Raw genomic sequence first — 230,686 nt, 5'->3', positions numbered from 1 at the left:
GTCAGTTGCCGATGTGAAGAAAGTGCTTAGTCAGAGCATTCAGGATGCTTCGATCATTACGGTAGAGTTTACGACTGAAATTACGCCTACTGTTGCCAAACAACGCGTAACGGATGCTATTGACAGGGCCAAGGCAAACTTGCCGGTTTCACTTACTAAGGGGCCCGACGTTCAGGAAATCGACATGTCGGAATTCCCGATCATGTTTGTAAACATCTCGGGTGATATCGGTCTTGACAACCTGAAAGTTTATGCCGATGAATTGCAGGACAAGATTGAGTCATTGCATGAAATCCGGCGTGTTGACATTATCGGCGCTCTTGAAAAAGAAATTCGGATTGATCTGGATCCGTACCGGATGCAGTCGCTGGGAGTATCGTTCCACGACGTAAGCAGTGTGTTGTCCGGCGAAAATGTTAACATTTCCGCAGGTGACTTAAACGTTGGTGGTATCCGCAGGAATGTGAAGGTTTCGGGTGAGTATCGAACTGTTGATGACATCAAAGAGACTGTTGTCAAGTCCGGCATGGGCAACCTTGTGTACTTGCGTGATATTGCAACTGTTATCGATACGGCCAAGGAACAGCAGAGCTTTGCCCGCCTGGACGGTCACCCGGTCGTTACGCTGAGTGTACTTAAAAAATCTGGTGAAAACCTGATTGATGCGTCAGATAAGATTCAGATGATCATTGCCGACTACCAGGCACAGCGCCTTCCTGACGGTGTTACGCTCAAACTAACCAATGACATGAGTAAGGCAACGCGGTCAAACATAGCAGACCTTGTGAACTCAATTGTTATTGGCTTTTTGCTGGTGACCACCGTGCTGATGTTCTTCATGGGGGTCTCGAATTCTTTATTCATTGGGCTTGCCACTCCGCTTTCCTCCTTTCTTGCCTTCACGGTGATGCCCGGCCTTGATTTTACATTTAACATTGTTGTGACCTTCTCGTTCCTTCTGGCACTGGGTATTATCGTTGATGATGCCATTGTGGTCATTGAAAACACACACCGGCTTCATGTTAAGGAAGGATACGATGTAAAAACGGCGGCTGGGTATGCTGCTGCAGAAGTGTTTGCCCCTGTGTTTGCGGGTACTCTAACCACACTGGCTCCATTCTTCCCGCTATTGTTCTGGCCGGGAATCGTGGGTGAGTTCATGGTGTATTTGCCAAGCGTATTAATCATTACGCTTACAGCTTCACTCATTGTTGCATACATCATTAATCCGGTTTTTGCCGTTGACTTCATGGACAGGAAAAAAGGAGCCATGAACAAACGAGTAATGTGGGTCCTTCTTGGTGTTGTGTGTCTGGCGATGATTGCTGCACTATTAGCCGGTGCATTTTGGTTTGCCGTCCTCGCAATCCTGGTGCTTGCGTTTATTACATTGAACAAATTCGTTCTATCGCCGTACCTGATCGAGCCGTTTCAGGAGAAAATCCTGCCAGGCCTGATGGGCTGGTACAGATCATTTCTGCGTTTCATGTTAGCCGGTAAAAGACCGGCAGTCCTTCTGGTATCAGTTATCGTTCTGTTCGTTGCTACCATCGTGTTTGCCGCACTGTATGGTAAGCCACCGGTTTTCTTCCCGTCGGGGGAGCCGAACTATGGATACATTTATATCCAGCTTCCAATCGGGACTGATGCAGTTGTAACCGATTCGGTCACCAAGGTGGTGGAACAACGGGTACGGAAAATTATCGGACCTGATAATCCCGATATAACAGCCATAGTTTCAAACGTGGGCCTGGGAGCGGGTGACCCGCGCTCACCCGACCGTACAGTTGCACCAAACAAAGGGAAGGTTTCGGTAGCCTTCGAAGAATATGCAAAACGGCGTGACCCGCAGACCAGCAAATATCTAACCGAATTTAGGAAGGCAGTTGCCGATATACCCGGTGCCGAAATCATCGTGGAAAAAGAGGCCAATGGGCCGCCAACCGGCAAAGAAATCAGTATCGAAATTGCCGGTGATGACTTTGCCGTGCTGGAACAACTTACCGAGCGGGTGCGTGCCTTAGTTATTGACTCGCTACATATACCCGGTATCGAGAAACTTAAATCCGATCTTGAGCGCAATAAGCCTGAGATTAGCGTTGTCGTTGACCGAGCCAGGGCAAACATCGATGGAATAACATCCTCACAGATAGGGTTTACGCTACGGGGTGCACTGCATGGTCTTGAGGCAACAAAGATGCGGGTGGGCGAGGATGAGTACCCTCTGCAGATCAGAGTGTCGGAAGACATGCGGTCCAACATCGACGCCATGATGAATTTACCGGTCACCTACCGTGACATGAGCACTGGTGCTTTCCGCCAGGTTCCGATTTCATCACTGGCAACCATAAATTATGTGTCATCCTTCTCAGGGATTCATCGGAAAAACCAGCAGCGCGTGGTTACACTTGCATCCAACGTTCTGCAGGGATATAATGCTACTGCCATCAATGCACAGATTGCCAAGGCACTCAAAACTGTGAGAGTTCCTGATGGATATTCCATAAGGCAAACGGGTGCACAGGAAGAACAGGCTGACAATGCTGACTTTCTGGGTATGGCTTTTGGCATCGCTGCCGGTATTATTATCCTGATCCTGGTAATTCAGTTTAACTCTCTTGCCAAGCCGGTGCTTATAATGAGCACGGTGCTCTTTAGCGTGATTGGTGTGCTTCTTGGCTTTACTCTGTTTGGCATTGAGTTTTCGATTGTCATCACCGGTGTTGGGATTATCGCACTGGGTGGCATCGTGGTTAGAAACGGAATTGTTCTTGTTGACTTTACCGACATCTTGCTAGCCCAGGGGGTAGAACTTCGCGAAGCAATTGTGGAGGGTGGCGCTATTCGCTTCAATCCGGTGGTGCTGACAGCTGCATCAACAATTCTGGGACTGGTTCCGCTGGCAATCGGACTGAACTTTGATTTCTGGGCTATGCTAAACCTTCGGGATCCGCATTTTCATGTTGGATCGGATAGTGTTGCTTTCTGGGGACCCCTGGCATGGGCCGTTATTTTTGGACTTCTGTTTGCAACGTTCCTGACGCTCATTGTAGTGCCATGTTTGTATCTGCTCCAGATTCAAACGGCGACGAAGCTTAGAAAATTCTTCAGTCACTCCTGATCATCGGTTTTATCAGGTGCTTGGTTATCCGAACGAAATAGTAACGAAATACTGTTGATGCAGTGACGCATTCCGGTTGGCCTGGGTCCGTCAGTAAAAATATGTCCAAGGTGCGAGCCGCAACAACTACATGTTAATTCGGTTCGCACCATACCAAAACTATGGTCAGGTGTCTGTGTTATTGCACTGCTGTTCATTGCTTCATAAAAGCTTGGCCAGCCGCAGTGACTTTCGAACTTAGCACCGCTTGAATACAATTGGGCACCGCAGGCCCTGCACTCGTACGTACCGGGCACAGATGTATCAACATACTCGCCTGTGAACGGAGGCTCGGTGCCTTTTTCACGGAGAACATGATATTCTTCAGCGGTGAGTAAGGATCGCCACTCTTCTTCACTTTTATTAATTTTGTCCATTACAGTACAACCAGAATAGTATTTTGCTGATTTTATAACAGCTCATGACTGACCAACGATTCACTCCGGGTCCAAACAGTATCGAAAATGAATTCCGGCAGATGCTGCTAAGCCGTCTGTCCGATTATGCCGTTCTGTTTCCGGATGAGCAAAATACAACCAGAGCGTTTATTCAATTTGTAGCCGGGTCAGTGCATTGCTTTCATCGTAGCAATCTGTACGGACATGTAACCGGCAGCGTCTGGCTTTTGTCGCCTGACCGGCACCATGTTTTACTAACGCACCATAAAAAACTGAATACGTGGGTGCAGCCGGGCGGTCATGCCGATGGTGATGGGTGTATTTCAAGAGTTGCATTAACTGAAGCGCACGAAGAGAGTGGCATTTCTAAGATTGAACTGCTCTCTGAATCGATTTTTGATATCGATATTCATCCAATTCCCAGAATCGGCGACGTACCTGAGCACCTCCACTTTGACGTGCGGTATCTCTGTGTGGCCGGCAACACACGGTATGTTGTCAGCGAAGAGTCGCATGACCTGGCCTGGGCACCGATCACTGGTATCTCTGAATTCACGGGTGATGCAAGTGTCATCAGGATGGCAGATAAGTGGCTTCGCAGAGTAGCGTCCGCTCGTAATCAGTGAGCCGGGGACTGTTCAATATTCCGTACGGCTGCTTTTGCCTGCATAACCCATGCATGAACATCCTGCTTTGTTGCTGCAGAATAACACTGCTCGATAAGCCGTTCAATTATGGGTTCGATTGCAAGAAGATGAGGAGTGACGGGAAGGGGCTTTGACAGGCGAATGGTTTGCAAAAAGCCAGACTGCAATAGGGATACGGAGAAATCTGGGTCGCCAAAAACACTGTCAGACGCCGGAAAACCCGCATCCGGAACGTTAAGGCAGAATGTTTTGGCCTGCTGATACGATGTTAGCCACTGAATAAAGTTTTGTGCTGCACCATGGACGTCCGATGCGGAGGTGATGGCAAGCACGTCGCCGTTAAGAACAGATGGAGCCGGCCTGACCTCCATCGCAGCAAGAGAGCTACCGCTAACCATGTTTACGATCCAGGAACCGGTGAGCAGGTTGTGAATTTCACCGCGTGCAAATCGCTCATCAAGTCCACGACTATTGTCAACAACAGCACCGTCATGGACCAGCCCCCTTACCGTCCATAGTGCATTTACCAGGTTGGTATCCATTGTTTTGTACACCGGCAGGCTGCCGAAAAACTCAGGTGCACCGTACTGCCACAGCATCGGCAGCGTGCGTTTTATCACGTTATGAGCATCACTGGCGCACAGACCCCATTCGAATTTTGTGGTACTGCCGTTATGACGAACAAAGGTGCGGGCGTTGACAACCCACAGGACACCCTCCGGTGTGTACTGGACCGGACCCGTAACAGGTGCCAGAACATGTTGGTTGTTAAACTCGGCAAACCAGTCCATCCCCAGGTGGACAATATCCGGCGGCGTAGAAGAGTTAAACGCAAGGAGCAGCTTGGTGTAGCCATCCGTCCAGCTTAGTGGTGTGGGTTTGATTCGTATATGCGCATGATGCTGCTCGTACACGGCAATGAGAGAATCCAACACTTCGCGCTGACGCGGTTCTGACCAAAAGTGCCACAGTGTAATTTCCTGTTGTTGCTGAGAGGTATTGCACCCACACAGCAGAGCAACAAGCAGGGAAGCAATCAAAATTATCATTTCTCAGAAACGATAAACGGTCCTTTTTTTGTATATGCCGGCTGCTTCCTGACTGTATCGCTTTTTTCCTTTTGTTCCGGCAGAGCCGAGTCGGCAGACGGGGGAGCAGCAAAGCCGGGTGACCGAACGTCGGCCGGCCAGCGCCCCTTCAGATATAGTTCAACAAGCTTTGTGGCAATCGGTGCGGCCACTGTTGAGCCAAAGCCGGCATTTTCTACCATGGCGCAGATTGCGATTTGCGGTTTATCCATAGGAGCGTAGCAGACAAACCAGCTGTGATCCCTGCCATGAGGGTTCTGAGCCGTACCTGTTTTACCGCACATGACGATATCCGGAATTCGCAGGCTTGACGCCGTACCACCGGGTTCATTCACAACCTTGTACATACCTTGCTGAACGGCACGAACATAGTCGGGCCGAAGGTGCAAGTCTGTTGCGGCATAGCGCATGACTTCGGTTTTGTTTAACACATTGTTGTAAACAGATCGTACGGCATGAGGCTGCAGTAGGATACCCCCATTTGCAATTGCGGCAACGTAGCGGGCAAGCTGCAGCGGAGTTGTAAGAATTTCGCCCTGTCCGATGCCCCAGTTTGCCGGAGCGTATTTTGACCATCCGTTCTTACCGTAACGCTTATCCATGTACGCTGTACCTGGCACCAGTCCCGAGGCTTCCTCGGTGATATCAGCCATGGTCTTGTGTCCAAAGCCGAACAGGGTACCATACTTCTTCATGCCCTCAACATCGAGTTTCATGCCACACTGAGCAAAATACACGTTACACGAAACCTGGATGGCACGTTCCAGTGTAACCGCACCGTGGGCACCGTGGCATGCCATGCTTCGGTTTCCATAGTTATACGCACCACCGCAGTGCAACACGGTATTGGGGGTTATTAAACCTTCCTGCAGGCATCCCAGAGCAACAAGCATTTTCCATGTAGAGCCTGGCGGATAGTTAGGCATTGATGCCCGGTTAAACAAAGGCTTGTCGGGATCAGAAGCAATCTGGTTGTAATACCCCCGTGACGTACGCCCGCTGAGTTCACGCAGACTAAAGTCGGGCATACTTGCAAAAGCAAGTATTTCACCATTATTCGGGTCGATAGCAACAACGGCACCACGCTTACCCTCCAGCAGTTTTTCTGCCAATGACTGCAGTTTGGCATCCAGGCCAAGCTGCAGATCAAAACCACGGCGCGTTGGAACGTCACTCTTTCCTTCGTTAAAACTTGACACCCGCTGTCCGCGGTTGTTCACGGCAACAAACTGCAGGCCTTTCTGACCGCGCACGTAGGCTTCGTATGACTTCTCGAGTCCGGTTTTTCCCGTCAGGTCACCGGGGTCATAGGCATCACCAAGTTCTTTTAGTTGATATTCGCTAACCTCTCTGCAATAACCAAGAAGGTGGGCGGCATTACCGGTAATATCATACGAGCGTTTGGGATCAGTGATCACGTCAACACCCGGGAGAAAGTCGCGCTGCTCCTCGATAGCACTCATGGTGCTGAAGTCAATATCACGTCCGGCAGCAAACTTTACCGGATTAAATCTGTTAAACCGTGCAGCCTTGGCAACGTCGGCCCGAATCACACTGTCGGGTACACCAAGAATTTTGGCCAGTCGCACGGCAACAACACTGGTAAACTGATACGGAGTTACCGTTACGGAGAAGCCCGGTATGTTCTGCACAATTGGAATACCGTTGCGGTCAATCATCATTCCGCGAAACGGTTCGATTTTAATTTGCTTGATGGCCTGTGCTTCGGCACGCAGACGATATGCACCGCCCTGGATAATCTGAAGCCACCCCAGGCGAAGGATAAAAACACCGGCCATGAGGAAAACCAACCACTTCAGAATTCGCTGACGTGTTGTAGAACCAAAGTCACCATGGAGAGCCTGACCAATCATGCTGTAATTACATTCTCAGGATTGATGAGCGGTTTACCGGAGTTGGCAGACTCTTCCTCTTTGTTGATAAGGGATGAGCTGATTTCGATAAACGTAAAATAAAATACCAGTATAAAAATCCCGTAGCGCTGATCAAATAGCTCTGCCGTAAAGATTGAGGCATACAGTGTTGGTTGCATGGCAAGCATTGCTATTGTAATAGCCCTGGCAAGGGTTAAATCCTTTCGGTCTTTAAAAATACGATACGCTGCCAGGATATTGCGGATACTGAAGCCGATCAGCACCGTCATCATTATCAGGGTAAGTCCCAGACCAAATTTGTGTAACAGATACACGTAGCCAATATGAATAAACGATGCTTCATTTGTGTAACTGTAAATTGGCGCCCAGGAAATGACCTTTGCATGCAGACCGGCACCCCCTAACGGATAGCGACGTATGTCTTTCATTGCCGCAGTTACTTCGTTCACCCGCGTTTCAAACGAAAAGTCACCACCGGAGAGCTGGGTCGACGACATAAATCGTTCTTCGATCAGCTGAACAACCAAACTTGTAATTCTGGGGTTGACAATGCTGGCAATGGTAAAAACGCTAATACCAAGAGCAACCGTGGTTGCAGCAATGACCAGGTTTTGACGCAGACGAAAAAAAGGTATGAGCAATGGTATGCCGGCAAGGAGTGATGCCCATAGCGTTCGGGTAAAGGACTGGAGAATACCTGCAAGATTTAATAGAATAAATACAAAGAGCGTGAGTCGTGATACAATGCTTTTTGAATAGAATAACACGGGTATGCCCATTAAAACGCCAAACACAAACATTGGAGCAAACAAGCGGCTTCTCGAGTTCAGGACCTGGTACGCATAAATGTAACCGTCCTGCGTACGCATATAGTAATCGGCAACAGTGTATCCCAACATGAGCAGGCAACTAAGAGCTGAAAGGACTAAGAATTGTCTGAAGGTTTGCTCGCTACGTCCGAAATATTCACGGAGCGGGAAATAATACAGCAATAAAAACAGTATCAGCCATTCAACGGTCCAGTCACCAACGTTAATTCCATTGAGGAGGGCCACAATCAAATTCGTGACGGAGAGAATGATAAACGCTACCAGGAAACGATCGGTCCATGAACGGACAAAGGTGTAGCCACTTCCAATTTTATAGAGTGTCCAAACAATCAGAGAGCCAATGACAAACGCACCCGAGACAACTTCAGATGCCGATAAGCCGACGCCGGTATCTGCGAAAAAACCAACAAGAACGAGGAGAACAGCACCCAGCCAAACCTTCGGGTAGCGTATCATTAGGTACGAACCAAGAACCAACAACCCAAGGGCAAGGAAACCGCCAGTGATATACAAAGGCATCATATAATCAGGCTGCTTTTCGTACCATATTCTTCCAGCCCAGCACAAACATGACGATGCTGACAAACAGGATCCCGGTGCCAAGTGTTGCACCGGCTGTTATGAGCATACGCTTAGGTCTGTCCTTCTTTTCTGCCGGGACCGGGGTGTCGAGCACAAGAAGGCTGGGAGTATTCTTTGCCTGATCCAACTTGGCTTGCTCGTACGTAGGGAGTACAAAAGCTTTGAGCTTTGTATAGGCTTCGAATTCGGCGGCGTGCCGCATAAACGATGCACCCAGGCCCGCGGCATCCTTAAGACTGAAGTTGCCAAAGAAACCGGGCTTTGTGGTCATGTCGTTAATCTGCTTGCTAATTCCGTCAACCAATGACCTCTGAGCCTTGGCCTGCGGATCGTCCGGTCCGTACGAGCCTTCCAGAATGCCTAAAACTGTTTGTTGCTGGAGGAGGCTTGCACGTGCGTCGGCAAATGCCTTGGCAGATGCGGTAGCCTGGTCTTCGGGCGAGAATAACAAATACGTTTTTGAGTAATTGCCAATTGAATCCGTGAGCGCCGCAAGCACCGAGTCAATCACATGAAGGCGGGCCTGCAGATAGACCAGTGATTTTGAAGCGTCCTGACGGAAGACGTTGTTGGCAACAGTGTTGGCCAGGGCAACAAATCTGTTACACATGGTAACGGATTTCTGAGGATCTGTACTCCAAATGGAGATTTCGTAGTTGCCTTCGGACCGCAATACCACTTCCAGGTCAGATTCGAATGCTTCGCGGACATCCTTCATTGGTTTCCCAACCATGTCGTACTGCTCAGCTAACCTAAACTCCGATATCATCGAGTCACGTAATTGTCGCGCAAAAAGGACCACAACAAATTCATAGGTGTTACCCTTGGGTCCGGTGAGTTTTGAAAGCCCGATATCTTTCAGTGCCGAACTTAACCCTGAAGCACCACCAAACATGCCCTGGTCACTTGAAGCCGGTACGCAGTTGATTGTTGCCTTGTAAACGTTAGGCATCGTCAGCGTGTACAGGTAGGTTGCAACACCGGCTACCAGGGATGCACCAATAATCCACCATCGCAGTCGGAGTAAACTCCTGATTACACTCATTGGGGGTAGTGTTGTCATGTAAAATGTGTTTTGGGAATAAGATGCAAATTACGCACAGCAGTTGATGACGGTGGTATATTTAGGTTCGTGTGGGCAAAAAGAACACGTATGGTTGTCTCATTTGCAACGGTGGATCCTGTGTTGACTCCAGTATATGTCATGATTCTTACTGTCATCGGTGCATCCGGGAAGCTGATGAGTTCTGAAAGGAAACAACCATGAAAGTTTTATATGTAGCTCCACGGGTACCGTCATTCCCGTTGGACGGTGGTTCGTCAAGTACGTTCTACCAGGTTCGGGAGCTGAAGGCTGCCGGCCATACCATCTGGTTTGTAGCGCTGAATACAAGCAGGCACCGTGCTACCTCACAGGATATTCTGCCCTTTGTGGACAGGTACGATGCTGTAGATATTGACACGTCGATTTCGCTGACGGGAGCCCTAAAAGCACTAACCAGCACGCCCGAGCCCCTTTACTCATCACTGGGAAGGGCTCCCTACACGATGCGCCGGTTTCAGAGTGCAGAAATGGCAAGGATGCTGGCTCGAAGGATTGGTGATGAAATGCCAGAGGTTGTGCATGCAGATTATTTGCCCACGGTGTGGCCTGTTGTAGCAGCCAAACACATCATGGGTGAGGGGGTTTTCCCGCCGGTGCTGTACCGCGCCCATAATGTTGAATTCCGCATTATTAAGCAGCTTGCCGGTGATGGCTCTACTCCCTTGCATCACAGGCTGTACAGGAGATTCCTAGCCCGGCAGACAGAGCTGTACGAAAGGAAGGTAGCGCAGGTTGTTGACGGTGTTGCTACTGTTTCGGATGTTGATACAGACTGGTTTTTGCATAATACCGATGCGAGAATCGTGCGGACCATCGTACCGGGTGTGGATATCCCGGCAATGGTTCGTCGGCCGGACCCACCCACTAAACGTCTTGGTCTGGTAAGCAGTCTTGAATGGCCGCCCAACGTTGAGGGCATTCTATGGTTTGTACGGTCGGTAGCACCACTGATATGGGAATCCGATCCCGGAATTCAGGTCCACATTGCAGGCCGTGCTCCCGTAGATGAGATACTTAAGCTGCATGATGGAAACCGTGTAATTGTTCACGGACCTGTTGCCGATGCCGGTGAATTTCTGGCAACTCTTGATGTTGCCATCATTCCAATTCTGAGTGGCAGTGGTGTCCGTATTAAACTTCTTGAGAATATGGCTCATGGCATCCCGGTTGTCTCTACATCTGCCGGTGCTGAAGGAGTACCCGTTGAGTCAGGCAAACACGTTCTGATTGCTGATACCGCCAGGGCATTTGCAGATGCCTGTGTTCGCTGTATGCATGATGGTGCTATGGGTAGGGCGATGGCTAATGCAGCTCGCGAAATGGCAGTGGACAGCTATTCATGGGGATCGGCTACGCAGAAACTGCTGGATATCTATTCGGAGATTATTGCAGCAAAAAACAGCAACCGTTGATACTAAAAACAATCGTTACTGTTGGTGTTTAGCTTCGTCAAGAGCTTTCAGTGCTGCTATTTCGTCACGAAGAGCAGCTGCTTTTTCAAAATCCAGATCCCTGGCAGCAGACTTCATTTCTGCAAACAGTTGTTCAACAAGATCTGTGCGCTGCTCTGACGTAAGATATTTTGCCAGAGGTTCTGCCGCCTTGCGGAGTTGTTGCGCCTGCACTGCCTTCAGTTTTTGTTCTCTTTGATGCTGGATATCAGCAACTGACGTGCTTTCAAGAATTTCTTCGAGTGACTTATAGACGGTGACGGGGTTTATACCATGCGTTTTGTTGTATTGTTGCTGCAGCTCGCGTCTTCGGTTTGTTTCGTCAATTACACTGCGCATTGAGTCGGTCATTGAATCAGCATAAAAAATCACTAAACCACCGGCATTGCGGGCAGTACGTCCCGCCGTCTGCATTAGCGATCTCTGGCTTCGTAAAAAACCTTCTTTGTCGGCATCAAGGATAGCCACCAGCGAAACCTCGGGCATATCAAGTCCTTCGCGAAGAAGGTTTACGCCCACAAGCACGTCAAAATTGCCTAAGCGAAGTCCGCGTATGATTTCAACGCGTTCCAGTGTATCAACATCGCTGTGGATATAGGCTACACGAATTCTGAAGTTCTGAAGGTAGTCAGTCAGGTCCTCAGCCATCCGTTTTGTGAGTGTGGTTACAAGAACGCGTTCGTTACGCTCGGCGCGACGTCGGATTTCACCGAGTAAGTCATCGATTTGGGTGTGGACCGGACGAATTTCAATGTGCGGGTCCAGCAGACCGGTAGGACGAATGATTTGCTCCACAACAACCCCCATTGATTTTTCCAGCTCGTAATCACCGGGTGTTGCACTCACGTAAATGACCTGATTGGTGTTTTGTTCAAATTCTTCAAACCGTAAAGGTCTGTTTTCCAGAGCTGAAGGCAGCCGGAAACCATGGTCCACAAGCGTTAGCTTGCGCTGCCTGTCGCCATTAAACATTGCCCGCACCTGTGGTATGGTAACATGGCTTTCGTCCACCACAAGCAAATAGTCATCCGGAAAATAATCCATCAGTACATGTGGCTGATCGCCTGGCTTCCGGCCACTGAGGTGCATACTGTAATTCTCGATTCCCGAACAATATCCCACTTCCTTCATCATTTCGATATCGTAGAGCGTGCGCTGTTCAAGACGCTGTGCTTCCACTAGTTTGCCCAAACTTCGAAGTTCTTTGAGTCTATCGGCAAGTTCGTCCTTAATATCCCCAATAGCACGATTGAGTGAATTCTGAGTAGTAACGAACAGGCGGGCAGGGTAGAGCAGTGCAGAGTCGGTTTTTTCAATCAGCGTACCGGAATGCTGATCAATCCATGACAGCCGTTCGATTTCGTTGTCAAACAGCTCGATGCGCAATGCCCGTTTATCCTCACCAGCGGGCGCAACGTCAACGATATCACCGCGCACTCTGAACGTTCCACGCACGAAATCAAAATCGTTTCTGGAGTAGTGAATATTACTAAGCCGGTAAATCAACTGCTGTCGTGTGAACGGCATCCCGGTTTTTAAAAACAATAACTGCTCTTTAAAGTCTTCCTTGGCACCGATTCCGTAAATACAGCTTACACTGGCTACCACGATAACATCCCGTCGCCCCTCCACCAATGCACTTGTTGCACGCAACCGAAGCCTGTCTATTTCGTCGTTAATCGACATGTCTTTCTCGATGTACACGTCGGTTGCCGGAACATAGGCTTCGGGTTGGTAGTAGTCGTAGTAACTGATAAAGAACTCAACTGCATTATTGGGGAAAAACGACTTGAATTCGCCATACAGCTGGGCTGCCAAGGTTTTATTCGGACTCATCACGAGTGTTGGCCGTTGAACCTGGGCAATAACATTTGAAATCGTGAACGTCTTCCCGGAGCCTGTAACTCCAAGTAGCGTTTGATGCTTTTCACCACTGCGAAGCCCGTCTGTCAGCTCAGCGATTGCTTTAGGCTGATCTCCGGATGGACTGTATTTGGATTCAAGTTTGAACATAACCTGTAAAATACGCGTTGACGTTGGCTTCAGAAAGCCGTATTTTTGTAGTCTTTGCCATTAGCATACTATTAGAGCAGCATAATCGTACTAATCCGGTTAACGAAGGAGAAATCATGAAGTTGTCTGAATACAAATATTCTTTACCTAAAAACTCTGTTGCAAAATACCCTGTTGAGCCGCGCGACAGCTCGCGGCTAATGATTATTAACCGTGAAACGGGCGACATCGAGGAGAAGCATTTTCGGGACATCCTGAACTATATGCAAAAGGGTGATGTTATTGTGGTGAATGAAGCCAAGGTTTTTCCGGCTCGTTTATTTGGTAACAAGGAGAAAACCAATGCAAAAATCGAAGTGATGCTGCTCCGCGAGTTAAAGAAGCAGGAACGGATATGGGATGTTTTAGTAGAGCCAGCCCGTAAAGTACGGATTGGTAACAAAATCTATTTTGATGACAACAAGATTTATTGTGAAATCATTGATAACACAACATCCAGAGGGCGCACCGTCCGATTTTCCTACGATGGAGATTTGCATGAGGTAATTGAGCGGATCGGCCAGATGCCATTACCTGACTACTTTAAGCGCGATGCGGAAGAGCTGGATAAAGAGGCATATCAGTGCGTGTTTGCGAATCCCGAAAAAGTTGGGTCTATTGCGCCGTCGGCAGCAGGCCTGCACTTCACGCCCAAACTGTTAAAAGCTGCAGAAAAAAAGGGGATTAAAATTGCAACGGTCCGCCTGAATCTGGGCCAGGGTGTGTTCGAGACCATCGAGGTGGAAGACCTCACCAAGCATCGTATGTATAGTGAGTATTTTGAGATTTCAAAAGATAATGCCGACATTATCAATAAGGCGCTGAAGAGCAAGCGGTTTGTCTATGCCGTAGGGTCGAGTGTGGCCCGTGCGCTGGAGAGCAGTGTGCTCACCAGCGGTATCGTGAAACCCAATAAGGGGTGGACCGACCGATTTATCTACCCTCCGTACGAGTTTAAGATTGCCAATCGTTTTATTACTAACTTTCATCAGCCTGCTTCACCGGGCTTGTTGCTGGCATCTGCTTTCCTGGGTGACAGGGAGGCCTTGTTTAAAGCATACCGACGTGCAATTCGTTCCGGATTCCGTTTCCATGCATATGGCGATGCCATGCTCATAATCTAAACGCTCATGAATTCAAGCTTACAACAGGTTATGCACACCATCCGTTCATTGGATAGCGCAATGGCTATTCTGGGATGGGATCAGGAAACCTATATGCCGGACGGTGCTGCCGAGGCAAGAGCAGAACAGATATCAGCACTGGCAGGGCTGCGGCATTCGCATGTAACTGCCGACGAGACACGGAAGGCCTTAGAGGAGGCCATGGCCGGAGCAGAGGCTCTGTCGCCTCTGCAGCAGGGCGTTGTCCGGCAGTTTGCCAACGATGTACAGCGTGCAACCAAGCTGCCGCAAAAACATGTTCAGGAAATTGCAAAGGCCAGTTCACTTGGTCAGGACGCATGGAAACGTGCCAGACTCAGTTCCGACTTCACGGTGTTTCAGCCTGCGCTGGAGCGCATTACCGAGCTGAAGCGTACTGAAGCTGAGTACCTTGGCTATGAAGCACACCCATACAACGCAATGCTGGATCTGTACGAACCCGGCTTGTCGGTGCAGGCACTGAATCCGGTTTTTGATGCCCTTGCGCAAGGAACCCGCGTTCTGTTAGACAAGATTGGTCCGCACACCAGTTCGGTACACGATGCGGTGTTATATCGTTCGTACCCGAAAAATGAGCAACTGGAATTTGCCCGCAGCATCGTTCAACAGCTGGGCTTTTCGTTCGAAACCGGACGCGTTGATCTGAGTGCCCACCCGTTTTGTACCTCGTTTGCAATAACAGATGTCAGGCTGACAACACGGGTCTTTGAAAACGACCTCCGTTCATGTTTGTTTGGCCTCATTCACGAGTCAGGCCATGGTATGTACGAGCAGGGAATAAACCGTGAGCTGGAATTCACTGCGGTTGCCGAGGGTGCAAGTATGGGAATTCATGAATCTCAATCGTTATTCTGGGAAAACATCATTGCCCGGAGCGAAGAATTCTGGGTTTGGGCATTTCCGAAGTTACGAGATGCTTTTCCGGATCAGTTAGCTGACCAGACACCGGAATCATTCTTCAAAGCAGTGAACGCAATGCGTCCCAGTCTGAACAGGGTTGAGAGCGATGAGCTTACCTACAATCTTCACATCATCCTGCGTTTTGGGATTGAACGGGATTTGATGGACGGTACGCTTACGGTTGCCGACATCCCGGAGATGTGGAATGCCGGCATGAGAAATCTTCTGGGTGTGGTTCCCGCCAATGATGCCGAGGGATGCCTGCAAGACGTCCATTGGAGCTTTGGCGGAATTGGTTACTTCCCTTCATATACACTTGGTAAGCTGTACGGTGCAATGCTGTGGAATTCGTTGAAAACCGAAATCCCTGACGTGGCCGCAAAAATCAGCAGTGGCACGTTTGCACCGATCCTGAGTTGGCTGCGAACCAATATCCATCAGTACGGACGCACTGAGAAACCGGCTGAGATTATTTCACGCGTATGCGGCAGACTGCTAACCGAGAAAGATTTCTTAGACTACATTGGCGCTAAGGCAGCGTGCGTGTACGGCGTTTAACGGCGATGAACTGTTGCCGTAAGGGATGCCCGACGGATGTTGTGACGTTACGCGTTCGCACGTACCCGCTGTAGGCACCGTTCAATCATTGCCAGGGCTGCATCGACTGTTGACCGATTAGTTCGGAATGACAGTATTGCAATCCGGATCACAAAGCGTGAATCAACTTGTGACGAACTAAAGAAGACTTCGCCGTCGGCATGGAGCTGTTCTAAAAGTAGTCGGTTAAGGTGGTTTGAATCGCCGGAAAAAGGATAGTAAAAGTAGCTCACTGACAAGTCAGGATCAGGTCCGACCTCGAAGCCCAGTTCTTGTACCCCTAATCTAAAATAGTTTACCAGAAGAAGCTTCTCTGCCAGGCATGCGGCAAAGGGTTTGGTACCGTACAATTGCAGGGGCAGCCATACACGAAGTCCACGAAAATGGCGCGTAAGCTCCGGCGAAAGGTTTGCCGGGCTTAGTGCCAGCTCCTCATCGGCAGCATCCTGCATGTAGTTGGCAGTGTAAAAGTGCGACTGGAGTACAGCGTGACGGTCCTTTACCAACACGGCTCCTACGCCATAGGGCAGGAACAGTCCCTTGTGCGGATCAACAATGAGCGAGTCAGCGCGTTCAATACCCCTAAAAAGGTGTTTCTTGTCCGTCAGAATAAAAAAGCCACCGTAGGCGGCGTCAACGTGAAACCACAGTCCGTGCTTCTCCGCAATATCAGCCAGAGCCTCCAGTGGATCAACGGCACCGGTATCGGTTGTGCCTGCCGTTCCAACCACAAGGAACGGATGCAGCCCCGATTGCTCGTCGGCAATAACCTGGTCTGCCAGCACCTGGGCATCCATGCGGTGGCGGGTGTCAGTGGGGATGCTGCGAAGTACAACATCTTCCAGACCAATTATGCGGAGTGCCTTTTGAACAGAGTGGTGAACGTGTGAGCTCAGGTACACCACTGCCGAGTAAACATGGGTGCCTTTAATGCCGTGTTTGTCACGTGCAGCCGTCAGAGCAATCAGCGTGGATATTGATCCACCTGATGACAAGCATCCCGTTGCTGTTTCAGGAAACGAGAATAATTCTTTTAGCCAGTGAACAACTTCATTCTCGATCGCTGCAGCACCCGGTGCTGCAAAATACGCTCCTGCAAACGGGTTCGTAACCGCTGCCAGGTAGTCGGCTAATGCACCTGCGTAAATGCCGCCTCCGGGTATGTAGCCCAGATGCCCTCCTGATGCCGCATTAATGCCGGTTCCCACGACCTCGGAGTTGTACAGTTCCAGAATGTCAGTCAGGGGGCTTGGATTGCCGGTAATTGCAACAGATTGTAAAATTTTTGACTGAAAGGCGTTGGTCGAAGACAAACGGTTGATGAAGCTTGCGGCAAAGCCGGTTACGTGACGGGTGAGCGCGGCTCGCTCACCTTCTGACGGTTCAAGAACCGAGCTTTGCTCCTCGAGGTCCTCAATCTGCGATATCAGATCCGCTTTCGTCATAATATCCGGTTGTCCTATGTGTTTCGTGCGGAATGCGTTAACTTCTTAGAGAGCACTGCATCAAGTGAGTAATTACCGGCACCATGCACCATAAAAAAGAAACCCAAAACCAAATACACTAACGGAAGCTCCCGATTCGACAACGGCATTCCACTATGAATATGAAAAAAGATTACCATCATGGTGGCAAAAATCGGGATAGCGGCAATGCGCGTAAACAGTCCTAATGCCAGGAGTACCGCACATCCAAACTCGGCCAGCATTGCCATGGTGAGTGAGAAGCCCGGACTCATGCCAAATACGGCCGCGAACTCAATAGGCTGCTCGCCCAGGAGTTTTGAAAGCTTTGGAAACCCGTGGGTGATCAGCAGGAAGGCAAACGAGACCCGGAGAATCAATACGGTGACATCGGTTAGCCGTTCTGAGGCGAATGGTTGGAAGAGTTTTGTCATCATAGGATATGTGTTGAGATTGTTGGTAATTGTTGAAAGTTAACGCAGAGAATTCAGATTGTGGTACAAACGCCGTTGTCGGCATAGTAAACGCTCCTGGCATCACACCTGCCGTACAGAACAAAAGTATTGAGTGGTGAATGAACCATCGCGGCCAGCCGATACCTGTGTTTCCGCCGGGCCACGGCCGATCCTGCATCAGTGGCAGAATCACAAAACGGTACCCTCGGGATGCCCTCACACGACGTCCGGTTGTTGGCTCCCCCGAACGGATAACAGCCAAACTTGTTGTTCGCAGCTTGTTAACGCTGTGTTACCGTTCCTGAAGCGGACAGCCCATTTTCGAAGTTTTGGTCTTGCTCTTTGCCGACTTTCTCATATCTTCGCAGCCTGAAAAAGCGCCAACTTAGCTCAGCTGGTAGAGCAGTTCATTCGTAATGAACAGGTCGCCGGTTCAAGTCCGGCAGTTGGCTCACTATTCCTCTCCTCATTCCTGCTGATACAACGGCGAGAGAAGATATTGTTGCATTTTTTTATGAATGCCGTGCCATGGGTCGAATAAACACCATCTGTCTTCCGGCCATATTTCTCCTGTTCCTGGTAATTCCATCGTGTACGGAGCCTTCCACGTTTGGAGAGCCCCTTTCCGACAATATGAAGGTGCTGAGTGTATCGGAAGCAACAGAAGACAGTCGGCAGGGCAAGCCGGTACAGGTACAGGGTACAATTACTGCTGTATGTCCTGACGAAGGATGTTGGATGGCAATAACTGATGGGAAGACCGGGCTAAGGATAGCATTTACGAATAGTTCGTTTGTGGTGCCGGTTGATATCGAAGGCACGGTGCGTGTGCAGGGAATCGTTTCTTCGGAAGTCTTTTCGGAAGATGATGCCAGAGTGATGGCGGAAACGATGGGGTGGACCGATGCACAGGTTAATGGCATTCATGGTGATGTTCGGATGCCGGTGATGACGGCTACCGGTGTGAGTCTTGTAGGCAAGTGATTACAGGTACCGCAACAGGTGCCGAGTATCAGAGTGGTCACACCAGTCCTGTGTGTTAGTTTTGCATCATGAAATTTGCCATCATGATGGGTGCCACGATTCTTGGAGTTTGGTTAGGCATTGGCTGGTGGAAACGTGGTGCAAACGGTGGTTATCCGGGTTGGTGGAAGACACTGTGTATTGTTACGATCACTGTTACGCTTGTTCTGGGTATATGGCCGCCAACGGCAGGTACGGTTACTGATGCCGTAACCGCTTCCCGAATGGATTCAGAAATTGTTGTTCCGGTATTACTGCGTCCGGCCGACGGTGGGTTATGGGCTGACGCACGGGATTCTCGTGTCATAATCCAGGTTGATAACATTGTATCGGATACCCATAGCGGATATCAGACAGCCGTTGTTGAGGTACGCCGGCTGACTGACACCCATTTTCGCGGTGTCCGAACTGTGGCTACCGATCCGGTGCTGACCATGCCGTACATAACCGGTTTGGCAGAACGCGCACGGATTATTTTCTTCCATGTACCAATGAGCTGGGTTGCTACCGTGGCATACCTTGTGGCAATGATTTTTGGCATCAGGTACCTTCGGACCAGAAACCTGGATTACGATCACGCTTCCATGTCCATGATAGCCGTGGCTACTCTGTATGGAATCCTTGCTACCATAACCGGTGCTGTATGGGCACGATTTAACTGGGGGATGTTTTGGAACTGGGACCCGAAGCAAACAGCAATATTCCTGGTGCTGCTGATTTATGGTGCGTATTTCTTGCTGCGCAGTTCAGTGCAGGATCCGCATCAACGTGCCCGACTGAGTGGGGCGTACAGTATCCTTGGTTTTGTTGCTGTTCCGTTCCTGTTTTTTATCCTGCCACGGATGATGCCGGGTCTTCATCCGGGCAGCTCGGATGATACCGGCGCCGGCCCGCTGCTTTCAGCAAAGAGTGATGCGATCAACGTTACAAAACAGTGGGTTTTCGGACTTGCGTTGTTTTCGTTTACACTTCTTTTCTTCTGGCTATCCAATGTCCGGTTCAGAATAGCCAAGCTATTGCACACTTCTTCGTCAGTACACCCATGATGGAATTTCTAGCTCTTAATGCACCCTATATTGTTCTCTCATGCGTCCTGATCATCTGGGCCGGTATTGCCTCGTTCTTGTGGCGGCTTGACATAAAAATTAAAAAACTTGAGCAACATCGATGAAACAACGATATTTATTTGGTGCGCTGGTAATAGTGATGCTTACGTTAATTGGTTGGTTTGCCCTTGCCGGCAGCACCGTTGAGTATGTTAACGTTGATAAAGCCGAAAGGCTTGGCAGTACAGTACAGATTGTTGGAACCTGGGTTAAGGAAGATGGCAGCAGCTATGACCAGCAAAAAGATATTTTCAGGTTTACAATGAAGGATGAAGACGGGAAGAAGATCCCCGTTGAACTGAACGGTCCCAAGCCCAATAACTTCGAAATTGCGGTGAGTATTGTGGTGAAAGGTCGTGTTGAAAACGGCACCCTGAAAGCACAAAACGTCCTCACAAAATGCCCGTCAAAGTACGAAGGCGAGGCCGCCGGTGCTTAAGCGGATAATCGTTATTTGTACTATTATTTTAATTCCTGCCGCTTTTTATATCGCCTGGCACTATGGCGAAGCAGCATCGGTTGATTTTGCAACAGCAACGCAGATTGCCTCAACTGCCGATGAAAACGATCAGGCCCCAAAGGTTGTAATCGTTGCCACAATTGCTTCAATTGCAGGCAGCAAAATGGAATGCACAGATAAAGCAGGCGTCCCCTTTGTAATTGAATATACCGGCGAGACGCCACAGTATCCTTTTAAAGTGGGAGCAGTGATGCGTTTTGTGGGACATGTTCATGGCGGAGCATCTCCGTACTTCCACGCAACCCAGGTGTACAATGATTGAGCAAAGTGTAATTCATCTGTTACTAGGTCTGAGTATAGGTGTAACGCTGAGTTACGCACTTGCATTCCGGAAAGGGGCTGAGCAATACGCAGCTATTGGAAGAACACTAATGCTCTTGCTGGCCGGCGGACTTGTTGTCTGTTCAGCTATGCTGGTTATCAACCTGGTCCAACACCAGTTTCAGTTTACCTATGTGTTCCGGCAAAGCTCGCGCGAGATGCCCCTGCACCTGCTTATCGCGAGCTTCTATAGCGGACAGGAAGGAAGCTTCCTGCTCTGGGCAATGTTTGTTGCTCTTATCGCTGTCGTTGTTACACCCTACGCACGACGGCGGCAGTATGAACACGAGTCAATGATGCTGTTTGGCATTATATTAACGTTTTTGACCTTGCTGCTTGTTGCCAAGAATCCTTTTGCGTATTACTGGGAGTCATTTGCTGAAAGCGGAATAACACAGGCAGATGTACCGCTTAACGGCAGGGGAATGAATCCGCTCCTCCACAATGTTTGGATTACCATTCACCCGCCGATTCTGTTTATGGGGTTTGCCAGCATGACGGTGAGCTTTGTGTTTTCGATGACCGGCCTGATAAAGAGGGAGTATCACCGGTGGATTGACGTGGCATTACCGTGGACGCTGTTTGCAACCGTTGTTCTTGGCTTCGGTATCATGCTGGGTGGGTTCTGGGCGTATGAGACTCTGGGCTGGGGAGGATTCTGGGGATGGGATCCTGTTGAGAATAGTAGCCTGATTCCATGGCTGGTGAGTGTTGCTCTGGTTCACACAATGCTGGTTCAGAAACGAACCAAGGGGCTGGTGAAAACAAATATCATACTGGCAATTCTTGCCTTTGTGCTGGTGCTGTACTCCACGTTCTTAACGCGAAGCGGTGTTCTGGGTGATACAAGTGTACACTCCTTTGTAGATCCGGGAGCGTTTGCTTTTTGGATTCTTCTGGTTTTCATGGCAACATTCTTTGCTCTTGGCGTTGGGGCGGTCCTGTATCGCGCCCGCGATATTAATGCCTCGAGGGAAGAGTTTGCTGCTTCCAGTAGGGAGTTCTTCCTGAGTATTGGCTCGGCATTGATCATGGCCAGTGCCATCTTTGTGACGGTTGGTACGTCGTGGCCGGTTATCATGGAAATTCTTACGCTGCCTAAGGTAGCCGTCAGCACAGATTTTTACAATCTGGTGCACCTATTCCTGGTACCTGCTGTAATGCTGGTAAATGGTTTAAGCCTGTACACACAGTGGCGTAGCACGACAATGGAACGATTCCGCAAACGCACTCTTACGGCAGCCTTGGTTGCTGTGCCGTTTACGGTGGCGGGGATATTCCTGGGCATTACAGCCATAGGCATGATCGCTCTTCTGTTTTCGGCGTTGTTTGCGCTGATTGTAAATGTTCAGATTGGCTGGACGGTTGTACGTCGGGGGATCTCGAATGCGGGTGCATACATTAGTCACACCGGTATAGCTCTTCTTGTTCTGGGTGTTGTTAGTATCAGCAACTTTACCGTGATGCACCATGCAGTCCTTATTGAGGGCGAACCGGTATCAGTCGGTGGCTACACGTTAACATTTAAAGGGCGTGAGCAAATCGAGAAGCAGTGGACCGATAGAGAAAAGTTCCGCTACTATGTTGATGTGCAGCCGGATCAACAGCCCGGTGCCAAACCGGTAACATTGGTTGCAACGTTGTACTGGAGTGACTATAACAACAGGGAGAGTGCATTCCTGGAACCGGGAATCCGATGGGGCATTAGTAATGACCTTTACCTAACGCCGAAGGCGACAAATACAGAGGATGTGTACAAATCGGTTGAACTAAAAAAAACAGATCAGATAGTCATGCCGTACGACAGCTCGGTATCACTTAGCCTGGAAGGTTTTGTGATGCCAACACCGGTTGGTGCTGATGCAGAAGGAGGTATCCAGCTCGGTGCGTCGGTTCGTGTGAATGAAACCGATACGCTGACATTGCTTACAACGATTACAACCGGTCAGCAGGGTATGGTTTTTCAACCTGAGTGGACCACCATTCAGGGCACCCGCTACCAGGTAGGCCTAATGCGTGTTACCAGGAATAACGATAATCCCGACGCAAGCACAGCAGTCCTTGGATTTCGTGATTCAGCTGCTCAGCCAAAGAAACCCCGCGAGATTTTTGTGGTTGACTTTTCGGTGAAGCCATGGATATCGCTGGTGTGGGTTGGCGTTATCACCATGGTACTTGGGTTTGGCTTTAGTATTGCCAAGTATATTCGGAAGCAGGGCCGGACCGAACAACCTTCTATCTGAATACCGGTCGCACAGTCCCGGCATTGATTTCAAACAGTAAACCATGAGTTCCTTTTGGAACCTCTCTGCCGAGTACATCAAAAGTGCGAACGTGCTGCAGTGGTGCTGTAGGGTCAAACAACCGTTCACCGTTTTCCCGGCAAATCCCGTTTACGGTAAGTAATCCGTTTAACACGTGGGTTGTAACCGGTACGGCTTGCTGGTTCTGATTAAGCCAGTGACCTACGTCGTAGCGGACTGTATCGGCAACCATGTTACCCAGGACCACTACGCCGTGAACCATCGCAACGGTGTCACCGATATTCAATGCAGTAAATGAGCTTCCTGCATCTACCATCCCATGTGTGGCATCCTGAACTGACCATGACGGGAAGTGCAGACCGGCAGGAACCAGTATGGTGGAATTAAAGGCGGCCCTACCGTTTAACTGCCGGATTTGCATTGCATCAAGTGAGGCTTGCTCTGTTACACTGTCAACGACAACGGCAATGTGTACACTGTCACCAGGCTCTGCATTTGCATCTACTACCCGTAACCAAATTGTTGGCTGGTAGAGTTTCGAAAAAGCCATACCGCCGGTATAGCCATACGATTCGGCCGGACCATATCCGTACACCAAAATTCCGAACCCTGAAACCGAGTCAGTCGTTGCTGGCAACGGCGATTCAGAGAAGTGGCTTCCGCCGTTCACCTTGATGTGAGCGTACCCAAACGTGCTGTCAGAAAACGGTGTGAGTGCTGATACGGCATTACCGTCAACTCGTATTCCGGTTGTGCTCAGTGGAGCAAAAACAGTGATCCAGTGCTCGTTATAGATCGGCTGGTTATTCGGCCTCGGCTCAATACTAATGGTTCGATACTTACTGAGATACTGCTCAATTGGAGGAATGATGATCAGGCTTGGATCACCCGAAAATGTCACATTCCCGTCACGTTTTGTACTCCTGTCCACAATGGCAACCAGAACCGGTTTTGTGGCAACAATGGTCCGACCATTCTGGAGGGGCATTTCCCAGATGTTGCCCGCACGAACCAGCGGGAAGTATCCGCCGCCGTTCACACTCACATCAGTACTGTCATAGTGTGCCAGGACCCGAATGACTGATACGTCGTTCTTTTCTGCCTGCCGTGCGTCGGCAGGCAAATGCAGCGGCGGAACCACGAAACGTTTTCCCCACGTGTCAACACTGGGCAATTGTTCAATCAGAATATCCCGTGAGGCTTCAGAGGATAAGAGCGGAACCTGAGCGCGCAGGTGCGAACCCAGTACTCCTATTGGCTTGTTTGACCGTATGACGGTTCCCGTCAGGTCTTCATGGCGGCTGGATGACGAGACTGACGCCTGAACAAGGTAGCTTTCTCCGCGGTTTAGTTTTATTGTCCTGTTCTTCCATAGTCCAATTCGGGTTCTCGACAAACTCAGGGTAAGATCAACTATCGTAGAGTCTTCAGTTGCGATAATGACAAACTGACTTGGGTAGTACGTTGCCATGCCCATATAGCCGGAAACGTAGTCCGACGGATAGCTCATTACCCTGTATTCAAGCCCCAGTACGTGCGTGGGCAGTGCCAGCCAGGCATCGCTGGTGAGATTGTCACGCACACTGCCGTACACTGAAATATCGGCTTCGGATGTGATGTGGATGCTGGTTGGGACAGCAATTTCGCAGTCACCGGGTGACCCCACCGGGAAGTCGGCTGAGGCCAGCTCATACTCCGAACGGTCAAATACCTCCTCTACAACCTCACCGGCATTTACTGTCCGCCGAGTCGTTGTTACAACACCTCTGCGTGATCGGGCGGCGATAGTAACATTCGTTGTGTTCTCAGACGAAAGGAAAATACTCAGACGTCCGCTGCGTGATGTATGTGCTGTAGGAGGGAATGCCAGCCAGAAGTCGCGGCCTTCAGATGACATCCACTGTTGGCTATGCACCGAGAAGGTGCCCAATACGGCAGCAAGGATGAGAAGAAGGATTTTCATTATTTCTTCTGTCGTCGTTGTTGAATAACATCCGCACATAACTCAAGCATCTGCTGTGCCGCCGCATCCCAGGTAAACCGTCGTGCCCATTCAATAGCATTCATGCTTAGGCGTTCACGCAGCGAGGCATCTGCAAGCACCAGGCAGATTAGACGGGCCAGTTCATCAATATCGCCGTACGGATAGAGCATTCCAGAATATTCATGTTTTACGGAGTCACGCAAACCGGGCACATCGGCACTGATTACAGGAGTGCCACAGGCATTAGCTTCAATATTGGTAATGCCCCAGCCTTCTTTCACTGACGGATTAAGATCGATGTATGCGCGGGACAGATGCTTTGCTTTTTCAGAGTCTTCAACAAAACCATGAAAGCGGACAACGTCGATCAGACCAAGTGCCGTAGCAATTTCTTCAAGAGCCGTCTGGTCATCACCAGTACCAATAACATCCAGGACAACGTTCGGAAATTGCTCGCGCACTTTAACCATTGCGTGCAGGATATGATCAATACTCTTATAACGCTTTAGTCTGCCAAAATAGACCAGTGTTTCGGTTGTAGCTTTTGTAGTGACTTCAAAGGGGAAGAGGCTGGCATCGATACCATTGTAAATAATGTGGATATTCTTATCCGGAATTCCACGGTCAATGCACTCTTGTTTGGTACTTTCGCTTACAACGCATATCGGGATGTTGGCATACACACGGGGAATTTGTTTTTCAAACCACAGTACATACTTTCCGGTGAGCCTGCCTGCCTGCTGATAAATACTGTCACCAAAAAAATGGTGAATGATTGCAAGAATAGGAATCTTTCTGACAAACCGGGGAGTGAAGAACGGAAGCTTATTGATATCATCAATAACAATATCAAACTTTAGCCCCTTACCAACCAGGGTCCACCATAACGGGACGATATAGTTGAACCACGGCCGCCTGCCAATCCTTACAATGTTTATACCATCGCATATTTCTCGGTGTGGTGCCTTCCCATGTCCACAGCAGAGTAACGTAACATGGTGTCCCTTTGCAGCGATGCGCGAAAAGATGCTGTGCAGATGCGACTCGGCGCCTCCGCTTTGCGGGTGAGATTTATCCTGCCAATTAATAACCAGAATGCGCATGACAGTGGATGTACGTTAAACGGCATGCACAGTGGTTACTCATAGCATTAGTTCTGAGGAGTTTCTACCAAGACTTCAACAGTTCTTGAATAGAATCTGCCTTCGGGTGTGTTGTTGTTATACAGTGGGAGCACTTCGCCGCGACCGCTGGCATTATTTTCAGGTACGCCTAATGCCTTAGCTACAGACCGTGCGCGGCGTTCGCTTAACCCTTTGTTGTACGCAGCATCGCCGGTTCTGTCTGTATAACCAACAACCTTAACAGTGCTATTCGGCTGAATGCGCTGTTTAATCAAGCTGATAATTTCCTGATGATCGGGTGTAATGGCATCCTGATCGAAGCCAAACAATATCAATGAGTAGCGGTCAATTTTAATATTTGGCGAACCGCTGCGCTGTTTGTCTTGCGACGTGATACGCCGAATTGGAATTGTTTTCGTTGCCGACGGTATGACAGCACCTCCGGAGTCACGTACGGCAATCAGGTAGCTTACCTGTGTTGCTGTTTTTGGAATCCACGGCACGCTTTCACTGATGCGCCAGTCAATAGCTGTTGGGAGCGGATCCGGGCCACTAAAGGTTTTGAGTAGTTGTTGTCCGTTGGCAATAAAGAGCGTGTAATTTGCTATTGGCATATTTGGCTTGATGCCGGGTTCAAATCGAATTGCGCTTGGCTGTGTAACAACCATGGTATCGGAGCTTTCCACAAATGCAAGGAGCTCGGGTGACGCAGATGAAATTTCGACACGCGCGTTTTCTTCAAGACCGTCAGCGTCAGTAGAACGTGACGGCTTTTCAGGTAGTCCGCGGGTGATCACGTTAATTCGTTTTGGCGCGATATCCCATACATCGGTCAGGTAGTCTGCCACAGCCTGTGCTCTTTCTGCAGCAAGGGATGCATTATTCTCCAGCGGATCGGCGCAGCCTGTGAGTGTAACTGCCGATGCTGGGTTTTCGTTCATCCTCTTGCCAATGATATTTAGAACGTGTGAGTATGTAATCATGGCGTCGAGGTTGTAGAAATTCTTCATCGAGAAGCGCTCTACCTGATCTGAGCTAAGGGTACGATAGGTTTCAGGCAATTCGGCAGAGCCCGGTTTGAAGAAGACATATGGAAGCAAGGGTCTGATACGGGTTGAGAGGAATTCTTCAAGAGTAATACTGCTACCATCGGTGGGTACACCGGTTTCAGTGAGACCGTTATGGCTGATGCTGCTAACAAAGGGAACGTCAGGACTGACTGCTGTTGGTGGTGTGATTGATGTTGCAAACTCGTATAATTCAGAATCAGTCAGCGAATCGTCAACAGGTGGCGGTGCATAGCTGATTCCAAGTCCTGCACGCAGATGATGGGTGGTCCAAGACATGTTGGATGCGTGGGGAAACAGTGAGAAGGTAAACAATGCCTCGGGTGACAGGAACAGTGTGCGGTCAGAATTGAGAGCAAGGTTGTATGTAAGCCCCACGGATATTCCGGCTGCAATCACCGAGTTATCCGGGATCTGTCCGCTCTGCACGTTTCGCTCCCGCGAATTATTGGCAAACGCTCCGTCAACCGGTGTTACAAGAACTTCCTTCTGGCTGAAGTCAGCTGCAAAAACGGCTCCCAGTGTAACGCCTCCCAGCGCCTGCAGATTATTAGCCAGACGGTAGGCCATAAGGGGCTCAAGGTTTATCTGCTGGAAGGTTCCCGTAAGCTGGTGCTCTATTGATGCCTGCGACGGGCCACCTTCAAGGTCCACAATGGGGAGGGTTTCGTTTGACGTAAATGGTGTCTTGAAGGATTGATAGTGCATTCGCAGGTTCAGCGTCAGATCAGTATTTAACGGCTTGATGTACCCAACACCAAGCACAAGACCGGAGCCCGTGGTGCTTGTATATTCCGGACAACAGCTTGATACTCCGGGGATACCTTGGAAACTCGCGCTACTCACGCTAATGTCATAATTGCCGAACAAACTAATGCGGGCGGCATCGTTGAACTCTACGGTAGGAGTAGCTGTTGCATTCCTGGTGGTTTTTTCATGGTTATGCGTTTCTTGTGCATCCAATACCAGAGCAGAAAACAGAGCTAATACTAAGACAAATGATAAATTCTTCATCGGATTACACTAAAACGGTGAGACATTGTATGAGTACGCGTTACAAGATGCAGGGTATAGGTTCCCGGGTCTAGCATCGCAGTATCGAAGGGGATAAGGTAATCGCCGATTTCCAGATCACGCTGAACAGGCACGGCAATGATTCTGCCGGAGGCATCAACCAGGGTAACCGTGGTTGGGCCTGACTCAACAATATGTAAATCGATGGTGGCAAATGCTGAAGCGGGTTGGGGGACAACACGAAGCTCTGCCGGACGATGTACCGTGGCTGCCGAATTGCGGTTGCGCAACAGTAGCCGGGGGCCGCCTTCCCGGCACAGGTCAGAAATGGCAACCTGCCCGTTATTGACTCTAACCTGGACTGTATCGTTAACCCACACCGAGTCAACTGTAATTGCCGATGCTGTATCAGAACCCCAGGTTACAGCAAATGGTATCGTAGCCAATACATCGCCGGACGTAGGAATTGGGAGTGAAACATCAAAGGTGCGGTCACCATTCGGATGAAACTCGCTGGTAATACCCTGAGGCGTAAGGATAGTGCCATTTACCCTAAACCGCGCCTGTATTTCTGTAATCGTTGTCCGGTTAAAGTTTACCTTGTTAATAATGCGAACGGGCACCTGCACCACCGTTCCCAAGGAAGCACTTGTCTTGGGCAGGTCAATTGTGCAGCCAATGTATGACCTGACGTGTGCCTCGAACGTCAGTGCGATGTTTCTGCCACAGAGCGAATCCTGGTAGGTATAAGTTCCTTTGTACTCATTGCCTACGGTGCCTCCGGTAAACCGAATGACGACTTCACTGGATGCTCCGGGCGGGGTAATGTACGGGGTTGCTGCTTCGATACGGAATGCTCCGATCGTTGTACTGTTAACAGGCCAGCGCAATGGCACCGAGCCTGTATTGAAAATCGTAATACGCTGCTCAGCCTGCTCATTTTCGTTAACATTGTCAAACACAACGTTTGTTCTCGACAACTCGAATGCGACACTGTCCTTCCTGGCAACAATTGCAATCTGGGTTACACCGTTCTGTGAGTCAATCGCATTTGACGAAATCACGACCGAAGCATCTTTCTGACTTGCTGTCTGTGGTGCAAAGCGTACCTGAACGTCAACTGAGTCTCCCGAATTAACAGAAACCGGGAACGTAGTTGGTGCCATTACACTGAACTCACTACTGTGAACACCCCCAATATCAATCGAGTAGATCACCAATGGTGATGTGCCACGGTTTCCAATTGAGAAGGATTTTGTTGACGATTCTGTGTTGCACTGATTTGAGTTGAACAGCAGCGTCTGATCTGACGAGCGAATTCGGGCGTCGCCTGCACCCTCGCCATACAGGCGAATGAGTCTGGTTGAGCCATCACTCAGCGTAAATTCAACCCAGGCAGCAAATCTTCCGGCAGCGCTTGGTGCAAAGCGGAGCGATATCGTCCGGCTTTGGTTCGAGTTTAACGTAAATCCGCCGCCGCCCGTAAGGATTTCAAACGCGCCCTGCTGTACTCCCAGCAACAGCGTGCGTGTTATCGTTACCGGCTGGCTTGTGGTGCCCACCCGTATCAGGACTGAAGTGTCGGCGGCATTACCTCCGGCCAGCCTGCGACCAAAGTTCACAACAGGGGGTAGGAACAAAATCGGAGATATGCCAGTGCCTGACAATGTAATTCGCCGTGTTTCGCCTCCGGCATCGATTTCTACGATTGCTTCACGAACACCTTCAGCATTGGGTTGAAATGATGTTGCAATGTTTAGGGTGCCGTTCGGTTCGATATGGTTAACACCTGATGCACTGAGGATGGTAAAATCTTGTACATTACCGGCAATCATACGCCAGCCGTTCACTACAAGGGTGTCAGTCCCGGTATTTTCGATCACGACGGAATTGCGCTGCAAGGCTCTGCCGATTTCTGCCGAGCCATGGTTAACATTCGAATACGTTCCTACGCCGCCGACGATGGTGAACGTGTTGTTGCTTTGGTCCGTAACGGTTTCCGCGTGAGCGATATTCCAAATTCGTATAAACGAATCTGTACCTGCCGTAAGGATACGTTCACCGGTAGGATCACCGGTGGCAGAGTATATCAGGGACGGGCCGGCACTAAACGAACTTTCTAATTCCAGCGAGCTTGTTTTGAAGGTTTTTGCTGTGCCGTCACCTCCGCCAACAAGCAACTTGCTGCCTGCGTTTGCAAATTCAAGTGATAGGATCGACGCTATGGAAGGGGCTGAGGTTTTCCGTATGGCACCGGAAGTCAGGTTCCAGGTACGTACAACAAAATCGCTGCCACCGGTAGCAACCGTTGAATTATCCGGGCTGATGTCAGCTGCGTACACTGTGGCAGGTGCTGCATCGAACGAAGCAACGACCTGGTAGTCAGAGGTTTTTCTGACAACTGTTTTCGAAGCTTCGGCCGTTACAATATACGTTCCATCAGCCGAGAACTTCACACTATAAACGGGGCCGCCGTCAACCGCAATCGAGTTAACAAGGTTCATATCGGGCCACGAGTAAATACTGATTGCTTTGTCGGTGCCAACAGCAAGAGTACTGCCGTCAGGTGAAAACCGAACTGACCAGACTCTTGATGGTGCGGTGATTGACTGAAGGCGTTCCCCGGTCTCCAACTGATAGGCACGCACGATACCATCATGACCTCCGCTAACACCAACCATTGTTGTGGGATGAGTGGTTACCGTCCACACCCATGCACCGTGAATTCCCAGCTCGCGGATCTGCTCGCCGGTAACAGCATTCCACACACGCACTGTTCCATCATGTCCGCCGGAAATAACCAGTGATCCGTCATGGGAGAATGCGGCAGAATACACCGGTTCGCGGTGTCCTGCAAGCGTAATGATTGCATCGGGTGAGAGCGACGTTCGCTGTACACGAATCATCATGTTGCTTCCGGTACCCGGACCAGCATTCCACTGATATTGTAATCCACTCGCTGTTTCCGTGATAGGCGTCCATGTTACCCCACCGTCAGAACTCCGGTCAAGTCGTACAACATCAGCAGGGAGGACGTTGGCCCACGTGATGTTATAGGGTACACCTGCCTTGAGTTGTTCGCCTCCGTTTGGAGTAGTTAATTCAAGCTTGTCACCGCTGATATAGCTGCCACCTCGAAGGTATAATGGCTGGTACACACAGGCATCAGAGGTAATGGTAATACTTCCTGCTACGCCACTGGTGCTTCCCAGATATCCGATGCGAACCGAAAGACTCTGGTTAGGCTGGATAACAGTACCGGCAGGGATGGGTTCAACGAGGGTAAATGCTGGGTTACTGATGGCAATATTTGTTATTGTAACAGGGTTGACAAGGGCAGTAAGCTGAACGGTGCGTTCAGATGCGGCTGTGCCGGTTCCGAAATCAACACCTCCCGGTTCAGACCAAGCAAGTGTCGGTAAGGTGTTTGATGGTAGTGTGAGCGTGACGCTGCGCTTCGTTTCGGTCCATGTTACCGTTACCTCTCTGGTACTGGTGCATGCATCCGGCATGGTAAACGTGATTAGGGTTTGCTGCGTTTGCTTTGCATGCGAGATAAATGCCCGCGTAAAGTCCTGGGCGTCTTCCTCATTGTTAATATTCTCAATGTACAGTCCGCCAGTACTATCGGCCAGTGACCGTACGTCGGATGTTAGAGCCGTTCTGATACCAACGATATAGATTGCCACACGATAATTCCGTGCAGTGCGAATAATTTCAGCAGCATTGATACTTGGTGTTCCAGTCAGGGTAAGAATGAGTGCTCTTGCATTTCGGCTGCTACGAAGGTGACTCAAAGCCCCCTCCGTATTCTCAAGAATTGCACTGTCCAGGTTGCATCCAACACCGGGCTTGAGATCATCCAAAGCCTGTATTAAGCTGAGTTTATCTTGGTTCATTCCATACAGGAGAGTTGGCCGGATATCGAATTTGCCAAGTCCCACTTCGTCACTGAGACCATTGTCGTAATCTGTTGCTGTTAAAGCAACGGCCTTGGTAATCTGAAGGTTGGAGGGCGAGCCAATGTTGAGTGCTGCCGAGGCATCACACATGAGAATGCACGAAATGTTCCGTGGTGATGCCGATGGTCCCAGAACTCCCTGGGCAGGCACTTCAGTACCGTCAACAGTAACAACGGGATTAGAGACTACGGTGTGAATGCCCAGGTTAGAATACCCATATACCTGCAACTCAACATTGGGGTAGTTGGTAAGCTTGTGACCAACCACAACAAATGTCTGTGCATTTGTATGCAACGGTGCAAAACAACATAGAATCAGAATCAGAAGCAGAGCAAAAGAACGCATTTCGGGCTCTCGTCAGGTATGAATACATTGTGCTTAGCATCAAAAGTACATCATAACCATCGTAAGGCAAAACCGCGATTACTGTTTATCCGAAATTTCGATAATCACGGTTCGGTTGTATGCACGTCCTTCCGGTAGGTTATTACTGAATTGCGGGGCTTGTGATCCTGTGGCCTCGATCTCTGATTCGGAAATACCGAGAGCTTTCGCAACTTCTTCTGCTCTTCGTTGGGCAAGGAGGGTGTTATGCTCCTTGCTTCCCACAACATCAGTCATACCAATAACACGAACCGAAGCCCCTTTCCTGATTTTATTACGAATAATCTGCAGGATTTCCTGGTGCTGTTTGGTGACAGTTGCATCGTTAAATCCAAAAAGAATCAGACTGTAGCGTTCAACTTCAAGGTTGCCGCGATGCTCGGTTTTCTTGCGGTGAATGGTTAGGGTGCTCACGGGTATGGATGCGGATGCTTTTGCAGTGTTGTGCTCTACATCGGTTGCAACAACCAACAGCTCCGCGGGCTCTGTGGGTGACGGAATGGTGAATGAATGTTGCAGTGCAGTCGAGCGGTGCACACTGCTGTCATTTATAAAAACCTGCGAAGCACGAAGCGTGGTATCTGCCGAAATGTTGTACGAAACTGCAATATCGTCAGGTGTTACAACCGTTTGTACTGTTTGGAGTTCAAGTGGTCGCATGAGTGATGATTCTGACACCAGAATTTCAACGCGACGGTTTTCGGCTTCTGCTGCTGCGAAGTCCTTCGGATCGGATGCGCGTGTTGGCGTGAGCGGGTCGGCTTGCCATTGCACCTTGATATTCTCTTTAGGAATGCCAAGCGACACAAGGGAAGCGCGAACTGATTCAGCTCGTTGTTGCGCCAGGCGTATTCCGTGGAGTGCGAGATCAGGACCGGCAGAGCCAACAACGGTGATGTGCGTTTGCGGTTTTTCACGAAAACGCTTAGCCACGATGCCGAGAATAGCCGTGGTAGCCTGCACAGGAGTTAGCCGTGCGTCGGATACCATGCGGTGTGCTGCAGTTGAATACCGTTCGGGGACAGTGCTGCTCCCTTCGTCAAAGTAAACATGATTAAGAACAGGCAGATAGTCAACAATCAGAGTTTCTTCAACATGAACCGAGTCAAACGGAACCCGGTAGTTCTGAATGAGTCCTTCAAGCTTCAGCGTTATTTCAGGTGGTGACAGCGAGGGAGGCGCAGGCAAGGTAACAGTGTCAGCATTCGGTACCAGAGGCAGTGCGATACTGGTGTCTGCTTCGGGCACTTTGGCCCCGTGTGACACTGCAATAGCAAGCCTGATGTTCGTAGTTCGCCACTCAGCCGAGCTGGTTACGTTGGTAATGGGGATGGCGATACTAACATCTGTACCCAGGTGCCACTGTTGCGCCTTGCCTACAGAGAGTGAGTAGTGCAGGCCACCGAGAACTTCGGCTTTGAACGGTGATAAATCCGGAATCTGTTCCTGGTAATTAACCCACGTCCTGGCTGACCCCAAGTAACTGCCATAATCATCGGGTTCTACCAGAGTTTCGCGCTGAGTAAACGAACCATCAAAGACCCACGCAGCTCGTAAACCGCCAGTTAGAGAAAGGTTACCAACGATACCGAGCAGGAATGTTGGTTCGATGCCCACAGAAGAAACCGAAGAGGTGAACTCGTGCAGGAACATCGCACGCCGCACCCGCGGAGTGTCGCGCAGGTCTGCCACAAACGTCCACTCCTCACTCTGCATACTCCCGTTTTCCTGCACCAGGGTAAGCCTTGGAACAAAAAAGAGTTTGTCAGACAACCGGTACGCTGCATGAAGACCTGCAAGAAAGCCGGTGCCCGAGCCGCCGGTAAATGACGGGCAGCATGATGCGAAATCACCCAACTGGGTAAACTGAGCTGCGTGCAAAGAGTACACAACCCCCCCGTGAACGCCGTACTGTGTGTGCTGTGCCGTAACCGGAGCTTGTCTGGTTACCAGTAAGGCTAACGTAACAATCATCACTGCAGGGATCATACTGCAGACAGTGGCTGAACGGTGGTGATGTGTGACGGTTGGCATGAATTGCTTGTTGTGTTACACGTTGAAAGCAGACGGACACAGATCGGAGACTGCACAATCTGAACATCTTGGGCGTCGGGCCACACAGGTGGTCCGCCCATGGGTGATGATGAGATGGTTAAACTGATTCCAGCGCTTTGGCAACATTTGCTGCGAAAGCAACAGTTCAATCTTAACGGGATCAGGAGTGTCAACCAATCCCAATCGGTTGCTCACCCGAATAACGTGGGTGTCAACCGTGATACCAGGGATATTAAAACAGTTGCTCAGTACGCAGTTTGCGGTTTTTCTACCCACACCGGGTAGTTTCAGAAGATCATCCATTGTGGAGGGCACCTGTCCGTTAAAGTCACGGATCAGCATGGCACAGCACTGTTTGATATGATGAGCCTTGTTCTTGAAAAAACCCGTCGGCCGGATGTCAGCCTGCAACTCTTCACTGGAAACATGGACGTAATCTTCGGGCCGGCGATATTTGGCAAATAGTTGCTTCGTAACAATATTTACCCTTGCATCGGTGCACTGAGCCGAAAGGATCGTAGCAATCAGAAGCTCAACGGGATTCGAAAAGTCCAGGCCGACTCTTGCATCTGGGTACGCTTTTTCCAGGCGATTCAGAATTTTCGTAAGAGTTGCATTTACTGGCATTGTGCGAAAGTATGACTGTTAAACAAAAAACCGGATCGTAAACCCTGATTACCCCGTGAGCTGTCCGGGTGTGTCGCGGTGATACACGTAGGTAGCGGCAGTGCACCGCTCAATGATAAGGCCATGGGAGCGGCAGCGTTCAAAGAATTCCGCATCATCGGCGTATGGGATTCGGGGAAACAGTCCAACACGGCGAAAAACATCACGCCGGATGACAAACGTGCCGCCCACGACGCATGAATCCAAATGGATAGATACCCCTGGATTGTCCTTGTCGCGTACGTACGGATTGCCAATCACGGTAAAACCGCCATGGAACAAATCAGCACCCGGAATGTCAGTTATCAGGTGCATCCGTTTTTCAAGGTGCGAAGGCAGGTACTCGTCGTCCGAATCCAGAAAGGTAACCCAGTCTCCCGACGTGAGCAGGATTCCCGTGTTGCGGGCTGCTGCCGTACCGCCCTGTTGGGCAACGCGATGGTAGAGCAGTCTCGGATCGCGTTCCATGTAGTTTTGTACAACAACAGAAGTGGAATCCGTACCGGCATCGTCAACAACGATGGCTTCCCAGTCACTCCAGGTTTGGGTAAGCAGCGAGTTCAGTGCGCGCGGGAGCAGGTGAGCCCGGTTCCATGTACAGATCACAACCGAGAACAGTGGACGAGAGCGTTGCATGGTACAAGATAACATAGTTCAGGTAAGCCTGCTTGAAGCATGGACTCTGCTGTCAATGAACAGCATCGTACTGGACAAGGCGCAGATTGACTTGCTGGAACGGTACCATCGGGAGCTGGTGCACTGGAACAACAGCGTAAATCTTGTTAGCAGGAAGGATGTGGATTTTTTGATTGAGCGGCATCTTATTCACTCCCTCATGTTGTTGCGGTATGTTGAATTTCCGCATAAGGCCAGGGTCCTGGACCTGGGTACCGGTGGCGGACTTCCCGGTCTGCCCATTAAAATTGCCCGTCAGGACCTGCGGGTAACGCTGGTTGACAGTATTGCGAAGAAGATAAAAATTGTTGACATGATGGCCCGGCATACCGGCTTAAAGGATTTGGATGCTGTGCGTATGCGCGTTGAGGAAATGGGCACCATCAGCAAATACAAGTCGGCCTTCAACGTTATCGTATCTCGTGCCGTAGCCCCCTTAAAAGATCTTGCACACTGGTCAAGCGGAGTACGCGCACCAGGTGCTGTGCTGGCTGTTCTGAAGGGCGGCAACCTGACTGATGAAATTAACGAATTCAAAACTGCATTTCCCAATGTATCGGTTATTGAACACGACATTAACGTACACGGTCTTCCATGGTTCCAGCAGGAGAATAAGAAGGTGGTAGAGTGCCGTTTCTCCTGATTGTTTTGTGGTTCTTCGTTTCAGCGGTAGCGTTTTCGCAACCCGGCAGTACCCAACGCGTACAGCCGGGCGCTCGCGTTGCTCCTGAACCTGCTGCATCGCCGTTGGTGCTGGCGCGTGTTAAATACGGAGGTGGCGGTGACTGGTATAACGACCCCAGTGCCGAGATTAATCTGCTGCGGTACGTAAAGGCGCATACCAATATTGATGTACGACCGGAGTATGAGTATGTTGATTTGGCCAGTGATAATATCTTCAGGTATCCGCTGTTGTTTATGACGGGACACGGTACCGTGAATATCAGCGAGCAGGAAGCACGACGCTTGCGGTCGTTTCTGGATAACGGCGGCTTCTTGTATATCGACGATGACTACGGTATGGATGCAAGCATCAGAAAAGAATTAAAAAAGGTCTTTCCCGAGCAAGAACTTACCGAACTTCCGTTTAGTCATCCGATTTACCATTCGCATTTTGAGTTTTCGAACGGACTTCCGAAAATTCATGAACACGACGGGAAGCCACCACGCGGATACGGCTTGTTTAGCGGAAACAGACTGTGCGTGTTCTACACGGTGGAAACAAATCCGTCGGATGGCTGGGCTGACCCCGACGTTCATCACGATCCGCCTGAAAAGCGGGAAGCAGCATTGAAAATTGGTACCAACATTATCGTGTACGCTCTGTCGCAATGAAAACCATCATACACCGACTTCGGAAGACCGGACGCCTGGAGCAGGCGTGGGATCTGTATCGTGCCGCAGGCGTGTGCACTGTGATATGGACAGCGTCACTGATTGCCATCCTTGGCATCGAGGCGATCGCTCATGCAAGCATCGGAGTCAGAACTGTTCTCTGGTGGCTGTGGGTAGGGGGCTCCGGTATCGGTACCTGGTCAGTCCTGTTACTACCGCTTGCCCGGTATCTGGGTCTTCTGCCGATGGCTTCGGCAGAAAGCATAGCTCTCCGCGTTGGTGATGCATACCCGGATATCCGTGATACACTTTCGAACGCATTGCAATTGCAAGCCGGTAGCACGGGCTCGGTGGAATTAGTATCGGCCGCCGTACAGTCAGCTTCTAACGCTGCTGATGGTAAGGATTTTACGGTCATCATTAATCGGAAGCCGGCCCGACGGGCATGGTTACTGGCACTAACGTCTGGCGCTCTCCTTGCTGTGTTACTCTTTACGCTTCCCGGCATTTTCGGAGCGTCGTTGGTACGCCTGTTAAACTATAACAAAAGTTACCTTCCACCGGCACCATTTTCACTAACCATTTCTCAGGATGCCGATACCGTTCTCCGTGGATCCGACGCACAGATTTTCATAGAGGCAAAAGGGGTTGTCCCCAAGGATGCAACGCTGTATATCCGGGAAGCCGGCAGTAAACAGTTCGTTCCGATTGCTGTTTCATTTGATACGTCGATGAGTGTTGTTCACCGTTTCCCGGGTATTACTGCAACGGTGCAGGCATATGCATTTGCTCCCTGGAACGATACCGGCGTAACCACTGACACAGCAACAATAGTTGTGATTGACAGGCCGCTAATCCGTTCTTTGACTGGTAAGGTGGTACCACCGGCATACACGCAGCAGCCCCCTGCCGAAATCAGCGATCAGCGTGCTGATATTACGGCCCTTGCCGGCTCGGTTGTTCATCTGACTGTTGTCAGCAACAAGAAGCTCCGGAAAGCAGTGGTTAATGTAGGAACCCGGCACGACTCTGTCCGGACTGATACGACAGGCTTTCCCATGACAATCTCCGGCAACATTGCAACAGTGCGATTCGCGGTTCGCTCCGGAGGATGGTACTCCATTCAGCTGCTTGATAGTGACGGTCAGCAGAATGCCACCCCGGTGCAGCACACGATTACCGTGTTGTCCGACGGCTATCCCACCATCACGATGGTTCAGCCAACCAAGGATGTTGATGTTGATGCAAGTGCCAGACTCCCGATGCTTATGGCGATTGCCGATGATTACGGGTTTAGCAGCCTGCGTTTAAAATACAGGCTTGTTAAGTCACGGTATGCAATGCCGGAAAAAGATTTCCGGAGCATTAATCTGCCGCTGCAGCCCAAGGTAACGGCACTGGATGTTGGGTATACCTGGGACCTTACCAAACTTGATATTACGCCCGATGACGTTTTTGAATTTTACGTCGAGGTTGCTGACAACGATGTAGTAACGGGACCCAAAACTGCAAAAACAGGGACCTATACCGTTCGGATGCCCTCACTGGATAAGATATTTGCTGATACCGACAAGGAGCATGAATCAATATCAAAAGACCTGACCAAGCTGGCAAAGGAAACTGAGCAAATGCAGCGGGAGTCAGAAGAACTTCGACGCGAGCTTCAGAAACAGCAAAGTCAGTCGCAGACCCAAACACAGTGGTCAGACCGCAAGAAGGCCGAGGACTTAGTTGCACGCCGCCAGGAGCTGCAAAAGAAAATGGAAACCCTTGCCGACAGGATTGAACAGATGTCGAATAAACTTCAACAACATAAAGCAATCAGTCCGGAAACCTTGGAGAAATACAAGGAACTGCAGGAACTGATGCGGCACGTAAAAAGTGAAGAGCTTGAGCGGATGCAGAAACGTATGCAGGATGCCATGAAGCAGCTGTCACCCGAAGAGTTGGAAAAGGCTATGCAGAACTTCACCTTCGATGAGGAGAAATTCAGGCAAAGTATCGAGCGAACACTGAATCTGCTGAAGCGAATTCAGGCAGAGCAGAAGGCAGACGAACTGGCCAAGAGGGCTGAGGAGCTTGCGCAGCGTCAGAATGACCTGGCAAAGCAAACCCAAAACACTAATCCAATGGACAAGGAAGCACGTTCAAAGCTAGCCGATCAACAGCAGAAACTACGTGAAGACACGGAGAAACTTGCCAGGGATGCTGAGGACCTCCAAAAAATGATGAAGGATCTTGGTGTTACCATGCCTCAGGACAAAATGGATGCGGCAATGGAAGAATTGGATGCCCAGCAAACTACGTCAGATATGAACGATGCTACCGAGCAACTCTCGCATGCCGATATGCAGAAAGCTGCCCAGAAACAAAACAGCGCTTCCAAAAATCTTCAGCGCTTTGCACAACAGATGCAGCAAGTAAAAAAACAGATGAACAAGAATGCACAGCGTGAAGCAATGCGCCAGATGCAGCGAGGTATTCAGGATGCTGTTGAACTCTCGAAACAACAGGAAGAGCTGATGAAGCAGATGCAGGGCGTGGACCCGTCGTCACAACAGTTTACTCAGCTTGCCCAGCGACAAAAGCAAATTCAGGAAGCCATGATGAATATGGCAAATTCAATGATGCAACTGTCGCAACGCAGCACAAGTGTAACACCGGAGATGGCACAGGATATGGGCGATGCCTTGCAAAACATGCAAAACGCACTTCAGCAGATGCAGGATCGCATGGGGAGTATGGCACAACGCAGTCAACAAGGAGCCATGCAGTCCATGAACAGTGCCGCCAAACGAATGAGTGACGCCCTTGGTCAGATGATGAGCGGAGACGCTGGTGGCCAGGGCGGACAAGGCCAGAGCCCCGGTATGGGACAGGGCAGTGGCGAAAGCCCCTTCCAGCGTCTGCAAAAACTTGCAGATATGCAGCAGCAAATCAATAACCAGATGCCCGGACAGGGCGGACAACAACCCGGCGGACAACAGCAGGGGCAGGGTGGGCAAGGCAGTCAGGGCGGACAGGGCGGGCAGGGCGGACAGCTATCACCGCAACAGCAGGCAGAGCTGGGAAGGTTGGCAGCTCAGCAGGGAAGAGCGCTGAAAGCAATTCAGGAACTGGAACAGGAACGCAGGAATATCGCCGGAACTCGAAAGCCAATCGGCGATTTACAGCAAATTGCCGATGATATGAAAGAAGTGATGACCGATATGCAGACCGGTTCGGTTACCCCGGAAACCCGATTGCGTCAGGAACGTATCTTGAGCAGGCTGCTAAATGCTTCACGCTCGATGAACGAACGTGATTTTGAAAAAACGCGAGAAAGTAACTCCGGGGTCGACGTGATGCGAACCAGTCCAGCCGAGCTCAACATAAAACTGAATGACCCATCGGCTATGAAGCAGTTGCTCGACCAAATGAGAAAACGGTACAGCAGAGACTACGAGAACCTGATTCGGTCGTACTTCGAAGCGTTGCGGAACCATTCGATACCCGTAAACACAGACTAATATCATGAAACTCATAATATTTATTGTCCTCCAGAGCATCTGTACTGTTTTAGGCATGGGGCTTATGCATTCGGTGCTTGACGGGCGCAACGCATCCGCAAAAGAGATGGCGGTTGCTCTGTGGTCTGTAAACGGCGTTGCCGGAATTGCGTTGCTGTTAGCCTCGTTTGTGCTTACCACCATGGCTCTGACCTTTACCAGGGTTAGTGTCTTTGTCCCCTTAAGCACCGGTGTCGTATTCCTGATAACCCTTGTGTATGCAGCACTTGCTCATGGTGAAAAGGTAAGTCTTTCAATGACGATCGGAATGGCTCTGATCGTTGCCGGAATCTGGGTGGTTACCTCGCAGCAAGGCAAGTAAACTGTTTGCCCTTGTTTAACTGATTTGCGGCATCGCAACCACGCAGGTGCAAAGGTTTCATTAGGATACCACAGCCGAAAGCCTGAAATTTGTACGGTTTCTATTAATAGTATTATGGAGATTTATAACTGTTATGCCGGATAAAAACAGAAAACGTCGCTCATGGGCTGAGCCCTACAAAATCAAAATGGTTGAATGGATATGGAATCGCACAAAGGAGGAGCGGCTTGCCGCAATTCAGGAAGCGGGATATAATACCTTTTTGCTGCGTTCTAAGGACGTGTATATTGACCTGCTGACGGACAGTGGCACCAATGCCATGAGTGATTATCAGTGGGCTGGAATGATGCTGGGTGATGAGGCCTACTCGGGGTCGGAAAACTTTTACAACTTGGAGAAAGCTGTTCAGAAGTACTATGGTTATCCATACCTGGTGCCCACACACCAGGGCCGGGGTGCCGAACACCTTATCAGCAGGATTCTGATTAAACCGGGTACGGTGGTGCCGGGTAACATGTACTTTACCACTACCCGTTTGCACCAGGAGTTGGCCGGCGCTCATTTCGTTGATGTGATTTGCGATGAAGCACACGACCCTGAATCAAACTTCCAGTTTAAAGGCAATGTTGATCTGGCAAAATTCCAGCGCGTGATTGATGAGTATGGTGCCAACAAGGTACCGTACATTACCATCGGTGCTACCGTGAATATGGCCGGCGGACAGCCCATTAGCATGGCTAATCTCCGTGCGGTATCCGAATTGGCTCACAAGAATGGTATCAAGGTGATCTTTGATGCTACCCGTGCTGTGGAGAATGCCTGGTTTATCAAGGTTCGCGAAGAAGGGTATGCCGGTAAGAGTGTTGCCGAGATCCTCTTTGAAATGTGTTCCTACAGCGACGGCGCCACCATGTCTGGTAAGAAAGACCTGCTTGTTAACATTGGCGGCTTCCTTGCTCTGCGTGATAAAGATATTTATGAAGAAGCCCGTGCCATGGTTGTGGTGTATGAAGGAATGCATACCTATGGAGGGTTGGCCGGACGCGACATGGAAGCCATGGCGCGCGGTATCGAAGAGTGCGTGATCGACGAGCATATCAAGGCACGCATTGGCCAGGTTGGATACCTTGGTGATCTCCTGCTTCGTGAGGGCATTCCCATCGTGGAACCGGTTGGCGGACACGCCATCTACCTTGATGCAAAGCGTTTCTTCCCGCACATTCCACAGGACGAGTTCCCCGCACAAATGCTGGCGGCACAGCTTTACATCGAGAATGGTATCCGCTCCATGGAACGTGGAATCGTAAGTGCCGGACGCGACATTGAAACCGGTAAGCATCACTATCCAAAACTTGAACTGGTGCGCCTGACAATTCCGAGGCGGGTATACACCCAGGCCCACCTTGATGTTGTTGCGGAAACTGTTATTGATTTGTACGAACACCGCGAATCGGTTCCCGGACTTAAAATGGTGTTCGAGCCTAAGTATCTGCGTTTCTTCCAGGCGCGGTTTGAGCCGATTGGAGGCAGATCATGAAGATGGAACCATTTAAAATAAAGTCAGTAGAGCCACTGTACTTTACTACACCAGAGCAGCGAAAACAACTGCTTGCCGAGGCACACAACAACGTCTTCCTGCTGCATGCAAATCACGTTACCATTGACATGCTTACCGACAGTGGCACCACCGCCATGAGTGCGCAACAGTGGGCGGGATTAATGGACGGCGACGAAGCCTATGCCGGCTCACGAAGCTTTTACAAGTTCGAAACAGTATTGCGTAACATTACCGGCTTCAAGCACATCATTCCAACCCACCAGGGTAGGGCTGCCGAACGTATTCTGTGTGGGATTGTAGGGGGCTCTGGCAGAGTGATACCAAACAATACACACTTCGACACAACACGCGGTAACATAGAGTTCTCGGGTGCCGAAGCCGTTGACCTGCCAGTAGCCGTTGGTACGCAGCCCGAAGTGCGGGCTGACTTTAAGGGCAACATGGATGTGGAAGCACTGGAGCGTTTCATTGCGGAGCGAGGTGCTAAGAACATTCCCGTGGTTATGCTTACGCTCACCAATAACAGTGGCGGCGGACAGCCGGTAAGCATGCAGAACATCCGGGATGTTCGCGCCATTTGTGATAAGCACAACCTTCCACTCTTTTTGGACGTTTGCAGGTTTGCCGAGAATGCAATGTTCATTAAAATGAGAGAACCGGGGTATGCAGATAAGTCGGTTCGTGAAATCGCTCAGGAAATCTTTTCGTATGCCGACGGAGCTACGATGAGCGCTAAGAAGGACGGTATGGTTAATACCGGAGGCTTTCTGGCAATGAATAACGATGACTGGGCAGCGCAGGCAAAAACAATTCTGATTGTAACTGAAGGATTCCCAACCTATGGTGGGTTGGCACGAAGAGATCTGGAAGCTCTGGCCAGGGGGCTGGAAGAAGGCCTTGACGAGAAATACCTTGAATATCGTCTGGGTCAGGTTGAATACTTTGGCGATCAACTCAAGGCTGCCGGTGTTCCGATTTTGGAGCCAACGGGCGGACATGCCGTGTACCTGGATGCCCGACGCTTTGCGCCGCACATTCCGCCGCATGAATTTCCCGCACAATCAGTGGTATGCGAGCTCTACCTGGAAGCCGGCATTCGTGGTGTTGAAATTGGTTCGTTTATGTTTGGAAGTGAAGATGCATCCGGAACTGCCCACAGTGCACTGATGGAACTGGTCCGGCTTGCAATTCCGCGTAGGGTTTACACACAAAGTCACATTGACTTTTGTGTGGAAGCTATTAGCAATGTTTATAAACGCCGCAATCAGTTGCGAGGCTATACGATAACCTACCAGGCTCCGTTCCTCCGGCATTTTACGGCCCATTTAGAGCAGGTGTAAGAAAAAAAGAGCCCCTGAGCAACACGTAGAGTGATCCAGCTCAGGGGCATTGTTATGTCGTGACCTGTTGGTTTTGCGCAGAAACCCTACTGTACAACCTTCATTTCTACACGTCGGTTCATAGCACGAGCTTCGTCACTTGCACCGTCCATAAGCGGCTGGGTTTTGCCAAAGCCTACGCTGGAAACATGCGAAGCAGTAATCCCGCCACTAACAACATAGTCGGCAACTGCTTTTGCCCGTTTTTCGCTGAGGTTTTGATTATACGCAGCCTCGCCCTGATCATCGGTATGTCCCTCAAACCGTACCTTCATTCCCGGGTTTTGACGGAGGAGTTCAATAACGCGTTCCAGCTCGGGGTACGACTCGCTTTTCAGCTCGGACTTGTCGAAATCAAAGAATACCAGCAAACGCGCACCGCCGCCTTTTAACGGAGAAAGATAAATATCCTTCTTTATTACCTGTGACTTTGCATTTGGTGGAACTTGGTACCGTTCCGAATGAAAAAGGTACCCAGGAGATTTTGCGGTAATTGAGTACACACGTCCTGCAGGCAACGTTACAACGTACTCACCAGTCTGATCATCGCTGCGCAGTGTTGCTATCACCTTTTGGGTGGTTAGGTCAGTAACCACCATATCGGCACCAAGAGGTTGTTTGTTTGTAATATCCTGAACAACACCCTCAACGGTGGTAACCGGATCTCCCGGGAATGGGTTGGGGACGGCAGTATAAATGTCGTAATCGCCGGATGCCGAGGTACGGGCAAAAAACGCTTGGTTACTGTTTGGTACCGACGCATAAAACATTTCACTGGCTGCACTATTAATGGGAGCCTCAGCAGCCCGGATATTGCTGAGCTTTCCGTTGGACAACGTTCCCACATAGATATCGAAGCCGCCAAGGCCGCCTGCCTTATCACTTGCAAACGTTACTGTTTTACCATCGGGATTAAGTACAGCACCCATTTCATTCGCGGGCGAGTTTGCACCGTCTAACGGTCTGGCCGCACTCCAGGTGCCGTTAACAAGCTGGCTGATATACAGGTCTGTTCCGCCCAGGCCCCCAGGCCGGTCACTGGTAAAAATAATGATCGTACCATCTGCCGCCAGTGTTGGTTGCGAATCGAAATACTGCGAGTTTACGGTTCCACCCAGATTTGTAATGTTGTTCCAGCTTCCGCCGGATTTCTTTGCCATGTACAAATCAGTACGTCCGTGCCCCTCAACATCATGATTGGTAGCAGAAAATACCATCGTCTGTCCGTCAGATGTTAACGAAGCAGCCCCCACCATGTCTCCGTCATTCACATCCCCACGCAGACGTACTGGCACATCCCACCCGGAACTTGTGCGTTCCATACCGTACAACTGTTGTCTGCCCGATTTATCGGAGCTGATGATAAGCACGCGACCATTTTGCGTGGGTGCCGGTGCAAAGTCATCGGCAGAGGTATTGTGGTCAATCGGACTAACCTGAACTGCCTGTGCATGTGCTGCAACCACGTACCCAAGTACCAGTAAAAACGATAAAATACTGCGCATGACGTAGCCCCTTAAATTTCAAATCCAAGTTGAAGAATGATTGCCAGATGATTAAGACTGGCCTTGTCAAAGTCAATTTGTGTAGAGCCTTGAGTGAACAATCGCGATCCATCGAGTGACGAGAAGCCGGTTGTGAGTTTGGTTAGAAAATACTGATACCGGACGTTGGGGGCTACATAGATTCCTTTTGAAATTTGGTACCGGTAGCCAATGCCAAATTCAAGTGCAACTCTGGAAGCGGCATAACTGCTTGCTTCGGTGTACGACGCCTGTGGCAGGATACTCTGCTGAATCGTGTCAGTGCGGGTGATCGTCTTCTCTCTAACGCTCTCTCCCAAGTAGTTAACGGTGAAGTTCACTTCGTCCGGACTGAGCACTGTAACTCTGTCACTACGCTCGGCATTGGAAACTCTCCACTCAACCACCGGACCGAAGCTAACGAACAACTGTTTTGTTATGTCAAAACGTCCGAGCAGGCTAACTGAGACAGAAGAGTAAACCAGTTTATAATACGACTCAACCGTTGCCTCTGTGAACAGGGAACCATTGATGAGTCCTTCGTTTTGGGTTATTGATGCCTCAGCAATTGCGTCAGACTTTGTATTACTGACTGTTCTGCCCTGATAGCCAAACCGAGCCTGGATACCAATCGTACCGGTTAACGGGATGTCTGTAAACAAACCTATCGATGGTGCGATGCCAAATCCGCTGTTTAGCACATGTTCCGGTGACTTCGCAATAGGAAAATCCGGATTAACTGGCGTGATACTTTGCGACAAAAACCCCATGTTAATCCCACCCTCTATGCCAATGACGGATGAGCGCTTACCAAGGGACTTATAGCCGCCAGGCTTTCCTTGCGGACGCAGGACATCTTCCGTCTGCGCAAACACAAGTGAGGTTGTTACCAACAGACAACATAATAACAGTATGCTACGGTTCATAGCAGAACTCCCTGAAACCAGTAATACATGAATTTTCGGTTGAGGTGATCAGAACAATCAAGTGAATAATTCAAAGGTGCAAAGTACAATCTTTTTACGTGTATCGTATAATCATTGTTGCTGTAGCCGGACTGCTGTCCCGGCAATGCCTACTTTTGTGCAGATAAGCCGGTGATTCAACCGGTTGGTTTAGATCCATTTTTAACTGCAAAATCATGAAAGAATATAAAAACTTCATTAACGGTACCTGGGTTACCGGCAGTGCCGGGTTGTTTTTCGAGAACTGTAATCCGGCTGATACCACCGATATTATCGGCAAGTTCCCGGAGTCGGGGAGTGCTGATGTTGATGCGGCCGTAACGGCAGCCCGGAATGCATTTGACGCGTGGAGGCTGATGCCGGCACCAAAACGGGGCGATATCCTGCGCAAGGCTGGCGATATCTTCACCCGCCGGAAGGATGAGCTTGCCGGGGTGATGACCCGTGAGATGGGTAAGACGCTGACGGAAACCCGTGGGGATATCCAGGAGGCAATTGACACGGCATACTATGCAGCAACCGAAACCCGACGTTTGTTTGGTCACACCGTCCCCTCGGAAATGAACAACAAGGTGAACCTGAGTTTTAGGATGCCAATTGGCGTCTGCGGCATCATTACTGCCTGGAATTTCCCAATTGCCGTTCCGTCGTGGAAGATCCTCCCGGCACTTGCCTGTGGGAATACCGTTGTTATAAAACCCAGCGAGGACAGTCCGCACAGCATGAACATTTTTGCCGAAATTCTCCAGGAAGCGGGCGTACCGGCAGGAGTGTTTAATGTGATCCACGGCAGTGTAGCCGCTGGATCTGCCCTTGTGGAACATCCCGATGTTGCCCTTATTGGTTTTACCGGCAGTACCACCACCGGGAAGGCAATTGCCGAGCGGTGTGGTGCGCTGAACAAACGTGTGTCATTGGAGATGGGCGGTAAAAATGCTCAGATTGTTATGGACGATGCTAATCTCGAGCTGGCACTGGATGGGGTTCTGTGGGGAGCGTTCGGGACTACCGGTCAGCGATGCACTGCCACCAGCAGGCTGATTGTGCATGAAAACGTCCATGATACATTTGTTGACATGCTCTGCTCGCGTGCCAAAACACTTGTTCTTGGTGACGGCAGAGTAGAGGGAACACAGGTAGGACCGGTGATCAACGAAAAGCAATTCAACAAGATCTTGAAGTATATCGAAATCGGCAAGTCGGAGGCCACGTGCATCTTAGGCGGAGGAGTTGCTACCCAGGGCGGATGTGATCGCGGCTACTTTATCCAGCCAACAATCTTCGATGGCGTGCAGCAGCATCACAGAATCTTTCAGGAAGAGATTTTTGGTCCCGTGCTAAGCATTTGCACCGTGTCATCGTTTGCCGAAGCCGTTGCCGCTGCTAACAACAGTGACTATGGTTTATCCAGCAGTATGTACACCCAGGATGTTAACCGTGCCTTTGTTGCAATGCGCGACCTGCAGGCAGGTATCACCTACATCAACGCACCCACCATTGGTGCCGAAGCGCACATGCCATTTGGCGGGATTAAGGGAACCGGTAACGGACATCGCGAAGGCGGATGGACGGTGTTTGATATCTTCACTGAGTGGAAAACGGTGTATGTTGACTTTAGCGGTCACCTCCAGCGGGCGCAGATCGACAACCAGGATTCCTGATGATTAGGTATTGGGAAAGGGGCTTTAGCCGCCGACCGTTTCGTAGGGAACATCAAAGTCACCCTTTGCAATCCGTTTAAGCTTGCTTTGTGACAGCATGCGGCGTACTGGTGACAGGCGCTCGAAAAAGTAAACTCCGTTAAGGTGGTCGATTTCATGCTGCATTACACGGGCAAGGAAACCATCAACTTCGCGGACTGTATCGTGCATGTCTTTATCGAAGTACCGTACCTGTATTGCCGCCGGTCTCACAACAATATCGCGGTATTCCGGCAGTGACAGGCAGCCTTCTTCGAACTCTTCTTCTTCTTCGCTAAACGCCTCGATTACAGGGTTTATCAGCACAATGGGTCCGTCGGTTTCTGCTTCTTCGTCGGCATCGGTGATATCGATCACCGTGAGTGAAAGCCCCTTACCAACCTGATTTGCTGCAAGTCCCACACCATTGGCATGGTACATGGTTTCGAACATGTTGCTGATAAGCGTGCGTACGGTATCGGACATCTCGGCAACGGGCTGTGTTTTTTGCTTTAGGATCGGGTGGTTATATGTGTACACTGGTAGTTTCATCCATTACACCTCAACGATGGTAAGCAGTTGTTTTATCTCGTCCAGCACATAATCCACACCCTCGGTAATCTGGTTGCCAAACGAATCACCGTACTTGGCAAAGGCAGTTTTCATCCCCACGTTCTTAGCACCCACCATATCGCGTTCTGCCCAATCGCCCACCATAATTGCCTCGTGGGGCTGAACATTGAGTCGGTTCAGGATAAGCCTGAACGGCGCAGGGTCGGGTTTGCGTTTTCCGGTGTCATCAAACGTGACCACTTCATCAAAAAAGTGATGGTAGTTGATAAAGCACAATCGCAGCCATGCTTCCCGTGTGGGTGCATCGCTCAGAATGCCCAGACGGAGGCCTTTACGGTTAAGCTGCATCAGCGTTGCCGTTACGTGCGGATACGGCTTGAGGGCAGCTTCGCGAGCACGGCGGTAGGCGATGATGCCTGCGGAAATAATCCGCGGGTCAACATAGCCAAGCACGTTTTCAAGTAACATATCGAACACCTTCTGGTATTCGATGCCCAGTTCGGCATAAATACTGTCGATATGCTCCTTTACCTGATCAAACGTGAGTTGCAGCCCGGCGTCCATCATTGCACCAATGGCGGCATCTACAGCCTGGCGCTTCATGGCCATAAAATCCACAAGGGTATTGTCGAGATCAAAAACTACTGCACGTATCATGGTGTAAAGATAGGAACTCGGGACAATGGTACGGTGAGCAGAACGACGCTTCGGGACAGTGAAGGGTGGTATCATTGGTAATTTCGTGAATGTTTACCTCGCTCTTAATTGCAAACCGTGGCGAAATTGCCCGACGTATTATTCGAACCTGTCGGCGCATGGGGATTCGTACCATTGCCGTGTATTCAGACGCTGATGCCGGCAGCCTGCATGTTAAAGAAGCCGATACGGCCGTCTGCATCGGCGGGTTTACTCCCCGTGAAAGCTACCTTGTTGCAGAAAAAGTTCTGGAAGCAGCACGCCGAACGGGTGCCCAGGCGGTGCATCCCGGCTACGGATTCCTCAGCGAGAACGCATCGTTTGCCAGCTCGGTCATTAGCGAGGGAATGGTTTTTGTGGGTCCCTCGCCCGAAGCAATTACCATGTTGGGCGACAAAACAGCGGCGCGTGACCTTGCCGTCAGCAGTGGCGTGCCAATAGCCCCTGGCAGTGTTGGTGCAATACAGTCGTTGAACGATGCACAGACGTTGGTTGCCGATATTGGAGTTCCCGTCATCATCAAGGCTGCAGCCGGTGGTGGCGGTAAGGGCATGCGCATTGTAGAGCATGCAGCCGAATTGGAATCTGCCTTCCGTCTTGCCCAAGCTGAAGCTCTTTCATCGTTTAGTGATGAACGTGTGTTTATCGAGCGATATGTACGAAATCCGCGTCATATCGAAATTCAGATCCTGGCTGACCATCATGGAACCGTACTGTACTTTCCCGAGCGGGAATGCTCGGTGCAGCGACGTCACCAAAAAGTTATCGAAGAAAGTCCGTCAACAGCCATAACACCCTCGATACGCGCGGCCATGGGCCAGGCGGCAGCTCGGCTGGTTAAGGCTGCCGGATACACCAATGCCGGTACGCTGGAGTTTCTGCTGGATGCCTCGGGTGAATTCTACTTCATGGAGGTGAATACCCGTTTGCAGGTAGAACATCCTGTAACCGAAGCAATCAGTGGTGTTGATTTCGTGGAACAACAACTCCTGATTGCGGCAGGGAAGCCGCTTACCATTTCACAGACAGATATTGAACAGCCTAAAGGACACGCTATCGAGTGTCGGGTGTGTGCCGAAGATGTTTTTGCTGATTTTATCCCCGAGATAGGACGGGTTGAGATGCTGTATCTTCCGGAAGGCGATGGCATACGGAACGACCACGCAATCGAAGTTGGATCGGAGGTGAGTGTACACTACGATCCGATGATAGCAAAACTTATTGTCTGGGCGCCAACCCGCACAGAATGTATTGACCGCACAATTCAGGCCCTGGATAATTATCATCTGGGCGGATTAAAAACCACGATACCGTTTTGCCGGCTGGCTATAGACAGCGAACCCTTCCGCAGTGGGAATTACAGTACCGGCTTTGTGCATGAGAACTGGCCAATTGCACTGCCGGATGACTACCTATACCTGGTTGCATCCATCGCAGCCGGCGGCTTTTCGCAGGAACTCAACCGGCGCACCCCCCGGGATTAATCATCGGTCTGGCCTTCGCGTATCACAAACCACGATATTTGCAGTTATGGACATCACAGTAGACACAGCAGCAGCCCTGGGGTTAACAGCCAACGAGTATCAAAGCATCCTTGAAATCCTTGGACGAACACCAACCTACACCGAATTAGGCATCTTCTCGGTGATGTGGAGCGAACACTGCTCATACAAAAACAGTATTCTGCAACTGAAAACATTGCCACGGTCAGGTGGACGCTTGCTGGTGGAAGCCGGACAGGAGAACGCAGGCGTCGTTGATATTGGAGGGGGCTATGGCATTGCCTTTAAAATTGAATCGCATAACCACCCCTCGGCAGTTGAGCCATTCCAGGGTGCGGCCACCGGCGTTGGCGGAATTCTGCGCGACATCTTCACCATGGGGGCACGGCCGATAGCGGCACTCAACTCGCTTCGGTTTGGCGAACTCAATACCGAACGCACCAAATATTTAATGAAGGGCGTTGTTAGTGGCATTGGTCACTACGGAAATTGTTTCGGCGTGCCTACAGTAGCCGGCGAAGTGTACTTTGAACGGTGTTATACCGATAACCCGCTGGTGAATGCCATGGCTGTTGGCATTGTTCATAAGGATAGAATGGCAAGTGCCACGGCAGGAGGCATTGGTAATAAAGTTTATATCATGGGGAGTTCTACGGGACGGGACGGAATTCACGGTGCATCGCTTCTTGCATCACGCGAGTTTGACAGCATGACGGAGAATATGCGTCCAACCGTCCAGGTAGGCGATCCCTTTGCAGAAAAGTTACTTCTTGAGGCAAGTCTGGAACTCATCCAGGCCGGCGTGGTGTATGGCATGCAGGATATGGGGGCAGCCGGCATTAGTTGCTCTACAAGTGAGATGAGCGAAAAGGGCGGTGTAGGCATGATGATTGACCTTGACAAGGTTCCTCTCCGCGAAGCTGACATGACTGCTTACGAAATCATGCTCAGCGAAAGTCAGGAACGCATGTTGGTGGTTGTGCATGCCGGCATGGAACAACAGGCGCAGCAGATTTGTTCAAAATGGGATGTACCCTTTGCCGAGATAGGCGAGGTAACTGCTGACGGACGTCTGGAGGTGCGCTATCGCAATGTTGTTGAAGCATCGATCCCGGCCGCCTCACTTGTTCTTGGCGGTGGTGCCCCGGTGTACGTGAGAGAGCAGCAACAACCCAAATATCTTGAACTTACCCGCAAGAACATTGATGCTGGTCCCATCCTTAGCACAACCGAGTGCTCCGAAACACTGCGCACACTTCTTGCTTCACCAACGATTGCTTCAAAGCGCTGGGTTTATGAACAGTATGACTCGCAGGTAGGCACAAACACCGTGATGCGTGCTAATGCCGACGCTGCGGTTCTGCGAATCAAGGAACTTCCCGGAAAGGGAATTGCGGTTACTACCGACTGTAATTCGAGGTATGCATATCTGAATCCGTATCTGGGCGGTGCCATTGCCGTGGCTGAAGCTGCCCGGAACTGTATTTGCGTTGGTGCCGAGCCGGTGGCAATTACCAATTGTTTGAATTTTGGAAACCCATACGATCCCGAGGTGTATTGGCAGTTTGCAGAAGTTATTCGTGGAATGGGAGATATGTGCAGGGTGCTTGATACACCGGTTACCGGCGGCAATGTAAGCTTCCACAACGAAAGTCAACAGCACGCTATTTATCCAACGCCAACGATAGGCATGCTTGGCCTAATTGATAATCTTCAGGACACTGTCGGAAATACCTTTACCGAAGACAATACTGCCGTTGTGCTCCTGGGCTGGCAAACGGCCGAACTTGGCGGCAGTGAATACGGAAAAGTAATCCGTAAACGCACCGTTGGCGATGCACCGCACCTGGATATGGAAAACGAGTACAGACTGCAGCGACTGGTGCTTGCCGGGATTCGCGGACACCTGATCAGTTCTGCTCACGATTGTTCGGAAGGGGGCTTGCTTGTTGCGCTTACCGAGATGTGTATGGGTGGCATCGGGTGTACGGTTACGATACCGTTTGACCATAATGCTGGCAACCTGTTTGGTGAAGCACAAAGCAGGATTCTGGTGGAAGTGTCAGACACCGGGCTTGCGATGCTTCAGCAGATGGCAGAGCAAAGCAAGGTGCCATTTATTGTTCTGGGAACAACAGGAACAACGAACCTGACGGTGACAAATCTGATTTCCGAGCCGATCCACGAACTCAGGAACGTGTACGAGAATGCGATACCAGCTATTCTGGAAGGTGAAGACATTGCTGTGTAATAGGTGAACAAACCCACACTGAAAACTTACAAGGAGGCATTGTGCAGAAGTTTTTTCCGTTACTGATGAAGCCGATGGCTTCAGCTGCATGGCCAACCATACTGCGTGTTGTACTGGGGATATTGCTTATTGGCCACGGTGGCGCAAAGCTGTTTAACGGCCTGGACAAGTTTATTGCTGTTGTGGCACTCCGAGGATGGCCAATGGCCGAACTGCAGGCCTTTCTTGCCGTGTTCATTGAGTTTGCAGGAGGAATACTACTCACTGTTGGCTTATTTACACGGATTACCTCTTTTGCCGTTATTGTACAATTTTTTATTATCACCTTTATCTGGTGGGCACAGATGCCCTTCCTGGAATCCGCCGATAAACCCTTCCTGATCATGGTGCTTGCCCTATACGTGTTCTTTATGGGCCCCGGGAGAATCAGTGTTGACTGGTATTTGTTTGACGAAAGCCGGATTCGAAAGGATTGTCCGGATGCCACTGCCACAACGGCTGCACTTTCATCGGCTGACGATGCCTATCATGGTGACGATGGATCGGCCGACGGCTGACCGGACACACATCAGGACCACCGAAGAACCCGTGATACCGAAAGTCGGGAGATACGCAGCATGGGGACGACTGCTGCTACGGCCGAGAGGACGATGGTAATCATTGGTACCGTAATGAAAATCCACGCGTTGAGCGACACCGGGAGTGACGACAGGTAGTACACTGTTCCATCAAGAGAGATCACCTTCCACGTATGCTGAACCCAGGTCAGTAACAAGGCCATTGCACTGCCAAGCACTGAGCCGCTGATGCCAATTCGAAGTGCGCGGATAAGTACCACCATCATCAGAGAGTTTGAACTCATGCCAAGCGATGCCAGAATAGCAAGCGACCGCGTTTTTAGAACAACTGAAACCAGTAAGCTGCTTATGGTGGTAAAGATTGCCACGATACAGATTAATCCCATAATGATTGGGATGGGCTTTTTCTGAAGCTCAATCCATCCCGAAATTGATGCATACCGATCTTGCCATGGAATCAGCATCGTGTTACCCGGAACTACGTGCAATAAGCGTGCAGCAACACGGTAGGCCTTGCTGGGATTGTTCAGTTCTACAGCAATCATACTAACGGCTGTTGGAGGCATGCCGAACGCCTGCCGCAGGGTTTGGGTATTGGTGATCACCGAAGCTCCATCTACCGAACTCATGCCCGAGGTAAAGATACCGCACACTCGCAAGCCGGCTACCGTGGGTACCGTGCTTGCTGCAGAAGCGGAAAACAATGCCAGCGTGTCACCAATATCAAGTGCCAGAGTGCGTGCTAGTTCACTTCCAACAACACCTTCACCAGCCGTTGCCGGAAGATTCCCGCGAACAAGAGTTCCTGGCAAGAGTCGCCTTAGCCTGCCCTCAGGCAGTCCCTGTACAATCACACCGTCAGCACCGCCTCGTGTACGAGCAAGTGCTTCGCGCAGCAAAACCGGCTCGGCATCAATCACACCGCGAACACCCTTAATCGTCCGGATAGTAGAATTGTGCAGAATTAAATCCGAACCATCTGCCGGACGAATCTCAATATGCGAGGTGAAACGTAGGGCTACTTCAAGAATTTGCTCCTCGTAACCGCGCAGAACGGACATGCTAACGATGACGGCAAAGCAGCCAATGGCAATCGACGCGATACTGGCTATAGCCGTAAAGCGGGCAAACCCATCGGTGCGCAGAGAACGCGAGAAGCGTTTTGCAATCGTCCAGTATAGCAGCAGCACTGTGCTATACCGCAATGATAACGACTAATGCAGATGCTATTACCATACGTTAACTATTCCTTGTCCTTACGTGTGGCATGAAACTTCAGTCCGGCATCGACCGTGTGTTTTTGAAGGACCGACGGCTGGAATCGTGGCTCGTAATAAAACTGCTGCCACTGGCTAACCGTAACATCAAGGTTGGTTGATGTGCCGATTAAATCCATCAGCTCAAATGGACCCATTTTAAAACCGAGACCCCGAATCGATGCATCAACCTGATCAATGGTGGCAGCTCCCTCGGTTACAATGCGCTGTGCCTCATTGTAAAAATTCCTGGCGATGCGGTTGACAATGAAGCCGGGTGTATCAGATGCCGACACTGCGGTTTTGCCAAGGCCCTGGGCAAACTGAACCGCAACCGTATGGACGGCATCGGTCGTATGTCTGCACCTGATGACTTCTACCAGTTTCATGATATGAGCCGGATTAAAAAAATGCAAACCGATAAACCGTTCCGGATGCTGAAGTTCTTTGGCAATGGCTGCTATTGCAATACTCGACGTATTGGTGGCAAGGACAGTATCAGCAGAGATGATGTTCTCAAGCTCGGTAAACAAAGCAACCTTTGCATCGTAGCGTTCAACGATTGCTTCAATAACCAGTTCACAGTGCTCAAGCCCCTTAACATCAGAACATGTGGATATAGCGTCCGCCGCAGAAGTAGCATCCTTCTCCGTAAGCTTACCTTTTTCTACCGATTTCTGAAGCTGTTGGCTAATCCAGGAAACAGCCTGCTTGGCAGCCTCGGTCCTGGCATCTACCAGAATGACGCTATGCCTTGCCTGGAGAGCAGCCAACGCAATACCGCGTCCCATGACGCCTGCTCCAACAATCCCTACCTTCATTTCAGAACCCCCATTGCCTTGCCCACCGTGGCAAACGCTGCAATTGCCTTATCCAGATGTTCACGGGTGTGTGCTGCCGATACCTGAACCCGGATCCGTGCTTTTTCTTTTGGCACCACCGGATAGAAAAAGCCGATCACATAAATCCCTTCATCAAGGAGTTGTGCCGCCATTGTTTGGGCTACCTTTGCATCGTAGAGCATGATTGGAGTGATTGGATGCACACCCGGGATAATATCAAATCCAAGCTTGCTCATACCCTCACGAAAGTACGTTGTGTTACTTTCCAGAGTATCGCGCAGCGCAGTAGTTGAACTTAACAAATCAAACATCCGTATGCCGGCGCCAACAGTACTTGGGGGGAGTGAGTTAGAGAACAGGTAGGGGCGGGAACGCTGGCGCAGCAACTCTATGATTTCCTTCCGTCCGGTTGTAAACCCCCCGATGCCACCGCCCAACGCCTTCCCGAGGGTACCCGTAATAATGTCAACCCGACCTGTGACGTTGCAGTACTCTACCACGCCCCGGCCGTTCTTCCCCATAAAGCCCATGCTATGGCATTCGTCAACCATCACCATTGCCTGATAGCGGTCTGCAAGATCGCAGATTTTATCTAAAGGGGCTATGGTTCCGTCCATCGAAAACACGGCATCCGTAGCAATAACAATGAACCGCGCGCCATCGGCACGGGCCTGCTGCAGTTGCGTTTCAAGGTCGGCCATATCACAGCTTTGATACCGATATCGTTTTGCCTTGCAGAGTCGCACACCATCGATAATCGAGGCATGGTTGAGAGCATCACTAACAATGGCATCCTCGGCTTCGAGCAACGGCTCGAACACACCGCCGTTGGCATCAAAACAGGCAGCATACAGGATGGCATCATCAGTATGACAGAACTCACTGATCTTTCGTTCCAGCTCTTTATGAATATCCTGGGTGCCACAGATAAACCGAACACTGCTCATACCAAAGCCGTGACTGTCAAGTGCGTCGTGAGCAGCCTGTATCATCTGCGGATGGCTGCTCAATCCAAGGTAGTTATTGGCACAAAAGTTCAGTACCGGCTTGCTGCTGCCCTCAACGGTGATCTCGGGTCCTTGGGCTGATGTAATGATTCGTTCGCGCTTAAATAAACCCGATGCATCGATGGATAACAGTTCGTTCTGCAGGTGTTGTTGGAAGGTTCCGTACATAGCTAATAGATGATTGCGTGAAACAAGTTCAACAAATATCGCTATCAATCGTGCAGCCTGTTCAATGATGCCCACCAGCAACGTTGGGAGGTACCTATCTTTGCAGGCATGAAAGTCAGCGTGATTATTGCAACACGGAACAGATCGGCAGTGCTGGAACGGTGTTTGGCACACTACGCAGACCAAACCTATCCTGACGTTGAAATTGTTGTTGGCATAAACGGCAGCACCGATGGCACGGAACAGATGTTGCGCGAGAAGTTCCCGCACGTAAAGATCGTTGCTTTCTCTGAGAATATTGGTCCCCTTGCCCTGAATGCAGCCGTAGAAGCATCCAGCGGTGAGTTGTTGTTTCGCACGGATGACGACGCCTACCCGGCGGCAGAAACAACGATAGCGGATGCTGTTGACTTTATGCAAAAGTTCCCGGATGTTATTGCCATTTCAGGAGAAGTAATCGAAGCCACGATCGGATACCGCCTGCTGGACTATTATCCGTTTTCGAAGCAAGCTGATAATCCTGCCGACGGGTATCCAATGTACACGTTTTGCGGTGCCAGCAGTTTTGTGCGAAGGAAGAACTTTATCGAAGCGGGTGGGTTTTGGGATGTGTTCTGTCATGAGGAAGAAGAACTCTCGCTGCGTATGCTGATTAAGGGCGGTCGGATTCAATACGTTCCATGGATACAAACTGTACATTTAAGTGCCACAAAGGAAGAGGGACCCGAAATCTTCTTTCACCGGTGGAGTATCCGGTATGTGTACAATATCAGATTGCAGTGGAAATACTGGCCGGTTCTGATTGCGCTGTATCGAAGCACGATAATATCGTTGTTTATGGTGTCGGTTGGCTTCTTTCATCGGTTTCCGTTTACAAAGGTCATGTCCACTGCTCTCCATGGCTTCCGGACTGCCAGGCAGGGGTACCGCGAGCGAATTCCTGTCCCGTATAAGAAACTACGTGCCATCACCATGAAACGATCGATTTGGCATGCGCTTGGTCACCACTTTTACAAACGCATTGAGCGCAGGAGAATGACTGTTTGACTATCCTGCAGCTCATGCCACAGTGCCCGCTACCGGCAACCGACGGCGGAAAGGTTGGCCTGTGGGGGATCACACGTCACATGGCAATGGCGGGGCACACGGTTATTGTTTTGTGTTACGGGGATGCACAGGTTCCGTTGCCCGATCTCCAGAGTATTCATCTTACGGTGATACCGCATTCAACCCGCAACACGCCCTGGCGAATAGTAAAGAGCCTGTTCACAGCCGACTCACTGTACCTGCGAAAGCATGCATCACAGGCAATGCAGGAGGCAATCCGTGCGGTTATCGGCAAGTATGCCATCGACGTTATCCATGCTGATCATACCTGTATGACACCGCTTGCGCAGTGGGCATCAAATACCTTTGATCTTCCCTGGGGATTCCGGCTTCATAATGTAGAGTGGATGATCTGGCACAGATATGCCGAAAGCCTGTCCGTATTTAATCCGACACGGTGGTATGTAGCCTGGCAAGCACGCAAAGTTCAGTGGGAAGAAGCTGATGCGTTACGCCAGGCGGCAATTGTGTTCCCGGTAACCGAAACCGATTTGCAGCGAGCCCAGGTGGCAGCCCAGTCCACACCAATGGTTGTTGCGCCTGCTGGTGTTGACGTACCGGCAGAACCACCCATGCACCAACAGCACTGTACAACGGAATTGGTGACAGCAGCAAACTGGAACTGGTTTCATAATGCTGATGCTCTGCGCTGGTTTATTCAACAGGTGTGGCCATTGCTCAGGCAGGACCCTGCCTGTAACAACATCTCACTTGGTATTCTGGGCATGGGTATTCAACAATGGATGCACGGCTACACTGCTGCGAACATTCAGGCAGAAGGTTTCGTGTCGGACCTGAGAAAACGGTATCAGGAAAGCAGGGTATTTATTGCACCACTTTTTGTAGGCAGTGGCATTCGGGTTAAAATTCTCGAAGCCATGGCAGCCGGACTGCCAGTGGTGGCAACCTCGGTAAGTGCCGAAGGAATTCAGGCCGGCGAGGCTGACGGATTGTTCAGGTGCGACACCACCGAGAGTACAGTACACGCTATTCGGAAGCTCCTGTCCGATAGTGACCAGCTTCGGCGGGCATCTGTAGCTGCCACCAACGCGGCACTAACCCGGTATTCATGGCAGAATTCGGTGGCTGTTATGCTCAGGGAATACGAGGTCATTGCCGCAGGTCATGGCCGGTAGCGTTGAACACGTAACCTATTTGAACCAAACAAATCATGCATTTTTGTACAAACACTTATCACATGACATTTCGGCGGACAATGAAATACTGGATCAGACCTTTTCTTTTCTTTCTCTTTGTAGCAACATCAGTACAGGCCGGACAAGCTCCGAATTTTGAACAGGTTCGGGCGCAATTACAGTCGCAGTACACCCGGACAAACCCGGACGGAAGCAAAAAAGTATCAAAACAATTTCGCCGGTGGGAGTGGTTTTGGGAACCACGCATCATGCCTGACGGCACGTTCCCGTCAACCAGTATCTACACGAACGCTATGCGGGCTGTTGCTTCTGCAAAGAAGGACAACATTACGCAGGCAAAGGCAACCTGGAAGGAACTGGGACCAACGGCGCCCGATCTGCCGGGATATAGCTCGGTTTGGAATGGTATCGGACGGGTTAACAGAATTGCATTTCATCCCAGCAATACATCGGTTATGTGGTGTGGAGCTGCACAGGGTGGTGTGTGGAAAACAACGGACGGCGGTAACTACTGGCAGCCGGTGGTTATTCCAGATTACCCCAGTTTAGGTATCAGTGATATTGCCGTAGCAAAAGCCGATGAAAACACAATCTACATTGCAACTGGCGATGTCAATGCAACCCATCCGAGTGATCTCTCGGGCTTCCCGTCATTCTCGTATGGTGTACTCAAGTCAACCAACGGCGGTACAACATGGCAGACTACCGGTTTAACCGCCGAGCCTGAACACAACGTCCTTGTTGCCCGACTGTGGGTTGACCCGCGGGACAAAAATGTCGTGATTGCTGCAACGTACAGTGGCTTGCAACGCTCAACGGATGGAGGAGCAACGTTTAGTGGCATCGGGCCGTCAGCTGCGTTTCGTGATATTATCTCCAATCCCGGTAACCCTGATATTCTGTATGCCGCCACCTATCGTCCTTCCGGAAATGCGGCAGTTTATCGCTCGGTCAATAATGGGGTAAACTGGACGCTTGTTCATACGGTTCCGGAGGCAAACCGGATTGTGCTGGCAGCGACAAAGGCAAACTCATCGGTTGTTGGCTTCATTGCTTCGGATGCCAGAACAAATGGTTTGCAGAACGTGTATTTCAGCAACGATACCGGAAAAACATTTTCATCCAGGAACGTTAACAAAAACCTCCTGGGGTGGAGTGCACTTGGCAATGACTGGCAGGCAGGCGGACAAGGCTTCTATGACCTGGCAATTGCCATTGACCCGACGAATGATAAAAACTGGATCATTGGTGGTGTAAACAGTTGGCGGTCAACCAATGCCGGTGTTAGCTGGTCTCTTGCAAACCATTGGGTAGGACAGGGTGCGCCCTGGGTTCATGCCGATCATCACTTTCATGCTTACAATGAACTTAATAATATTTTATATGATTGCAATGACGGTGGGATAGCACGCTCAACGGACAGAGGGCTGTCGTGGCGTGATATTTCGCGAGGAATGCGTATCCAGCAATACTACGGCCTGGCCGTTACTGATATGAACAGTACCGTTACCCTGAGTGGTGCACAGGACAACGGGACAACGCGAACCACCAACGGCACTGTGTTTCAGCATGTACTGGATGGCGATGGTATGGCAACAGCTATAGACTATATCAACCCTAACCTTATGTATGCCAGTCAGCCATACGGAGCTTTTTATGCTTCAACCACCGGTGGCACAAACTGGCGCCTGATCAGTAATGCAGCTACCCGCGGTGAAAGTTCCGGGGCATGGGTAGCTCCCGTAGCAGTGGATCCGTCAAAAAGCGGGCGAGTGTACATTGGATATACCAATGTGTATCGGAGTGACAACTCGGGGACTTCGTGGGTGAGAATGGGAAACCTAGACGTAAACGACTATCTCCGAAAGATTGCTGTATCTCCGGTTGATGGCAAATATATTTATGTTGCTTTCACAAGCAGTATGTTCAGGTCAACAGACGGAGGTACCACGTGGCTTCCGCAGGCGGGCATTGCCGGATATATTCAGGATATTAAGTGTGATCCAACAGTTGCCGGCAAGGCTTATGTAGCACTCGGCGGGTTTAGTCCGTCGGCTAAAGTTTATGAGATTCTCAATGGGAAGGCAACCAACATTACCAATGTTGGCCTTCCCAATGTACCGGCCAATGCGATTGCATTTCAGAAAGGACCGCTCAACAGGCTGTATGTAGGTACTGACGTTGGCGTGTATTACAAAGACGAAAAGAGTTCGGTCTGGTCTCTGTACGGTGACGGACTCCAACCCTCGTTTATCAGCGGAATGGAGTTGCTCCCGTCATCGAGTATTCTAAGGGTATCAACCTATGGAAGGGGGATTTGGGAAATCAATGCCGAACAATGCGTGGCTGCACAGCCAACGATACAGGTGGAAGGCCCCACAACAGTGTGTGCCGGCGATACCATTCGTCTTTCTTCACCGTCAGGATTTGCCGCGTACCACTGGTCCAACGGTTCAACAGACCGAACTCTGCTTCTTACGTCTGGTGGTGAAAGTGGGGATTATACGCTTGATGTTGAGGACGCAAACGGCTGCAGAGCAACATCTCAAAAGGTTACTGTAACGATCAATAAAACTCCAAGCAAACCACTCATCACAACCAAGGGTGCCGATGCACTGCGGACGATAGCGATGGGTGGCGTAGCCCGATACCAGTGGTCATTAAACGGAACCGATATTGCCGGCGCTGTCGATCGTGAGTATACCCCCAGGGTAAATGGCGTTTACCGTGTTACGGTTTATAGTGCGGAAGGATGCTCCAATACATCCGAACCGTATGAATTTACGGGGGTAACATCAGTCACCAGTGCCGAACATGAGTTTGTACCGGTCGTGTACCCCAACCCCACAGAAAACAACATCACCCTAAAGCTGGATAACAACGATGGGTATTCAGTAAGGATAGTTGATGTACGAGGGAAGACGCTGGGGGCCTGGACAGACATCGTAAACACCTCTGAGTTTCCGGTGTCACTCTTCGAACTGCAGGCTTCAGGCAACATGTTTATTGTACAGATCAGTAATAGCCGGAGCGTGTGGACGTTACCGCTCATCAAACGATGAAACGATAACACCGCCACCCACCACATCCTGATCTTCGTACATCACAACTGACTGTCCGCGTGCAATTGCCTTTCGGGGTTCATGAAACCGAACATGGAGCATGTTGTTTTCAGTCATCCTGCACGTTGCCAAAGCCCCTTTATCGCGATAGCGGACCTTAACGGTAAACGTTCGGGGCTCGGTAAGGGTAGCATATTTCAGCAAGTTTACATCTTTTGCGAGCAGGGTGTTATGATATAACTCCTGTTCAGTCCCAACAACAACAGTATTTGTGGACGGTATTACGTCGAGTACAAACAACGGCTCTGGTGCCGAGATACCCAATCCCCTGCGCTGACCGATGGTGTAGTATGGGTAACCCTCGTGCCGACCGATCACGTGGCCGTTCCGTACAATATCCCCACCCCGAAACGCATCGGCGCCGGTGGCTTCACGGAGGAACCGCCGGTAATCGTTGTCGGTTATAAAGCAAATCTCAAAACTCTCACCCTTCTTGGATATGTGCAGACCCAGCCGCTCAGCTTCACTACGCGACCTTGATTTTGTAAACCCGCTGAGTGGGAATATGGTGCGTGCAAGATGTTCCTGGCGGACCCCCCAGAGCATATAACTTTGGTCCTTAACGGCATCGGCGCTCTGGCGTATCCAGTACCTGCCTGTTACCGTGTCATGCATAATCTCTGCATAGTGTCCTGTAGCAATATATTCAGCCCCTAGGGCATCTGCCTTATTCAGCATTTGCTCCCATTTTATCAGGCGATTGCACCGGGTACACGGGTTAGGGGTATTGCCCGCCAGATAATCATCGATAAAGTAGTTGATAATTTCATCTTTAAACGAGGATGTCCAGTCAACAATATAGTGCGGGAAACCCAAGGTCATCGCCACCTTCCGGGCATCGTTTATACCGTCAAGCGAGCAGCATGATGAATCATTCCCAACGTTTCCGCCCACGTCTTCGTAGCGATACGTTTTTATGGTGATCCCGATGACATCCATTCCCTGTTCCTTCAGCAGACCGGCTGCAACGCTACTGTCAACACCTCCGGACATCCCTACAACAACTCTGTTGGTTCTCCTGCTCATAATGATGCAACCTACGGAACAGCGCAGATATGGGCAGCAGCAGGGTGGTGCGTAAATTTGTCGGCAGATGCTGGAACCTGCGCCCCCTTTTTTTGATCTCCACTCTACCGATCAGGCTTCGGCAGCCCGTGCCGGAACAATAAGCACTGATCACGGTGTTATCGAAACTCCGGTGTTTATGCCGGTTGGTACACAAGGTGCAGTTAAGGCGTTGGACTGGCAGAGTGTACATGACGCCGGTGCCAGTATTGTTCTGGCAAATACCTATCACTTGTATCTTCGGCCTGGCACTGACGTTCTTGACGCAATGGGTGGATTTCACTCATTCAGCGGATGGACCAAACCTCTGCTTACCGACAGTGGAGGGTTCCAGGTCTGGAGTCTGAGAGAACTTCGCAGTATCGACGAATCGGGCGTTTGGTTTCGCTCGCACCTCGACGGATCACGTCACCGGTTTAGTCCTGCAGGCGTTGTGGACATTCAGCGTAGCATCGGCAGTGATATCTTCATGGTTCTTGATGAATGTACACCATATCCCGTAAGTGTTGCCGAGGCACGGCACAGTATGGAGCGTACCGTAACCTGGGCGCAGCAGGCACAGCAGCACCACCGCAATACTGCTTTCAGGTACCCTCACCGTCAGTTTCACTTTGCAATCGGACAGGGTAGCACGATACCGGAATACCGGAAATGGTGTATGCAGGAGCTGGTTGATATGGATTTTGACGGATATGCGATAGGGGGCTTGAGCGTGGGTGAACCGGTGGACGACCTATACCGGATAACGGAAGTTAGTACATCTGTAATGCCCGAAAACAAACCACGGTATCTGATGGGCGTTGGAACACCCGAAAATATCCTGCGGTGCATTGCTCTTGGAGTGGATATGTTTGACTGTGTTATGCCAACCCGGAATGCCCGTAATGGTACTATTTTTACCAGCAAGGGTAAGGTTAACATCAGAAACGCACAGTGGAAATTTTCGAAGGACGTGCTGGATGATTCCCACGTTTCACACGTGAGTGCAACAACTCAAATGGCGTATCTTCGTCATCTGTTCATTGCCGGTGAAGTCTTGGGTTTGATGATAGCCACCCTTCAGAATGTTGCCTTCTACCTGTGGCTTACACGTACTGCACGACAACACATTCTGGCAGGAACCTTTTCCGAATGGTATCCCGAAATTTTAAGAACGGTGGGACAGGTTCGGAAATGATTCACCAGCGGAGAATTCCGGACGCCAGAGATAACTAAACAATCAACCAATTACTTTAACCAACTGGAAAATAATATGCTTATGTTGCTTGCTCCGCCGCCACAGGGACAAGACCCCACATCGTCACTCATCAGCACGGTTGCCATGATGGGGGCTGTAATTTTGATTTTTTACTTCATGATGATACGGCCGCAGCGCAAGCGTGCCAAGGAACACCAGCAACTTCTGGAATCGGTACGAGCAGGTGACAAAATCATTACCACCTCTGGTATGCACGGAACTGTACACAGTGTGCAGGAAGGAACAGTGAAGGTAACTGTTGCCGACAACATGCATATCCTGATTGAAAAGTCGGCAATTGCAACCATAAACAAGAATTCCGACAGCGGGAAGTAAGTTCATGCTGAACACAGTATCCGAAGCCATTGCAGAGATCAAGGCGGGCCGGTGCATTGTTGTTGTTGACGACGAAGATCGCGAAAACGAAGGCGATCTGGTGTGTTCTGCTGAACTCTGCACAATAGACAACATAAATATGATGGCTGCTGAAGCACGCGGACTGATCTGCGTACCCATTAGTGAGCAGCGTGCCGTTGAGCTGGAGTTGCCGTTGATGGTTCCTCAGAACAACACCGCCCTGCATGGAACACAGTTCACGATTAGTGTGGACTATGTGCATGGAACCAGTACAGGGATTTCTGCTGCCGACAGATGCGCAACCGTACAGGCAATGGCAAGCCCCCTAACAAAACCAGCTGACCTGGCCAGACCGGGACACATTTTCCCTCTTGTAGCAAAGCAGGGGGGAGTGCTGCGGCGGGCAGGTCATACTGAAGCCGCTGTGGACCTTATGGCTATGGCAGGACTGCAACCCGTTGGCGTCCTGTGTGAAATTATAAAGTCAGACGGGACAATGGCACGCATGCCGGACCTGGTAGAGTACGCCCGTTACCATAGCCTGTGCATGATTAGCGTGCAGGACCTTATTGCTTACAGAAGGCAGAATGAAAAACTGGTGGAATTTGTTGCTCAGGCGCAGCTGCCAAGTGAATACGGTACCTTTGTTCTTCGTGTTTACCGGAGTATCGTTGACGGACGGGAACACGTGGCCATCATAAAGGGCGACGTGGCAACCGGCGACCCTATCTTGGTTCGGGTACACAGTGAATGTTTAACGGGCGATATTCTGGGATCATACCGCTGTGACTGTGGCTCGCAGCTTCATACGGCACTGCGAATGATTGAAGCCCGGGGATCAGGTGTTGTACTCTATATGCGCCAGGAGGGCCGGGGCATTGGTCTGGCAAATAAAATCAAAGCGTATGCACTGCAGGAACAGGGCTACGACACTGTTGATGCCAATGTTCACCTGGGATTCCCTCCAGATCCTCGGGATTATGGGATTGGAGCTCAGATACTGTACGATTTGGGTATTCGTAATATGGTCCTCATGACAAACAATCCGCAGAAACGTGTTGGATTGAATTCCTATGGCCTGGAAGTCGTTGATGTTATGCCGCTGGAAATTTCACCCAACGAACATAACATGGAGTACCTTCGAACAAAACGTGATAAACTTGGGCATCTGCTCAAGCATCTGTAAATTGCCGTTGTACAAACAAAGCCGGCAGACGCTTTGTTTTTTTTTTCGGTATTATTACCAAAGGAGTAACCCATGGGCGGTAATGCCATTTATGTAACACGGGAGCATCTGGAAGCTATTCAGCTGGAACTGCACGACTTAAAAGGTCGTGGACGGAAGGATATTGCCCAAAAGATTGCCGACGCACGGTCGCACGGCGATTTGTCCGAGAATGCAGATTACGATGCAGCGAAACATGCTCAGGAGCTTCTCGAGATCCGGATTTCGAAACTGGAAAGTACACTTGCACGAGCACAGGTGATTGACAAGTCCGACTTCCCGGACGATAAGGTGTATATCCTGTCAAACGTTAAACTTCTGAATAAGAAAACAAACAAGGAAGTTGACTATCAGCTGGTGAGTCCGGAAGAGGCCGATTTTGAACAGAACAAACTATCAGTCACCAGCCCCCTGGGCAAAGCGTTGATGGGCAAGGTAGTTGGTGATTTGGTAGAGACCAGGGTCCCGGCCGGGATTCTCCAGTACGAAATTCTTAACATCAGCAAATAATCACCACTGGCGAAAACTTCATGGCATGGTTCCACCGGAAATCACAGAATATCGAGGAAACACGGTCAGTACGGGATATGCCCGATGGACTGTGGACGAAGTGTCCGTCATGCTCAACGGTCCTGTACAGGAAAGAACTTGAGCAGCATGCATACACATGCAGATCGTGTAGCCATCACTTCCGGATTGCAGCGTCAAACTATATCAGCATTCTGATTGATGACGGAACGTGGCAAGAGGCTGATAGCACAGTTCGCTCCGCGGATCCGTTGAAGTTCTCTGATACTCGTCCGTATGCAGACCGGTTGCGCGAGGCATACAACAAAACAAAATTGCCCGATGCTGTTACCACCGGAACAGGAACCATCGGCGGGAATCCTGTTTCGTTCGGGTGCATGAACTTTGGCTTTATTGGCGGATCGATGGGCAGTGTGGTTGGAGAGAAATTCACACGTGCAGCCCGACGATCTCTGGAAGGGGCTATGCCGTTTGTGTTTATCAGCGCCTCAGGAGGTGCCAGGATGCAGGAGGCTGCTCTGTCGCTGATGCAAATGGCCAAGACCAGCGCCATCCTCAGTGAACTCTCCGAGGCCGGTATTCCCTATATCTCGATCCTTACTGACCCTACCACGGGCGGGGTAAGCGCATCGTATGCAATGCTGGGCGATATCATCATTGGCGAACCCAAAGCCCTGATTGGCTTTGCAGGGCCGCGCGTTATCGAACAAACCATACGAAAAAAATTACCCGAAGGTTTCCAGCGCTCTGAATTTCTGCTGGACCACGGCTTTCTGGATATGGTGGTAGCACGAACCGAGTTAAAAGATATGCTCACGAAGATTATAAAGTATCTAAAGGTGCCGAATGCGTGACCGATCTACCAGTGTACGTCTTCTTGGTTTCCCGATTGACCTTGGTGCCGATCGGCGTGGAGTGGATATGGGGCCGTCGGCAATGCGAATTGCCAATGTTGACGAGCGGCTGCGGGCGCTCGGCTACAATGTGGTTGATGAAGGCGATATTCCAATTCGTACCATTGAGGTTCAGGAAGAGGCAAACTCGAAACTGAAATATCTGCCTGAGGTTGCCGAAATGAGTCATGTGCTCTGCGACCGCGTAAAATCAACGCTTGACGATGGCGAGTTCCCGCTGATTCTGGGCGGCGATCACAGTATGAGCATTGGATCGCTGGCTGGAATCGGACGTCACTGCAAGGAACAGGGCAAAACGTTGGGTGTGTTGTGGATTGATGCTCATGCCGACATGAATACGGCTGAAACCACGCCATCAGGGAATATCCACGGTATGCCTCTTGCCGTGGCCATGGGGTACGGTCATCCGTCACTTACAACGATTGGCGGTGACTTCCCTAAGCTTGATCCGCGCAACCTTGCAATCATCGGTTTACGCTCCATTGACCAGGGAGAACGCGAGCTTATCCACGAACTGGGAATTGCTGCCTATACCATGTTTGATATTGACCGGTTGGGTATGTACGAAGTTGCCTCCCGGGTCCTTGAGGTGATGTCGAGATCGGTTGACCATCTGCATATTTCGTTCGACGTTGACGGTGTTGATCCCTCGGTAGCAACTGGGGTTGGCACACCGGTACCCGGTGGCTTAACGTACCGCGAAACCCACCTGCTGATGGAAATGATTTCCCAAATCGAAGCGTATGCGTCGCTCGAGGTTGCAGAGGTAAATCCAATTCTTGATGACAGGAATAAAACAGCAGAGTTTGCCTCCGGCGTTGTTGCGTCGTCGATGGGCAAGCGAATTCTGTAACCCTAAGGATTCCGCTTGTGATACGCTCTACGTTGCTCCGATCAGTTGCAACTGGCGTGCTACCCTTATAGTCGCTATCCACGGAGTAGCCGGGAAAGAGGGGAAGCCCCTTTCCATTCGTGCAGATGTGAACTGGACACTGGGCACCCAGGCCGCTGACTTTTTTTCGGATTACCGGTCATACCTTGGAGGGAAGACTCCCGGGTTTGAGATCCCCATCGGCGCTGGGTTCTCGGTTTCAAGCTACCAGTTTGATAATGTCTGCATTGGTATTGCGGTCGGGTATCGTAAAGCAGCCGTTCGGGAAACCTTTATGTACAATCCCGAAGAGCTGGCAACGCCAATCGGACCGGCGCAGAGCAATACACAAACGATCACGGTTACAAGTATCCCACTTATGCTTACAGCTGATTACTGGCCTGGTCACCGACAGTTTACCGGGTATATCGGCGGCGGCCTTGGTGTTAGTCCAGTAGCTGTTTACTGGGATGAGGTCCTCTCCGAAACATCATTGCCGGGTGGGCGCACCGGCGGTGTGCGGTACAACTCATGGGTTGCAGCACCAACGGTAATGATCAGGAGTGGTGTGTTCCTTGGATTCGATACCCCAAGAGAATCAACCGTTCGCCCCGGGGTATTCTTTGAAGTTGGGTATCAGTGGCTACCCGTAACAGACCGGTTCTTTGCATGGACTGCCCGAACAATCACGCAGCCGCCTGAGGGACTGTTTCGGCCATACACGATTGATTCAGGCGGTATCGTGCTGAAATTGGGTATTACGGTGATTGTGAATGAATAATCCTGAATTATCCAAAGGATTGTGATTAGATTAGCAGTACAGCCCGATCAACAGATTTCTTCCAAATTATTATGTGAAAGGAGTAATCATGGATGTTCATATCAGCACTCGGAAGTGCAGACTAACGGAAGAAGAACACGAATTGTTCGTAAAGGCAGCAGAACAGCTCACCAGATTTCATGATTCAATCCACCGCGTTGATGTTGTGGCACTTGAAGATGCCGGGGTTAAGTGGGCTGAGTTTGCGGTACGAGTACAGGGGCATACCGTTGTAGCCCGCGAACACGGGCCCGATCACGTGAAAGCCCTGAACGATGCCAAGGAAAAAGTGGTCCGCCAGCTTCAGAAGATTAAGCAAAAACAGCAAGCCGGGATTCAATAGCACTTGGTATCTGAACACTTTATTCAAATTTCAGCCCCACACATGCCTTCGTCCGCTCTTCCTTCAAAACCCGTCGTTAAAGAATCAATTACGGTGCGAGAGTTACTCACTGGCCCCGTTAACCTGCATGCGGTAACGGGGGATGTTGGTCTGGATAATCTGATTACCGATAAAAACTTGCATCGTCCGCAACTGGCTCTAGCAGGCTTCACTGAGTTGTTCTCGTTTTCACGGGTACAGCTATTTGGTAATACTGAGTTTTTTTACCTCCTGAAAACGCTCGACCAGGAAAAACGGCGGATTGCGTTTCGCACAATCTGTGATTTCAACGTCCCATGCATCGTTTGCGCCAATGGTCACACCGTACCACCCGATCTGGTTGACATTGCTGTTGAGCATAACGTAGCAATTCTTTCTACGCCATTCGATACAAACAAAACCACGTATCTCCTTGGTGAGTTCCTTGATGATCAGTTTAGTGAGCAAATCACCGTCCATGGCTCCTTTGCTGATGTGTACGGGGTGGGCATCCTCTTTGTTGGGAAAAGCGGAATTGGAAAAAGTGAGATCGCCCTTGATCTTGTAGAACGAGGCCACCGTCTTGTGGCTGATGATATCGTAGTGTTTACCAAGAAACGCGAGAGTATTCTCATGGGTACCGGAACGTCATTGGTCAGACACTTTATGGAAATCAGAGGCCTCGGTGTGATTGATGTTCGCCAAATGTTCGGTATCCGCTCAATTCGTTTTCAGAAACGACTCGAAATTATCGTTGAACTCGAGGTGTTCGACCCCAAGCGTGAATACAACAGGACAGGTTTGGACGAGAGCATCTCCAACCTTCTTGACGTTCCGATTACTACTGTAAAGCTTCCCATATTCCCGGGTAAGAACGTAACCGTTATCAGCGAAACAATTGCTTTAAACTATCTACTAAAAACCTATGGCTACAATGCATCCAGAGAATTTGCCGACAGACTTGAACAGGAAATACGCCGACGTGAACATGAGAAAGGACCCTTCGATCAGCGTCAGATCACATACTTTCAAAGCGATGATGAGTAACTGTATCGGGTTCCGCCTTGCAGTATTTATACCGCTGTGTACCGTGATCCTTGCTGCCTGCGGGGGCGGTAATAGCCAGGTTCAGGATGCTGCTGACCTTACTCCTGTGGCAGGTGAATGGGTGGTTGTTCACGAGCTCAGCGATCCCGAGGGCCTGAATCCCATTGTTACCAACGACGCCTCCGGACAGGCGATTGCTATACAGGTTTACGAACCGCTTCTGGAACAAAACTTTACAACACTTGAACTTCAGCCTGTCCTGGCAGCCGAAATGCCGAAAATATCAGATGATCACCTGCAGTACACATTCAGGCTGCGGGACGATATTACGTTTAGCGACGGACACCCGGTGACCGTTGATGACGTTATCTTTACATTAAAAATCATTAAAAACCCGCTGGTTATCGATGCAGCACCCAATCGCAACTATTACATGGATGTTGCCGATGTTGTTAAGCATGATAAACGGTCGCTGACGGTGGTGATGGCCAAACCATACTTCCTTGCCGACATGCAGCTTGGAATGTTGTTGGTACAACCCAAACACATTCAGGATCCAAACAACCTTACAGATCGCTATTCTATTGCCGAGACAAATAATCTGGAGAGTGCCGGGATAAATTCAGCAATGAAGGCTGCTGCAGAGTGGTACAACAAACCTGAGATCAAGTTGGAACCACGGCTGAATATCGGCTCAGGACCATACGTATATGCCGAGAGGAATCCCGGCGAAAGCGTCATCCTTGCTAGGAATGACCGGTGGTGGCGCACCGGTAAGGACCCACAGAAACCAGCATACCCTGATAAAATTATTTATAAAGTGGTTAATGACAGGAATACTGCCGTTGTAGCTCTTAAAAACCAGGAACTGGATTTTATGGAATATGTTCCTCCGGCAAAATTTCAGGATGAGGTGGACACAAACTCGATGCCATATCTGGTGAAGCATCCATACAAAACAAATGCATATCTGTATATCGGGTGGAATGCACGCCGACCGGTGTTTAATGATAAACGTACTCGTACAGCACTGGGACATCTGGTTGACCGTGATGCGTTAATCAAACAGGTGGCAAGGGGCTTGGCCGAACCGCAGAACAGCGTACTCTATCCGTCATCGAAAGAATATGATCATGATCTCCCTAGTATTTCATACTCGCCCGAAAAAGCAAAGGAGCTGCTGGCACAGGCTGGATGGACTGACTCGAATAGCGACGGCGTGCTTGACCGAATGGTAGATGGCAAGAGGGTCAACTTTGAATTTACGTTCTTACTTAACACTGGTAATGAAACCAGGGAGCAAATCATGCTCTTACAGATTGATGAGTTCAGGAAGGTTGGCATTAAGGCCTCGATTAAAAAACTGGACTGGACGGTGTGGCTTGATAATGTTCGGCTACACAACTTTGATGCTGTCGTTGGTTCATGGGTAAACGATCCAATGCCCTCTGACCCCTATCAGCTGTGGCACAGCTCGCAGATTGAGAACAAGGGATCGAATTATTGCAGCTTTAGTAACGCACGGGCTGATGAGTTGATGGAATTAAACCGCACGGAATTTGATCCGGAAAAACGACGTCAGTACATGCTTGAGTTCCAGAAAATCGTTTACGATGAACAACCCTACACAATGCTCTGGAACGTTCTTTATCCGGCAGTGTACAATAAGAGACTTCATAATGTTCAGTTTAGCTATGTTCGCCCCGGATTCAATCCCGGACAATGGTGGGTTCCAACGTCGCAGTGGAGGCTTGCTCCGGCACCATGAACCGAACTAAACTTCGTGAGCTAATTTCTGCGGGCGAGTCTTCAACCGTTGAGTTTAAGCGAAAGTTTACCAGCGTTGACAAGTTTGCGCGAGAGATGATAGCCTTTGCCAATACCGAAGGCGGCTACCTTATTGTGGGGGTTGATGATGACCGCAGAATTGTTGGTGTAGAAAGCGAGAAGGAAGAGCGCAATCTTATTGAGGTTGCCCTACACCATATAGCGCCGGTACTGGACATCACGATTGACATCGTTGAGATTGAGTACGTGGATATCGTAGTAGTGCTTGTGCCACGAAGTTCGTTGCGCCCACACTGGTTTGTACCCGATGATCTTCCGGTAAACGGCAAGAACAGGAAGGCGTTTATCAGGCGTGGCGAGGAAAGCGTTGAAGCCTCACGTGAAATGGTAAAGGTCTTACGCGGGATGCGTCCCGATAGCCCGCCAATGACGCTCTCAATAGGTGATCGTGAACAGCGGTTATTTGCCTACCTTGAACGATACGGGCGTGCCAGTGTTAATGATTTTGCACGTTTGGTTAACATCTCCCGACGGCGGGCATCCCAGATTCTGGTTAAACTTGTTCGTGCGGGTGTGCTGCATGTGAACTACGAAGCGGGACACGATTTCTTCACATTAGTGTAACGGACAGCTGGCGACAAAAAAAAAGCCCATGTTCATGGGCTTTTTTTTGATAAACTAACGTATTCTAACGTATTGGCTTAGTTGCTTGCCTGAAATATGACCGAGGCAGTTTGCCGGCTCCCGTGTGCAACAAGAATGTACGTTCCGGGTGAGAGCTTTCCTGCCATCATTGCCTGCAGATCAATGGTGTTGCTGTGAACGGCAGTGGTAGCAATAATATCACCGGCCACTGAGTAAAGCTGAACGGATGAAATATCGCCAAGAGCAGGGGAGAAGCGCACCACCGAGGTATTGGTTGCGGGAAGTGGGAATACCTCCATCAATCCGTTCATGTCTGCCAGCTCGGTAACACCGGTTATTGTTGGCGTTACCAGAGCGTTGCTGCTCCAGTCACCCCAGCCACACTGGGCTGAGCCGCTGCGCACCTGCCAGTAAAACCGCGTAGTTCCTGGTGGCAGTGCCTGAGTGGGCAACGCAAACGAAGTACCGCTAACAGCAGAATCCTGAGCGAAAACACCATCAAAGGAGGCCGACGTGGAAAACCGCACATGATAGAACTCAGTACCGGAAGTCTTTGCCCATGAACAGTCAATCGTTCCCATGTTGTCAAATGTTGCATTGCCCTTCGGTCCGATGATGTTCGGCTTAAGCAGGGGTGTGCCGCCGGTAGTAAACTTGAACACGTCAGACCACTGACCCTTGCCTTCGGAATTGGAACCACGTACGTGCCAGTAGTAGTCAGTACCGCAGCGAAGTCCGTTTAAGGCATAGGATGACTCGGATATGGTTTCCTGAACGATCACATCCGACGCAAACACAGGGTTAGTAGAAACTTCAATTTCAAATTCAGTAATAAACGGAGATGCCTGCCATGTTAATGAGATATTCTGAGCAGCGACGTTTTTGGAGTTATGTACCGGTGAAATCAAGGTAACCTTACCAGGAGCGGCGGATGCCGGCACAAAATCAACTTTAATGTTGTTGCCGGTAAAGTTCACCGTCAGTGCGATAGGCTCTGACAAGCCACCACCGGAGGCAGTTACCGTTACTGAACCGTTACCGCTAAAGGGAATAGCATAGCCGCCGCTGGTGCTGCTCACTGCCCAGTACGATCCGCGAGATGGCTGAATCTTAACACCTGAAAGCCCCTCACCAATGTCGTAAAATCCATTGTTGTTTTTGTCACCATACACCACACCGGTGATGTACCGATCCTTCCGGATACCAAAATTCTGAGTTACGACCAGTGGTCCGACCGTCCCTTGCATAATGCCACCACTGGTGTGCTGAATCCCGATGCCGCACTCAATGTACACAGGATCGTCAAAATTCATGATATTGGAGCGATGGCCCAGTTCAACCTGATTTTCGGGACCCCAGTCAACGTTCAGTCCACAGTGTGCATACCAGACACTTTTCGAGTAGGCAGATACGTTTTCACCGTACATCCCCATAGAGGTATAGCCCTGAGCCGCAAGACGCTGGTTAAGCTGGCTTCCGTTACTTCCAACGTGACCCTGGAAATTATTCGTAACCATGTCGGCTGTATGTAATCTGGAAGACTGTATCAAGGCTGGGTGGAAGGCCAGAGGCGGACGTGATGGGTATGCTGCGAATGCAGCTTTTGTCTGCGTTTTATTGATTTGCCAGTAGGTATAGGCTTGCTGTACATCGGCATCGGCACTATCCATAAGCCTGATGCCCTCTGCTGTAGGGTTTGCGCGCGCCCGGTTTATCATCTCCAGCAACAACTGCTCTTCGGGTGTGGGATCGCCATGCACATATTCCTGGGAATGCAGGCTGACTGACCATCCAAGCACGATGAGTATGACTCCTATGCGAAAAAACTGATTCATTTAATCTCCGTTGATGAAAAAACTTACTCAAAAATACCGATTGACAGCGGTATAGACAGAATGGTGTGGATAATGCTCTGACGGACAGGCAGCACGGTATGCAATTACGGCAGGTCGCCAAGCTGAGGTCTGACGGTAAGCTCCTCAATCATCATTCGAGGGTTGTTGAAGGTGTTTACCAGAAGGGCAATCACAGATGCCGCATCGGTGGCTTGCAGCATCCGGTCATGATACATATTGCGAGGCTCATCAGGCCATATATCGGTATCGGTGGCACCAACGAAAACGGTGACGACTTTAACACCATATTCCCGCACCTCTTCGCGAACAGATCGGTACCATGCCAGCATGCCCGCCTTTGTGGCTGCATACCCGGCGTTGTTCGGAAACGCTTTGAGTGATGCAACGCTGTTAACGTCAATAATCATCCCGTGGCGCCGGGCTTGCATTGCTGGAAGTACCAGCCGTGTGCTAACCATAGCCCCCTTCATATTGGTGCTGATTAAAAGGTCGAGATCCTGCTCGGAGCAATCGGTAACCTTATTGAATATCCCAATCCCCGCGCAGTTCACCAGAATATCAACCGGACCGTGCGTGTGGGTAGCCGTACTGAATGCGGAGTGCAGGCTGTCTGAGTCGCCAATGTTACAGTTGGCATGTACGACGGGTAATCCGGAAAGGTTTTCAGTATTCCGTGCCGTAACCGTCAGCCGGTGGCTGTCCGCAAGCAGTCGGGTAAGTACTGAACCAATTCCACCGCTCGCGCCCAAGATCCAGATATGAAAGCTGTCAGCCATAGATGTGATGGTGCAGAGACCTGTACAAATCTTCGGTGTGGGGCAATAACGTTTGTGCCCGCCGCGCCATAACGATTCGCTGGACACTGATGGCCTTTTCAATGTTGTATTCATCAATGGCGTCGCCTTCAAGCCATGAGAATGCAGGGAGAGATTTCGGACAAAAATCAGGTGTTGAAATCACCGCATTGGTGCCGATAACACTACCGCAAGGTAGCTTCGTCCCGATTGCAGTACGCACACTGTTGCCCAACAAAGCTCCCAGGAACACACGCTGAGTGTCTTCTTCAAGCCACGGCATTGGCACCCTGATTTGTCCGTAGGTTGCCTTTAAGTTGCTTGTAATAGTTCCTGCACCCAGATTACACCATTCGCCAAGATAACTGTGGCCCAGGAAACCGTCATGTGCTTTATTACTGTAACCTTGTATAATACTGCCAGAAACCTCGCCGCCCAGTTTGCAAAGCGGACCGGTAATGGTGGATCCAAGGGTGCTGTGCGGATGTATGATAGTTCCGGAACCGATAACGCATGGACCGGTAATAACCGCAAACGGTCCAACGATTGCATGATCCATCACAATAATGGGGCCGGCTGAGGCATCAAGGATAGCCGTTGGGTGAACCGAGGCGTTGATATCGGTACCATCCTCCATAAGGGCTATATCCCAGGCTACTGCATCATGGATCAGATCCAGACACTGCCACAGCCGATGAATCGGCGAACCCGAAACATCTACACAGAGTGTGTCAGACGGGTTGACCGCTTCCAGGTACGTGGATGCACCACCGGGAGATTCGGGCGGTACTGGCAGAAACAAAGCAAAAGGATGACCGTCGCAATAAAATAAAATTACTTTGTCTTCCCCAGAACACATTTCTACCATTCGCCGCATCACTGAAGGACTAACAGAAATATGAGCAGCAGCGATCAGGGTTGGTATTCTCTTATACGGTTCTGCGCTCGGATATCGTTCAACAAAACTGGCCAGGTGTGTGCTGCGCTCTGAAGCGACCGTAACAGGTACCGTAGGTACGGCTCGCTTCCAGCGTTCATAAATCGTAAAGGCACCAAACCTGAGTTCCCAGGAGCAGTGCATTTGCGTAAACGGATACAATCCTCCAACATCTTCATGCTCGATCAGTAATACCTGCACGTTCATAACCTAGGCTTCCTTTGTGTGCAGCTGGGCAGCCCGAATAAAAGCAGTAAACAGCGGGTGTCCGGTTACTGCACGTGATGTGAGTTCCGGATGAAACTGTACACCAATAAACCACGGGTGTGCAGGGATCTCGATGATTTCAACCAAGCGTTCATCGGAAGAAACGCCACTGATCAAAAGTCCATGTTTGGTGAGTACATCACGGAAATCATTGTTAAACTCGTACCGGTGCCTGTGTCGCTCGGTAATCTTTTCGGATTTGTAGGCCTGATAGGCAGCCGACTTCTTTTTCAGTAAGGCCTGGTAGGCACCCAGACGCATCGACGCACCCTTTTCTGTTACCGCACGCTGATCCGGCATAAGGTCAACGACAGGATAGGGAGTCTTCTTAAATTCTGTGCTGTGTGCGTTTGTAAGTCCGGCAACATTTCGGGCAAATTCGATAACCGCACACTGCATCCCCAGGCAAATGCCGAAGAACGGGATACCTTGTTCGCGAACATATTTGATAGCCGATACTTTCCCTTCAACACCGCGCTGCCCAAAGCCGGGAGCAACAAGAACACCATGAGCTTCGCTGAGGACACGAGGTATATCAGCAGAGTTCAGGCGCTCGCTATCAATCCATTTGATGTTAACGCGGGTATTGTTCAGGGCCCCTGCATGGATCAGGGCCTCGTTAATGCTTTTGTAGCTATCCGGGAAACGCACGTATTTGCCAACGATCGCAATGGTAACCTCGCGGACCGGACGTTTGATGCGCTGAACGAAATTTGACCAGTTTTTTAAGCCTTCAGGCTTTTTCCGTAATCCTAACTTTTGAGAGATAATTGTGTCAAGGTTTCGCTCTGCGTATAACAGTGGTACTTCGTAAATGGTATCGGCATCAAGAGCCTCGATAACGCTTTGCTCTTCCACATTGCAGAACAAACCGATTTTTCTACGCAGCTCGGCACTTAGCTCCCTGTCGGCACGGCACAGCAGAATATTGGGCATGATTCCGTGTTCCATCAGCGTTTTTACGCTGTGTTGCGTTGGCTTTGTTTTTAGCTCGCCGGCAGACTTTACATACGGTACATAGGTTAGGTGTACATAGAGAGCATTGCTATGGCCAACATCAAACCCAAGCTGGCGCGCAGCTTCCAGGAACGGCAACGACTCAATATCGCCCACAGTACCACCAATCTCGATGATCACCACGTCGTACGTACCGTCAAACGACCGCATCCGGCGCTTAATCTCGTCGGTAATATGAGGAATAACCTGTACCGTATTGCCCAGAAATTCACCTTTCCGCTCCTTGGTAAGAACGTCAAAGTACACCTGGCCGGCAGTACTGTTATTTTTTCTTGACATATTCGTATCAAGAAATCGTTCGTAATGCCCAAGGTCCAGATCAGTTTCTGCACCATCATTGGTCACGTACACCTCGCCGTGCTGGAACGGATCCATTGTGCCGGGATCGACATTCAGGTACGGATCAAATTTCTGTACAGTAACGTTGTAACCACGCTGCTTTAGAAGCAGGCCAATTGAGGCGGAGGCAATTCCTTTACCTAATGAAGATAGTACCCCGCCTGTTATAAATATGTATTTAGTCATAGCCCCCTTGAAGTAGTCAAAACCAGGACGGGATCGAAAGTACGACTTCTTCGTGGAAGTGCCAACATATTCGTCGTAACTTCGCCGTTATGCGAACATTTTTTTACCTCACGATTGCAGCGGTCAGCCTTGTATTTGCGGGCTGTTCAGGCGGTGACAACAAACCACAGGAAACCGTCATTCGATTCTGGCATTTTTGGAGTGAACCCAATCAACGTGATGCAATTCAGAAGCTGGTGCAGGAGTTCGAACAAAGCCACAATGTCCGTGTTGAGCTAACGGAACTTAGCTGGTCAGACGGCAAAACAAAGTTGCTGGCAGCCTTTAACAGTGGATCGCCGCCCGACGTTATTGAACTGGGAAGCGATTGGGTGGCTCAGTTTTCCAGTGCAGGAGTCTTGCTGTCGCTGCCTCTGGACTCGGCAACCCTGCACAGATTTGACAACCGGATTCTTGGCACCGGAATGTGGGACGGGCGTTTATATACGCTTCCGTGGACGATTGACACCAGAGTGCTGTACGTGAACATGAACCTGCTGGAAAAGGCTGGATGGAAGGGGGCTATAAGCACGCTATCAGATTTACAGCAGTGTGCTGAAGCACTTCAGGATGCCGGTTTGGTTGGTTTTGGTACCAATGGGGCGGATGCTCATCGTTTATACAAAAAGATCTTGCCAGTAATGTGGACATTTGGCGGTGAGGTCCTGGATTCAACGGGCAAGCCCACAATTAACAGCCCACAAAATATTCAGGCGTTTGAATACTACGCTGCCATGGCCAGAACCGGCAAGATCGAAACCCAGCGTCAGCTTGATGCAGCCTTCCTCCAGGGTACGGTTGGGCTGTGGATGAGTGGTTCGTGGTTGATTGACCGTATTCAGGCTACGCCTTCGATCAACGTTCAGGCTCTGCCCATGCCCGGCGTCAACGGTAAGCCGGGTATATCGTTTGCCGGTGGCGAATACCTTGCAGTATCGGCCTCCACAGGGAACACACAGCGCAGTCGTGAACTGGTGCAGTTCCTTACGTCAGCCGATAAGGCATTGGCGTTATGCACCAGCATTAATGAAGCCGGGTTCCCGGCAGATAAGGCTACCATGCATAACGATGCATTGATCAACAAACCAATGAAGAAGGTTTTTGCAGACCAGCTTTTACATGCACGGATGACACCGGTGCATCCGCGATGGCTGGATATTGAAGAAGCCCTTGAAAATGCATTGGTGCGAGTACTTCTTGGCGAGGCTACAGCTCAGCAGGCATTGACTGAAGCCCAGGACGAAGTGGTTCGGTTTACACAGAGTCGTTAGGCTGTTGCGCAGCCGGAATAACGTGTGGCTGGCGGACGTTTGGGAAAAGATTACTGAATAATGAAGCGACGCACAACCCGCTCGTTTGCATTGGTGACGAGGGATAGGAGGTACATGCCCGCCGGTAGCCCCTGCACGCTGCAGTCAAGAGTACTTACGCCAGCTTCAACCGTTGTGTCTTGCCGGAGCTGACGAACGATGGTACCCCGCAAATCAAGTAACGCAATGTTAACCACCCGTGGCTCAGCTAGCGAAAACTGTACTGCACAGGTACCGGTTGCCGAGGGATTGGGATAGACCATCGAGGATAATAAGGCACCGTCATGTAATCGCGATTCCTGCAGCCGAGGTGTGCTGATGGTGGATGCCGGGACAGGAATTCCGTTGGCCACAGCAAGCGGTATGATGTGGCCATTACCCAAGCCAGGGTCTGAATCAACCTCTGTTGCATGCAGAAGTTTAATCCGGACTGAAACCGTGTTGTTAACAAAGTGTATCATGTTAAATGCAACGGAATCAGGTAATGAGCATACAAAATCGGTGGTGGGTCTGTACCACATCAACACGTTCTGGTTATGACTCTTGGCTACTACCGGGACAAGCTTGTTTGGATCAATTTCACCAGAATAGTCCGATGTTACAATCCGGCCGCGTCCGTCAGCCGACGTAAACATGACCGGTATGGGCCCCCTGTTGTACATGAATGGAACCTGGCGAACATCACCGTTGCCGTTACGAAACACGCACATCTGCACCGATGTTTCGGTGCCGCCGGTGGTGCAGTTCGTTAACGAATCAGCGCTGGATAGCGAGGAACAGATAATGTCAACAGCAGAGGGCTCAATCGTTAATGATCGAAGAACTTCAGAATCTGCAAATAGTGCCGATAAGTTAAGGTCATGGTCGCCATGCATACACAGTGGGGTAGTAGCGGGCTGAACAGGCCGCGACAGGACTGCTGATTTCCGTTTTGTGGATGAATAGGCTGGTCTGACGATGGCCGCAGCCGGCTGCCTGACGCTGAATGCTTGTTCATGGTCTGCCGTTGGTGATACCAGGGGGGCAGCGTGTTGCTCTGCTGAACGGGATACGGTCACAGAAGTTTGGTTAGGCAAAAGCAGGGACACTGCTACGGCTGCAATTCCGGCGGCCACCACTCCGGCTACCGAAATCACAGATCCCGTATGCCACCGTACTGTCTGCCGGACAATAGTCTTCCGGAGTACGTCAGCCGGTTGAATGGGGGGCTGCTGCTGCCGGGCTGCCTTGAAGAAATCCTGAAGGGTTTTGCGTGACGTCACAGACCAGCCTCCGCAATCGTGGGGAGAACATCAGCCGTGAACTCATATCGATTACCGTCGAGCCTCTCTTCAGCATGTGTGGGGTTTTCAACGCCCATAATTCTGGCCAGATGTTTGCGACCTCTCACAAGCCTGCTTTTAACACCAGAAAGCGACCCACCCTGGATAGTCTGGATTTCGTTAAGCGAAAGACCAACGATTTCAAACAGAATCACAGCCTCACGGGTTTTGTCGGGCAAACGACTAAGAGCTTCACGCAAAAATTGAATATCTGCCTGAATATCTGGCGGAACCCCGTCGTTACAATACTCATCACAATTAAAATCAGCAGAAACCTCGATGAACAATCTGCGCTTCCAGGCTCTTTTCTTGATTGTTCTGCTGGCAATAGTAAACACATAGCTCAGAAAAGCCTGTTTGTCACGAAGTTTAGTGAAGCCTTCGTATGCGCATGCAACCGTTTCAGCCAATATGTCTTCAGCTTCGGACTGTGTTCGAACCCCCGACCGGATAAAACGCCATAGGTCGGTTTGATGTGCCTGAAGCAATCGGAGAAAATCTGTTTCTGTTTCCATAGAGTGGCAGGATTCTGCCTGCAAACCTACGGGCTTACCGCTGAACTACAAAAGGTACGCTGCTACGTCCCTTGGTTGTGACAACCGAAAAGATATGAGTACCGGACTGAACCGATGGCGGGATGGATACCGACGTCGTGCCACTGTCCAGGAATCCATCAAAAATATCAATGGGCTGCCCGCCATCAGTCTGTACAATTTGAATTGAAGCATGAGTTCTATTATCAGACGCTACAATGGCTTTATCACCCAACACGCTGATTTGTACGCCGATTTCTTGTGTACTGTTGCTAGTGCCAACACGAAGGACACTGGGAATGAACAACACATACGGTGTTTGTGAATCCTTGTACAGCGTGCCCACCGGAGTGTTGTCTGCCTTGGAAACCAACAAGAGGTGCCACTCATCGCCTTCAATATTCCCCTGGGTTACCTGTGTCCGAACATCGGTAACTCTGAATGTTTCGGAACAAGCTCCGTCAACAACAGCCATGGTTTGCGTTGCGCCGCTCGGTAACTTCATTGTAGCGATATCCCAGCAACCATCAGCGTTCCGGTCGGTAAGCAATAACGTTACTGATGGTGTTACACCATCACCAGCTAATACCACCGCCAAGTCTCCTTTTTCGGCGGCAAAGCACAAAAACGGGACCATCAAACCAACAATGATTGGGACTATCTTCATAGGCATAAGCGTAACGGTAAGGTTCGGGTTGCGTTAAACATACACAAAATCGATTACTTATCATATTGTAATTTTGACAGTAATTTAAGCAATATGTATAAGTGCTTGATAATACAGCTTGTTACACGTGTCCGCGTCTGCCCTGAGGGCACCGTTTTGTCCTTCCGGGCCTGGCGTGTGCTACACGGCATCAACATCTATGGTTACGCGCACCGAACGAGACGCATAATTGGAGTAATATGACTGAAGTACGGATTTTACAATCGTTCGCAGTTTGCCACCTGACGGATCAGTTTTTTTAAAACCTTTCAGGACGATGATCCGCCGAAACCGGTTTCTAATTTTTGCAACGACCGGCGGCTGTGGTGGATAGTGGATTAGAATGTCAGGCATTACCGGCAGCAGGCGGCTGATGATTGTTGCAGCGTGGTCAACGGCTGATTCGTCTTCGCCGGTGATCTCGATCTGGCAGAACCGAGTAAACGGGGGGAAGTTGCTTTCGTTACGTTCTATAAGTTCTCCGGATCTCCACTCCTGCACCTGGTTTTCTGCTACTGCCCTGATAACGGGGTGTGTTGGCGAATATGTTTGAATAAATACTTCACCGGGTTTACCCGCTCTGCGTCCGCTGCGTCCTGCAACCTGTATCAGGAGTTGCAGAGTACGCTCCGAGGCACGAAATGAAGGTTGAAACAGAGTTTGTTCGGCGCGTATGATGCCTACCAGGCGAACGCGTGGAATGTCAAGTCCCTTGGCAATCATCTGGGTTCCAATGATGATATCAACCTCACCATTGGCAAAACGTTCAAGAAGCTTACGGTGCGAGGTGGCAGTGCGCATGGTATCGGTATCCATGCGCTCTACTGTTAGCTTCCGGCTCAGTGTATGAGGAAACTGTTCCAGTGCACGCTCAAGATCATCCTGAACCCGCTGAGTGCCAACGCCTGCATCCTTGAGGTCAAGACCGCCGCACACTGTACATACCGTCATAAACGGCTGACTGTGCGAGCAGTAATGGCATTGCAACGTACCAGAGTGTTTATGCCAGGTAAGGTTTACGTCGCAGTTCGGACACTGCGCCACATGCCCGCAATCTTCGCAGATCAACTGGGTTGCAAACCCGCGCCGATTTAAAAACAGGATGATACCGTCCTGATTGGTTGAGTGCTGAACAATTGCTTGCAGCAGCGGGGTACTGATGGTACCGAACATCGATTTCTGCTTATGCTCAATGGCAAGGTCAACAACCTGGATGTGTGGTGGTGTTGCACCATCGGCTCTGGTTGGCAGAACAGCGTGCCGGTACCGATGCGTTTGAGCATTGAACAGTGTTTCAAGAGAAGGGGTTGCAGAGCCAAGTATAACCGGGCATTCCTCGATTGCACCGCGCATCACAGCAACATCGCGTGCATGATACCGTGGTGCCGGACTCTCCTGTTTATATGACGGTTCGTGCTCTTCGTCAACGATAATCAGCCCAAGATTTGTTAAAGGTGCAAAAACTGCTGATCGTGCACCGATAACAATATTTACTTTGCCATCACGAATGCTTTGCCAGAGAGAAACACGCTGAGCAGGACTCACTTTTGAATGTACAAGGGCAACGTTATCGCCAAACACACTCCGGAATCTGTCATGTAGCTGCGGTGTAAGTGAGATTTCGGGTACAAGCATCAAACACGTTTTGCCTGTTTCAAGGACGCGTTTCATGGCATGCTGATACACGACTGTTTTCCCGCTTCCGGTAACTCCTTCCAGGAGTGACGTTGTAAACGCCGAAGTCTGTCCGGGTTGTTTTTGAAAAACCGTTTCCAGCGCGTTCTGCTGCGCAGGGTTGAGAATTGAAGTAGAATCTGTTGAGTCAAAACCTATGGGATGTGAAGGGGCTTGGTAGCGCGGAATCTGTACACGTTGTACAAGCCCCTTTCCAACAAGCGCATCAATCACTGATGATGTTACGCCCACTTCTTTTGACAGCATGGTATAGCTTATCGGTGGTTCCTTCTTGTGGTAAGCACGGTAGAGTCGTCCAAGCACCAGACTTTGTTTTGGGGCCGATGAATCAAGCTGTGTAAACGTTTTACGAACGCGAGCATCATCGGTAGCAAAATCCGGATTAAGGATAGCTGCCTGCCGTGTTGACGACCCGGGGACGGTGTCCATCTCCGTATAAATATTTACATAGCCTGCAAGCTGAAGAGCATCAAGCTGTTGGGCTATACTCTGAACGCGCAGTTTCTTTTGCAGATATCCCACGGTGATATCGCCCTTGTGATCCAACAGTACCTCCAGGAGTGCCGCTCGTTTCGGTGCCGTTTTTTTCAGAGCTTCCAAATTGATCGGGTGTGTTTGAGGCAGTACGGTTACCTTGAGCACGGTACCCGGTGTAATGCCGGATGGTAGGGCGGCAAACAGAGCCTCGCCCCAGGAGCACAGATAATAGTCGGCAACCCTTCGTGTAAGTTTGAGCAGGTTCAACGTAAAGGCAGGGGTCTCGTCCAGCACCTCCAGAATCTCAAGTGTTCGTTGCGGAGGTGCGGGATCGGTGCCCACCACAATGCCGGTTTCGATACGCTTGCCAATCGGCACAAGCACTCGGGAGCCTTCGGCTACAGGGTATTGGGAAACGTACGTAAGTGAATCGATGCGCGGAAGAGGAACTGCCACGTGGTAGTACATACTGCAAACTACGCCTACCGCCATGATATATTCGAAATTCCTGAGGCAATAACTTGGGTTTGGTTACGACAAAGGGGACTATTATGTTACCGTTTATTTCAACCACAATGCGTTTGAGTGTTTTCTTTCTTGTTGTATTGTCTGTAGGGGCTTGTGCCAAGACTCCGGCAGATAGTCCGCGGTCCGCAAAGCAGGCCAACACCGTACCTTCGGTTTACACCCGGGCCGAGGATATTCTGACTGCTTCGCGGCATAATGCCATCACACGGGCCGTCGAGGTTTGCTCTCCGGCTGTGGTAGGGATTAATGTTACCGAAGTCCGAGAAGAAGTGTACCGGTCTCCGTTCTTTTTTGATGATCCGTATTTCGAACGATTCTTTGGTGGACCGCAGACCAGAACGCGTCGCTACAGCGTGAAAGGTGTTGGTTCGGGGTTCATTATTTCAAGTGATGGCTACATTCTTACGAACGACCATGTTGCCGGGAATGCTACCAAAATTGTCGTTACCATGGTTGACGGTACTAAACATGATGCAACGGTTGTTGGTACCGATAAAGTAGCCGATGTTACCCTGCTTAAAATTGATGCCAGGAACCTGCCGTATTTAAAGCTTGCCAATAGTGATAGTGTGCTGGTAGGGGAATGGAGCGTGGCGTTTGGGAACCCGTTCGGACTGTTCACAATGAACGCCAAACCAACGGTAACGGTTGGTGTAATTAGCAATAAGGGAGTGAGCTTTACCCAGCCCGACGAGCAGGGTGAAGACCGCGTGTACAAGAACATGATTCAAACCGATGCGGCCATCTCGTCCGGGAACTCCGGCGGACCTCTGGTAAATGCCAATGGCGATGTGATTGGAATCAATACAGTGATTTACTCAACTGCTCAGAGCTCCCGCGGCGCCGGCAGTATCGGGATTGGCTTTGCAATTCCGATAAACCGGGTTAAAGCCGTTGTTGATAAACTGCAGCAGGATGGTACGATTGACAGGAATTTCTGGACCGGGCTAAAGGTAACTCCGATCGACGAAGAGACTGCCGAGTACTATGGTATTAGCCGAACGGATGGCGTGCTGGTAATGCGCATTGCCGGTAACAGCCCTGCTGATAGAGCGGGAATCGAACCAGGCGACGTGATTACTGCGATTGACGGTGAGCCTGTTCTTACAATGGAAAACCTTAATGTTGCCGTTCTTGATGCCGTGGCTGGACAAAAACTAAGGTTTACCGTTGACAGAGGCGGCGTGTTGAAGGACTTTCTTGTAACATTATCAAAACCTCCGAAACAATGACGCAAGGGTCAACCCTGAAAGCAACGGCACTCAAAAAGGTCTATCGCAAACGAGTTGTCGTAAAAGAAAGTACCCTGCAGGTAAGCCAGGGTGAAGTTGTTGGTTTGCTTGGCCCCAATGGTGCAGGCAAAACCACAACGTTCTATATGATCGTTGGCATGGTGCGTCCGGAAAAAGGAACAGTAGAACTGGATGCAAGAAATATAACCCGGATCCCGATGTATAAACGGGCACGGATGGGGTTGGCATACCTTCCGCAAGAGCCTAGTATCTTCAGAATGCTCTCCGTTGAACAGAATATTATGGCTGTACTACAGCTCCGCCGCATGAAGTCAGCCGAGCGGCGAAACACACTCAATCAACTTATTGAGGAATTTGGTTTAACCCATATTCGCAAAAGCAAGGGGTATATGCTTTCAGGGGGCGAGAGGCGACGGTGCGAAATTGCACGTGCCCTTGCAACCAATCCAAAGTTTATTTTATTGGATGAGCCGTTTGCCGGTATCGACCCGCTGGCTGTTGAAGATATCATGGTAATTGTGCGAAAGCTAAAGGAAAAGGGGCTTGGCGTTCTGATTACCGATCACAACGTTCACGAAACCCTGTCAATTACTGATAGAGCATACATCCTGATTGACGGTACGATGTTTATCAATGGTACAGCCGAAGAGGTGGCGAGCAACCCGGAGGTTCGGAAACTGTACCTTGGCGAGCAGTTTAAACTGGAACGATATTAAGGCTGGAGTACTTCGATCTGGAAGAGGAGTTGCCGGGTAGGGCTAAGGTTGGCAACTGCTTCGGCATAGTAATAATCCAAAATATTCTTGCCAATCACACCAAGCCGCAACTGTTGCTGTATTCCAATATCAACTGTGTACAAGATTCGTGCATCAACAATATGGACCGGGACCCGAGCGGTTGCATTAGGAATAAAGGCATCCAGTTTATCATCAACCTGCTCTACCTTGTTTTGGAATCTATAGTCAATCCCAACCTGGAGCCTATTGGTAATGGAGTACTCGGCCCTGCTGTACCACAGTACGTTATTCCGATACTTTAGTGTCTGTCCGGTCAGCAGATCGGTAGGCAGCATACCGGTAATCCCGGTTTCAGCAGTAAGCCGCGGATGCAGGATGGCACGGACGGTACACTCAGCACCAAGTATTCTGGCTCGGGTTACATTCTGAAAGATGATCGGAACCGACGGATCATCCATTGCAAACGTTGGTTCTATTAAATCGTATAGTTCGTTATTAAATACTGCGATGTCGATATCAACTGGCAGGACGGCATCTTCGGGGGTATAATGCATGCCTGCCTCGTACGAGACTGAGCTTTCCGCCAAAAGGTTGGGATTAGGAATAACATTGAAGGGGCCGTAACGGATGTTGGCATAGCGCTCTGCGATTGCCGGCGCCCGAAAGCCACGTCCAATGCTAGCACGCAAGGCAACGGAAGGAGTAACGTGCCAGCTGATGCCAAACTTGGGACTAAGCTCCAGATACGAGGGCAGGGTGGCTGTTTTCTCGTGGTCAAGGCGTACGCCAAGAGTGAGAATGGGTCCGTTTGTAAAGCTGAACTCACCCTGTACGAATCCAGCAGCCAGGGCCTGAAACTGCTCACCATAAACATCGGCTGAAACACTGTTCAGCTTAGCGTTCAGTCCACCCGTGAGTGTAAACTGGTCCGAAAAGACACGGGTAGCCAGTATATCGGTGTTCCATGAGTTTGCCACCGAATGATTGGAATCCTGCATGACGTTGTTGATCAGGTTGCCAAACTCTGTCCTGAATATCCCTGCACGAACAGTAAGCGTTGTCCGGTTATCCAGGAATGCAGCCCACTCCAGGCCACCAGCCAGTTTGCCGGAACGCAGGAGCTGTTCCCTGTCCTGGGCATCCGGAGGGAAGGTGGCATACCGGAGGTCCTTCCAGTACAGGAAGTTTTCACCGGTGTGAGTGGCATACAAAGCAAATGCTGTAAGGTGGTTGTTCGCCCCAAGATTCCACTGAAACTTCCCGAAGGCAATGCCGTCCAGCGATTTATCAAAGTCACGGTATCCTTCGTCGGAACGGATTGCGGCACTGCCGGAAACTGTTATCTCTGGCGTTGAATGTGTGAGGCGGATATCAAGTCCGCTGCTGAGAGGCGCGCTGGCACGGTAGTTCCATTCTGAGTAGCGAGGCTTTGAGTAGGTACCGGCAAAACCACGACCGGTTATCGTGGTGCCCGCTGGTGGCTTGGCCGTAAACATTGTTACAACACCACCAAGAGCTCCCGTACCATACAGAGCGCTGCCAGCCCCCTTGATAATTTCAATTCGTCCGATATCGGATACTGGCATAACATCGAACTTTATGTCACCATTATCGCCACTCATCAGCGGGAAGCCATCAAGCAGGACCATGGTTCTGTTGCCAACACCCAGAGCAAAACCGCTGGATCCCCTGATGTTTACCTGGTCTTTCACCACCGAAACGCCGCTTACGTACCGAAGAGCATCATCCAGACGAGTGATGGATCGCTCTGCAACGTCGCTGCTGTTGAGGGTAGAAACAGAGATGGGTACATCCTGAACCGCCTGCACGCGTCTGCTTGCAGAGACAATAACATCCTGCTTTACGATGCTGGCTTCAAGCATTGTTAGCACAACATGCTCGGTATTGTCGGTAAGGGTAATCGTGATTGTACTTGGTTTGTATCCAATCCGTGATGCCACCAGTGAGAAAACACCGGTAGGTAAACCGGCGATTTTGAATTTTCCGGCTGTATCAGTAACGGCTCCTTTTTGTAATCCATGAATTCGGACAGTTGCGGCAACAACGGGTTGGCCGGATGTTCTGTTGGTAATGGTCCCGTACAGATCAACGGCGCTTGCGGTTACTGCCGAGAGCAGCACTAAGACGATATACAGGAAAAACATCAGTTAAAGGGCTGTGGCGGAAGATTGGCAAAGTCAATAAAAAAGTTTACTTGAACGTTGTCGCCGGGCTGTACGCTAACGGGTATCGGTACCGGAGGATCTGCCTGCGATGTGTGAACAGCAAGCATGTGCCAATCCTTCAGCAGGTTGTCTCCGGTTCGTCCGGCTACAACTACATAACCGAATGACCGAGGCGGGCTGGGTATGGTAAGAGAATACGACTCCTGTTCTACAAACCGCCGGAGTGTGTCGGTATACACTGCTGTATTCCGAAGGATGGCCGACAAAACGGAGTCGGGTGCTGTTGGCTGTGACTGAAACAAAACCACGCGTACTTCCCGTACACTGTCGGGCCAGGGTGCACCGGAATAGAAAATCGTTCCTGAAATCTGGGCATTGTCCGGAAGCACGGTAGGGTCAAGCCCACCGCAGCCGGCAAGTGTGGCAACCGTAATGCCACACAAGAGATATTGGACTAACCGGATCAGCACGCTCGAAGCTACGAAGCATTATCCAAACAGTGTTCAAGGTGACGTTTACTGAATAAAATTTCCTGGACGTTGACGGTGGTTTGCCGTGATATAAATATTATTGCTCACACACCAAAACAGTTGTAGAACTCATTAACACACGGATTCATTGTTATGGATAGCATTAAACCGTCGGAAATCGTGAAAGACCTGATTCACATGGGAGCATATAAGTCCAGGTTACATGCAAAAGATATTTTAATCAGAGGCTTTCTGTCAGGATCCCTTCTTGGCTTTGCCACCGTGCTGGCATATACAGCTGCAACGCAAACCGGTTTAGGGATCATTGGCGCACTGGTTTTTCCGGTTGGATTTGCCATGATTATTCTTTTAGGGCTTGAACTGGTAACGGGCAACTTTGCAACAGTACCCATGGCGGTATGGGGTAAAGAAACTTCCAGTATAAGCCTTGTACACAGCTGGATGTGGGCATTTCTGGGTAATCTACTGGGCAGTTTGTTCTTTTGTGCAATGTTCTGGACGTATATTACTGACTTTGGGCAGATAGCGGTCATGCCCGACGTTGCTCACAAGGTAATCGCAGTTGCTGAGGGAAAGACGCTGTTCTATAAAGAACTGGGTTTGTCTGGTATAGGGATAGCGATTGTGAAAGCCATTCTGTGCAACTGGATGGTTACCATGGGTGTGGTGATGGGCGTTTCTTCCTCATCGGCTCTGGGCAAGATCGTGGCTCTATGGCTGCCCATTTTTACGTTTTTTGCACTGGGCTTAGAACACAGCGTGGTAAATATGTTCGTTATTCCAACAGCCATGATGTTAGGAAGCGATATTTCGCTGAGTGACTGGTGGTTGTGGAATCAGATTCCCGTTACACTTGGAAATGTCATTGGCGGCGCACTCCTTACTGGTTTCCCACTGATTTATACATTCCTGCCAAAGAATATTACCGGGGTCTATACGCCGGGGAAATAGTATAGTGCATTTATCCATTGTATAAATTCTTTTAACACATCCGTATGCCACACAATGCCTTCGATTTCCATGCTGACGAGTACGATCAGTGGTTTGCTGATAACCCACAGTTGTTTGAATCTGAATTGAGGGCACTTAAACAGTTGCTTCCTCAGGGCAAGAAAACACTGGAAGTTGGTATTGGAAGCGGGATTTTTGCCGAGCAGTTGGGAATTACTGATGGCATAGATCCGTCGGAAGGCATGCTAACGCTGGCAAGGCAACGGAACCTGAACGTGCGTAAGGGTGTTGCCGAGCATTTACCGTATGCAGATGCCAGCTATGACACAGTGGTCTTTATTACATCCATCTGCTTTGTTGAAGACCCGGTTATTGCAATGCAAGAGGCTTTTCGCGTACTAAAGACGGGTGGTGTGCTGGTCCTGGCTTTTCTGGACAGACAACATGCTTTTATTGCGGCGGTGGAAGCAGGGAAACAGGAGAGCACGTTTTTTCGAGATGCTCAGTTCTATTCAGTGGGTGATGTTCTGGTGCTTATTGAGCAACAGGGGTTTAGGGTCACTGACATCGTTCAGACGCTTACCAATCCGTCGGCACCTGCACCTGAAGATCCGATAAAGGGTTATGGGCAGGGAGCCTTCGTGGTTGTTCGGGCAGAGAAACTGCACACTATCGCATCGTGATTTCATCGTACCGGATACAAAGGGCTTGAACATAGATATGAATTGGGTAACTACACCACAAAGTTCTCGGATAATTGACAATGAGGCTATTGCTTCCGGTATTGCTCCATCAGTACTTATGGAAACAGCAGCACAGGGTGTGGTCTCACATTGTGCCGATATCCCGGATGGTAGTGCGGTAGTTGTTCTGTGCGGTAATGGCAATAACGGTGGCGATGGATATGCTATTGCCCGCATGCTGTCCACCCGCTGTACGGTTACCATTGGTGCCGTCCCGGAGCCGTCAACGATGTCGGCTGAAACTCTTGAGAACTACCACAGAGCCCTCCAGTTGTCTATTCCGGTTTCAATACCTGATGACGTTCTGGCCGGAACGTATGACGTTGTTATTGATGCTCTTATCGGAACAGGTGGCACTGCAGACCTCCGGGAGCCCATCAGCAGGTGGACACGCCTGGTTAATAGTAAAAAGGCTTACGTTCTCTCGGTTGACGTACCAACTGGTCTTGACAGTGCTACCGGACGAAGGCACCCGGATACCGTTCGGGCTGATACAACGATAACAATGGAAACAATTAAACTGGGGATGTTAACAGCAGGCGGACGTGAAGTGTGTGGGACAATACATGTTGTCCCCATTGGTGCTCCGCCCGGTCTGGCCCGACAGCACGCCATTGGTTCAAGTCTGGATACGGGAGATCTTCGGCAACTCCTGCCTGAGCGCAGGTCTGGAACGCATAAATACACGTATGGACATGTGCTGGTTGTTGCCGGGAACAGGGCAATGCGTGGCGCTGCAGCCTTGTGTGCCGAAGCAGCTCTGCGTACAGGTGCAGGGGTTGTAACACTGGCCACCGACCACCCCCATCCGCTGTTGCCAAGAGAGATCATGGTAGTGCCATTGAACCAGGCTGAACAGATGCTGGGAAAGGTCACAACCATTGTTGCAGGTCCGGGATTTGGCACAGACGAGGATCGGCTTGGGATGCTCACACGGCTTCTGAACAATGCACATGATATTCCGCGGATCATTGATGCCGATGGATTACGCTGTATTCCGGAAATGCGTGGCAATATGCAGAACTGTATTCTAACGCCGCATCCGGGGGAGTTTAACCAACTATGTGATGCGCTCGGTTTGGAGCATGCATCGAAATCAGCCGAGATCACGTCAGTCGTAAACACCGTCCGTACACTTGCCTCACACCTTGGCTGTACAGTACATCTAAAATCTGTTCCTCCGGTAACCGTGTCTGGCTCAGATGTTCGTTTTTGCAGTACGGGCAACCCTGCACTTGCCACGGCAGGTACCGGTGATGTACTGGCGGGCATGATAGCCGGACTTGTAGCCCAAGGGGTACTGGGAATAGATGCAGCTTCCCTGGGTGCGTATTTGCACGGACTTACTGCAGATGTGTGGGTACAGAGCAGGGCGGAAGAATCGATGCTTGCCGGTGACGTAATCAGACTGCTTGGTACCGTAATGAAGAACAACAATGAAAAAGGCAAATAAACTTACCGTCATCCCATTAGGTGCACTAACGGTTCTCATCTTCGTTCTGAGTTCATTCCCGGGAAACGAGCTTCCGCCTCTGGACTTTTATCTGGGTGATAAACTGGCCCACGTAAGCGTATTTTTTGTGTACGGTCTGGCATGCCAGCTTGCGATTATTGGCTGGAAACCTGCTGCGTCACGCAAGAAGGTACGTTTGTATTCGCTAATCCTTGGAGCTCTGTGGGGCGCCCTTGATGAAGTGCACCAGAGCTTTGTCCTGAATCGTGATGCAAGTGTGTATGACTGGCTAGCCGATATTTCCGGCCTTGCATTGTCGCTACTCTTCACTGCCGTCATCTATAAATTCGTCTTCCGAGCTTCCCGTGCCTGAGCCCCTTTCGTATCGAAGTTTACTGCCAGATACCGGTGTCCGTTCGGTAACCAAGGGGTTGTACGAGAACCCTGCCATCCTAATGGCGAGCAGGTTTTCGGCCTTTTTATAGGCCGACGGGTTGGGGCCGTTGCTGATGATTGAAAAGCACCAGTCCTCGCCATCAAGGGTGACAGCATACCCCGCCAAGGAGCTGGTGTTGCGCAGAGTTCCTGTTTTTGCAAATACATATTCTGCCGCAATGGTACCGGCCAGCCGTCTGCGGATGGTGCCATCAACACCGGCCACCGATAGAGTGTGATAGAACTCCGTGCCGTACGGCTGCTTCCAGACAGCCTTCAGCAAATCAACCTCTGTAGCTGCGCATACACGGTTACGCCGCGAGAGTCCGCTCCCGTCATTGAGAATCATTCCGCGATGCGGCACTCTTAGAGAATCCAGGGTGGCAAGAATAGCTTTTCGTGCAACGTCAGCGGTGTTTGTTCTGCCACCGTAACGTCCACCAACAAACTTGAACAGCTGCTCAGCATAAAAGTTATGACTGCGTTTGTTGACTACGGAACAATATTCACTCAATGGACGCTGTATCTGGGAAAGTATCCTGGAACTCTGCGGAGCAGCCTTAACACCAATACCGGCGTTAACCTGAATTCCGCCAGCCTGAAGCCTGGATTCAAGAACACCAACCGCCACCAGAGCAGGCTTTTGTACCGTGATATGAAAGGTTTGTGTACGATTAGGCCGCGGAGCACCGGTAACGGTAATTTGAACTCGTCCATCCTTTAGAACGGTCTGGCTAACAGATAGAGAGGAACGTTTCTTCCGACGGCGGTTCTGACGAACGGCGGGAGCAACCTGTACAACGACGGCTGTGGTATTGGGGAGTACCTGCACCGAAACAGTACCTTTGCGGGATGCCGAAACGACTACCGAGACCGACCCCTCATTGAGCGATAGGGGATAAACCGGCGCCGTATGCTGAACATCTTCAAAATCTCCACTATAAACAGCACGGTTTCCCACATGGTCAAAAAAGCTATCATCGGCATACAGTTTCCCGCGTACTTTGCGCAGGCCCATCCTGTATGCCTGATCAGCCAGGTATTCCATATCATTTACGCTGAGCATTGCATCACCGCATCCAACCAGGTACAGGTCACCGTCCAAAACGCCATCACTGTTTAAACGCCCGTTCATCCTGAGTTCAGTAACCAGTGCGCCTCCACTGCCCAAAGCGTGGTAGGCGGCTGCCGTTGTAAATAGTTTTGTTGTACTAGCCGGCGTAAGATTCTGGGTCGGGTTTCGCTCGAAGAGAAGTTTGTTTGTTCGCAGGTTCCAAATCTGACAACTGACATCAGCCCCTTTAAATGCATCTGAATTAAGAACTGAGTCGGCATATTTCTTAAATAATGCAATTGCCTGTGCCGAATCAAACTGAGTGGGTATGGCTGGCAGTGGTGGTAACCGTGTGGAATCGGTAGCAGCAGGAGCTGCAGTTACGTGGCCGATGGCCAGTAATGCAAGAACACAGACGGTGACAGCGATGTTATGCAGGATCTGCGATACCGCTGTTGCTGCATGAAGCCACTGATACCGGGTATCGCTGCGGAACCAGGTTCGCTGACGTTTGGCATACTGGCGTGTGGCAACAATGTGACGTTCAATGGCATCTGTACGACTTAACTGTTCTCCATAGCCAAGGTACTGCAAAACCTGTTCGTATCCAATTGTGCGTAAACTCTGTTGTTGTGGTTGGATTCCATGTGACAGCAAATTTTGTGTTTCCTCGACTATTCCATCATTCCACATTGCATTACACCGATCTTCGATTCGTTTATTGAGTTCGCTCGTGTCCAGATAAATACTAAAGTAGTGTACGTTTGCCTGGACTGCATCCGCCGGAGTCTCAAGAATTTCTGAAAATGGTCTGTCATTCTCGAGGATAAATTCAAGAGCTCTCTGAACCCGGCGCGGATTTTTATCCGGATAGTGAGCTGCGGCAGCGGGATCAACCTTCTGCAGCCACTGGTACAATCCCGTGGCACCAAGGCGTTCACGCTCTGAATTCACAAAATCTCTGGTTGACTGTGACGTGTTTCTGCCGTGTGAGGAAAGCCCATCAAGAGCAGCCTGAATATAGAGCCCGGTACCGCCAACCAGCAGAAGCACGGTAGCCGGATCGGCATGAGTGGCAATAATCGTGCGAACCCATGTTGCGTATTCGCCGGCAGTTACGGTATTGGCTGGATCAACAACTGAAAACAAATGGTGCGGACAGGTTTGCATTTCCTGCAGCGTTGGCTTTGCAGTTCCAATATCGAGCATAGCGTAAACCTGGCGGGAGTCAGCACAAACAACCTCAACCGGCACGTGCTGAGCCAGTTGCAACGCAACCTGAGTTTTCCCGGCTGCTGTTGGCCCGCCTATAACCACAACAGTGGTAGGATTACTATTCACGCTCACTCCACCCTTCAACGCCGATCAGGGGGACAAAGGCAAAGTCGCCTTTGTTTTCAACCTTCCAGTCTTCGGCGGCAGTTCTTGTAACAACGTACAGTGTCTGGTTCGTTGTGTTGCCCACCGGAACAACCAGCCTTCCGCCAATTGCAAGCTGTCGGGCCAGCGATTCCGGGACGTCAGGTGCACCCGCCGTTACAAGGATAGCATTGTAAGGGGCTCCGGCACGGTAACCGATGGTTCCGTCGCCCACTCTGCACTGTACCGGATAGCCCAGACTACTAAGCCGCTTTCGTGCAACAATGGAAAGTGGCGAGTGACGCTCAATCGACACTACCTGCGCTCCCATTTGTGCAAGTACGGCTGCCTGGTACCCACTGCCGGTACCAATCTCAAGAACTTTATCGTTTGGTTTAATATTGGCACACTGCGTCATAAACGCCACCGTAAACGGCTGAGAAATCGTTTGCCGCTCATTAATAGGCAAGGCTGAATCCTCGTATGCCTGTGACTGCAAGCCTGCAGAAACAAAGGCTTCACGAGGAACTGTGTTCATGGCATCAAGTACGTTTGGGTCAGTAATTCCCCTACGTTGCAGGTGCTCTACAAGGAGTTGTCGCTTCTCATCAAAAGGTGTTTTAATTCGTTGTGGGACTTTAATCATGTACTTGCAAGCAGGCTAATACGTTCAGACAATTTGGAAGGTAGTTCATCAAGTAAAATATTGTGTTCAAGCTCACCCTGGTAGGCAATGCTGACGGCACCAGATTCTTCGCTCACCACAAGGCATACGGCATCGGCTTGTTCGGTTACGCCTACCGCAGCGCGGTGGCGTGTTCCAAGTGTTCTTGAGGCTGCTTTCTGTTCGGCACTCAACGGCAGTACGCAACGTGCTGCCACCACAGTCTGACCGTCAATCACCACTGCTCCGTCGTGCAATGGGCTGCGGGGGTTAAAAACTGACAGCAGGAGTTCCGGGCTGAGAGCTGCCTGGAGTTCTACTCCGGTTTCAACAATCACCCGAATATGGTCGGCACGGGCAAACACCAATAAAGCGCCAATATGCTTGGCACTCATTTCCTTTGCGGCATTACACACATCGTCAATAATATTAGCATTGCTACTACGAACAAACAAACGGAACAACCGGGTTTGGGTTACCAGCAAAAGTAGCCGTCGCAATTCGGGCTGAAAGAGAACCACGAACGCGATCAGCCCGATATCAGCAATCCGCCGAAGAACCCAGTTCACCGTCCGCAGATTTGCTGCTTCTGTGATGATTCCCAGTACAGCCAGCACGGCCAGCACTACGATGATTTGAATTGCCGCTGTATCGCGAAGAGAGCGATAAACAATAAAGAAAAGAATGCTGATGATCAGGATATCAGCGATGTCCATCAGAGTTATCGGAAGGAATCCAAATAGCTCAATCATGGTGCGTCTTGCTCCCGTGTGGCTGATGTAGCTTCACCTTTAAATTCTGTATTTACCCCCTGATGACGGCTGTCGCGCTGTTCATAGGCATTGATAATTTCAGCCACAAGCCGGTGGCGGACAACATCTTCGCGACCAAATTCCACGAAGTCAATGCCATTGATTCCTGAAAACAGCTGGAACACGTCGCTCAGACCCGAGTCGGTTTTCTTAACAAGATCAATTTGTGTAACATCACCAGTCACGATTGCCTTGCTGTTCTGGCCAAGACGGGTGAGGAACATTTTCATCTGACTGCGGGTAGCGTTCTGGGCTTCATCCAGAATGATAAAGCTGTTGTTCAGCGTTCGGCCACGCATATATGCCAGTGGAATAATCTCCACAATACGGCGTTCCAGCATACCCTTGAGTTTATCGGGGCTCACCATGTCGGCAAGAGCATCCAGGAGTGGTCGCAGATACGGGTCGATTTTCTCACTTAGGTCACCAGGCAAAAAACCAAGGCTTTCGCCTGCTTCAACGGCAGGACGTGACAGGATAATTCGGCTGACTTCATTGGCGCGCAAGGCGCTTAGTGCCATGGCAACAGCCAGAAATGTTTTTCCTGTACCGGCAGGACCGATGCAGAATACCAGGTCGTTCTTTTGTACTCTCCGATAGTATTCCAGCTGGTTTTGGGTCCGTGCTCGGATAACTTCCTTCTTGCCCCAATATATCAGTGAGTCGAGTTCTTCAGAAGCAACGGGTGGGGTGTGACTGTTGCGGTTACCGCTTACCAGATCGATGATTACCGACACGTCAGTCATCGTCAGACGTCCTACACGCTGGAGCGTTCTTGTCAGCTCCTGGATAATTTGCTCAATTTTCTTGATTTCATGGGGTTCACCACGGAGGATTACGGTATCACCGCGAACAGTAAGTGTTGTATCGAAAGCATTTTCGATGAGCTGCAGGTGATTTTCGTTCGGACCAAACAGTTCCACCGGTTCTACATCGGTGATGCGTAGTTTTTTCTCGACGGTTTGCATGTAGCCTAACAATAGTGCCAGTATGGTTAACCAACGAATCTACGAGGTAGTACTGAAATCATAGGTATCTGGTATGTACCGGTGGAAAGATTTCGTGTTGGCAATAAAAAAAAACCGCTTCACAGTGAAGTGAAGCGGTGATTTTTGTCGGCGGTATAGCTGAATGCGTACCGGAGGTGAACCGGATTTATTTTCCGGTTTCGCTGGTAGCAGGTGCAGCCGTTGATTGCGGTGTTTCAGTTGCAGCAGCCTGTGCAGCCTGAATTTCGGCTTTCTTCTTACGCCAGTAGCGACGTTCGGCCTTCATTTCTTCGTCTGATTTTGGTCCTTTGGGAGGGATATTAAGCACCCAGCCTGGCTGAATCACATCTGGATTTTTAATCTTATCGGTATTTGCTAACCAGATTTTTGGCCACTGGTGTGGATCGGCATAAATCTCGGACCTGCCGGAAATGTTCCACAAACAGTCTTTGTTTTCAGCCCACGTACCAACGGTGTATCCCGGAGGACGGCTGTGTTCACGATACAATCCCTTAATATCACGTCCTAATGCGTTGATCCGATCGTAGAATTCGGGGAGAGCTGCAAGGCGCTGACCTACCAGCTGCCGAAAATCTTTATCAAGCTGGATGACATCCGCACGCCGGTCGGCGAGCTGGTCGTTGGTAAGACGCTGCATTTCGCGTACCCGGCCTTCGATGCGCCCAAGGGCTTCACGGAATGCATTGACCTCGGCCTCGGAGGCGCTCACCTGAGCATAAATATCGTCGTTGCACTTTTTAATATCTGAAACCGCAGTCGTAAGATCGCCTTCGGCTTTTAAGATATCTGCACGAATTCCATCAAGCTTGGCCTTCAGCTCGTTGTTGGCATCACGGTATTTGGCGATGCGGGCATCGGCTTCATCGCAGGTAAGCTCAATGTCAGGCTTGGATTCGGGGGGCGGCGGAACTTTTTCTTCTGCCGCAGTGGCTACCATGATGCTTCCACTAAACAAGGCTAAGAGCAGTAGATTTTTCATTGATATTCTCCTTATCGCTTCTTGGTTTTAGTGGTTGGTTGCGCGGGTGCGGGGATCTCTTCAATTGGACTGTTGGGATCCCAGCCCGTCCATACATGTGGCCACCGTGCCATCTTGTCCTTTACAAAGTTCAAGCGCTCGTTGCACTTCCTGAGATCTGCCTGTCTGCTGCTCAGTTCGGCATTGATCTTTGTTTTGTCGGTTTCGGCTTTGGCAATATCAGCAGTAAGCTGTTTTTCATCAGTGCGTAACTGATTGATCATTGCCTGCTGCTCATCCTTGATTTTACAGGTACACGACGTAAGCACCAGGGCTGCACCCACAAAAGCGGATGTTAACCAAGGTAAGCTCGTCAGCCTATGTTTCATAACGACCTCCGGGTGATGGAAATTTGCGATTCTTCACTATGAGATACGACTCAAATTCGAATGCATGTACGAGTTTGTTGCGTAAAGGTTCCCACAGAACTAACAAATATACGAGTCAATTTTTATTAATATCACCGGTACTAACCATGCAAAGGGGTGTTTTTCGGCTACACCGTATTTTCGAAGAGTTATGATACTACCCCCGCAATTTGACCCTACACGATCCCGCACCACATGGTACGAGGCCTGGCAATCAGCCGGTGTGTTCGCTTCTGAGCCGTCTGCCAAAGCCCCGTACAGCATTTTAATGCCTCCACCCAACGTTACCGGCATCCTCCATTTTGGTCATGTTCTTAATCATACAATACAGGATCTGTACATCCGGTGGCATAGTATGCTTGGCGATGAAACCTGCTGGTTCCCGGGTCTGGACCATGCAGGTATTGCCACTCAGACAAAGGTAGAACAACAGCTTCGCGAGCAGGGAACCAACAGACATGAACTTGGACGCGATGTATTTGTTGAGCGGGTCTGGGACTGGAAAAATAAGTACGGCAATATCATTCTTGAACAGCTGAAGATGCTGGGGAACAGCTGCGACTGGAATACAACTTTGTTTACGATGGACGAGACGGCGAGCAATGCCGTTCGTGATGTGTTTATTGCGTTGTTCGACGAAGGACTGATCTATCGCGGAAAACGGATCATCAACTGGTCACCTCTGGCTATGAGCGCATTAAGTGACGAAGAGGTTGTCCATAAAGAAGTACGAGAGCAGATATACTCGCTCCGCTATCACCTTGCCGACGGCTCGGGTACTCTGATCGTTGCCACGGTACGGCCTGAAACCATTTTTGCCGACGTTGCCGTTGCTGTTCACCCCGACGATGAACGCTATAATGCACTTGCCGGACAAGAGGTAATTGTCCCGCTCAGCGGGAAACGAATTCCTATTATTCTTGATGACTATGTAGACATGAGCTTTGGTACCGGCTGTTTAAAGGTGACACCTGCACATGATCCGAATGACTACGAGATTGGTATCAGACACGGTCTGGACATGCCTCAGTGTATCGATGCCGATGCCACCCTGAACCAGCTTGCCGGCGACTATGCCGGACTGGAGCGGTTTAAAGCCAGGCGGGTGGTAGTCCGTGACTTAGAAGCCAGACAACTTCTTGAAAAAACAGAACCTTACACACATAACATCGGATACTCGGAACGTGGTGGTGAACCCGTTGAACCGTATCTGAGTGACCAGTGGTTTGTAAAAATGGCTCCCCTGGCCAAGCCAGCCCTGAAGGCAGTTCAGAACCGTGAAATCAGGTTTTATCCCGAGCACTGGACCAAAACCTACGAACACTGGATGATGAACATTCGAGACTGGTGCATCTCCCGACAGTTGTGGTGGGGACACCGGATACCGGTGTACTATGCTACTGACGGGCGCTACACCGCTGCACGCAACGAAGACGAAGCTCGGAGTAAGTTGGGACTACCTGCATCCGAACCGCTTATCCAGGATCCGGATGTTTTGGATACATGGTTTTCAAGCTGGCTTTGGCCGTTAACTACCCAACGCTGGCAGGTTGGTGAACAGCCAACGGTTGGAATGCAGTATTACCTGCCCACGAATTTACTGGTGACCGGCCCCGACATTATCTTCTTCTGGGTTGCACGAATGATTATGGCAACATTGAAATTCGGCAATACCATTCCTTTTAAAGATGTTTACTTTACGTCAATCATTAGAGACAGCAAAGGACGTAAGCTCAGCAAGAGTCGGGGCAATAGTCCCGATCCGATTGCCATCCTTGATAAGTACGGGTCGGATGCCGTTCGTTTTACAATGATTTATCTGGCACCACTCGGTACCGACGTACGACTGGAAATTGACGAGAAGACGCAGGATATCCCGTCGATGGAAATTGGACGGAATTTTGCCAACAAGGTTTGGAATGCCTGCAGGTTTCTCCTGCTAAAAAAAGAGGAGGTGGGCGTCAACATCAGCAAGAGTGTAGAAACAAGCGTAACAGCAGCCGACAGATGGATATTGTCCCGCTACCACTCAACGTTGTATGATGCCTCAAAGGCATTAGAGCAGTACAGGATTACTGAGTATTCTAAGATATTATATGAATTTATCTGGCGTGATTACTGCGACTGGTACGTTGAAATCGTAAAGATCAGGTGTGCCCAGGCACACAATAACGATGATAAGGCGGCAGCGTTACAGACGGCGTTTTCTGTTATGGAAGGAACCTTAAAGCTACTTCACCCCGTGATGCCGTTTTTAACGGAGGACCTATGGCAGTCGCTGTTTACCGATAAGCCCGGTGAGACGTTTATTCTGCAGGCCGGTTTCCCGGCGTTTGACGCCAATCAGGTTGACCATGCCCTTGAAGATAGTTTTACCACACTACAATCCGTTGTTGAAACGGTACGTCGTCAGCGAAATGAGCTAAGCATCCCGCCCTCCACCAGACTCCCTGTTGTTCTTGGTGCTGAACCTGGCGTGGCGGCATTCCTGACTGATCATCAAACCGTTGTTTCGAACCTTGTCCGGGCAAGCCAGGTTACCATTGGTACTGACATTGCAAAACCACCGGCAAGCGTGTCTGAAATTGTGCGCGGCGTTGAATGTTACTTGATCGTTGAAGGTGCTATAGATACCGAAAAGGAAATAGACAAGCTCAGGAAGGAACTCACGCGACTTACCAATGCAATTGCCGGCGTAGAGAAGAAGCTCATGAATGAAGGCTTCATAAAAGGGGCCAGCCCCGAGGTAGTGGCTGCCGAGAAGAAAAAACATGCCGACTGGTCGGCAGCAAAAGAGAAAGTTGAACGAAATCTGGCTTCGCTGTAGCGTCCGACATTCACAAAGACCAGATTTCAAAGACTGATTAAGTAAATCAACATATCAATCAGGGGTTGCACCATGGCATACATTATTGAACCGATCAGAACACCGGTAGGGAAGTACGGAGGAGTGCTGAAATCAGTTCGGCCGGATGACATGGCAGCCCATGTAATTCGAGCTCTTATCGAGCGCACCGGTGTCCCGGGTGACGAGGTTGACGATGTTGTGTTTGGCTGTGCCAATCAGGCTGGTGAAGACAACCGTAACATTGCCCGTATGGCAGCACTGCTTGCAGGGTTGCCATACACCGTTCCAGGTGTTACCGTAAATCGTCTGTGTGCATCATCACTCGAAGCAGTTATTCAGGCTGCACGGTCTGTAGATACCGGTGATGCACAGGTTATAATTGCCGGTGGTGTAGAAAGCATGTCCAGAGCCCCTTACACCCTTCCCAAGAATGTTTCGGGTGGTGCCTTGTTTGGAAATCTTACAGCGTACGATACCGCATTGGGATGGCGATATCCGAATCCGGCAATGGAAGCAATGTTTCCATTGGAAGCAATGGGTGAGACGGCCGAGAATATTGCTGAACGATGGGAGATTGCGCGTTCGGCACAGGACGAGTTTGCCCTGGCAAGCCACAGGAAAGCTGTTGCGGCTCAGCAGGCAGGTGTTTTTACCGACGAGATTGTACCAGTTGTTATTCGCGGGAAAAAAGGTGCGGTGACCACTGTTGATACCGATGAAGGACCAAGGGCTGATACGACGATTGAAAAGTTATCATCACTAAACAGTGCCTTTCGGAAAGGTGGAACGGTAACGGCTGGTAATAGCTCTTCGCTGAACGATGGCGCGGCTGCCATGCTTATTGTCAGCGATGCCTATGTTGAAACCCATCCGCACATTGCCCAGCTAGCCTTTGCCAGGATAATCGGCAGCGGGGTTGTAGGCGTAGATCCACGCATCATGGGTATTGGTCCGGTTGGTGCCCTGCGCAAAGCCTGTGCACGTGCCGGCATCGATGTTTCGGAGCTCGGGCTTGTTGAACTTAACGAAGCATTTGCAGCTCAGGCACTGGCATGTATGTTAGAACTAAAGCTTGATCCCGACATTACCAACGTGCATGGTGGTGCAATTTCAATCGGCCATCCTCTGGGGATGAGCGGCGCCCGGATTCTTGGTACGCTTGTTAGAACAATGAAAAAGCGGGGTATTCGGTATGGCGCAGCCACCCTTTGCATTGGTGTTGGACAGGGACTTGCCGTTGTAGTTGAAAACATAGGCCACTAAACTGAACACCCCAAACCGCTATTTTATGGATGGTAGGGGGCTTTGCCTTCGGTGCTGAGCTTTGTTGTGTTACTGATGAGAGCCGCCAACCCAGTGACTACGTCCGTTGCATAGATCATGAGTTTGCGTCTGCATTTGTTTGACTATTTTCGCAGCATGATGTATACGTTGCCACACCTTGTATTACCACAAATTCCTAACCTTCATAAACTTGATGTGTATGTAGCCAATGGCGGCTACGAGGCATATCGCAAAGCGCTTCGGATGACAACCGATGAAGTGATCAACGAAGTGAAAGCCTCGGGTTTACGCGGTCGCGGTGGTGCATGCTTCCCAACGGGATTAAAGTGGTCGTTCATGCCAAAGGGCAACGATAAACCAAAATACCTTGCCATCAATGGTGATGAGTCTGAACCCGGTTCGTTCAAGGACAGACAGATTTTTGAATACAATCCTCATCAGTTGATCGAGGGGATACTGATAGCAGGGTATGCCATGGGCATCAGTAAGGCCTTCCTGTACATTCGCGGCGAATACCACAAATGGGTTGCGCTAATGCAGGATGCTGTGGATGAAGCCTACAGTAAGGGCTACCTGGGTGACAGGATGCAGCAAACATTTAACCATCCATACACACTGGACCTGGTGGTGCACAAAGGAGCCGGTGCTTACATCTGCGGTGAAGAAACCGCACTTATGAATTCGCTGGAAGGCGACCGCGGATATCCGCGGTTTAAACCACCGTTCCCCGCCAACAAGGGGCTGTGGGGTATGCCAACAACGATCAATAACGTTGAAACGTTGGCAACGGTCCCGCCCATCATGATGCTGGGCGGCGGAGAGTATTCCAAGATCGGTGCACGAGGTCATGTGGGGACGTTACTCTACGGCGTAAGTGGTCACGTGAACAAACCGGGTGTGTATGAACTGGAAACCGGTATGCTGCTTACCGATATTATTTACAAGGTCTGTGGCGGCGTCCCGGGTGACAAGAAGATTAAGGCAATCATTCCGGGCGGATCGTCAATGCCACCATTACGTGGCGACGAGATTGATGGTGTGCGCATGGATGAGGAAAGTTTAAAAGTCTTGGGGACTCATATCGGTACCGCTGGCATCATGGTGATGGATGAGGATACTGACGTTGTGTCTGTGGCATTGCGTATTGCACGGTTCTACCATCATGAAAGCTGCGGACAGTGTACGCCGTGCAGAGAAGGTACCGGCTGGATGGAGAAAATGATGCATCGTTTTGAGCATCACGATGCCACACTGGCGGATATCGACCTTTTGTACAATGTAGCATCAAACATCGAAGGCAATACGATCTGCGCATTCGGTGATGCTGCAGCCTGGCCGATTAAGGGCTTTATTGAAAAATTCCGTGCCGACTTTGAGGCACGCTGCAAACCAACACGAACCTTTGTGGCGCCAAATATTGCGCACGGGCGCAGAACGGTGCCCGTAATTGCAACCCGATAATGCGAATTGGTATTGTAGGTGGAACCTTTAATCCGATCCATGTTGCTCATCTGGTAACAGCTGAATGTTTTACCAGCCAGATGAAGCTGGATATCTGCTACTTTGTTCCTGCCTACCAAAGCCCCTTTAAAGACGCAGTTTCTGTGGTGTCACCTGAACACCGTTCAGAAATGGTAAATATTGCTATTTCTGACAACCCCAAATTTGTGCTCCTTGAGTATGAAATTCAACGTGCCGGAGTTTCGTACACCATAGATACGATAACCGAACTGCAGCGCATGCATTCGGATGCAGATTTGTTTTTGCTCACGGGTACTGACCATGCTGTGATGTTTACTCAATGGAAGGACTGGACGGAGATATGCCTGCGCTCCCAGCTTTGTATTGTGCGCCGCCCCCTTGCAGAGTCAACCGTCAACGAGCAGATGCTAACTGCGCAGCTTACAGTACAGAACCGGGCACCGATCTGGATATCGGCACCACTCATGTCTGTCAGTAGCACAGAAATCCGGACGATGATTGCTCAGCACCAGAGCATCCGGTATTTGGTTCCAGATCGGGTGCGTGAGTTCATCGCTGCACACCGCCTGTACCAGGAAATGCTACGGCCGGCAGGTGCGTGATGGCAGGAATGAAACCCACAGGCATTGTACTGTCAGTACTCCTTGCGGTTGTTGCCGTAGGGATGGTATTCCCGATGGCCTGGATGCTGCTTGTAAGCCTACGGTCGAATCCCGAGCAATATGCTAACCTAATTGATTTACTGAATGCTCCCACAATTCTTGGGAACTATACCGATGCGCTGAAGAGTGATAAGTTCTTGCGGTATTTCATTAATTCTGCCTTGGTTGGTGCAGTTGTCACCGCGGGGAATGTTGTGTTTTGTCTGTGGTCAGGATACGCACTTGCCCGTGGGAAAACCAGGGTTACGTCCGTGCTGTTCCTAACCGTACTTGGTGTTCTGATGATACCACAGCAGGTGCTGATGATTCCGATGTATCGGCTAATGGCACAGCTACACTGGATCAATACGTATGCAGCACTAACAATTCCATTCCTGGTGACGCCCTTTGGCATTTTCCTTGTCAGGCAGTATATCCTCAGCATTCCAACGGAGCTCGAAGACGCAGCAAGAATCGATGGGGCAGGTGACTGGGCGGTTCTCTGGCGAATTATCTTTCCGCTCACCCGTCCGGTGCTTACCGTGTTGGCAATCTACACCTTCCTCAGTAACTGGAACAGCTTCTTGTATCCATTTTTATTTATTAACGATGAGGCTCACCGTACACTGCCCGTTGGACTTGCGTTTTATATTGGTAAGCAGAGTATTGACTGGGGACATCTGATGGCTGGTGCAAGTATTAGCGCATTGCCCATTTTACTGTTGTTCGTTGTATTTCAGAAGTCCATAATCCAGGGTCTAACTGCCGGAGCGCTTAAAGAGTAACGGTTAACCAACCGGACTGACATGCATGCTTTCAGCGATATTTTTATCTTTGCTGCATGGAACACAACATAGTAACACAACCCAATTCACATCGGTTTGCCGGCAGTCTGCCGTATACCATACTCATGCCACTGGCTGGAGCCGTTGCAATTACATTGGCTTCGCAGGTACGGATTGATTTGCCGGGTACACCGGTTCCGATCACAGGCCAAACGTTTGCTGTTCTTGTGTGGGGACTTTTGTTTGGCGGACGACAGGGGTTTCTGGCTGCAGCGACCTATTTGTGTGCCGGGGCGATGGGGGCACCGGTCTTCGCAGGGTTCACCTCACTACCTGCTTTATGGGGTCCTACGGCCGGGTACCTTCTTGGCTTTCTTCCCGGTGCCTGGCTGGCCGGTACAGTTGCAGGAAGCCGGTCGGCGTCATTTCTCCGATTAACTGCGGCAGGGCTGATTGGCCACATACCGATTTTACTTATTGGAGCCCTGGTCATGCAGACGTTTACTGGATGGCAATTCACCCTGACAATGGGTGTAGTTCCCTTCCTCCTTGGAGACATAATCAAGAGTATGGCTGCCGCTGCTGTTGTTGTTGGAGTACGAAAGGCAAATCGTGGAGCTTGACAGATATCAAATGCGCTTACTGGCAACTCTGATTGCCAACGAGATTGAATCGCGACATTCTGCTGATCTTGCTCCAAAATGGCAGGGGGGTTCGGTTGTTTTTAAGCCGGCTGACAGCGGCCTTGCCCAGCATGAGTTGCAGATTGATAAGTTCATGCACAAGGTTGTTATGATGCGTGACAATCTCAGAGTACTGGAGCAACAGATTAACTCGTCGTCATCACTAACGGATGGCGAGAAACTTAAGCTCCAGGGATATATTACCCGTGTTTACGGCTCGCTTACGTCGTTTAATTTTATGTTTGCCAGTCCTGATGATAAGTTTGGCGGTGCAGGGGGATCTGACTGACCGCACGGTGGTTTTACAGACCTGCACATCAGCCAGTGTTTTTTGTGTGTGAATAACTTCCCCGAAACGCGTTTTTTGGGATTTGGGTAAAAACTCTATATTTGTAATTTGCCCACGGGTTGAACGGGCCCATAGCTCAGCTGGGAGAGCGCTTGAATGGCATTCAAGAGGTCAGCGGTTCGATCCCGCTTGGGTCCACACAAAAGGGGATTGTAGCTCAGTTTGGTTAGAGCGCCGCCCTGTCACGGCGGAGGTCGCGGGTTCGAGTCCCGTCGGTCCCGCATCCCTTTAAAAGCTGTCTTAATAGACAGCTTTTTTTTATCCGGTCAGAAACTGAAGATCGGCCCACTTCTTGTACCGGCTGCAATCATGTTGAATCAATTCCGGATGAGAGCCGTGTTCGATAATTGTACCATTCTCGAAGACAAAGATCGTGTCACAGCTACGAACAGTACTCAGTCGGTGGGCAATGATGATGGTGGTTCGATTGGTCATTAATCTATCGAGTGCCTCCTGAATCTGCTGTTCACTTGTTGCGTCGAGTGAACTCGTTGCTTCATCCAGTATCAGAATCTCGGGATTTTTTAGCAAGGCCCGCGCAATGGCAATGCGCTGTTTTTGTCCGCCACTCAGCTTTGTCCCGCGCTCTCCAACTTCAGTCTGCCATTTACCGGGCAGTGTCTCGATAAATCCAAGAGCATTAGCCTGGCGGGCGGCATCCTGCACTTCGTCCCATGAGGCATCACTCCGCCCGTACCGAATATTGTCTTCGATTGTTCCGCCAAGAAGCACAACATCCTGCGGAACGATACCTACGCGTGAGCGGACGTTGGTAAGGGAAAGCAGACGGCTGTTAGTGCCATCGTATAGGATCTCTCCGGTTGTTGGCTCGTACAGTCGCAGGATAAGGGCAGCAGTAGTGCTTTTCCCGGCGCCGCTTTCACCCACAAAGGCCACCCGACTTCCGGAGTGAATTGTAAACGATAGATTCCGTACCGCAGCATGGCCTGTTCTATCAGAATACACGAAACCTACGTCCCGGAATTCAATAGCCGGTATGCCATCAGGATCAAGGCTGGAGGGTGCAGTTACATGCGTCTGTGGCAGGGGGCTTGGGTTTGCCGGTACTGTTAGTACTTCCACAGGCTGCTGTAGTATCTCCTGAATGCGGATACTTGCGCCGATTGTTTTCTGTACCTGTCCAACAAGCTCCGCCAGACTGCCCAGTGAACCGCCAACAAACATGGCATACATCAGAAATGATAACAGTTCACCAATACTAATGGCTTTTTCGGCAACCAGGTTTGCACCGTACAGTATCACGCCGGCAATACCACCAAAGACGACGAAGATAATAAAGGTTACGAATAGCGCACGGACTTTTGCTCCTTTAATTGCGTAAGCAACTGTGTTGCTGATCGCGGTTGAATATCGTTGTGCCTCAAAGTGTTCCATTTCGAACGATTTTACTGCCATAATACCCTGAAGCGTTTCATCCACAACAGCTGCACTGGTTGCAAGTGCATCCTGAGTTGACATGCTAAGCTTTCTGATCTTGCGTCCCAAAAACACGGCAACAGCCACAACGAGGGGAGTACAAATCACGATTGGAATGGTAAGTGGCAAAGAGGTTGAAACGATAACAATCAGTGCACCAACAAGAAGAACGCCCTGTCGGAAAAGCTGGACAAGGGAAACAGTAAATGTTTCCTGAATTTGCGTTAGGTCACTCGATAACCTCGATGCCAGTTCACCTACGCGGTATTGCGTCAGGAACGCCAGTGGAAGCCTTACGATGTGTTCGAACAGGGTTGTGCGCAGGTGTCCAATAACGTTCTCGGTTGCTGTTGCCAGCGTTACGCTTACAGCGTAGCTCAAAATAGCCTGGCAAATCAGCAGACCAAGGAATATAGCTGCCAGGGCCATCAAGGCACTTCCTGCTCCGCTGGTAATAATTGAATCGACAAGACTGCCGGTAAGCCATGGGAAGAGCAGGCTTACGGCACTTGTTGGGATCATGATGGCCAGGGCGATTATAACACGCCACGCAAATGGCTTATAGAAACCGAGTATAAACTTCATGTTGTTTACAATGTTAATCCACCGGGCATGGTCAGTACAGCACCATTTAATCCGCACGATGGTGAAAGAAGAAACTCAATCGTTTGTGCTACGTGCCCGGGGTCTACCCATTTTGGCACTTCATCGGCATCGCCCCATTCAAGGTTGGCCGGGGTACGGATAATACTGGGAACAATGACATTAGCGCGGATATTGTCTGGTTTCCCTTCTTCGGCAATTGCCTTCGTAAAGGCAACAACAGCGCTTTTCGTGGCAGCGTATAGCGAGCGATGTGCAGTTTGATGCAGCGCATCGTTGGCGCCAATGGTTACGATGCTTCCCGAGCCTGACTGAATCAACCGTGGCATCATAGCTCTGACAATTGTGTATGTTGTTGTAAGATTGACTGCCACGTACCAGTTAAAATCGTCAATAGTTGTTGTGTGTACCGGTGCTGCGGGCAGTATTCCCCCCACAAGATGAACTAACCCGGTTACAGGTTCTGCAACAGAGGCAACGAACCGTTCAACAGCATCCATCCTGGTGAGGTCAGTTGTTCTTCCATTTACGGTAATTACGTTCCATCCGATGGTGCGGAGGTGCTGTGTTACGATTGTTCCTAAACCTCCCGTTGCCCCGGTGACGATGACTGATTTCATAGCTGCTATAAAATGATGACTGGAAGTGTTGTAATATCCGATTCAGTGTAGATAACTACCAGGTACAACCCGGGATCCAGCTCCGGTACTTGTAGCTTGTACTGGTGCAATTCCGTTGGTGTAGATTCAGAGTGCACAATGGTACCGGTACCAACACAGACTATCTGAAGTGATCGTGGTCTCCTGATTCCGGTAATCGTAAGAGTTTCACCATGCTGTACAGGGTTTGGATACAGAGTGATCTGACTCTGTTCCAGAACGCCTGATTGCACCGATACGATACTTCCCGGCAGACGTATTCCGCATGGGATGTGATTTGCTGCTGACGGCAAACGAACAAAGCCGTTGGGGTCTGGCAGATATGAGATCCGCTTGCCGACAGATGCGCTGAACCGCACGGCAATGGTGTCTGTACCTGCATCCTGCAATGGGATACTAAACCCGTACCATAGCGAGTCGATGCGATATCCGGTAAATGTACGCAGACCGAGAGCCGTAGTAATGGTAATGCCGGCATCCACCTGACTGGTATCAAATATGGCAACAAGGATAATGATGCTGTCACCGTGCCGGATAGCTACGGGTTTGCCGTATCCACTCCCATACACTGCACCCAATCTGCGGGCTGCCAGGGTGACATCCGGAATGCCTTTACCGGTTTTCGTACCGTTCTCAGGCTTTGTCCAGCATGTTGAAAACAAAATATGCTTAACAATGGAGGCTGTGCTCATTGGATATAGCTCACACAGTAATGCCAATGATCCTGCAATTTGAGGTGTAGCCATTGATGTTCCAGATACACGTTTTATCGAGCCATCGCGGTCCTGACACTGTACAGACTGACCCATACACGCAACATCAGGTTTGACTCGCTTATCGTAGGTGAGGCCTGATGAGCTCTGACCCCACACCACACCGCTGTAATCAACAGCGCCAACCGCAATTACACTGTCAGCATCGGCAGGAGTAAGCAGCGATTGTTCACCTGCACCGTTATTGCCGGCAGCGGTAACCGTAAGTACCCCGAGCTCTGCAGCTCTGTTAACGTATTGGGCAGCCCACGTCGTGCTACCGTCGAACACAACCGGATCCATAGGTTGTTCAGTAGTATCGAAACTGTAGTAGCCTAACGATGAAGAGATTATCTGAGCCCCCTCCATTTCCATCCACTCGATGGCTGCACAGTATGCTTCTTCTTCGATGCGACGTTCAAAGCGCAGGTCCTCGGTTTTTGCCAGAATGTAATCAGCGTTTGGTGCAAAGCCGATCAGAGTGTCTTGAAGCCATCCACCCGCAATACTCAGAACAATGCTGCCGTGACCGTCTTGTCCGCTGGTGTCCGTATCATTATTGTCAACCAGTGAGTCATTCTGGATGTAATCGAATTCTCCAACAACGCGCAGATGGCGTAGCGAGCTCATGGCACGGTACCGGAAGCCGGTATCAATCAGACCTAACCGTACTGAATTTCCCGTAATACCTGAATGAAGAATCGGCATGGTGTTCAGGAGTGAATGTGCATCGGATGACGCTCCGGGACGGGCGGGGCTGCAGTCATCCGTCATGGACAGCGGACGGTAATGAACCTCACGCACTTTTTCGATACTCCTGACAAAGCCAACCTGACTAAGCACAGTAACCTGAAGCGGTGAAAGTTCGGCAAGAACACAATTTGTCCATCTCAGAGTAAGGATCGGTTTAACACCCACAACGTCGAGTGCGGTTACATAGGCTTCGTTTACAGGCATATCTGCCCAGTCCAGAATCGGGTGCCTGCCAGCAGCCTTCCTGCGCTCAATAGCTTTTGGATTAAAACGTTGTAGGGTTGCCTGATAAAGCTCAGAACCCGGCCGAAATGGTTCATTGCCTTTGTCGGTAAAGTGGATTCTGTAGAGTTCCCGGCTCTGAGATTGCGCATCGAGCGGACATGCAAACAGGCTGGAGATCACAAGCAAGGCAAGTATGTACTGCCAGTCCCGAACAAAACAGCACTTGAGCTGATTTCTTTGATTCATCTGATCCGATAAAAACTACGATTTTTGTTTATGAGCGTTCCAACAGTACGTCCTGCAACTTCAGCTGTGTGGCAGACAGCACTTCATGACGTTGTATGGCATAATCACGAACGGTATGGTGTTATTCGTATTCAGGGACCCGACCGTATTTCTCTTCTGCAGAACACTACCACAAACGACCTGTCGGGTATGGAACCGGGCAGAGGACGTCAGACGGTGCTGGTGACTGAAGAGGCTACCTGTATTGATGTGCTGACGGTGTTAGCCGATCAACATCAGTGCCTGGTACTAACCACACGATCCATGATTGGAACCGTACTGGACAAACTGCAAAAGAACAGTACCCATCTGGATGTGCAACTTAACGATGTGAGCGCAGAATGGGAAAGCATTGCCATTGCAGGCCAACTGGCGCCACAGGTAATATTCCAGCTTCTCGGAGCAGACGTTCATACCCTTCGGCAGTGGCAGTGGTGTATGGTACCGGACAGCCCCGGAGCATTCATCATTAGAATGCCTGGAGGAGCAAATTTAAATTATGTTATTATGTGTGGTGCATCTGTACAGAATGGTATCAGGGCCACGCTGATCGGAGCAGCATCAGATATTCCGTTTTTGCCTGCTGAAGAGTATCATTTCCTTCGAATCTGTGCCGGCATTGGCACAAACAATGTAGAGATTTCACCTGACTATTATCCGATTGAGGCAGGGTTGCTTCACTTGACGTCATTTAGTAAGCGCGGATATACCGGTGAGCAGTACATCTCTGCCCACAATTCCATTTCTGACGTTGCGCACAGGTTAATGGTAGTGCTTGGTACGGGCCTGGCACAGGACGCAGGCCTGTTTGCTGACGGTGCACAAGTTGGCCGAATAACAAGTGTGGTACAGGTGCCGGACAAGCCGGAGAGCAAGGTAGGTTTGGCTTATGTGCTGCAGGAATATGCAATACCGGGTAGTCACCTGACGTTGCACCATAATCAGGATAATGGTAATGGTAATGTTGTTGATTTACTCACCATACCGGTCGATCCGATATGCCTGTAGTTTTTATTACCGGAGGGTCCCGAAGGATTGGAAAGGGGCTTGTGCATGGTTTTGCACGCAAAGGCTGGGATGTCGGGTTCTTATACAGGCAATCCAGGCAGCAGGCCTTACTCCTGCAGAATCAGTTGGCCGGTTCGGGAGTAAAGGTTGTTGCAGAGCAGGCCGATGTTTCTAATGAACATGAGCTCGAGAGTGCACTGACAAACCTGGACGCACTAATGGGAAGTCCGGATGTAATTGTCAGCAATGCCGGTGTGTTCCCCCGGGCACGGGGGCTCCAGGAGCTTACGAACTCTGACGTGATGCAGACCCTGGCCGTAAATACACTGCCGCTCCTAACCATTGCACGATGGTATAAGCAACGACCAACGGGGAGAATCATAGCAATTAGCTCGCTTGGGGCCCATGAAATTTGGAAAAACCGTATTGAGTACGGTGTAAGCAAGACTGCTCTTGTGCGGCTTGGTGAGAACCTAGCCAGAACAATGGCGCCCACTCATACTGTGAACATGGTGGCGCCGGGAATGATTGCAGTCCCCGACGATCCCTCCCCGGCAGAAACAGAGGTTTCGCTGTTACATACCATTCCGATGGGTAGGTACGGTAGCCCTGAGGATATTTTCGATGCTGTATGGTTTTTTGCTACTGCATCACCGTATATCACAGGGCAGAGTCTGATTGTTGACGGAGGTTACCATCTGGTTCGCTAATGTTGCCGATTTTTGTATTCTCGAAATTCACACATCAATCATTAAAGTTTCAGCATGATTCGTATATCTTTCTTTACACTTGTTCTGACGCTGATTGGCGTTAACATCGTACGTGCAGCCGGAACAGTGAGCATTTTCCCGGCAAATCCGCAGGCAGGTGCTTCGGTTGAAATTGAATACAAGCCGGGTCCGGCAGAAAAAGCCTGGTTCGGAAATAGTGCCCAACCCCACGTGGTGGTATTTGCGTTTTCCGATGTAAAGGACTTACCGGAAGCAATCGAAAGTCAGTTGAAAAATGACGGTAAGCGGTGGACCACTTCCGTGTTGTTGCCATCGAACACGGTTTTTGTGATGTTAAAGGTTGGCGACGGAAAACAGTATGATACCAATGACGATGTGTTCTGGTCAGCAATGATTCATGATGCCAGCGGAAAACCCGTACGTGGTGCAGCCATGAAGGCTGCCCAGGTTCTGCTGGGTCAGATGCCGGCTGAATTGCGATGTAAACAGGATATTGATGAAGCTGCAGCAATTCTTACAAAGGAAGTGCAACTGCATTCCAGAAATGTTGCGGCGCAAATTAACCTTGTCCTGTTAAATGCCAGCAGGGGCGAAATGCCACAGGAAGAGGCTACAGCACGGTTAAATGAGTTCGTTAGAACTACGCTTGTACCGGCTACTGCTGACGATGCTTTGGCGTTGAGTGCAGCATTCAGAGCGCTTCAAAAGGAAGGCGAGTCGCATAAGATTATTCTGGATGCTTCACAGCGCTTTCCCGGATCAAAGGTGTCGGAACAACTGGAGCTTGAAGAGATTAACAGAGTTAATAATATTGACGATTTCCTGAACCGTGCAATGATATTCCTGAATAAGTATCCACAGAGTTCACTGCGCGGAAGCCTGATAGAGTCGGCAATTAATAGTGCCTCAAAACAAGGTGCGTATTCGTCACTGCTTACGTTTATCGAGAGGGTTACACACCTTCCAGCAATTGCGTATTATCAGGCCGTGAATTATATCGGTGCTCAAGACTCGCTGCGCTCACAAGCGATGGAATTGATCCGGAAGGGGCTTAAGGCCGTGGATGACGATCAGGCCAGGTTCTTTTGGATAGGGAAGTCGGAATGGAATCATCAGCAAACGGTTGCCAAGAGCCAACTATTGTTTGTCCAGGGTGCCATTCAACGGTTTGACGGAAAAAATCAGGAGGCAATTTCATCCTTAAAGGAAAGCGTTAACACCGTTGGCGGTCAGGCCGACCCGGGTGTGTACGAGATGCTGATTGCAACACTGGTTGCTCAGTCTGACAATCCGGGTATTATTCAGTATGCCGAGATGGCATTGAAAAACGGAGCGCCGTCACCCATGATTCAAGAGGCGTTTGTTAATGCACTTGTAGCAGGCGGACGCTCAAAGGCAGATGCTGAGGCGTTAGTGTTACAGCATAAAAAAACCGGACAGTCGGCTGTGACTGAAAGGCTGAAACGCGAGATGTTGTTCATGCCGATGGTTGATGGCGAGTTTGCATCATACCCCGGCGGAGAAAAAATAAGAATCGCTGATTGGAAGGGAAAGGTTGTATTAATTGACTACTGGGCAACATGGTGCGGACCGTGCAGGAAGAGTTTTCCCTCACTTCAAAAACTTTACGAAAAGTATAAGGATAATCCCAATGTTGTTTTCGCAGTTGTGAATGTGTGGGAGCGAGATACTGACAGAACGAAAATTGTAAAAGACTTTCTCTCGAACAACCCTACTCTAACATTTCCAATGTATATCGACAAAGATGACAGCGTAGTGAAGAAGTATGGGGTAACCGGAATACCAACAAAGTTTTTCCTGGGCAAGGATGGTCGGATTCAGTTTAAAGAGGTGGGTCTTCTGCCGGATGAACAATTTATCGAAGAATCATCACAGAAAATTGAACTACTACTCAACCAGTAACACCTATTTTGTTAAACAGGTCCCGCTGCCCGTCCACGGCATTGTGTTGTAGCGTGCCCCCATCAGGTCGCCACGACCGGTTCGTGCAAGCGTGATTACGGGCAGTGGCTTCTCTGCTTCAGGGAGCCAGATTAGCATAATCCGAATCTCAACTTTATTAGTACCTGTTGGTGTTGGCACACAATCAGCATACCTGACGCGCTCCTGTAGAATCCACTTCGAACGGTCATGGTCAGGAATTTGTTCAATGTGGCTACTATCAGGCCCTACCGTAACACCTTTCCCTGCAAAGCTGAAAAGGGGCTTGAGTACGTAATCGTTCAGGTTGGCAGGTATTGAGCTGAGATCCGAAACAAACACCGTGCGTGGTACCGATGGATGATGCAGGTACGGGAGCGTTTGTTTGCTGATTTTAAAGTACCAGCTTGGATGGCCGGCCCACGCTACGTCCAAGTCGTCATTCCATGAAAAATTGAGCTCTACTCCAAGGTCATCCATTTCGTCAAGGATGGCCCGGTTGAATATTCTGTCAATTTTGGTTGTCCGACCATCAATCGTCGTAAACAGACTGCGACCGTTCCTGGTAATATCGCGGATATTGATGGTTTTTAGTCCAATCAACTTCTCAAAAGCAATAAAGTCAGGTCGCGTTTTTTGCAGGCTAGGATCGATTTCAACCAGGAATGTGGCAGACGGGTCAGCATCAGCGTACACTGCCTTGCTAAGATAGTCAAGATACGTCTCACGATCCAGTCCGGAGAGTAAAGGATCAAACCCGTGGAGGTCATAGACACGGCTGTACGTCTCGGCAAGAAGCAGTTGATAACAGTAGAGCGACGGGAATCCCTGAAGTTCAATCAGTTTAGGAATAAAGGTTCCGTCGTCTGCCGTGCAGACTGCAAAATCAACAACACAAAACAGTGGTTTTGATGGTTCAGTGCCGGCAGCCTGGACAGCTATGCTTACAGCAGATTCTTCAAGCAGTGATGCAAATTCTCTGCTAATGATAATCGGCATTTCAACAATCTTGTACTGGATGGTCATACCCAGCCAGGCATCCAGCTCGTCCCGTAACTGCTGATACAGGTTGGGCGTGATTTTGCTGTTGACGGCAATTTGAGCAGACGTATTCATAGCTATGTTTAATCAATTCAGGGAAGATATCGAGGCTGGCCTGCCATAAATGTAGCTAAAACATGTACATTGTCAGCGTTGGATGTTGTTACAACCAGCGGCCTGTCAAGCACGGTAAAGTCAGCGTCCATCCCAACAGCCAGGGTACCGCGGCGATGATCAACGTGAGCAGCAGAATGTGCCCATACCCCGGCAGATCGCATCGCATCGTCGGCAGAAATACACTCATCGTTAGCAAGCCCAGCCGCATGAGTTCGTGTCATGCAGGCGTCGAGTGTTTGCAGCGCCGATACGGATTCAACCGGAGCATCTGTTCCAGTGATCACCTTGATGCCGTTGTCAAGGAACGACCGTAATCTGTATGCTGTTCGGAGTCTGTCAGTGCCGAGTTTATCAGTGGCCATGGCGGCATCTGAAACCGCGTGGACAGGCTGTACGCTTGCGATAACATTGAGGTCTGCAAACCGGCGAACATCATCAGGTGCCACGGTTTGTGCATGCTCGATGCGCAGAACCGTATCTGGTGTACCAGCAGTGTTCCGCACCTGCTCAAAAGCATTCAATACTTCACGCACGGCACGGTCGCCAATCGCATGAACAGCAACGCTCCACCAGCCATCGTCAATAGCCTGCATTGTTCGTTTATAAATATCGTTACTTGTCAGCAGTAGTGTTCCGCTGGTATCCGGACGGTCTGAATACGGTTGCAACAGTGCTGCCCCACGTGATCCCAGTGCACCGTCGGCAAACATCTTAACACCAAATGTTCGCTGGATCTCACCTCCGGCGGGCAGCAGACCATGGTGGTAAAATTCGAAGTGCTGTGCAGAAACGAAGGATTGAACACGGACGGCCAGCTTTCCCTGCTCGCCAAGCTCGCGAGTAATTCCGACAACGTCAGGTGCAACGTCCATATCATGAACTTCAGTTACCCCTGCAGCGGCAAACAGTTCACTACCCTTGATGAGCCACTGTTCAATCTCGGTTCGGTCCGGTCCGGGAATCACCCGGGTCACGTGTTCAACATCGGAATCAACCAGAAGTCCGGAAGCGTGAGAATAACCGCTATAGCGCAGGGCACAACTGTTTACCCAGGCGGCATGGCCATCCGCACGATAACAGATCACAGGCACATCAGGGAAGGCAGCATCCAGGTCAGTAGCGTCAGGCAGCCTTGGATTGTCCCAGTTGTTCTCATTCCAGCCCCTTGCCTGAATCCAGCCATGAACGGGCGTAGCCTGTTGGAGCATACGGATACAGTCGCTGACGTTTGTTGCGGAATGCAACGAAGGGATGCTGGCCGACTGTCCCACACCTAGCAGGTGGACGTGGCTATCTACAAAGCCGGGCACAACACATGCACCGGGAAAAGAAAATGTTTCCCGTTCAGTTCGAATAAGCACTTCCATCGGCGAGGGGAGTACCGCACGTATTTTTCCTCGCTCGACGTGGATTTCCATGGTTTAAACCCGTAGTCTTCCTGGGTCGATGGTATCCAGGTACTCCTTCTTTTTAAGGAGTTGCTCCTTGGTTTCAGGATTGTTTGGGTCGGGCAGACAACAGTCAACCGGACATACGGCGGCACATTGTGGTTCGTCGTAAAATCCCTCGCATTCAGTGCATTTGTCGGGAACGATGTAATACACTGACGTTGAGAAGAAGTCACCCGAGAAATTTCCGGGCGACGTACTATCGTTATATGTAACACCGGCAAGCTCCCATGGAGCTCCCGCTTCATATATGGCGGTGTTTGGGCATTCAGGCTCGCACGCACCGCAATTGATACAATCTGATGTAATGTAAATGGCCATATAGAACCTCAATGTTGAAACAATATTACGCAAAAAATGCAACTTCGTTATCCTCTGTGCGTCAAATGCCTGCATTCATCTATGTATATGTCTATGGCACGTTGCAAGCAGTCCGCTGTTTTGGTCATTGTTTTTCTTTCTGCGTTAGCCAGTTCGTTTGCAGGTGACGTTTCCGGGTTCATACACGACTCCACTTCGCAGGAAACCGTAATTGGTGCAGCTGTTTCAGTTAAGGGCACCGGGCGTGGAGCATATACCAACAAATCCGGTTTTTTTTCGGTCCGTAACATTCCTTCCGGCCAGCAGATTCTTGTGATTTCGTCCGTAGGCTACGAACAGCGGACGTTTGAAGTAACTGTTCCTGAAAACGGTAGCCTTCAAATCAACGTATACCTTGTACCAAGGTCCGTTACCACGGAACAGGTGACTGTTCAGGCTGACAGAGGAGAGGATGTCAGGCAAATTTCGATCTCCCGTGTTGATATTCCAATGCAGCAGCTTACACAAATCCGGGTTGGTGGTGAGTCAGATGTTTTTAGAGCATTACAAATGCTGCCGGGGATTCTTACATCGTCACAAATCTCCAGCGGTCTGTTTATTCGCGGTGGCTCGCCGGATCAGAACCTGATTCTTCTGGATGGGATGACGGTTTACAATCCCACTCACCTGTTTGGCTTTATCAGTGCGTTTAATACCGATGCAATTAAGGATGTGGAGCTTTTGAAGGGTGGGTTCCCGGCTGAATATGGCGGACGTATGTCGGCGGTGCTCAACGTTACACAAAAGGACGGGAACAGGAAGGATATTGAAGGCCTGGTTGGAGTGGGCCTTATTTCGTCACGCGCTTCTGTTCAGGGACCACTTGGCAGCGGGTCATGGTTTGTGGGCGGCCGGCGTACGTACATGGACTTGCTTCTGGGAATTATGCCAGAGGACCCTGAAAGCCCACTTCCCGATTTTAACTTTTATGATGTTAATGCAAAGGTGACGCAAGATTTGGGTGACCATACCAAACTATCACTGAGTGGCTTTTTAACGAGTGACGATTTAACAATGGAGCAGCCTGGTGTTTTCTTCAATGTTGGTATTGGTAATCGTGCATCCTCACTGAACCTGACGCATATCTTCAACTCAGCATTGTTTTTACAAACAACGGTTTCGGCCTCGCATTACCAGAATGGCTTTACAGGTAATATGTCGGGAATGAAGTTCGAGATAGGAAACAGTATCAGCGATTACATGCTTAAAACATCGCTGGAGTGGTTTGTCAGCAACAGTATAACGGTAAAAACCGGTTATGAAGGGACGTATTTTAACTTTCTCTATGAGCAGGTAACAGGTGCTGAAGGCGATGCAACCGGCGGGGAAGCGGCATTCAGACTTGATGCAACAGACAATATTCATGGCGTCTTTGCACAGTCAAACATTCAGTTAGGCAACGCCTCCGTTCAGATTGGACTTCGGGGAAACTACTGGTCGTATAGTACCCAGCTCACATTCGATCCCAGAATAGCTATCCGTTACGCGCTAAGCAATGACGTGGCGCTCAAAGCCGCATGGGGTATGTACCACCAATATCTGCGTCTGGCAACAATTCCGGATTTCTCGTTTTTCGATACCTGGCTTCCTACCGATAATACGGTGCCGCCCGGGCACAGCACGCATTACATTCTTGCTGCGGAAACAACGTTACCGGCAGATGTTATGCTGAATATTGATGTATACTATAAAACGCTGTCCAATATCAACGAGATTCGGGCAAACCAGGTAAAGGCACGGAATGTTGCCGACGTTTTCTATGTTGGGAACGGTCACTCCTACGGTGCTGAAATCTTCCTGCAGAAAAAGTACGGACGGTTTTCGGGCTGGGTTGGTTATGCTCTGGGATACGTTTATGCCCAGTTTGATAGTGTAAACAGAGGTGAAGAGTTCCGGCCGAAGTATGATCGGCGTCACGACCTGAAGGTTAATGCTCTTTTTCAGATTAACGATCAGTGGGAGGTCGGTGCCAGCTTCCTGTTTCAATCCGGCCAGTCGTACACTGGTGCTACATCGCAGATTGGAGTTAGTATGCCTGATTGGGAAGGCGGTGTTGTCATGGTAAACCCGTCACAAAAATGGGGCCTCCGCCTTCCAAACTCGCATCAGCTGAACCTGTCGGCCGGGTATTCAACAGAACTCGGTAGTCTACCGCTAAAAATATATCTCGATATTTATAATGTATATTCTCGCCGCGATATCTGGTTTCGGTTTTACAACACAACCAAATCAGTACCAACGGTCGAAGATGTACGGCTTCTGCCGATTATTCCGACACTGTCAGCCGAACTCCGTTTTTAACTACCAGTATTCCTACCATGATATTCCGACTACTTCCGATTACCGTATTGTTCTTAGTCATGCTGGCAGGCTGTGAGGATCCGGTCACCAGTGATTACGTTCCTGAACTGGTTGTTGAGGGCTTCATGATTGCAGGTGATAGAATGCTGCCGCTACGGATATACCGAAGCATGCCACTCAATGATACGTTTTCACTTCGTGCAGCTTCAATTCCGGATGCCTCGGTAACACTTCTTGAAAACGGTATTCCGGTTGACCTTCGCTTTATTGATGATTCGATAGGAATAGGGTATGTACCAACAGATACCTCGTTCCGTGTAAAGTACTCTGCAACGTATCAGCTAACGGTACGGGCACTTGGAAAAACAGCCACCGCTACTGCTGTTACTCAGGTGCCATTTCAGTGGATACGGAAGCCTGCTGACACTCTTCAGTATCCTGGAAGAGACAAGGAGTTGATTCCTGCTGACTCACTGTCGATCTCGTGGCAGGGACAACCCGGAACCGCACTCTACGTGATCGGCATGGAATGCTTAGATACAGCCGGTTATGGAAAGTACCTGGTCCCGCCAATCGCCGATACGAACAACAGGATTCGAGATAAGGAGTTTGATTCAGATTCACCAATAGCAAACGAGACCGTTCGGTATGGTCCGGTCCCGGTAGCAAATTCAGCTGTAATCTGGGCTGCTTTTAAGTGGTACGGTAAACACCGAATAAAGGTGTATTGCGGTGATCGCTGGTTCCAGAAATGGTTTCAGGCTGTTGGTTTTGGCAGGCGCAGTGAGTACGACTATCGGCTGAGTAACGTGGAAGGGGGCTTAGGCACGTTTTCAGGCGCATCGTATATCTCTGCGGAAATATTTTTAAAGAAAGAAGTCCGGTAATTCTTCAGCAATCGGACGTTCACTATGCCCTTGCACGCGATGTCAGGTCACGTAGAATACGTCTGGCAAGGTTAGCGCCTTCTTCATCAAAGCGTGCAATGATTTCAATAACACTATTGATTTGCTGTATTGTACAACCTGTTCTCAGAGCTCCGCGGAGGTGTGACTTTAACTGATTGGGATGGGTTAACACGGCAAGCTGCGCCACAATACACAGCTCACGGGTACTGACGTCTAATCCGGGTCTGCTTAAAACTTTCCCGTATCCTTCCACAATCATCCACTCTTTTAGTTCAGCCGACATAGCTTCGATATTGCTGAGCATAGGTTCAGCCACTTTGCCGTAAATGCGCTGTAACAAGTTCATCCCTCGCTCTTTATAGTTCGAAGCCGAAAGGCCCTCCTCCGATCCACCTGTTGGTACAGACCTCTCTGATGCCAGGATTTTCATTGCTTCGAGTGTTGCCGGGAAACCGCAGAACAGATACGATTGAAGGATGACCTCGTAGATCATTTCCTGCACGTGTACCTGATGCCGAACTGACTGTAGCAATATCTCCAGGTCCGTAAGCCGGGAAAGCGCAGTTAGGCAGGCAACTGTCGCCAAAACCTGAATGTCGTCAGGGGAAACTGGCTCAGGTGAGCAACCTGCTTCGGGACTGTTCGATCCGCCATCAAGAAGACTTTTTACTGCCAGACTACGATGACTTAGTGCAGATTTTTCATTCGACGTCATCTCTGCAAAGCGTTGAGTGTTCCCTGCGGGCGTAAACATCGGATCATACCCAAAGCCGGCGTTGCCAATTTCGTTAGTATGAACAGTTCCGTAGCAGATTCCTTCTCCAAACAAAAAGGAGAAGCCATCATAGTAACAGAGTACGCACCTGAACCGGGCATCTGTTTGGGTGAGGTTATGCTTCTCCAGTTCCACACGAAGTTTTTGTCTGTTGTCTGCATCGGTGGCATGTATCCCTGCATACCGTGCGCTAATCACCCCGGGTTGCATATTCAGAATATTTACCTCAAGACCGCTGTCATCAGCAATCGACGGTAGGCCAGTTAGCCGATAGGCTTCTTCTGCCTTGATATAAGCATTGGCCTCGAACGTATCACCAATTTCGTCGGGATGGAAGTCTGCGATAATATCAGTGACTGGAATTAACCGGACGTTGGGTCCATGATACCGTCTGAACAATGTTTCAAGCTCTGCAACCTTATGCGTATTTCCGGTAGCAACAACAATGGTCATACTCTGCTTTGATGTATAGTGTGATCTAGTGCACTGCAACATTCAGCCAAATCCTCTCTGGAAACTGCGCCACAGGTGCCGATACGAAGTACTGAACTCTGAAGCTCTTCATGTCCACCGGCCACAACAAAGCCATGTTCATGTGCCAGCCTGTGGATAATAGTTGGGGCATTGTTCACCTTAACAACAGTTACAGCGTGACTGGTGGCCTTACCAAAAATCTCAAAATGCCGTTGACGTAACTCCTGATGTAGAAACTCTGTTAGGTGTTCGTGGTGTGTCCAGGTTGACGGTAAACCACGCTTCAGGATCAGATCAACAGCAACCGAAAGTGCCCGAACCAGTGTTACCGGAGGTGTCCAGGAAAATCTTCCTTTTTGATATGCTTCCAGAACCCTAAAAAGGTTTAGCGATAACGAACTTGCCTGGCTTGATGCAGCCGCGGCGTCCCACGCGCGTTTGCTAAGAGCAACAGCAGCAAGGCCGGGTGGTGACAGTAATCCTTTTTGCGATCCAGCTACCACAACATCAGCCCCCAACGTGTCAAACTCAAATCGATGAATTCCGATACCTGTTACGGCATCAATACAGATCAAGGCGTCGGGCCACACTGAGCGGATTTGGGGTACAATCGCATCAAGGTCCAGTGTAACCCCGGTGGACGTTTCACTCTGCACCATCCATATTGCATCAGGTTTTGAAATGTTTTTGAATATCGTCTCAATCTGGTCAACCGTAAAGGTATCACCCCACGGAACCTCGTGCACGGTGATGGCTGAACAGCATCTTGATACGAGTGAGACTATACGCTGACCAAAATGCCCATGCGAGATTACAGCCACGTGTGCACCGGTCCCGTGGACCGTCTGAACAGCCGCCTCGATGCCAACGGTAGCAGACCCTCCAATGAGTAATACCGGCTGTGTTGTTCCAACAATCTGCTGAAGCCCCTTCCAGCACATCGAGGCAATCTCCAAAAACTCCTGTGAATGATGATGCAACGGTTGCAGCGCCATTGCCTCGGCAACGGCTTCAGGTAGTGGTACGGGGCCGGGCGTTAGTAACTTCATTGACGTTGTTCCCTGCATTCATAGCAAAGTATCGATGCTGCAACTGCTGCGTTAAGAGACTCAGTGAATGCGCCCCCGGGGATTGAAACCATGGTTCTACACATGGAAATCAGTTCGTTACTCATACCGCGAGCTTCAGAACCAATCACCAGGGCAATCTGTTGCAAGGTGGCCACGTGGCGGGGTTCGGTGCCGCCACGAGGAGTTGTACCCACAGCAACATACTCAGGGTGCTGTAGTAACCAATGGTGAAGGTTGCATTTTCTAAGTACATTCAGGCTGAACACCGCACCTGCAGAAGCACGTAGAACTTTTGAATTGTACACATCAGCACATCCATGACTAAGTGCAACAGAATCGAAACCAAACCATGCAGCGCTGCGGATTATCGTGCCAACATTGCCGGGGTCCGAAACATCATCCAGAAGCAACACCTTGCCCGCCACTGTTCTGGCAGGCAGAAACGATGCTTCGGCAATGATATCCTGGGGCGTTTGGACGGTTGACAAGAGCTCCAGCGACTTAGCGGAGCATTGAACAACGTGAACCCCCATATCACGGAAGCGCCGCGCAAGGCTCCATACTGACTCAGGTGCACCTGAATAAACAACTACCGTATGTGTTGCAGCTCCCGATGACAATAGTTCATCACACAGGTGCGGCCCCTCAGCCAGAAAACGCTTACGCTCATCACGGATGCTTGCTGAATGGAGCGCACGCAATTCATTTCGTAGTTTATGGGATAAAAACGGTAATTCAGTTATCATAAATGCAAAGCTATGAAGACAGTGAAGGAGCTACTGATACGAAAACGCACCGGGCAGGAGTGGACGTCGGAGCAGGTTAGTGAATTTGTTCGGGGCGTGGTTGATGGTACGGTTAGCCAGGCCCAGACAGCCGCCTTCCTTATGGCTTCCTGTATCAACGGCTTGTCACAGCGGGAAGTTGCCGCACTGACGATAAGCATGGCAGAAACCGGAGAACGGGTAAGCAGGGAAGCCTCATCCCGTCCCCGAATCGACAAACACAGTACCGGCGGTGTAGGTGATAAAGTTTCAATCCTGCTGGCTCCATTGGTAGCATGCTGCGGTGTTGATGTTCCGATGATTTCCGGGAGGGGGCTTGGGCATACCGGTGGTACTGTTGACAAGCTTGAAAGCGTCCCCGGAATGACGATGGCGCTGCCGATGGAAACACTCAATATGTTGCTAAATAAACATGGCTTATTCATGGCGGCTCAGACTTCGAATTTGGCTCCTGCCGATAGGATTATGTATGCTTTGCGAGATGTAACTGGAACAGTAGAGAGTACAGGGTTAATTACGGCATCAATTCTCTCAAAGAAAATTGCTGAGAATCTGGACGGTCTGGTGATGGACGTAAAGGTTGGATCGGCAGCCTTCATGACGTCAGTTGAACAGGCAAGGGAACTTGCACAAACCATCCGTGCCGTTGCCGCACTTGCGGGTTTACCGGTTCATATTGTTTTTTCGCGAATGGATAAGCCCCTTGGCACATCAATAGGGAACTGGGTTGAAGTTGCTGAGTCTGAAGCATTGCTTCAGTCGGTGTATAATCCGGCAGATGATTTAAGCAGGATTACGGTTGAATTGGCAGCTCACATGCTTGTGTTGGCAGGGAAGGCGCACAATATCACCGAAGGGCGGTGTGCAGCCGTCGAAATGTGGAATTCGCGAAAGCCACATGCCGAGCTCTTGCGCATGCTGGAGCGCCAGGGTGGTGACTTTGAAAAAGGGGTCAGACAATTTTCAGGCGTTCCTGCTCTGAATGTGTTCCCGCCGGCAGACGGGTACCTCACGATGATCCATGGTAGGACTGTGGCCGAAGGAATCGTTGAGGCTGGTGGCGGACGAAGGGTGGAGACAGACTCTGTTGACCCATGGGTTGGAATTGAGTTCCTGACCGAAACGGGAGAACTGATTCGGCGTAATTCACCTGTGGCCAAGGTCACCGGTTCTACAGCAGAACAACTGCAGATATTGCATGATCACGTTATCCGCTCAATAGAGATTGGCGATGTGATGGGTGTGCAGCAGGAGCCAATTATCGAATCATGGACTTAAATGAAATTACTTAATCGACACCATAGCTTGCTTAAACTGATCCTTTGACCGGGCTCCAACAATCTTTTGTACGATTGTTCCCTTGGTATCAATAATAAACGTTGTCGGAATGGCACTAATTCCTCCAAAGGCCTCGGCAAGTTCCTTTGAAGCATCAAATAGATTCAGGTACGTCATATTATTCTTTTCGACGTACGAGGTAACAGTGTTAAACCGTGAAGCTTCATCAACACTCACGCCAATGACTGCATAATTGGAGCCGAGTTCATTGCTAAGGCTGATCAGATCTGGAATTTCTTTTCGGCAGGGACCACACCACGTAGCCCAGATGTTGATAAGGGTTACCTTACCCTTTGTTGCCTGAGTGAATGACTTGGATTTACCATTTTCTACCCATGAGAAGTCCGGTACCTTTCCTTCGCCCTTCTTGGAAACTGAGGTGATTTTAAAAACCTGTGCAGTCTGAGCTGAAACAGTAACTGTACCTACAACAAATAACAAACTAAGCGATAAGACAAGTGTTTTCATTAGGGAGATTAAGAGAGTGAAGAAAATACCACCGGTAATACAGAGAGCGAAGACGGCAAGGCTATGTGTGTATTGCCTGAAACCGTAAAGTGTCGCCCGCTAAGGGGCGACACTTCGATTCCTCTCAGACATTGTTACCAGTTACTAATGGCCTCGGTCAGCAGGCGGACGCCCACGCCCGTACCACCCTTTGGGGTGTAGTGAAATGCTTTTGGATTAATGCCGGTTCCGGCAATATCAAGGTGAACCCATGGGTATGAGACAAAGGTTTTTAAGAACAGCGCTGCTGTTATTGACCCTGCGGCGCGACCGCCACTGTTTTTTACATCAGCGTAGTCGCTGCTTATCAGTTCTTCATACTCTTCATATAGAGGAAGTCTGCATACATATTCACCGGTTTTGTCGCCAGCATTTTGAAGCTTTTTCATTGTTGACTCATCGGTTCCCATCATACCTGTTGTGGTATTGCCAAGGGCAATGACAATCGCACCGGTAAGTGTGGCAAGATCGATAACGGCTTCCGGGTTAAACTTATCGGCATAGCATAAGGCATCAGCAAGAATAAGTCGTCCTTCTGCGTCGGTATTGTCGATTTCAGCCGTCTTCCCATTCATAAACCGTACAATGTCGCCGGGAACAAGAGCAGAGCCACTGGGCATATTTTCCGTTGATGGAATTAAACCAACAACATTTCGTTTTACACCTAACGCTGCAAGCGAGACCATGGTTCCGATAACAGAAGCGGCACCGTGCATGTCTGACTTCATATCTGACATCCCAGCGGCAGGCTTTATGCTTATGCCACCAGTATCGAAGGTTACGCCCTTTCCTACAAGGACGATTGGCTTTTGGGACTTGGGTCCCTTCATGTACTCCAGTGTTATGAAGGCAGGTGGGCGAACGCTTCCTTGATTCACTCCAAGGAGCCCACCCATTTTTAGCTGAGCAATTTTCTGCTTGTTAAATGTTGTTACTTTAAAACCATGTTTTTTCCCAAGAACGGTTGCTTCCTTTGCAAGTGTTTCCGGGTAAATTTCACAGTTCGGAGCGTTGGCTAAATTGCGTGCTACGGTTACACCATCATACAGAGCGTTGGCAACAGATGCACCTTTCTGTGCTTCTTTAAGTGCCGCCTGCGAACAAATAATGGTAAATTTCGTGACGAACTTATTGTTGTCACCCGTCTTGTACTTAATAAACCCGTACTGACTGAGCTGAGATCCTTCTCCAATTGCCTGGGCTGCAACTGATACCGGAAGTGAATCTGCAGACGGCAGGTCAAAGGCAATATGTTTACAATTGATCGATGCTGCTTTTTTTGTGGCAGCGGCTGCTGCGCGGCGAAGCTTCTCTTCGGAAAAATCGGATTTCTTTCCAAGACCGGTCAGAATAAACCGGGATGCAGAATTCTTTGTTGCGTTTGTGTAGCCAATGGCGGTCTGGTTTGCCTTCCCCGTAAAGTCTCCGGACTTAATGATAGCGGCAAGATCCGATATTTCAGACGACAGCTTTCGGGTTGCAGTTGAAAAAAGAGTTGAATCTTCAAAAAAGAAAACAACCACTGCATCGGCACTGGTTGCTTGGCGAGATCCGGCTTTGCATGAAATCGACATAAGAGGGATGTACCTTATTGGTTGGAAAAAAGTTCACAAAAATACAACTCATTTCGGGGTAAGTAGTTGGTACAGCCGAAAAGTAATGTCTGGGAATCGTTGGACCGGAATACGTACATAGCCACCTTTCAACCACATCTGAAGCTGATCTGTATAGTGTGCATCCATAGGTTGGCCGGATATTCCACCGGGAACTACGCTGTATTGAACACTGTCCTGCATATCGCTGATAACCCTGGCAGATACCGTTGCCTGCATCGAAAACGGACGATAGGGGTTCCATGACGCCATAGAAATTGTTGAGCTGCTACCGCCGAGTTCATAACTTTCCGTATTAAGCATCGGTCCCATGAGCTTATGATCGCCCAGTGGGTGATTTGCCTGAAATTTGTGAATCGTCCCCCAGGTCCATGCGTTTAAATCCCGTGTTCCTGTAACCTGTGCAAGTTTTTTTACAGATTCAGAAAATGACCGCACTACGATCCATGACAGATTTTCCCTCGTGGGAGTTCGAATGTCGTCAAACAGAGGATGTAAGGGATGGTTTAACACGTCAGCCAGGCAGCGGATTGAGACATTAGGGGTTTGTACCCACTGGCGATATAAGGATTCGCCAAGCTCATCCTGATATGTATTCCAGAGTAGCCTTTCAATAAAAGCCGCACTTACCGTAGCAGCCACGGAAACGGTTGTGTATTCACCGTCCCACGTTTCCAGTAATCGAATGGCTGCAGAGTCAGTTGCGTTGAAGCGCGACCTCACTCGGTGAAGGACCGGGAGGAGCTGTTGAATCAAACCCAATGCGTATGGCGACTGCACATCTTGCTGCAGTACCTGTGCATCACGAGCCGTCATTTCCCTGTACAGCAAAGCCTGGTCGTATATTCGTTTTCTGCGCACCGCAGATGCCTGGAGAAGCGATCTGATTCCCACGTCATTTCCACTCGTCGCACTCACCATGGTACCCCGATTGGGGATAGAGCTTGCTGGCATATCGGCCAAAGCCATCGGAGCCAACCAAGATTTTGACGTTTCTACCGAGGTTCCTGGCAGCAGCATGTCTGCTCCCGACCGGCTGGGCAGGTATCCAGCACCGAGAGTTGCTACCGTACCGTTTGCATGGCCTACGGTAACAGCCATGGCAGGTGCACCCCAATGCAAGCAAGCATTTTGAATTTGCTGCAGATGGGCCGCAGTATTTATTGAATACAATGCTGCGACTTCGTCTGATTGGTGCTGTCCGGTCCAGCGCATGGTAAGAAATGCCTGCCGGTTTTCTTGATTTCTGGCCGAGGTATGTTTTAAAGTTCGTACAGGTTTGTCTTTAATCGGGAATCCGGCTAAAACACAACCTCGAACCGTAAAACGCAGGTCAATCAGCGAGTCAGCTGCGTTTCTGATCCTGATGGTATCACGAACAAAAGTGAACTTCTGTCGTTGATTGCTAGGTCCACGATAGTAATTAGGATTAGTATCGTCAACAAATTCCACTACATAGTCCGCGTCATCAACTAACAATGGTGTGGTGCCCCATGACAGAGAATCGTTCCGACCACTGAAAACGAGGGGAAAGCCTGGTAAACTCAAACCCACGACGTTCATACCAGCCGACGTGATGTGAATCTGGTACCACGATGACGGTATGGCTGGTGCTGAGTGGAAATCATTCGCCAAGATTGCTCCACTAGGCCCTCGGCCAATGGTCCAGGCGTTGCCAGATGCAAATACCCCCGGAAGAGGGACATGGTTTCGGAGCTCAGTTAATGCATCAAGGACGCTAGAAACAGTTGACTGCGGTATCGTGGCAAGAACACTGTCAGACAATGATGGAGTGTACTGAAACCCCTCCTGGTGTTTGAGGCTGTCGCCTGTTGTTATTGCCGTACCGCTATTGGGGAGGTACATTGTCATTAACCGAATGCTTCGTTGCTGCGCAATCCGAGTATAAACCAGGTCGTTCCATAAAGCGGTGCTTTGCGACAATGCAAGCACTCGCTGGATTAAAAGGCAATCTTCAGGCTTCCAGGGATCGGGCTTGTATCCTAATGCGTCAAACTCGAATGCCAGGGCCTGAGAGTTGGTCTCCAAAAATTGGTTGATGCCATGAGAGTACGATTTAAGCAATTGCTTTGATGATGGCTGCAATGCATTGAAAATAGAACCACTTAGCTTCTGCAATTGAAAGCTGCGTAATAACGCGTCGATGGGTGCGTACTGTGCGCCAAACAGTTCTGCCAGCCTGCCCTGACCTATACGACGCCATACGTCCATTTGCCAGAGGCGGTCTTGTGCATGCACCCATGCCTGTCCAAACACTGCATCTGAGTCTGTTTGTGCAACTACGTGTGGAATGCCAAAAGAGTTGCGATAGATTTTGATACTGTCCTGAATATTGACAGCGTTTGAGGTATATTCTGATGGGTTGCTGCGTGTTGCCAGGCGCTGCGCGAAGTACGCGAAGAAAATCAGCACCGTACCAATCACAATTGTAAGAACAATGCCATGTTGTGCATACGTGCGCCAGCTTACAGCCATTGTTGTTTTCTATACCATGTTATGGTGTCAGTAATTCCGTCACTGAGTGATATCGCTGGTCGAAACCCAAGTTCTTTTCTTGCTTTGTCGCCAGACGAGGTCCAATACGTTTGAATAAGGTCAATACCTTTTTCATAGTTTAAAACGGGTGGCTTTTTACCAAGCTTTCCAATGCCTCCAACAATTCCGGCTATTGCCAGAACAATTACATGTGGGAGCCGAATTGTAACTAATTTCCTTCGTCCGGCCGCGGCACCGGCAACATTTGAAATTTGCTTCCATGAATACACTTCTGACGAGGTAATGAAGTACGTTTCTCCAACCGCATTCTGATGTATTGTGGCTTCAACAATTCCGGTTGCAAGATCCCGAACGTGAATAAGGCTAACAAGTTTGCCATTAAATCCAATCAGCGGAGCTACGCCCTTACTAACCATTTGGAAAAATGATAATGTTGCTTCATCGCGCGGCCCGTAAACCGCAGGTGGACGCACGATGGTGCACGGCAAGGAATCCATATAGGAATGAACAATCTGTTCAGCTTGCCATTTAGTTCGTCCGTATGCTGTGATTGGCTTTGGGGTGTCTGCTTCAGTAACAGGCTTATCTGCTGATAACGATGGACCAGTCACAGCCTGACTGCTGATATGAACATAGCGCTTCAGGTTAGGTTGGAACTCCTTGATTGCATTCAGCAGATTTTTAGTTGCCACAACATTGCCATTGTAAAAATCAGCTTCGTTTTTACCGGCGATCTGACCAGCAACGTGGATTACTACATCGATATCACGAAGTGCATTCTTCAGTGAGTCACGATCATATAGCGAACCCTCGCGTAACTCTACGTCCAGACCTTCAAGCCACCGGTGGTTACTGGTTGCTCTGGCAATGTATGCAACCGTGAAATTTCTCCGCAATAGCTCATCAACAACATGACTGCCAACAAAGCCGGTTGCTCCCGTTACTAGTACCGTCACCAAGACTCCTAAAAATGAAACACAAAATTATCGTGAAATCAAGAATGGCAGTGAAGTGGTTGCAATGCCATGTGTACATATAGCAATGTACCAGCCCGCAGGCCATTCTGCTGTAGAGATATTAATCTGGTGTTTCCCGGGTTGTAGGTTCATAGTGCCAACGTACCACGATCTCCCTTCGATGTCTGTTATTGAAAGTGATGTGGGCGCATGAGCAACAGTTTGAAAATCAACCGTTATACCGCTGCCTGTTACAACCGGAAATGGGGTTACGTTGATGAAAGCCCCTTTACCAATTTCCACTGTTTGTGAGGTAATATCACAGTCGCTCACAACTGTAAGTAAACCATCAGTGCCGGTTATTTCGGCGTTGTCTGCGTAAACCGAATCAATGTCAAGTGGGGTGGATGTTTGATTGCCAAGAAACACCTTGCCGGTAATAGCCAGCAATTGCGCCGTAGTATCAAGTTCAGTATTTGACTCTACGATAAGCTCTGCCCTACCTACTGCAAGTTCAGTGATGGAAGCACTGGATACTGCTGCCGTGGATGGGCTGCAGCTCTGTGGCATGAACAGGGTAGGATTATACACAATCGTTGCAACAAAGCGTTTTAATCCCTTACCGGTGATTGGTAAAACGGATTCCAGACCTACAGGTATGGTTACAATGTCACCAGGACGTGCTGAAATGTTGCCGGGCAGCGTAAGGGTTAGCCCGCGCAACGTATCAGGGGCTGACGGGGGCAGGGTTCTTCCGGTTAACGTCAGCAGTACAGTGTCGGGACATTCCCCGGTAGTTGCTGACAGGATATGAATAGTGTCGGTTCGTGAATCACCAAGATAAGAATATGTAAGTTCAATTATGATACTATCACGAGGGGCTAATAGGGTGGGGAGAGTGGGAGTTGTTGTTGTTATCGACCATGGAGGTGCTATTCCCTGTAGGGGGCTTATCGTAATGCCTGTTCCGCCCGTGTTTCGGATAACGACGGTTCTTGATGACTGACCGGCAGGAGGTAGGATCCCAAAATCAGAATCGCTGATGACAGTGGTTCTTGAAGATGTTACTGCCACTGCAGATACCGGAAATCTTAGTGTATCTGAGCAGCGCTGAAGGACAACGGTGATTGTATCAGTGTATGCTCCGGGCACGCTCGGTGCAAATTGTACTTCAAAGGGGAGTCCGGTGCTGATTACCGTTCCTGGACGGATATTGGTTGAAAATGGACTCGTAATAGAGACAAATGCAACTGTGTCTTCATACGAGGTAGGCGCTACTGAGAATGCAGTCTGCCACGTTGAACTCTTGGTTGGAGCACATAGGACTACGGTGTCGATTTTGATGTCGGTATCGTTTAACAAAAACTGACCCTTGGTAATCGTTGACTGAATTGCAATTGGGTAAGGAATGTGGCACGGTTCCGACCATATCGTGTCTGCTGTTACCACTGTACCGGCAGAATTCTGCACATATTCAAAGTTGACTGTCCGGGTTTGACCGGGTGGTACGGTAACGGGCAGTTCAAGAATGGTTATCGGACTGTTCTTGCTGTTGGATGAAATTGTGCTTTCTACATTGCTGGTATTGGTAACCTGTATCGTGCCAACAAACCGATGTGAACAACCGATGACTGTACCGAGGTTTAATGTATCTTTTGATATCGATAATCCAGGCTGAAACGATGCAGCTCGCAGCGTGGCCTTGATTGTATCGCGGCATCCCCCGGCTTTGTATGGGAATGCCATGGTTTGGTTAACAGGACGGTTCAGGTCGGGTCCGAGAGGAATGTATTTTACCCAGACCGAGACTGATTGTAGGGGGCTCAGGCTTGTAGTGGAAAAGTTGATGTAGAATGGTGGCGAAACAATTGGCGGGGTTACAGTAATGTCTTCCGACCCGCTGTTGGTGAGCACAAACACGCTGCTGTCACGTACAGAAGAAGTAGGACACGTAGAATAGACACCAAAGTTCACCTCAGCTTTGTCGAGTGACGCAAGCGCTTCAGTTTTGCTTCCGGTAAGTCTGATACCTAACCGAACCCCGCACGGGTCAGCAGTAAACATAGCATCACCGCTGATAGTACCATTCCCTGATGGAGAAAAGCGTACTGTTACTTCCTGTTTATTGCCGGGCTGAATTACGAATCCAACATCAGGTGATACAAGGGCAAATCCTGCCGGCATTGCAATATTGGTAAATGTGATTGGTTTACCACCGTCATTAATGATTGTGAACGATCCGGTTTTTGAGTTTTCACAAGCTCGCAACGAGCCTACATCCAAGGCTGTGGGTTCGAAATGATATCGTATGTCGGGCACAGAGACAGTAAGTTCTTCCGAAACGCCATCACATCCACTTGGAGTTTTAATACGGACAGCATACCGTCCTGGCTGAGTAATGGCAAATTTGGTTAGCTTCTGAGTTGCGATTACGTTACCATCTTTAATGATTTCGTAAGTGTCGGCTGCCGTTATGATGGAGAGTGTAAGAGTATCTCCTGAGCAGAGTGAGCGAGTACCAAAGGGTGCGATTACAACGCTAGGATTGGGAAGCGGATTGATCATGACTGAGTTACTTACGGCGGAGCATCCACCGGCACCAACAACTCGTAGTTTGTACGTACCTGTGCTGTTGGCAACAATAGACGTTGTACCCGGAATACTAACCGGTACGCCATTTCGCGTCCACTCGTATAGTTCAGCAGAGCCAGCAAAATCCGTCCATAATCGAACAGTATCTCCTGGGCAAATAGCATCCTTGGATGCGAAAATTCTTGGTGTGGGTATATATGGTTTAGTTATTGGCGCCGATTGTGCATATGAATTTTCGGTGTATTGCCGGCCCCGGGCAGTGGTGTCGGCAGTTTGTGATAGTGCCATCTGCTGATCAGGTGCAAAGCGATATCCATACACACGGTAGGTGTAGGTTTTACCGCATTCAACATCGGTATCAACAAAATTCGTACCTGAGCCGGTTGGTCTCACAGCCAGAACTTTAGCTGTTCCAATAACATCACCTGCGCTGATATCAGCTCCGTCACGGATACCATTCACGGGGAAGGAAGAAAAATGGGCTGTGTCACGAAGGATAACGTAGCCAGTGGTACTGTCAGACGGGTATGGATCGACCAGTGACGTCCATGAAATGGTGTGTTTAGCTGCCAGGACTTCTGATGCGGTAACGGACGGAGGTGCAGACCATGTAGGTTCGCGAGTCTCGCGCCAGAACCAATGGTTTACGTTCTTTCGTCCGGCAATCCGCTTGTCATTGTCAATAAGGTTAGGCAGGCCCTTCGATGGTCCGGTACCCGGATCACTTGGAGGAGCAACAATTACCACGGGTCCGGAGCTGGTGCTATCCGAACCAAATCCTGACTGATACGCCTGAACTGACCGACCCGTTACACGAACCGAATATGCAGTTTGTAATTGTGATGCTGTGTTGTGAGCAACCTTCGGTTGAGGCATGTTCAGCCAAATCAGGTTGGAGGAAGCCAGGCCGGAGGTTAGGTGAGCAAGCGAATGTACCGGATTGTCGTCAGCATCCCGGATTGTTACCATTTCGGCGGGTTGTCCAATATCAAGACCAAATCCTGCACTTTGAAAAAAATCGGCATCGAGCTGCATCACCTGGATATACCCGTCAGAGGGGTCAGAGTCTGTAGGTTGTGCCGGAGTGGTAAGCCGGTGGTCGATTACAATAATGGTACCTGCTCTGAGGTGTTTCCAGAGCGGAATGTCCTTGAAAACCGGGCCATTGACTCTGGCGGACAAGTCACCCGAATAATCGTGAACAGACCATCCGACCAAGCTGATGTTATCTTCAAGGACCAAGATCTCTGTCCACTCCAACTGTGCTGTAGCCCCCGGGTAATTGAAGTATTCGCTAACAACAACCTTCTGAGAAAACGCAATACTTGTAAAATTGGGAAAACAAACGATCAATAACGTTAAGAAATACGTAATCGGTTTCATTCTGTGAATTTATGCTTGTAAGAGTTTCATGTTTCCTGTACAATGATACAGAGATAATGAAAAAGGGGAGCATGAAATCATGCTCCCCTTTGGAATCCTAAGCTAAAATTTTTAGTGAAGCACAACCATTTGCTGGGTGTTGCTAAAGCCACCGATTACAGTTTGGATGGTGTAAACACCCGATGTTAATGAACCGGTAAGAACAGGAATTCTGTTTTCACCAGGGTTTAATACACCGTTAAAAGCTTCAAGGACAACGTCACCGGCAAGGTTAAGCACTTTAACTGTAACAGGTTGTGTTGTTGCCATTGCTACACTAATAGTTGCTGCTGTGGTTGACGGATTGGGGAAAATTCTGGAAACTACAGCATCACCAACAATAGATTCGTTAACACCCGACGTTGGTTTTTCAGTAACGACAGCCTTTTCCGAGGTAACGGAACCACACTCTGCAGTAACTTCACACCAGTATTCACCGGCATCAGCAGCTTCGAAGTTGGCCTTAGTAAATGTCGGAGCAATTTGACCTGTAATAGCAGTTCCATCCTTGAGCCACTGGTACTGGACTGTACCGGCACCCGTAGCTTCAACCGTAAGTTCAAGGGTTTCTCCGGCTGCAACTTCAACAGTGGCTGCGGGTTGCGTAGTAATTGCCGTAGCAGCTTTCATAGTGACGGTTGCTGCGGACGAGTTAAGATCACCACAAGCAGATGTGATTGATACAGTATATTCACCGGCATTTACTGCTGCCATATTGGTGATCTTGTACTCATTTGATGTAGCACCCGGAATAGGTGTACCATTGAGTTTCCACTGATAGGTTACATTTCCACCACCACTAACGGCAACTGAAAGTATCGTTGAATCAGCAGGGCATACATCTGTTGAGGCAGGCTGCTGAGAAATTGCGGCAGGCGGTGCAATGTTAACCGAAATTGTTGCTTCCGATGTTACACTTCTATTCGAGGCTAATGAAACTCGAACAGTATATTCACCAGCGTGGGTGGCGGAAACATTGTTAAACATCAGAGTGGCGCTGTTGGAACCCGAGTACGACGCATCATCATTAATACGCTGACCATTCTTAAACCATTCAATAACAAGGTCTTGTCCGGGTGGGTTGCTGTATGCCATTGCTGGGACAGAAACGGTGCCACCCGCGCAAGCGTCAATCGATGATTTTGAGAACTCGGTAAATACGCCTGTTGGGAATACCCGGATAACTCGTGATTGGGCGGACTGACAAACTCCATCAATGACGCAATAGTAGTCATTACCGTAGTCAGCATTTGAAAAGTTGCGAATTTCCAGGCGATTGCTCTTCGTTCCATAGTACTTGCGGCTCTCCGTAAGTTCGGTTTGTCCACGGAACCATTGATATGATTGGGCTTCGTCAGGGAATTCAACTTCGACACTCATCGTAGCTGTTTCACCAATGATGCCGGCTACTGCTGTTGTCTGATTTACAATCTGCGTCTTACGACCAACGCGCAACGTTGCCTTGTTGGTCACAACATCACCACAGGCACCGTATCCGTTCACTTCGCACCAGTAAACACCAGAGGTGTTAAAATGTGCATTGTTGATAAAGAGAAGGGGGCTGTTGACATTGGGGATCAGTTCGCCATCCTTGTACCAGCGGTAGGATTCAGCGGTGCCACCGACCAGAGCAATCAGTGTGTCATTATCACCAAGACACAAATTGCGATGATCGAGTTCGCCAATAACAGTAAGTGGTTCAACGATGGTGAATTTACCAGAGACGCGGCTCTCGTTTGGTCTGTCCACACCGGTAATGCGAATCAGGCAATTTCCACGGAAACCAATTGACGGTGGAACCCAGGTAAATGCGGTGCTTAAAGGAGGTGCAATAATACCGTATTCATCAGAGTAGTCACCGTTATCATCGTTATCACCGTTTGCATTGAAGTCAACGGTAACATTATCGTCAATCAGTGTATAGTTTGACCCGCCGTCAACCGAGTATTCAATCTTAACGGTTTTCATACCGCATGCACGGAATACAATGTCGAACGGAACACCTGAGCACAACGTGTCACCAGCAGCAGGGCTGCTTATGGTGATGTACGGAGTATTGATATAAATCGGATTGTCTTCACCGCCCGGGGCTGGATACTGTGCTGTGTTCAGAGGATTGGTCGAAATGTCGTTCCACATGCCGTCAGTTGAAATTGACGAATACACTAACTGGCCGGTAACGGCATCCCGCTCCTCGATACGTCTGATTCCAGCACCAATGGTGTTGGGAATGTACGACATCCAGGCACCGTCGACGTTTTGAATATCGTTAGCATAGGCATTTGTTGTGTAGTTGACAGTGGTGTTGTGACTTTGTACAAGTGCACTTCCGATGGGGCGTCCTGAACCGGCTGTATTATCCCAAATCAGGACAATGTTTTTGGGATGTAACTGGCTGATCTTGTCACCAACCAATGTACCCGTCGTGGCAACATTTCCAGCAGGAAGAGCCAGCGAGGTTTGGTTCAACTGATAGGTGCGGATAAGATTTCCGTGGTGATCACCTAATGATACTTGCCAGTAAATGGTGTTACCGTAAGCAAATGTTAAATTATTAGTTGGGACAATATTAATCCAGATTACCTTACTTGTTTGTCCCGGACCGGTTGCAAATTTGCTGTAGTTCGATTCCAAACTCTTGCCACCGGTGTACGAATACGTCATGGTGCCGTTGTCAAGATGCACATTCTGACCACCGCCGGTGCTTGTAGGCATTGTGCTGTACACATTTGATGCACCGGTGATGTAACGGTAGGTAGTATTCGGCTGCAGGCCGGTAAACGTAACCATTGAATAAAACGGCATTGTGTAAGCCGAGAAGTTACAACCGTTTTGTACCGACGACATCATATACTGGGGAACATAGTTGGTTGTAAGGTTCGGGGAAGGAACAACGGTAATCGTTGGAAGGGTTTGCGCAGGAAGTCCGGGTAAGTTAAACTGCAGTGATGCGTTGCCCGAACCCGAGAAGATGAGATTTGTAAATTCGGCTACACCACGGACGGCTTGTACGCTAACGGTACTTGCACCGCTAAGAGCCGGACCAGAAACAACGGAGAACGTAATCGTACCAAAGTAGTTTACATCAACTGTGTTATCCGGGCGATAAACCGTTATCTTGATCGGATTCATCGGATAACCTGTCCATGCCTGGTGCCAGGGACCAGTCATGACAGCGTACGAGGGAGCCGAAACTACATCGAATACGTTGCTGGTTCCTGCAGTAAGGGCCTGGCCTGACAGAACAGATGCCGTGATTGAGGCGCCTGTTGTAACGGTATTCCACGAAACGTTTGACAGTGTAGCGATATTTGAGCCTGCAGGAATTACAGCCGTTGTGGTACCAATGATTGACCCGCTGCCACTTGCAACCGTTAGCCGTATCGTGGTTGTGGTTGACAGGTTGCTAACGGCTCCTGTTCCACTCACCGGTCGAACAACAACCGTGAATGGTGTGTTGACCGTTGGGTTTTTGGGTGTAACTGACATCACCTTGAGTGCTGTGGCAGGAGCTGCCGTCGGCGAGTCAGATGTTACAAAGATGTCGTCAAGCCGGATCCTAGGGCGAGTACCGGAGCCGTCACCGTCCTGGAAATATATCCAGCGGACCTGAACATACGACTGGTTTTCAAGTGACGAAGGCATCGTCCAGCTAAATGCCTTGGGCGACGTACCATCAGTTGCGCTAACCAATTGTACATAGTCGCCGTTGCTACCAATGGCATTTATCCAGTTCCCGGATGTTCCGATACGGTACTGAAGCCGAAGGTTGTATGGACGAGTGCCGGCGGCTGTTACCTGGCTGACAAACGATACGGCAACATTGGCTCGACCACTGGTACTGAGAGCCAGTATTGCTTCACCAGGATATCCGCAGTTACCCGAATTTGCTGACGATGTTTGAAGGAATGACATCCCGTTGGCATCGTCACCATTAATGCGGGCACCGCCGGTCAGGTTGTAAACCTGTCCCCAGTCAGCCTTCGGAAGATCCTGAATAGACCCCTCGAATGGCTCAATGCGCCGGTCGAATACATGGAATATCATCGATGTCGGATAAGTACCGGCAGGGGACGATGATGCCCATGATGTGAACGAATAATTTCCGGATGCAAGATTATATGCTCCGGGGTTTGTTTGGGCTGTGCTAGTTTCAACGCCAGCCAACAACAATGTGCCTATTAAGGCAGTAAGGAGGATGAATCGGGTCATGATCTTTATGCGACACGCCGTTCAACAACTGTTATTTTCTATTCTAAACCATACGAAAGTATGGAACTTGCACAAAAAATCCGCATCATGGGGAAAACTCCTCTCACGATTCAGATTTCCAAATATACGCAGTGCAATGGTCACGCAACCACTTTTCAGTTTTACTGATTACGGCTGGCAAGGTTCCCGGATCGAAGGGAGAGGACAGATTGCCACTCCTAACAATATCCAGAAACGGCATGCTTCCCCCTAGGTCGCAAACCGAAAGGTAGCTATCAAATGCCGAGCCAATATCTTCAGTAGCCCAGAAATTATACTGGAGTGCACAGATACTGGCAAGCGTATAGTCAATGTAGTAGAAGGGCGATTCGTAGATATGGCGCTGAAGCTGCCATGCTCTCCCTTCCGAGGAAAATGCGTCGTCGGTGCGATTCCTCCATGGCATGTATGTCGTTTCAAGTTGTTGCCACGTGTAACGGCGTTCATCCGGGGTTGCCTCGGGATGGTCATAAACCCAGTGCTGAAATTCGTCCACCATACACCCGTACGGAAGAAACAATATCGCACCCTGAAGATGCATGAATAAAAACCGGTCGGTTTGATCACCAAAGAATAAGTGCATCCATGGCGCCGTGAAGTATTCCATGGCCATGCTGTGAATTTCGCAGCTTTCCATGGTAGGCCACTGGTATTCCGGAACATCATAATTCCTGCTACGCCAGGATTGGAAGGCATGACCGGCTTCGTGTGTTAAAACTTCCACATCGTGTGTGGTATTATTAAAGTTGGCGAAGATGAACGGTGTTTTATAGCTCGCAAAGCTCGTGCAGTAGCCACCGGGGGCTTTGTTGTTTCGTGAATGGAGGTCCAGAAGGTTCCTTGACAGCATCATTTCAAAAAAACTGCCTGTTTCTGGGTGTAGTTCGTTGTACATCGTACGAGCAGCTTGCAATATTTCGGCATGTGTACCCCTTGGAGTTGGATTCCCATCAGGAAACTGCAGCTTTTCATCGGCAATGGTCAGGTTTTCCAGCCCAAGCCTTTTAGCTTGCTGGTTGCGTAGGTCTGTTGCCAGGGGAACTACATACTTAACAACAGCATTTCTGTATTCTTCAATGTCCTCCCTGGTGTAATCTACGCGGCCCATCTCAATATACCGCATCTGAGTATACGAGGTAAAGCCGAGTTTATGCGCCATTTCATTTCGAATTTGTACAAGGGAATCATACAGCGAGTCGAACCGTGGTCCGTTTTCTTTTAGAAAGAGGTTTAGCGCTTTCTGTGCAGCTACCCGTATTTCCCTGTTGGGGTCCTCCATCAATTTGCCGAGTGTGCTCAGGTTGTAGCTTGTTCCGTTAACGTTGATCTGTGCCGAGGCTGTAAGTTCATTGTACTCATTGGTAACAGCTGATTCCTTAGTTAGCAGGTCTTTTACAGCAGGTGAGAATACGCGATGCGAATCAGACAGTCGTCGGATAAACAATTCCCCTTTGAGTGCAGCCACGGCATCTTTATACGTACTGTTAATCAGTGCAAGTGATACCCACTGGAACGCTTCTGCAACTGAAGGAGAAACGTTGTCGAAAAACTCTTTTTCGGCTTTTGAATCTGCGTTGGATACGTCCTGGGTGTAATGAACTTCGGCCAATGACTGCATGGTTGAATAAGCGTTCCGAAGGTCATTCCATCGGTCAACGGCATCTATGACGGTCTGTGCATTCGATGCAGTAATTATGGCATCTGCGATTTCCCTGGATTGAAGGGTTATGGCTGTTACATCGGGTCTTGAATAGGGAAGTAGCTCGAAGGTGGTTTCACGTACTTCGTGTTCTGTCACTGTATGTCTCCTCGTAGTTTACGAATTAATTCTCGGGTGAGTGGTGTATATATGCTGTTTGGATACTGTACCAAGAGCGTTGTTAGTGCTGCTACGGCACTTTGAATTTCATGTTTATCAGTCAAGATATCTGCCATCAGCAGCAAGGCTTTGTCACCAAAGAGTGTTGATGGAACTTTTGCAATTAAGGAATCCAGTTGCTGAACTGCCCGGGCAGTGTCGGCTAACAACAGACTTTCCTGAACAACTGCAATCCTTGCCTGATCGGCCAGATCTGGGTCAGCAGCAGTGTGAACAGCTTGTAAAAAACTGTTTGCGGACTCCGAGTGCTTCTGCTCGGCTTGTAGCTGAAGACCACGAATATAATGCGATACGGCAAGACTGTCATCACCGGAGAGGAGAATAAGGCGCAGTCGTTCAATAGCATCGTTAGCGGGCAGTGAGGCAGGATGGAGGGAAACTTCCTGATACAGTACGCGGGCTTTACCAAGTTCATGTTCAAATAACAGGTAATCTGCTTTTTTAAATTTAGCGATTAATGAATACTCCTGTGGTCCACCCTCAACACGATTAATAAGATCGGCAACCTGCGCTGTCTGACCAAGTGCATAGTAAATATCGGCAAGCATCAACATGCCTTCCCACGATGCACTGGTACCGGGCCACCTGTTTGCCAGCAGTGAAAGTGTTTCCCGAGCCTCTTCGCTGTTGTGAAGCCTGGTTAACTGAAGCTGACCGATTCTGAGCAGTGCTTGCGCGCTGAGCGGATGGGTTGGATACTTGTCGACGATAGTTTGGTAGTTGGATAGTACTTCCTTCAGCGTTTCCGCTGATAGTGTAGTACGTGCCTGCGTAAGCTTCTGCTCGAGCGTCTGAGCCGATCCGTACGCTGCTGATAAGGCAACGTTGGGAGAGGCGTGGGAGGCTTTAGAGTATGCGCTTAACGCTACGTCGTATTGCTCAGCCTTGCGAGCAGCGTCAGCAAACTGGAGGAGCGCCTGACCGTGTGCCTGTTCGGAATCATCGATCTGCTCAGCCAGGGTTAGTGCCCGAGGCCATTTACTGTTGTACTGCAGGTGCCATAACTTTAACCGAAGTTGATCGGATGTGTTTGAGGGCAGGTGAGCCATTGCCTCATCAACGGCCTTCAAGCCGCTGTCTGTTGCCGTAACGGCAGCTAGTAAACCCAGGGCTTCTGTGAGATCACCGGTATTATTCACCATCGTGAATATTTCATTAACCGAGCTCCGGTAGTCACCTGTTGCTGCGTATAGCTTTTGTAACTGACGAGCATATTGCCATGCAGATCCGCTGAGGTCGCGAGCCTTCCTGTACGAATTAATGGCATCTTTTAAAAGGAAGACATCCTCCTGGGCTTTCGCAACAGCAGCATTGGTTTCCTGGGAGTTATTGCCAATCTCCAACGCACGGTTCCAGAAATCAGTACCAGATTTGCCAAGCTTTACCGATAGAGTGCCCGCCAGAAGTGCAGTCTGCACGGAAGGGTGGTGCACAAGGTGCTCGGTAACAATGGGGAGAAGACCCGACAATTGCTGTAGCCCCTGAAATGTCCGGACCACACCGTCAAAATACGCCTGGTTGTCAGGTGCTTTTTCATACAGCTCCAAATACAGCCGTGCTGCTCCACGCAGATCGCCTCCGGCTTCGAAGTTCTTTGCAAGGCGCTCTTGTTCGCTACTCTGGGCAAGGCCGGCTACAACGGTTGTAATGAGTGCAAGTATGTATAGGAGGGTTTTCATTGTTACTGCTGCCAGTCCTCGGCAAGAAGCGGGAGTAAACCATGCTGAATCGGTGCACTGGGAATCTGCACACGGTTGTTATGGTCAATAATAATATTAATTTCCGAGCGATAGCCTTCCTTGCCTGCTATATAAACTCCCGGTTCGATGGAGAAGGTTGTTCCAGGCAGAAGCTGACGTGTGTCGTCAGTTTCATAGCTATCCATATTAACACCGGGTCCGTGCAGTTCAGTGGTAATGCTGTGTCCGGTTCTGTGTATAAACTCAGCACCGAATCCAGACTGGATAATGGAGGTACGTGCCGCGTTGTCAACTTCGCAACCTTTTATGATTTGTTGTGCTTCAATGCGCTGTTGTACGAGTGTAATTGCGGCATCTCTGGCCTGCGTCACGCTATCAAATATCCGGGCATTATGCTCAGGAATTCTGTCGGATGTATATGCCATCCAGGTTAAATCAGCCCAAACTGATCCGGGCGCTGAACTTCTTGCCCAGCAGTCCAGCAGTAAGAGCATGTCGGGCCGAATTCTGCTGTGGGTTAATGCGGTTGGTGCATAGTGAGGACTTGATGCATTCGTACCAATTGCTACGATTAATTCTCCGTCAGTTTCAAGTCCGCGTGACTGAAGTTCAGCAAGAATATGCTGCTGCACTTCGTATTCGGTGACGGTGCTGTTGGCAAGCAGGCGTTCGCGCACGAGTGAAAAGCCTTCGAACATTGCATCCCGCAGTAGTCCGGCAGTGACCGCTGCTCCGGCGAGCTGTACGTTCGATAGTACACTTGTCGTGTATTGTGAAATATCGGCACTTGATACGATGGTGTGTCCCAAGCCCCTTACCATTTCAAGTGTGCCTGCATCAACCTTGCTCACAACAGGCAGGCTGCCATTGGGTGAGTACTCCATGGCGAGAGTCTTGTAGGGGGCTAAGGTTTGCTGCACTGCAGATACCCACTCTTGGTGTGTTGTGTAGTACTGTGCCGCAACGTCAAGATGGTGCAAGGGGTGCTGCTCCATGGAGTGAACAACTTTAACCACTGTGCCATCAGCTGGGATTACTACCATCCAGCGACGTGTGCAGTGTGCCTCTGGAGCAACGTTGAGCGTTGTCCAGGCAATTGAATTCGAGCCGCGAAAATCATACAAAGCCCAGGCATCAATACCGTGTGCTCTGAGTATTTGCTGAATGTATGCCGTATTAAGTGTCATGGTGGTGTCCGGTAAATAAGGTTAACAGTTTTTCAGAAAGGATTGCCGCGGCCTGTAGTGGGTGAAGGGTGCCCGAGCCGACCTGATTGTGCAGGGTTTGAACAAAATCACTCCCAAGTGATGACTTCATAATAGCGTCGGAAACAACCTGTTGCTTGAGAGATTGAAACCAGTCTGCATTCTGACGACTACGTTTTGCAGTAAGAGCCGAATTACGTGAATGATCGAAATAGTTATCAATTGCATTCACCAGCATGGCGATATCCGGTACGACTCCTGAGCTGCTGCACAGAACCGGTGGATTCCATGACAGGTCTGGCGGTTGCATGTAACGCAGTGCGCCCGTTAGGATGTTTTTAGCCCGCCGGGCAGCGGCACTGTCAAGATCTGATTTGTTAACGGCAATGATGTCAGCCACTTCCATGATACCGCGTTTAATTCCCTGAACATCATCGCCCGCATTTGGGAGAACCAGCAGCACAAATACATCAACCATGTTGGCAACGCTCACTTCGCTCTGGCCAACACCAACGGTTTCCACCAGAATAACGGTAAAACCAGCAGCTTCACACAGGGCTATACTTTCGCGGGTAGAGCGCGTGGTTCCACCAAGCTCCAGTTTTGATGGTGAGGATCTGATAAAGGCATTGGGCTGAGCGCTCAGAAGTGGCATCCGAACAATATCTCCCAAGACGCTTCCACCGGAGCGGTGGCTCGTAGGATCAATGGTCAGCACGGCAACACGATCGCCACGAGAGACATAATACATGCCGAGTGCTTCGATCATTGAGCTTTTTCCAACCCCGGGAACACCGCTTAATGCAATTCGCCTGGTAGGTGATTGCTTGTTACCAGATAGTTCAACGATCAGGGTTCGTGCGAATTCGATATCAGATGGAGCAGAGCTTTCAACTACCGAGATCATCTCGGCCAGCGTCCGGCGATGTCCGGAGCGGAGTTTTCGCACAACGGATGGGATCGAAGGAGCCTCAGACATCGGTTACTCTACGGTTACGCTTTTTGCCAAATTCCGGGGCATATCCACATTACAGCCGCGGGCAACAGCAACATAGTAGGCAAACAGCTGCAGTGGAATCGATGCAAGAACCGGTGTTAAGAGCGGCAAGGTCTCCGGAATATAAATAACATGATCGGCAACAGTTTGCATTAGCGTATCACCATCAGTAGCAATTGCAATCACCTTACCTCTGCGGGCGCGTACTTCCTGGATTCCCGACAGTACCTTGTCATAGATCTCATCATGCGGGGCAATGAAAACCACCGGCATATTTTCATCAATAAGGGCAATGGGTCCGTGTTTCATTTCGGCAGCCGGGTAGCCTTCTGCGTGCACGTATGAAATTTCTTTCAGCTTCAGGGCGCCTTCGAGAGCTACCGGGAAGTTAAGCCCCCTACCAAGGTACAGTGAATTTGATACTGTGCTGTAAAGGTATGCAATTCGTTCAACCTCATCAGCGCGCTGCAGTACCTGCTGCATTTGATCGGGAAGAGCTTCAAGAGCTTGTGCAATTTTCCTGCCTTCGTCAATACCCAGATTGCGCATCCTCCCCAGCAAAAGTGCAAATTGAACGAGTACGCACAGTTGTGACGTAAATGCTTTTGTACTAGCAACGCCAATTTCAGGACCGGCATGCAGATACACACCGGCATCCGTTTCGCGAGCAATGGTAGAACCAACCACGTTTACCATGCCAAGAACGGTTGCGCCTCGCTTTTTTGCTTCGCGGATTGCCGCCAGGGTGTCTGCCGTTTCTCCACTCTGCGAAATGGCAACCACAACGTCATCCGGTTCAATGATGGGGTCGCGATACCGGAATTCACTGGCATATTCAACTTCAACCGGAATTCTGGCAAGTGATTCTATCAGGTATTCACCAACAAGCGCGGCATGCCAGCTTGTTCCGCATGCAGTGATAATAATCCTCCGGGCATTCCGCAGCTGTTCATGAACTCCTGACAGACCTCCCAGCCGAACCGTTCCGTCGTGTGCCTGTAGCCGACCTCGAAAGCCGTCACGAAACGTTGTTGGCTGCTCAAAAATCTCCTTCAGCATGAAATGTGGGAAACCGCCTCGCTCCAGCTGGTTTAACTCGAACGAAATCTCTTCGATTTCTCCGTGGGTTTGCTCATTGCTAATGGTTTTGGTTACATAGCCGTCGGGACGTACAATGGCCATCTCGTTTTCTTGCAAATACATTACACTCCGCGTATGAGCAATGATGGCTGATGCATCCGATGCAACAATATATTCGTTCTTGCCAACGCCAAGAATCATAGGACTGCCACGACGTGCGGCAATCAGCAGGTCAGGTTCTACGGTGCTTACAACCACCAGGCCGAAGGTTCCTTCAACTTCGTTTAGTGCTGTTTGAACGGCCAGTTCCAAATCACCCAGCTTTTCGTACAGCATGCCAATAAAAACGGCAAGGACTTCCGAATCGGTGTCAGAAGTAAATGTAAGCCCCGCACCTTCCAACTGCTTCTTGATGGTTAGGTAGTTCTCGATAATTCCATTGTGAACCAGCGAAATTCTTCCCGAATGGTCAGTATGCGGGTGAGCATTCCTGTCAGTTGGTTCTCCGTGAGTTGCCCACCGGGTATGACCGATTCCAACCGTACCGTCGATTTCGGCGAGATTCAATGTCTTCTCAAGTTCACGAACCCTGCCGGCTTTTTTCGAAATGAACAGCCCACCGTTGTCAACGACACAAATACCGGCACTATCGTATCCGCGGTATTCCATCCTTTGTAAACCTTCAACAAGAAGGCCGGCTGCATTCTGCTGTCCGATGTATCCTACAATTCCACACATAATTCAAGCTTTACGTTTAAATATCAAACAAAATTAGCGAAACAACAACAGCAGTTGAGAGGTCTTACCTGTAGAGAGGAGTGTTTTGTTTCTGAATAACAAGTCCCTGCAACTGCGGGGCAGCAGCAGAAAAACGGAGAAAAAAGCCCCGGTTGAATCCGGTGGGAACCCAGTTCAAACTTAAATTCCAGCAGTGTATTTGTTTCCGAATGTCGATGATGGGGCTGTTCACTGTGTGGTTTAAAATATCATAGCTTCCCATGGCCGACACCGATAACGTTTGTGTTATCGTAAGATTGCCCTGAAACGCCAGGAATAATGACTCGGTCATGTAGTCAGGTGTTGGCTTGTTTACCGCATAAGCAAGCGAAAACGAAATATTCCACGGCATTGTAAGTGGCTGCCAACCGGGTGACGTATCTCCAAACAAATCAATAGCTTCCTCCTGGAAGTTCAGACGTTGCCCAAACCGGTTGCGCAGCGTTGCCCCGTCTTGGGTGGTATCGCTGCTTTCCTGATGGTATTTGCGCGGTTCAAAGTTGACACCTGAAGAACTAAAACGTGTACCAAGCTGAACCGACAAACTAGTTAGCCTGGCTAGCCCGCCTCCTGCACGCTCTCCTGTCCACCGGTTAACATCCCGCCAAACCATCCTGCCGGTTGCTTCATCCTGGACAAGGTCCTGGTCATAGACATTAAAAACACCTGCTGCTGAAAATTCAATTGCGTCAAGCACGGGTGATCGCAGGCTGAAGCTAATTGGCCGAAGTCGCAGCGAGTCCGATGCAAGGTTGTAGGAGGTGTTAAGTGTAAACGTCAGCACGTCGAACGGTCGGGGAGCAACCGTGTCGGCAGTATCAGATTCCGGTTTAATACTAATTTTATTGAGCAGACTCAGCGTTATGTTAGCCTGCTGTTCTGGTGATGCAAGCTGTCCTGCTGGTGCAAACCTGTGATACCGGGTTTGCCTGCCTGTAATGGGGCTGGTGAGGTAGCCATAAAAACCAAGTGACGAGTCACTTTGATCAGGGATATAGGTAATCCCGACGACTGGCTGAAGGGTATGCCGTATGGCACTAATACCAAAAATCCTTGGATAAGCCATCCCATACAGAAATGTGCTGGCTGCAACACCGGCGCCATAGGTATACTCTCTGAATAGTCCGTTGCTTCGTGTAATGGTCAGCGTTGAGTCTGCCGGATTAATGCTCTGTGTATACTGCTGAGCATACCAGTTTTCGCTGTAGCTGATTGTTGGCTGAAGGGTAAAATATCCAATCTTCGGTGAGATTGTAATTGCCGGTCTATGTTCGATGGTGGTGTATTCAGTCCTGACAAACGGATCGGTTTCAGAGGTCCTCAGTGAGCTCTGGAAGTATCTGCCTACCACGCGATATTGGACGCTTACATCGGCAAGCCAGTTTGCAGTGTTTTTCAGGGAGCGTAATGGAAACCACTGTGGTATTGAAAGGTTTACCGTGGGTGAGTTGGTTACGGAACCGTTAACCATGTTTTCGTCACGGACCATGTTCAGGTTCAGCGTCGTACCATTAAAAAACGAGCGCTGGTAGGATGCTGTTGACCGTGCAATTTGCTGTAATCGGTCGTATGGATTAAACGACGTATTTTGATAATACTTCTGTGAGGTGAGAAGTACGTTAACAGCGATGTTTTCCATTGGACGCAACTGCTGGCTGTGATTGACTGAGATTCCAAGGTTCATCTGGTACGGACTATCAGTGTTAAACCGAGTATATCCGTATCTGAACTCCGCATTCCCGCTAAAGTAATCCCGCAGTGCCCACCGCGACCTGTTGTAGAGCGTAAAACCACCCTTGGTTGTGATATCTGCAGTAAGCTCAGTGTCGAAATAATCACTGATGGCAAAATAATACCCAAGGTTTTGCAGTGCAACGCCACGATTGCTTGAAACCAGTGGAGATGGCATGATGAAGCCGGAGCGGCGACCATGTTCGGTACTAAAGAACAAACCAAAGGGTAATGCAAATACCGGAATATCTTCTACATACAGTATTACAGGATTTAAATAAATTTTATTTTCCAGTTCAATTTTCATTTTGGGGGAGTTAAAGTAAAAGTGAGGTTTCGGTGCATCACAGGTGGTGTAGCATCCGTCTTCTACAAAGGCAGTTCTCTGTCCAACCCGCTTGATTCTGTCACCGTAGTAAAAGCCCCCTTCCACTGTGGTTTCTCCGAAAACAACATTCCCTTTTCCGGTTTTAAAGTTGTACGTCATTCGTGCGCCGGCAAATTCCTGACCGTTATCGGAAAACACCGGGAAGCCAACCTGTCGCCCGGCCGAGTCAGATGAAGGCTGAGCGGTAATCGTGCTGGTCCCAAAATCCATGTCAATACGATTTGCCTCGAGCTTCTGCTGCTCATACGAAACAACACTTTTGCCGCGCAGGTACATCGTTTTTGTTCCGGCACGGTAGTGTACGGTATCGCGAGCCCTGATATACACAATTGTGTCGATATCGTGTCGCCTGACGGTGTCAGTCTGTTGTTCGGTAGTGTCGGCTTGTTGGGGTGGGCTGACCGGATTTTGCGGTGCGGGCATTAATAAACCTGCCCACATCGGAGCACTGCACATACACAACAGGAGCAGGCGAATGCAATTCATCTAGTGAAAGTAGCGTCGCTGGTACGCCTGAGGGATTGAAATTGAAAGGGGCTTGGGCATGGGCTGGTTTATTCTAACGTTCGTTAGTGTTATCGAGACAGATTGCTGCCGCCGTACTCCGTCGATGTCAATGTGGTGAGCAAGGGCTACCGAGTCAGTCATTTTGATGTTTGTAAAAACAACATCAAGCAGTATCTGCGATGTCGTGTCCTTTCGCTGATACTGCAGGACCACGTTCCTGGTGGTGTCAACCAGAAGATACTCGGTAACCAGGGAGTCCCTGCTAACAAACAGGACATGTTCCCCTGGACGGTTTGCTGGGGAAAAGCGCTGCACATTACCGGGAACACCGCCTTTAAGCAGTATCATGAATTCTGCAGCAGAAACCGGAAGGTGTGCAGCCGATAGCAGGTCAGGGTTGTTGGGGTTGCCATACCAAACCTGCTGCTCCAGGTAATTTACAAGCACAAAACTGTCGGCCGTTGCATACATGCGTGCCATGGTAATCCCAAACGGACCGTTCATCGTGACCAGGTAATTTCCTGCTGAGTCGAGTTCTGCCTGAAACGAAGCACCCGGAACTGAGCGGTTGCCGGATGCCGATAATGTGCCTTCCACCATCATCGTCACGATGTGCGAAGCACGGTTGGATGTCACAACAGCAGGCGAATGTGCAATGGAATGTACAGTGGCACAGCAGGTTAGGAGATATGGAAGTATCCTGAACATCGTAGTTTACAGTTTCTGTACAAATATCTAACTTGAAGAGAGCTTTTTATGGTTTACGTAACTCGCAAGGCAATGTTCTCGGCTGCACACCGGTTGTATAACCCAACGTTTACTGACGAACAGAACGATGCCATCTTTGATAAGTGCAATAATCCGTTTGGTCATGGTCACAATTACGTACTGGAAGTTACATTGTGCGGCTTACCTGATCCCGCCACAGGATATGTGATCAACTTAAAGGTTCTGAAGAAGATTATTGATGAGCAGGTTGTGGATCATGTAGACCACAAGCACCTAAATTATGATGTTGAATTTCTGCGCGGTGTAATTCCAACGGTAGAAAACTTATGCGTGGTTTTCTGGAAGCGTCTTGTACATGCACTGCCAAGCGGAACTCTGTTCTCGGTCCGCTTGCATGAGAGCGACTCAAATTCTGCCGAATACAGGGGTGAACCGGTAGAGGTAACAACATGGGAGAGTGGCAGTCATGAATAACTCAAAGTTATATCCTGAAGCAGACAGCAAGGGAAGGCCCCTTTTTGATTCGAACGGTAATCTGGAGTTAAGTCCGGCGGAGCTGGATGAAATGCAGCGGGAGCTTGAACAGAAATATGCTGAGATTTTCGACATTTTACGAATCGACAGAAACGATTCGAACAGCACGCGAACACCGCAACGGCTTGCCAAGATGTGGGTACGCGAACTTTATGCCGGACGTTTTGCAAAGCCCCCTGAGATAACGGTATTCCCAAACCGGAGAAAGGTTGATGGACTTGTTATTTCAAAAGGAATCAAGGTCATGAGCGTGTGCAGTCACCACTGGCAGCCGATTTCCGGGACGTGTTCAATTGGCTATATCCCCACCGATAAAGTAATCGGATTGAGTAAGTTCACCCGTATCGTTGACTGGTTTTCCCGGCGCGGACAGATACAGGAAGAACTTGGTGAGCAGATTGCCGATTATCTTGTTGAGCTGCTTAATCCGCTTGCTCTTGGCGTTGTGATTAATGCACGCCATTACTGCATGGTTGCCCGCGGTGTTGAAGCCGACGAGCATAGCACCATGGTTACTAGTGTTGTCAGGGGGCTTATGGCTACGAGCCATGCCCTGAGAACAGAGTTCTTGAAGTTAGCTGAATGAACAAATGAAATGGGAAACATGCGACTCAGAATGGTGGGAGTCTGGTAGGGTACTTGCCGGCGTTGATGAAGCCGGCAGAGGAGCACTGGCCGGACCGGTGGTTGCCGCAGCAGTGATTCTGGACCCCTGCTGTATCCCTGTGGGAATTGCCGATAGTAAGAAGCTCACCGCACTGCGCAGAAATGAGTTAGCTACTGCAATACAGCAGAGTGCTCTGGCGATTGGAGTTGGTAGGGTAGAGGCCGCAGATATTGACGCAATCAACATCTTACAGGCAACGTTTCGGGCGATGCACCATGCCCTTAATAACCTTGAGCCTGCTGTTCCTGACTATGTAATTGTTGACGGAAACAGGTTTAAACCCTGGAAGGTTGAGCACCGATGCATTGTACGGGGCGATGCGATATCTGTTTCGATTGGAGCTGCTTCAATCATTGCAAAAACCGTCAGAGACGATATCATGAGCAGTACAATTCATACCCGGTATCCGTTATATGGTTTTCATAAGCACAAAGGTTACGGTACCGAAGCTCATCGGTTGGCCATAATTCAACATGGTCATTGTTTGGAACACAGAAAAACCTTTTTAACACGGGTCGTGCGTGAACGTCACTCTTGATACGGCAGGCTGGTTAATGGTAATCCTGCCGGTGATAGCAGCGCTATCAGCAGGTTTGTATGCAGCACGCCAACGGCAGTCACCGTACGGTCAGGTTGTTGGATACGTGCTGGCAGGGCGCAGTCTTACGGCACCGTTTTTTGTTGCCTCTCTGGTAGCCACGTGGTATGGCAATGTGCTTGGTTCCGGCGAGTTTATTCTTCGGAATGGTATTGCGTTCATGGTGTGTCTGGGGTTGCCGTATTACGTGATGGGTATTCTCTACGGCTGCTTTTTTGCGTCTCGGATTCGGACAACAGAGATAATTTCAATACCGGATGTGATACGTAAACGTTTTGGCATAACGGCATCAAAATGGGCCGCCATTGCCGTGTTGGTGATTGGTTCTCCGGCACCCTATGTACTGGCTCTTGGCGTATTTCTGCATACCATTACAGGCATCGACGTATGGATATGTGTTGTGAGCGGAGCGGTTGTGAGTGTTGTGATCGTTGCCAAGGGCGGACTTCGGAGTGATGTTGCGGCCAATGTTGTTCAGGTCGTGCTCATGTACGCCGGATTTATTGCGCTCACTGTTGCCTGTATTTTCCACTTTGGTACAGACTCGCTGCTAAGCTCGGTACCTGCCCAGCTTACCGAGATTCCAGGTCCGATTGGCTGGTCAGGCATTGTTGTCTGGTTTTTCATTGCAATGCAGACCTTTGTGGACCCCAATTTCTTTATGCGCGCTGCTGCAGCCCGAACCCCCGGTACTGCACGTAAGGGGATGTTCTGGAGTGTTGCATGCTGGGTTGTCTTTGACATACTTCAGCTGATAACCGGTCTGTATGGAATCGCTCACCTTCCGGTCCATGATGGAGCGTCGCACTACCTGCTGACAGCCGAAGCGGTGCTGCCAGATGTCTGGAAAGGCCTATTCCTGACATCTGTGCTTGCTACCATTATTTCTACGCTGGACGGCTACATCCTGGTGAGCGCAACCACGGTGGGCTACGACCTCTGGCCTTGGAAGAACCATTCCGAAAAATTCAGATTATTTACTGGTTTATCCGTTGCCTCTGTCTTGAGTATTGTTCTGGCAATCACCGTACCCAGTATCATCAACCTTATTGAACTCCTTGCATCGATTGCAGTACCCGGTTTACTGCTGCCGCTCATTCTTGCCCTACGTACCGGGCAGAGGGGGAGAGGTGTCCGTCGTGGATATCTCCCGGACTGGACGCTCATTGTGGTGCCAATGGTAACGGCTCTCCTTACCCATCTGGTAAACAATCTGTTCCTGCATGTTGTTGAACCAATGTTTGCCGGTATTTTGGTATCAGTTTTCCTGGCACCGTTTATTACCAGAGAGCATGTTTACAATTAGCGGCTCGTTTTTCACAATTGGAAACCTTCTCAGCCTGCTGCGGATTTTAATGACAGTCCCGGCAGTGTACTTGTTATTGCAGAACCAGCGGTTGTATGCGCTGGTTGTGTGCGTCGTGGCGGCAATTAGCGATTATCTTGATGGTGCCGTATCCAGGGCAACGGACACCGTCAGCGAGTGGGGACGCATTCTGGATCCGGTTGCCGATAAGGTATTTGTTGCCGGTGTTGTTGTTACTCTCTTGTACCTATCGTTACTTCCACTGTGGTTTGTTTCCATCGTCCTGCTTCGCGATGTACTCATTATTGCTGGAAGCTTTATCATGCGAAGGCGCACCGATACCACAGCCCCTTCGATGCTTACAGGGAAAATTGCTGTAACTGCCATTGCAATTACGGGCCTTGTGTCCATCATGGATGTTGGTGACTACCTCATCACATTCATGGTTGTCACCACAATGCTGATGGCTCTATCTTTGTGGGATTACTCAAGAAGATTCTATGGGACTATTCGATAAACTAAAAAAGGCGGTAACAGGCGTTACGGAGAAACTGGCGTTTAACCGGTTAACCGAAGGTCTTGCAAAAACGCGTGACAATATTGTTGGACGAATCCGGACAGCCTTGTTTGCGGGAAGAAAGATCGATCAGGGCCTTCTTGATGAAATTGAGGAAATTTTAATCACGTCGGACGTTGGCGTTACGGCTACAGGTAAGATTATCCAGCGTCTTCGTGAGCGCGTTAAAAAGGACAAACTGGAAAACGCAGATACCATCGTTGACGTTCTGAAGGAAGAAATTGCCGACATGCTGGTGTCGAGTCCGTCCGCTGATAATGATCGTATGTTTACGATCGACGAAGAACGGAAACCCCACGTTATCCTTGTTATCGGCGTAAACGGAGTTGGGAAGACTACAACGATTGGTAAACTTGCTTATAACTACAAGTCGGCTGGCAAATCGGTGCTTATCGGTGCAGCTGACACGTTCCGGGCTGCAGCCAACGAACAGCTCGAGGTTTGGGCTGAACGCGCCGGCGTTGATATTGTACGGCAAAAGCAGGGTGCCGATCCGGCTGCCGTCGCCTACGATACCCTCACGTCTGCCCATGCCCGAGGCACTGACGTTGTGATCATTGATACCGCCGGACGCCTACATAACAAAGGCGGGCTGATGCAGGAACTTGAAAAAATCAGCCGGGTAATGAAAAAGGTTAAGGCAACAGCACCCGATGACGTTTATCTGGTGTTAGATGCAACCACGGGACAGAACGCCCTGGTGCAAGCACGAGAGTTCTCTAAGGTAGCGTCGATAACCGGCATAGTGCTCACGAAACTTGATGGTACGGCTAAGGGTGGTGCCGTGCTGGCCATTGCCGATGGATTAAGTATCCCTGTTCGCTATATCGGGTTGGGCGAAAAAATCAGTGATCTGCAGGTGTTTGAACCGGTTGCCTTTGTTGAAGCAATGTTTGGTGACAAAGAATCTCCCGCCATCGTTCAACACCCGTCAGAAGGCCGTGAAGCGTAAACATCGCAGATACTGGCAAAAACCCTGGTTTTGGATTTACATTGTTGCGCTTGTGTGTGCCACAATGCTTGTTGTTTTTACGTGGGAAATTGTTCGCGAAGCAAGAAATGTTTTGGGTTTCTCGCGTACCGTTGGCGTTAACATTAGTAGCATGGTTGTTGTTAAAGATGAATATCATCCTCCTGCCGACAGTCTGCTTCAGCCGACTCAGTTAGCCGTAGTTCTTGAGGTAGCTATAAAGGCAGATCAACTTGAAAAACGCAAAGCAACTGTTACGCAAAAACGAAAAGAATTTGCGAATGTCTTAAATAACGCAACCTTTAGTCTGAATGAATACCGGTGGGTACGGTTCAAAACTGCCCAGGTGCTACAGGCTTCGGATACCACCGAGCTTGGTACGCTGTTCAGACAATTGCAGCATCCAGGGTTACAATCCCATGTGTTATCCAGAATGATTCAGAATAATCTGGATTCCGAATTACTCGTGCCGTTCAAATAAATTTTCCACGACCGTCACGTCCTTGAACAGTTAACATACTAATGCTCTATGATACGGAGCATTATCTTCTTTTTTCTTGCAGGGTCCTGGGCCATGGCGCAGATTCCCCGCCAGTTTACGCTGCAACTTTACCTTGAAACAAATCAGATTCCACTGCAGGGGAGCCATGACGTGGCTGTATTCTGGTATGGCCAGCCGGTAGGAGGTACTGCCGAGCATTCCGAGAACTTCGTAACTCAGGCCAGTGAAGGTATCGTAACGTTAACTCTGGGTAGCACTGTTCCGCTGCCACTGACACTTCTGCAAAGGGGCTTAGTCTGGCTTGGGATCAGTATCGATGGAGCACCGGAGCTCCTGCCGCGGACAGCATTAAACAGTGTTCCGTATTCCTTATTTACACATCATGCCGACATAGCCGATGCCCTGTCGCCCGATGTTACCGGGGTTGTAACCTCTGTTAACGAAGTGGCAGGAAGGGTAGAACTTGTGGCCGGACGTGGCGTCACGATTTCACGTGACGGTCACACCTTAACCCTGGAGGCATCAAGGTCATTCGCACGGGGACAATTAAAGGGGATAGCAGGAGTGTTTGAATATACGGTTAGCCCTGGCATCGAAATCCCGCCCGAAGCTACGATTGCTGCATCCGTTCTCAGCAACACCTACATTGGAGTGTCGGTACGCAACATAGACTACCAAACCAACACTATCACGCTCTGCACGGCAGCACCATTAACAGATACAGAACTAATTCAGTGGGTAATATATTAACCCAAATTATTAAAACATTATTAAAGGGATTTGTAATGAAAAACGTACTTTGTCTTGCATTTGTTGGGTTTGCTGCACTCTGCTGCGCCTCGGGCTTATATGCGCAGAGTCAAACGACTGGTACACTCAACCTTCGGAGCACGCAACCAGCTACCGTCTCGCTTTCCATTCCTCAAACTGGTGTTACCGGTTACACGGTATTATTGCCGCCGGCGGTTGGGGCCTCCGGGCAGGCGCTCACGGCTACCAACGTTTCGGGTAATACGATAGAACTTGGATGGACCAATGCCGAGTTCTGGCATCTAACCGGCACAGCAATTACTACTGGCGGAACATCATCAGGGCAGCAGTATCTTGGTACGAGTAATGCTCAGGACCTGGTTCTTGCTTCGAATGCAACCGAGGTAATACGGATCATTGGCATAAGCGGTCCGTCGCAAGGCTTTGTTGGCGTAGGCACTGCTAATCCCGTAAGCTTGGTTGACGTGCAGGGTACGGTGTCGTTAACCAACAGCGGTACTGCTTCGGAGCTTCGCATATACGAACCTTCAGCTTCAGGAACAGAATATTCTGCGTTTAAATCCGGGGCACAGTCAGCATCAGTTACATATACGCTGCCTTCCGCTGCTCCAACTCAGGGCGGGATGGTGCTCACGGGGGATGCCACGGGAAGTTTGTCATGGCAGAGCGCCCTGTTTGCTATCCTGAACGGACTCTTTACTCCAACCCCCGGAGCCCATATTCACGTGATTCCCGTCGGCGGGACAATCACTGCCTCGAGTGTACCAATCGTTACCGTCATCAATGACGCAGGCACTACCATTGGTATTAGCGTTACCAATCGCGACTACGTAAATGGAAACATTACTGTCGAGACTTCGGTTGGATTGTCGGCTACCGACCGGATAGCCTGGGCAGTATTAAATCTGTAATTCATTCAATTTCTATTGGGATTATGACTGGGACTACACGATATCTGATGTTCCTATGTATCAGCATCACCGCCTGCCATTACTGGTGCAGGGCTCAGGAATTAACGGCAACCCGCCTTCATTTGGCGGGTAGTCCGTGGAACGGGGCGTCAGGAGCAGCACTGTACACGGATGATGTAATCCCTCTGGTTGTTGCAAATCTCTCCGCTCCCGGACAACCAATTCGATTCCTTGGTGGGCCTGCCGGTCTGGTACGGGCCATGGAAATCGGAGCAGCGGCAGAAACCTGGATACGCGGTTCATTAAGTGTAGGAGTACTGACCGGTGCGGCTGCGGGTGAAGTAGCCAGGATAGGAACAATTCCGGCAACAAGTGGAACAGGACTAACGGTTGACCTTACTGGCACCTCTACAAGTAGCGGTATTCGGATAGTAAATATTGGTAATACCGGAACAGCGGATGCAGGCATACTGATTTCAAGTACGGCCAATGGTACGGGCACGGGTATTCGCATTGGCAGTCCGTCAGGAGGGGCGCTGGCAACATTGGGTACTGCTGTCGATATAACCGGTGGAACCGGACTGCGTTACAATGCGTTAAGTGCAGCTTCGGGGACAGCGGTTGAAATTGGCGGCACAACTGCGCCACAGCGTGGTGTTGATGCCATCGTAGCCGGACTTCACAGTATTGGGGTAGTGGCACGGGCAAGTTCCGTGGGGTCCGGTGTTGTTGGCCTGTCATATTCAGCATCATATACAGGTGTACCTCTTATCGAGCGGACCGGTGTTTATGGTGAATCTGCATCAAATTCAAATGTTGCTGCGGACACACTGATCGGTGTTCGCGGGGTTGTTCGCAGAGGCGGCCCCGGAGGAACATCAACGTTTTCAGTAGGCGTGCTTGGTGAAGCAAAAAACAATGCAGTAGTCCACTCAGGGTATAACGTTGGAGTGATGGGGTTGGCAGAATTCACACCACAAGGACAGGGTGAGGTAATTGCCGGATTGTTCGTCAGCGAAACCAGTGGTATGTCGGCTGTCCACCTTGGTGGCGACGTAATGCTCGGAAGTCACGAAAACTACCGTCCTAATCAGGTTCCAGCTACCAGGTTTCCACAGAACTCACAAACCCTTACACACATGTTCTCGCACAAAACAAGTGGTAGCACAACAATTGTGAATGAGCAGACTGTTAATGTTCCTACTGGGAGTATGCTCTCGAACATGGTGCTGGAAGAAACAACGATCGTCCGAATTATTACTGGAGTGAATGGCATTGACGTAACAGGATTCATGGGGGGAACGCATGGAAGGATGATAATATTGTTTAATGTAGGTGACAGACTCTCCATTCATAATAATGCGATTCAGAGTAATCCGGAAAATCGGATTCTTACGCCGGAGGGGCGCCTGTTAAACCTGCTTCACAACGAAGCCGTAACGCTATGGTACGATTCTACAGTAATGCGATGGCGCGCATTTGGCATAGCACGATAACTGCTATTGCGGCACTGTTATGTTTAAGCGCAGAGTCAGGAGCAGAGCAATTCTGCACCCGTGTGGTTGGGATTGATACCTGCACAAGCACAGTGTACGTTGAGTCAACGTCGATGTTGTCTGTACAGGATACCATCATCGTCTATCAGTCGCAGGGTGCCATCACAAACAGCGATGGCGATCTTATTGGTCTTGGCCATGCCGGCGAATGGAGCATTCACACCGTAGCAATGATAAGCCAGCATACGATAGTCCTCCGGCCGAACGTTCCATATTATGATACGGAAGGCAGTGTGCAGGTTTGCCGTGTCCTGGGAGGCAGCGTCGTCCGTATCACCTCAAATCTGAATGTTTTGCCATTTGCCGACGGAGTGGGTGGCATCTGTTCAATTGTTGCAGACACCGTGGAGCTCGGTGCCATCATTGATGCAGCTGGAAGGGGCTTCCGGGGTGGATGGGGAAGCTTGAATAGCTACGATACATGTGTTCAGGAAACGTCAAACACATGGCTCAGTGGGATTGGTGGTGGCAAAGGAGTCGGTCTGAGTACCGAGGATGAACGGTTCAATGCGGGAAGAGGTAACCGCGACATTGGCGGTGGCGGCGGTAATGCCCGAAATGCCGGTGGTGGCGGTGGTGGATCGGTTGCTGGACGTGGTGGCAATGGCGGATTCCAAACAAGTGAGTTTGGTTCGTTGCCATTGGGTGGACACGGCGGAACTTCGGTGCTCTTTCACTCAACTCACCGGGTATTCTTGGGCGGAGGGGGTGGGGGCGGACATCAAAATGACCACTTGGGCACTGCTGGTGGTGCGGGTGGCGGTGTTGTTCTTATAATTGCAAAGGTTATTAAGTGGTTGGAGAACGGCCGGATCCTTGTATCCGGTTCAGGTGCCGAGACAGCCATTGCTGACGGGGCCGGTGGCGGAGGGGGCGGAGGTACAATTTGGATACTGTGTGATTCTGTAGTTATACCAAAGCCCCTTCACAGACCATTTCAACTTGGTTTACAAGGCGGTGCCGGTGGACGTACATTCTCGGAATATCGTCGGTATGGCCCAGGCGGCGGAGGTGCGGGAGGAGTTGCCATACTGTCTGCGTCGGTCCGCAGTACGCCGCTGACTGCCAACGTTGAGGGAGGGGTGGCAGGCAGAGTATATACGGCAGACAGTTCCAACGGTGTTGATGGCTACGGGGCTGAGGCAGGAGCCAACGGTATTGTTCTTGGTGACGCATCGATTCCGGAGTATGCCATTCAGCCATGCTCCGACACTGTCATCCTGCTACGGGTACTGGATACCGCTGCACCTGCCGGTTCCACTGTGAGTATTCCGATTGAAGTTGAATTAACATCTCCTTTGCCGGTTGGTGTTTCACTTCGTATCCGTATTCGGGCCAGGGCAACGTCGTTGTGGCCTTTAGGCCCATTTTGGTGGAGCGGTCGGAGATATACCAAACGGTATGCGCAGATTACTCTGTCACCAACGACGGAACGTACATCTGTTTACTATATTCCGTACCAGTGTTTGCTAGGGGACAGCGCAGAAGTGGGTGTTGTTATTGACTCGGTTGATGTAGATCCGCCGGGGTTTCGTGCTACGGTCCTTCGCAATGGACGCTTTCAAACGTCCGACGTTTGCTACGCAACCGGTTCAGCACGGCTCTTTGATCAGACGTACCGTCCCGGCTATCCAGCTATCAATGATTACGAGGCAGGGGATCCTGAATTTATGATTGATCTGTTAGGCCGCATCTGGCGAAAATCAGATCTACATTCTTCAGCATCCGCCTATCATCAAAGATATTTTCGAGTTCTGAAGCCGTAAGGAACGCTGCTATTTCCTGATTCTCCAGTAATGTTTGCTTCAGGGGGACGGAGGTTTCCCATGTTCTCATGGCGGAGGACTGTACCATTTTGTAGGCATCCTCGCGTGTACATCCCTTACGAACCAATGCCAGCAGTACGCTTTGCGAGAAGGGAAGTCCGTTAGTTACGTTAAGATTCTTTACCATGGTATCCGGGTACACAACCAGGTTATCGATTAACGCTGTGGCCAGACTTATCATGTAGTCAAGAACAATGGTAGAGTCCGGACACGTGATCCGTTCCACGCTGCTGTGCGAGATATCCCGCTCGTGCCAGAGAGCATTGTTCTCGAGTGCTGTAAGCGCATTAGCACGAAGTACACGCGCAAGCCCGCACAGGCGTTCGCTGACGATAGGGTTTTTTTTGTGGGGCATTGCGCTTGACCCCTTTTGTCCCTTTGTAAACGATTCTTCAGCCTCACGAACTTCGGTGCGTTGGAGATGACGGATTTCGGTTCCAATTTTCTCGAGAGTTGTTCCGATTATTGCCAGTGTTGTCATAAACTCGGCATGCCGGTCGCGCTGTATTACCTGGGTTGAAACCGATGCTGGCTTCAGACCGAGTTTTTCACATACGTATTCTTCAACAAAGGGCGACAAGTGTTCAAAGGTGCCAACGGCACCTGATATCATGCCTACCGAGATGGTCCTGATGGCCTGTTGTAATCTGTCAAGATCACGCTGAATCTCTTGGTGCCAAAGTAATAATTTTAAACCAAATGTTGTGACTTCAGCATGGATGCCATGGGTGCGCCCAATACACTGCGTGTGTTTAAACTCCAGGGCTCGTGTTTTCAGGACGGCCGAGAGCCCTTCAAGTCCGGCTACCAACAGGTTTCCTGCTCGTTGTAACTGCACGGCCAGGCACGTATCCAGTACGTCGCTCGAGGTCATCCCAAGATGGATAAACCGTGAGGCTGGCCCAACATACTCAGCAACGTTGGTCGTAAATGCAATGACGTCGTGTTTCGTTTCTTTTTCAATTTCAAGAATTCTGTCAACATCGAATGCAGCCTTTTCACGGATTTCATCGACGGCTTCCTGGGGAATGATTCCTTGTAATGCCTGTGCTTCACATGCAAGAACTTCGATTGATAGCCAAATTGAAAAGCGTTGCTCATCGCTCCAAATAGATCCCATTTCCGGGCGGGTGTATCGGTTAATCATGTTGGCAAAATTACGCTCCGAATCTTTAGATTGCGTGGGAATGCAGGCACTTATTTCAATCCTTATCATCTGCACCACGATCTTTACTTCCGGTGGGTGGCTTGCCGTTGCAGTCGGACTTCGCACGCAGTATAAGATTTTGGCTCGATACGAGATGCAAACCAGCAAGGATTATCGCTTTGTCCTCCATCATACTGATAGTGATCCTGTGTTGGTGTGGGAACACGCCCGTGAGTTCACGTTTGATGGGTGGATGTATGATGTTAAGACCATGGTTGACAGTGCCGGCGCTACCGTTATCATTGCGCACAAGGACTTCCGTGAATCCGAAATTGTGATGGCAATATCGCATGTACTGAAGCCACGGTCACCATTTAGTAAACCTTTGGCACGTATCATTCAAAACGCACTGATGCTTATTGCGGTTATGATGGGTGTGCCGGAATTGCCTACACTCATAGAGGCATCCCTTTATGTTGGGAAAACGCTGCCCAGTTTTCATTCAGAAATGAATGTTCACACTGCGGAGCCTCCACCGAAATATCTTCTGTACCTCCCGGATTTATGTAGAAGATATTTCAACTAACAATTTTTAGGATACAAATGACAACATTTCGATTTGTTATGGCAGTGCTATGCCTTGTACTCGCACTGACCAATCCTGTGCTTTATGCTGATTCGGAGGCAGCAGGAACCGGGCAGACCGATAGTTTAAAAACGATCCAGGCACGGGGCGTAGTGGTGAGTGCTTCACGCTGGGCCGAAGAAGCACGGGACGTGCCTCGCGAAATCACAGTGATTACGCCTCTGGATATTTCACGGAAGATCCCGTCAACTGCAGCCGATATGATCATGAACAGCGGTACCGTCATGGTACAGAAGAGCCAGTTAGGCGGGGGCAGTCCAATGATAAGGGGCTTTGCCACGAATGCAGTCCTCATTGTTGTTGACGGTGTGAGGATGAATAACGCAATCTACCGTAGCGGTAATCTGCAGAACGTTATTGCTATTGACGCAAATGCACTCGATGGCGCCGAAGTACTCTTTGGTCCGGGCAGCGTACAGTATGGCAGTGACGCCATGGGAGGCGTCATGGTATTTAACACCCATCAGGCTACCCTGATTGATCAAGGAACCTATTTTGGCGGCAAAGCTCTGCTGCGATATGGTTCGGCAGCAAATGAGGTTACAGGCAGTGCTACACTCGATTTTTCAAGTAGGAGCATTGCCTCGTCAACCGTTATCACATACTCAAAGTTTGGCGACCTTCGTAGCGGTAGTGTTTTCGATTCAAGAGAGCCTGATTTTGGGAAACGAACCTGGTACGCAGAACGATTCGGTGACAGGGACTCAATGGTTGCGAACTCTGACGTCTTGCGTCAGGTGCAGTCAGGATACAGTCAGATGAACGTTACCGAAAACTTGCTGTTCAGGATTACGGATGATGCTACGGTAAACTATGGCGGCATATTCTCTACTACAACGGATGTACCCAGATACGACAGGCTTGTAGAGCTTAACAACGGCCTGCCCAAATCTGCGGAGTGGTATTACGGGCCGCAACTGTGGACGATGCACAGCCTGACCTACAAAACCTCTGATGCCGGCTTTTTTGGCAGTCAGGCTGCTGTGACTGCCAGTTTCCAGTTCAACGAAGAAAGCCGAAACGACAGGAAATTCAATAAGACAGATTTCCGGTCACAGGTTGAGCAGGTACTGATTGGATCAGTAAATGCAGATGTGAAAGCTTCTCTTGATCAATCCTCGCCCTACACCCGAGAGCTGAAATACGGCCTTGAATGGTGGATGAATGAGGTTAGTTCCGAAGCTACACTACGTGATATTAACACCGGTGAGGTTCGGCCCACACTGTCGAGATATCCGGATGGTGGCACGACAGTAAATTCGGTGGCTGGATATGTTCAGGTACATTGGGGACTCAGTAGCAATCTCAGTATTGCCGGCGGCATACGGACAACGTACTACAGTCTGGAAGCAGCCATCATTGACACAGCATCGTTTAGTATTCCGTACACATCGATCAGTTTGAATCCAACATCGGTGACGGGCTCGGTAGGACTAACGTGGCAGGCAGCCGATGGCATCACGATGCATTCGAATTTGGCAAATGGTTTTCGGGCACCTAACCTGGATAATTTTAAAGTATCCGACAGCTCACCGGGCGTTGTAGTGGTCCCTAACTCGAATCTGAAACCGGAATATGCAACCACATTGGAGTGTGGTATTCAGCTTGATCCGAGTTCGGCGCTCGATGTATCGGTGAATGGTTTTTATACTTGGGCCAGTGACGCAATCGAGACAAGACCGGCGTTATGGAACGGTATGGATTCTATCGATATTTATGGTGAGCGAAAAGCCGTGTTTGCCAATACCAACATCGGTACAGCACGAATTTATGGTCTAGATATCAGAGTAAGCTATGCTGTAATGCCAGAGCTTAAGGTGTTTGCAACAACTACGTTTGTTAACGGCAGGGAAACAACAAACGATATTCCACTGCGCCACGCAGCCCCAACATTTGCTACTGTATCGGCTACCTGGCAACCGGGTACATGGTGGTTGAGCGGTTCGTTTTGGTGGTCAGACGGACGAGAACTTGCCGAGTTAACGCCAAGTGAAGAGAACAAAGTAGGCGTTCAGTATTCGGCAAGTGGTGCCTTGCCATGGCAACGGGTTGATCTTGCTGCAGGTTGGACGGTAACAAAACTTCTAACACTGCAGCTTCAGGTTGAGAATGTGCTCGATTATCATTACCGTACCTATGCCTCCGGCATTAGTGCTCCCGGACGAAACATTATAGTTAGCACACGGGTGAACTGGTAACGACCGTTTGCAGTATCCCGAACCTGAAGTTCCCGGTCGGACCGTATACTGCACACCGAGCTTGGTTACCATTACAGTTGTGTGCTAACGGTGTTCACCTGACACGAACTCCTGTTCGTAGGAGGGCTCAAATAAGAACGGATCTGCCCACACGGCGGATCCGTTTTTTATTATGGCCTCGGAAGTATGGTAAACCATGGCACCACTAAGCTGACAGAGATGGTCAAGCAGAACCGTAGGTTCAAGGGTGTATGCCCCCGGGCCACAGACAATTGTGTTGGACGTTAACTCCTGCTGTATTTCGGCAGCCGGTCGTAACAGTATTGTACCCGTTGGCTGCACAAGACCGTCGACGATGCCTTCCGGAAGCGTAAACTTCTGTGTAAAGTACAATTCCCGATTTGTAGGTATGGCCACCATGATGCCTGTTAAAGCCAAGGCATGCGTAATCTGCAGCGCATTCTGGGCTGAACACAGGAGGGTAGAAACCGGCAGCAGCCGTGTCCGGCGCGTCTGACAAAGCCCCTTTGCAAAACTGACGCCGATGCGGGTGCCGGTAAACGATCCCGGGCCTGAACTAACAGCAACAACATCAAGATCGGCAGCAGAAATATTGGTGGAATCGAGCAGTTGCACCACGAGTTTTGCAAGCAGGGAATCTGCTACATTAGGAATGCCAATGCTGACCTCGGCAGATAGTTGACCGTTGACGCCAAGTGCAACACTGCACACACTTGAAGTGCTTTCAATAGCAAGTATCGTCATTGTTTACTGTTCAGATAGTGATGTCTTTGTAGCTTGGTCGTGATGAAGCTCGGGCGTGAGTTTTGTAAGGACGTCTGCTGCATGCTCTCGTCGCGCAAGCTGTATCTCAGCGGAAAGTTTCTTCCCTTTTTGAATGAGTCTTGCATTCGGCATTGTAGAAATTGTGGTTAGTACGCCCGGGAAAGCCTGCTCGTAATAAACGGAATTGGATTCAGGAGGAAAATCAATGGTAAGGGTTGTGTCATGAAGTGAAATTTTAACCAGACCAGTAGGGAGTGCAGCAATCCGAAGCGCAACAGCAAAGAGTAAGTTGCTTGCCTCTGTTGGGGGCACACCAAACCGGTCGCGCAAATCATCGAACACTGTATCAATTTCGGATATACTGGCGGCACTATAAAGTTTTTTATAGGTTTCGTACCTGTCGGTATCTGCAGGGATCCAGGATGCCGGCAAAAGGGCATCGCAGTCCAGTTCAATTACAACGTCCTCGTTGATAAACGGATTTCTAAGAACTGCGGAGCCAAAGATATCGCTAAACTCGTCGTGTCGAAGTTCGGCAACTGCTTCGTCAAGTATGCGATGGTAGAGTTCGAAACCCATATCAAGGATGAAGCCGCTTTGCTCACCACCCAGCAGATTACCCGCACCGCGAATTTCAAGATCTCGCATGGCCAGCTGGAATCCACTGCCAAGGTCTGTATACTCCTCCAGAGCCTGCAATCGTTGAATGCTGGTTCGTGACAATGTATGAACAGGAGGAATAACAAGGTAGCAGTATGCCTGGGTATTAGACCGACCAACTCTGCCACGTAGCTGATATAACTCGGCGAGACCAAAATTGTCGGCATTGTTAATAATCATCGTGTTAGCATTTGGAATATCCAAACCGGACTCGATGATTTTGGTAGCAATAAGTACATCAGTTTTACGCTCCAGGAAGGCTTCCATAGCTTTTTCAAGCTCACCGGTTGACATTTGACCGTGAGCAACCGAATACCGCAGTGTTGGTGCAAGCATTTGGATCCGCTGTGCAAGCTTATCGATGTCGGCAATCCTGTCGGTAACCACAAACACCTGTCCGCCACGGTTGCATTCGATGTGGAGTGCTTCGGCAATGGCGTCATCATCCCACTGTAAAATTTCTGTTTTAACAGGCAGACGGTTGCGTGGCGGAGTCTCGATAACGCTGAGGTCGCGGGCTCCCATCAGCGAAAAGTTGAGTGTACGCGGAATTGGCGTGGCGGTAAGTGTAAGAGTGTCAACCGATGCCCGAAGCTGACGTAATTTTTCTTTTGCACCTACGCCAAAGCGGTGCTCTTCGTCAATAATCAGCAGCCCCAGCTGCCGAAACGAAACATCTTTACTTAGCAATCTATGAGTTCCAACCACTACGTCAACAGAACCGTTCATAAGGCCTGCGACAATTTCCTTCTGCTCTGATTTTGACTTAAAGCGGGACAGCACCTCGATTTTGATTGGATAGCGATGCAGTCTGTCAGTAAACGTTAGATAGTGCTGCTGAGCAAGGATGGTAGTTGGAACCAGTACAGCAACCTGTTTACCTGACTGCGCTGCCTTAAAGGCAGCACGAATCGCAATTTCCGTTTTGCCAAAGCCTACGTCACCACAAACGAGCCTGTCCATAGGTGAGGATTGCTCCATATCCATTTTCACTTCGGCTGTGGTTCGTGCCTGGTCGGGTGTGTCTTCGTATTGGAACGCGGCTTCGAATTCTTTTTGCCACACTGTGTCGGCAGGGAAGGCAAAGCCAGGTATTGACTTCCGTCGGGCATACAGTTTTATCAAGTCGCGAGCAATATCTTTTATTCGCTTTTTAGCACGTTCTTTTTTCCGGTCCCATTCGGCCGAGCCCAGTTTACTGAGTTTGGGTAGTGCTCCTTCCTCAGCCGTAAACTTACTTAGCTTATGAATGTAGTTAAGATGAACATAGAGCGTGTCACCACCTTGGTAAACAAGCTTTACACAGTCAACAAAGGAAGGTCCAATTTTAATGGTTTTGATGCCTTGAAACTGTCCGATACCTTTATCGGCATGCACAACGTAGTCGCCGTGATGCAGTTGTCTGAGCTCCCGCTGAGTAATTCCGCTTTCGGATCGCTTCGATCGGCGCTGTGAACGCTGTCGGCCAAATACCTGGTGTTCAGAAAACACGGCAAGCTGCACTTCAGGCCAAACAAATCCGCTGCTGAGAGTTGACGCGTACCAGGCGATCCGATCAATGGCCGAATGATACTCGAGCCCCTTTGCGTCATTGTCTTCTTCCACTGAATCTGCGATGTTTTCGCACAGGTCCCGCAGACGTGCTGCATTGTGCTGGCCGTCGGCTCCAATATGGACAGCCACATTCTTACGTGTTAACATTGAGGCATGGGCCAGCAGTTGTTCAATCGAACCGGCAAACGAGGGTTGGGCAGATGTTGAAGTACTGATTCCTGTGGCCGACAGCGGGTTTATCAGTACCCTCATCCACGATTCAAGTTCAGGCAGATGAACAGAAGGATGCTTTGCAGCAACTGTTGCCAAGGTGTCCGGTGCATCCAGAACTACAATTGCGTTTTCGGGTACATGGCTTAGCAGAGTACTCTGTACGTCTGTGTCGTCGCGATGATAAACATGCGTAAGAATCGAAGCATGATCCAGCTCGCGGATTGATCGTTGACTGAGAGGTTCGAATTCTCGAATCGAGTCAACAAGATCTCCCAAAAATTCAAGTCTGACAGGATTATTCCATCCGCTGGGATATACGTCCACAATACCACCTCTCACGGCCATTTCGCCTGGTTTCCCAACGTAGTCGGTTCTTGAAAAACCATGGAGGGCCAATTCCTGGACGAAAGCGGCAAGGTCAAGGTGCATGGATCGGCTGATGAGTTTTTTATTCTCTGTAATACCCGTCTTCGAAGGAACATCAGTGAACAGTGACTCTGGTGTGAGTACCAGAACTGCACGTGGGTTTGATTCAAGCGCAATGATGGCATCCAATTCATCGGCGCTCAGTTGGTCGGAACTGCCGATACCCGAAACCCGTTGCGTTTTTTTTACGCCATGAACAATCCCGGGGTCACATAAGACCTGAAGATCATGCGAAACATCATCAACAGCTTTATCGTCTTCGACCACAACGATGAATGGAGTATTGGAAGCATGCCATAGTGAGGCAACAAATACACATCGTGCTGAACCAGCCAACTGTTTAATGCTGGCAACCCTGTGTTGTTCAAGTGATGCTGCTGCTAACAGGACCGGCTGGGAGGCTGAGAGAATTTCGGGGATTTTACGGACGGATGGATTGATTTTTAACACGTACAAAGCTACGTTGTAAGTTTGTAGTGATTGGATGAAGATTATGCTGTATCGTGTAAAATATCTGCTCGGAATTATGGTCGGACTCTTCAGTCTGGTGTACATCCTTTTTGGGGTTGCAGGCTGGCTGCAGAACACCATATCTTCTGCGAACCTGCTGATGTGTTTTGCACTGGCATCGGCCCACCTTGGTGCAAGCTCCTGGTTATTGCTGTCAAGTATCCGTCAGTTTAAAATCGAACGTACCAAACTTGACCTTGCCACCCGTCACCTCATTCGAACACGGTCTGGCAGGGTATTCCCGGCTGAGTTATCGCTCCTGGCCGACGTGAGTGAAGAAGATGCTGTTGAGTATTTGGAAAAACGTTGCACGTACGATGTTGCCCTGATGATGCAGAATCGGAAGGGGACCAATGTCTTCTTCTTTGGTCAGCAATTTTGGAATAATTAAATCTAATGGCAACAACCGATGCAGATAGGAACACCAAACGTGGGATATTTGCAGGCGTTCTCATTTTTGCTATTGTCTTTTTTGCACTGGTTAGCAATGGCGGACAGTGCGAGCGGTATAAGCAAAAAGAGCAGAGTTTAGAGCTTCGGCGGCACTATATCGATTCGATCCGGCACGAAGAGCAGCTTGAGATTCTTAAGCGGAAATAGGTACACTGTAGTGTCGTTATTCCTTGGATGCGCGAAGCAGAAATTACGCTATGCCAGCACACGCAATCCACCTACTGCGGTGTCTCGAATGTAATCGCACACCATTCGTCTTCGGCAAGTTCGGCCTTTATGGTACAGTTCAAGGCAGTAAACGGCTGCACAACATCATTGCGGTCGTACTTCAGGATTCCGCTTACGATAATGACACCTCCCGGTTTAACTGCCCCAATAAAGTGAGGTGCAAAAGGGATTACTAGGTGCCGGTACAAATTCGCCGTTATTCCATCGCATGAAGGAAGTGTTGCTGTTTGCAGGTCGAGCTGTTCCAGCGTAATGTGCGTCCCGGCATGGTTTTTATCGATGTTTTCGTGTGCGTTTAGAATTGACCATTCATTGTTGTCAAAAGCAAACACCGAAGCAGCACCCAGTTTAACCGCCAGAATGGCCAGTACTCCGGTTCCCGTACCAACGTCAACCCAGACTGACCCCTGGTGTACCTCGGTCTCGAGCAATTTGCACATCATTCGGGTTGTTGCGTGGTGTCCGGTTCCAAACGACATTTTGGGCGTAACAATCAGGGTAAGGGGTGCAGTGACGCTGTCCGCATGCCATTCCGGAGCAATGGTGATTCGTTCATTTACCACGATTGGTTCAATGTTGGCTTCCCAGGCTTCGTTCCAATTCTTTTCGGCCAGTGTTTCAGTGCGGATGATCGCTGCACTAACCCCTGCTGAATGTAAATCCTCGAGCATTGATTCTCGGTATTGCTCATTCCAGTCCGTTCCTGGAAAGCAGACCACCATGGAATCCAGCCCAACCTCGATCCCGAGGATTGGATATGCACTAAAAATGGCGGTCGCTACTTCGGTTTGTTCCTCAGGTACTGCCACGGTTATCAGTGTGTATTCGGAATTTTGCATTGTCGTGTAGTTTCGTTCTTTCTACAAAGGTCTTAATCGAAAGGGGAATGACAATGGAAATTCATGAAAGAGCAAAGGCAGTTAAACTGCTGGCGATGGATGTTGACGGGACATTGACAGATGGTGCAATGTACTTCAGTTCGGATGGAGTTGCGTTAAAGCGATTTTCCACACGAGATGGCATGGGCATTACACTCTGGCACAGGGCAGGCCTGCAGACGGCAATAATAACCAGCGAAGATTCGGCGATAGCCCGACGCAGGGCAGAGAAACTCCACATCGAAAATGTCATACTGCATTCCCATAATAAAACCGCTGACCTCCAAGACCTTTTGCGCAGCCTGGATTTAACGCTTGAGCAGGTTGCGTATATTGGTGATGACGTAAATGATATTCCGGTCATGCGGGTGTGCGGACTTACAGCCTGCCCAGCCGATTCCGTTGCTGCGGTGCGTACAGTAAGTATGGTCAAATGCACTGCAAACGGAGGCGATGGTGCCGTACGTGAGTTCATTGAGCTGATATTGTCTGAAAAGGGGCTTCCGGTAACATTACCCGAAAACTGGTGATGCTACGTCATAACAAAAGCAATAACGACTCTTTAACAAAGAAACTGGGAGAAATATAACAATGGATAATAAAAACTCAGCAACTGGTTCCTTCCTGGCTGGTGTTCTTGTCGGGGGTGCAGTAGGGGCCTTGCTTGCACTGTTATTTGCACCGAAGAGCGGCAGAGATTTGCGCCGTGATATTGCTGAAACTGGAGAGGACCTCCTGGATAAGGCTGGCACCCTTATTAAAAAAGGTGAAACGCAAGGTGAACAGATGCTGAATGAGGGACGAATACGTGCTCAGAAAATCGTCAGCAGTGCGCGTCAGCAAGCTGAATCAATTCTTAGCAGCGCCGACACTGTTTTACAGGAAGCACGTCAGCGTGCCCAGGCAGTAAAAGATCGTAGTGAGTCATTTGGGTCTGAATCGAATGCATGACGTTGTCCTTATCGTGTTTGCCTGCATAGCACTCGGTGCTGCAGCATTTTTATTTGTGGTTCTGACCATTGCTGTCAGGCGTTTCAGTGGCAGCGTAGAGCAGATTACCGAAGTAGTTCAGAAGGCGGGCAGAGATATCACGGAAATGAAGGATCATTCTGTTCGGCTTCTGTCCGAAACAACAGTGTTCATTCAGAAGTCGGAAAAAACGCTCGAGAAAATCGATGACAACCTGTTGCACATTTCAAAAGGTACTGAAGCCTTTGAACAAATGGCCAATGATATCAGAACTGTTCAGCAGGATCTACTCGAGAAGGTACAGGGTCCGCTTGCTGATTTGGCAGGTTTTCTGTCCGGAACCATCAGCGGAATCAGCGGGATGTTAAAAAACATTTTTGCGCGATAGCAGGACTATTTGTTTTTTAGTTGAGCCTCCAGGTTAATTCCGTACCGGGCTACAAGGTTACGTACTTCGTTGTAATCGCTGTTATTTGTGCGCACAAACCCTTCTACGCTCGCAATTGCCATCAAGGCAGCCTTACCCTGGTCCGTTGTCTGAAACTCCATTAATGCTGACACAAGTTTTTCTACGATCTCATGTGGTAATCCGTTGCGTACAACCACGGGATCGTTAGGAATGGGATCCGTAAGAGCAATGATTTTAACCCGTTCATAGACGTCTGGGAATTGCGTGGCAACCTTGCACCGTGCATCCAAAAGCTCACCCGTGACCGTATCAGGTGGCGAATAAAACACAGCTCCTGCATCTACCTCGCCCTGGTAAACCTTCATTACCACTTGACTGTGACCGTTTGCAAACATTTCTTCCTTCGGTTTAATGTTTTGCCGTTTTAACATTTCGGATGGGTAGATATAGCCACTAGTACTCGATGGGTCAACAAACGCAATGGTTTTACCTTCAAGTTGCGAAAGCGACGTGATCCCTCTGTCGGCTCGCACGATAAATTCTCCTCTATAGCTCAATTCACCATGCCTGCGTTTTACTTTCAGGACAGGTTGTGCATTGTATTTCGAGTTTGCCAGCAGATACGAAAACGTATTCATAATGGCTATGTCGGCTCTGCTTGTTCCAAAGGCTTCAACCACGGTGATGTAGTAGTTTGGGACGGATACCCGAACATGGAGCCCGGTCTTCTTGTACAAGTAGGCTCCAAGCTCCTCACCATTCCTGATGATGGCTTGAGCATCCGTTGATGGTGTGAGCATAAGATTGATAGGACGTTCCTTACTTCCCAGCTCACGACTTTTAAACAGCGGCTTTGCCGACAGCCAGATTATCGCCAACACAAGGGCAAGCACATACCAACGAGCAATACGCATGCGAAGATTAAAATTAGGTTTCTTAGGATGACAGACTTATCCTTGACCGACGGTTCGTATTTTTGCACCGCAATTTACGCTAGCTTTAACACCTGAGGATGTAATGAATATACACGAATACCAAGCTAAAGAACTTCTTCACTCATTTGGAGTACCGGTGCTAAAAGGGAGGGCAGTGTTTTCTGCTGCCGATGCCGGTGCTGTTGCGTATGCCGATTTTGTTCTGAAAGGGGCTAAGGCAATTGTTGTTAAAGCACAGATTCATGCAGGCGGGCGCGGAAAGGGGACAGTGCACAATCCCGAAACCGGCGAACCAATTCAGGTTCTTGGTAAACCCTTGCGTGGGGTTACCGTCATTACCGAAGGCAATTTGAGTGACCGAGCTTATCAGGTTGCACAGGGCTTACTGAGTAATAAACTGGTTACAATTCAGACCGGTGCAGAAGGCAAAATTGTCCGTAGGGTCCTTATCGAAGAAGGTTGCAGCATCCAAAAAGAATACTATTGCTCAATTCTTCTTGACCGCCAAACCAGTAAGAATGTGATCATGATGTCAACCGAAGGGGGTGTCGAAATTGAAAAAGTCGCGGAGGAAACACCCGATAAGATATTGAAAGAATACATAGATCCGCTCCTTGGCTTAAGTGATTTCCAGATACGCCGGCTATCGTTTGGGCTGGGCTTGGCAGGCAAGCCGGCCAAAAGTTTTGCTCAGTTTATAAAAAAGCTGTACAGTGCCTACGAGAAGATGGATTGTAGCTTACTCGAGGTTAACCCCTTGGTGTTAACTACCTCTGAAGAGTTTGTTGCACTGGATGCAAAAGTGAACGTTGATGATAATGCTCTTGACCGTCACCCTGAAATTGCAGCAATGCGCGATTCAGACGAAGAGGATCCGCTTGAAGTCGAAGCCGGAAAGTATAACCTGAACTACATCAAACTTGATGGTAATGTTGGGTGTATGGTAAACGGAGCCGGACTTGCAATGGCAACGATGGACATCATCCAGATTGCCGGAGGCTCGCCGGCGAACTTCCTTGATGTTGGTGGCGGAGCAAATGTAGAACGAATTGCAAATGCATTTCAGATTATGATGAGCGACCCCAATGTTGAAGCCGTTCTCATAAACATATTTGGAGGCATCGTTCGTTGCGACCGCGTTGCCAACGGAATTTTGCAGGCCCTTGAGATTGTTAAGGTTACTGTTCCAGTAATTGTTCGCCTTGATGGTACGAATGCTGCAGAAGCCCGACTCATTCTTAAGAACTCCGGCCTGAACTTCCTTGTGGCCGACACATTACAGGAAGCAGCTCTAAAGGTTACCGAAGCCTTGGCGGCAGCATCTGTTGAAATATAATCAGCATTATGTAAAGTAAGCGGATTGAAAGCTACTGTGGGTTTTTTCACTGTGTTACCCTATCCTTTAATTACGGAAATTGCAGAATGGTGCTGTGATTTCCATAACGATTTAACATACAGGTGAGATCATGAATATGAAGTTATTTTACTCAGTCGCGACACTTATTCTGATTGCCGCATTTGGTCGGTTAATACCACATTGGCCCAACTTTACGCCAATACTTGGTATGGCTTTATTTGCGGGCGTGGCAATATCAAATCGATTCTGGTCAATGCTAATACCGATTGCGGCCATGGTGATCAGTGATCTTGTCCTGGGTGCTATGTTTGGTACTGAATACTTGTTTCATTCAACGCAGTTTGTTGTGTACGGTTCTATTGTGTTGGTGGCGGCTTATGGGCGCTTGTTTACCAACGCGTCTGTTGTTAAAACCACGTTCCTTGGTGGAACGGTATCTGCTTTAGCGTTTTATCTGATAACAAATACGGCAGTCTGGATGGACAGCACACTGTACCCATCGACGGTTGATGGGTTGGGAATGGCGCTGGCAGCGGGACTTCAGTTTTATCCCAATGGCGGGAATTTTCTGCTGAACGGTGTAGTAAGTACTTGGATTTCTACGGCAATCCTGCTGACAGTGTATGCTGCCATACAGCGCATTGCTAAGAAGACCGAAACTGAAGTGACCATACCATCGCACCGACACTAAGTACTTTTTGCATAAGGCAGTTTAAGCAAGACCGGTTATACCGGTAACAGAGGTGTGCTTTACGATATGTTTCTTGTCGGGATGCTGACGCTGGTACTCAACATTCAGAGCCATCGTTGCTTCATGAAATCCGCATAGTATCAGTCTGATTTTATTCTGATATTCCGCAATATCTCCGATGGCATAAATGCCCTCGACGGATGTCTGGAACGTTGTTGGATCCACACTGACAGCATTTTTATCAATTGCAAGTCCCCATTCGGCTATGGGCCCGAGCTTCGGGCTCAAGCCAAATAGCGGGATGAAATGGTCAACATTGTACTGTGTTGATGTACCATTATTATCGGTTACCATTACTCCCGAAAGTCTGTCTGCTCCAATGAGTGATGTAATATTCGCATTAGTAATAATTGACAATTTACCGGCTTCAGCCAGGGCGAGGACTTTCTCAACACTGTCGGGAGCAGCGCGGAATGACTGACTACGATGGACAAGAGTAACGGATGCGGAAGAGTTTGCTAAGGCATGCGCCCAATCAACAGCCGAATCTCCCCCGCCTGCAATCAGTACATGTTTGCCCGCGTAAATATCCGGATCTTTAATAATGTATTCAACCCCTTGTCCTTCAAAAAAAGCAAGCCGGTCCAGTTGAGGTTTTCGGGGTTCAAAGCAACCCAAGCCCCCTGCCAGAATAACAGTCTTCCCTATTGCTTCGGTACCCAGCGAAGTTCGAACCCTGAATAAACCTGACTCAAGTTTTTCAAGTTCATCAACGCGTTCGCCCAGTGTAAATGTTGGTTTAAAGGGCACGCATTGCTGTAAAAGTTTATCAATCAGGTCGCCTGCTAAAATTTCAGGGTGTCCGGGTATGTCATAGATGGGTTTCTTGGGATAGATCTCTGCGCACTGTCCGCCCGGAACCGGTAAATAATCAAACACATGGCACTGCCACTTAAGCAATCCTGCTTCGAATACAGCAAACAGACCACATGGGCCGGCTCCGATAACTATTACGTCGGTTGTAACTGACATGAGCAACAGCAATTTGTGAACAATACCACGTAGAGTTTACAGTGGTTTAGATTTAAGCCACAATTTATCTGAAAGGAACCAAATTCCACCAACAATTAATGAAACGCCGTAATTCATCATCCAGGCAATAACTGCAAAACTTAACCCGTGAGCCGGGGTAACGCCATAGAGGGTAACCAAGGCTGACTGCGCAAAACCATGGTACACACCAATAGCACCGGGGGTAGGCGCAACTGTAATCCCAATCGTGATGATAACCAGAATGATGAAAGCATCGGGATAGCCTACGGACGGTACCGGTAAATTAAGTGACCAGAGAACAAGAAGCAGCGGAATAGGATAAATCAGCCACATCCACAGTGATTCAAGTAATACAGCCGGCCATGCGCGTTGTCTGTTCAAGACACTAACGCCATCGGCAATTCCCTGTAACCATCGGCGTACTTGTACGGCAAAGCGTTTATGAATTCTGTACGATATTTTAAGAATACAGGATGGAACGGTGCTCGTGAATGCTACAGAAGTAATGAGAATCAGCACAATTGCTGCCGGGATTACTACTGTACCCGTAAATGAGACCAGGCTGAACTGCGAAAGAGCCCCGTGAAGCGACGGGAAAAACCATACCGACGCAATAGTCACTCCAAGGAGCAGAAATACTACGTCAAGTATCCGCTCCAGGGCAACGCTGCTTACCGAGGCGGTGGCGGGAATGCCTGTGTGTTTTGAAAGGTAGAGCGGGCGTGCAAGTTCACCGCTTCGCGGGATCACGGTGTTGGCTGCATAACCAATCATGACGGCTCCAAAGGCATCATGTAACGGAATACTCTTGGGGTTGTGGCTCAGAAGTCTGCGCCACCGGAGTGCGCGTACAAGGTGTGAATACAGGGTTACCGGAATGGTGGCTGCCAAAAGATAACCGTTGCTTTGTACTACAAGTTCAATGAGCTGGTGGATATTTACTGAGCGAAAAACATAGACTGAGGCTGCTACAACAACGATAACGGCTATGATTGCATGGATGAAGCGCCTCATACCGCGCTCTGGACTGTGGAAGCAGAATAGTACGCACGTAAAGCCTGTCCAGTATATGAGCCCGTAACCTTAGCAACTTGTTTTGGAGTCCCGGTTGCAACTACTCTGCCGCCGTGAACCCCGCCTTCCGGACCAAGATCAATAATATGGTCTGCAGCGGCAATCACATGTAGGTTATGTTCAACAATAACGACGGTATTTCCTGAATCTACCAGGGCATCAAATGCCGAAAGCAAAAACGAGATATCGTGAAGATGCAAGCCCGTGGTGGGTTCATCAAAAACAAATAAGGTATGTCCGCTGTGCGATACATCAAGAAACGAAGCCAGTTTTAACCGTTGTGCCTCTCCACCGGAGAGATGTGTAGCCGGCTGTCCCAGTTTGATATAGCCAAGCCCGACATCACGAAGAATGGTAAGGCGATGAACTACCTTGGGGACGTCTGAAAAATGTTGAAGTGCTTCGTTCACCGTCATGTTTAGAACATCGATGATTGATTTTCCCCTGTAAAGAACCTGGAGGACTTCTTTCTTATACCGCGTACCATTACAAGCTTCGCACGGCAGCTCAATGTCGGGTAAAAACTGCATCTCGATCGTCACTCTCCCCTCACCCTGACACACCTCGCATCGTCCACCGGCTACGTTAAACGAAAAGTGCCCCGCTCGCCAGCCTAATTGCCGCGAAATCTGAGTAGCTGCAAATGTTTCCCTGATATGATCGAATACCTTTGTATATGTTGCGGGTGTGCTGCGAGAGCTTCTGCCGATCGGACTCTGGTCAACCATTTCGATGCCTGCAATTTCAGCCAGACCTTCAATACCAGATACCTTACCAACCTCCCCTGTTGTTCCACCAAAAACACGACAGATTCCATTGTAAATTACGTTATTTACCAGCGAGCTCTTCCCCGAGCCGCTTACGCCGGTAACAACAGTCAATTTACCGAGGGGCAACTCAATCAGATCAGCTTTCAGGTTGTTATGCCTCGGCTGGCGTACGATAATTTTTTTACCGCTCCCTTTTCGGACCGATCGTTTTGCACGTGTTGTTTTCTTGCCCGTGAGGTAGTCGGACGTTAACGTGTCAGAGTTCAATAGCTGCGCGTAGCTGCCCTGAAAAACAACCTTGCCTCCATGTTCGCCTGCGCCTGGTCCGATATCAATGATATGGTCTGCAGAGCGAATGATGTCAGGATCATGCTCTACGACTACGACCGTATTGCCAAGATCTCGCATCCGATTTAATATCGAAACGAGTTTAGCTGTATCGCGCTGATGCAAGCCGATACTTGGTTCATCAAGAACATACAGTGTACCAACAAGCGAAGACCCAAGCGATGTTGCCAAATTGATTCGCTGGCTTTCGCCTCCCGAAAGAGTATGTGTTAGCCTGTCAAGTGTTAGATATTCAAGTCCAATATCACAAAGTAGTTTAAGCCGACGCTGGAGCTCTTCCAGAACAAGACCAACAATTTCTCTCTGGTACGGTGTGATGGCTAAACCATCGAAATGCTTACGTGCCTCCTCTAGAGTGAGCTTCACAACATCAGGGATGCTTAGCCCGCCAATAAAAACCTGCCTGGCTGCCGTCCGCAGCCGTGATCCGCCACAAGCCCTGCATTTTGTGTAGCCGCGAAAACGACTCAACATGACTCTGTAATGGGTTTTGTACGACTTTTCTTCGAGCATTTTAAAAAAGCCGAGAACACCGATATAGGAACCTGCACCGTCCATGACCTTACTGTATTGCTCAGGAGTAAGTTCATTCACCGGTACGTTTACCGGTATGCCTTCCCGTGCAGCAACCGAGAGAAGAGTTCGCAAGTGAACACCAAATGCATCACCTCTGAACGGCAGAATTGCACCACGCCGAATGGTGAGCTGTTTGTCTGGAAACACAAGGTTCTCGTCGATTCCAACACTACGTCCGAACCCCTGACATACCGGACACGCTCCATACGGATTATTGAATGAAAACAGTCTCGGTTCCGGTTCAACATACACAGTGCCTGTCTTCGCATTTTCAAAACGGGTCGAGTAAAAATGATCCACAATTTGTGTATGATCACCGTCAGCAGTAAGAACCCTTACCATGCATTTGCCATTCCCCAAACGGAATGCTGTTTCCATTGATTCCGTTACCCGGGAGATGGAATCGCTGTCGTTACCCAGAATCAAGCGGTCAATGAGCAGATAAACAGTCTCTTCTGAATTGTGATCTTCGTCCCATTCCTCAATATCTGCTATCTCGGCAGTTTCGCCAAATACAATTCTCGTGTATCCACCGGCTACAAGGTGCTCTTTCTGCTTAGCTGAGCCCAGGCTGATGGTGGTTACCGGGACCAGGATGTAGAGTTTCTTTCCCAGGTGATCCTGAACCAGACAAGCACAGACACTTTCGGGAGTATCCTTCCGAATAATCTCACCAGTATCTTTATCAACTACGGTACCGATACGTCCGTACAGCAACCTCAAATAATCATAGATCTCTGTGGTGGTGCCTACGGTGGAGCGCGGATTACGCGCAAACACACGTTGCTCTATCGCCACTGCCGGTGGTAAACCTGAAATCGAATCAACATCGGGTTTATTCATACGATCCAAAAATTGCCTGGCATAGGCACTCAGACTTTCAACAAACCGGCGCTGCCCTTCGGCATATAACGTGTCGAATGCAAGTGATGATTTACCGGATCCGCTCAAACCGGAAATTACCGTCAGCGAATTTCGCGGGATACTGATATCCAAATTCTGTAAATTGTTAACTCTGGCACCACGGATTACAATGTGTGTTTTTGGGTTCTCTGGTATCGACATTATACGCAACTAATTAGAATACTATGGATTTACTGTCGGGATGATTTCCAGACACAGTCAATCCCCGACCCTGGTGCCTTTTACGAAACAGCAAATTTACGGTTGTATGCCAAAGCCCCCTCATCCTGTTCGGGCTGGCAAGGCAGGTACCTGCAAAAATCTTGGCACTGATGTTGCTTAATTGGTGTAAACTCGTTAATTTAGTAGTTCTTGTTTAATTAATACCCCTGGAGTGGTGAATATGGCTCGCCGCTGTGAAATAACAGGCGTTGGCGTACTAACTGGTAACAACGTATCACACGCTAACAACAGAACGCGTCGCCGATTTCTGCCGAATCTTCAAAAGAAACGTATTTGGGTACCTGAAGAAGGTCGCTGGGTAACAGTAAAGATTACTGCCAGCACACTCAAAACTATTGACAAGGTTGGATATACAGCCTTAAAGAAGAAGCTGGCTAAGTAATCGAGCATGCACAGCATAAAGAGGTCGCACGGGCGACCTTTTTTTTTACCGGGCATTGAATGATTTTTGTTCATAGATCGTTTTGAGTTCCGATGCAACGCTTACGTTATGGTGTGGTCTTTTTGTTATGCATACAGGCGTCAGGTCTGGTAGCACAGGACCGTACCATTAGCCGTGATTCCAGCCCGCGACAAAACCCAGCCTTTGCCAAGGGGATGGCGTATCAGATCAGCGGGCGTCATGCAGATGCCATTCTCGAATTCCAGGATGCGCTACATGCCGACTCATCGGCTCTGGTGCTTAGTGCCATTTCACGGTCGTACCTGCAACTCGGCAAACTGGATCACGCACTTCAGTATGCAGAGCAGGCAATACGGAATGACGCAACCTCGAAGGAGTCATGGGAGATTCTCGCTGAGACATTTATTGCAAAGGGGCTTTACGAAAAGGGTGTCCAGGCCTATGAGCAGATTCTTAGCCTACATCCAACCGAACGGCAGCTGTTTACATTTGGGCGTCTGCTTGAACCAACCAATGCGAAGCGGGCATCAGAAATCTATGAACTTCTGGTGCGTAGCAGTCCCAATGCTGATATTTATCTTCGGTTATCAAAACTGTACAAGAGACAGGGACTGACTCAGCGGAGAATATCAGTTCTTGAAAAAGCTAACCAGCTCGACCGTGGAAACCCAGGCATCATTTCCGACCTGATACAGGCATACATGCAGGCCGGACGGTTTGAAGAAGCAATGGCTCTAGCTCAGGATGGTGGTACGACCTTGCAGGAATACGATGGTTATGACCGCTGGATGTGCTTGTTGCGTACGATCTATGATGATAGTGATATTGTGCAGCAAATGCAATCCGAGTTGCCTGCAGTACTGGATAAAACCATCGCTCTCCGTCCAAACTCTTATAATTGTTTATTAACAGCCGGAACGATTGCATTACGATCTAACAATGCTCAGCAAGCTGAGGTTTTGCTTCAGATGGCAGCCCGCCAAAGCAGTCCCTACAATCGTTTTGACGTTATTCTGCACATTGGTGACCTTTGTCTTCGAATGCAGCAGCCGATGCTGGCATCGCAGTTTCTCCGTTCAAACCTGAACGAAACATCAAACCCAAGAGCAGATATGTTGTTGGGAGATATTCGTTTTGCGTTGCATGATACAGTGGGTGCAATAACACATTATACCAATGCCGTAACCTCTAACCCTTCGTTGGTTGATGCCTGGATTCAACTGGGGATACTCCATGATTTGCATGGTGATGATGCTCAAAGTGATGCAGCATACAGGAATGCACTGGCGCTTAATCCACGTCAGCCGGTAGCAGCCAACAACTATGCATTTTCGCTGGTGAATCGGGGCCGTGGGTTGGATACTGCAGAGCACTTATCATGGACGGCCCTGCAGGCGCAGCCCGGGAATGCCGCATTTCTTGATACCTATGCTTGGGTAATGTATAAATCCGGGAAAATGGAAAAAGCGTATCAGTACATTATGTTAGCCATTCAGCGCGACGGAACAGCAATGCATTATGAACATCTGGGCCATATTTTAAATGCACTTGGCAACCCGGTTGGAGCTGTAGAGGCATGGGAAACTGCCCTTCAAATGGAGCCTCAGAGGTTATACCTCCGACGTCTGATTGATACATATCGTTAACATAAAACATTATCCACATACAATCATTAGGACACCTGCCAGAGAATGACGTTACAAACCCTGTTTAGCAAATGGTGGGTTCCTGTTGTGTCACTGATATTTATCGTGACATTAACATTTACTGTCGCATACCTGGTACAGATTACGGGGCTTGCCCTCTTGCTTCTTTTTTGTGTAACCCTCTCGGTTCACGAACTGGCTGTAACGGCAGTCCGCTACCCTGGTAACCCCATCTGGTATAGGTATAGTCGGCTTGGTTTCACGGGCAGAACACTCACTCATTCTGCACTCGCTGCGGGATTTGCTGTGGCTGGCCTGGTGTTGATTGCTCTCCTTGCATTCGTGCTTGGGGGTGCGTTTGAGCTCTCATCGTCAGTCGGGATTCCACTGTATTCGCTCGGTATCCTGATTGTAGGGAGTGTACTAGAAGAAGTTGCCTTTCGCGGGACTTTACTGGAGTCGCTTCAGCAACGGTTTGGTATTCGTACCGCAGTCCTCATGACCTCGGTTTTATTTGGTTTGGCACATGCCGCTAATCCCGGAGTGAATTTGGCTGCAATCTTCAACGTTACGCTAGCCGGTGTTGTATTTGCCCTGTTCATTGTACATTCAAACAGCCTGTGGCCTGCAATATCGTTTCACGTGGTATGGAACCTTGCCGTGAAAACGTTCTTTGGAATTGTCAGCGGCCAGGGCCACACAGGCTGGGTGTCTACACTGAATACACGTACGATTGATGAAGGATATAGAGTTATAATCGCAGGACCGTTTGGCATAGAACAAGGGTTTTTAACATCGTTTATTTTGCTGGGCTGTATTGTTGGTATACTCTTCCTGATGCCGTATCATGCAGAGGATAAAAACTTTTCCGCCATTGCAGTAAAGGACCAAATAGCAGGAACAGATTGATATGATGAAGGTAGTTAGTACACTAATCGCATTTGTGATTCTTAGTAGCGTGACGCAGGCACAGTGGATGTTTATGCGCCAGGATGGCGACACCATTTTGCGCGAAGGCGTTCGCGCAATTTATAATGTTGAATTCAGGAAGGCATCTGAGAAGTTTAAACAGGTTATTGCCCTCTACCCTGAGCATCCCGCCGGATACTTTATGGATGCTATGATCGACTGGTGGAGAATCCTGTTAAACCAGCGCAGTACCAGGTATGATCAGCAGTTTTTATCGAAGATTGATAGAGTTCTTGCCAAGTGTGATGAACTACTCTCGGCTGAACCCAAGAATATTACTGCCTTGTTTTTTAAGGGCGGAGCCCTGGGCTTCAGGGGACGGTACTATGCTGTACGACAACAGTTTGTTGAAGCCGCATCGGTTGGTAAAGAGGGCATGGAAATTTTACGTGAGCTCCAGAAAATCGCCCCTACAAACCACGATATCATGCTGGGCACCGGCGTTTATAATTATTATGCCGCCGCCCTTCCGGAACGGTACCCACTGCTGAAGCCAGTAATGCTCTTCTTGCCGAGAGGTGATAAAAAGCTTGGCATTTTGCAGCTTAAGGCAGCCGGAAACCAGGCCAGATATGCCGCTGTTGAAGCCAAGGCACAGTTGATGGCCATCCTTTATAACGATGAAAAAAAGCCGTCAGAAGCAATTGTCTATGCACGCGAGCTAACTCAGCAGTATCCAAACAACCCATACTTTGCCCGGTATTTGGGGAGATGCCTTGTACAGCTTGGCCCACTTGACTCGATGGAAATAGTCTGGAGGACACTGCTTCTCGGGTATATGGATAAAAAAGAAGGCTATGACGAGTTTACGGCACGAGAAGCATTGTACTATATCGGTACGGTGCAAATGCTGAAGGGCAACTATGATATTGCTCTCAAATATCTGTATAAATGTGACGAAGCATCCCGTCTGGTTGACAAAGAGATGTCAGGTTTCATGGTAAAGGCAAATCTTAAAATCGGTCAGATCTACGATGTGCAAGGGAAACGTGATCTGGCAATCTCTCAGTACAAAAAGGTAGCCGGTTGGCGGGACTATGATGGTACCCAGGACGAAGCTGCCAGGTATATCGCAAAACCATATGGTCGGTAGTTTTATCACAGGCACTAAGCACCACTAAGCCCCCTACCCTATTTTTGCCGCATGGGAACTAACCGTGAAAAGTGGGAAGAGCTGGCAGCAAAGGAGTTGCGCGGTGCCGATCCTGCATCACTAACAAGAACGAATTCCGACGGAATTGCTGTTAAACCTGTTTATTTCCAGGAAGATGTTGACGGAATAACCGGTTTGAACGGTATTCCGGGATCACCACCATATAATCGTGGTCCGTATGCAACGATGTACACCAACCGTCCGTGGACAATTCGGCAGTACGCCGGCTTTTCTACGGCAGAAGAGAGTAATGCTTTTTATCGAAAGGCACTTGCTGCAGGGCAAAAAGGTTTGTCGGTTGCTTTTGACCTGGCAACCCATCGGGGGTACGATAGTGATCACCCAAGGGTTGTAGGTGATGTTGGGAAGGCAGGAGTTGCAATTGATACCATTGAAGACATGAAACTGTTATTCAATGGGATCCCACTGGATACGATGAGTGTAAGTATGACAATGAACGGAGCCGTTATTCCGATAATGGCAATGTTTATCGTTGCAGCCGAGGAGCAAGGTGTCCCGCCAGAAAAACTCACCGGAACGATACAGAACGACATACTAAAAGAATTTATGGTTCGGAACACCTATATCTACCCGCCCGGACCAAGCATGCGTATCGTTTCGGATATCATCTCGTTTATAAGTGAGCGCATGCCTCAGTTTAATTCGATTAGCATTTCGGGCTATCACATGCACGAAGCCGGAGCAACTGCCGTACAGGAGCTGGCGTATACCATTGCCGATGGAATTGAGTATGTGAAAGTAGCAATTGCCCGAGGCATGAACGTAGATCAGTTTGCACCGCGATTAAGCTTTTTCTTTGGTATTGGAATAGATTTTTTTACTGAAGTGGCAAAACTTCGGGCAGCTCGCAGACTGTGGTACGAGCAGATGCAACAGTTTAAGCCGGGAAAAGCCGGAAGCAGCATCCTTCGTACTCACTGCCAAACATCAGGATGGTCACTAACAGCCCAGGATCCGCTGAACAATATCGTGCGTACCACGATTGAAGCGCTGGCGGCTACCTTAGGCGGGACACAGTCACTTCATACAAACTCGTACGATGAAGCGCTTGGTCTCCCTACCGAACAGTCTGCACGGATTGCCCGCAATACACAGTTAATTCTGGACCGTGAAAGTGGCATCACAAAGGTTGCCGATCCTTTGGGTGGGTCGTACTACATTGAATGGTTAACAAACTCACTCGTTGAAAAAGCTACTGAGCTGCTCCGCGAAGTTGAATCCTATGGTGGAATGACGGCCGCGATTCAGGCCGGAATTCCCAAGATGCGAATTGAAGAAAGTGCTGCCTTGAAGCAGGCAGCCATCGATAAGGGGACTGATGTTATTGTTGGTGTTAACGCTTTCAAACTACAGACTGAAGATGCCATTGATGTTCGTGTGATTGACAATACCGCAGTCCGGGCAGCACAGATTGAACGTCTGAAACAGGTTCGGGCTGCACGGAACGAGGCTGATGTTCAGATATCATTGTCAGCCCTTGAAAACACCGCAAAAGGACGTGGTAATGTTCTGGAAGCAGCCATTACCTGCGCACGTAAAAGGGCAACTCTGGGTGAGATATCCAAGGCACTTGAAAATGTTTTTTCACGCTTCGAGGCAACCACAATGACCATTGAAGGAGTATATGCCCGCGCCTACTCCGGTAACGATCAGTTTGATGCTGTGAGAAAAAAGATCCTGCAATTCGAGGAAAAACACGGAAGGCGTCCGCGGATTTTAATTGCCAAGCTTGGGCAGGACGGACATGATCGTGGTGCAAAAGTTATTGCTACTGCGTTTGCTGACCTAGGTTTTGATGTGGATATTGGTCCGTTGTTCTCTACTCCAGCCGAAGTGGCCAGAATGGGATCTGACAACGACGTTCACCTCATCGGAGTCAGCAGTCTTGCCGCCGGACATCTTACTCTGGTTGGTGACCTTCTTACCGAGCTAAGGAACTCTGAAGCGTCATCCATTAAGGTGTTAGTTGGTGGCGTTATTCCGCCACATGATGTGCCAACTCTACTGAATATGGGTGCTGCTATGGTTTTTAGTTCCGGTGCCAATATCATTGAATCTGCCAACTCGGTTATTGATATGCTCCTTACAGCGTAAATTGCCCCGTCACCGTTTACTTACATGAAACAAAAAGCATGATTGGCGCCGGTATCGACATCGGAACAAATACCATCTTAATGGTTATTGCCGAAATCACCAGGACAGGTGACGTAAACCTGATTGCTGATATGCACGAGATCCCCAGGCTGGGTGAGGGGTTAAATACATCAGGCGGTATTTCAAAGGAGGCAGTAAACCGCGCTACCGACGTTCTTGCTTCGTACCGGGCTGTTATTCAAAAAGTAAGCAGAGATGTTGCACCCGTACAGGTGATGGCAGTAGCCACGGCTGCACTTCGAAACGCTTCAAATTCCGTGAAGGTCAGGAAGCACCTTGAAAATTCCCTGGGGTATCCTATTCATGTTATCAGCGGACAGCAGGAAGCTGCTCTTACCTATGTTGGCACTACGGCAGGCATGGTGGGACAAATTACTGTTATCGACATCGGAGGTGGGAGTACTGAGCTTGTCAGTGGTCGTGGAGGCAGAATCGAATGGGCAGCAACGGCACCGATTGGATGTGTATCGCTTACCGAGCAGTTTTGCTCTAACCATCCGGTTAGTGTCTCAGATCAGACCTTACTTCGTAATCAGGTTCAACAACAACTGGCAGAGCATTATTCCAATCGCCCGCCACTGGTTGGTAAACTTCTGGCTGTGGCTGGTACTGCAACGTCGCTGGCCTGTCTGTATAAGGAGTTACCAGTTTTTAATCCTCAGAGTGTTGACGGGACCGAGATCGCGCTACCTGATATTTATGCGATTGCTGATAAACTCCTCAGTCTCTCTCTTCCCGAACTCCTCCTCCTTCCCGGCATCGACCCCCGCCGCGCAGACGTACTGCCGTCCGGTGTTGTAATCCTTGCTGAAAGTATGGCCTACTGTAATCACTCTGTGGTTCAGATTTCTGTTAAGGGGCTTCGATACGGCGCTCTTTATGCTGCGGTTGGGTTATACTAATAAAGTAGTACGTATTTTTACTGAAGCCATAACCACTTGCAGTATAATTACTTATTGCATTGTATTAATAAAATTGTGCAACTTGCATTATTATTCGAGGGGAAGAATATAATTACAGTAATCAGCACCATTTTTGCACTGTTGTCGGTTTTGGGTAATGCCACAACGCCGGTAGATACATCCTTCACGCTACGGTATGATTTGCCGGTTGGTATGTCGTACACCTACCAAGTGATCACTGACCAGTATATTTTAAAAACTGCTGGTGTAAGACTGCACACACTGATAATCATGGATGTAATCGGACATGATGAAAACAGCCACAGTGTTTGCAGGTTTCGGCTAAAAAGCGATACCGTCGGTGTAAAAGACCAGAAGTTTATCTACCGCCCGCTTACCGGTATCAGTCTTGCGGGAAAGCGGTTATATGCTGAAGCCGGTCACGTTGAACTGGTGATGGATGCGTTGGGAAGGTTGGTTGATAATTCGCCATCGGTTGAAGAATTAAACAGCAATCCTGAGATTGTGACTCAGTTCCACAGAACCGTTGAGTCAAACACAAACGATCCTGACCTGCTGGGTGAAGGCGGTTCGTACATGCTCCAGTTCATTATGCCGTCGTTACCAAAGGGATTAGCATATGAACTGAGGAAAGCCTATGTTGACACGATCACGTTTAACTCGAAATCAGTTCACCTGCCCACAAGATACGGTGTGGGTGAAACTGGCGAATCTGCACAACCCCGTCTGGTGTTAACGGACACTTTGTTCAGAACAACGGTTTTGGATTCTGTCCGAAACATGAACAATGCATCGTACGGGTACATGACGCTGACCAACATGCGCACAAATGCATTAGGCGGCCGGTTTACGTCGCAAACAAATGTTGTTCGGGATATGACCAGTGGCGTGGTAAATAAAGTTGCAGAGTACTGCTGGAAAAAAACCGGTGACGAAAACCGCTTAGCCTATTATGCCAGTGCAGAGTTAATTCATTCAGGGCCAATCGGCAAGTAAGAATAGTCGGAATTAGATGTTAACAAAAACGGATCGCCTATGCGATCCGTTTTTGTTGTTAATAGGTGGTCTGTTTACTCGAACACCGCAAACGCACGGTTTAATAACTGTTCCTGTTCCGCGTTGTGTTGCTTTGCTGAACCTGTTGCCGGGCTGGCCGCTGCCGTCCGCCCTGCATAGTGCAATGTTTGGTTTATGCGGAGAAGATTCTTCAAATACGGCTCAATGAAACTCCAGGAGCCCATGTTCTCCGGTTCTTCCTGACACCACACCACTGACTGCGCAGCAGGGTATTTGCTAAGAGTAGCACGCAGACTCTCAGTGTTCAGCGGATATAGCTGCTCGATTCTGATAAGTGCAACGGAGTTTGTTTGACCGGTTGCTTCACGCTTTTTCGCCAGCTCGAAATAAACCTTACCGGCACTCAGTACCACACGTTGTACCAAGTCCGGATTTTGAATTGTGGAATCATCAATAATTTCCTGGTACAACCCTTCTGAAAGATCGGTAACACTCGACGAGAGAAGTCGCAGGTATCCCTTAGGCGTCATAACAACCAGTGGTTTTCGCCAGTCTGCAAGGACCTGCCGACGCAGTGCATGAAAGTAATTGGCTGGCGTTGTATAATAGCCTACAATCATGTTATTCTGTGCGCAGAGCTGTAAGAATCTCTCTAATCTGGCACTGCTGTGTTCAGGGCCCTGTCCGTCGTATCCATGAGGAAGTAACAGCGTGAGATTGGAGCGTTGTCCCCATTTTTCTTCTGCACTCGAAATAAACTGGTCAATAACAATCTGAGCACCATTGGCAAAGTCACCAAACTGTGCTTCCCAAATTGTTAAATCGGTTTTTGCAATCGTGCTGTAGCCATATTCAAAGCCAAGGATAGCGTATTCCGATAACGAGGAGTCGTAAATGTGGAGGCGTTTTATTCCTTGTGACAGGCGGTTTATTGGCACTATTCTTCGGTCAGATACCATATCATGTTGAACGGCCTGTCTGTGATTAAACGTACCCCTGCCGGAGTCTTGTCCTGAAAGTCTGACCGCACGACCATCGCGAATTATACTGCCAAAGGCAAGGGCTTCTGCCATCCCCCACTGCACAGTACCGGCTGTAAACTGCTCATGCCTACGCTCAACTTCATGTTTTACCTTTGAGTGAATGTCAAAGCCTGGCTGGATAGCACAAATGGCGTCCGCAAGTTCTTGTAATACAGCTGTCTCAACACGGGTATTTACCGGTGCAAACAAATCATACTGTACATTCCCGCCGGGTGATGCCGCGGTGGTGTGACGATTGTTAAATGCATTGTCTAAGCGCTGATGCTCTTCTTTTTTAATATTGTCAAGGATTTCAGGCTTTGCAGTATGGTCAGCAAGAAGTCGTTTACCAAACAGTTCCTGTACAGGCTGCATATTTCTGATCTTCTTGTATAACAGGGGCTGCGTGGCCGTCGGATCGTCCTGTTCGTTATGACCGTATTTGCGATAACAGTACATATCAATCACAACGTCATCTTCGAACTGTTCACGGTATGCAAAGGCAAATGCAGCTGCCGCACGGCAGGCTTCGGGGTTATTGCCATTTACATGAAGAATTGGTACCATCAGCATTTTGGCAATACCAGTTGCGTACGGGGTTGACCGTGAGTCTTCCGGTGCCGCAGTAAAGCCAATTTGGTTGTTAATAATGATATGCAGCGTTCCACCCGTTCGATAACCTGGTAACCGGGCCATATTCAGAGTCTCTGCAACAACACCTTGTCCGGAAAATGCAGCATCACCATGAATAAGTATTGGTAGTACCGACGTTTGAGTTTCATCACCGATTTCATCAGTTAGTGCACGTGCAATGCCTTCCACTACGGGGTTAACCGCTTCAAGGTGACTTGGGTTTGGGGCTAAAAAGATAGGCAGGGTGGCGCCGTTGCTGCTGTGATATGTTCCGCGCGCACCAAGGTGATACTTTACATCACCCGATCCCTGGAAGGATGTTTCAGGGTCACGTACGTCTTCAAATTCATTGAACAAAGTTTCAAGGGGCTTCCCCATCATGTTTACGAGTACGTTAAGTCGGCCACGGTGCGCCATACCAAGCACTGCACCGTTAAGCGAAGCATTGGCGGCGCATTCCAGCATTTCATCAAGAATAATCATGGTACTCTCGCCCCCTTCCAGTGAGAAGCGTTTTGCCCCAAGAAACTTGGTGTGCAGGAAGGATTCAAGCTGATCGGCACGAACTAACTTTTTATAAGTGTCGAGCTTTTTCTCGGATGATAAGGGGGTAAGAAGTGAGCGCGACTCAAGATAATTCTGAATCCAATCACGTTTTTCGGGATTTTCAATATGCATCCACTCAGTCCCGATTTGTCCGCAGTACACTTCACGGAGCATAGCAAAGATGTCGCGAAGCGTGGCACGTTTAATACCGCCCAGCCCACCCGTATCAAACTCGCGATCAAGATCCCAAATGGTAAAACCATAGTGTGCCGGATCTAACTTTGGATAATAATAACTTTCAAGACCCAGCGGATTGATATCGGCAAGCAGATAGCCGCGTACGCGGTAGCTGTGGATTAGCTGGACTACCCTACCCTCTTTGTCAATGACCTCCGGCTGATCCTGATTGGTAAGGAACGGGTTACCACCTTGCTCAATCTTCCAGCGCATTGGTTCAAATGGTATTGCCAGTGCTGCAAATATCTGATCATAAAAGCGATCTTCTCCGATGAGGAGCCGATGAATGGTCTGCAGGAATTCACCGGATTCCGCACCCTGAATCACGCGGTGGTCATAGGTGCTGGATAGTGTAACAACCTTACTGATGGCAAGTGTGTGCAGCACATCCGGCAACACAGCCTGGAATTCAGCCGGGTATTCAATGCTTCCCGTTGCAACTATAGTTCCCTGCCCTTCCATGAGTCTGGGCATACTCATTACAGTTCCAATCATACCGGGATTGGTCAGTGAAATGGTAGCACCCGCCAGATCATCAGGAGTGAGTTTATTCGTCCGTGCCTTTTGAATAATCTCGTCGTATGCATCAGCAAACTGAGCAAAGTTCATGTTCTGTGCGTTCTTAATACTCGGCACGAGGAGAACCCGTGAACCATCGCGCCTGGTAACGTCAACAGCCAGACCAAGATTAACAGAAGCGCGCTTAATTCGTACCGGGATACCGTTGTTAAGACCAAACGTAGAATTCATTGCCGGGGTTCGCTCCACTGCTTTAACGATAGCCCAGGCAAGAATGTGAGTAAACGAAAGTTTCGAGGTATTGCTCCGAAGCCGGAACTCGTTAATGAGGGTACGGTTTTCTTCGAGTGCCTTTACCGGAACGTTTCGTACCGAGGTTGCCGTTGGCACGGTTAACGAACGCTCCATGTTCTCGGCAATAATACTTGCTATCGACGATAGTGCAACGATTTCGTCACCCTCGTGCAGCGCAGGCATCCGCGTGCCGGTATCCGATACGGACGGGCTTGCTACCGGGGCTACCGGGCGCGACTCTGCCACGGGAACGCTTTTGGATTCTACGAATGGTGTGCCGGACGTACTTGAGGGAGCAGATGACTTACTGCCGTTTCCCAGTGGTACTTCTGGTACATAATTGGCAAAAAAAACACGCCACTCGGGCGATACTGATTCAGGATTACGCAGGTACTCGAAATACATTTCGTCCACGTAAGCGCTATTCATAGACATCATGGGAACAATACCCTGGTGAAACGTAGATACAAACTTACGCACCTTTTTCTAGTTAGTTGTGGTTGTGTAAGCTTCAGCGTAAAAACCGCTACAGAAGCACAGCGAAAACAACACTGCGGCCACTCAGTTCCTTATCTCTACGGTACGAATGATAGCGTGAATCGGCAATGGTGCAGTGCGAGCACACCTGAATGTTTGACGCTACCATGCCAGTGCTGATAAGCTGCGATTTGATGGCCTCATGGTTGTCGTAATACCATTTCTCCGGCTCGGCCGGATCCTGGGTGCACCACTCCGGCAAGGCTTGTCTGACGTCGTTGCCAACCTGGTAGTTGTTTGCCGAGGCACACGGCGATAACCATGCTAGTACGTTTTTGGGATGTGTGGTATAGGTATCGTTCATTGATGCTAATGCTTTGTGAACTGCCTTGGCGGCAGTTCCTCGCCATCCACTGTGAACAACGGCAACGGCATGATTTGCAGTATCATACAAAACAACTCCGCAGCAGTCCGCTACCCGGATACATGGCGCAGCCAGCCGAAGATTTGTTACGATGATGTCAGCGGTACCTACACGCTCCCCTGCCCGGGATGGCAACACAGTCAGCGTGGAAACACCTGTACCGTGAACCTGGGATACCATGACAATGTTGGCGTCTGGGATTCCAAGTACTGATGCTAATGCACTGATGGATTGTAATGTGGCTTGAGCAGAAGATCCGTGCTCCGAAAATGAATAACCAGGCCACGCCCTGTTGGATGCGTTAGTTTGTGTAATTCCGCATCGAAAGCGTGTTGTTTTGATTCCCCAGGTTATCTCCATGGAGCGAACGTACGAAGATATTTCCGTACCTGCCTTGTATTGATATCCGCTGTGTTCTATCGCCTGCAGATACCTCCACCAGGATGCGATCTCTGTCGCGTCCAACAGACACTAACGGGTGGCGCGGAGAAAAAGCATAATACACACCAAAAACGGCAATCGTCATGAGAACGATTCGATAAGTAAGGTGCCTTCTGTTCTGGCTCCGAAGCAGCCAGAGCAGGCCAGCAGTGCCCGAAAGAGCAACAAGTGTGGCTGCCACGTACGAGACCGGGACCGAAATATCAGCTATCGTGGTGTTAAACCACACGATAAACAATATCATGGTGTTGATGCACCATGCAACCGACAACGAGATTACGTCACTGAATAGTCCAATCGTACACAACAGGAGACCACACACCATAACGAACGTTAATACTGGTACTGTTACCAGATTCGCAATGATGCCAAACCATGCAACTGTCTTCATTGTATAGGCAACCGGGAAGAGCATCCCTGTAGTTGTTGCAAGATTCAGGCTGAGAGCATTGACAAAATGTCGTATCCATGATTTGTTCACCCTCAGGCAGCGTTCCCAGCACCGCACCCACGCCGGCAGCAGTTTAATAATAGAAAATGTTGCAATTACACTGAAGAGCAATGAACTGCCTGTAATAACTTGGGGAGAAATGAGTATCTGGATAATGACTGCAAAACCAAGAATGTTGGTTGCATCTGGAATCCGCTGAATAACTGCTCCTATGATAAAAACTGTTATTACAGTAAATGCTCTCAGTGCAGGGGGCTGAAACCCGGTGATCATCACATACGCGGCAAGGCATACCACAACAATTATGGCATGTACTATTCCGCGGATTCGCCCGCCACTCAAAGCAATAAGAAGTGCTGCCAGCATAACAACATGGGCACCGCTAACAACCAGCACATGAATCGTTCCGACAACAATAAACTGGTGCTTTTGCTCCTTGCTGAGGTACTGCGGCTGGCCCAGTAGCATGGCCATCAGGACAGCTGTTGCGTATGGTGTACAATACCTGCTGATGTGTTTGTAACACAGTGAATGAATTCGCTGAATAGAAAGCTGCACAACATCTGGCTGCTGCAGAACAAATGCTGAGTCTGCACGTGCAACGAAAGCAGCTCCGACCCTTCCTGCATAGTCAATACTCGAAAACAGTGATGGCAGGCCAGGTTCCTGAGGAAGCTCAACCATTCCGAAGCATAATACCCGAGCCCCTTTCGGGATATCTCCGATGATGGGTTTACGCAAATAAACGATCGTCGTGCAGACGGTTGGTGGTGCAGGCTTGGTGTCGGTTTCACCGCTGATGATAATTGTTCGAACTGTGTCGGCTGTTTGAACTCCTGAAACTACCGTACCGTGAATACGGGCCGGGAAGCGATGCCCTACAACATTGGGATGAGAATCTGGAATGTGAAGATGAAGAACCACCCAGCATGCAACTGAAAGTGCGGCAAGCAAACGTCCTCCCCCGTACTGCCTGAGATAGCACAAGACGCTGCCTACAGCAGTTATTAGCATCAGAGCGGTTAAGACTGCCGCCGACGGCCGAAGACCAATCAGGCCGTACGCATGGGTAAGAACCTGGAGTGCGAGAGAGGCAAGTGGACGGTACGGCATATCATGCACTGTGTTTACGGTAGCACCAGACGTGACACCTGGAGGATTTGCGTCGTGTTGAAAACTTCTTTTCCAGAATCTGTGGTTTCAACCGGTAGTAACCTGTAACTTTAACCTTGGTGTCGCATAGTGTGCCGTTACGGATACTTCTACACATCAACCATTTATAACTCCGAGGAATATCATGGCAGAAGCAAAAGCAGAAACAAAGAAAACAGCATCCACCCCTACAATTCAGGAATCAAAAATCAAGGCAGCCCAGTTAGCCATTGATCAAATTGAAAAGCAATTTGGCAAAGGCTCCATCATGCGTCTGAATGATGAGCACCCTATACAGGTGGATGCCATCAGCACCGGGTGTCTATCACTGGACGCAGCTATTGGAATTGGCGGCGTCCCACGCGGAAGAATTATCGAAATTTATGGTCCTGAGTCATCAGGGAAGACAACGGTCTGTCTGCAGGTAATTGCCGAAGCTCAGAAAACAGGCGGGCTTGCTGCTTTTGTTGACACGGAGCATGCTCTCGATGTTCAGTACGCTCAAAAGCTTGGTGTTGACCTGAACAACCTGCTGCTCTCACAGCCTGAATTTGGTGAACAGGCACTTGAGATTGTTGAAACTCTGGTGCGCTCGAATGCAATTGATGTTATTATCATTGACTCGGTTGCCGCTCTTACGCCCCGTGTTGAAATCGAGGGCGACATGGGTGATGCTCAGATGGGGTCGCAGGCCCGGCTGATGAGCCAGGCAATGCGCAAGCTGAATGCAGCCATCGGCAGAAGCAATACTACGGTGATCTTTACAAACCAGCTTAGGTCGAAGATTGGAGTGATTTACGGAAATCCTGAGACGACTACCGGAGGCAACGCACTTAAGTTTTACGCATCTGTACGGATCGATATTCGAAGGAAGGACGTGATTAAGGACGGCCAGGACATCATCGGAAACCGGGTGCGAGCCAAGATTGTTAAAAACAAGGTTGCACCACCGTTTAAGGAAGCTGAATTTGATATCATGTATAACGAGGGTATCTCGCGTCTTGGCGATATAATTGATCTTGCCGTTGAACACAATGTGATCAGTAAGTCGGGCTCGTGGTTCACGTTTAACGATCAGCGGGTTCAGGGTCGGGATGGCATGCGAAAACTCTTGCAGGACGATGCTGCTCTGTATGCATCGCTGGATGCCGAGGTACGCACTCTGCTTCACCTGCCGCCGGCACAGACCACTTCGGGCAATGGAAAAAAAGTTAGCTAATGTTGGGGCACAGAATGCCCACGATTACATCAGTTCGTAAAAACGTTAAACAACAGAACCGTTACTCCATCTTTGTTGATGATGAGTTCGTGCTGTCAGTCAACGCTGATATTGTCCATCAGTACCAGCTACGAAAAGGCATTGAGTTTACTGCTGAGTTGTTGGCTAAGCTTCGAACCGATGACGAGCGATTTCTGATCAGGCAGAAGCTATGGCAGTATGCTTCGTATAAACCACGTACCGAAAAACAGGTTAGAGCAAAGCTGAAGACATTCAATGTTTCTGACACGCAGGCAGATGAACTGCTTGACTGGTTAAGGGGCTTTGGTTTAGTTGACGATACGGCATTCGTAAGGAATTTCATCGAAGCGTCGTATCAGCAGAAACCACTTTCTGCTACCGACATGATCCGGCGGCTTGTTGGCAAGGGAATCCCTGCCAGTCTGGCCGAATCGATTGTTAGCGAATGCGTTTCAGACGAGCAGGCGCTGGATTCGGCTGTCCGTGTTGCGAAAAAAAAACTTAGTCAGCTTACCAATATGCAAAAGGATAAAATTCCCGAGCGGTTACAGCGCTTCCTGGCAGCACGAGGATTCCCCTACCACGTCATTCGCACTGTCATCAGCAGCTTGGAATTACCCTGCCTTCTGTTGTTGATGCTGACGGGTTCGATTTTTACGTATGCGCAGACTACAAAGGTTGCCAATATTACTATTACAGCCGTTGAATACGGAACGATGACGCCGCTACCCAGTGCTGAATACCAGGTTGTGATTACGGAGGATTCCAGGGCGCAGGTAACGGGGGCCCCGGTAACCAGGACAGTTGATTCCCCTGTACTACATCTTAGCCTTTTCCCCGGACAGAAGGCAGAAGTTTTATGTCGGTCCAGCGGGTATCTTTCTGGCAGGCAGACAATACGAATTCAGAATATTGATAGCACGACTGAGGTTCAGCTGAATACCATCATGTACAAGAGGGAAGCCCCTTTTTGTACAGTTAGATTTTCGGCTGCAGAGTACAATCTTACAGGCGAGCATGAAAAGTGTCTCTCAGACTGCGCAAACGCGATGGGAACGCACTATACGGTACAGCTCAGGTGTGTTGGTACTATCGCTAATGCGTCGGAACAGGCTGCTGATGCACTGATGCGCAGGATTGACATGATTGAAGGCTTTATGAAAACGCTTGGTGCAGATACCAGCCGAATTATGGTCCGGTTTGAAGAAGCCACGTGCTATCCACTTATGCTGGGAAGATTTGAAAATCCTGACAACAGAATTATCTCTGTTTATCTTGTTGAATAGTTACTGTGTTTTCTGAAGATTAATCGTAACCGCAGTTCGGGCAGTGGATCCGGCTGAGCGCTGTTCCTCCACAGCAATGTTCCATAATATGCTTGAATGAAGATACACCCGGTGAATCGTTCGCGAAGCGCGGTCGGCACCTTCGTCACGTAACGGCGACTGGAATAAGTTTTCGGCATTCGTACAACTGAGCTGTCGGGCAACCCCATGCCTGTCTGTTATCACGAACACAACTTCCTCATCATTAGCAGGTTCTCTGCTAAACACAAACGAGATACGTTGCCAATTTCCTTCAGTTTCTATACGAATACTTTTAGTAATTGCGTCTGCTTCGTGCATTGTGCTTTGCACAAATGACACAGGGTATTCCTGACCTGAATCTGATATGCTCATAACATAGTCCTGGAGTGGAACAAACAACATCGGCGGGCATTCAACGGTGCAGCTGTTAAAAATAGTCTGCAGTCCCTCACGGAACATTCCATCGAACATTGATTTATGTTGAGCCTGGTGTCGTGTATCATACCACCAAAAGTAGTCACTGGCCTGCAATCTTCGAAGTACCGATCGCAATTCCGGTGGATTCCCAGCCTTAACAACGGCCTCATCTGCCTGTTTAAGAAGAGACCATGCCAGGTTCTGAGTCTCTGACCCTATCCAGATATCAAATGTTCCGTTAATCCATGAGCCTGCGGAGATATGGGTGTCCGGCGGGACATCTACAGCATGCAGCGCAGCCTGCGAGCAAGTTACGGTTTCAAACAAAGGGTCGGCAGCGATCGCCTCCATTAAACCACGGAGAAACAGCTCACCATTGCCTTGGTAGAACTCCCAACAGTTTTCGCCATCCAGAATTACAGTAATGCAGGCTTTGTTATGATCAGCTTGCGGTGTTTGAGTTAGGATAAGCTCACGAGTGTCACGTAGCCGTCGCATGAAATCATCCACTGCGTCGGAATGATTCCACGTTGCGTATGTAAACCCAATGGCATCACTGAGTGCATGATCCCTAAACAACACGGTAATCGGACCGGCATCGGTAAAAAAACGTCGAGGGAAGTATTTGGCTAGTGGCATGTTCGTGCCCAAGGTATTGGCGAGTACGGTTTCATCCGTAGCAGTCCACCGTATCCCTGCAGCAGCCATTAACGGGAGTGTTGCCTGGCTTAAGCCCCCTTCCGAAGGCCACATGCCACTTGGTTTCTTTCCTGCATAATGGTACCATTTCTCTACGGCATTCCACACATGCCAGGCTGCATCGGAGATGTTCGTATACGATGGCTGAGGTACAACCGCATCAGGCATTTGTTCAAGGGCTGCGTTGGTTGAAATAAGAAGCGGTAGGATAGGATGTTCGTATGGTGAAACGCTTACTTCGATTTTGCCACAGTGTTCAAGGTGAACAAGCGTGGGAATAATCTCGGCAATGATGCTCCGGTGTTCACTCAGCAGGGTTTCCAGGTCAGCGTGAATAAAATCTCTTGAGGGATGTCCATATCCACAAATCGTAGCTCGTTTTCGTGATACCGGTCCGGTCCATGCCCACAGCAAGAGTGCCAGGGAGTTGATCCACTCCTGGTCGCTCAGCATCAGCAGGGGCTGCCTTGCCTGTGCCAGGAGCTCAAAGGTGTGCCGGAGCTGAAGCAGGTACGGGGTATCAGCGAGTTGGGTGTGCTGAAGAGTCAGGATCCACTGTGCCAGTGCATGCTCATGTGACGGCGTTCGTTCCTGGGGATGAATCATACAGAGCTTGCTTACCGGATCGGCCATACCCTGGGAAGCTGAGTCCAGTTGATCTATTAAGCTGGGTACAAGATTAAACGTATGTTTAACCGGGTAGTCTGATAATAGTAGCGGAATGTCCAGGTAGTCCTTGGTGGCATGCATCTGCACCCACGGCAACCGAAATTCACCGTTCCACCGATAATCAGGCTGGTGCTGATGCCAAAGGAAGCAAAGTTTCATCTAACAAGTTACGCAGAGTAATGCTGTGTGACGTAATGGAATGCAATGCAAATGCAGGTGGCATTACTAATTTTGAGCAACTGCGGGAATAGCTCAGTTGGTAGAGCGTCAGCTTCCCAAGCTGAATGTCGCGGGTTCGAATCCCGTTTCCCGCTCAGAGGACTAAAATCGGACGGATAGAGGGTGACTGCGTCTGATAGACGAATATCGTGGGGATATTCAACGAACATCAGGCCGCCGGTAACCGGCCGGTCTGAGATTTGTGGAGATGCCGGGAGTCGAACCCGGGTCCGAAACACCTTCACCGAAGCCTACCACGTGCGTCTTTGGTCTTTGTTTATCTCACAATAAGGTTTACCGGCCAACAGGTGTCTTATTGCCAGCATCGGTAATGTTTAACGTTACGTCCCGATACCAAACTTCACGCTAGCCTGTTAAGGGGCAACACCGAAATTCAGAGCTACAGGCACCTATGAATCCGATGGCATAGCGGCTTACTTAAGCGGCCATGCGATAACCAAAGTTATCGCCATTTGTTGTTCGCCGGTTGTATTTACGAGCTCCACCAGCGTAGCTCGGCACGCATCTTCGCGATCCAATGTCCCGTCGAAACCGGTACATCCCCGTTGTGAATGCTTTTCAAGGTGCAAGTTACGACGAATTGCCCACGAAATCAGTGCACGGTGCTATCTGCAGGGCTAACGCGCTGTGATGAGTCTCTCGCTATTGATCTGTAAGATGCGTACCCTTATGTACCGTAATGTGAAAGAAGCCAGTCTCGTACTTCTTCCATGTACCACTGTGGTGTGCTGGTAGCACCACTGATTCCTACCGTATTTACGTTCGTAAACCACTCCGGCTGTATTTCATCAATTTCCTCGATGAAATGAGTGGCAGGGTTGGCGCTGCGCGATACTTCGAATAAAACCTTGCCGTTACTGCTGGCCTTGCCTGCCACGAAGAGCATTACATCATTCGAAGCAGCAAAACGCGCTAAGTTTTCTTCCCGTCCGCTTACCTGTCCGCAAATTGTATCCTTGGTCTGCAGCATTGCTCCCGGTTCGGCCTTTGGCTCAACAAGCAGGTCGCTAATGCGCTCCTTGAGGGCATCGCGGATGAGGTAGAATGTAGCTCTATCCATTGTTGTCTGAGAAAAGAGGACGGTCTTCTTTGTTACGTCGGCAACCTGAACGGCCTCATTGGGAGTAAGAACAACCAGGCAGCGATCGCCCACCACGCCACGTAATCCAACGATTTCGGCATGGTCTTTCTTTCCAAAGATGATAATTTGATACCCCTGGTCGAAAAACTTACGGACGCGTTCCTGAAGCTTGGTAACAACCGGACATGTTGCGTCGATCAATTCAATTCCGTTTTCCCACGCAGCCTGGTAGGTTGCCGGCGGTTCCCCATGAGCACGAATAAGGACGATTGCATTACTATGTGCGATTGTCGGGAAATCAGCTACGGCTATCGTTTTTAGTCCCAAAGCCGCCAGACGCTGCATTTCCTTTGGATTATGAATGATATGGCCAAGTACATAAACGTCACGCTTGCCCTTATGAGCAAGCAGTGTCTCTTCTGCAATGTGAACTGTCCGAACAACTCCCCAGCAGAAGCCGCTACCGGAATCAATGTTAACAATCATTATTATTTATCGACAAAACAAAACAATACACTGTGTGATAAGCTATAAACGGAAGTATTTACCAACCAGATCTGACGCACGCTGATATTCTGCGACCAATTTGAGTATGGCTTTCACCTGTCCTTCGATGGTCAGATGCGTTGTATCAAGCAGAGTGGAGCCTTCAGGGCGGATAAGGGGGCTGTTTTCCCGCTGACTATCCTTTGCATCACGCTCTTCTAACTGCTTTCGTACAACATCCATGCTTACTTCTTGTCCCGAACTTTTAAGCTCCGCAAACCTTCTGCGGGTACGCTCTTCGATATCAGCAACAAGAAAAACCTTTACCTGGGCATTCGGGAATACCACGCTTCCTATATCGCGACCATCCATGACAACACCACCGTTGAGGCCCATGAGGCGTTGCTTTTGCACAAGGTGCTTCCGAACAGAAGCAATGGAACTGACTTCACTGACAAGGTTTGTTACTTCGGGGTCACGAATACTATCGGTAACATCCGTACTATCAACAAAGGTTCGCTGTCCGCTTGATGTAGTTTCAAGATGTATATTCAGCCTTGCTGCAAGGGCATCCATATCGGCTTCAGTGCGCGGAGTGTGGTTACGGATGGCCATCAAGGTAACCGCTCTGTACATAGCACCAGTATCAATATAGGTATATCCGAGAGTCTCGGCAACCCTCCGTGCGGTCGTAGATTTACCCGCACCAGCCGGACCATCGATGGTAATCACAATTTGTAAGGCCATGTGGGCAAAAATACGCCATTGGGTTGAATGGAGCTATGCATAAGCCGTCGGTTTAATTTTACCTGAACTGTGAACAAGTTTTTAATTTCACGCTATAGAATCGGTTGGGATAATGATAGCTTTGCCAATGACTCCGCTGCTTGAACTACAGAATATCACGCATACATACCCTAACGGCTTCAGGGCACTGAATAACATTTCATTGTCGATTACTGCCGGTGAATTTATTGTAGTGATTGGTTTATCAGGAAGCGGGAAAAGTACGCTGATGCGAACCATGAACCGCCTTATCAAGCCGTCGGATGGTGTGGTGCGGTTTAACGGAACTGATGTGACCCATGTACAAGGTGATGGGTTGCGAAAACACAGGGCACAGATTGGCATGATCTTTCAGCATTTTAATTTAATTGACCGGCACAGCGTACTGAACAACGTGCTGTACGGAGCTCTTGGCTCCATGTCTTCTGCAGCTGGGATTATGGGACGTTTTACGCAGGAGCAGAGAACACGGGCACTCGATCTGCTTCGGCGCGTGGGAATCGAATCGAAGGCAGATAACAGAGCTGACGCTCTTTCGGGCGGCCAGAAACAGCGCGTTGCCATTGCCCGCGCCCTGATGCAGAATCCGCGCCTGGTGCTTGCCGATGAACCGGTGGCTTCACTCGACCCGGCAACAGCACATTCAGTGATGGATCACCTGGAGGCAATCAACAAGGAGCTGGGGACAACCATTGTGTGTAATCTGCATTTTCTCTCGCTCGTACGCAGGTATGCCACTCGTGTAATTGCATTGCGCGGCGGTGAGTTGGTCTTTACGGGAGGACCTGACCAGATAACGGATGAATGGTTCAAGGCCATCTATGGTAATGACGCGGAGGTGGTGGAATGACATCAAAAATGAATGTGTTCCTATCATGGGTGATTGATGCACTTCTGGGAGCCTATCTTGCAGCTTGCCTTGTTTTTGTGATACTTCCGGCATTTCTTGAAACCGATGTCGTGTCTGGTACGGTGGCACCATGGCTCGTAGCGACGGTGGCGGCTGTTTTTCTTGTGGCGTCAGTTACCAACCGCGCTTCGCTGGGACGACTGTTCTTAACAGGAACATTTGCTGATTCGCCGGGTGCCCGTACGATTACGCAACACCTTGGATGGTGTACACTGGTGTTCTCTGTTCTGGCCGGCTGGATTGTTACTGACGTTTCGATCAGCGAGTTCTTTTCGGGTGAAGGTCTGGCCGGGGCCGGAAGAATATTTGGTGCACTGGTAACCCCCAGTACCGATATCGTTGGTGAAGCACTCTACGCCATGGTTGTAACGATATTTACTGCCTTGCTGGCAACCCTGGCGTCGATCCCTATAGCCTTTGTTCTGGCCTTTCTGGCTGCCAGCAACATTATGACGGCTTCACCAGCAGAGCGGCTGGTGTATTCAGTAGTGCGTGCACTGCTCAATATTACCCGTTCGATGGAACCAATCATCTGGGCTATCATCTTTAGCGTTTGGGTTGGAATTGGTCCGTTTGCTGGGATGCTGGCTCTTGTTGTACACACCATTGCGTCACTCACAAAACTGTATTCTGAGCAAATTGAAAACATTGCTGATGGTCCGATCGAAGCCATTGAAGCCACTGGCGCAAGCAGACTTCAGGTATTGTGGTATGCTGTTGTACCGCAGTGCGTACTTCCCTACCTGTCGTTTACGGTGTACCGGTGGGACATCAACGTAAGGATGGCAACGATTATTGGTTTTGTTGGCGGCGGTGGTATTGGCACTCTGCTCACTCAGTACCAGGGTCTTGCCAAATATCATGAAGTAGGAACGCTTGTGATCATCATCACTGCGGTGGTATGGCTACTCGATGTTATTAGTGCACGGATTCGGTCAGTTCTGAAATAGAACTGTTTTTACCTCGGGTTGTAGCTACATCGATAACAGTTGCTCTGTAGTCGCGAACGTTCCCATAAAACACAAATGGTAGAATTACAATCATGTTTGTTCATCTTCATAATCATACCCATTATTCACTTCTCGACGCCGTACCGTCACCCGAACAACTGATTTCTGCAGCAGTTGCCGATAACCAGAAAGCCCTGGCTATCACGGATCACGGTGTCATGTTTGGCTGCTTTGAGTTTTACAAAAAGGCCAAGACTGCCGGGATTAAACCCATTATTGGCGTAGAAGCGTATGTGGCTGTGCGTAACCATACTGACAGGGAGCGATTTGAATCGCACAATAAACATCGCAACTACTACCATCTGGTATTGCTGGCCAAAAATGAAACAGGCTACAGAAATCTAATAAAGCTTACGAGCATAGCGCACGAAAAGGGCTTTTACTATAAGCCGCGAATAGATATGAACCTGCTGCGGCAATATCATGATGGTATTGTGAGTACGTCGGCATGTCTTGCCGGCCCTGTTAACGCCCCCCTACTGGCCGGTGACTATCAGGCGGCTGTTAACAATGCCCGTGAACTCAAAGAGATTTTTGGTGACGACTTTTACATTGAACTACAGGATCATGGTTTACCCGAGGACAAAATCGTCCTTGAACAGGCCCCGAAGATTGCCAGGCAGTTGGGGATAAAAATCGTCGTCAGCAACGACACGCATTACGTCCAAAAAAAACACGCCGTAAGCCACAATGTACTGCTGCACATTACAAAGGATGTCCAGTACACAAAGAATCAGGATTTTGATATCAAGCGGGATCTGCGGTACAAGGTACCGGAAATGTACCTGAAATCGCAGGACGAAATGAAGGAGCTTTTTAAAGCCTTCCCTGACGGTATCGAGAACACGGCTGAAATTGCCGAAAAAGTAGATCTTACGATACCAACCGATTTGCAGATGCCACAATTTCCTATCCCTCCTGAAAGTGGTGTGGCAACGCTTGAAGATTATCTTGAACTGCGCACCATGGAGGGCCTGGAGCGCCGATACCCGCTCCTTACTGGCGAGATACTGGACAGGGCGCACTTCGAACTATCGGTTATCCGGAAAATGGGCTATGCCGGATACTTCCTGATTGTTGAGGATTTTATACGAGCTGCACGCAACATGGGAGTTCGGGTGGGACCCGGTCGTGGCTCAGCCGCGGGGTCCATCGTGGCCTATGCCCTGCAGATCACAGATATCGACCCCCTGAAATACGATCTGCTCTTTGAACGGTTCTTGAATCCAGACCGAATTTCGATGCCTGATATCGACGTGGATTTTGCCGACGATAAACGTGATAAAGTTATTGAGTATGTTAAGACTACCTATGGATCGGATTCGGTTGCTCAGATTATAACCTTTGGCACTCTGAGTGCACGTGCAGTACTCAAGGATGTGGGACGGGTCCTGGGTATCGACCTAGCGACAATAAACTCAATAACCGACAAAATTCCTGTTATCCAAGGTAAGGTAACGCCCCTGAAAGAGGCATTGGACCTGCCCGATCTGAAATGGCTGAAAAATTCTACTGAGCAACGGTACAAAGACTTACTTGAATATTCCCTCGACTTGGAAGGTACGCTTCGCAATAGCTCTCTTCATGCGGCCGGTGTGGTGATTGCACCCGGGCCGGTCAGTAATTATGTTCCTGTTTATCAAACCCCTCAAACTGAACCGGCCACTCAGTACAACATGAAGGATCTTGAAGCAGCAGGCCTGCTAAAAATGGACTTCCTGGGGCTGCGGACGCTGAGCATCATTGAAAATACATTAGCGCAGATTAAGAAATCAACCGGGACAACGATTGACCTGGATGCCATACCATTTGATGACCCAGACGTGTTTGCGATGTTTGGTCGGGGGCAGACAACCGCTGTTTTTCAGTTTGAATCCGAGCCGATGCAACAGGCAATGCGCAACCTTCAGCCTTCAACAATTGAAGATCTTATTGCGCTGAACGCTCTTTATCGTCCAGGTCCCATGGATAATATTCCGGAGTTCATTGACCGGAAGCACGGAAAGCGCGCCATCACGTATCCACATCAGCTCATGGAGCCCATTCTGGAGCGCACCTACGGCATCATTGTGTACCAGGAGCAGGTGATGCAGCTTGTTCAGACCCTTGCCGGATTTAGTCTGGCGCAGGCCGACCTCATGAGGCGTGCCATGGGGAAGAAGGATCCAAAACTCATGGCAGAACAGCGGGAGTTATTTGTGCAGGGGGCTGGAACACACAATAATATTGATGCCGTGCTGGCCGGCAGCATCTTTGACTTGATTCAGAAGTTTGCTTCGTACGGTTTTAATAAGAGTCATAGTGCTGCCTATGCATACCTTGCGTATCAAACGGCGTGGCTAAAAACACATTATCCTACTGAGTTCCTTGCAGCGAACATGACGGCTGAACTTGGTAATCAGGAGAAGATTGTATCGTTTATCGACGAAGCACGCAGATATGGTATCACCGTACTTCCTCCGGACATCAACAAGTCGGAAGCCACCTTTATTGCCGATGGTAAGATCATTTATTTTGGAATGGCCGCTATTAAAAATGTAGGTATTCCAGCGGTTGACTCCATTGTGGCAACGCGGACCGATGGCCCCTTCACATCCATTTTTGATTTTGCTGCCCGAATTGACTCGAAAGTTGCCAATAAACGTGTTATCGAAGCTCTCGTGTGTTCCGGGGCTTTCGATTCTATACAGTCGGGTAACAGAGCACAGCTTGTTGGTGCCATTGAAGCCGCCGTTGAGTACGCCCATAAGGTAAACAGTGGTGGACTGAATCAGATGGACTCGCTTTTTGGATCTTTAGAAAACGTAGCGCTGGTCGAGCCATCACTGCCGCAGGCGGAGCCATGGCCCGAACAGGAACGCTACCGTAGAGAACGCGAGTACTTGAACTTCTATGTATCTGGCCACCCGCTCCAGCCTCACGCTGTTGCCGTTCATTCGTATTCAAGCATAACAGTCTCCAATCCGGATCTAACAAAAAACGGGAAACAAGTGTTGTTGTGTGGCCTGGTTGTAGATGTTAAAACCCGGCTTAACAAGCGGGAACAGACATTTGCAGTGGTAAAGGTTGAACAGTTTACCGGTAGTGCCGAAGTACTGCTCTGGGCAGAAACGTACACGAAGTACGCATCGGTTGTTCAGCCCGATTCTGTACTTGTGTTCTCGGGTAAGCTTGAGATTCTTGGATCGGCTGTCCGAATTATCGTAGATCAGGTATACACACTTCAGGATGCGCTGGCATCGCTTAGCAGTGGTTACGTGATACGTGTTGATCCACAGACGGTTGATCGTGGCCAGCTTCAGAAGCTACGGTCGTACTGCGATAGTCATGATGGGATGAAGAGCCTGAAATTTGTTGTTCCACGCACCAGTAAAACAATTCAGTATAATTCGTTAATAAAAATCAAGCAAACACCCGAAACAACGGAATACCTGTGTTCCCTGTTTGGTCAGAACAACGTGCGATATGATGTTGAATCCAGGAAGAATTAGCCGGTTGCAGTGATTTACCGACGGTTTTTCATGCCACGCCCGGCACGTTTCAGCGCCGCCTTTTGAAGAGCTTCACGAAATTGAATTTCGAAAGCAACATAACGGGCATATTGTTTTGTCGTAAGAACACTTTTAATTTCATTCATGTCAGCATCTGACTGTTGCCACATCTTACGGATTGCCGTCCGCAGGTCTTCGGCCTTAGCCGCGATTTCCTGATCAGCAGAACCGGAGCGAGTAAGCTTGTTCAAAGCTTTTGCTTTCGATGCGATGTCCTTTTTCATGGTTCTCTGTTGTTCCTGCTGTCTGTCATACACCGGGCTGAACTTAGCCGCTTGTTCCGGAGTGAGTTCCAGGAACTTTACAATCTTTGCTTTTCGCATCTCGCTGATACGTCCCTTGATACTCGGGTCTGCCGACTCATCCTGTGCTCCTGCTTTAGCAAATGCAAATACCATGAGCCCAAGGACAATGAATGCGGGAACTGCCTTTTTCGTTAGGTGATTCATTGTAATTCTTCTCCTTCAAATAGTTTATCGATATCCGCTTCTGTTACCAGATCGGTTTGAATTGCATCGTCGGCTGGATCATAGAGTGCAACTTCCTGCTCCGCCAAATCCGAAATAATATCGCCGGAGTTGTCTGGATCAGAATAACTTGCCTGTTGTGCTATGTTGACTACCTTGGGTAGCGGGGCCATGTAGAAAATTGCTCCGCTTACGGCAAGTGTCACTACTGCCACTGCAACAGAAAACCTGAATAGTGTTTTTTTGCGGTTGCCTGCTGATTCCACCGCATTCATGACGCCAATGCTCATGTTGCGCGTATAGTCCGTGATATGGTCAGTGTACTCGCGTGTGAGGTGCTCGCGAAGCTGAGACGGTTTTCCCACGCCATTCTCTGCTGTAGTTGGTTTAGAGTTCATCATTAAATTCAGACCTCCATTCTTTAAAGTATTCCGATGTACGGAGCAGATTGGTAATCGTATTTACGGCCCAGTGGTAGTTTGCCTTCAATGTTCCTACGTTTCGGCCTGTCTGGGCGCTGATTTCGTCGTATGTTAAGTCTTCGAAATACCGCATCATAAACACCTCGCGCTGCCTTGGAGGAATTTTGGCAAGTATTGTCCGGAAGAATACCTCAAATTCATTTCGATGAAGCTGGTCGAACGGACTCTCGGACGAACACATAACGGCATGGTCAGTATCCGAGTCGCCAAATGGTAAGAAGCGAAGCCAGCGCTGTCTGCGATAGAGTCCGATAGCCTTATTCCGTGTAATTCGTATCAACCAGGATCTCAGTGATGACTCGCCTTTGAACGTACTAAAAGATTTTACGGCAGCTATCAATGCATCCTGAGCACAGTCGCGCGCGTCTTCCGGACAGTTAAGATATCTGAGTGCCGTGCTATACGCCGTCCGCTGATGTAGCCGTACAAATGCCGTTATTGCCTGTTCCTGCTGTCCACTGCGATAGGCACTGATGATTTCGTCATCAGTGCTTAGATGTGCGGCTACCGTGGATGTTGTGAATGTTGTCATCTTCAGCACCATAATCGCATACCAGGTGCAAAAAGTTTAATTGTAGCACGAAATTTCTGTGCACCCTACACTCTTGCAGAGCGCCACGAACCTTTACGATGGACAACCAAGGCAATGCCTGCAAAAATGAAATTTCCCATGACCAGTCCCATCCATACTCCTTTTGACCCAAGTCCGGCTTGATGAGACAAAACGTAGCACAACGGAAGCTGCATAAACAACAAGCTCCCAACCGTTACCAGCATACTTGTATAGGCTGCACCTGCGCCACTGATTGATCGTACAGTGACTAGCCCAATAGCAAATGCTGCATACCCTAATGACGTGCTTCTCTGATATCGAAGCACTTCTGTTACTGTTTCTGGGGTATGGGTGTATAAGCGTGCGAACCATTCGCCAAACAACCATACCAGCAGACCCAGGGTAAGCATCAGGGTTGTTGTTTGTTTCATTGCTGACGTATGAAATGCAGCCACGCGCTCTGGCTTCCCTGCTCCGAGATTCTGTCCGGTTGCCACTTCCACAGCCACTCCAATAGCAAATACACTCATAAAAACCATCATGTCAAGATTCAGTCCAAGCGTGTAAGCAGCCGTTACCGACGTGCCAAAGCCCCCTACAATCACAAAGATGATACCCCTGTTTACACTTACGGCAAGCATCTGAATTGCACTCGGCAGCCCAAGCCTTGCAACTGACTTTAACAGTGTGAAGTCCGGACGATAATTTCGGAGTGATAACCTTATTGTTACCTTACCGGCGGTAACTGACCATACGGCAAACGATGCCCCGCAGATTTGTGCGATTGCAGTTGCCAGACCGGCACCGGCAAGCTCCATCCTCGGGAAGGGGCCAAAGCCAAATATGAGGAAAGGGGCTATGGCTGCATTCAAAATCGTTGTTGATATCAGGACAACCATCGGAAATACCGAATTGCCAGTACTTCTGACGATTGTAAAGATTTGAAAACTAACAAGGTTAGCCGCAAAGCCCAAGTACAGGGTCCCCATATAGGCCAGGGCATGCACGGCAACATCTCCGGGCATATTCATTAGCCCGGGGATATGCGGCATCAGCGCATACACGATTGCCGTAACCAACAACGCTACACAGGTTATTCCCACAACTCCCTGTGTTGCAATTGTATTTGCTTCGCTGATGGCTCCTTCACCAAAGCGTCGTGAAACAATAATGCCGGTTCCTACAGCAAGTCCGCTTCCCATCGTAAAGAGAAAAAAGCTTACCTGATCACTGCTGCCTATGGCAGCAATGGCCGTGTCACCCAGGCGTGAGGCATAAAAACGGTCAATGAGCGAATACACCATGTTAACCAGGAAGCTAAAGGCTAATGGCACTGAAAATAGCCGCAGTGAAGAGTCAATCGGACCGTTGATGAGGTCAGTTTTGTGTGTCATAGTCTTTCTGGTTGTTTCAGCCACAGCAACCGTACTGGTGAGTAGGTCTCTATATTCGCATACCTATGGCGTTAGCGATTCTTTTATCTTGTCTTGCAGTGATTTACACCGCACGGGTCGTGTATTTTATTGTTGGCTTTATCCGTGAACATCGCCGATGGAACAATACCTCTACCTATCCAACAGTATCGGTTGTTGTACCAGCAAGAAACGAAGATAAAAACCTGTTGCGTTGTGTGGAAGCATTGATGACAACTGATTATCCACCGGACCGGATTGAGTACATTTTTGTAAATGATCGCAGTACTGACAAAACGGCCGAATGTTTAAATCGCCTTGCGTTACAGTACCCAATAAGGATTGTCCACAAAGAGGTTGATGATAATAACCCGAATCTGAGAGGCAAGCCGGGGGCATTACAGTATGGTATTGATAATGCAGGCGGTGAGATTGTTTTAATGACAGATGCTGACTGCCGGGTGTCGGCAGGATGGGTTCGGGGAATGGTTGCACAGTTTTCCAGTCCTGATGTGGGGCTTGTTAGTGGTATTACCGGCGTAGAAGGCTCACGTCTTCTGCAACAGGCGCAGATGGTGGAGTGGCTTTACACTCAAAGTATGGCTGCCGGTGCCGTTGGCAATGGAACGGCACTGGGTTGTTTTGGGAATAATCTGGCAATACGTCGGAATATCTTTACCGACCTGGGCGGATACCGGTCCATTGCCTTCAGTTTAACCGAAGACATGGCCCTGCAGAAAGCTGTTAAGAATGCAGGATACCAACTTCGATTTGCCATCGCACCGTCAGCATCGGTGCTTACACTGCCCTGCAGTCACTTTATGGAGTATGTTAAGCAGCGACATCGTTGGGTACGTGGCGGTACGGCTCTCGGCATGAAGGCTGTTCTTTTTGTTGCAACCAGCATTGCACTGTGGGCGGGTGTTGCTATCTCGGCCGTCTTTGAAATGTGGATCCTGCTGTGGTGTTTTCTCTTCCTCAGGCTGATTGCTGATAGTTCACTGGTGTACGTTGCATCTTCGTTAACAAAACATAGGGTTTCGCCCTTTGTCATTATCCCGTCAATGCTTTTTCTGGTGCTTACCGAGCTATTCCTTCCGGTGCTTGTCTTAAAAAAGAAGGTTACGTGGAAGAATCAGGTTTTTCGAATGTAGTGGTATTCCGTTCGGGCGCAGCTTGCACAAGCATTTCAAAAATGGTTAGTGTGGGGATACCGCCAGAAAACCGCTCAATGCCTGCTGCACAAAACGTATTCGTCGTAACGATATGCGAACACTGTTCCATCGTTGTTCGCTTATGAAGTTCACGCAGTGCAGTTGAAGGTATCGATGGATAGCGTACACCGTGAATGCCTGCCATTCCACAGCACCCGGTTTCAACAAGTACACTCCCCTCACCCGCAATGCTCTCTACAATTGTGCGATACATTTCGGTTTCGGAGAGTTTTAACTGACTACATCCAATATGCAACATGATGTTGGTGTTAAGGGGCTTGAGGTTCACAAATGGCAGAACATGGGTAAACAGCCATTCTACTGGTGATAAGACCTTCCAGTGATGCTGTTCAAGGTCTGCCCGATATGCAACCGCACAGGTTGAAGTATCAACAAGGACAGCTGTGTGGGCACCAATTCCTGAACGGCGCAGACCTTCCACTGTATGGTTCCTCGTTATTTGAGATGCTTCATACAGCCCCTTGGAATCGAAAGGCTGCCCACAGCACATGGTTGTAGAGGTATCGGGTAAAATCAATTCCTGTCCGGCAAGTGTTGCAAGGTCACACACAATGTCCGTTCCCGTATGCGACCAACGCTGCGGACACGAGGGTAGATACACTACTGCAGGCATCCCGTTTGCCACAACGTTTTCAGGATGCCGAACCCCATTGGTTTGATGGATCGGGGTTATCAGTTTGGTTGCCAGTCGCATTGGCTTGGAAAGCATACCGTAGTGGTTTGCCACAACGGCAGCAGCCTTCTGAGTTATTGGCGATGTTTGGCTGCTTCGTAGCTGTTTCACCAGTGTGCCGGTATTAATATCAACAGGACATGCAGACTGACAGATTCCGTCAACACTACAGGTATCAATACTAAAAAACTGCTCATCTTTTTTTATATCGGCAGCGGCAGTTTCGGGGAGGGATAACCGTTGTTCACGTCTAAGGATGATACGCTGTCGCGGGGTAAGGGTGTAATTTCTTGTCGGGCAGACCGACTCACAGAAACCGCATTCGATACAGGTATCAACCACTGCTTCAACAGTGGGAATTGGTTTGATATTTTCAATATGGATTTTCTTATTGTCATTTAGAATGACACCGGGATTTAGGATGTTATGCGGATCCAGTAAAGTTTTTATTTCTTGCATTACTTCAACGGCATCGGTTCCCCACTCCTGTTCAAGGAATGGGGCCATGTTTCGTCCTGTTCCGTGTTCGGCTTTTAATGAGCCGCTGTATTTACCGACCACAACGTTTGCTACAGCATGCATAAATGCATCGTATCGGTTAATACTGGCTTGGGAATCAAAACGGTCATTGACCACGAAATGGATATTCCCGTCCTTGGCATGGCCAAAAACGATTGCTTTTTCGTAGTTAAACGTCCGAAAGCATTCACGTACGTCCAGTACAAGGTCAGCAAGGTGAGCCTGCGGAACAGCGATATCTTCGTTTATCATGGTTTCACCTGATTTCCGCTTGGCACCGATTGATGGCATAAGCCCGCGCCGCAGACGCCAGAGCTCATGTTGTTCTTTTTCGGACACAATCCATGTTTCCGGATTGTCAGGTTCAGCATCATGAAATTCTATCAGCAGTGCGGCAACATTCTTGTCTGTACACCTGAATTTTGCCGGAGTCGAAGGGATATTCGCAAATGACTTCAACGAGGCATCGTCCATCAACTCAATGGCAGCGGCACCCATTTCCTGCCATCGAATTGCTTCTTCGCATGCCTGATGGACGCCGGGATAGAGAAAAAAGTTGGTCCATTTATTTTTTGGGTCGGGCACCGTCCGTAGTATGACCGATGCAATAAAACCAAGTGTACCTTCGCTTCCAACCAGCAGGCGTGCAAGAATTTTACCTGGGCTCTCCTCATCCAGAAAGGCGTTTAAGCTATACCCCATTGTATTCTTAATCCGGTACTTCCGTTCGATTGTTTTAGCAAGGCTTGTATTGGCGCGAATAGCATCACGTAGCCGAATCAAACCGGCATAAATCTGAGGGGCATTCTGACGGAAACGTTCATCAGCATCAACATCGCCGGTGTTCAGATGAAGTCCGCATGCAAGAACAACGTCTGCAGAATCAAGTGTATTGTAGGAGTTCTGTCGGGTTCCACAGCACATACCCGAGGCATTGTTGGCAATGATGCCTCCAATTTTGGCAGCATGTATCGAGGCTGGATCCGGGCCGATGCGTGTGCCATACTTTTGAAGGAGTTGATTTACCCTTCCGCCGGTTATACCGGGACCAAGTTGGATTCGTTCGCCGTTATCCAGCACCTTGTAACTATCCCAGCCCCTTCCAAGATCAACAAGGATATCGTCAGAGAGTGCCTGACCGCTCAGGCTGGTACCGGCAGCCCTGAACGTGAGGTGGCGATGGTGATCGCGACAGTACCTGAAGAGTTCCTGTATTTCCGTGACCGAATCTGGGCGTACAACAACTTGTGGCACTATTCGGTAGAGCGAGGCATCGTGGGCTAACGTGATCCTGTCAATCCACTCACTACTGATTTGCTGTTTTGAAAATAGTTGCCGTAGGTTGTCTGCCATAGATGCAAACATGCATCATACCTGGAGAACGCCGGTCGAAAATGTTGAGGGCAGATTACCATGTGAGGCAACAGCAATAGCGCGCGAAATCACGCTACGGGTTTCGGTTGGGGCAATGATACCATCTACCCACATGTTAGCAGCAGCATAAACAGGGGTTGTTGTAGCATCGTAGCGGGCCTGAATTTCGGCAAGCATTTCTTTTTGTTGGGCTTCCGTAATTGACTCTCCCCTCTTCGCCAGTGCAGCAATTTTAATTGAAAGTAGGGTTTTTGCTGCCTGCGCTCCTCCCATGACAGCAATTTGTGCCGTTGGCCATGCATACATGAATCTCGGATCGTAGGCACGCCCGCACATTGCGTAATTACCTGCACCATATGAGTTGCCAACAACGATCGTGAACTTTGGTACTATGCTGTTAGCTACGGCATTTACAAACTTTGCGCCATCCTTAATGATTCCGCCTTGTTCCGCTCTGGTTCCAACCATGAATCCGGTAACGTCCTGCATAAACAACAGTGGAATCCCGCGCTGATTACAATTCATCACAAAGCGGGCAGCTTTATCAGCAGAATCGCTATAGATAACGCCGCCAACCTGCATCTCTCCCTTGCCATTACGGACAACTTCTCGGTTATTTGCTACAATGCCAACGGCCCATCCGTCAATCCTGCCTATACCGCAGATAATTGTTTTACCGTAATCTTCCTTGTATTCATCAAACTTACTTTCATCAAGAAGCCGTGCCAGTATTTGGCGCATACTGTACGGTTTAGAACGGTCAGATGGAAGAATACCCCAGATTTCTGCGGGGTCGTAGGTAGGGGGCTTGGGTTCCGCTCGGGAGAAAATGTTCTTTTGCCCTTTTGTTGGCGAAAATGTCTCAACAATTGAGCGGATTCGCTCAAGAGCTTCCTGGTCAGAATCAACCATGGTATCGGTGACACCACTGATGGTAGTATGCATCATGGCACCACCAAGGGGTTCTACTGGTGTTTTCTCACCAATAGCTGCCTCTACCAGTGCTGGTCCTGCAAGGAAGACGGAGCCTGTTCCTTTAACGATAATCACTTCATCACACATGATAGGAAGGTATGCACCGCCGGCAACGCAGGGTCCCATAATTGCTGCAATTTGGGGTATACCCTTGGAACTAAGAACAGCGTTGTTTCGGAACTGCCTTCCAAAATGTTCCTTATCAGGGAATACATGCTCCTGTAAAGGGAGGTAAACACCTGCCGAGTCAACCAGGTAAATGATAGGCAGGTTATTATCAATAGCAATTTCTTGTGCCCGCAGGTTTTTCTTTGCTGTCATTGGGAACCATGCGCCGGCTTTAACCGTTGCGTCACCCGCCACAATCATGCACTCGCGATGAGCAATTACTCCAACGCCGGCAACCACGCCGGCTCCCGGACAACCGCCTTCGTCTTCGTACATTCCTTCAGCTGCAAACAGTCCAACTTCCAAGAAGAAGGAATCAGGATCGATGAGCGCATCAATTCGCTCACGTGCGGTGAGTTTTCCCTTTGCATGGTGTCTGCTGACGGCTTTTGTGCCACCACCCATTCGCACAGTGTTAGCAACGGCATCGATCACGCGCATACGCTGCCTGTTTACGTCTGCATTTGCAGCGTACGTCAGGTCATCTTCTTGTATCGGTGTCCCGATGATTCCGGCCATTGTTACAGATTAACTATTTTCCTGCAGGGGGCTGAGGGGCAGGAACAGACGGAGCATTGGGAATTGAACTGGCCGGAATAGACCGTCCTTGCGTTACCGGGCCTTTTTGCACATCTCCATGGTCCAGGAAGAGCTTATTTGCCAGGATAGCAATAACCATGACAGCAGCCATCAACCCAATGGTAAGATTCTGCAAAAAGTTACGTCCAGTGCGAACGCCAAGCATGCTGTTGATTTGTCCGCCCAAGCCACCCATTCCGGAAATCATTTCAGACTTACCGGGTTGAATCAACACAACCAAAATCAGCAGGATGGACGCAAAAACAGAGATAAGGATAAGTAATGTTGCCATAAGACTGCAAAAATACGTCAAGTTTTGATAACAATCTTCCTACTGACATTGAAAACCAATGCACAGTGGTTTTTCGGCATCCAGCAGGTGGTCGCCGAACCAGGCAAGGAAGGTATCGTACCTAGCCTCGTTGGTCTGATAGTTCTGGTTCGAGGCAGCCTTATCACCAAATGAGTACAGCCACCAGAGGTATTCGTTTAACCAACCGGAATGCTGTACCGTTGCGTTGAAGTCCAAAATATCATTGGGGTATTTTTCAAAATAGCCAGACTCTTTCCAGAGTTTTAAAAACCGTGAGCGTAACGCTACCAATTGAGCAGTGCCCAGTTTGACGGAGTCCTTGATCGTTCCATTTTTCCGCTCAATCGCCAGGGCAGCCGCGACGGTATAATCAAAGGCCATCGGGAAGCTCATTGCTGATGGGTTGTTATCGGAGGCCTGTTCGATGACTTCAGCCGAAGCAAAGTGAACCGGGTCAGAGGTTCCCGGGTTTATGCCTTTTTGCCAGATTTGAAATAAGAGCGAGCTTACCTCTGCATATCGCTGAGAGCCCCTTTCCAAATTCAAAAACGCTTCGCCATACAGGAGAGCCCAGAAGCGGTACGGCGTAAAGGCAAACGTTGTTGCAATCTGATAGTAGTTGCTTGGATACTGTGGCTCGGCTCGTGCTCCTTTTGCCCACCATTCAAGTGCTGCCTTTGGATTATTATCCAGGTAGGAGGCATTCCCCATTTCAAGATGTAGTCGTCCGCTCTTGGGCCATGCCTGCAAGCCTTCGCGGTAGGTTGAACGGGCCTTTGATGTGTCACCCAGGAAGTCGTAGCAATTACCCAACAACTGAAAGCCACGGTCAAACAATGATGTGTCGCGGTACATGCCAAGCAGTTCAACCTGAGCCTGGGAATACTTTTTATCCATCATCAAACAAATTGTTCTCTCATATTTGTACGGAAGGAAGTCAGGACGCAATGCGATAGCCTGATCCCAAGCGATAATCGCTTCGGTGGGTAGATTGCGGTCCATCAGGTTGACAGCTTTTTTGATGACCTTTTGTAGTGCAGCTGTATCAAGAACTTCAGCATGCAGGTGTACCGTAAGGAGTGCCAATAAAATAAGGATGCGTACCATGGTTCGATGGAAAACAAAAAAAAATCTAAGGAAGTGGTGTCTGACGTTTGGTATCGTGCTTCAGTGCCTGGTGATCGGTTGCAGTAGCGTGGGATCTCGGTCTGAACATGATTTTAATCAGCCAACATTATTATGGAAGATTGAGTCTGATGCCGATGCTGCAAGTTATGTTTTTGGCACGATACATCTGCCCGACAGTACAGTATTTTTTCAGCGTGATACCGTGCTAACCATTTTACAACGATGTCGGGAGTTTTATTCTGAAATCAATCTGGATTCAGCCCTGAGTGGCATGGACCCCTCGGTAATGATGCTCCCTGCCGGAAAAAAACTGTGGGATTTTTATACACCGTCGCAGGTAACTGAGCTGAAAGCCGTACTGACGAAGAAACTTGGTCCAATGAGTTTCATGGCCGAAAAGCTTAAACCCGGTGCCGTTATTGCCCTACTGGCGATGGATGCAGACGGCGCAACGGCCCCGATGAGTGTTGATGAGTTCTTGTGGCGCACAGCGAAGTCAGCAGGATGCAGAGTAAGCGGACTGGAGACGCTCCACGAACAGCTATCACTTCTTGACAGTATTCCGCCCACAATGCTGCTCGAGGCTGCCCGACAGGCAGAATCCGATAGTACGCTTACAGTACTGATCAATGCCTACCGGACCGAGGATCTTCATGTAATTGTGCAAATGGTTGACAGCGTGTCCACGTTAGAAACATTCATGGTTAAACTGAACGATACCCGTAATATCACCATGGCACAGAGGATGAAGGCTGCTGTTGACAATGGAGGTGCTTTTTTCGCATTAGGAGCAGCACATCTTGGCGGCAAACAGGGTTTACTTGCCGAGCTTGCTAAGCTTGGTTACCGTGTGACTCCGGTATTCGGAGGCAAACGCAGATCGTGGCTACAGCACGGTACCCACTAAGTGGGCTGTTTTATTCCACAACATGGCATGCCACCATGGCTCCGCTCTGTTTAAGAGTCAGCTCGGGTTTTACCTTTTCGCACAATGGAATGGCTATCGGACACCGCGTACGGAAGCCACAGCCCGTTGGTTTATTCATCGGAGTGGGAATATCGCCCTGGAGGACGATCCGCTGCCTTCCTTCAATATTGGGGTTTGGCTCGGGAACAGCACTGATCAGGGCGCGTGAGTACGGGTGGGTTGGCGTAAAATACACCTGGTCTGATGTCCCGATTTCAACAAGATCACCCAGGTACATCACGGCAATTCTGTCCGAAATGTGATAAACTACGCTAAGATCATGGGCAATAAAAACGTAAGAAAGATTAAATTCATCGCGCAGCTCTTCCATAAGATTGATAACCTGGGCCTGAACGCTGACGTCGAGCGCACTAACAGGTTCGTCGCATACAATCAAATCCGGATTTGTTGCCAGAGCGCGGGCAATCCCGATTCTTTGTCGCTGTCCGCCACTGAATTCATGCGGATATCTTCCTGCATATTCAGGTTGCAACCCAACACGTTCCAGGAGATACAGCACCCGGTCATTAATCTCGTTTTTTGAGAGCGACTTCATGTGCAGTTCAATCGGTTCGCCAACAATCTGGCGCACCGACAGTCGCTGATTTAATGATGAGTACGGATCCTGAAATATCATTTGGATGGCCTGGCGGTATGGCAGCATCTCACGTTTTGATAGCGGAAGGAGGTTTGTTGTCTGCGATCCGTCCTTGCTGTAGTTCACCGATCCCGAAAGGTACACATCTGGCGATACATGACGCAGCACATTGATGATTGCACGTCCGACCGTGGTTTTGCCGCAACCAGACTCTCCCACAAGACCAAGGGTTTCGCCCTTATTGATGTGAAATGAAACACCGTCAACAGCCTTGACGTCGGCAACCTTTCTCTGCAGCAGACCACCATAGACGGGAAAGTAAACATGCAGATCGTTAACGTCGAGCAAGGGTGTTGGCTGTGATTGTGTTGTACCGTTGCTCATACCGTAGCCTCTTTCTTAACCAGATGACAGCGCACAAAATGGCCTGGAGTTATTTCGACTAGTTCGGGTTCCACCGTATCGCAGATATCAATTTTAACTTCGCACCGGGTACAGAACTTACAGCCCTGTGGCAGGTTCATAATACTTGGGACGTTTCCGGGGATTGCCTTTAATTTCTCGTTGCGATCTCTGTTCCGTTTCGGTCGTGGTATTGAGGCAAGTAAACCCTGTGTGTACGGGTGGAGCGGGTTATTAAACAAATCATTAATTTCAGCAATTTCCTGAACTTTGCCACCATACATAACAATAACGCGCTGACACATCTCGGCAACAACAGCCAGATCGTGGGTTATTAGTACGATGGCGGCATCTCCCCTTTTCTTCTGTAGTTCGAGCATGAGCTCCAGAATCTGTGCCTGAATGGTAACATCGAGTGCCGTTGTTGGTTCATCGGCAATCAGTATCGAGGGGTTGCAGGCAAGAGCAATTGCAATCATCACACGCTGACGCATGCCACCCGAAAACTGGTGCGGATAGTCGTTAATTCGTTTTTCGGGATCAGGTATTCCTACCAGGCGAAGCATTTCAACAGCATGCTCAAGTGCCTCTTTTTCGTTCATGTTAAGATGGCTTTGAGCAACTTCGGCGATCTGCATTCCAATTTTAAATACTGGGTTCAGGCTGGTCATGGGTTCCTGAAAGATCATAGCGATCTCCTTGCCCCGAACCGAATACATGTCTTCGTACGGTAACAAGGCGATGTCTTGGCCCTTATACATGATTGACCCGCTCATGATCCGGCCTGGCGGGTCAGGTATCAGTTTCATTAGGGAAAGTGCAGTCACGCTTTTGCCTGAACCGGACTCACCAACAATGCCAAGGACTTCACCAGGGAAAATGTCGAAACTGACACCGTCCACGGCTTTTGCCCACGTTCCACCGATATTAAAATATGTTTTTAAGTCTCTTACCTGAAGAAGAGGCGTTTGAGTCTGTGCCATTATCGTAACCGTGAGAATACTTTTGGATCGAACGCCTCTCGAATTCCTTCGCCAATAAACACCACGAGGCTTAATGTTATAAACATTGCAAGCATGGGTACTAACACTAACCAATATTCATTCATGTTTGCCAAACCAACGCTGATCATTTGCCCCCATGACGGTGTCGGCGGACGGAGACCAAAACCAAGAAAGTCCAGGCTTACCAGTGCACCAATGCCACCAACGATTGAGAAGGGGAAAAATGTAATAAGCGGAACCAGTGAGTTTGGCAGGATATGCTTGACCATGATGGTTCGTGTTGGTACACCAATCGAGACAGCTGCGGCAACATAGTCTCTTGACCGCTCGCGGTAGAACTGTGCACGCATCTGAGTGGCTACACCGAGCCAGGCAAAAACAGCTATCAGGATAACCAGCATCATAAATGTTGGTTCAATTACGCTTACAATAATGATAATCAGGAATAAGAACGGAATTGATGCCCAGATCTCCATGAAACGCTGACTAAGAATGTCGAACTTACCGCCAAAGTACCCCATGGCTGCTCCGATGGGTATCCCAATCAGGTACTCAATAAGAGCAATGAGCAGGGCAAAAGAAATCGATACCTGAAAACCGTACGTCATCCGCGAGAAGACGTCTCTGCCCCGGTCATCCGTTCCCAAAAGTCGTACTGAGCCATTGCCATCTTCAGCAAGCGGTTCCAGAAATTTATCATTTCCAGTAACGGTGATATCTTCCAGTGGCGAAAACGGGTACAAGGGCATCATCACCCAATTCCCTTCTCCCTCTTCGTCGAGCCGCTGTTGAAGGCTTCTGTATTCTGCCTCACTTTTTACTCCTGTCTGACCAAAGGTTTCACCACTGTAAAATGATGAGATGTCCAGGAAATTCAGAATCGGTAAGGATGAGAGCAAATCGAGGCCGGCAGGTGAGTAGTACTCACCCTTGTAATGTACGATTAATGCTTTATTGCTTACCAATACCGGCAGGAGAAAACTCAGTGCATATGCCGATACAAGGATAACGAATGACCAGTATCCACGGCGCATCTCCCGGAACTTTTGCCACCTTCTCCGGTTAATCGACAAACTTTCCTTGTTGTCTTTGTTCTTTCGTGCCATAATGTATTATCAGCTAAAACGAATTCGTGGATCAACCATCGCGAGTAAAAAGTCAGAGATCATCGAACCAACAATCGTGATCATTACAGAGATCATTGCAAATGCAAAAAACACATTTGAGTCTCGGTACAGAATCGCATCAAATGACAGCTTGCCGATACCTTCAATGTTAAAAGCAACCTCGATGAGATAGTTTCCGGCAAGGAAAATCCCGATAACACCACCAATTGACGCAATCAGCGGGATGATACTATTTCGCATTGCATGCATCCAAATCACTCTGTCTTCACGGAGCCCTTTTGCATACGCAGTCCGTACATAGTCCTGTCCCAGTGTATCCAGTAACGAGTTTTTCATCAGCATCGTAAGTGAAGCAAATCCATTCAGAGTATAGGCCACAGTCGGAAGCACAAAATACCACATCCGGTCACCGATTTTCTCAAGTAAGGAAAGGTCGGAATAGTCGGGTGACTGGAAACCACCGGTTGGGAAGATCGACAGGAAGCTACCACCACCTAACAGCACCAACAGTGTGGCACCGACTGCGAAGGCCGGGAGGGAGTATGCCAGGAATACAATACTCGACGAAGCGGCATCAAAGGCCGAACCGTGCCGTAAAGCTTTCTGTACGCCAAGATAAAAACTGATGATATACGAAATGATAAATCCAATAATACCAAACTGCATCGAGACATCGATTCTGTCTAGTACTAATTCCGTGACGGGTTTCCGGTACTGAAATGATGTCCCGAAGTCAAAGGTAACAATGCCTGAAAATTTCTTTTGATACACCCACACGCTTCCGGCTTTCTTTGACGGATCTACGTTCCAGTCTGTAAGCTGTTCAGTAGGGTTTTCAGCGTTAAATACCTTGTATCCTGCAGCGTCTTTTTGAACAATGACCCGCTTACCATTACCAACATTGCGCGGCTGCCCGATTTCGGTTTGGTAATCATTTACGGGGCGTGGCATAAGACCCAGCCAGATTAAATATCTCTCCCAGATCGGTTTGTCAACCTGATAATAACGCTGAAGTGCTTCAAGTTGCGACGGTGGTAACGACATCCCTTCCATCCCGGTTGCCGATCCCGCACCCTCAGCCCCCTGCCCCTTCCGCAGGGCATTGAGTTGCTGTTCGTAGGCCCCACCGGGAGCTATCTGAACAACAAAAAAGATGACGATTGTTGCGCCAATAAACGTTGGGATGGCCAGTAAGCAACGCCGAACAAAATATTGAAACATCAGATTTCTCTCGGGTTACTAATTCGTGAACTTACGCCAGTAATCGATTGTCCGGATGCTTTTATCACCACCCAGATCTTTCTTGTTCTTCATGGCTTCTTTAAGTGCCTCAGCCTTTTCAGGTTCATACCACCAGGAACTAACGATTGTACCATACAAGTATCCTAACTGTGCATATCTGGACAAGCCGTATTCTGGCATTCCAAATTTATCCCAGTAAGCAAACCGGATTCCCTTGGGGTTCCACCAGAAACTGGACATATACTCGTTATATGCAATTCCGTCGATTTCCTGAATAATTTTAATCTGACGTTGTACCGAATAGGTTGAGTCATACTCTTTTAACAACTCATCAACCCGGGCGTTTTTGAATCCCTGAATATTATTGTTATTGTTTTTATCAGCAAGGGAACTCATAAGCGAAGTTTCCGGGTTTGGTGTTAACAACCCTGAATATCCGTACAGGAAAATTGTAAAGTTCCGCTCGTCAACAGCTTTAATGAGTGAGTTCCAGTCCATAAACTTCAGTCTAAGATCAACACCAATTTTCTTAAGCTCCTGTTGGTATGGTGTTATCCAACGCTCGGAGTCCTTCGTGATCGGCAGTTCTACTACAAATGGTTGTCCGTTTTTCACAAGAATACCATTCTGATCGCGCGAGGTCCACCCTGCTTCAGCCAACAACTTCGAGGCTTGTTGTGGATCAAACTTTACGGGAGGGTTTGATGGATTAGCATAAACGGTGTTCGGATAGTAGGTGTCGTATGCTTCATATTCACCATAGAGCAGTTTTTCAATCAAGGTTTCACGAGGATACGCCATAATAAAGGCCTGCCGTACACGCTTGTCGCTAAATGGTTGTTTTCGCATGTTAAATGTAATCCCCTGGGTACCCATTGGACCGTTGGTAAACACCCGACATCTGCGAACCCAGCCATTTTTCAAGGCATCGTAGGTAGTGTCATTAATTAGCCATTCAGTACTTAGCATGTTAAAACGGTACAAGTCAGTTTCGCCTGTTTTGAACTTCTCATACAACAGCCTCATGTTATCTTTTACTACGATATAGTTGATAAAATCAAAATTCGAGTAGTTTTTTGCTGTAGGATATTGTATCGCCCAATAGTCTGGCCGGCGCGTACACTTCCATGACGCACCGGGCTTGATGTCTTTTTCAAGGATGATGTACGGACCTGTGCCCACAGGCATATTGAAATTAAATTTCTCGAGGAATTCAGTACCGGTTAACTTGGAAATCTCGTGTGCAGGTAAAATGAGGAGCGATGCACCAAAATAGAGGAGGTCACGGAAGTTGACAGTTTTTGACTTGACCTCAACAATGTATTTACTTATGGCTACCGGTTCTTCGAACTTTCCAAACACTAACTGCATAGATGGTTCAAGGATCGATGGGTCCATGAGGAGCTTCCATGTTGCTACAACATCTTCGGATGTTACCGGTTTACCGTCGCTAAATCGGGCATTAGGGTCTAAACGGAACGTATAGGTTTTCTTGTCTTCACCAACCTTCCAGTGTGTTGCTAGTGATGGTATGTACTCTCGTGTAATCGGGTGGGTTGACAGGAGGGTTTCATAAACAAGCCCCGACATTTCGGATATGGTCGTGATGTTCGAACCTTGCCCAACCGGACGGAAGGTGTTTGGGAACTGGGATTCAGCCAGGGTTATACTCCCGCCCTTTTTAGCTCTTGGGTCGCCAAAGTACTTCATTTCGTCCTGTGTTGGCTCGTACGTAGTGTAGCCAAGGTCAGCCGCAATTTTCTCGAAACCGTTACCACCCAAACTGTCAGGAACAGATGGGTCAGCACCGGGAGGCGTATCGTACACCTTCCAGGTAACCTTGATCTCTGATGAAGCAGTCCGTTGTTTCCTTCCGCAAGAAGGTAAAGTGATGATCGAGACCAATGTCACGATTGTTATCAAATAACGCATACTGCGACCAGTATTTATCATAAGTCCGTTTCCCCTATGTTTAAATGAGGGCATTAAAATAGCACGAAGTAATCATTTGTGGCTGCCGAATATACATATCTTCGCTCATGAGAACGATTTTGCCTGACGAGATGCAGCATCGAGACCGGCACCAGCTCCTCATTGCAGGTGTCTCTCCCCGTCCAATAGCGCTGGTTTCTACAGTTGATTCTCACGGAATCGGGAATCTTGCACCGTATTCTTTTTTCAACGCCTTCTCTTCAAAGCCGCCGATAGTGGCGATAGGGCCTGCCACCGCAGTTAAAACGGGCAGAGAAAAGGATACATGGCGGAACATTACTGATACCGGCGAGTGTACCATCAGCACGGTGACATCAGCAATGGTGCACAGAGTCAACCTTGCCTCAGCCCCTTACCCTGACACGGTAGATGAGTTTGAGAAATCTGGTCTTACCAAACAGAAAAGCCGGATTGTTCAGCCGCCGTTCGCTGGTGAGAGTCCGTTTGCCATGGAATGTGTGCTGGTTGAGAGTATCGCTCTCAAGCGGGACCTTGGTGGCAATGGGAATTTGATGCTCCTGGAAGTTGTTGCCTTTCATGTTGCAGACAGTGTGTGGGAAAATGGTACCATCAGTCCTGCTAAAATGGATCTTGTGGGCAGAATGGGTTTAAGCTGGTACACCGGGACAAGGGATATCTTTACGGCAATTCAGCCGTCCCACCTTCCAATGGGCATGGATGCGCTTCCTGAGGACGTCCGCACAAGTATGGTTCTTACCGGGAACGATCTGGCACAGCTTGCCTACCTCCCTGAAATTCCAAAGGCAGATCCCGACTTCATCCAGTCGGTTCAATCCCTTAATGCTGATTCCGTAGAAATTGAACTTAAATGCGAGAATCCGAAAGGGGCTCTGGCTGCGTTTATACGGCTTGGGAATACCAATGACGTGATATCACGGCATAGAATCGCCAAGGCATTCATAGCAAGTAATCTTGTTTATGAAGCGTGGCAGGTAATTTTGTACGGGTGACTACGCTGTTAGTTTGAAGCAATGGGTGCAAGGGTGCAAGGGTACAAAGCCGCCCCCCTTTTTCAATTGTCTGACCCGTTTCTACCTGTAGGTCATGCACCATGCCGTCAGACGGAGCAGTGATGGCATTTTCCATTTTCATTGCTTCCAGAGTAAACAGGGTTTCGCCCTTCTTAACGACTGAATTGTTTGTTACAAATACGGACTTAATTAAACCGGGCATTGGTGCTGAAATCCGTATTGTTCTTGACTGAAGCGCTGGCGATGATGCGAGAATGTCCAGAAGTGTGTGGTGTCTTTTACGAAAGATTTCTACTGGATAACGGTACCCACGGATTGAAACAAATGCCTTGAGCATTCCATCTGTTTCAATACAGACAGGTATAACGGCACCACCGGTATGAATGTTGTATTCCCAAATCCCGGGACCTTTGTCAAGGATAACTGACTGGTTATTACAGGTGCTCTGTGTATCGGATACCTCTACACTGTAATTAGCATCCTGTTTGTCAATACAAACAACATAGACTTCGTTCATGGGTACAAACTTACTGCGCCTTGCATGATAGTTTAAAGAGCCGTCCACCGTACACGCCCAGAGCCTCAAAGGATGTGGTCGTGCGGTTGTAGATTACGCTCCCAACTGTATCGCACATCTTGCCCATTTGTACAACATTGCGTTCAGGATATACCACAACAAGGGTTGTACTGCTTGGCCAGGCAACAGCTGTCCCGGACGAATTAACGGCAATCTCAGTTGTAATGGGAACGGCTGCGTTTACGGCATGGCGTCTACCGTTAATCACGATATACTCTCCGTTGTCCTTACTTGCGTAAACCATTTGGCTGCCGTCATGCGAGAACACAGTTGGGCCGGCTGAACTCCCCTGAGGATAAAAAGCAGCGTTGTAACCAACTACCCTGCTGCCCTGATATACCGTCCTGTAAGCAACAAGTGGGTCAAACGGACTTAACGAAAACCTGTAATCGAACTCTTCCAGGGGCGGGCTTTCCCATGGATTCAGGTAGTCGGCTGCATATACGTATGTACGAATCTGGCCAACAGCATCAGCCCCCTGCCATGCCACAACATCACATTGTTTATTAAGTCGGACAGTACTCAATCGTTTCATATTCGGCGTAAGTTCCTCGGTTCCGAGCATCATTGATGTTACATCATTAGTCTGTTCACTGTATATGCACTCTCCCGAACTCCACACACCATGGAGTGTTATGGCATTCCCCCTGGTAACTTCAGAGCCATTAGATACTAGCACGCTGAGGTCTCCACGCTCTTCAATCCATGCAACAACAAGACCTTGGGGGTCAAAATGCAGGTTTCGAACCGGATAGCTTGAACCATAGCTGCGCATGCCATTGGTAATTCGTCGTAAGGTACCGTCATTTTCAATCCACCATGGATCTGCAGATAACGGTGGAAACGTAACAAATTCCACGTGATGCTGTGTGACTCGGCTACCTGACGGCACAACGATGTAGGACTGGTTCATAACCGTTCCGACTGTTGCCCAGGATTCACCGTCAACACTAAAAATCGGTGGTTGAACGCTGTCGAACGCCCCGATATCCTGCCCGTCGATGATGAGGCTTTGTTTATCCTTGGTAAGGCGGGTAATCGCCCACCAGTGTCCAGTAGTATCAATATCAAACCGGAGTATTTCATGCGAGTTGTCCAGGAGCAACACGTCGGAACACTGGGCAGTGGCGGTATAGCCCATGAAAGTAAAAAGGAAGGTATAAAGACTTACGATTAGTTTTTTTTGTACCATCGTTCTTCGGTTGCGATGCAATCTAACGGCACATCGTGCTCGTCCACCGGCATCTGTGGCGTTTTTTGAAATTCGTAGGCGAGACCAATTTTCGTAGCATCGGCTTGTGAAAGAAATCTGTCGTAATACCCTTTGCCATATCCAAGACGATCGCACTGCTCATTAAATGCAACCACCGGAACCACGATACAACACGTAGGGTCAAAAAACGATGCCTGAACGGATTCACGAACATCGATAGGTTCAGGTATTCCATGGCTACCCGTAGACCATTCTGTATCACGACTCACCTTAACGTGTGTTAAATCTGCTGAGCCAATCATTACGGGAACATAGACATCCTTACCGGTTCCCCACGCATATTCGATAAATGGATTTGTCTGAATTTCGGCTGAAGTACTCATGTACACGTGAATGGCTTTTGCCAGTTGAAAAGCTCGTTGCTTATGAGCCCTTTCAAAGATGATCAAATCCCACGTTTCCTTTTGTTGTGCAGTCATTGCTGATCGCTTTGTACGTACGGCTGCGCGAATCTCGTCCTTAGTCATTTTTACGGTAGTAATAGGTTAATAAATCGGGAGTAACCACGGCCAACATAAGAACAACAGCACCCGTGAACTGTCGGTAGTTCCATTGTTCAACGGCAAGAAGCAACGCAAGGGTGCTCGCAAATATCGGCTCCAGCGAAAATATAATTCCTGCACGAACTGGATGGGTGAACCTCTGTTTGGTTGTTTGAATCCAGGTTGTTACGACAGTTGCCAGAATTCCGCAATACAGGAGTGTCATTACCAATTCCGATGTGTACACCACTGGGGCCAGACTTGAGTCCACGATTGCCGAGGCAAGGAGAGCAAGGAGTGCAGTGACCGTGAACTGAATGATGATCAGCAGGTTAATGGCCCCATCAGAGCCGGAGTATGCTGTTGTGAGCTTGTCAAGCATTACGATGTAGCCTGCCCAGCCAACTGCACTGACCATCGTGAGGATGTCACCTAGACCAACCCCACCATACTCGGGTTCAGTAAACAGGAATAACCCCAATAATACCGCTGCTGCCCCAAGCCAATGTATTCCAGGTATCCGCTTACGATAAAACATCCGGTAGATAAATGGAATGAACACAACAGTTGTTCCTGTAATAAAGGCGGATGTTGTAGTTGAAACATCTTGAAGAGCGATACTCTGCAGCACAAATCCGATACCATATAAAACACCAAGTCCGATACCGTAAATAAGCAGGCCGGGTGTTAACGATCGTAGTGAGCCATGCCATAGAGCAACTGATACCACAATGGCAATACAGAACCTAAAGAAAACGAAGCCTGACGGAGAAATGAATTGAAATGAGGCTTGAGTTAATAAAAATGTTGCTGACCATAGTGCAGTTGCTGTTAGCAAATATGCTTCAGCCCGTAACCGTGTCACTCAAAGTCCTGTACTGATGAATAAAAGCGAATGCAGGCTTCGATACCCTTATGGAAATTTGCAAGGTGAAAGTGCTCATTCGGTGAATGAAGGTTTTCGGTGTTTAAACCAAAGCCCATGAGGACGGCAGGAACTTGTAAAACCGATGTAAAGAGGTCAACAACTGGAATCGAGCCCCCTTCTCTCTGAAATACACAGGGCACACCGAATGTTTTTTCCAGTGCATCCTTCGCTGCTCTTGTGGCTGCATTATCCCGGTTTACATACACTGGATTTGCTCCGTGTAGGTCCACAACGGAAACGGTTACACCCTTCGGAGCGTGCTGCTGCACATGTTTGCGAACAAGTTCAACGATGTGTTCGGGTTTCTGGTTTGGAACAAGTCGCATACTTAGCTTTGCCATCGCTTTCGCTGGCAGAACGGTTTTGGCTCCAGCTGCCTGATACCCCCCTGAGATGCCGTTCAGATCCAGCGTTGGCCTCACCCACAGCTTTTCAAGCGTGCTATATGTTTTTTCGCCACCAAGGGCGGTGACACCAACGTCAGCAATCAGCCTGTCATCCATAGAACCCAGGTCTGCGATCTCTCCTTTTTCTTCCGGAGTTAGTTCAAGGACGTCAGTATAAAAGCCATCAATGGCAATACTGCCGTCGTCGTTACGCATTGATGCTATTATGGAGCACAGTGCATTGAGAGGGTTTACAACCGGTCCGCCGTACGCGCCACTATGAAGGTCTCTGTTGGGTCCCTGAACATGAATTTCAACGTAAGCCAGTCCTCGCAGCCCAACCACCAGGCTTGGTCTGTTTGGTGCAAACATTGCCGTATCGCTGATAACAACGGCATCACAGGCAAGCTTTTGGGTATTAGCCTTGATGAAGGGGGCTAGGTTAGGGCTGCCAACCTCTTCTTCGCCTTCGATCAGCATCTTGATATGTACGGCTAGCGACCCATCGGCAATCAGTGCCTGTAATGCCTTGGCGTGTATCAACACCTGCCCCTTATCGTCAGTGGCACCACGGGCGAATACTTTCCCGTCACGGACTGTTGGAGTAAACGGTGGTGTTGTCCAAAGTTCCAGTGGATCTACCGGCTGTACGTCGTAGTGACCATAAAACAGGATTGTTGGTGCATCGGGAACAGCACACCGGTGCTCTGCAAAAACGATCGGGTGTCCGGCGGTCGTAATAACTTCGGTATGCTGCAACCCGCAGCTACTGAGATGTGCAGCCAGCCACTCTGCACACTGTTGCACGTTAGCTGCTTCGTTGGGGTTTGTACTAACCGATGGTATTGATAAAAAGGTAAACAG

182 protein-coding genes, 4 tRNA genes and 1 other RNA gene (2 of these 187 only partly in view) are annotated in these 230,686 nt (G+C 49.4%); 93 read left to right on the top strand and 94 right to left on the bottom strand.

What is annotated here, in order from left to right:
• On the top strand, window positions 1-3,121 hold the 3' portion of the coding sequence (locus tag HRU79_01170) for an efflux RND transporter permease subunit (protein QOJ25325.1). Its footprint begins 233 nt before the window's first position; 3,121 of the gene's 3,354 nt are visible here — the last part of the coding sequence; its start codon lies beyond the left edge, outside the window; it ends in the stop codon at window positions 3,119-3,121.
• Here HRU79_01170 and msrB read toward each other — a convergent pair.
• Window positions 3,112-3,537: a peptide-methionine (R)-S-oxide reductase MsrB gene (msrB, locus tag HRU79_01165; GenBank protein QOJ25324.1), complete on the bottom strand. Its 426-nt coding sequence runs from the start codon at window positions 3,535-3,537 to the stop codon at window positions 3,112-3,114. The genes HRU79_01170 and msrB overlap by 10 nt on opposite strands.
• A gap of 44 nt (window positions 3,538-3,581) precedes the next feature.
• Between msrB and HRU79_01160 the strand changes: the two genes are divergently transcribed.
• Window positions 3,582-4,184, top strand: a complete 603-nt coding sequence (locus HRU79_01160) for an NUDIX hydrolase (protein ID QOJ25323.1) — start codon at window positions 3,582-3,584, stop codon at window positions 4,182-4,184.
• Here HRU79_01160 and HRU79_01155 read toward each other — a convergent pair.
• Genes HRU79_01155 through HRU79_01140 form a run of 4 tightly spaced genes read right to left on the bottom strand, consistent with a single transcriptional unit; the run spans window position 4,178 to window position 9,663 of the window.
• On the bottom strand, window positions 4,178-5,254 hold the full coding sequence (locus tag HRU79_01155; protein QOJ25322.1) for an extracellular solute-binding protein: 1,077 nt from the start codon (window positions 5,252-5,254) through the stop codon (window positions 4,178-4,180). The two genes, HRU79_01160 and HRU79_01155, sit on opposite strands and share 7 nt — an antisense overlap.
• Window positions 5,251-7,167, bottom strand: a complete 1,917-nt coding sequence (gene mrdA, locus HRU79_01150) for a penicillin-binding protein 2 (protein ID QOJ25321.1) — start codon at window positions 7,165-7,167, stop codon at window positions 5,251-5,253. Before mrdA ends, HRU79_01155 begins: the two co-directional genes overlap by 4 nt.
• On the bottom strand, window positions 7,164-8,540 hold the full coding sequence (locus tag HRU79_01145; GenBank protein QOJ25320.1) for a hypothetical protein: 1,377 nt from the start codon (window positions 8,538-8,540) through the stop codon (window positions 7,164-7,166). The genes mrdA and HRU79_01145 overlap by 4 nt, the downstream gene beginning before the upstream one ends.
• A gap of 4 nt (window positions 8,541-8,544) precedes the next feature.
• Window positions 8,545-9,663, bottom strand: coding sequence for a hypothetical protein (locus tag HRU79_01140; GenBank protein QOJ25319.1), 1,119 nt, complete (start codon window positions 9,661-9,663; stop codon window positions 8,545-8,547).
• A 200-nt stretch (window positions 9,664-9,863) separates the two neighbouring features.
• On the opposite strand from HRU79_01140, the gene HRU79_01135 reads away from it, so the two are divergent.
• Window positions 9,864-11,117 (top strand): glycosyltransferase, encoded by a 1,254-nt coding sequence (locus HRU79_01135; protein QOJ25318.1) that lies wholly within the window; start codon window positions 9,864-9,866, stop codon window positions 11,115-11,117.
• 15 nt (window positions 11,118-11,132) lie between these two features.
• On the opposite strand, the gene uvrB is transcribed toward HRU79_01135, so the two are convergent.
• Window positions 11,133-13,169 (bottom strand): excinuclease ABC subunit UvrB, encoded by a 2,037-nt coding sequence (uvrB, locus tag HRU79_01130; GenBank protein ID QOJ25317.1) that lies wholly within the window; start codon window positions 13,167-13,169, stop codon window positions 11,133-11,135.
• A 116-nt stretch (window positions 13,170-13,285) separates the two neighbouring features.
• Between uvrB and queA the strand changes: the two genes are divergently transcribed.
• Window positions 13,286-14,332 carry a tRNA preQ1(34) S-adenosylmethionine ribosyltransferase-isomerase QueA gene (gene queA, locus HRU79_01125; GenBank protein ID QOJ25316.1) on the top strand — a complete coding sequence of 349 codons (1,047 nt, stop codon included), beginning with the start codon at window positions 13,286-13,288 and terminating at the stop codon, window positions 14,330-14,332.
• A gap of 6 nt (window positions 14,333-14,338) precedes the next feature.
• Window positions 14,339-15,829 carry a carboxypeptidase M32 gene (locus HRU79_01120; protein ID QOJ25315.1) on the top strand — a complete coding sequence of 497 codons (1,491 nt, stop codon included), beginning with the start codon at window positions 14,339-14,341 and terminating at the stop codon, window positions 15,827-15,829.
• A 47-nt stretch (window positions 15,830-15,876) separates the two neighbouring features.
• On the opposite strand, the gene HRU79_01115 is transcribed toward HRU79_01120, so the two are convergent.
• Complete coding sequence (locus tag HRU79_01115) at window positions 15,877-17,313, bottom strand: aminotransferase class V-fold PLP-dependent enzyme (protein QOJ25314.1); 1,437 nt, start codon at window positions 17,311-17,313, stop codon at window positions 15,877-15,879.
• Window positions 17,314-17,327: 14 nt separating this feature from the next.
• The gene (locus HRU79_01110; GenBank protein ID QOJ25313.1) at window positions 17,328-17,768 is read right to left on the bottom strand and encodes a DoxX family protein; all 441 of its coding nucleotides are present in this window, start codon (window positions 17,766-17,768) and stop codon (window positions 17,328-17,330) included.
• Between the two features lie 397 nt (window positions 17,769-18,165).
• Between HRU79_01110 and HRU79_01105 the strand changes: the two genes are divergently transcribed.
• The 6 genes from HRU79_01105 (at window position 18,166) to ccsA (HRU79_01080) (ending at window position 22,999) form a co-directional block, all read left to right on the top strand.
• Window positions 18,166-18,238: transfer RNA gene (locus HRU79_01105), tRNA-Thr, on the top strand.
• Between the two features lie 76 nt (window positions 18,239-18,314).
• Complete coding sequence (locus HRU79_01100; GenBank protein QOJ25312.1) at window positions 18,315-18,770, top strand: DUF4920 domain-containing protein; 456 nt, start codon at window positions 18,315-18,317, stop codon at window positions 18,768-18,770.
• A 68-nt stretch (window positions 18,771-18,838) separates the two neighbouring features.
• Window positions 18,839-19,855, top strand: coding sequence for a cytochrome c biogenesis protein CcsA (gene ccsA / locus HRU79_01095; protein QOJ25311.1), 1,017 nt, complete (start codon window positions 18,839-18,841; stop codon window positions 19,853-19,855).
• Window positions 19,856-19,976: 121 nt separating this feature from the next.
• Window positions 19,977-20,354 (top strand): cytochrome c maturation protein CcmE, encoded by a 378-nt coding sequence (locus HRU79_01090; GenBank protein ID QOJ25310.1) that lies wholly within the window; start codon window positions 19,977-19,979, stop codon window positions 20,352-20,354.
• Window positions 20,347-20,697 carry a hypothetical protein gene (locus HRU79_01085; protein ID QOJ25309.1) on the top strand — a complete coding sequence of 117 codons (351 nt, stop codon included), beginning with the start codon at window positions 20,347-20,349 and terminating at the stop codon, window positions 20,695-20,697. The genes HRU79_01090 and HRU79_01085 overlap by 8 nt, the downstream gene beginning before the upstream one ends.
• Entirely contained in the window at window positions 20,690-22,999 is a 2,310-nt protein-coding gene (gene ccsA / locus HRU79_01080) for a cytochrome c biogenesis protein CcsA (protein ID QOJ25308.1), read from the top strand. Before HRU79_01085 ends, ccsA (HRU79_01080) begins: the two co-directional genes overlap by 8 nt.
• On the opposite strand, the gene HRU79_01075 is transcribed toward ccsA (HRU79_01080), so the two are convergent.
• The 7 genes from HRU79_01075 to HRU79_01045 all read right to left on the bottom strand — a co-directional run bounded on the left by HRU79_01075 (window position 22,992) and on the right by HRU79_01045 (window position 35,912).
• Complete coding sequence (locus tag HRU79_01075) at window positions 22,992-24,983, bottom strand: IgGFc-binding protein (protein QOJ25307.1); 1,992 nt, start codon at window positions 24,981-24,983, stop codon at window positions 22,992-22,994. The two genes, ccsA (HRU79_01080) and HRU79_01075, sit on opposite strands and share 8 nt — an antisense overlap.
• Entirely contained in the window at window positions 24,983-26,107 is a 1,125-nt protein-coding gene (locus HRU79_01070) for a glycosyltransferase family 4 protein (protein ID QOJ25306.1), read from the bottom strand. Before HRU79_01070 ends, HRU79_01075 begins: the two co-directional genes overlap by 1 nt.
• A 47-nt stretch (window positions 26,108-26,154) precedes the next feature.
• Window positions 26,155-28,209, bottom strand: coding sequence for an OmpA family protein (locus HRU79_01065; GenBank protein ID QOJ25305.1), 2,055 nt, complete (start codon window positions 28,207-28,209; stop codon window positions 26,155-26,157).
• Window positions 28,206-32,516 carry a choice-of-anchor D domain-containing protein gene (locus HRU79_01060; protein ID QOJ25304.1) on the bottom strand — a complete coding sequence of 1,437 codons (4,311 nt, stop codon included), beginning with the start codon at window positions 32,514-32,516 and terminating at the stop codon, window positions 28,206-28,208. Before HRU79_01060 ends, HRU79_01065 begins: the two co-directional genes overlap by 4 nt.
• Before the next feature lie 78 nt (window positions 32,517-32,594).
• Window positions 32,595-34,589 carry an OmpA family protein gene (locus HRU79_01055; protein QOJ25303.1) on the bottom strand — a complete coding sequence of 665 codons (1,995 nt, stop codon included), beginning with the start codon at window positions 34,587-34,589 and terminating at the stop codon, window positions 32,595-32,597.
• Between the two features lie 15 nt (window positions 34,590-34,604).
• Entirely contained in the window at window positions 34,605-35,237 is a 633-nt protein-coding gene (gene nth / locus HRU79_01050) for an endonuclease III (protein QOJ25302.1), read from the bottom strand.
• 48 nt (window positions 35,238-35,285) lie between these two features.
• Entirely contained in the window at window positions 35,286-35,912 is a 627-nt protein-coding gene (locus tag HRU79_01045; protein QOJ25301.1) for a glycosyltransferase family 2 protein, read from the bottom strand.
• Between HRU79_01045 and rsmG the strand changes: the two genes are divergently transcribed.
• From rsmG to HRU79_01015, 6 genes are all read left to right on the top strand, one after another.
• Window positions 35,911-36,594 (top strand): 16S rRNA (guanine(527)-N(7))-methyltransferase RsmG, encoded by a 684-nt coding sequence (gene rsmG, locus HRU79_01040; GenBank protein QOJ25300.1) that lies wholly within the window; start codon window positions 35,911-35,913, stop codon window positions 36,592-36,594. The genes HRU79_01045 and rsmG overlap by 2 nt on opposite strands.
• Window positions 36,595-36,701: 107 nt before the next feature.
• Window positions 36,702-37,286, top strand: a complete 585-nt coding sequence (locus tag HRU79_01035; protein ID QOJ27237.1) for a DUF4159 domain-containing protein — start codon at window positions 36,702-36,704, stop codon at window positions 37,284-37,286.
• Window positions 37,283-40,795 (top strand): DUF4175 family protein, encoded by a 3,513-nt coding sequence (locus tag HRU79_01030; protein QOJ25299.1) that lies wholly within the window; start codon window positions 37,283-37,285, stop codon window positions 40,793-40,795. The genes HRU79_01035 and HRU79_01030 overlap by 4 nt, the downstream gene beginning before the upstream one ends.
• Window positions 40,796-40,799: 4 nt before the next feature.
• Window positions 40,800-41,156, top strand: coding sequence for a hypothetical protein (locus tag HRU79_01025; protein QOJ25298.1), 357 nt, complete (start codon window positions 40,800-40,802; stop codon window positions 41,154-41,156).
• Between the two features lie 133 nt (window positions 41,157-41,289).
• Window positions 41,290-42,693 carry a tyrosine phenol-lyase gene (locus HRU79_01020; GenBank protein QOJ25297.1) on the top strand — a complete coding sequence of 468 codons (1,404 nt, stop codon included), beginning with the start codon at window positions 41,290-41,292 and terminating at the stop codon, window positions 42,691-42,693.
• Complete coding sequence (locus HRU79_01015) at window positions 42,690-44,054, top strand: tryptophanase (GenBank protein QOJ25296.1); 1,365 nt, start codon at window positions 42,690-42,692, stop codon at window positions 44,052-44,054. Before HRU79_01020 ends, HRU79_01015 begins: the two co-directional genes overlap by 4 nt.
• 86 nt (window positions 44,055-44,140) lie before the next feature.
• Here HRU79_01015 and HRU79_01010 read toward each other — a convergent pair whose 3' ends face one another.
• Together HRU79_01010 and HRU79_01005 are read right to left on the bottom strand one after the other, a co-directional pair.
• Window positions 44,141-45,598, bottom strand: a complete 1,458-nt coding sequence (locus HRU79_01010) for a PD40 domain-containing protein (protein ID QOJ25295.1) — start codon at window positions 45,596-45,598, stop codon at window positions 44,141-44,143.
• Window positions 45,599-45,609: 11 nt separating this feature from the next.
• Window positions 45,610-46,542 (bottom strand): outer membrane beta-barrel protein, encoded by a 933-nt coding sequence (locus HRU79_01005; protein ID QOJ25294.1) that lies wholly within the window; start codon window positions 46,540-46,542, stop codon window positions 45,610-45,612.
• A gap of 215 nt (window positions 46,543-46,757) precedes the next feature.
• Between HRU79_01005 and HRU79_01000 the strand changes: the two genes are divergently transcribed.
• Window positions 46,758-48,242 (top strand): aldehyde dehydrogenase family protein, encoded by a 1,485-nt coding sequence (locus HRU79_01000; protein ID QOJ25293.1) that lies wholly within the window; start codon window positions 46,758-46,760, stop codon window positions 48,240-48,242.
• Between the two features lie 24 nt (window positions 48,243-48,266).
• Here the strand turns inward: HRU79_01000 and def are convergent, their stop codons facing one another.
• Entirely contained in the window at window positions 48,267-48,812 is a 546-nt protein-coding gene (gene def / locus HRU79_00995) for a peptide deformylase (protein ID QOJ25292.1), read from the bottom strand.
• Between the two features lie 3 nt (window positions 48,813-48,815).
• Window positions 48,816-49,490: a TIGR02253 family HAD-type hydrolase gene (locus HRU79_00990; GenBank protein ID QOJ25291.1), complete on the bottom strand. Its 675-nt coding sequence runs from the start codon at window positions 49,488-49,490 to the stop codon at window positions 48,816-48,818.
• Between the two features lie 89 nt (window positions 49,491-49,579).
• Between HRU79_00990 and HRU79_00985 the strand changes: the two genes are divergently transcribed.
• Genes HRU79_00985 through HRU79_00975 form a run of 3 tightly spaced genes read left to right on the top strand, consistent with a single transcriptional unit; the run spans window position 49,580 to window position 53,839 of the window.
• A complete protein-coding gene (locus HRU79_00985) occupies window positions 49,580-51,013 on the top strand; it encodes an acetyl-CoA carboxylase biotin carboxylase subunit (protein ID QOJ25290.1) in 1,434 nt (477 codons plus the stop codon).
• 46 nt (window positions 51,014-51,059) lie between these two features.
• Complete coding sequence (gene purL, locus HRU79_00980) at window positions 51,060-53,282, top strand: phosphoribosylformylglycinamidine synthase subunit PurL (protein QOJ25289.1); 2,223 nt, start codon at window positions 51,060-51,062, stop codon at window positions 53,280-53,282.
• Window positions 53,283-53,323: 41 nt separating this feature from the next.
• Entirely contained in the window at window positions 53,324-53,839 is a 516-nt protein-coding gene (locus HRU79_00975) for a DoxX family protein (protein ID QOJ25288.1), read from the top strand.
• A gap of 11 nt (window positions 53,840-53,850) precedes the next feature.
• Here the strand turns inward: HRU79_00975 and HRU79_00970 are convergent, their stop codons facing one another.
• From HRU79_00970 to kbl, 3 genes are read right to left on the bottom strand one after another with little or no spacing between them, the layout of a single operon-like run.
• Entirely contained in the window at window positions 53,851-55,050 is a 1,200-nt protein-coding gene (locus tag HRU79_00970) for an ABC transporter permease (protein QOJ25287.1), read from the bottom strand.
• A 53-nt stretch (window positions 55,051-55,103) separates the two neighbouring features.
• Window positions 55,104-55,937, bottom strand: coding sequence for a 3-hydroxybutyryl-CoA dehydrogenase (locus HRU79_00965; protein QOJ25286.1), 834 nt, complete (start codon window positions 55,935-55,937; stop codon window positions 55,104-55,106).
• Complete coding sequence (kbl, locus tag HRU79_00960; GenBank protein ID QOJ27236.1) at window positions 55,934-57,133, bottom strand: glycine C-acetyltransferase; 1,200 nt, start codon at window positions 57,131-57,133, stop codon at window positions 55,934-55,936. The genes HRU79_00965 and kbl overlap by 4 nt, the downstream gene beginning before the upstream one ends.
• Window positions 57,134-57,241: 108 nt before the next feature.
• Between kbl and HRU79_00955 the strand changes: the two genes are divergently transcribed.
• The 3 genes from HRU79_00955 (at window position 57,242) to HRU79_00945 (ending at window position 62,459) form a co-directional block, all read left to right on the top strand.
• Window positions 57,242-58,180, top strand: coding sequence for a glycosyltransferase (locus HRU79_00955; GenBank protein ID QOJ25285.1), 939 nt, complete (start codon window positions 57,242-57,244; stop codon window positions 58,178-58,180).
• A 14-nt stretch (window positions 58,181-58,194) separates the two neighbouring features.
• Window positions 58,195-59,376 carry a glycosyltransferase gene (locus HRU79_00950; protein ID QOJ25284.1) on the top strand — a complete coding sequence of 394 codons (1,182 nt, stop codon included), beginning with the start codon at window positions 58,195-58,197 and terminating at the stop codon, window positions 59,374-59,376.
• Window positions 59,377-59,456: 80 nt separating this feature from the next.
• Complete coding sequence (locus tag HRU79_00945) at window positions 59,457-62,459, top strand: T9SS type A sorting domain-containing protein (GenBank protein ID QOJ25283.1); 3,003 nt, start codon at window positions 59,457-59,459, stop codon at window positions 62,457-62,459.
• Here HRU79_00945 and mnmA read toward each other — a convergent pair.
• A complete protein-coding gene (mnmA, locus tag HRU79_00940) occupies window positions 62,439-63,545 on the bottom strand; it encodes a tRNA 2-thiouridine(34) synthase MnmA (protein ID QOJ25282.1) in 1,107 nt (368 codons plus the stop codon). The two genes, HRU79_00945 and mnmA, sit on opposite strands and share 21 nt — an antisense overlap.
• A gap of 67 nt (window positions 63,546-63,612) precedes the next feature.
• Between mnmA and tgt the strand changes: the two genes are divergently transcribed.
• The 11 genes from tgt to HRU79_00885 all read left to right on the top strand — a co-directional run bounded on the left by tgt (window position 63,613) and on the right by HRU79_00885 (window position 73,356).
• Window positions 63,613-64,761, top strand: coding sequence for a tRNA guanosine(34) transglycosylase Tgt (gene tgt / locus HRU79_00935; GenBank protein QOJ25281.1), 1,149 nt, complete (start codon window positions 63,613-63,615; stop codon window positions 64,759-64,761).
• 75 nt (window positions 64,762-64,836) lie between these two features.
• Window positions 64,837-65,157: a preprotein translocase subunit YajC gene (gene yajC / locus HRU79_00930; protein QOJ25280.1), complete on the top strand. Its 321-nt coding sequence runs from the start codon at window positions 64,837-64,839 to the stop codon at window positions 65,155-65,157.
• Between the two features lie 4 nt (window positions 65,158-65,161).
• Window positions 65,162-66,364, top strand: coding sequence for a bifunctional 3,4-dihydroxy-2-butanone-4-phosphate synthase/GTP cyclohydrolase II (locus HRU79_00925; GenBank protein ID QOJ25279.1), 1,203 nt, complete (start codon window positions 65,162-65,164; stop codon window positions 66,362-66,364).
• 72 nt (window positions 66,365-66,436) lie between these two features.
• Entirely contained in the window at window positions 66,437-66,913 is a 477-nt protein-coding gene (gene greA / locus HRU79_00920; GenBank protein ID QOJ25278.1) for a transcription elongation factor GreA, read from the top strand.
• Window positions 66,914-66,933: 20 nt separating this feature from the next.
• Window positions 66,934-67,785 (top strand): acetyl-CoA carboxylase carboxyltransferase subunit beta, encoded by an 852-nt coding sequence (locus HRU79_00915; GenBank protein ID QOJ25277.1) that lies wholly within the window; start codon window positions 66,934-66,936, stop codon window positions 67,783-67,785.
• Window positions 67,778-68,698 (top strand): arginase, encoded by a 921-nt coding sequence (gene rocF, locus HRU79_00910; GenBank protein ID QOJ25276.1) that lies wholly within the window; start codon window positions 67,778-67,780, stop codon window positions 68,696-68,698. The genes HRU79_00915 and rocF overlap by 8 nt, the downstream gene beginning before the upstream one ends.
• Window positions 68,628-69,497 (top strand): hypothetical protein, encoded by an 870-nt coding sequence (locus tag HRU79_00905; GenBank protein QOJ25275.1) that lies wholly within the window; start codon window positions 68,628-68,630, stop codon window positions 69,495-69,497. Before rocF ends, HRU79_00905 begins: the two co-directional genes overlap by 71 nt.
• An 88-nt stretch (window positions 69,498-69,585) precedes the next feature.
• Window positions 69,586-69,879 carry an HPF/RaiA family ribosome-associated protein gene (locus HRU79_00900; GenBank protein QOJ25274.1) on the top strand — a complete coding sequence of 98 codons (294 nt, stop codon included), beginning with the start codon at window positions 69,586-69,588 and terminating at the stop codon, window positions 69,877-69,879.
• A gap of 42 nt (window positions 69,880-69,921) precedes the next feature.
• Complete coding sequence (gene hprK, locus HRU79_00895; protein ID QOJ25273.1) at window positions 69,922-70,944, top strand: HPr(Ser) kinase/phosphatase; 1,023 nt, start codon at window positions 69,922-69,924, stop codon at window positions 70,942-70,944.
• The gene (locus HRU79_00890) at window positions 70,934-72,712 is read left to right on the top strand and encodes a hypothetical protein (protein ID QOJ25272.1); all 1,779 of its coding nucleotides are present in this window, start codon (window positions 70,934-70,936) and stop codon (window positions 72,710-72,712) included. The genes hprK and HRU79_00890 overlap by 11 nt, the downstream gene beginning before the upstream one ends.
• Window positions 72,709-73,356 (top strand): ATP-binding protein, encoded by a 648-nt coding sequence (locus HRU79_00885; protein ID QOJ25271.1) that lies wholly within the window; start codon window positions 72,709-72,711, stop codon window positions 73,354-73,356. Before HRU79_00890 ends, HRU79_00885 begins: the two co-directional genes overlap by 4 nt.
• Before the next feature lie 77 nt (window positions 73,357-73,433).
• On the opposite strand, the gene HRU79_00880 is transcribed toward HRU79_00885, so the two are convergent.
• The 4 genes from HRU79_00880 to HRU79_00865 all read right to left on the bottom strand — a co-directional run bounded on the left by HRU79_00880 (window position 73,434) and on the right by HRU79_00865 (window position 78,773).
• Window positions 73,434-75,212 carry a hypothetical protein gene (locus HRU79_00880; protein ID QOJ25270.1) on the bottom strand — a complete coding sequence of 593 codons (1,779 nt, stop codon included), beginning with the start codon at window positions 75,210-75,212 and terminating at the stop codon, window positions 73,434-73,436.
• Between the two features lie 104 nt (window positions 75,213-75,316).
• On the bottom strand, window positions 75,317-76,009 hold the full coding sequence (locus tag HRU79_00875; protein QOJ25269.1) for an SDR family oxidoreductase: 693 nt from the start codon (window positions 76,007-76,009) through the stop codon (window positions 75,317-75,319).
• Complete coding sequence (locus HRU79_00870; GenBank protein QOJ25268.1) at window positions 76,002-77,171, bottom strand: hypothetical protein; 1,170 nt, start codon at window positions 77,169-77,171, stop codon at window positions 76,002-76,004. Before HRU79_00870 ends, HRU79_00875 begins: the two co-directional genes overlap by 8 nt.
• A 3-nt stretch (window positions 77,172-77,174) precedes the next feature.
• Window positions 77,175-78,773, bottom strand: a complete 1,599-nt coding sequence (locus tag HRU79_00865) for a CTP synthase (GenBank protein QOJ25267.1) — start codon at window positions 78,771-78,773, stop codon at window positions 77,175-77,177.
• An 89-nt stretch (window positions 78,774-78,862) separates the two neighbouring features.
• Here HRU79_00865 and HRU79_00860 point away from each other — a divergent pair, with 89 nt between their 5' ends.
• Complete coding sequence (locus tag HRU79_00860; protein QOJ25266.1) at window positions 78,863-80,083, top strand: extracellular solute-binding protein; 1,221 nt, start codon at window positions 78,863-78,865, stop codon at window positions 80,081-80,083.
• Between the two features lie 50 nt (window positions 80,084-80,133).
• Here HRU79_00860 and HRU79_00855 read toward each other — a convergent pair whose 3' ends face one another.
• The 4 genes from HRU79_00855 to priA all read right to left on the bottom strand — a co-directional run bounded on the left by HRU79_00855 (window position 80,134) and on the right by priA (window position 85,347).
• Window positions 80,134-81,384 carry a T9SS type A sorting domain-containing protein gene (locus HRU79_00855; protein ID QOJ25265.1) on the bottom strand — a complete coding sequence of 417 codons (1,251 nt, stop codon included), beginning with the start codon at window positions 81,382-81,384 and terminating at the stop codon, window positions 80,134-80,136.
• Window positions 81,381-81,959 (bottom strand): RNA polymerase sigma factor, encoded by a 579-nt coding sequence (locus tag HRU79_00850; GenBank protein QOJ25264.1) that lies wholly within the window; start codon window positions 81,957-81,959, stop codon window positions 81,381-81,383. The genes HRU79_00855 and HRU79_00850 overlap by 4 nt, the downstream gene beginning before the upstream one ends.
• A 34-nt stretch (window positions 81,960-81,993) precedes the next feature.
• A complete protein-coding gene (locus tag HRU79_00845; protein ID QOJ25263.1) occupies window positions 81,994-82,644 on the bottom strand; it encodes a hypothetical protein in 651 nt (216 codons plus the stop codon).
• Window positions 82,645-82,824: 180 nt separating this feature from the next.
• On the bottom strand, window positions 82,825-85,347 hold the full coding sequence (gene priA / locus HRU79_00840; GenBank protein QOJ25262.1) for a primosomal protein N': 2,523 nt from the start codon (window positions 85,345-85,347) through the stop codon (window positions 82,825-82,827).
• Between the two features lie 59 nt (window positions 85,348-85,406).
• Here priA and HRU79_00835 point away from each other — a divergent pair, with 59 nt between their 5' ends.
• Window positions 85,407-86,615, top strand: coding sequence for a trypsin-like peptidase domain-containing protein (locus HRU79_00835; protein QOJ25261.1), 1,209 nt, complete (start codon window positions 85,407-85,409; stop codon window positions 86,613-86,615).
• Entirely contained in the window at window positions 86,612-87,352 is a 741-nt protein-coding gene (gene lptB / locus HRU79_00830; GenBank protein ID QOJ25260.1) for an LPS export ABC transporter ATP-binding protein, read from the top strand. Before HRU79_00835 ends, lptB begins: the two co-directional genes overlap by 4 nt.
• Here the strand turns inward: lptB and HRU79_00825 are convergent.
• Both HRU79_00825 and HRU79_00820 read right to left on the bottom strand, forming a co-directional pair.
• Entirely contained in the window at window positions 87,349-89,538 is a 2,190-nt protein-coding gene (locus HRU79_00825; protein ID QOJ25259.1) for a TonB-dependent receptor, read from the bottom strand. The two genes, lptB and HRU79_00825, sit on opposite strands and share 4 nt — an antisense overlap.
• Window positions 89,538-90,029, bottom strand: coding sequence for a hypothetical protein (locus HRU79_00820; protein QOJ25258.1), 492 nt, complete (start codon window positions 90,027-90,029; stop codon window positions 89,538-89,540). Before HRU79_00820 ends, HRU79_00825 begins: the two co-directional genes overlap by 1 nt.
• A gap of 153 nt (window positions 90,030-90,182) precedes the next feature.
• Here HRU79_00820 and HRU79_00815 point away from each other — a divergent pair, with 153 nt between their 5' ends.
• Genes HRU79_00815 through vanZ form a run of 4 tightly spaced genes read left to right on the top strand, consistent with a single transcriptional unit; the run spans window position 90,183 to window position 93,570 of the window.
• A complete protein-coding gene (locus tag HRU79_00815) occupies window positions 90,183-91,001 on the top strand; it encodes a formate/nitrite transporter family protein (protein QOJ25257.1) in 819 nt (272 codons plus the stop codon).
• A gap of 44 nt (window positions 91,002-91,045) precedes the next feature.
• On the top strand, window positions 91,046-91,684 hold the full coding sequence (locus HRU79_00810) for a methyltransferase domain-containing protein (protein QOJ25256.1): 639 nt from the start codon (window positions 91,046-91,048) through the stop codon (window positions 91,682-91,684).
• A 37-nt stretch (window positions 91,685-91,721) separates the two neighbouring features.
• Window positions 91,722-93,197, top strand: a complete 1,476-nt coding sequence (locus HRU79_00805) for an NAD(P)H-hydrate dehydratase (GenBank protein ID QOJ25255.1) — start codon at window positions 91,722-91,724, stop codon at window positions 93,195-93,197.
• Window positions 93,181-93,570, top strand: a complete 390-nt coding sequence (gene vanZ / locus HRU79_00800; protein ID QOJ25254.1) for a VanZ family protein — start codon at window positions 93,181-93,183, stop codon at window positions 93,568-93,570. Before HRU79_00805 ends, vanZ begins: the two co-directional genes overlap by 17 nt.
• On the opposite strand, the gene miaA is transcribed toward vanZ, so the two are convergent.
• The 6 genes from miaA to HRU79_00770 all read right to left on the bottom strand — a co-directional run bounded on the left by miaA (window position 93,517) and on the right by HRU79_00770 (window position 99,878).
• Window positions 93,517-96,027, bottom strand: a complete 2,511-nt coding sequence (miaA, locus tag HRU79_00795) for a tRNA (adenosine(37)-N6)-dimethylallyltransferase MiaA (protein ID QOJ25253.1) — start codon at window positions 96,025-96,027, stop codon at window positions 93,517-93,519. The genes vanZ and miaA overlap by 54 nt on opposite strands.
• On the bottom strand, window positions 96,020-96,691 hold the full coding sequence (locus tag HRU79_00790) for a protein-L-isoaspartate(D-aspartate) O-methyltransferase (protein ID QOJ25252.1): 672 nt from the start codon (window positions 96,689-96,691) through the stop codon (window positions 96,020-96,022). Before HRU79_00790 ends, miaA begins: the two co-directional genes overlap by 8 nt.
• The gene (locus HRU79_00785; protein QOJ25251.1) at window positions 96,688-97,461 is read right to left on the bottom strand and encodes a TIGR00159 family protein; all 774 of its coding nucleotides are present in this window, start codon (window positions 97,459-97,461) and stop codon (window positions 96,688-96,690) included. The genes HRU79_00790 and HRU79_00785 overlap by 4 nt, the downstream gene beginning before the upstream one ends.
• The gene (locus HRU79_00780) at window positions 97,458-98,489 is read right to left on the bottom strand and encodes a PhoH family protein (GenBank protein QOJ25250.1); all 1,032 of its coding nucleotides are present in this window, start codon (window positions 98,487-98,489) and stop codon (window positions 97,458-97,460) included. The genes HRU79_00785 and HRU79_00780 overlap by 4 nt, the downstream gene beginning before the upstream one ends.
• 187 nt (window positions 98,490-98,676) lie before the next feature.
• Window positions 98,677-99,510, bottom strand: coding sequence for a LysM peptidoglycan-binding domain-containing protein (locus tag HRU79_00775; GenBank protein ID QOJ25249.1), 834 nt, complete (start codon window positions 99,508-99,510; stop codon window positions 98,677-98,679).
• A gap of 11 nt (window positions 99,511-99,521) precedes the next feature.
• Window positions 99,522-99,878 carry a hypothetical protein gene (locus tag HRU79_00770; protein QOJ25248.1) on the bottom strand — a complete coding sequence of 119 codons (357 nt, stop codon included), beginning with the start codon at window positions 99,876-99,878 and terminating at the stop codon, window positions 99,522-99,524.
• A 190-nt stretch (window positions 99,879-100,068) separates the two neighbouring features.
• On the opposite strand from HRU79_00770, the gene HRU79_00765 reads away from it, so the two are divergent.
• The 9 genes from HRU79_00765 (at window position 100,069) to HRU79_00725 (ending at window position 108,210) form a co-directional block, all read left to right on the top strand.
• Window positions 100,069-102,744, top strand: a complete 2,676-nt coding sequence (locus HRU79_00765) for a valine--tRNA ligase (protein ID QOJ25247.1) — start codon at window positions 100,069-100,071, stop codon at window positions 102,742-102,744.
• Window positions 102,745-102,816: 72 nt separating this feature from the next.
• Window positions 102,817-104,028 (top strand): thiolase family protein, encoded by a 1,212-nt coding sequence (locus HRU79_00760; protein QOJ25246.1) that lies wholly within the window; start codon window positions 102,817-102,819, stop codon window positions 104,026-104,028.
• 156 nt (window positions 104,029-104,184) lie between these two features.
• The gene (gene nuoF / locus HRU79_00755; protein QOJ25245.1) at window positions 104,185-105,510 is read left to right on the top strand and encodes an NADH-quinone oxidoreductase subunit NuoF; all 1,326 of its coding nucleotides are present in this window, start codon (window positions 104,185-104,187) and stop codon (window positions 105,508-105,510) included.
• Window positions 105,510-106,133 (top strand): nicotinate (nicotinamide) nucleotide adenylyltransferase, encoded by a 624-nt coding sequence (gene nadD / locus HRU79_00750; GenBank protein QOJ25244.1) that lies wholly within the window; start codon window positions 105,510-105,512, stop codon window positions 106,131-106,133. Before nuoF ends, nadD begins: the two co-directional genes overlap by 1 nt.
• Window positions 106,133-106,957 carry a carbohydrate ABC transporter permease gene (locus HRU79_00745; protein QOJ25243.1) on the top strand — a complete coding sequence of 275 codons (825 nt, stop codon included), beginning with the start codon at window positions 106,133-106,135 and terminating at the stop codon, window positions 106,955-106,957. Before nadD ends, HRU79_00745 begins: the two co-directional genes overlap by 1 nt.
• Before the next feature lie 56 nt (window positions 106,958-107,013).
• Window positions 107,014-107,580, top strand: a complete 567-nt coding sequence (locus HRU79_00740) for a biotin transporter BioY (GenBank protein QOJ25242.1) — start codon at window positions 107,014-107,016, stop codon at window positions 107,578-107,580.
• Between the two features lie 10 nt (window positions 107,581-107,590).
• Entirely contained in the window at window positions 107,591-107,929 is a 339-nt protein-coding gene (locus HRU79_00735; protein ID QOJ25241.1) for a hypothetical protein, read from the top strand.
• Window positions 107,930-108,054: 125 nt separating this feature from the next.
• A tRNA-Ala gene (locus tag HRU79_00730) sits at window positions 108,055-108,127 on the top strand.
• Window positions 108,128-108,135: 8 nt separating this feature from the next.
• Window positions 108,136-108,210 (top strand) — tRNA-Asp (locus HRU79_00725).
• Window positions 108,211-108,247: 37 nt separating this feature from the next.
• Here the strand turns inward: HRU79_00725 and HRU79_00720 are convergent.
• The 3 genes from HRU79_00720 to HRU79_00710 are packed head-to-tail and all read right to left on the bottom strand — an operon-like array spanning window position 108,248 to window position 112,664.
• The gene (locus HRU79_00720; protein QOJ25240.1) at window positions 108,248-110,011 is read right to left on the bottom strand and encodes an ABC transporter ATP-binding protein; all 1,764 of its coding nucleotides are present in this window, start codon (window positions 110,009-110,011) and stop codon (window positions 108,248-108,250) included.
• A gap of 5 nt (window positions 110,012-110,016) precedes the next feature.
• Window positions 110,017-110,649 carry an SDR family NAD(P)-dependent oxidoreductase gene (locus HRU79_00715; protein ID QOJ25239.1) on the bottom strand — a complete coding sequence of 211 codons (633 nt, stop codon included), beginning with the start codon at window positions 110,647-110,649 and terminating at the stop codon, window positions 110,017-110,019.
• Window positions 110,650-110,654: 5 nt separating this feature from the next.
• Window positions 110,655-112,664, bottom strand: a complete 2,010-nt coding sequence (locus HRU79_00710; GenBank protein QOJ25238.1) for a S8 family serine peptidase — start codon at window positions 112,662-112,664, stop codon at window positions 110,655-110,657.
• 30 nt (window positions 112,665-112,694) lie between these two features.
• On the opposite strand from HRU79_00710, the gene HRU79_00705 reads away from it, so the two are divergent.
• Genes HRU79_00705 through HRU79_00695 form a run of 3 tightly spaced genes read left to right on the top strand, consistent with a single transcriptional unit; the run spans window position 112,695 to window position 116,365 of the window.
• Window positions 112,695-113,711, top strand: coding sequence for a hypothetical protein (locus HRU79_00705; protein QOJ25237.1), 1,017 nt, complete (start codon window positions 112,695-112,697; stop codon window positions 113,709-113,711).
• Complete coding sequence (locus HRU79_00700; GenBank protein QOJ25236.1) at window positions 113,702-114,421, top strand: SDR family oxidoreductase; 720 nt, start codon at window positions 113,702-113,704, stop codon at window positions 114,419-114,421. Before HRU79_00705 ends, HRU79_00700 begins: the two co-directional genes overlap by 10 nt.
• 54 nt (window positions 114,422-114,475) lie before the next feature.
• Entirely contained in the window at window positions 114,476-116,365 is a 1,890-nt protein-coding gene (locus HRU79_00695) for a TlpA family protein disulfide reductase (protein ID QOJ25235.1), read from the top strand.
• Window positions 116,366-116,368: 3 nt separating this feature from the next.
• Here the strand turns inward: HRU79_00695 and HRU79_00690 are convergent, their stop codons facing one another.
• The 3 genes from HRU79_00690 to HRU79_00680 are packed head-to-tail and all read right to left on the bottom strand — an operon-like array spanning window position 116,369 to window position 119,310.
• Window positions 116,369-117,499: a hypothetical protein gene (locus HRU79_00690; GenBank protein QOJ25234.1), complete on the bottom strand. Its 1,131-nt coding sequence runs from the start codon at window positions 117,497-117,499 to the stop codon at window positions 116,369-116,371.
• A 17-nt stretch (window positions 117,500-117,516) separates the two neighbouring features.
• A complete protein-coding gene (locus HRU79_00685; protein QOJ25233.1) occupies window positions 117,517-118,959 on the bottom strand; it encodes an amidohydrolase in 1,443 nt (480 codons plus the stop codon).
• 3 nt (window positions 118,960-118,962) lie between these two features.
• A complete protein-coding gene (locus HRU79_00680; protein QOJ25232.1) occupies window positions 118,963-119,310 on the bottom strand; it encodes a 4Fe-4S dicluster domain-containing protein in 348 nt (115 codons plus the stop codon).
• A 93-nt stretch (window positions 119,311-119,403) separates the two neighbouring features.
• Between HRU79_00680 and HRU79_00675 the strand changes: the two genes are divergently transcribed.
• Together HRU79_00675 and HRU79_00670 are read left to right on the top strand one after the other, a co-directional pair.
• On the top strand, window positions 119,404-121,650 hold the full coding sequence (locus tag HRU79_00675; protein QOJ25231.1) for a TonB-dependent receptor: 2,247 nt from the start codon (window positions 119,404-119,406) through the stop codon (window positions 121,648-121,650).
• A 17-nt stretch (window positions 121,651-121,667) separates the two neighbouring features.
• Window positions 121,668-122,537 (top strand): DUF4249 family protein, encoded by an 870-nt coding sequence (locus HRU79_00670; GenBank protein QOJ25230.1) that lies wholly within the window; start codon window positions 121,668-121,670, stop codon window positions 122,535-122,537.
• A gap of 22 nt (window positions 122,538-122,559) precedes the next feature.
• On the opposite strand, the gene rdgB is transcribed toward HRU79_00670, so the two are convergent.
• From rdgB to HRU79_00655, 3 genes are read right to left on the bottom strand one after another with little or no spacing between them, the layout of a single operon-like run.
• Window positions 122,560-123,786, bottom strand: coding sequence for an RdgB/HAM1 family non-canonical purine NTP pyrophosphatase (gene rdgB / locus HRU79_00665; GenBank protein ID QOJ25229.1), 1,227 nt, complete (start codon window positions 123,784-123,786; stop codon window positions 122,560-122,562).
• Entirely contained in the window at window positions 123,783-124,856 is a 1,074-nt protein-coding gene (locus tag HRU79_00660) for an alanine--glyoxylate aminotransferase family protein (GenBank protein ID QOJ25228.1), read from the bottom strand. Before HRU79_00660 ends, rdgB begins: the two co-directional genes overlap by 4 nt.
• Window positions 124,853-125,623, bottom strand: a complete 771-nt coding sequence (locus tag HRU79_00655; GenBank protein ID QOJ25227.1) for an RNA methyltransferase — start codon at window positions 125,621-125,623, stop codon at window positions 124,853-124,855. The genes HRU79_00660 and HRU79_00655 overlap by 4 nt, the downstream gene beginning before the upstream one ends.
• 12 nt (window positions 125,624-125,635) lie before the next feature.
• Here HRU79_00655 and HRU79_00650 point away from each other — a divergent pair, with 12 nt between their 5' ends.
• Window positions 125,636-126,940, top strand: a complete 1,305-nt coding sequence (locus HRU79_00650) for a thymidine phosphorylase (GenBank protein QOJ25226.1) — start codon at window positions 125,636-125,638, stop codon at window positions 126,938-126,940.
• 6 nt (window positions 126,941-126,946) lie between these two features.
• On the opposite strand, the gene HRU79_00645 is transcribed toward HRU79_00650, so the two are convergent.
• The 13 genes from HRU79_00645 to HRU79_00585 all read right to left on the bottom strand — a co-directional run bounded on the left by HRU79_00645 (window position 126,947) and on the right by HRU79_00585 (window position 151,758).
• On the bottom strand, window positions 126,947-127,468 hold the full coding sequence (locus HRU79_00645) for a TlpA family protein disulfide reductase (GenBank protein QOJ25225.1): 522 nt from the start codon (window positions 127,466-127,468) through the stop codon (window positions 126,947-126,949).
• A gap of 134 nt (window positions 127,469-127,602) precedes the next feature.
• Window positions 127,603-129,081: a leucyl aminopeptidase gene (locus HRU79_00640; GenBank protein ID QOJ25224.1), complete on the bottom strand. Its 1,479-nt coding sequence runs from the start codon at window positions 129,079-129,081 to the stop codon at window positions 127,603-127,605.
• Between the two features lie 48 nt (window positions 129,082-129,129).
• Window positions 129,130-131,616 carry a penicillin acylase family protein gene (locus HRU79_00635; protein QOJ25223.1) on the bottom strand — a complete coding sequence of 829 codons (2,487 nt, stop codon included), beginning with the start codon at window positions 131,614-131,616 and terminating at the stop codon, window positions 129,130-129,132.
• Window positions 131,607-132,593 (bottom strand): NAD-dependent epimerase/dehydratase family protein, encoded by a 987-nt coding sequence (locus HRU79_00630; protein ID QOJ25222.1) that lies wholly within the window; start codon window positions 132,591-132,593, stop codon window positions 131,607-131,609. The genes HRU79_00635 and HRU79_00630 overlap by 10 nt, the downstream gene beginning before the upstream one ends.
• Window positions 132,594-132,620: 27 nt before the next feature.
• The gene (locus HRU79_00625; GenBank protein QOJ25221.1) at window positions 132,621-136,568 is read right to left on the bottom strand and encodes a choice-of-anchor D domain-containing protein; all 3,948 of its coding nucleotides are present in this window, start codon (window positions 136,566-136,568) and stop codon (window positions 132,621-132,623) included.
• Between the two features lie 111 nt (window positions 136,569-136,679).
• Window positions 136,680-140,819 (bottom strand): immunoglobulin domain-containing protein, encoded by a 4,140-nt coding sequence (locus HRU79_00620; GenBank protein ID QOJ25220.1) that lies wholly within the window; start codon window positions 140,817-140,819, stop codon window positions 136,680-136,682.
• 103 nt (window positions 140,820-140,922) lie between these two features.
• On the bottom strand, window positions 140,923-142,656 hold the full coding sequence (locus HRU79_00615) for a M3 family oligoendopeptidase (GenBank protein QOJ25219.1): 1,734 nt from the start codon (window positions 142,654-142,656) through the stop codon (window positions 140,923-140,925).
• Entirely contained in the window at window positions 142,653-144,416 is a 1,764-nt protein-coding gene (locus tag HRU79_00610) for a tetratricopeptide repeat protein (protein QOJ25218.1), read from the bottom strand. Before HRU79_00610 ends, HRU79_00615 begins: the two co-directional genes overlap by 4 nt.
• A 2-nt stretch (window positions 144,417-144,418) precedes the next feature.
• Window positions 144,419-145,624, bottom strand: coding sequence for an aminopeptidase P family protein (locus HRU79_00605; GenBank protein QOJ25217.1), 1,206 nt, complete (start codon window positions 145,622-145,624; stop codon window positions 144,419-144,421).
• A complete protein-coding gene (gene meaB, locus HRU79_00600; protein QOJ25216.1) occupies window positions 145,614-146,621 on the bottom strand; it encodes a methylmalonyl Co-A mutase-associated GTPase MeaB in 1,008 nt (335 codons plus the stop codon). Before meaB ends, HRU79_00605 begins: the two co-directional genes overlap by 11 nt.
• A gap of 3 nt (window positions 146,622-146,624) precedes the next feature.
• Window positions 146,625-148,457: a glutamine--fructose-6-phosphate transaminase (isomerizing) gene (gene glmS, locus HRU79_00595; protein ID QOJ25215.1), complete on the bottom strand. Its 1,833-nt coding sequence runs from the start codon at window positions 148,455-148,457 to the stop codon at window positions 146,625-146,627.
• A 64-nt stretch (window positions 148,458-148,521) separates the two neighbouring features.
• A complete protein-coding gene (locus tag HRU79_00590; protein QOJ25214.1) occupies window positions 148,522-151,101 on the bottom strand; it encodes an LPS-assembly protein LptD in 2,580 nt (859 codons plus the stop codon).
• On the bottom strand, window positions 151,102-151,758 hold the full coding sequence (locus HRU79_00585; GenBank protein ID QOJ25213.1) for a DUF4292 domain-containing protein: 657 nt from the start codon (window positions 151,756-151,758) through the stop codon (window positions 151,102-151,104).
• A 120-nt stretch (window positions 151,759-151,878) separates the two neighbouring features.
• Here HRU79_00585 and HRU79_00580 point away from each other — a divergent pair, with 120 nt between their 5' ends.
• The 11 genes from HRU79_00580 to HRU79_00530 are packed head-to-tail and all read left to right on the top strand — an operon-like array spanning window position 151,879 to window position 162,009.
• Window positions 151,879-152,325: a 6-carboxytetrahydropterin synthase gene (locus HRU79_00580; protein QOJ25212.1), complete on the top strand. Its 447-nt coding sequence runs from the start codon at window positions 151,879-151,881 to the stop codon at window positions 152,323-152,325.
• Entirely contained in the window at window positions 152,318-152,971 is a 654-nt protein-coding gene (locus HRU79_00575) for a GTP cyclohydrolase I (GenBank protein ID QOJ25211.1), read from the top strand. The genes HRU79_00580 and HRU79_00575 overlap by 8 nt, the downstream gene beginning before the upstream one ends.
• A 4-nt stretch (window positions 152,972-152,975) precedes the next feature.
• Window positions 152,976-153,590, top strand: coding sequence for a ribonuclease HII (locus HRU79_00570; GenBank protein QOJ25210.1), 615 nt, complete (start codon window positions 152,976-152,978; stop codon window positions 153,588-153,590).
• Complete coding sequence (locus HRU79_00565) at window positions 153,574-154,956, top strand: hypothetical protein (protein ID QOJ25209.1); 1,383 nt, start codon at window positions 153,574-153,576, stop codon at window positions 154,954-154,956. Before HRU79_00570 ends, HRU79_00565 begins: the two co-directional genes overlap by 17 nt.
• Entirely contained in the window at window positions 154,943-155,473 is a 531-nt protein-coding gene (locus HRU79_00560) for a CDP-alcohol phosphatidyltransferase family protein (GenBank protein ID QOJ25208.1), read from the top strand. The genes HRU79_00565 and HRU79_00560 overlap by 14 nt, the downstream gene beginning before the upstream one ends.
• Entirely contained in the window at window positions 155,457-156,485 is a 1,029-nt protein-coding gene (gene ftsY / locus HRU79_00555; GenBank protein QOJ25207.1) for a signal recognition particle-docking protein FtsY, read from the top strand. The genes HRU79_00560 and ftsY overlap by 17 nt, the downstream gene beginning before the upstream one ends.
• Entirely contained in the window at window positions 156,475-156,984 is a 510-nt protein-coding gene (locus tag HRU79_00550; protein ID QOJ25206.1) for a hypothetical protein, read from the top strand. The genes ftsY and HRU79_00550 overlap by 11 nt, the downstream gene beginning before the upstream one ends.
• A gap of 48 nt (window positions 156,985-157,032) precedes the next feature.
• Window positions 157,033-157,755, top strand: coding sequence for a hypothetical protein (locus HRU79_00545; protein QOJ25205.1), 723 nt, complete (start codon window positions 157,033-157,035; stop codon window positions 157,753-157,755).
• Window positions 157,756-157,790: 35 nt separating this feature from the next.
• A complete protein-coding gene (locus HRU79_00540) occupies window positions 157,791-158,687 on the top strand; it encodes a hypothetical protein (protein QOJ25204.1) in 897 nt (298 codons plus the stop codon).
• A gap of 23 nt (window positions 158,688-158,710) precedes the next feature.
• Entirely contained in the window at window positions 158,711-160,183 is a 1,473-nt protein-coding gene (locus HRU79_00535) for a hypothetical protein (protein QOJ25203.1), read from the top strand.
• Window positions 160,132-162,009, top strand: a complete 1,878-nt coding sequence (locus HRU79_00530) for a hypothetical protein (GenBank protein ID QOJ25202.1) — start codon at window positions 160,132-160,134, stop codon at window positions 162,007-162,009. The genes HRU79_00535 and HRU79_00530 overlap by 52 nt, the downstream gene beginning before the upstream one ends.
• Here the strand turns inward: HRU79_00530 and HRU79_00525 are convergent.
• Complete coding sequence (locus tag HRU79_00525) at window positions 161,912-163,216, bottom strand: adenylosuccinate lyase (GenBank protein QOJ25201.1); 1,305 nt, start codon at window positions 163,214-163,216, stop codon at window positions 161,912-161,914. The two genes, HRU79_00530 and HRU79_00525, sit on opposite strands and share 98 nt — an antisense overlap.
• Between HRU79_00525 and HRU79_00520 the strand changes: the two genes are divergently transcribed.
• Window positions 163,215-163,802: a hypothetical protein gene (locus HRU79_00520; protein QOJ25200.1), complete on the top strand. Its 588-nt coding sequence runs from the start codon at window positions 163,215-163,217 to the stop codon at window positions 163,800-163,802. The two genes, HRU79_00525 and HRU79_00520, sit on opposite strands and share 2 nt — an antisense overlap.
• Window positions 163,803-163,819: 17 nt before the next feature.
• Window positions 163,820-166,060, top strand: a complete 2,241-nt coding sequence (locus tag HRU79_00515) for a TonB-dependent receptor (GenBank protein ID QOJ25199.1) — start codon at window positions 163,820-163,822, stop codon at window positions 166,058-166,060.
• 84 nt (window positions 166,061-166,144) lie between these two features.
• Here the strand turns inward: HRU79_00515 and tsaB are convergent, their stop codons facing one another.
• Both tsaB and mfd read right to left on the bottom strand, forming a co-directional pair.
• A complete protein-coding gene (gene tsaB, locus HRU79_00510; GenBank protein ID QOJ25198.1) occupies window positions 166,145-166,825 on the bottom strand; it encodes a tRNA (adenosine(37)-N6)-threonylcarbamoyltransferase complex dimerization subunit type 1 TsaB in 681 nt (226 codons plus the stop codon).
• A gap of 3 nt (window positions 166,826-166,828) precedes the next feature.
• Window positions 166,829-170,149, bottom strand: coding sequence for a transcription-repair coupling factor (gene mfd / locus HRU79_00505; GenBank protein ID QOJ25197.1), 3,321 nt, complete (start codon window positions 170,147-170,149; stop codon window positions 166,829-166,831).
• Window positions 170,150-170,192: 43 nt separating this feature from the next.
• Between mfd and HRU79_00500 the strand changes: the two genes are divergently transcribed.
• Window positions 170,193-170,600: a hypothetical protein gene (locus tag HRU79_00500; protein QOJ25196.1), complete on the top strand. Its 408-nt coding sequence runs from the start codon at window positions 170,193-170,195 to the stop codon at window positions 170,598-170,600.
• A gap of 5 nt (window positions 170,601-170,605) precedes the next feature.
• Window positions 170,606-170,809: a hypothetical protein gene (locus HRU79_00495; GenBank protein QOJ25195.1), complete on the top strand. Its 204-nt coding sequence runs from the start codon at window positions 170,606-170,608 to the stop codon at window positions 170,807-170,809.
• Between the two features lie 71 nt (window positions 170,810-170,880).
• On the opposite strand, the gene prmA is transcribed toward HRU79_00495, so the two are convergent.
• Complete coding sequence (prmA, locus tag HRU79_00490) at window positions 170,881-171,729, bottom strand: 50S ribosomal protein L11 methyltransferase (protein ID QOJ25194.1); 849 nt, start codon at window positions 171,727-171,729, stop codon at window positions 170,881-170,883.
• A 53-nt stretch (window positions 171,730-171,782) separates the two neighbouring features.
• On the opposite strand from prmA, the gene HRU79_00485 reads away from it, so the two are divergent.
• The 3 genes from HRU79_00485 to HRU79_00475 all read left to right on the top strand — a co-directional run bounded on the left by HRU79_00485 (window position 171,783) and on the right by HRU79_00475 (window position 173,125).
• Window positions 171,783-172,298: an HAD-IIIA family hydrolase gene (locus HRU79_00485; GenBank protein ID QOJ25193.1), complete on the top strand. Its 516-nt coding sequence runs from the start codon at window positions 171,783-171,785 to the stop codon at window positions 172,296-172,298.
• Window positions 172,299-172,359: 61 nt separating this feature from the next.
• Window positions 172,360-172,719 carry a YtxH domain-containing protein gene (locus HRU79_00480; protein QOJ25192.1) on the top strand — a complete coding sequence of 120 codons (360 nt, stop codon included), beginning with the start codon at window positions 172,360-172,362 and terminating at the stop codon, window positions 172,717-172,719.
• A complete protein-coding gene (locus HRU79_00475) occupies window positions 172,712-173,125 on the top strand; it encodes a hypothetical protein (GenBank protein ID QOJ25191.1) in 414 nt (137 codons plus the stop codon). The genes HRU79_00480 and HRU79_00475 overlap by 8 nt, the downstream gene beginning before the upstream one ends.
• A gap of 5 nt (window positions 173,126-173,130) precedes the next feature.
• Here the strand turns inward: HRU79_00475 and HRU79_00470 are convergent, their stop codons facing one another.
• A complete protein-coding gene (locus tag HRU79_00470; GenBank protein ID QOJ25190.1) occupies window positions 173,131-174,060 on the bottom strand; it encodes a phosphate/phosphite/phosphonate ABC transporter substrate-binding protein in 930 nt (309 codons plus the stop codon).
• 103 nt (window positions 174,061-174,163) lie between these two features.
• On the opposite strand from HRU79_00470, the gene sucC reads away from it, so the two are divergent.
• Both sucC and HRU79_00460 read left to right on the top strand, forming a co-directional pair.
• Complete coding sequence (sucC, locus tag HRU79_00465) at window positions 174,164-175,417, top strand: ADP-forming succinate--CoA ligase subunit beta (GenBank protein QOJ25189.1); 1,254 nt, start codon at window positions 174,164-174,166, stop codon at window positions 175,415-175,417.
• A 130-nt stretch (window positions 175,418-175,547) separates the two neighbouring features.
• Window positions 175,548-176,129: a hypothetical protein gene (locus HRU79_00460; protein ID QOJ25188.1), complete on the top strand. Its 582-nt coding sequence runs from the start codon at window positions 175,548-175,550 to the stop codon at window positions 176,127-176,129.
• A gap of 21 nt (window positions 176,130-176,150) precedes the next feature.
• Here HRU79_00460 and HRU79_00455 read toward each other — a convergent pair whose 3' ends face one another.
• From HRU79_00455 to uvrA, 3 genes are read right to left on the bottom strand one after another with little or no spacing between them, the layout of a single operon-like run.
• Window positions 176,151-177,161: an NAD(P)/FAD-dependent oxidoreductase gene (locus HRU79_00455; protein ID QOJ25187.1), complete on the bottom strand. Its 1,011-nt coding sequence runs from the start codon at window positions 177,159-177,161 to the stop codon at window positions 176,151-176,153.
• Between the two features lie 36 nt (window positions 177,162-177,197).
• Window positions 177,198-178,196, bottom strand: a complete 999-nt coding sequence (locus tag HRU79_00450) for a flippase-like domain-containing protein (GenBank protein QOJ25186.1) — start codon at window positions 178,194-178,196, stop codon at window positions 177,198-177,200.
• Window positions 178,193-181,015 carry an excinuclease ABC subunit UvrA gene (gene uvrA / locus HRU79_00445; protein ID QOJ25185.1) on the bottom strand — a complete coding sequence of 941 codons (2,823 nt, stop codon included), beginning with the start codon at window positions 181,013-181,015 and terminating at the stop codon, window positions 178,193-178,195. The genes HRU79_00450 and uvrA overlap by 4 nt, the downstream gene beginning before the upstream one ends.
• Window positions 181,016-181,256: 241 nt before the next feature.
• On the opposite strand from uvrA, the gene rpmB reads away from it, so the two are divergent.
• The 7 genes from rpmB to HRU79_00410 all read left to right on the top strand — a co-directional run bounded on the left by rpmB (window position 181,257) and on the right by HRU79_00410 (window position 189,361).
• Window positions 181,257-181,478 carry a 50S ribosomal protein L28 gene (gene rpmB / locus HRU79_00440; GenBank protein QOJ25184.1) on the top strand — a complete coding sequence of 74 codons (222 nt, stop codon included), beginning with the start codon at window positions 181,257-181,259 and terminating at the stop codon, window positions 181,476-181,478.
• Between the two features lie 92 nt (window positions 181,479-181,570).
• Window positions 181,571-183,145, top strand: a complete 1,575-nt coding sequence (locus HRU79_00435) for a tetratricopeptide repeat protein (protein ID QOJ25183.1) — start codon at window positions 181,571-181,573, stop codon at window positions 183,143-183,145.
• Between the two features lie 45 nt (window positions 183,146-183,190).
• The gene (locus HRU79_00430; GenBank protein QOJ25182.1) at window positions 183,191-184,054 is read left to right on the top strand and encodes a CPBP family intramembrane metalloprotease; all 864 of its coding nucleotides are present in this window, start codon (window positions 183,191-183,193) and stop codon (window positions 184,052-184,054) included.
• A 1-nt stretch (window position 184,055) separates the two neighbouring features.
• Window positions 184,056-185,207 carry a hypothetical protein gene (locus HRU79_00425; protein QOJ25181.1) on the top strand — a complete coding sequence of 384 codons (1,152 nt, stop codon included), beginning with the start codon at window positions 184,056-184,058 and terminating at the stop codon, window positions 185,205-185,207.
• A 51-nt stretch (window positions 185,208-185,258) separates the two neighbouring features.
• Window positions 185,259-187,382 carry a methylmalonyl-CoA mutase gene (gene scpA, locus HRU79_00420; protein ID QOJ25180.1) on the top strand — a complete coding sequence of 708 codons (2,124 nt, stop codon included), beginning with the start codon at window positions 185,259-185,261 and terminating at the stop codon, window positions 187,380-187,382.
• A gap of 38 nt (window positions 187,383-187,420) precedes the next feature.
• Window positions 187,421-188,344, top strand: coding sequence for a hypothetical protein (locus HRU79_00415; protein QOJ25179.1), 924 nt, complete (start codon window positions 187,421-187,423; stop codon window positions 188,342-188,344).
• 75 nt (window positions 188,345-188,419) lie between these two features.
• Window positions 188,420-189,361 carry a hypothetical protein gene (locus HRU79_00410; protein QOJ25178.1) on the top strand — a complete coding sequence of 314 codons (942 nt, stop codon included), beginning with the start codon at window positions 188,420-188,422 and terminating at the stop codon, window positions 189,359-189,361.
• 74 nt (window positions 189,362-189,435) lie between these two features.
• On the opposite strand, the gene HRU79_00405 is transcribed toward HRU79_00410, so the two are convergent.
• The 3 genes from HRU79_00405 to HRU79_00395 all read right to left on the bottom strand — a co-directional run bounded on the left by HRU79_00405 (window position 189,436) and on the right by HRU79_00395 (window position 195,539).
• The gene (locus HRU79_00405) at window positions 189,436-193,071 is read right to left on the bottom strand and encodes a multifunctional oxoglutarate decarboxylase/oxoglutarate dehydrogenase thiamine pyrophosphate-binding subunit/dihydrolipoyllysine-residue succinyltransferase subunit (GenBank protein ID QOJ25177.1); all 3,636 of its coding nucleotides are present in this window, start codon (window positions 193,069-193,071) and stop codon (window positions 189,436-189,438) included.
• An 88-nt stretch (window positions 193,072-193,159) separates the two neighbouring features.
• Window positions 193,160-193,894, bottom strand: a complete 735-nt coding sequence (locus HRU79_00400; GenBank protein QOJ25176.1) for a polyphenol oxidase family protein — start codon at window positions 193,892-193,894, stop codon at window positions 193,160-193,162.
• The gene (locus HRU79_00395) at window positions 193,836-195,539 is read right to left on the bottom strand and encodes a ComEC/Rec2 family competence protein (protein ID QOJ25175.1); all 1,704 of its coding nucleotides are present in this window, start codon (window positions 195,537-195,539) and stop codon (window positions 193,836-193,838) included. Before HRU79_00395 ends, HRU79_00400 begins: the two co-directional genes overlap by 59 nt.
• A gap of 184 nt (window positions 195,540-195,723) precedes the next feature.
• Between HRU79_00395 and recA the strand changes: the two genes are divergently transcribed.
• Together recA and HRU79_00385 are read left to right on the top strand one after the other, a co-directional pair.
• Window positions 195,724-196,797 carry a recombinase RecA gene (gene recA, locus HRU79_00390; protein ID QOJ25174.1) on the top strand — a complete coding sequence of 358 codons (1,074 nt, stop codon included), beginning with the start codon at window positions 195,724-195,726 and terminating at the stop codon, window positions 196,795-196,797.
• Window positions 196,798-196,811: 14 nt separating this feature from the next.
• Window positions 196,812-198,104: a RecX family transcriptional regulator gene (locus HRU79_00385; protein ID QOJ25173.1), complete on the top strand. Its 1,293-nt coding sequence runs from the start codon at window positions 196,812-196,814 to the stop codon at window positions 198,102-198,104.
• Here HRU79_00385 and HRU79_00380 read toward each other — a convergent pair whose 3' ends face one another.
• A complete protein-coding gene (locus HRU79_00380) occupies window positions 198,105-200,069 on the bottom strand; it encodes a hypothetical protein (GenBank protein ID QOJ25172.1) in 1,965 nt (654 codons plus the stop codon).
• A gap of 82 nt (window positions 200,070-200,151) precedes the next feature.
• On the opposite strand from HRU79_00380, the gene HRU79_00375 reads away from it, so the two are divergent.
• Window positions 200,152-200,224: transfer RNA gene (locus HRU79_00375), tRNA-Gly, on the top strand.
• A 105-nt stretch (window positions 200,225-200,329) separates the two neighbouring features.
• Here the strand turns inward: HRU79_00375 and ssrA are convergent.
• From ssrA to HRU79_00360, 3 genes are all read right to left on the bottom strand, one after another.
• Window positions 200,330-200,694: a transfer-messenger RNA gene (gene ssrA, locus HRU79_00370) on the bottom strand.
• 123 nt (window positions 200,695-200,817) lie between these two features.
• The gene (locus HRU79_00365; GenBank protein ID QOJ25171.1) at window positions 200,818-201,717 is read right to left on the bottom strand and encodes a 4-hydroxy-3-methylbut-2-enyl diphosphate reductase; all 900 of its coding nucleotides are present in this window, start codon (window positions 201,715-201,717) and stop codon (window positions 200,818-200,820) included.
• A 42-nt stretch (window positions 201,718-201,759) separates the two neighbouring features.
• Complete coding sequence (locus HRU79_00360) at window positions 201,760-202,464, bottom strand: (d)CMP kinase (GenBank protein QOJ25170.1); 705 nt, start codon at window positions 202,462-202,464, stop codon at window positions 201,760-201,762.
• Between the two features lie 127 nt (window positions 202,465-202,591).
• Here HRU79_00360 and phnC point away from each other — a divergent pair, with 127 nt between their 5' ends.
• The 3 genes from phnC (at window position 202,592) to dnaE (ending at window position 207,914) form a co-directional block, all read left to right on the top strand.
• Entirely contained in the window at window positions 202,592-203,353 is a 762-nt protein-coding gene (gene phnC, locus HRU79_00355; GenBank protein QOJ27235.1) for a phosphonate ABC transporter ATP-binding protein, read from the top strand.
• Window positions 203,350-204,363, top strand: coding sequence for a phosphonate ABC transporter, permease protein PhnE (phnE, locus tag HRU79_00350; protein QOJ25169.1), 1,014 nt, complete (start codon window positions 203,350-203,352; stop codon window positions 204,361-204,363). Before phnC ends, phnE begins: the two co-directional genes overlap by 4 nt.
• Window positions 204,364-204,455: 92 nt before the next feature.
• Complete coding sequence (gene dnaE / locus HRU79_00345) at window positions 204,456-207,914, top strand: DNA polymerase III subunit alpha (GenBank protein QOJ25168.1); 3,459 nt, start codon at window positions 204,456-204,458, stop codon at window positions 207,912-207,914.
• Window positions 207,915-207,928: 14 nt separating this feature from the next.
• Here dnaE and HRU79_00340 read toward each other — a convergent pair whose 3' ends face one another.
• The 4 genes from HRU79_00340 to HRU79_00325 form a co-directional block, all read right to left on the bottom strand.
• Window positions 207,929-208,423, bottom strand: a complete 495-nt coding sequence (locus HRU79_00340) for a Spy/CpxP family protein refolding chaperone (protein QOJ25167.1) — start codon at window positions 208,421-208,423, stop codon at window positions 207,929-207,931.
• Window positions 208,420-208,842, bottom strand: coding sequence for a hypothetical protein (locus HRU79_00335; protein ID QOJ25166.1), 423 nt, complete (start codon window positions 208,840-208,842; stop codon window positions 208,420-208,422). Before HRU79_00335 ends, HRU79_00340 begins: the two co-directional genes overlap by 4 nt.
• The gene (locus tag HRU79_00330) at window positions 208,829-209,455 is read right to left on the bottom strand and encodes a sigma-70 family RNA polymerase sigma factor (GenBank protein ID QOJ25165.1); all 627 of its coding nucleotides are present in this window, start codon (window positions 209,453-209,455) and stop codon (window positions 208,829-208,831) included. The genes HRU79_00335 and HRU79_00330 overlap by 14 nt, the downstream gene beginning before the upstream one ends.
• Window positions 209,456-209,520: 65 nt before the next feature.
• Window positions 209,521-210,870, bottom strand: coding sequence for an MATE family efflux transporter (locus tag HRU79_00325; GenBank protein QOJ25164.1), 1,350 nt, complete (start codon window positions 210,868-210,870; stop codon window positions 209,521-209,523).
• Window positions 210,871-210,935: 65 nt separating this feature from the next.
• Here HRU79_00325 and HRU79_00320 point away from each other — a divergent pair, with 65 nt between their 5' ends.
• Window positions 210,936-212,042, top strand: coding sequence for a glycosyltransferase (locus HRU79_00320; GenBank protein ID QOJ25163.1), 1,107 nt, complete (start codon window positions 210,936-210,938; stop codon window positions 212,040-212,042).
• On the opposite strand, the gene HRU79_00315 is transcribed toward HRU79_00320, so the two are convergent.
• Genes HRU79_00315 through HRU79_00300 form a run of 4 tightly spaced genes read right to left on the bottom strand, consistent with a single transcriptional unit; the run spans window position 212,011 to window position 217,831 of the window.
• Complete coding sequence (locus tag HRU79_00315) at window positions 212,011-214,668, bottom strand: FAD-binding oxidoreductase (GenBank protein ID QOJ25162.1); 2,658 nt, start codon at window positions 214,666-214,668, stop codon at window positions 212,011-212,013. The genes HRU79_00320 and HRU79_00315 overlap by 32 nt on opposite strands.
• Before the next feature lie 15 nt (window positions 214,669-214,683).
• Window positions 214,684-216,351, bottom strand: a complete 1,668-nt coding sequence (locus tag HRU79_00310; protein QOJ25161.1) for an acyl-CoA carboxylase subunit beta — start codon at window positions 216,349-216,351, stop codon at window positions 214,684-214,686.
• A 13-nt stretch (window positions 216,352-216,364) separates the two neighbouring features.
• Window positions 216,365-216,703 carry a preprotein translocase subunit SecG gene (secG, locus tag HRU79_00305; protein QOJ25160.1) on the bottom strand — a complete coding sequence of 113 codons (339 nt, stop codon included), beginning with the start codon at window positions 216,701-216,703 and terminating at the stop codon, window positions 216,365-216,367.
• A 39-nt stretch (window positions 216,704-216,742) separates the two neighbouring features.
• On the bottom strand, window positions 216,743-217,831 hold the full coding sequence (locus HRU79_00300; GenBank protein ID QOJ25159.1) for a hypothetical protein: 1,089 nt from the start codon (window positions 217,829-217,831) through the stop codon (window positions 216,743-216,745).
• On the opposite strand from HRU79_00300, the gene HRU79_00295 reads away from it, so the two are divergent.
• The gene (locus HRU79_00295; protein QOJ25158.1) at window positions 217,830-218,759 is read left to right on the top strand and encodes a TraB/GumN family protein; all 930 of its coding nucleotides are present in this window, start codon (window positions 217,830-217,832) and stop codon (window positions 218,757-218,759) included. The genes HRU79_00300 and HRU79_00295 overlap by 2 nt on opposite strands.
• Window positions 218,760-218,769: 10 nt before the next feature.
• Here HRU79_00295 and HRU79_00290 read toward each other — a convergent pair whose 3' ends face one another.
• Genes HRU79_00290 through HRU79_00270 form a run of 5 tightly spaced genes read right to left on the bottom strand, consistent with a single transcriptional unit; the run spans window position 218,770 to window position 225,145 of the window.
• Entirely contained in the window at window positions 218,770-219,801 is a 1,032-nt protein-coding gene (locus HRU79_00290) for an ATP-binding cassette domain-containing protein (GenBank protein ID QOJ25157.1), read from the bottom strand.
• Complete coding sequence (locus tag HRU79_00285) at window positions 219,798-220,802, bottom strand: ABC transporter ATP-binding protein (GenBank protein ID QOJ25156.1); 1,005 nt, start codon at window positions 220,800-220,802, stop codon at window positions 219,798-219,800. The genes HRU79_00290 and HRU79_00285 overlap by 4 nt, the downstream gene beginning before the upstream one ends.
• A complete protein-coding gene (locus HRU79_00280) occupies window positions 220,802-221,929 on the bottom strand; it encodes an ABC transporter permease subunit (protein QOJ25155.1) in 1,128 nt (375 codons plus the stop codon). The genes HRU79_00285 and HRU79_00280 overlap by 1 nt, the downstream gene beginning before the upstream one ends.
• A 9-nt stretch (window positions 221,930-221,938) precedes the next feature.
• A complete protein-coding gene (locus tag HRU79_00275; protein QOJ25154.1) occupies window positions 221,939-223,171 on the bottom strand; it encodes an ABC transporter permease subunit in 1,233 nt (410 codons plus the stop codon).
• 18 nt (window positions 223,172-223,189) lie between these two features.
• Entirely contained in the window at window positions 223,190-225,145 is a 1,956-nt protein-coding gene (locus HRU79_00270) for an ABC transporter substrate-binding protein (protein ID QOJ25153.1), read from the bottom strand.
• Window positions 225,146-225,231: 86 nt separating this feature from the next.
• Between HRU79_00270 and HRU79_00265 the strand changes: the two genes are divergently transcribed.
• Window positions 225,232-226,155 (top strand): flavin reductase family protein, encoded by a 924-nt coding sequence (locus tag HRU79_00265; protein QOJ25152.1) that lies wholly within the window; start codon window positions 225,232-225,234, stop codon window positions 226,153-226,155.
• Here the strand turns inward: HRU79_00265 and HRU79_00260 are convergent.
• The 5 genes in view from HRU79_00260 to HRU79_00240 are tightly spaced (at most 32 nt apart) and all read right to left on the bottom strand, a layout consistent with a single transcriptional unit that may run on beyond the window.
• On the bottom strand, window positions 226,103-226,693 hold the full coding sequence (locus tag HRU79_00260; protein ID QOJ25151.1) for an acetyl-CoA carboxylase biotin carboxyl carrier protein subunit: 591 nt from the start codon (window positions 226,691-226,693) through the stop codon (window positions 226,103-226,105). The genes HRU79_00265 and HRU79_00260 overlap by 53 nt on opposite strands.
• A gap of 10 nt (window positions 226,694-226,703) precedes the next feature.
• Window positions 226,704-227,894, bottom strand: coding sequence for a hypothetical protein (locus HRU79_00255; protein QOJ25150.1), 1,191 nt, complete (start codon window positions 227,892-227,894; stop codon window positions 226,704-226,706).
• 32 nt (window positions 227,895-227,926) lie between these two features.
• Window positions 227,927-228,493, bottom strand: coding sequence for a 5-formyltetrahydrofolate cyclo-ligase (locus HRU79_00250; GenBank protein ID QOJ25149.1), 567 nt, complete (start codon window positions 228,491-228,493; stop codon window positions 227,927-227,929).
• On the bottom strand, window positions 228,486-229,373 hold the full coding sequence (locus HRU79_00245) for a DMT family transporter (GenBank protein ID QOJ25148.1): 888 nt from the start codon (window positions 229,371-229,373) through the stop codon (window positions 228,486-228,488). Before HRU79_00245 ends, HRU79_00250 begins: the two co-directional genes overlap by 8 nt.
• Window positions 229,370-230,686: the 3' portion of a dipeptidase gene (locus HRU79_00240; GenBank protein QOJ25147.1), read on the bottom strand. The gene runs 66 nt beyond the window's last position; the window shows 1,317 of its 1,383 coding nt (coding positions 67-1,383); its start codon lies beyond the right edge, outside the window; it ends in the stop codon at window positions 229,370-229,372. The genes HRU79_00245 and HRU79_00240 overlap by 4 nt, the downstream gene beginning before the upstream one ends.

The organism is Ignavibacteria bacterium (genome assembly GCA_015709655.1).
In the GTDB taxonomy this organism is placed as follows: domain Bacteria; phylum Bacteroidota; class Ignavibacteria; order Kapaibacteriales; family Kapaibacteriaceae; genus OLB6.
The sequence above is the reverse complement of the archived record's forward strand: the minus strand, read 5'-3'. Positions and strand labels throughout refer to the sequence as shown.

What these genes read in the sequence shown, in the direction of transcription:
- msrB (QOJ25324.1), bottom strand. Translation starts at nt 3,537, where the DNA reads ATGGACAAAATTAATAAAAGTGAAGAAGAGTGGCGATCCTTACTCACC.
- HRU79_01160 (QOJ25323.1), top strand. Translation starts at nt 3,582, where the DNA reads ATGACTGACCAACGATTCACTCCGGGTCCAAACAGTATCGAAAATGAA.
- HRU79_01155 (QOJ25322.1), bottom strand. Translation starts at nt 5,254, where the DNA reads ATGATAATTTTGATTGCTTCCCTGCTTGTTGCTCTGCTGTGTGGGTGC.
- mrdA (QOJ25321.1), bottom strand. Translation starts at nt 7,167, where the DNA reads ATGATTGGTCAGGCTCTCCATGGTGACTTTGGTTCTACAACACGTCAG.
- HRU79_01145 (QOJ25320.1), bottom strand. Translation starts at nt 8,540, where the DNA reads ATGATGCCTTTGTATATCACTGGCGGTTTCCTTGCCCTTGGGTTGTTG.
- HRU79_01140 (QOJ25319.1), bottom strand. Translation starts at nt 9,663, where the DNA reads ATGACAACACTACCCCCAATGAGTGTAATCAGGAGTTTACTCCGACTG.
- HRU79_01135 (QOJ25318.1), top strand. Translation starts at nt 9,864, where the DNA reads ATGAAAGTTTTATATGTAGCTCCACGGGTACCGTCATTCCCGTTGGAC.
- uvrB (QOJ25317.1), bottom strand. Translation starts at nt 13,169, where the DNA reads ATGTTCAAACTTGAATCCAAATACAGTCCATCCGGAGATCAGCCTAAA.
- queA (QOJ25316.1), top strand. Translation starts at nt 13,286, where the DNA reads ATGAAGTTGTCTGAATACAAATATTCTTTACCTAAAAACTCTGTTGCA.
- HRU79_01120 (QOJ25315.1), top strand. Translation starts at nt 14,339, where the DNA reads ATGAATTCAAGCTTACAACAGGTTATGCACACCATCCGTTCATTGGAT.
- HRU79_01115 (QOJ25314.1), bottom strand. Translation starts at nt 17,313, where the DNA reads ATGACGAAAGCGGATCTGATATCGCAGATTGAGGACCTCGAGGAGCAA.
- HRU79_01110 (QOJ25313.1), bottom strand. Translation starts at nt 17,768, where the DNA reads ATGATGACAAAACTCTTCCAACCATTCGCCTCAGAACGGCTAACCGAT.
- HRU79_01100 (QOJ25312.1), top strand. Translation starts at nt 18,315, where the DNA reads ATGGGTCGAATAAACACCATCTGTCTTCCGGCCATATTTCTCCTGTTC.
- ccsA (QOJ25311.1), top strand. Translation starts at nt 18,839, where the DNA reads ATGAAATTTGCCATCATGATGGGTGCCACGATTCTTGGAGTTTGGTTA.
- HRU79_01090 (QOJ25310.1), top strand. Translation starts at nt 19,977, where the DNA reads ATGAAACAACGATATTTATTTGGTGCGCTGGTAATAGTGATGCTTACG.
- ccsA (QOJ25308.1), top strand. Translation starts at nt 20,690, where the DNA reads ATGATTGAGCAAAGTGTAATTCATCTGTTACTAGGTCTGAGTATAGGT.
- HRU79_01075 (QOJ25307.1), bottom strand. Translation starts at nt 24,983, where the DNA reads ATGAAAATCCTTCTTCTCATCCTTGCTGCCGTATTGGGCACCTTCTCG.
- HRU79_01070 (QOJ25306.1), bottom strand. Translation starts at nt 26,107, where the DNA reads ATGCGCATTCTGGTTATTAATTGGCAGGATAAATCTCACCCGCAAAGC.
- HRU79_01065 (QOJ25305.1), bottom strand. Translation starts at nt 28,209, where the DNA reads ATGAAGAATTTATCATTTGTCTTAGTATTAGCTCTGTTTTCTGCTCTG.
- HRU79_01060 (QOJ25304.1), bottom strand. Translation starts at nt 32,516, where the DNA reads ATGCGTTCTTTTGCTCTGCTTCTGATTCTGATTCTATGTTGTTTTGCA.
- HRU79_01055 (QOJ25303.1), bottom strand. Translation starts at nt 34,589, where the DNA reads ATGCCAACCGTCACACATCACCACCGTTCAGCCACTGTCTGCAGTATG.
- nth (QOJ25302.1), bottom strand. Translation starts at nt 35,237, where the DNA reads ATGCCAGTAAATGCAACTCTTACGAAAATTCTGAATCGCCTGGAAAAA.
- rsmG (QOJ25300.1), top strand. Translation starts at nt 35,911, where the DNA reads ATGGTACAAGATAACATAGTTCAGGTAAGCCTGCTTGAAGCATGGACT.
- HRU79_01045 (QOJ25301.1), bottom strand. Translation starts at nt 35,912, where the DNA reads ATGCAACGCTCTCGTCCACTGTTCTCGGTTGTGATCTGTACATGGAAC.
- HRU79_01030 (QOJ25299.1), top strand. Translation starts at nt 37,283, where the DNA reads ATGAAAACCATCATACACCGACTTCGGAAGACCGGACGCCTGGAGCAG.
- HRU79_01025 (QOJ25298.1), top strand. Translation starts at nt 40,800, where the DNA reads ATGAAACTCATAATATTTATTGTCCTCCAGAGCATCTGTACTGTTTTA.
- HRU79_01020 (QOJ25297.1), top strand. Translation starts at nt 41,290, where the DNA reads ATGCCGGATAAAAACAGAAAACGTCGCTCATGGGCTGAGCCCTACAAA.
- HRU79_01015 (QOJ25296.1), top strand. Translation starts at nt 42,690, where the DNA reads ATGAAGATGGAACCATTTAAAATAAAGTCAGTAGAGCCACTGTACTTT.
- HRU79_01010 (QOJ25295.1), bottom strand. Translation starts at nt 45,598, where the DNA reads ATGCGCAGTATTTTATCGTTTTTACTGGTACTTGGGTACGTGGTTGCA.
- HRU79_01005 (QOJ25294.1), bottom strand. Translation starts at nt 46,542, where the DNA reads ATGAACCGTAGCATACTGTTATTATGTTGTCTGTTGGTAACAACCTCA.
- HRU79_01000 (QOJ25293.1), top strand. Translation starts at nt 46,758, where the DNA reads ATGAAAGAATATAAAAACTTCATTAACGGTACCTGGGTTACCGGCAGT.
- def (QOJ25292.1), bottom strand. Translation starts at nt 48,812, where the DNA reads ATGAAACTACCAGTGTACACATATAACCACCCGATCCTAAAGCAAAAA.
- HRU79_00990 (QOJ25291.1), bottom strand. Translation starts at nt 49,490, where the DNA reads ATGATACGTGCAGTAGTTTTTGATCTCGACAATACCCTTGTGGATTTT.
- HRU79_00985 (QOJ25290.1), top strand. Translation starts at nt 49,580, where the DNA reads ATGTTTACCTCGCTCTTAATTGCAAACCGTGGCGAAATTGCCCGACGT.
- purL (QOJ25289.1), top strand. Translation starts at nt 51,060, where the DNA reads ATGGACATCACAGTAGACACAGCAGCAGCCCTGGGGTTAACAGCCAAC.
- HRU79_00965 (QOJ25286.1), bottom strand. Translation starts at nt 55,937, where the DNA reads ATGAAGGTAGGGATTGTTGGAGCAGGCGTCATGGGACGCGGTATTGCG.
- kbl (QOJ27236.1), bottom strand. Translation starts at nt 57,133, where the DNA reads ATGTACGGAACCTTCCAACAACACCTGCAGAACGAACTGTTATCCATC.
- HRU79_00955 (QOJ25285.1), top strand. Translation starts at nt 57,242, where the DNA reads ATGAAAGTCAGCGTGATTATTGCAACACGGAACAGATCGGCAGTGCTG.
- HRU79_00950 (QOJ25284.1), top strand. Translation starts at nt 58,195, where the DNA reads ATGCCACAGTGCCCGCTACCGGCAACCGACGGCGGAAAGGTTGGCCTG.
- HRU79_00945 (QOJ25283.1), top strand. Translation starts at nt 59,457, where the DNA reads ATGAAATACTGGATCAGACCTTTTCTTTTCTTTCTCTTTGTAGCAACA.
- mnmA (QOJ25282.1), bottom strand. Translation starts at nt 63,545, where the DNA reads ATGAGCAGGAGAACCAACAGAGTTGTTGTAGGGATGTCCGGAGGTGTT.
- tgt (QOJ25281.1), top strand. Translation starts at nt 63,613, where the DNA reads ATGCTGGAACCTGCGCCCCCTTTTTTTGATCTCCACTCTACCGATCAG.
- yajC (QOJ25280.1), top strand. Translation starts at nt 64,837, where the DNA reads ATGCTTATGTTGCTTGCTCCGCCGCCACAGGGACAAGACCCCACATCG.
- HRU79_00925 (QOJ25279.1), top strand. Translation starts at nt 65,162, where the DNA reads ATGCTGAACACAGTATCCGAAGCCATTGCAGAGATCAAGGCGGGCCGG.
- greA (QOJ25278.1), top strand. Translation starts at nt 66,437, where the DNA reads ATGGGCGGTAATGCCATTTATGTAACACGGGAGCATCTGGAAGCTATT.
- HRU79_00915 (QOJ25277.1), top strand. Translation starts at nt 66,934, where the DNA reads ATGGCATGGTTCCACCGGAAATCACAGAATATCGAGGAAACACGGTCA.
- rocF (QOJ25276.1), top strand. Translation starts at nt 67,778, where the DNA reads ATGCGTGACCGATCTACCAGTGTACGTCTTCTTGGTTTCCCGATTGAC.
- HRU79_00905 (QOJ25275.1), top strand. Translation starts at nt 68,628, where the DNA reads ATGACAGGAATAAAACAGCAGAGTTTGCCTCCGGCGTTGTTGCGTCGT.
- HRU79_00900 (QOJ25274.1), top strand. Translation starts at nt 69,586, where the DNA reads ATGGATGTTCATATCAGCACTCGGAAGTGCAGACTAACGGAAGAAGAA.
- hprK (QOJ25273.1), top strand. Translation starts at nt 69,922, where the DNA reads ATGCCTTCGTCCGCTCTTCCTTCAAAACCCGTCGTTAAAGAATCAATT.
- HRU79_00890 (QOJ25272.1), top strand. Translation starts at nt 70,934, where the DNA reads ATGATGAGTAACTGTATCGGGTTCCGCCTTGCAGTATTTATACCGCTG.
- HRU79_00885 (QOJ25271.1), top strand. Translation starts at nt 72,709, where the DNA reads ATGAACCGAACTAAACTTCGTGAGCTAATTTCTGCGGGCGAGTCTTCA.
- HRU79_00880 (QOJ25270.1), bottom strand. Translation starts at nt 75,212, where the DNA reads ATGAATCAGTTTTTTCGCATAGGAGTCATACTCATCGTGCTTGGATGG.
- HRU79_00875 (QOJ25269.1), bottom strand. Translation starts at nt 76,009, where the DNA reads ATGGCTGACAGCTTTCATATCTGGATCTTGGGCGCGAGCGGTGGAATT.
- HRU79_00870 (QOJ25268.1), bottom strand. Translation starts at nt 77,171, where the DNA reads ATGAACGTGCAGGTATTACTGATCGAGCATGAAGATGTTGGAGGATTG.
- HRU79_00865 (QOJ25267.1), bottom strand. Translation starts at nt 78,773, where the DNA reads ATGACTAAATACATATTTATAACAGGCGGGGTACTATCTTCATTAGGT.
- HRU79_00860 (QOJ25266.1), top strand. Translation starts at nt 78,863, where the DNA reads ATGCGAACATTTTTTTACCTCACGATTGCAGCGGTCAGCCTTGTATTT.
- HRU79_00850 (QOJ25264.1), bottom strand. Translation starts at nt 81,959, where the DNA reads ATGGAAACAGAAACAGATTTTCTCCGATTGCTTCAGGCACATCAAACC.
- HRU79_00845 (QOJ25263.1), bottom strand. Translation starts at nt 82,644, where the DNA reads ATGAAGATAGTCCCAATCATTGTTGGTTTGATGGTCCCGTTTTTGTGC.
- priA (QOJ25262.1), bottom strand. Translation starts at nt 85,347, where the DNA reads ATGGCGGTAGGCGTAGTTTGCAGTATGTACTACCACGTGGCAGTTCCT.
- HRU79_00835 (QOJ25261.1), top strand. Translation starts at nt 85,407, where the DNA reads ATGTTACCGTTTATTTCAACCACAATGCGTTTGAGTGTTTTCTTTCTT.
- lptB (QOJ25260.1), top strand. Translation starts at nt 86,612, where the DNA reads ATGACGCAAGGGTCAACCCTGAAAGCAACGGCACTCAAAAAGGTCTAT.
- HRU79_00825 (QOJ25259.1), bottom strand. Translation starts at nt 89,538, where the DNA reads ATGTTTTTCCTGTATATCGTCTTAGTGCTGCTCTCGGCAGTAACCGCA.
- HRU79_00815 (QOJ25257.1), top strand. Translation starts at nt 90,183, where the DNA reads ATGGATAGCATTAAACCGTCGGAAATCGTGAAAGACCTGATTCACATG.
- HRU79_00810 (QOJ25256.1), top strand. Translation starts at nt 91,046, where the DNA reads ATGCCACACAATGCCTTCGATTTCCATGCTGACGAGTACGATCAGTGG.
- HRU79_00805 (QOJ25255.1), top strand. Translation starts at nt 91,722, where the DNA reads ATGAATTGGGTAACTACACCACAAAGTTCTCGGATAATTGACAATGAG.
- vanZ (QOJ25254.1), top strand. Translation starts at nt 93,181, where the DNA reads ATGAAAAAGGCAAATAAACTTACCGTCATCCCATTAGGTGCACTAACG.
- HRU79_00790 (QOJ25252.1), bottom strand. Translation starts at nt 96,691, where the DNA reads ATGATTAAAGTCCCACAACGAATTAAAACACCTTTTGATGAGAAGCGA.
- HRU79_00785 (QOJ25251.1), bottom strand. Translation starts at nt 97,461, where the DNA reads ATGATTGAGCTATTTGGATTCCTTCCGATAACTCTGATGGACATCGCT.
- HRU79_00780 (QOJ25250.1), bottom strand. Translation starts at nt 98,489, where the DNA reads ATGCAAACCGTCGAGAAAAAACTACGCATCACCGATGTAGAACCGGTG.
- HRU79_00775 (QOJ25249.1), bottom strand. Translation starts at nt 99,510, where the DNA reads ATGAAAAATCTACTGCTCTTAGCCTTGTTTAGTGGAAGCATCATGGTA.
- HRU79_00770 (QOJ25248.1), bottom strand. Translation starts at nt 99,878, where the DNA reads ATGAAACATAGGCTGACGAGCTTACCTTGGTTAACATCCGCTTTTGTG.
- HRU79_00765 (QOJ25247.1), top strand. Translation starts at nt 100,069, where the DNA reads ATGATACTACCCCCGCAATTTGACCCTACACGATCCCGCACCACATGG.
- HRU79_00760 (QOJ25246.1), top strand. Translation starts at nt 102,817, where the DNA reads ATGGCATACATTATTGAACCGATCAGAACACCGGTAGGGAAGTACGGA.
- nuoF (QOJ25245.1), top strand. Translation starts at nt 104,185, where the DNA reads ATGATGTATACGTTGCCACACCTTGTATTACCACAAATTCCTAACCTT.
- nadD (QOJ25244.1), top strand. Translation starts at nt 105,510, where the DNA reads ATGCGAATTGGTATTGTAGGTGGAACCTTTAATCCGATCCATGTTGCT.
- HRU79_00745 (QOJ25243.1), top strand. Translation starts at nt 106,133, where the DNA reads ATGGCAGGAATGAAACCCACAGGCATTGTACTGTCAGTACTCCTTGCG.
- HRU79_00740 (QOJ25242.1), top strand. Translation starts at nt 107,014, where the DNA reads ATGGAACACAACATAGTAACACAACCCAATTCACATCGGTTTGCCGGC.
- HRU79_00735 (QOJ25241.1), top strand. Translation starts at nt 107,591, where the DNA reads ATGCGCTTACTGGCAACTCTGATTGCCAACGAGATTGAATCGCGACAT.
- HRU79_00720 (QOJ25240.1), bottom strand. Translation starts at nt 110,011, where the DNA reads ATGAAGTTTATACTCGGTTTCTATAAGCCATTTGCGTGGCGTGTTATA.
- HRU79_00715 (QOJ25239.1), bottom strand. Translation starts at nt 110,649, where the DNA reads ATGAAATCAGTCATCGTCACCGGGGCAACGGGAGGTTTAGGAACAATC.
- HRU79_00710 (QOJ25238.1), bottom strand. Translation starts at nt 112,664, where the DNA reads ATGAATCAAAGAAATCAGCTCAAGTGCTGTTTTGTTCGGGACTGGCAG.
- HRU79_00705 (QOJ25237.1), top strand. Translation starts at nt 112,695, where the DNA reads ATGAGCGTTCCAACAGTACGTCCTGCAACTTCAGCTGTGTGGCAGACA.
- HRU79_00700 (QOJ25236.1), top strand. Translation starts at nt 113,702, where the DNA reads ATGCCTGTAGTTTTTATTACCGGAGGGTCCCGAAGGATTGGAAAGGGG.
- HRU79_00695 (QOJ25235.1), top strand. Translation starts at nt 114,476, where the DNA reads ATGATTCGTATATCTTTCTTTACACTTGTTCTGACGCTGATTGGCGTT.
- HRU79_00690 (QOJ25234.1), bottom strand. Translation starts at nt 117,499, where the DNA reads ATGAATACGTCTGCTCAAATTGCCGTCAACAGCAAAATCACGCCCAAC.
- HRU79_00685 (QOJ25233.1), bottom strand. Translation starts at nt 118,959, where the DNA reads ATGGAAATCCACGTCGAGCGAGGAAAAATACGTGCGGTACTCCCCTCG.
- HRU79_00680 (QOJ25232.1), bottom strand. Translation starts at nt 119,310, where the DNA reads ATGGCCATTTACATTACATCAGATTGTATCAATTGCGGTGCGTGCGAG.
- HRU79_00675 (QOJ25231.1), top strand. Translation starts at nt 119,404, where the DNA reads ATGGCACGTTGCAAGCAGTCCGCTGTTTTGGTCATTGTTTTTCTTTCT.
- HRU79_00670 (QOJ25230.1), top strand. Translation starts at nt 121,668, where the DNA reads ATGATATTCCGACTACTTCCGATTACCGTATTGTTCTTAGTCATGCTG.
- rdgB (QOJ25229.1), bottom strand. Translation starts at nt 123,786, where the DNA reads ATGACCATTGTTGTTGCTACCGGAAATACGCATAAGGTTGCAGAGCTT.
- HRU79_00660 (QOJ25228.1), bottom strand. Translation starts at nt 124,856, where the DNA reads ATGAAGTTACTAACGCCCGGCCCCGTACCACTACCTGAAGCCGTTGCC.
- HRU79_00655 (QOJ25227.1), bottom strand. Translation starts at nt 125,623, where the DNA reads ATGATAACTGAATTACCGTTTTTATCCCATAAACTACGAAATGAATTG.
- HRU79_00650 (QOJ25226.1), top strand. Translation starts at nt 125,636, where the DNA reads ATGAAGACAGTGAAGGAGCTACTGATACGAAAACGCACCGGGCAGGAG.
- HRU79_00645 (QOJ25225.1), bottom strand. Translation starts at nt 127,468, where the DNA reads ATGAAAACACTTGTCTTATCGCTTAGTTTGTTATTTGTTGTAGGTACA.
- HRU79_00640 (QOJ25224.1), bottom strand. Translation starts at nt 129,081, where the DNA reads ATGTCGATTTCATGCAAAGCCGGATCTCGCCAAGCAACCAGTGCCGAT.
- HRU79_00635 (QOJ25223.1), bottom strand. Translation starts at nt 131,616, where the DNA reads ATGGCTGTAAGCTGGCGCACGTATGCACAACATGGCATTGTTCTTACA.
- HRU79_00625 (QOJ25221.1), bottom strand. Translation starts at nt 136,568, where the DNA reads ATGAAACCGATTACGTATTTCTTAACGTTATTGATCGTTTGTTTTCCC.
- HRU79_00620 (QOJ25220.1), bottom strand. Translation starts at nt 140,819, where the DNA reads ATGACCCGATTCATCCTCCTTACTGCCTTAATAGGCACATTGTTGTTG.
- HRU79_00610 (QOJ25218.1), bottom strand. Translation starts at nt 144,416, where the DNA reads ATGAAAACCCTCCTATACATACTTGCACTCATTACAACCGTTGTAGCC.
- HRU79_00605 (QOJ25217.1), bottom strand. Translation starts at nt 145,624, where the DNA reads ATGACACTTAATACGGCATACATTCAGCAAATACTCAGAGCACACGGT.
- meaB (QOJ25216.1), bottom strand. Translation starts at nt 146,621, where the DNA reads ATGTCTGAGGCTCCTTCGATCCCATCCGTTGTGCGAAAACTCCGCTCC.
- glmS (QOJ25215.1), bottom strand. Translation starts at nt 148,457, where the DNA reads ATGTGTGGAATTGTAGGATACATCGGACAGCAGAATGCAGCCGGCCTT.
- HRU79_00590 (QOJ25214.1), bottom strand. Translation starts at nt 151,101, where the DNA reads ATGAATTGCATTCGCCTGCTCCTGTTGTGTATGTGCAGTGCTCCGATG.
- HRU79_00580 (QOJ25212.1), top strand. Translation starts at nt 151,879, where the DNA reads ATGGTTTACGTAACTCGCAAGGCAATGTTCTCGGCTGCACACCGGTTG.
- HRU79_00575 (QOJ25211.1), top strand. Translation starts at nt 152,318, where the DNA reads ATGAATAACTCAAAGTTATATCCTGAAGCAGACAGCAAGGGAAGGCCC.
- HRU79_00570 (QOJ25210.1), top strand. Translation starts at nt 152,976, where the DNA reads ATGAAATGGGAAACATGCGACTCAGAATGGTGGGAGTCTGGTAGGGTA.
- HRU79_00560 (QOJ25208.1), top strand. Translation starts at nt 154,943, where the DNA reads ATGTTTACAATTAGCGGCTCGTTTTTCACAATTGGAAACCTTCTCAGC.
- ftsY (QOJ25207.1), top strand. Translation starts at nt 155,457, where the DNA reads ATGGGACTATTCGATAAACTAAAAAAGGCGGTAACAGGCGTTACGGAG.
- HRU79_00545 (QOJ25205.1), top strand. Translation starts at nt 157,033, where the DNA reads ATGATACGGAGCATTATCTTCTTTTTTCTTGCAGGGTCCTGGGCCATG.
- HRU79_00540 (QOJ25204.1), top strand. Translation starts at nt 157,791, where the DNA reads ATGAAAAACGTACTTTGTCTTGCATTTGTTGGGTTTGCTGCACTCTGC.
- HRU79_00535 (QOJ25203.1), top strand. Translation starts at nt 158,711, where the DNA reads ATGACTGGGACTACACGATATCTGATGTTCCTATGTATCAGCATCACC.
- HRU79_00530 (QOJ25202.1), top strand. Translation starts at nt 160,132, where the DNA reads ATGGTACGATTCTACAGTAATGCGATGGCGCGCATTTGGCATAGCACG.
- HRU79_00520 (QOJ25200.1), top strand. Translation starts at nt 163,215, where the DNA reads ATGTTGGCAAAATTACGCTCCGAATCTTTAGATTGCGTGGGAATGCAG.
- HRU79_00525 (QOJ25201.1), bottom strand. Translation starts at nt 163,216, where the DNA reads ATGATTAACCGATACACCCGCCCGGAAATGGGATCTATTTGGAGCGAT.
- HRU79_00515 (QOJ25199.1), top strand. Translation starts at nt 163,820, where the DNA reads ATGACAACATTTCGATTTGTTATGGCAGTGCTATGCCTTGTACTCGCA.
- tsaB (QOJ25198.1), bottom strand. Translation starts at nt 166,825, where the DNA reads ATGACGATACTTGCTATTGAAAGCACTTCAAGTGTGTGCAGTGTTGCA.
- HRU79_00500 (QOJ25196.1), top strand. Translation starts at nt 170,193, where the DNA reads ATGCTGTATCGTGTAAAATATCTGCTCGGAATTATGGTCGGACTCTTC.
- HRU79_00495 (QOJ25195.1), top strand. Translation starts at nt 170,606, where the DNA reads ATGGCAACAACCGATGCAGATAGGAACACCAAACGTGGGATATTTGCA.
- prmA (QOJ25194.1), bottom strand. Translation starts at nt 171,729, where the DNA reads ATGCAAAATTCCGAATACACACTGATAACCGTGGCAGTACCTGAGGAA.
- HRU79_00485 (QOJ25193.1), top strand. Translation starts at nt 171,783, where the DNA reads ATGGAAATTCATGAAAGAGCAAAGGCAGTTAAACTGCTGGCGATGGAT.
- HRU79_00480 (QOJ25192.1), top strand. Translation starts at nt 172,360, where the DNA reads ATGGATAATAAAAACTCAGCAACTGGTTCCTTCCTGGCTGGTGTTCTT.
- HRU79_00475 (QOJ25191.1), top strand. Translation starts at nt 172,712, where the DNA reads ATGCATGACGTTGTCCTTATCGTGTTTGCCTGCATAGCACTCGGTGCT.
- HRU79_00470 (QOJ25190.1), bottom strand. Translation starts at nt 174,060, where the DNA reads ATGCGTATTGCTCGTTGGTATGTGCTTGCCCTTGTGTTGGCGATAATC.
- sucC (QOJ25189.1), top strand. Translation starts at nt 174,164, where the DNA reads ATGAATATACACGAATACCAAGCTAAAGAACTTCTTCACTCATTTGGA.
- HRU79_00460 (QOJ25188.1), top strand. Translation starts at nt 175,548, where the DNA reads ATGAATATGAAGTTATTTTACTCAGTCGCGACACTTATTCTGATTGCC.
- HRU79_00455 (QOJ25187.1), bottom strand. Translation starts at nt 177,161, where the DNA reads ATGTCAGTTACAACCGACGTAATAGTTATCGGAGCCGGCCCATGTGGT.
- HRU79_00450 (QOJ25186.1), bottom strand. Translation starts at nt 178,196, where the DNA reads ATGAGGCGCTTCATCCATGCAATCATAGCCGTTATCGTTGTTGTAGCA.
- uvrA (QOJ25185.1), bottom strand. Translation starts at nt 181,015, where the DNA reads ATGTCGATACCAGAGAACCCAAAAACACACATTGTAATCCGTGGTGCC.
- rpmB (QOJ25184.1), top strand. Translation starts at nt 181,257, where the DNA reads ATGGCTCGCCGCTGTGAAATAACAGGCGTTGGCGTACTAACTGGTAAC.
- HRU79_00435 (QOJ25183.1), top strand. Translation starts at nt 181,571, where the DNA reads ATGCAACGCTTACGTTATGGTGTGGTCTTTTTGTTATGCATACAGGCG.
- HRU79_00430 (QOJ25182.1), top strand. Translation starts at nt 183,191, where the DNA reads ATGACGTTACAAACCCTGTTTAGCAAATGGTGGGTTCCTGTTGTGTCA.
- HRU79_00425 (QOJ25181.1), top strand. Translation starts at nt 184,056, where the DNA reads ATGATGAAGGTAGTTAGTACACTAATCGCATTTGTGATTCTTAGTAGC.
- scpA (QOJ25180.1), top strand. Translation starts at nt 185,259, where the DNA reads ATGGGAACTAACCGTGAAAAGTGGGAAGAGCTGGCAGCAAAGGAGTTG.
- HRU79_00415 (QOJ25179.1), top strand. Translation starts at nt 187,421, where the DNA reads ATGATTGGCGCCGGTATCGACATCGGAACAAATACCATCTTAATGGTT.
- HRU79_00405 (QOJ25177.1), bottom strand. Translation starts at nt 193,071, where the DNA reads ATGATGTCTATGAATAGCGCTTACGTGGACGAAATGTATTTCGAGTAC.
- HRU79_00400 (QOJ25176.1), bottom strand. Translation starts at nt 193,894, where the DNA reads ATGGAGATAACCTGGGGAATCAAAACAACACGCTTTCGATGCGGAATT.
- HRU79_00395 (QOJ25175.1), bottom strand. Translation starts at nt 195,539, where the DNA reads ATGCCGTACCGTCCACTTGCCTCTCTCGCACTCCAGGTTCTTACCCAT.
- recA (QOJ25174.1), top strand. Translation starts at nt 195,724, where the DNA reads ATGGCAGAAGCAAAAGCAGAAACAAAGAAAACAGCATCCACCCCTACA.
- HRU79_00385 (QOJ25173.1), top strand. Translation starts at nt 196,812, where the DNA reads ATGCCCACGATTACATCAGTTCGTAAAAACGTTAAACAACAGAACCGT.
- HRU79_00380 (QOJ25172.1), bottom strand. Translation starts at nt 200,069, where the DNA reads ATGAAACTTTGCTTCCTTTGGCATCAGCACCAGCCTGATTATCGGTGG.
- HRU79_00365 (QOJ25171.1), bottom strand. Translation starts at nt 201,717, where the DNA reads ATGATTGTTAACATTGATTCCGGTAGCGGCTTCTGCTGGGGAGTTGTT.
- HRU79_00360 (QOJ25170.1), bottom strand. Translation starts at nt 202,464, where the DNA reads ATGGCCTTACAAATTGTGATTACCATCGATGGTCCGGCTGGTGCGGGT.
- phnC (QOJ27235.1), top strand. Translation starts at nt 202,592, where the DNA reads ATGACTCCGCTGCTTGAACTACAGAATATCACGCATACATACCCTAAC.
- phnE (QOJ25169.1), top strand. Translation starts at nt 203,350, where the DNA reads ATGACATCAAAAATGAATGTGTTCCTATCATGGGTGATTGATGCACTT.
- dnaE (QOJ25168.1), top strand. Translation starts at nt 204,456, where the DNA reads ATGTTTGTTCATCTTCATAATCATACCCATTATTCACTTCTCGACGCC.
- HRU79_00340 (QOJ25167.1), bottom strand. Translation starts at nt 208,423, where the DNA reads ATGAATCACCTAACGAAAAAGGCAGTTCCCGCATTCATTGTCCTTGGG.
- HRU79_00335 (QOJ25166.1), bottom strand. Translation starts at nt 208,842, where the DNA reads ATGATGAACTCTAAACCAACTACAGCAGAGAATGGCGTGGGAAAACCG.
- HRU79_00330 (QOJ25165.1), bottom strand. Translation starts at nt 209,455, where the DNA reads ATGACAACATTCACAACATCCACGGTAGCCGCACATCTAAGCACTGAT.
- HRU79_00325 (QOJ25164.1), bottom strand. Translation starts at nt 210,870, where the DNA reads ATGACACACAAAACTGACCTCATCAACGGTCCGATTGACTCTTCACTG.
- HRU79_00320 (QOJ25163.1), top strand. Translation starts at nt 210,936, where the DNA reads ATGGCGTTAGCGATTCTTTTATCTTGTCTTGCAGTGATTTACACCGCA.
- HRU79_00315 (QOJ25162.1), bottom strand. Translation starts at nt 214,668, where the DNA reads ATGGCAGACAACCTACGGCAACTATTTTCAAAACAGCAAATCAGTAGT.
- HRU79_00310 (QOJ25161.1), bottom strand. Translation starts at nt 216,351, where the DNA reads ATGGCCGGAATCATCGGGACACCGATACAAGAAGATGACCTGACGTAC.
- secG (QOJ25160.1), bottom strand. Translation starts at nt 216,703, where the DNA reads ATGGCAACATTACTTATCCTTATCTCTGTTTTTGCGTCCATCCTGCTG.
- HRU79_00295 (QOJ25158.1), top strand. Translation starts at nt 217,830, where the DNA reads ATGGTTCGATGGAAAACAAAAAAAAATCTAAGGAAGTGGTGTCTGACG.
- HRU79_00300 (QOJ25159.1), bottom strand. Translation starts at nt 217,831, where the DNA reads ATGGTACGCATCCTTATTTTATTGGCACTCCTTACGGTACACCTGCAT.
- HRU79_00290 (QOJ25157.1), bottom strand. Translation starts at nt 219,801, where the DNA reads ATGAGCAACGGTACAACACAATCACAGCCAACACCCTTGCTCGACGTT.
- HRU79_00285 (QOJ25156.1), bottom strand. Translation starts at nt 220,802, where the DNA reads ATGGCACAGACTCAAACGCCTCTTCTTCAGGTAAGAGACTTAAAAACA.
- HRU79_00280 (QOJ25155.1), bottom strand. Translation starts at nt 221,929, where the DNA reads ATGGCACGAAAGAACAAAGACAACAAGGAAAGTTTGTCGATTAACCGG.
- HRU79_00275 (QOJ25154.1), bottom strand. Translation starts at nt 223,171, where the DNA reads ATGTTTCAATATTTTGTTCGGCGTTGCTTACTGGCCATCCCAACGTTT.
- HRU79_00270 (QOJ25153.1), bottom strand. Translation starts at nt 225,145, where the DNA reads ATGATAAATACTGGTCGCAGTATGCGTTATTTGATAACAATCGTGACA.
- HRU79_00265 (QOJ25152.1), top strand. Translation starts at nt 225,232, where the DNA reads ATGAGAACGATTTTGCCTGACGAGATGCAGCATCGAGACCGGCACCAG.
- HRU79_00260 (QOJ25151.1), bottom strand. Translation starts at nt 226,693, where the DNA reads ATGAACGAAGTCTATGTTGTTTGTATTGACAAACAGGATGCTAATTAC.
- HRU79_00255 (QOJ25150.1), bottom strand. Translation starts at nt 227,894, where the DNA reads ATGGGCTATACCGCCACTGCCCAGTGTTCCGACGTGTTGCTCCTGGAC.
- HRU79_00250 (QOJ25149.1), bottom strand. Translation starts at nt 228,493, where the DNA reads ATGACTAAGGACGAGATTCGCGCAGCCGTACGTACAAAGCGATCAGCA.